Source organism: Micromonospora chaiyaphumensis, from assembly GCF_900091435.1.
GTDB classification, from domain to species: Bacteria; Actinomycetota; Actinomycetes; order Mycobacteriales; family Micromonosporaceae; genus Micromonospora; species Micromonospora chaiyaphumensis.
This window is the reverse complement of record NZ_FMCS01000001.1, coordinates 221904-433486: the sequence shown is the minus strand read 5'-3', so window position 1 is coordinate 433486 and position 211583 is coordinate 221904. Positions and strand designations below refer to the sequence as shown.

Sequence of the window (211583 nt, the reverse complement as noted above, 5' to 3'; positions counted from 1 at the left end):
CGCTCCCGCCGCTCCCGCCGCTCCCGCCGCTCCCGCCGCTCCCGCCGCTCCCGCCGCTCCCGCCGCTCCCGCCGCTCCCGCCGCTCCCGCCGCTCTCGACGGGCGGTGCCGGCGGCGGGGTCTGCGGTGTGGTCTCGGGTTGGGTCTGCTCGTCGATCATGGTGGCTGCCCCCCAACCGGCGCAGCGCGGCCGCTGGCCTCTGAGTTCAGTATCCGCAGGTCAGGCGCGACATGGCCAGGGCGGTTCGGGCAGTTGACAGTTCCCCTGCCGCCCCGGTCCGCGACCCGACGGTCCACGGTGGTGGATCCTGCCGTCGCCCGGCCGGGGCCGGCCCGGCAGGGCGTCCCGACGTCCAGGCCGGCCGGCCGCGCCGTGCGGTGGATGTCCCGACCGCATCCACCTCCGACGATGGTTCGAGGTGGAGCCGCCACCGCCGGCGCGGCTCCCGAGCCCCCCGCAGGGAGGACGACGTGCGCAGACGGGACAGGTTCCGCCGGGTGACGGGCGCGGCGACGGTCGTGGTCGTGGTCGGGTGTCCGGGAGTGGCGGCGCCGGCCGCCGCGGCGGCGCCGGGCTCGCGGCCCGAGGTGGTGCACTACGACTCGGCGGACCTGGCCGAGTACGAGCGGAAATGGTCGAACATCTACGGCCCGCTGGACAACGCGACCCGCACCGTCGACGACGGGGTGCTCACCGTGACCGACGTGCCGTTCAAGACCGGTGTGGACTACAGCGTCTACGACCACCTCAAGTACATGGCGGTCAGCAACCGCACCTTCCCGGTGCCCCGGCAGGGGTCGGTCGAGTTCTCCGTGGACGTCACGGCGCGCACCCCCGGCGCGACCGGCGGGCACGTGGTCCACGGCCGGTACGGCCCGCCCGGCTCCGCGGCCGTCGCCGGACCGGACGCCCGCCCCTACGCCGCCCCGGTCCTGGAGGGACAGCAGGCGGCCGTCGTGCTCAACATGATCGACTTCTGCACCGGGCAGCTGTTCGACTGGTTCGTCTCCGGCACCCGCGCGTTTCCGCTGATCGAGCGGCTGCCCAGCACGGTCACCGGCAACACCGGCAACCCGGACTGCCCGGGCGCCGCCGAGGTCGGGCTCGACCGAGCGTACACGCAGATCGTCCGGGAGGTGCCGATCACGCCGGGAGTGCCGCACCGGGTCGCGATCCGCTATCGCGAGGCGGGCGGGCACGCCAGCGTGACGTACCTGCTGGACGGCATCGTGGTCGCCCGGGTCGGGCAGGTGGGCGTGCCGCTGGACCGGCAGGGTGTCGCCTGGACCGGCACGTACCCGTCCCTGGGCCCCGGCGAACCGCTGGCCGGGAAGATCCGGTCGTTCTCGATGGCGCACGGCCTGTTCAGCCTGCTGGACGCCTTCCCGTTCCAGTACGGCTGCACCCCGCCGGAGGCCACCGGCCCGGGCACCTGCGACCCGCGGTACGCGCCCTACAGCGTCTCCGTCCCGCCCGCGGAGCGCGCCTTCGGCCAGGGCGCGGTCGGCTCGTTCCGGAACTTCACCGTCCGCACGGTCGGCCGGTAGGCGACCCTCCGCTGCCGGGCCGGGGGACACCGGCGGCGCGTACCGGTGCGTAGCCTGGGCCGGTGACCGTCTACGCCCTCGCGCAGATCACCGTCCACGACCGGAAGCGCTACGACCGGTACGTCGCCGCCTTCCTGCCCGTGCTGGCCCGGCACGGCGGCCGGCTGCTCGCCGCCGACGCGTCCCCGCGGGTGGTCGAGGGGACCTGGCCGCACGAGAAGGTCGTGCTCATGTCCTTCGACAACCGGGAGGACTTCGAGCGCTGGTCCACCTCGCCGGAATACCGGGAGATCTCCCGGGACCGGGAGGCGGCCACCGAGGGGGTCGTGCTCCTGCTCGACGGGATCGGTCACGCCTGGCCGGCCTGACCGCTACAGCCGGTGCCGCACCCAGACGTTCGGCTCGACGTAGGCGGCGTGGTCATGGGCGACGTCGACCAGCACGGGCGCCAGCGCGCCCGGCACGTGCACCGGCCCGCTGGCGTCGAACGGCAGCCCGGTCCACCGCCGCCAGTCGGTCAGGGTGCCGGTGACCGCCATCGACCGGGGCGCGACCCGCTCGATCACCCCGCCGGCCCGCACGTGCACCCGCAGCCACGGGTCGACCGGCAGGCCGTCGGGGCGGACCCGGGCCGCGTACTCGGCCATCGGCAGGTCCGGAACGGCGGCCTTGCCGTTCGGGCGCACGGGCGCGACCAGGGTGTCGAAGCCCTGCCGGGCGACCGCCTCGCGCATCGCCGCGAGCATGAGCCCGGACACCCCGCCGCCGCGCCGGTCCGGCCGCACGCAGATCTCCAGGGCGGAGACCAGGTTCGGGGTGGCGCCGGTGAGCCGGTTGACCGCGGCCCGCTGGATCATCCGGTCCCAGCCGCCGTCGGGCAGCTCGTCCTCCGTCCAGCGCAGCGGCACGGCGTACGCCCGGGCGACGGCCCGGCCCGGCTCGGCCGGGTCGACGGCGGCGAAGACGAACTCGGGATAGAGGTCGTGGGCCACGCTGTAGTAGACCGAGCCCATCGGGTCCCAGAGCATGAACTGCGGCCAGGCGCCGTCGAAGTCGGTGTCGAGCCGCGGCGCCAGGTCGGGGCGCTCGGCCAGGCTCACGATGTCCAGGGTCACGCCGGGCACGGTAGAGCGGTCACCGCCCGAACCGCACGCCCTTTTCCGCTCCGGCGGCGGCCGGTGCCCCGCGAGCACCGGCCGCCGTCCGAGCCTGCCCACGGTCAGGTGCCGAAGACCTCGACCTCGTAGAGGCGGGCGGCCACGTCGGTGGTCTGGGTGGGGGTGAGCACCTTGACGACCACGTACCTGCCGTCGACGGACACCGGATGGTTGGTCACGCCCGCCGTGTTGCCGCGCACCTGGGCGACCGTCGTCCACGCCGACCCGTCGGGGGAGACCTGCAGGTCGAAGTCCCGCGTGTTCCAGGCGGGATCCTCCCCGCCCGCGGCGGCGTGGTGGACGGTGACCGACTGGAGGTGGTGGGCGGCGCCCAGGTCGATGCGGAGCGACTTCGTGCCGCCGGTCGCGCACCACTTGTCGGAGTTGCCGCCGGAGGTGCTGCCGTTGACGGCCTTCTCGGGCCCCTCCGTGCTCGCGCACTGCGAGTCGGCGGTGGCGGGCCGGTTCAACGCCAGGTTCGTCGCGCCGGCGGTCCCGTACACCTCGAACTCGCCGATGCGGGCGGCGGTGTTGCCGTTGTTGGTGGGTGTGGTGACGGTGAGCCGGACGTACCGGGCCGTCGTGGCGGGGACGGGGTGGTAGGTGCGGCTCGCGCGGTTGCCGGAGACGGCGGCACGGGTCGTCCAGGTGCTGCCGTCGGTGCTGGTGTCGATGGTGAAGGCGCCGGTGTTCCAGCCGGTGTTCTCGCCGCCGAGCCCGGCGTGCTTGACGACGAAGGAACCGACGGTCCGGTTCGCGCCGAGGTCGACCTGGAGGAACTTGGTGCCGGAGGCGAGCGAGCACCACTTGCTGGCGCTGCCGAGGCGTCCGTCGAACGCCTTCTCCGGCCCCTCGGCGGCGTTGCACGCGGCGGATCCGGTGGCCGGCCGGCCGGCGGCCAGGTTGGCGCCCAGGTCCGGTGCGGCGGCCGGCGGGCTGGCCCCGTCGGTGAACGACGGCGGCGCGTCGGCCGGGTCGGTGCCCCACACCGACGGCGTGCCGCCCATCGTGTACGACAGGGTGGCGCCGCCCGCGAGGTCGCCGTAGCGCAGCCAGGTGCGCCGGCTGGCCGACCCGTTCACGGCGAGGCTCTGCACGTACTGGTTGCCCTGACCGGCGTTGGCGGCGGTGATCTGGACGTCACCGGCCGGCCGGTCCACGAGGATCGACGGGAAGATCGGACCGTGCAGGGCGAGGGTGTCCGCGCCCGGGGTGGGCGGGTACATGCCGAGGGCGGACCAGACGTACCAGGCGGAGGTGGCGCCCAGGTCGTCGTTGCCGGGCAGGCCGCCGGGGCCGGTGGTGAACGACTCGTTCATGATCCGCCGGACCGCGGCGCTGGTGCCGGCCGGCGCCGCCGCGAAGTGGTAGGCCCACGGGACCCCGTGCTCCGGCTCGTTGCCGATGTAGAAGTACGGCTGCGACTGCCCGCCGTTGGTCTGCGTGAAGTGGTGGTCGAGCCGCTGGACGGCGGTCTGCCGCCCGCCCATGAGGTCGATCAGGGCGCCGAGGTTGTACGGGACCATCCAGGTGTACTGCGAGGCGTTGCCCTCGACGTAGTTGGACTGGCTGGCCGGGTCGAGGGGCCACGGCCAGGTGCCGTCGGCGTTGCGCGGGTGGATGTAGCCCGACTCGGTGTTGAACGTGTTGCGCCACCACTGCGCCCGCGCCATGTGCGTGTCGTACGTGGCGGTGTCGCCCAGGGCCCGGGCGAACTGGGCCACCGCGAAGTCGCTGGCGGAGTACTCCAGCGAGTCGGACGGGTCGCCGTCGATGTAGTGGCGTTGGACGTAGCCGCTCTGCCGGCCGCGGATCGGGCTGCCCTGGGTGGTGCCTCCGGCGGAGCTCTTCTTCATGAGGGCCAGGGCGGCCGCGGTGTCGAAGCCGCGGGCGCCGAACTGGTACATGCTGTCGACGACGATGGGGCCGGGGTCACCGGTCATGACGAAGGCCTCGTTGGTGTTGTGCGACCACTTCGGCAGCAGGCCGCCCTGCTGGCCGTCGAGCACCATGGACCGGGCGATGTCGGTCGCCTCGGCGGGCGCCAGGAAGGCGATCAGCGCGGCCCAGGACCGGTAGATGTCCCAGCCGGAATAGTTCTGGTAGACCGGGTGGGCGGCCGTGTGGACGGCGTTGTCGAAGCCGCGGTACTGCCCGTCGACGTCGTTGGCCAGGTTGGGGTTGATGAACACGCGGTACAGCGCGGTGTAGAACTTCTGGAGGTCGGCGGTGGAGCCGCCGGTGACCTGCACGCGGTTGAGGATCGCGTTCCACTGCGCGTCGGCGTTGGCGCGGACGGTGTCGAACGCGAAGCCCGACTGCTCGGCGGCGAGGTTGGCCTGCGCGCCGGCCGCGCTCACGAAGGAGATGCCGACCTTGACCTGCACCACGGGGTTGGCGGAGGTGTCGAAGGTCAGGTAGCCGCCGGAGTTGGTGCCGCTGGCACTCGTGGAGCCGGCGGTGACGGTGCCGCCGAGCCAGGTGCCGACGCCGCTCGGGGCGCGGTCGAACTCCATCCGGTAGAAGATCTGGTAGGTCCGGCTGTTGCCGCAGAAGCCGCCGCCCGTGACGCTGCCGGTCACGGTGGAGCCGCTGATCTGGATCGAGCCGGCACGACTGCCGGTGGCGCTGCGGCTGGTGTTGACGAGCACCCGCGCGGTGCTGGTGGCGGGATAGGTCAGCCGCAGGATGGCGCTGCGCTGGGTGGCCGACGCCTCGACGCGGGTATTGCCGTAGTTGCTGAGCACCGCCCGGTAGAAGCCGGGCCGGGCCTGTTCCTGGGCCTTGTCCTGGGTGGCCCGGTAGGCGGTCCACGAGGTGCCCGGCGAGGCGCCGAGCGCGCCGGTGACCGGCAGGATCCCGAGGTCCTCGTTGTTGGGGCAGCCGGCGCCGTTGAAGTGGGTGAGGCTGAACTCCTCGATCTGGGTGTCGCTGAAGCGGTAGCCGGACGGTGAGGCGGTGGGGGTGTCCGGGCTCAGCTGCACCATGCCGAAGGGCTGCACCGGGCCGGGGACGGTGCTGCCCCCGGCGCCCCCGCCCACCGGGTTGGGCGCGTTGCTGTCGTCGGTGCCGATGAACGGGTTCACGTACGGGGTGAGGGCGAGCGGTGCCGCCGCGGCGGGCGAGGCGACCGCGACGAGTGTGGACGCTCCGGTGACGACGGTGGCCACCAGGGTGAGCAGACGGGACGGGCCTGATCGGAGCATGAGGCGATCCTCCTTGAGGCGCGGGCGACACTCCGTGACATCGTTGTCATCGACGGGTGTCACCGTCCTGTGTAGAGGTCCGAGAGGTGCGTGTCAATGGCGGACCGCCCGAGTGCCCGCGGTCGCGGTGCCTGTCCTGCTCGACCAGCCCGACGGCCCGGCAGGGTTCTCTCGCTCGCGACGCGGCTCGACGCCGCGCGCTAGGAGCCGGCCGTCGCCGCGGGGGTTGGCGGCCGTTCGCCGGAGCCCCGGGCCAGCAGCCGGGTCGGGATCACCACCTGCCGGGCCGGTCCCCGATGGCCGTCGATCCGGTCGAGCAGCAGTTCGGCGGCCCGCCGGCCCATGTCCTCCGGGTCGTGCGCCACGACGCTCACGCCCAGCACGTCGCCGAGGTCCACCTCGTCGAAGCCGACCAGCGCGGGCGGGGCGGGGTGCCCCCGCAGGGCCCGCAGGGCGCCCAGGGTGATCCGGTTGTTCATGGTGAACAGGGCGGTCGGCGGTGCGGTGCGGCCGAGCAGGCCGAGCACGGCCTGCTCGGCGGCCGCGACGTCGTGCGCGTTCTCCACCAGGTAGTCCGCCCAGTTCGCCACGCCGGCCACGCGCATGGCGGCGGCGAAGCCGTCCAGCCGGTCACGGTGCGTGCTCAGGCGGGACAGGTCGCCCACCACCCCGATGCGCCGGTGGCCGGCCGCGGTCAGGTGGACGCCGGCCTGCCGGGCGCCGTGGTGGTTGTCCAGCAGGACGGTGTCCGCGGCCAGCTCGACGGGCGGCCGGTCCACGAACACGAACGGGATGCCGTGGCGGTGTTCGGCCGCGAAGTGGGCGTGCGCGGTGGCGGTCGAGGCGATCACGAGCCCGCGCACCCGCCGTTCCAGCAGGGCGTCGGCGAGCCGCCGCTCCCACTCCGGGTCCTCGTCGGTGCTCGCGGTGATCAACTGGAGGCCCCGCATGCGCAGGTCCCGCTCCAGGCCGCCGGCCAGCCGCGAGTAGAACGGGTTCGCCAGGTCCCCGATGAGCAGGCCCACCAGCGTGGAGGTGCTCGCGCCGCGGCGCAGCTCCCGCGCCACCCCGTTCAGCCGGTAGCCGAGCTGGTCGGCGGCGTCGCGCACCCGCGACCGGGTCTCCGGCGCCACCCGGGGCTCCCCCCCGAGGGCCCGGGAGGCCGTCTTGACCGACACGCCGGACAGCGCCGCGACCTGGGCCAGGCTCGGTCGACCAGCCTTCCGGTCAGCGGTCATGGCGGGAATTATGACACCCGGATGGCGCAAGATCGCAGCCTCGGGCCGGTGGTCGCGACCCCGCGGCGCCGGGCCGGCCCGGGTCACGAGGACGGTTCGGGAACAGCGTTATACGATGCGGCGTCAACGTTGTCATGGGTTGGTCGCTAGCACCCCTGCGGCGCTTGTCGGCAAGCCTCCGGCGCGTCGCGAAGGTCACTGAGCGTGGCGGTCGATATTACCGACTTGTTACGCAAAAGAGCGACCTGGGCACTTGCGGAAGCGCCTCCGACGAGATTTCCTTGCCCACGACAACGAAAAGTGAGCGAAGGTCATAACCCGCGGAGGCGGCCATGACGTTGGCAAGGTGGGAGCGATGAGCGATCTGCCCGTCCTCCTGGAGATGCGCTCCATCACCAAGGAGTTCCCCGGCGTCAAGGCCCTGGCCGACGTCAACCTGGTGGTCCGCGCCGGTGAGATCCACGCCATCGTCGGCGAGAACGGCGCCGGCAAGTCGACGCTCATGAAGGTGCTCAGCGGGGTCTACCCGTACGGCAGCTACGACGGGCAGATCATCTACCAGGGCGCCGAGACCCGCTTCTCCGACATCCGGGCGAGCGAGAACGCCGGCATCGTGATCATCCACCAGGAGCTCGCGCTCATCCCGGGCATGTCGATCGCCGAGAACATCTTCCTCGGCAACGAACCGCGCAAGCGGGGGGCGATCGACTGGAAGGCCGCGAACCGGATGGCTCTGGACCTGATGGCCCGGGTCGGCCTGCGGGAGGACCCGGACACCCTGGTCAAGGACATCGGCGTCGGCAAGCAGCAGCTCGTGGAGATCGCCAAGGCGTTCGCCAAGGACGTCAAGCTGCTCATCCTGGACGAGCCCACGGCCGCCCTCAACGAGGCCGACTCCCAGCACCTGCTGGACCTGCTGCGCGGTTTCCGCTCGCGGGGCATCACCTCGATCATGATCTCGCACAAGCTCAACGAGATCGAGGCGATCGCCGACCAGATCACGATCATTCGGGACGGCCGCACCGTCGAGACGCTGAACGTCAAGGCGGACGGCGTCGACGAGGACCGGATCGTGCGCGGCATGGTCGGTCGGGAGCTGCACAGCCGGTTCCCGGACCACACCCCCAAGATCGGCGAGGTCTTCTTCGAGGTCCGGAACTGGAACGTCCGGCACCCGATCTCCGCCGAGCGGCAGGTCTGCAAGAACGAGAGCTTCACGGTGCGGCGCGGCGAGATCGTCGGCTTCGCCGGCCTGATGGGCGCCGGCCGTACCGAGCTGGCCATGAGCGTCTTCGGCCGCTCCTACGGGGTGTACGAGTCCGGCACGATCATCAAGGACGGCAAGGAGATCGTCCTGAAGTCGGTGGCGGACGCGATCGCCCACGGGCTCGCCTACGTCAGCGAGGACCGCAAGGCGATCGGCCTGAACCTGCTCGACGACATCAAGACCTCGACGGTCGCCGCCAAGCTGTCGAAGATCTCGCGCCACGGGGTCCTCGACGAGGTCGCGGAGTACAAGGCAGCCGAGTCCTACCGCCGGGAGCTGCGCACCAAGGCGCCGACGGTCGACGAGGGCGTCTCCAAGCTCTCGGGCGGCAACCAGCAGAAGGTCGTCCTGGCGAAGTGGATGTTCACGGACCCGGACCTCCTGATCCTCGACGAGCCGACCCGCGGCATCGACGTGGGCGCCAAGTACGAGATCTACGGCATCATCCAGCGGCTCGCCGACCAGGGGAAGGGCGTCGTCGTCATCTCCTCGGAGCTGCCCGAGCTGATCGGGCTCTGCGACCGCATCTACACCGTGTTCGAAGGCACCATCACCGGCGAGATCGCCCGGCAGGACGCGGACCCGGAAACCCTCATGAAGCAGATGACCTCGACGAAGAAGATGCAGACACGATGAGCCGAATCAAGGACCTGCAGAAGAACCTCTTCGGAGGGACCACGTCCAACGCCCGCCAGTTCGGGATGATCTTCACCCTGGTGGCGATCGTCGTCCTGTTCCAGATCCTCACGGACGGCCTGACCCTGCGGTCGGACAACCTGATCGCACTGTTCAACCAGAACTCGTACATCCTCATCCTGGCCATCGGCATGCTGATGGTGATCGTCGCCGGGCACATCGACCTGTCGGTCGGCTCGATCGCCGCCTTCACCGGCATCCTGGTGGCCAAGTCGATGGCGGAGTGGTCGCTGCCCTGGCCCGTCGCCATCCTGTTCGGCCTGGCGATCGGCGCCATCATCGGCGCCTGGCAGGGCTTCTGGGTCGCCTACATCGGGGTGCCGGCGTTCATCGTCACCCTGGCCGGCATGCTGCTCTTCCGGGGCGGCAACCAGTTCATCGGCAACGCGAACACGATCGCGGTGCCGGAGGGCTTCCGGGTGATCGGCTCGGGCTTCCTGCCCGAGGTCGGCCCGGACACCGGCTACAACAACCTGACGCTCCTGCTCGGCCTGGCCGCCTGTGTGGCCGTGGTGTGGCGGGAGTTCCAGGCCCGCAAGACCCGCCGCGAGATGGACGCCGACCCGGCCCCGATGTGGATCTCGGTGCTCCGGATGGCCGTCATGGTCGGCGTGATCGTCTTCGCCTCGCTGCGGTTCGCCAGCGGCCGGGTCGGCACGAGCTTCCCGGTCTCCGGCATCATCCTGGTGGCGCTGGTGCTGGCCTACTCCTTCTACACCCGCAACACCGCCGCCGGCCGGCACATCTACGCCGTCGGTGGCAACTCGCGGGCCGCCGAACTCTCCGGTGTGAAGCTCAAGCGGGTCAACTTCTTCGTCATGATGAACATGGCCGTCCTGGCCTCCCTGGCCGGCATGATCTTCGTGGCCCGTTCGGCGGCCTCCGGCCCGCAGGACGGCAACGGTTGGGAACTGGACGCCATCGCGGCCGTCTTCATCGGTGGCGCGGCCGTCTCCGGCGGCATCGGCACCATCAGCGGCTCGATCGTCGGCGGTCTGGTCATGGCCGTCCTGAACAACGGTCTGCAGCTGCTCGGCGTCGGCACCGACCGGGTCCAGATCATCAAGGGCCTGGTGCTTCTGCTGGCCGTCGCGCTCGACGTCTACAACAAGAAGCAGGGCAAGTTCTCGATCATCGGGAGCCTCACCCGCTCGTTCCGCCGCGACACCCCGACCCCGCCCACGGCACCACCCGACGCGGAACGGGAAACCGCCCGCACGGCCGTGCCGAGCTGACGTTCCACCCCGCCTCACACCCCGTATCACCTCTCCAGAAGGGCACCACCAGCCATGCGTAAACTGATCGGCAAGTCGATGGCCATCGGCGCCATCGCCGCGCTGGCCCTGACCGCCACCGCCTGCGGCTCCGGCCGCGACGGCGACACCGGCGGCGCCAAGGGCGGCGACACCAAGGGCTTCGCGGCCGACTCCCTGATCGGCGTCGCCCTGCCGTCGAAGACCTCGGAGAACTGGGTCCTCGCCGGTGACCTGTTCACCAACGGCCTCAAGGAGGCCGGCTTCAAGAGCGACGTGCAGTACGCCGGCGCGTCGACCACCGTCGCCGACCAGCAGGCCCAGATCACCGCCATGGTGACCAAGGGTGCCAAGGTCATCGTCATCGGCGCGACCGACGCCGCGCAGCTGTCGACCCAGGTCGCCGCGGCGCACGCCGCCGGCGCGAAGGTCATCGCGTACGACCGGCTCATCACCAACACCCCGGACCTCGACTACTACGTCGCGTTCGACAACTTCAAGGTCGGCCAGCTCCAGGGCCAGGCCCTGCTGGACGGCATGAAGGCCAAGAAGCCGAACGGCCCGTACAACATCGAGCTGTTCTCCGGCTCGCCGGACGACAACAACGCCGGTGTCTTCTTCAACGGCGCCATGGACGTGCTCAAGCCGGAGATCGACAAGGGCAACGTCGTCGTCGCCTCGAAGCAGACCGACGTGAAGCAGACCGCCATCCAGGGCTGGAAGGCCGAGGGTGCGCAGGCCCGCATGGACCAGCTGCTGACCTCGACCTACGGCAACAAGGAGCTGGACGGCGTCCTCTCCCCGAACGACACCCTGGCCCGCGCGATCATCACCTCGATCAAGGGCGCCGGCAAGAAGATCCCGGTCGTCACCGGCCAGGACTCCGAGGTCGAGTCGGTCAAGTCGATCATGGCTGGCGAGCAGTACATGACGATCAACAAGGACACCCGGAACCTGGTGAAGCAGACCATCGAGATGGTGAAGGCCCTGCAGGCCGGTAACACCCCCGAGGTCAACGACACCAAGTCGTACAACAACGGCGTCAAGGTCGTGGACACCTACCTCCTGCCGCCGGTGGCCGTCACCAAGGCCAACGCGGCCGAGGCGTACGCCAACGACCCGAAGCTGTCCCCGCTCACCAAGTAATCCCCGCGCACCACGAAGGGCCCCGGAGTTCGCTCCGGGGCCCTTCGTCATGCCCTGAGACCGCCGCGCGGTCGGGGCGCTCGCCCCGACCGCGCCGGCCGGTCACCGCAGGTGGGACTCGATCGCCTCGATGACGCGCGGGCGCAGTTCCGCCGCGCGGATGACCGCGTCGACGGAGCCCACCTCGACGGCGCGCTGGATGGAGTGCACGCGGTCGAACTCCGTGGCCACCTCGCCCAGCTTCTCCGCGCGCACCGACGAGCGCAGCTCGTCCAGCTCGGCGGTCAGCGCGGCGCGGTCGGCGCCGGAGGCGGCCGCCACGCGGGCCTCCAGGTCCCGCACCCGCGGGTCGGCGGCTGTGCGGGCGTTGACGTCGCCGGAGAAGACCACCGCGGCGGCCGGGGCGCCGCCCAGCACCGAGGCGAACGAGCCCTCCAGCGCCAGCACGGTCATGTCGGGGTTCAACGCCTTGGAGAACACCACGAACGCCCCGCCGTGGTAGCGCGAGATCACGCAGAACACGATGGGCCCGCGGAAGTTCACGATGGCCCGGCCGATCTCGGCGCCGTACTCCAGTTGCAGCTTGCGCATCGACTCGGGCGAGCCGTCGAAGCCCGACAGGTTCGCCAGCACCACCAGCGGCCGGTTGCCGCTGGCCGCGTTGATCGCCCGCGCGGCCTTCTTCGACGAGCGCGGGAACAGGGTGCCCGCCGTGTAGGTGTCGGGGCCGTCGGTGGGCGGGAAGCCGCGCCGCGGCACCGACCGGGACTCGATGCCGAGCAGGCACACCGGGATGCCGCCGAGGTGCACGTCCTGCACCACCGCGGTCTCCGCGTCGGCCATGCCCGCCCAGCGCTCCAGCACCGGATGGTCCTGGTCGGCCAGGGCCCGCATCACCGTCCGGATGTCGAACGGCTTCTTCCGGTCCGGGTTGGCCGTGGCGGAGAAGATCTCGCCGACCGTCGTGAAGTCGCTGCCGGCCACGGTGTGCGGGAACGGCGAGATGTCCCGGTCGACGGGGTCGGTCGTGGTGGCCCGCCGCGGCGCCGACTCGCCGGGCGCCACGTACGTGTGCTCGTAGTGCGCCATGAGCACGTCCCGGGCGGCCGGAAGGTTCGGCGCCCAGTACTGCGCCTGCCCGTTCGGCCCCATCACCCGGTCGTAGCCGCCGATGCCGAAGTTGTCCTCGGCCGACACGCCGCCGGAGAAGTCGAGGGACTGCTTGCCGGTGAGCACCATCGCCGAGTCGGGCGTCATGACGAGCACGCCCCGGGTGTGCATGAGCATCGTCGCCTCGGCGTTCCAGTACGGCTGCGCCCCGACGTTGATGCCCGCCACCACGATGTTGATCTCACCGCCGTCCTGGGTGAACTCGACGATCCGCTTGAGCGCGGCCGCCACCCAGTCCATGTTCTCGGTGCCGGACGTCATGGAGATCCGGGCGCCGGCGGACAGCGCGTACCACTCCAGCGGCACCCGCATCCGCTCGGCCAGGTCCAGCGCGGCGATGACGCGGCGGCACTCCGGCTCCGACAGCGCTCCGAGCGACTTCGTGGGGTCGCCGAGGAGCACGACCCGGGTGACGCCCTGCGGGTGCCGCGGGGTCGGCGTGGTGACCACGCCCGCGACGATCGCCGCGGTGTTGCGCCCCCGGGGCCGGTCGACGGGCACCAGCGCGTGCTTCTCGTCGAGGTCGTGCTCGACGAAGTCGCCGAGCAGGCCGGTCAGCTCGTACGGGTAGACCGTGTTGCGGCTGCTCGCGCGCAGCACCTTCAGCCGGTAGTCGTCCAGCGGCTCGACCGGGTCGACCGGCGGCTCGCCGACGCTCAGCTCGGCGACCCCGGTGGCGGTGAACGAGATCCGCACGGCGATCTTGGTCAGCTCGCCGGTCCGCCGGTCGCGCTGCCGTGCGATGAAGAGGATCTCCTCCAGCCCGGCGCCCGCGGTCGTCGGGCGTACCCGCCCGGCGATCATCTCCATCTCCTCGCGGGTCAGCTCACTCGGCGGCCAGACGTAGATCACGATCCGGTTGGTCTGGAAGCGCGTCTTCGCCGGCCGCCGCGACTGCGCCCGGCGGATCGAGTCGAGGCAGGCCGCCACGGTGTCCTCGGTCGTCGGCAGCGCGACCAGCCGCCCGTCCTGCTCGCGCAGCTCGGTGAGGTCGCGCACCTGCGCGAACGCCACGAGGCGCTGGTCCGACGGGTTCTCGCGGGCCACGCACTGGAAGAGGTAGACCTCCTCGTCGGCCGACGGGAGCCGGGTCAGGTCGAACTTGTGCAGCCGCTCCAGCTGCATCCGCTGGGCGATGTACGGGTGCAGGCCGCGGATCAGCCGTTCCTCGGCCATGCCGTCGCCGGACGGGCGGAAGGTGAAGTGGTGGTGCATGACGGCACCGGCCCGGCCCGCCACCGTGGTGGTGACCCGGCGGACCTGCGGCGGCAGCGGGTGCGCCCGGACGACCTCGTGCAGCGCGGCGGCCATCGCGTCGAAGTCCTCGGGCTGGTCCTCCCACGCCAGGTAGATGTCGGCGTCGATGGCGTCCGCGCCGCCCGCCAGCTCGGCGAGCCCGTCCAGCGCGCCGCCGAGCGCGTCGAAGCGCACCGCGGCGGAGACCACGCTCGACTCCGCGCGCTCGGCGACCACGAACGTGCAGCCCGCGACCTCGCGGGTGTGGACGCCGGTGAGCCCCTTGTTCCCGTAGTACCGCCGGGTCAGCACCTCCAGCATCACGGCGTTGTCGAGGTGGTCGCGCACCAGCCGCTGGCCGAGCAGCCGGACGAGGGGTTCGGTGCTGCGTACCATCGCCGCGACACGCTCGGCGCGGTCCGGGGCGTCCGGCTGCGCGTCCAGGTGGCGCAGGTGCCCGCGGACCTCGGCGTAGACACGGGCGCGGTTGCGGCGCAGCAGCGGCTGGGCGAACCACGCGAAGACCACGCCGCGGGCGAGGTCGGCGACCACCGGGAAGCGGACCTGCGTCGCGGCGACCAGCCGCTCCAGGCCGAGGCCCACGGGCTCGCGCAGGCTCTCGTCCGGCGGCGGCTCCCGCAGCCACGAGCGCAGCAGCGTCGCAATGACCGTGGCGTCGGCGGAGGCCCGCTGCTGGGCCAGGAAGATCCGGAACACGGCCGCCTCGAGCGCGGGGGAGCGCTCCAGGTCGGTGACACCGTAGTGGCCGAGCGCCTTGGCGAGCTTGGCCTGGAACGCGGCCGGCAGCCCGGCCCGCTCGATGTCCAGGCTCTGCAGGTAGGTGTGGAAGTACTCCCGAGCGCTCGGGACGTGGCCGTCGCCGTCCTCGCCCGTCGGCCGGTTCCGGCTCAGCTCGGCGAGATCGGCGAAGACGTTGACGAGGTCGAGTTCCTCGGCCAGCGGCCGGTGCCCCTCCTCGGTGGCCGCCCGCCGGGCGGCGAGGTAGTCGTCGAGCACCCGGCGGTCGTCGTGCGGGTCGACGTCGAAGCCCAGCAGCAGGCCGCGCAGATCCTCCTGGCCGCGGGCGGCCCGCCTGCGCGCCGGGACCTCGCCCGGCCCGGCGGGCAGGTCCAGCTCGACCTCGGCCGCGGGCGGGCCGTCGGCGGCCTCGGCGCCCTCGTCGGCGACCGGCTCCAGCCGCAGCAGCGGCGCGCCGGCCTCCACCTGGCTGCCCACGGAGACGGCGCACTCCTTCAGTCGCGCCCGGAACGGCGCCCGCAGCACCGTCTCCATCTTCATGGCCTCCAGCACCAGCACCGGCGCGCCCGCCTCGACCTCGGCGCCGACGGCCAGCGGCGTGGCCACGACCAGCGCGGGCATGGGGGAGCGGAGCACGCCGCCCTCGTCCCGGCTGACCCGGTGGGTCACGCCGTCCACCTCGACCAGGTGGATCGGCCCGTACGTGTCGGTGAGCAGGCGGTACCGGGCGCCGTTGACGACGATCTGCCCGGTGTGCTCGTCGAAGCGGTCCAGCTCGACGTCGGCGGTCCGCACGCCGCCGGCCGTCTCGATGCCGACCCGGAACCGGTCCGCGCCGACCCGCGCCACGCGCATCCGGTAGCCCACGCCACGCAGCTTGAGGTCCAGCGGCCCGCCGCTGGAGTGCTGCACCTGCGGGCGCCCGCCGAACGCCGTCGACAGCAGCCGCTGCCGCTCGACGCGCTCCTCCTCCTCGTACGCCTCGATGGCGGCGGCCGCCAGCGCGACGGCGGAGTGCCGGTGCGCGACGAGCCGACCCTCGCCGCGGACCCGGTCGATCCAGCCGGTGTCCGCGCTGGCGTCGATCACCTCGGGCTGGTCGAGCAGGTCGAGCACGAAGCTCTTGTTCGTGGCGCCGCCCTCGATGATCACCGTGGTGTTCGCCATGGCCCGGCGCAGCCGGCCGAGGGCCTCGTCGCGGTCCCGGCCGTAGGCGATGATCTTCGCGATCATCGAGTCGAAGTCGGCGGGGATGGTGTCGCCCTCGCTCACGCCGGTGTCCACCCGGATACCCGGCCCCGCGGGGAGGTCCAGCCGGGCGATGCGACCGGGGGAGGGCGCGAAGTCGCGGTCGGGGTCCTCGGCGTTCAGCCGGGCCTCGATGGCGTGCCCCCGCTCCACCGGCGGCTCGCCGACGAGGCGCCCGCCCGAGGCCACGTGCAGCTGCGCCTTGACCAGGTCGAACCCGGTGGTCGACTCGGTGATCGGGTGCTCCACCTGCAGGCGCGTGTTGACCTCGAGGAACGCGAACAGCCGGTCGCCGGGGTGGTAGAGGAACTCGACGGTCGCGGCGCCGCGGTAGCCGACCGCGACGGCCAGCCGCTCGGCCGACGCCTTGAGCTCGGCGGCCTGCTCCGGGCTGAGCACCGGCGACGCCGACTCCTCGATGACCTTCTGGTTGCGCCGCTGCACCGAGCAGTCCCGGACACCGAGCGCCCACGCGGTGCCCTGGCCGTCGGCGATCACCTGGACCTCGACGTGCCGGGCGCCGGTGACCAGGCGCTCCAGGAACACGATGCCGCTGCCGAACGCCCGCGCGGCCTCCTGGCTGGTGCGCTCGTACGCGTCGTCCAGCTCGGCCTCGCTCGTGATGACGCGGATGCCGCGCCCGCCGCCGCCGGCCGTGGCCTTCAGCATCAGCGGGTAGCCGATCTCGGCCGCCGCCGCCCGCGCGGCGTCCAGGGTCTCGACGGCGCCCCGGCTCCACGGCGCGACCGGCACGCCGACCTCCTCGGCGATCAGCTTCGCGCCGATCTTGTCACCGAGCTGGCGCATGGCCTCCGGGCTCGGCCCGACGAAGGTGACCCCGATCTTCTCGCACAGCTCGGCGAAGGCCGGGTCCTCGGCCACGAAGCCCCAGCCGACCCAGGCGGCGTCGGCCCGGGTTTCCACCAGCGCGCGCTCCAGCACCGTCAGGTTCAGGTACGGGCGCGCGGACGCGGGACCGAGGTCGTAGGCGACGTCGGCCTCCCGCACGAACGTGGCGTCGCGGTCGACGTCGGTGTGCAGGGCTACGGTCTCGATCCGGGTCCCGGTCTCCGCGGCCAGCTCCCGGACGGCGTGGATGAGCCGCATCGCGGCCTCTCCACGGTTGACGATGGCGATACGGCTGAACACCCGACCGACCCCTCCGTTGGACCCACGATGTACGCGCCGCGAGGCGACGGCCCCCGGCAGTGATCACCTTTCCCGCTGCCGGCGGGCGGCGCCATGTCGTAACCGCCGAACCCTGAGCGGCGCCAGTTGTAGGAACCTCACAAAACTTTTTGGCGGCCCGCCCGGGCCCTGGCGGCTCCACCCCATCACATCCCGAGAGTGTGACCGGCGCAATCCTTGATCAGTCAAGCAGGCGGGATATGCTTGACTGGTCAAGGAAATGGGGTGGCGGGCATGGGTGACGACGATCGCGGCGCAGGGGCCGCAGGGCCGGCCGCGACGACGATCCTGTCGTCCCGGCCGCGGACGGCCGTGCTCGGCGCCGGGCACACCGGGCCGGTGCTCGCCCGCGTCGCGTTGGCCGCCGGGTATCCGGTGAGCATCGCGGCCTCCGGCGACCCGGCGAAGATCGCCCTGATCACCGACGTGCTGGCCCCCGGCGCGCAGGCGCGCTGGGCGGCCGACGCCGTCGCGGACGCCGGGATCGTCGTGCTGGCGATACCGCTGCACCGGTTCCCGGACCTCGATCCCGCCCTGCTCGCCGGCAAGCTCGTGGTGGACACCATGAACTACTGGCCGCCCGTCGACGGCGTCCAGGCGATGTTCGACGATCCGGCGTACGGCAGCAGCGAGATCGTCCAGCGCCGGCTCGCCCGGTCGACGGTCGTGAAGACGTTGAACCACATCGGCTACCACGAGCTGGAGGACGACCGCCGCCCGGCCGGCGCGCCGGACCGCCGCGCGCTGGGCGTCGCCGGCGACGACCCGGCCGCGGTGCGGGCCGTGGCGGACCTGATCGACCGCGTCGGCTACGACGCGGTGCGGCTGGACAGCCTGCGGGCCGGCCGCCTCCTGCAACCCGGCAGCCCGGTCTTCGGCGTGCCGCTGGGCCGGACCGAGTTCACGCGGGCGCTGGCCCGCACCCACCACACGGACAGAGGCTCATCATGACGTCAGCACCGTCGGCGGACCCGGTACGCCCGGCCGCCTTCCCCCTCGTGCTCGGCCTGGACACCTTCGGCGACGTCACCCACGACGCCGACGACCGTCCGGTCTCGCACGCCCGCACGATCCGCGACATCGTCGAGCAGGGCGTCCTCGCGGAGCAGGTCGGCGTGGACTTCTTCGGCATCGGTGAGCACCACACCGACGACTTCCCGCTCTCCGCCGCCGACGTGGTGCTGGGCGCGATCGCCGCCCGCACCAGACGGATCCGCCTCGGGTCGGCCGTCACGGTGCTCAGCTCCGACGACCCGGTACGCGTCTTCCAGCGCTACTCCACCCTGGACGCGGTCTCCGGCGGCCGGGCCGAGGTGATCCTCGGCCGGGGGTCGAGCGTCGACTCGTTCCCGCTGTTCGGCTACGACCTGGCCGACTACGAGCAGCTGTTCGAGGAGAAGGCGCAGCTCTTCGCCGAGCTGCGCAAGGGCGGGCCGGTGACCTGGAAGGGCACGATGCGGGCGCCGCTGCACGAGCAGGACGTCGTGCCGCACACCGAGTCGGGACCCTTCCCGGCCTGGATCGGTGTCGGCGGCAACCCGCAGTCGGTGATCCGCGCCGCCCGGTACGACTACGCCCTCATGCTCGCGATCATCGGCGGGTCGCCGGCCCGCTTCGCCCCGTTCTCCCGCCTGTTCCACCAGGCGCGTACGCAGCTCGGCAGGGATCCCCTGCCCATCGGCGTGCACTCGCCCGGCCATGTCGCCGCCACCGACGAGCAGGCCCGCGAGGAGTTCTTCCCCCGCTACCAGGAGGTCATCCGCCGGGTGGCCCGCACCCGCGGCTTCGCCGTACCCACCCGGGAGTCCTTCCTGCGGGAGGTGGGGCCGCACGGCGCGCTCTACGTCGGGTCGCCCGAGACCGTCGCCCGGAAGATCGCCGCGAACCTCCCCCTGCTCGGCGCGAACCGCTTCGAGATGAAGTACGGCATGGGCGGCCTGTCGCACGGCGCCCTCATGTCCGCCATCGAGCTCTACGGCACGCGGGTCATCCCGCGGGTCCGGGAACTGCTCAGCTGATCGGCTCCGGTCCGGCCACCCGCGCCGCGGACGGCCGGACCGGCGGGCGGTCCCGGGCGCCGTGCGGGCTCAGTCGGCCGTGCCGACGCGCTGGAACGCGCGGGCCAGCTGGACGAGGTCGATGCCCTCGAAGTGGTCGAGGAACCGTCGCCGCACGCTGGCCAGGTGGCTCGGCCAGGACTCCTGGAGCCGGGCGAGGCCGGCGTCGGTGAGGACGGCGTTCCACCCGCGCGCGTCCTCGGCGCACTTGACCCGCTTGGCCAGGCCCTGCGTCTCCAGCCGGGCGATGGTGCGCGTCATCCCACTGAGGGAGAGCTGGCACGCGGAGGCGAGGTCGCTCATCCGCATCCGTCGCTCCGGCGCCTCGGAGAGGTGCATCAGTGCCGTGTACTCGGTGAGCGGCAGCTGGCGTTCGCCCACCATGTCGGCGTCGATCGCCCGGGGCAGCACGTGCATGATCCGGCCCAGCGAGCGCACCAGGGCCTCCTCCTCGGCGTCGAGGGGGCGCAGCGGTTCCGGTGCGGCGGCGGACATGCCTCCATCCTACTTGCTTGACCGAGCAATGACGGGTCGATGCGGTGGCGGCCGCCACAGCACAGACGTTTGCTTGACGAAGCAACCAATGGTTAGCGTGTGCTTGACCAGGCAAGTACTTCGGAAGGGCACCACGACATGACCAGGATCGGAATCATCCTCGGCAGCACCCGCCCGGGCCGCAACGGCGAGGCGGTCGCCCGCTGGGTGGTCGACGTCGCCAAGCAGCGCGGCGACGCGCAGTACGAGCTCGTCGACCTGCTCGACTACCAGCTGCCGCACCTGGACGAGGCCTACCCGCCCTCGATGGGCCAGTACACCCAGCCGCACACGCTGCGCTGGGCCAGCACCATCGCGTCGTTCGACGGGTTCGTGATGGTCACGCCGGAGTACAACCACTCCACCTCGGGCGCCCTGAAGAACGCCATCGACTACCTCTACGCCGAGTGGAACAACAAGGCCGTCGGGTTCGTCAGCTACGGCTCCGTGGGCGGCGCCCGGGCCGTGGAGCACCTGCGGCTGATCGCCGGCGAGCTGCAGATGGCGGACGTGCGGTCGCAGGTGGCACTGTCGCTCTTCACCGACTTCGAGAACTTCAGCGTCTTCAAGCCCAACCAGTTCCAGGCCGACGCGCTCAACGCCACCCTGGACCAGGTCGTGGCCTGGAGCGACGCGCTCGCCCCGCTGCGCAAGCGCTGACCCGTTCTGCCCGACCGGCGGCGGCCGCGGACGACTCCGCGGCCGCCGCCGCTCTCACGTCTGCTGGCCGGGCGCCATGAATCCGGCACCGGGCTCCGGCGACTCGCCGGTGACCTGGGTGATGATCTCGGCGGCCACGTCCCGCAGCTTGCGGTTGCGGTTCTGCGACGCCCGCCGGAGCAGCGCGAACGCCTGGGTGGCGGTGCACCGCTGCTGGCCCATGATCACCCCGAGGGCCTGGTCGATGATGCCGCGGGACGCCATCGCGTGGGTGAGTTGCTCGTGCAGGAGCGCCTGGTCGGCCTGGCGGAGGATGACGCCCAGCGCCGCCGACCCGTGGTCGCAGAACGCCAGGGCCTGCCGGCGTACCCGGCCGCTGAACGCGTGCGGCTCCGTGGCGTAGAGGTTCAACGCCCCGACGGTCTCGCCGTCCACAGTCATCGGCAGCGACAGCGAGCTGATGATGCCCAGGCGGAGCGCGTGTTCCCGGTAGCGGCTCCAGCGCCCGTCGTCGCGCAGGTCCAGCACCTCGACGGCCTCCCCCCGGCGGAGCGCCTCGAGACAGGGGCCCTCGTCGGCCCCGTACTGGATCTCGTCGCCCTGTGCGGCCAGGTCGCCGCTGCTCGCGACGGTGAAGGCCCCGCCGTCCCGGCGCACCGTCAGCCCGCAGGCCACGGCGGGGGTGACCACCTCGGCCGCGACCCGGACGATGTCGTCCAGGAACACGTCCACGTGACGCGAATCGGCCAGCAGCGTGAGCAGCCGGCCGGAGGCCGAGCCCAGATGGGGGTCAGCAGCATCGGACACCGCTACCTCCTGAGGTCCAGTCGCCGGCCGTCGCGGGGGAGCGCTGACCGGCTTTCCTTGTCGAGGAGCACACATTTCCTGCGCTCAGCAGGGTGCCAATCGGGCGGAACGGGGCTAGGGTCGAGATGGGTTCGGACATGAGCCCAGGACCAGTGCCGGGCCGCCGACGGCGAGCCGGGGACATCAACCCGGTCCGGCAACCCCTCGCCCCGAGGAGCAGCTCATGTCCGTCGATCAGGCGCAGCACCCGTCGGCACGGGAGAACGTCCGGCCACCCGCACTGTCCCTCGCGCTCGCCCGGGAGGGCCCGGCGGTCGTGGTGGAGATCGGGGGCGCGGTCGACCTGTCGACCGTCGACCCGCTCGTGGCCCTCGTGAACCGGCTGCTGTCCGGCCAGCCGCCGCCGGTGCTGGTGCTCGACCTGAGCCGGGTCAGCTTCTTCTGCGCCGCCGGCGTCAACGCGCTGCTGACGGTCCGCCGGCGAGCCGGCTCGGCCGGGTGCGCCCTGGTGCTGCGCAGGCCCTCCCGGATCACCGTCACGGTCCTCGACATCGTCGGCCTCACGGACGAATTCACCACCGAGTGACCTGCCTTTCCCCTCATGCCTGTCGACGGACGGCGCCGGTCACATCGGACTCCGGCCCGCCGGCATGCGCCGAGATACCCGACCCGGATCGGCGCGAAACGGCGGTACACCCGTGAGCCCAGCCACCAGCCACGCTCCCGGCCGGACCGGAACGGGGTTCAGTCCTGCGGGCGGCGCGCGTCGGCGGCCCGGCCCATGCGGGTGACGGCCTCGGTGAGGATCGCCGGGGACGTGGCGAAGTTGAGGCGTACGAAGCCGGCTCCGCCGGTGCCGAAGACGTGCCCCGAGCTGAGGGCGACCCGCGCCCGGTCGAGGAAGAACCGCGCCGGCCAGGCGAGGTCGCTCGCCACCCCGGGCTCGTCGGCCGGCGCCTCGGTGGGGATGCCCAGTGCGGTGCAGTCCAGCCAGGCGAGGTAGGTGCCCTCCGGGCGGCGGTGGGTGACGGCCGGGAGGTGCTTCGCCAGCAGGGATTCCAGCAGGGTGCGGTTGGCGTCGAGACCGTCGAGGAGGCGGTCGAGCCACGGCCCGCCGGCTCGGAACGCGGCGGTGTGCGCGAGGACGCCCAGGTGGCTGGGGCCGTGGCTGACCTCCTCCGGCATACGGCGCAGGTCGGCGGCGGCCCGCGGCCCGGCCACCGCGAGCGCCGCCTTGAGGCCGGCGAGGTTCCACGCCTTGGAGGCCGAGGTCAGGGCGAACGCGTTCTCCGCGCCGGCCACCGTGAGGTACGGGGTGAACTCAGCGCCGGGCAGCGCCAGCGGGGCGTGGATCTCGTCGGAGACGACGCGTACGCCGTGCCGGTCGGCCAGGTCGGCGACGGCCTCCAGTTCGTCGCGGCGGTGGACCACGCCGGTCGGGTTGTGCGGGTTGCACAGCAGCAACGCGGGCCGCCGGCCGAGCGCCCGGGCCCGGCGGAACGCCTCGTCCAGGGCGGCGTGGTCCAGCCGCAGGTCCGGCCCGAGCGGCGCCTCGATCACCCGCCGGCCGGCGTGGCTGACGAAGGCGTAGAAGGGCGGGTAGACGGGGGAGCAGACGACCACGGCGTCGCCGGGGTCGGTCACCAGCCGGAGCACCTCGACGATGCCCATCATCACGTCGGGCACGACGGTGGTGTGGTCGACGCGGAAGCCGGTCCAGCCCCAGCGGTCGGCGGCGAACTCGCCGAGCGCCTCGGCGTACGCCGTCCCGTGCGGGTAGCCGGTGTCGCCGAGGTCGACCGCGCGGCGCAGCACGTCCGCCACCGCGGGAGCGAGCGGCACGTCCTGCTCGGCGACCCAGAGGGGAAGCACGTCCGGCGGGTGCATCCGCCACTTCACGCTGCTGCGCCGCCGCAACTCGTCGAGGGTGAGCACGGTGAGCGGATTCCCGGCGGCGGAGGGGGTGGGGCCTGCCATGCCCACCACCCTAGATCGTCGGGCGCTCGCCGCCGACCCGCTGCCGGGCGGCGGCCTGCCGCCGCAGCTCCTGCCGGGCCAGGGCGTTGCGGTGCACCTCGTCGGGCCCGTCGGCGAACCGCAGCGTGCGGATGCCGGCGTACGCGGCCGCCAGCGGGAAGTCCTGGGACAGCCCGGCGGCGCCGTGCACCTGGATGGCCTTGTCCAGGATCCACTGCACGGTCGCCGGGGTGGCGATCTTGATGGCCTGGATCTCGGTGTGCGCGCCCTTGTTGCCGACCGTGTCCATGAGCCAGGCCGTCTTGAGCACGAGAAGGCGCAGCTGCTCGATCCGCACCCGGGACTCGGCGATCCACTCCCGGATCACGCCCTGCTCGGCCAGCGGGCGGCCGAACGCGACCCGCTGCTCGGCGCGGGCGCACATCAGCTCGATGGCCCGCTCGGCCAGGCCGATCGAGCGCATGCAGTGGTGGATGCGGCCCGGGCCGAGCCGGGCCTGTGCGATGGCGAAACCGTCGCCCTCGCCGCCGATGAGGTTCTCCGCCGGCACGCGGACGTCGTGGAACGCCAGCTCGGCGTGCCCGCCGTGGTCGTGGTCGTCGTACCCGAACACCGCCATGCCCCGGACGATCTCCAGGCCGGGGGCGTCCCGCGGGACCAGCACCATGGACTGCTGGCGGTGCCGCTCGGCGTGCGGATCGGTCCGGCCCATGACGATGAGGATCCGCGCGTTGGGGTTCATGGCGCCGGTGATCCACCACTTCCGGCCGTTGATCACGTAATGGTCGCCGTCCCGCTCGATCCGGGTGGCGATGTTCGTGGCGTCCGACGAGGCCACGTCGGGCTCCGTCATGGCGAACGACGACCGGATCTCGCCGTCCAGCAGCGGTTCCAGCCACTGCTTGCGCTGCTGCGCGGTGCCGAACATCGCCAGCACCTCCATGTTGCCGGTGTCCGGAGCGGCGCAGTTCAGCACGGCGGGCGCCAGATGGCTCCGGCCGGTGATCTCCGCGAGCGGGGCGTACTGGAGGTTGGTCAGCCCGGCACCGTGCTCGCCGGGCAGGAAGAGGTTCCACAGCCCCCGCTTGCGGGCCTCGGTGCGCAGCCGCGCGAGCACCGGCACCGAGTCCCAGGCCCAGCGGTCGCCGAGCTGACCGAGCTGCTCGTGGAAGACCGGCTCGGCCGGGTGGATCTGGCGGTCCATGAAGTCCAGGAGGTTGTCGCGCAGCCCCTCGGTCCGCGGGTCCAGGGAGAAGTCCATCAGTGCTCCTTCAGGTAGGTCAGGCCGGCGTCGAGGAGCAGCTCGGTGACCTCGCCGAGCTGGTCGAAGCCGGCGCCGACGGTCTGGCCACGCAGGTGGCGGACGTGGATGCCCTCGAGGATGGTGGCCAGCTTGAAGGCCGCCAGGCCGAGGTGGAAGCCGAGGGGCGGAAGGGCGCGGCCGCTCGCCGCCGCGTACCGGTCGAGGATCTCGTCCTCGGTGAGGAAGCCGGGCGCGGACGACGCCTCGGCCACCGCCGGACCGACGAGCCGGCCGAGACGCTGGTAGAGCACCAGCAGCGCCAGGTCGGTGAGCGGGTCGCCGAGGGTGGCCATCTCCCAGTCGACGACCGCGGTGAGGCGGTCGCTCTCGTCGACGAGGACGTTGTCGAGCCGGTAGTCGCCGTGCACGATGCCCGGCGCCGAGTCGGCCGGCACGCCGGCCGCCAGCCGGGCGTGCAGCTCGTCGGCGGCGGGCAGGTCCCGGCAGTACGACGCGTCGAGCTGTGTCTTCCACCGCCGCACCTGCCGGGCCAGGAATCCCGCGGGCCGGCCGAAGTCGGCCAGTCCCACGGCCGCCGGGTCGACCGCGTGCAGGGTGGCCAGGGTGTCGACCAGCCGGGTCGAGATGGCCCGGGTGCGGTCCGTGCCGAGCGGCTCCAGTTCGGCCGCGTGCCGGTACGCCCTGCCGGTGACCCGCTCCATCACGTAGAACGGCGCGCCCAGCACGCCGTCGTCCGCGCAGAGCGCCCAGGTCACCGGCACCGGCACGCTGGTGGCGCGCAGCGCCGACATGACCCGGTACTCCCGGGCCATGTCGTGCGCGGTCGACAGCACGTGCCCCAGCGGGGGGCGCCGCACGATCCAGGTGCTCCGCCCGTCGCCGACCTCGTAGGTGAGGTTGGACTTCCCGCCGGTGACCAGCCGGGCGGTCGTGAGCCGCGCCGCCCCGGGCACCGCGGCGGCGAACCAGTCGCCGAGCCGGGCCAGGTCGAGGCCCGGCAGGTCCGGCGGCGCGGTTGCGGTCACGGGACCAGGACGCTGACGGTCTCGACGACGCAGGCCGGCTTCGCGGCGCCGGCCACCTCGACGGTCACCTTCGCGGTCAGCTGGTGGCCACCGCCGCCGGGCACCAGCGACAGCAGCTCCACGCCGGCGCGCACCTCCGAGTCGACGGGGACCGGGGCGGGGAAGCGCAGCTTGTTGGCGCCGTAGTTGACGCCCATGCGCACCCCGTCGACGCGGTAGACCTGCCAGACCAGCATGGGCACCAGCGACAGCGTCAGGTAGCCGTGGGCGATGGTGCCGCCGAAGGGGCTCTGCGCCGCCCGCACCGGGTCGACGTGGATCCACTGGTGGTCGCCGGTGGCCTCGGCGAAGGCGTCGATCTGCTGCTGGGTGATCCGGTGCCAGTCCGAATATCCCAGGTGGGTGCCGACCGCCCGCTCCAGCTCCTCGATGCCCTGGAAGACCTTCATCGTCGCTCCCTCCACTCAGGCCTTCGGCCCGCCGGCCACGTACAGCACCTGGCCCGACACGAAGCCGGCGCCCTCGCTGACCAGGAACGACACGGCGTGCGCGATGTCCTCCGGCGTGCCGGTGCGGGCGACCGGGATCTGCGCCGCGGCGGCCCGCTTGAACTCCTCGAACGGCACGCCGAGCCGGGCCGCGGTGGCGGCGGTCATCTCGGTCTCGATGAACCCCGGCGCGATCGCGTTCGCCGTGACACCGAACTTGCCGAGTTCGAGGGCGAGGGTCTTCGTGAAGCCCTGCAGCCCCGCCTTCGCGGCCGCGTAGTTGGCCTGGCCCCGGTTGCCCAGGGCGGAGGTGCTGGACAGGTTGACGATCCGCCCCCATCCGGCCCCGGTCATGTAGCCCTGCACGGCCCGTGTCATGAGGAACGAGCCCCGCAGGTGCACGTTCACGACCGCGTCCCAGTCGTCGGCGGTCATCTTGAACAGCAGGTTGTCCCGGGTGATGCCGGCGTTGTTGACGAGGATCGTCGGCTCGCCCAGCTCTCCGGCGATCCGGTCCACGGCCGCCCGTACCGCCTGCTCGTCGGCGACGTCGGCGCCCACGGCCAGGGCCCGGCCGCCGGCGGCACGGATCTCGTCCGCGACCGGCTCGCCGGCCGCCTCGTCCAGGTCGACGACGGCGACAGCGAAACCGTCGCGGGCCAGTCGCGTCGCGACACCGGCCCCGATGCCGCGGGCCGCTCCGGTGACGACGGCCGTGCGGGTGGTGGTCATGGCAGGTCAACTCCTCGATGGGTACGGATGGGGCAGGTGGACGGTCACGGGGCGTACACCACCCGGCCGACCGTGGAGCCGTCGGCGAGCCGCTGCACCCCTTCGGCCACCTCGCCGAGCGGCAGCCGCTCGCTGACGAGGGGCCGTACGGCGCCCTCGGCGGCCAGCGCGGTGAGGGCGTCATGGCACTCGGCGACGGCGGCGGGGTCGTGGCGGTGGTAGAGGCCCCAGTGCAGGCCGACGATCGAGTAGTTCTTCACGAGGGCGTGGTTGAGGGCGGGGGACTGGATCCGCCCACCGGCGAACCCGACCACGAGGATCCGCCCCTCGAAGGCGACACACTTGGTCGACCGCTGGTAGGTGTCCCCGCCCACCGGGTCGTAGACGACGTCGGCGCCCCGGCCACCGGTCTCGGCCTTCACCACCTCGACGAAGTCCTCGGCGCGCCGGTCCACCACCACGTCGGCGCCGAGGGCACGCGCCACTGCCGCCTTCTCCGGGCCACCCACCACGCCGATCACCCGGGCGCCGGCGGCCCGGCCGAGCTGGACCGCCGCGCTGCCGACCCCGCCGGCCGCGGCGTGCACCAGCAGCGTCTCGCCGGCGCGCAGCCCGGCCCGCCGGTGCAGGCCGAACCAGCCGGTCTGGTAGCCGATGTAGAGGGCCGCCGCCTCGGCGTCGTCGAGCGCCGCGGGGGCGGGGAAGGTGGTCGCCGCATCCAGCAGCGCGAACTCGGCGAACCCGCCGTGGGGCAGCGCCGCGCCGCCGAGCACCCGGTCGCCGACGGCGAACCCGTCCACACCCGCGCCGAGCGCGACGACCTCGCCGCACAGTTCGACCCCGGGGGTGAACGGAAGGTCGGGGCGGACCTGGTACTCCCCGCGGCACATGAGCACGTCGGGGAAGTTGGCCGGACTGGCCAGCACCCGCACCACGAGCTGCCCGGGGCCGGGCTCCGGATCGGCCACGTCGACGAGCCGCAGCACGTCGACGGGCTCGCCGAGCGCGGCCACCTGCCATGCCTTCACAGCGCCCCCTGGTCCTCGAGCTGTCGCTGGAGCCGGTTCATGCCGTCGAGCCAGCGGCCGGTGTCGGTGGCCCGGTGCCGGTAGTAGTCGGCCACCCGCGGGTGCGGCAGGACCAAGAACCGGTCGTCGTGCAGGGCCTGCCACGTCGCCTCGGCCACGTCCTCCGGGGTGAGCGCCCCGTCGCGGCTGATCAGCTCCCGCAGCGGCCCGGTCCGGTCGAGCATCCGGGTCCGTACGCCCTGGGGGCAGACGGCCTGCACCACGACGCCCCGGTGCCGGTAGGTCGCCGACAGCCACTCGGCGAACGCGACGCAGGCGTGCTTGCTGACCGCGTACGCCGGGTTGCCGAGCGTCGTGAGCAGCCCGGCCGCCGACGCGGTCACCACGAAGCGGCCGGCGCCGCGCGCGACCCACGCGGGGACCAGCAGCCGCGCGGCCCGGACGTGGGCCATGACGTTGACGTCGTGGCTGGCGGCCCACTCCGCCTCGTCGGCGTCCAGCCCCCGCCCGCGGTCGACGCCGGCGTTGCCGAACCAGATGTCGATGTCGCCCAGGTGGTCCCGGGCGGTCCCGACCAGCGCGGCGACGCCCTGCTCGCCGGCGGCGTCGCCGGGGGCCGCGAAGCCGCCGATGGCCTCGGCCACCCGCCGGGCCGCCTCGGCGTCGAGGTCGTTGACCACGACCCGGGCGCCCTCGGCGGCGAGCCGCGTGGCCAGCGCGCGGCCGATGCCGTGGCCGGCGCCGGTGACGACGACGCCTTTGTTCCGCACCGGCATCAGACACCTCCGGTCAGGGTGAGGCCGCCGTCGACGACGAGCAGCTGGCCGGTGATCCAGGCGGCGTCCTCGGAGAGCAGGAACGCGACGACGCTGCCGACGTCGGTGGGGACGCCGAGCCGCCGGAGCGGGTACGCGGCCGCGACCTGCTCCTCGCGACCCTCGTACAGGGCGGTGGCGAACCTCGTCTTCACCACGGCCGGGGCGACCGCGTTCACCCGGATGTCCGGGCCCAGCTCGACGGCGAGCTGCTGGGTGAGATGGGTGAGCATCGCCTTGCTGGCGCCGTAGAAGCCGATGCCGGACGCCGGCCGGACGCCGGCCACCGAGGAGACGTTGACGATCGCGCCACCGTGCCCGCCCATCCAGGCCCGGTGGACCTGCTGCACCCAGGACAGCGCGGCGAGGCAGTTGACCTCGAAGACCTTCCGGGCCGCGGCCAGGTCCAGCTCGACCAGCGGCCCGTACGCCGGGTTGATGCCGGTGTTGTTGACCAGGAGGTCCGCGCTGCCGAAGGTCTCGACCGCCCGGGCCACCACCTCGGCCTGATGGTCGGGGTCGTCGGCGTGGCCGGCGACGCCGAGCGCGTGCCCGGCGCCCAGCCGCGCGACCGCCTCGTCCAGCGCCTCCTGCTTCCGTCCCGTGACCACCACCCGGGCGCCCTCGGCGACCAGCCGCTCGGCGATGGCCAGGCCGATGCCGCGGCTGGCACCGGTGACGATCGCCGTGCGGCCGGCGAACCTGCTCGACGGGGCCTCCGACATGGCCACCTCCTCCGAACTTACTAAGCGCTTGCTTAGAATGTGTCCGAGCGAGTGTGCGACAGCGTGCGGGGCGTCGTCAACAGGTCCGCCCGGGCCGGTTGTGGTATCAATGCCGGCCGAGGGTCAGGAGGGGGAGGATGGACGTGGTGACCGACAGTGCCGAGCAGTCCCGCGCCGACGCGACGCGCGCCCGGCTGCTCGACGCGGCCGTCACCGCGTTCGCCGAGCGCGGCTTCCACGGCACGACGACCCGCGACATCGCGGCCGCGGCCGGGCTGAGCCCCGCCGCGCTCTACGTGCACCACCGGTCCAAGGAGGAACTGCTCTACCTGATCTCGCGGTCGGGGCACGAGCACGTGCTGGCGCTGGTGCGGGAGGCGGTCGCGTCGTCCGCCGATCCGGCCACGGCGCTGCGGCGGGTGGTCCACGACTTCGTCGTGACCCACGCCCGCGACCACACCACCACCCGGGTGGTCAACTACGAACTGGCCGCGCTCAGCCCCGCCCACCTGGCCGAGATCCGCGAGATCCGCCACCACATCGAGCAGGCGATCCGGCAGCTCGTGGAGGCCGGCGTCCGCGCCGGGGTCTTCCAGACCCCGGACCCCCGGATGGCGGCCGCCGCCCTGCTGTCCCTCGGCGTCGACGTGGGCCGGTGGTACCGGGACGGCGGCGACCTCAGCCCCGAGTACATCGCCGCCCGGTACGCCGAGATGGCGTTGCGGATCGTCGGCGCCGGGTCACCAGACGCAGGAGCGGGGTAGGAACGCCCAGGCGATGCCGGCGGCGAAGCGGTTCCCCCGCCACTTCGCCATGACCCACTGGCGGTCCTTGGTGACGTAGCGGATGTCGATCTGCGCGCCGGCCGGGGCCGTGCCGAGCGGGTGGACGGGGACGGCCGCTCCGGAACCGTACGCCGCGGCGGCCCCGATGTTGCCGAACGCGCTGCACGTCGTGCGGGCGCTGGTGGCCTTGAGCCCGCCGCCCTTGTTCTCGCTCCACACGCCGTACGGGCTGCACAGCGGATCGACCGCATTAGCGGTGCAGAAGACCTGCTCGGAGTGCCACCAGCGGAGCTGGTCCGGGGACCCGTCGGCGTTGCTGGAGCCGGCGACGTTGGGGCCGCCGGCGCAGCTCGACGACATGAACCCGGTGCGCTCGATGGCGAACTTGCGCGTGCCGTAGGCGTAGGCGCACCCGTCGAAGCTGCCCCCGGCGTAGCCCCACGGCCAGCGGGTGATGCCCTCGGTGTTGCCAGCGCTGGCGTCGCCGGTGTCGCGGATGTCCATGTGGTCGAAGCTGGACTTGACGACGCCGTCGGCGAAGACGAAGTCACGGGCGAAGAGATAGCCGACCATCGGCCCGTTGGCCTTGTAGCTCAGCAGCACCCAGCCCGGGCCCATGCCGGTCTGCGCCCACGAGTCCTCCGCCGCCGTCTGGACCCGGTTGACGCCGTATCCCCAGGCGGCAGCGGGGGAGGGTGCGATCAGGGCGGTCACCGCCAGGACGGCGGCCAGCACGATCGCGGACCGGGTCATGCCACGCCAGCGAGCCATCCGCCACTCCTCAGCTCGGATTGTGGCGAGAACTTACATTGTCGTAGGTCGATCTGGCAATGTTCTTCGATGGATCCGATCAGCCCACCTTGGGCACGGACCGGGCGATGATCGCGGCGAAGTCGACCCCGCTCGGCAGGGTGCCGAACGCCTGGCCGTGGTCGCCACCGAGGCGGGAGGCGCAGAAGGCGTCGGCGACGGCCGGGTGGCCGTGCCGCACCAGCAGCGCGCCCTGCAGGACCAGGGCGAGCCGCTCGACCACCCGGCGGGCCCGCAGTTCGAGGTCGTCGGGGTCGGACAGGTCGGCCTGCACCCGGCGCACGGCGGCGTCGAGCCGCCGGTCCGCGCCGGCTGCGGCGCTCACCTCGGCCCGGAACGCCTCCACGACCTGGGGTTCCCGGGCCACCGCGCGCAGCACGTCCAGCGCGGCGACGTTGCCGGAGCCCTCCCAGATCGAGTTCAGCGGCGACTCGCGGAACAGTCGCGGCATGCCCGACTCCTCGACGTAGCCGTTGCCGCCCAGGCACTCCAGGGCCTCGGCGGAGTGCGCCGGCCAGCGCTTGCACACCCAGTACTTGCCGACGGCGAGGGCGAGCCGCTTGAACGCGGTCTCGCCGGCATCCCCGCGCGCGGACCGGTCGGTCGCCCCGGCGAGGCGCATCATGAGGACGGTGGCGGCCTCGGACTCGACCGCGAGGTCGGCGAGCACGTTGCGCATCAGCGGCTGGTCGACAAGATAGCGGCCGAAGGTCCGCCGGTGGGTCGCGTGGTGGGCGGCGGTGATCAGCCCCTGGCGCATCCCGGCCGCCGCTCCGATGACGCAGTCGAGGCGGGTCAGGTTGACCATGTCGATGATGGTGCGCACGCCCCGGCCCTCGTCGCCGACGCGCCAGGCGACGGCGTGCTCGTACTCGATCTCGGCCGAGGCGTTGGACCGGTTGCCGAGCTTGTCCTTGAGCCGCATGAGCCGCAGCGGGTTGCGCGTGCCGTCCGGCAGGACCCGCGGGACGAGGAAGCAGGTGAGCCCGCCCGGTGCCTGGGCCAGGGTGAGGAAGACGTCGCACATCGGCGCCGAGGTGAACCACTTGTGCCCGACGAGCCGGTAGGTGCCGTCCGGGTCGGGGTGGGCGACCGTGGAATTGGCCCGCACGTCCGACCCGCCCTGCTTCTCGGTCATCGACATGCCGGCCAGCAGGCCCCGCTTGGTCAGCGGCGCGCGCAGCCCGAAGTCGTACTCCGTCGCGGCGAGCAGCGGCTCGTAGCGCGCGGCCAGGTCCGGGGCGTGCCGCAGCGCCGGCACGGCCGCGTAGGTCATCGAGATCGGGCAGCCGTGCCCGGCATCGGGCCGCCACACGTAGAACTTGGCCGCCCGGGCCACGTGGGCGCCCGGCCGGCCGTCGGCCCACGGCGCGGCGTGCAGGCCGTGGGTGACCGCCGTGCGCATCAGCTCGTGCCAGGACGGGTGGAACTCCACCTCGTCGATCCGGTGGCCGGAGCGGTCGTGGGTGCGCAGGACCGGCGGGTGCTCGTTCGCCAGCCGCCCGTGCTCGATCGCCGCCGCGGCGCCGCCGAGCCGGCCGAGCTCGCGCACCTCGGCGGTGGCCCAGCCGGCGCCCTCCCGGACCAGCCCGTCGAGCAGTGCCGGGTCGTCCGCCGCGTCGTGACCGGCCAGCGGGGGGACCTGGTTGCGGACCTCGTGTGTGATCACGGCGAAACTCCCAGCGCGCGGTGGATGAACCTGATCAGGTCGGGGATGGTGCCGGGGCCGGCGACACCGGCGGCCAGCGGGCCGACCATGGCCTCGGCCAGGGCGCCGACCAGCGCGGTCGCGGTCAGGTGGGGGTCCTGCGCCGGCAGTTCGCCGCTCGCCACCCCCGCCGCCACGTGACCGGCGATCAGGTCGGCGTAGGCGCGGCGGAAGGTGAGCCGCTCGGCGTCGACCGCCGGGTCGACCGGCTCGGCGAGCAGCGCGTACGCCAGCCGGGGGGACTGCAAGGCGCGGCCCGCGAACGTCTCGACGACGGCCGACATCTGCGCGGCGGCGGTGGCCCGCTGCGCGGCGGCCCGCGCCACGGCGTCCACCTCCCGCTGCGAGGCGGTGCGGAAGACCTCGGCGAAGAGGTCGGCCTTGGTGGGGAAGTGGCGGTAGACGGTGCCCGTCGCGACGCCGGCGCGCTCGGCCACGGCCGCGACCGAGCACCCCGCGTAGCCGTGGCCGGCCATGATCTCCAGCGCGGCCGCGATGATCCGCTCGCGCGAGGCGCTCAGCCGGGCCTTCACCCGCTCGGTGCTCCGGTACGCCACGCAAGAAGTGAACCACCATTCAGTCCTTGCCCGCAAGGTCCGTCCGGTTGCGTGCCCGAGTGCCGGGTTCACTCGGCGGAATCGGTCACAGCTTGGGTGCGGCCGCCCGCCATGATCTTGGTGGGCCCCCACCGATCGGGTAGCGTCCCCTGGCACATCGTCTTTGCACCACCCCTGGCTGGCTGTCCTACCAGGGTCGAACGGAGGGACACTGCCGTGACGTTCCAGAGCGCAGTCCGCAGGGTCGGCGTCGTCGTGGCGATCGCCGCCCTCGCGGCGAGCGCGGGATGCGCCAAGAAGGAGGACGGCGAGACCCAGGCGAGCGGCGTCAAGCTCGTCGAGAAGGGCAAGCTCACCGTCTGCACCCACCTGCCGTACGCCCCGTTCCAGTCGAAGGACGCGGGCGGCAAGGTGGTCGGGTTCGACGTCGACGTCATGGACCTGGTCGCCAAGGAGCTGGGTGTCGAGCAGGCGATCGTCGACACGCCGTTCGAGGGGATCAAGTCCGGCCAGGACCTGAACACCGGCAAGTGCGACGCGGCCGCCGCCGGCATGACCATCACCGAGGAGCGGCAGAAGGTCATGAACTTCTCCGACCCCTACTTCGACGCGACCCAGGCGATGCTCGTGAAGACCGGCAAGCCGTACAAGTCGCTCGACGACCTGCGGGGCAAGAAGGTCGGCGTCCAGGCCGCGACCACCGGCCGCGACTACGCCAAGAAGCTCGCCGACGAGAAGGGCCTCCAGCTCGTCGAGTTCGAGGACCTCGCCGCCGAGCAGCAGGCCCTCGCCAACGGCCAGGTCGAGGCCGCCATCAACGACCTGCCGGTCTGGACCGAGTACATCAAGGAGCACCAGGGCGGGTTCGAGGTGACCGCCGAGTTCGACACCGGTGAGCAGTACGGCTTCTCGGTGAAGAAGGACGGCAACCCCGAGCTGCTCAAGAAGATCAACGAGGTGCTCGCCAAGGCGAAGCAGGACGGCACCTACGACACGATCTACGAGAAGTGGATCGGCAAGAAGCCGAACGCCTGAGCCACCCACCCGGCCGGAGGGCGCGCCCCGCGCGCCCTCCGCTCCGGCACCCCTCCGCACCGTCCTAGGAGCGCCGAACGTGAAGCTGCGACGCCGCCAGCGAGAGCGGCTGTCCCTCTGGCTCCAGTACCTGGCCTTCGTGGCCGTCATCGCCGTGGTGATCTTCGCGGCGGACTGGGGCCGCCTGCGGGAGGCGTTCTTCCGCGTCGACATCATCGAGTCGATGTTCCCGACGATCATCACCGTCGCGCTGCGCAACACGATCCTCTACACCCTGGGCGCCTTCGCCTTCGGGTTGGTCTTCGGCACCGTCCTGGCGCTGATGCGGCTGTCCCGGGTGGCGCCGTACCGGTGGGTGGCCACGGCCTACATCGAGCTGTTCCGGGGCCTGCCCGCGCTGCTGGTGCTGTTCCTGGTCGGCTACGGCATCCCCATCGCCTTCCCCGAGCGGGAGATCCCCGGCGGCGTGTTCGGGTCGATCGCCATCGGTCTGGGCCTGACCGCCGCCGCGTACATGGCCGAGACCATCCGGGCCGGCATCCAGGCCGTGCCGAAGGGTCAGATGGAGGCGGCGCGCACCCTCGGCATGTCGCACTTCACGGCGATGCGCACGATCGTCATCCCGCAGGCGTTCCGGATCGTCATCCCGCCGCTGACCAACGAGCTGATCCTGCTCACCAAGGACTCGTCGCTCGCCTACGTGCTGGGCGTGACGGCGCAGACCATCGAGGTCACGAAGTTCGGCCGGGACACCCTCAACGACCGGGTGAACGCCACGCCGCTGCTGGTGGCCGGGCTCACCTACCTGATCATCACCCTGCCGCTCTCGCAGGTGGTACGCCGCCTCGAACTCCGCTACGCCAAGGCCCGGTGACCCCATGACGACCAGCCCGTCCCAGCCCGCCGTCGAGATCCGCGACCTGCACAAGTCCTTCGGGCCGCTCGAGGTGCTCAAGGGCATCGACTTCGAGGTCGGCCACGGCGAGGTGGTCTGCGTCATCGGGCCGTCCGGGTCCGGCAAGTCGACGCTGCTGCGCTGCGTCAACCTGCTGGAGGAACCGACCGCCGGCAAGATCTGGGTGAACGGCACCGAGATGACCGACCCGGACGTCGAGATCGACGCCGTGCGCCGCGGCATCGGCATGGTCTTCCAGTCGTTCAACCTCTTCCCGCACCTGACCGTGCTGGACAACCTCACCATCGCCCAGCGCCGGGTGCTGCGGCGCGGCCGCGCCGAGGCCGAGCGGGTCGCGCGGGCCAACCTGGACCGGGTCGGCCTGAGCGACAAGGCCGGGGCGTTCCCGGCCCAGCTCTCCGGCGGTCAGCAGCAGCGGGTCGCCATCGCCCGGTCGCTGTCGATGGACCCCCAGCTGATGCTCTTCGACGAGCCGACCTCCGCGCTCGACCCCGAGCTGGTCGGCGACGTCCTCACCGTCATGCGCAAGCTGGCCGAGGACGGCATGACCATGATGGTGGTGACCCACGAGATGGCCTTCGCCCGGGACGTCGCGGACCGGGTGGTGTTCATGGACGGTGGTGTGGTGGTCGAGCAGGGGCCGCCGGAGGAGGTGCTGGGCGCGCCGCGGCACGAGCGGACCCGCTCGTTCCTCTCCCGGGTCCTCGACCCGACCCACGTCGCGCAGCTCGGGCGGCCCGACGAGACCGCCGGGTGATGTCGTTCCCGTCGGTAGGCTCGACGCCATGGGAGATCCGTTCCGGGTGCGCGTCACCGTCCGCGGCTACGAACTCGACACCCAGGGCCACCTGAACCAGGCCGTCTACCTCCAGTACGGCGAGCACGCCCGGTGGGAGTGCCTGCGCGCCGCCGGCATCCCGCAGGACCGGCTCCTCGCCGGCGGCGTGGGGCCGGTGGCCCTGGAGGTCACCCTGCGCTACCTGCGGGAGCTGCGCGGCGGCGACGAGGTGGACGTGTCCTGCGAGTTCCGCTGGGGCGAGGGGAAGACGTTCCAGATCGTGCAGGACCTGACCCGCCCGGACGGCACCCCGGTCGCCACCATCACCGGTGTGGGCGGCCTTCTCGACCTGGCCTCCCGGCGGCTGGTGCCCGACCCCCGCGTGCGGTTCCGTCAGCTGGCCACCGACCCCGAGCCGATGAACCTCTGAGCCGCCCAGGCGCCGCGTCGGTGCTGGTCGCGGTGCGGGTGCTGCGGGCCGGACGGGATCGACGCCTATCCTGATCGGGTGGAGCTGGAGTTCAGCGGCGAGGTGTGGTTCTGGCGGGGGCCCGCGCCGTGGCACTTCGTCACGGTGCCCGACGAGCTGTGCGGTGAGCTGGAGGCGGCCTCGGCGTCGGTCACGTACGGCTGGGGGATGATCCCGGTGACCGCGCGGATCGGCGGGACCGGATGGGAGACGTCGCTCTGGCCCAAGGACGGGCGCTACATCGTGCCGGTGAAGACCGCGGTCCGCCGGGCCGAGGGGATCGCGTTGGGTGACCGGGTGGACGTCCACCTGACCGTCACGCGATGACCGGCCGACGGAAGCCGGAGCGGATGGACCTGGCGGATGCGGCGGAGGCGCTCGCGGGGGCGCGGCGGCTGGTGGTGTTCACCGGCGCCGGCATGTCGGCGGAGAGCGGTGTCCCCACCTTCCGGGACGCACTCACGGGCCTGTGGGAACGGTTCGACCCGCAGGCCCTCGCCACCCCGGAGGCGTTCCGCGCCGATCCGGCGCTGGTCTGGGGCTGGTACGAGTGGCGGCGCGCCGCCGTCGGCCGCGCCGAGCCGAACCCGGGGCACCGGGCCGTGGCCGCCCTGGCCGCCCGGGTGCCGGACACGGTGGTGGTCACCCAGAACGTCGACGACCTGCACGAGCGGGCCGGGTCCGCCGCCACGGTCCACCTCCACGGCAGCCTGCTCACGCCGCGCTGCTCGGCCTGCGCCGAGCCGGCCCCCGCGCCCGGGGCCGGTGCGGAGCCGGGGGAGGGCCGGCGGCTCGAGCCGCCCCGCTGCGGGCACTGCGCCGCGCCGGTTCGGCCCGGGGTCGTGTGGTTCGGCGAGGCGCTGCCCGAGCCGGCCTTCGCGGCCGCCGTCGAGGCGGCGTACCGGTGCGACGTGCTGCTCACCGTCGGCACGTCCGGCCTCGTGTATCCGGCCGCCGAGATCCCGCAGGTCGCGGCCCGCCGGGGCGGCACCGTGATCCAGGTCAACCCGGAGGAGACGCCGCTGGACGCGGTGTGCGCGGTGAACCTGCACGGACCGGCGGCCCGCGTGCTCCCGGCCCTCGTGCGGGCCGCGTGGGGTGACCCCGCGGGGGCGTGACCGCGCACCCGGCCAATCACCCGAATCCGCGCACCGCTCCCGCCGCGCCGCCTACCGTCGGCGGAGGCGACCGGTCGGGGGCGGCAGAGGGGCGACGACGTGGGGCGGGACGGGGCACGGTGGCGTCCGTCGTGGCCGCGCCCGCCCGCCCCCGCGCCGGCCGGGCGCCGGGTCACGCCGTTCGAGATCTTCTTCGACCTGGTCTTCGTCTTCGCGCTCACCCGCATCATGTCGCTGATCGGGCAGCGGGCCACCCCGGCCACCATGGGGCAGGGGCTGATCCTGCTCGTGCTGCTCTGGATCGCCTGGTCCTCGTACACCTGGTTGGGCAACCACACGCGGGCCGAGGTCGGGGTGGTCCGCGGCGGGTTCCTGGTCGCGATGGCGGCGCTGTTCGTGGCCGCGCTGGCCATGCCCGAGGCCTGGACGTCCGGGCCGGGCCTGGACGGGCCGCTGCTCGTCGCGCTCGCCTACGTGCTGCTCCGCGTCGTCCACCTGGGGCTCTATCACTGGGCGGCGGCCGGGGTGCCCGGGCTGCGGGCGCGGATCCGGTTCTTCGCGGCGGTCAGCGCCGTCGGCTGGGTGCCGCTGCTGCTCGGCGCGTTGCTCAGCGGGACCGCGCACGCCGTGCTGTGGGTGGCGGCGTTCGTCGTCGAGATCGGCGGGCAGCGCCTGTCCTACGCGCGGCGCGGCACCTGGCCGCTGCGCAGCGCCAGCCACTTCACCGAGCGGCACGGCCTCGTGCTGATCATCGCGCTCGGCGAGTCGCTGGTCGCCGCCGGGGTGGGCGCCGGGTCGGCGGTGACCCGGCTGCCGGTCCTCGGCGTGGCGCTGGTCGGCTTCGCGGTCACCTCCTGCCTGTGGTGGCTCTACTTCGACCGGGCCGGACCGGCCGCCGCCCGGGTGCTCGCCACGGCGACGGGGGAGCGGCGGGACCGGATCGCCTCGGACGCCTACAGCCAGACCCACCTGCTGCTGATCACCGGCGTCATCTACCTGTCGCTCGGCGTCGAACAGGTGCTGGCCCTCGTCGCCGGCGGTCACGGCGGCGGCGCGCACGCCGAGGGCGCGACGATGAGCTGGTCCGCCTCGGTGGCCCTGTACGGGGGCGCCGCGCTCTTCCTGGGCGGCCGGCTGCTCTTCCTCCGGCTCACCGGGCAGCCGGTCCCGCCGGCGCAGCGGGCCGTCGTCGTGCTGGTCCTGCTCCTGCTGCCGTCCGGGGTGGTGCTGCCGCCCGCCGGGGCGCTCGGCGTGCTCGGCCTGCTCCTGCTCGCCGCGGTCGCCGTCGAGCGGCGGTCGGGGCGGCGCGGGACGAACGCCGGTCCGCCCCCTCCGGAGGGCGGTTGATATCGATCGATCAACGACTTCTCCGAACCGGGTTTGAAATTTCCGGGAACCGGAGAAGTGCAGGTCGCGCGGGCAGGGTGGCCCGTGCGACTACGGGAGGTGGCCATGTCACGGAGACTGCGGGCGACCGCGTTGGCCGGGGTGCTGACCCTGGCGCTCAGCGGCTGCGGCGGAGTTGGCGGCGGGGGTGACTCCGGCGGTGGCGACAGCAAGGGCAGCGGCGCCTTGAGCACCATGGGCTTCGGCCTCTCCGACGAGATCGCCAAGACGCGCGTGGACGCCTTCAAGAAGGACCACCCGGACGTCCGGCTGAACATCACCGAGGGCGCCTTCGACGAGCAGCAGTTCCTGTCGGCGGTCGCCTCGGGCAACCCGCCGGACCTCGTCTACATGGACCGCAAGCTCATCGGCACGTACGCCAAGCGTGGCTCGATCCAGCCGCTCACCGACTGCGTCGAGAAGCAGCAGATCGACCTGGGGCAGTACCGGCAGGCCGCCAAGGACCAGGTCACCCTCGACGGCACGGTCTACGGCATCCCCGAGTTCTCCCAGGTGCGGGTGCTCTATCTCAACGAGGCGCTGCTGAAGCAGGCCGGCCTGACGGCCGACGACGTCAACCTCGCCGACTGGGCGAGCCTGCCGGCGGTCAACACGAAGCTGGCCAAGGTCTCCGGTGGCCGGCTCAGCCGGATCGGCATCGACCCGAAGATCCCCGAGTTCCTGCCCATGTGGGCCAAGGCCAACGGCGCCGAGATGATCTCGGCGGACGGCGCCAAGGCCAACCTGACCGACCCGAAGGTGGTCGAGGCGCTGACCACCGGCGTGAAGCTCATCCAGGACCAGGGCGGCTGGGGCAGGTTCAAGTCGTTCCGGGACACCTTCGACTTCTTCGGCGCCCAGAACCCCCTCGCCAAGAACCAGATCGCCGCGTGGCCCATGGAGGAGTGGTTCCTCAACCAGGCCGCCAAGAACAGCCCCAAGGCCGAACTGGTCGTGAAGCCCTTCGTGGACCGGCAGGGCAAGCCGCTGACCATGTCCTCCGGCCAGGCCTGGGTGGTCACCAAGGGCGCGAAGAACCCGGACGCGGCCTGCGCCTTCGTCAAGCAGATGACCGCCACCGACACCTGGTTCGCCGCCGCGAAGGCCCGGGCCGAGGCCCGCAAGGCGGCCAACCTGCCGTTCACCGGCGTCTGGACCGGCAACACGGCCGCCGACAAGAAGATCTTCGACGAGCTGTACCAGCCGACCGGCAACAAGCGCTTCGACGACGCGGTGGCGACCATCCGCGAGGCCCAGGACGCCGCGTTCGCGATGCCCGCCTCGCCGGCCGGCGCCGAGTTCGACAAGGCGTGGACCGACGCCGTGAACCGGGTGCTCTCCGGGCAGGCGCAGCCGGCCGAGGCGCTGGCCCGGGCCCAGCAGGAGGCGACCGCCGCGCTGGACAAGGCCGCGGGCTGAGCCCGGCCATGGCCACCACCGTCACCCCTCCCGTACCGGGCCGGCGGCGCCGCACGCCGCTGGCCCGGCGGGAGGCCCGCTGGGCGTACGTCTTCCTGGCGCCCTGGATCGTCGGGTTCCTCGTGTTCACGGCCGGCCCGATGGTCGCCAGCCTGTGGCTCAGCTTCACCGAGTACGACGTCATCAACGCGCCGCGCTGGACCGGGCTGGACAACTACCGGCAGCTCGTGGCGGACCCGCAGGTGGCGCGCAGCCTCGGCAACACCGTCTACTACACGGCGCTGCACGTGCCGCTGGTGATGCTGATCTCGCTCGGGCTGGCCCTGCTGCTCAAGCGGGTGGGCCGCTGGCAGGGCTTCTTCCGTACCGTGTTCTACCTGCCGGTGATGACTCCGGCGGTGGCCGTCGGCATCCTGTTCCTGCTGCTGCTCAACACCCAGGACGGCCTGATCAACCGTGGCCTGGCGCTGCTCGGGATCGACGGTCCGAGCTGGACCACCGACCCGGGCTGGGTCATGCCCGGCATCGTGCTCATGAGCCTGTGGAGCCTCGGCTCGACGGTCATCATCTACCTGGCCGCGTTGCAGAACGTGCCCCGCGACCTGTACGAGGCCGCCGACCTCGACGGGGCCGGCGCGTGGGCGCGGTTCCGCCACGTGACCCTGCCGATGATCTCCGGCTCGCTGTTCTTCACGTTGATCGTCAACACGATCGCGTCGCTGCAGATGTTCACCGAGGTCTACACCATGTACTTCGGGAACCGGCAGACGCAGGGCTCGTTCAACAGCGACGCGGCGTCGTTCTACGTGATCCACCTGTTCCAGGAGGCGTTCCAGTTCCTGCACATGGGCTTCGCCTCGGCGATGGCCTGGCTGCTCTTCCTGATCATCCTGATCATCACGGCCGTGCAGGTGAAGCTGAGCAACCGGTTCGTCTACTACGAGGGGGAGGACCGGTGACCACGACGAGTCAGCCGGTGGGCAGCGGCATCGCGAGCACCGCGGTGGCGCCGGTGGCGGCGCCCCGGCCGGAGGCCCGGGAGGACGGCCGGCGGCCGCGCTGGCAGCGGATCCTGTTCGTCGTCGCCCTGGTGGCCGCGGCGGTGATCTTCATGCTGCCGTTCGTCTGGCTGGTCAGCGCCTCGCTGCGGCCCCGCGAGTACGTCTTCGCCCCCGGCTTCCTGCCCACCCCGTTCGCGCCGGACAACTACGCCGAGGCCTGGCAGGCCATGCCGCTGCTCACCTGGCTGTTCAACAGCGTGGTGGTGGGGGTGGCGGCAGCCGCCGCGGCGACCCTGTCCAGCGCCTGGGTGGCGTTCGGGTTCGCGTACTTCCGGTTCCCCGGCCGGAACCTGCTCTTCGGTCTCGTGCTCGCCACGATGATGCTGCCGTTCGCGGTCACCATGATCCCGACCTACCTGATCTGGAACCGGCTCGGCCTGGTCGACACCCAGGTGCCGCTCTGGGCCGGCAACCTCTTCGGGTCGGCGTTCTACATCTTCCTGCTGCGGCAGTTCTTCCTCTCCCTGCCCCGCGAGTACTTCGAGGCGGCCCGGGTCGACGGGGCGAGCTATCCGCAGCTGTTCTGGAAGCTGGCCTTCCCGCTGATCCGCCCGGCGCTGCTCGTGGCGTTCGTCTTCGAGTTCAAGGCGAGCTGGACCGACCTCATCAAGCCGCTCATCTACCTGCGCAACGAGCAGCTCTACACCCTGCCCCGCGGGCTCAAGGTGATCCTCGACCGGTTCGGGTACGGCGGCGAGCAGCAATGGGAGATCGTCCTGGCCGGCAGCGTGATCGCCACCGTGCCCATGATCATCCTGTTCTTCCTGGCCCAGCGGCACTTCGTGGAGGGCATCGCCACCACCGGCCGCAAGGGGTGACCCGGGCCTCGACCGCCGGGTCAGGAGAAGTGCGTCCGGGGCCGGGCGAGGCGTTTCCCGTCCACGATGAGGTCGACCTTCTCGTTGTAGAAGGCCACCAGCCCGGCGATCGGCCGTAGCGCGGCGGTGGGGTAGTCGTACGACCAGGCCAGATCCGGGTGGACCCGGTCGCCGGCGCGCACCGACCAGTAGCCGCTGGTGCGTCCCTTGTACGGGCAGGCGGTCCGGGTCCGTGACGGCACCAGGTGCCGGAAGTCCACGGCGGTGCGGCTCAGGTAGTAGCGGGTCGGCAGGCCGGTCTCGAAGACCAGCACCGGCGCGGTCGACTCGGCCAGCACCGTCCCGTCCAGCTCGACCCGGACCCGGCGGGTGGAGCGCAGCGCGTCGACCCGGGAGTACGGGTTGCGGGGGTGGACGAAGACCTCCTCGTCCTCCTCGAACCACGCGTCCAGGGCGGACCAGTCGAACCGGATGGTGTCGGCCAGCCCGGGCGGCGCGTCGGCGCCGTACCACCGGGCGCAGGAGGCGCGCGCGAACTCGCCGATCCGCAGCCCGTGCAGCCGTGCCGTGCCGAGCGGCGTCTCCTCGGTGCGTTCCTCGTCGACCAGCAGGTTCCGGCGGACGTCGGCGGCGGGGACGTAGTACTGCGGGTAGGGCGGCCACTCCCACACGTACCGCGCCCGGCCGGTGTCCAGGACCAGCTCGCCGGCCAGGAAGGCGCGGATCCGGCGGGGCGCCGGCTCGATCCGGCCGACCTCGGCGGCCGGCTGGGGGTACTCGGGCACGTGTCTCTCCTCCCGCTGCGACATGCGGCGGACGGTTCAACGAGCCGATGTGACCTGGGGCACCTTCGGCGACGGCGGGAATGAGATCCGGCCTCGATGATTTGCTGCCAGGTGTGACCACTGCGCAGTCCTCTCCCGCCCCGACCGCCGAGACACCGGGTGATTTGATGAGCCGCGGGCAGCAGGCGCGCCTCGTGCTGGTGCTCGGCTCGCTGATCGCCATCGGGCCGCTGACCATCGACATGTACCTGCCCGCGCTGCCGGCCATCACGGCGGACCTGGAGACCACCTCGGCCGCCGTGCAGCTCACCCTCACCGGCACCCTCGCCGGGCTCGCCCTCGGCCAGTTGCTGATCGGCCCGCTCTCCGACGCGGTGGGCCGGCGCCTGCCGCTGCTCGCCGGGATCGCGCTGCACATCCTGGCCTCGCTGCTCTGCGTGGTCGCGCCGACCGTGCAGGTGGTGGGCGTGCTCCGGATCCTCCAGGGGCTCGGCGTGGCGGCCACCTCGGTGGTCGCGACGGCCGTGGTCCGCGACCTGTTCAGCGGCGCCGCGTTCGCCCGGCTGTTCTCCCGGCTCATGCTGGTGATGGGCGCGGCGCCGATCCTGGCGCCCACCCTCGGCAGCGGGCTGCTGCGCTGGTCGGACTGGCGGGGCGTGTTCGTGGCCCTCGCGGTCTTCGGGCTGCTGCTGGTCGTGGTCGCGGCGGTCGGGCTCCGGGAGACCCTGCCGCCGGAGCGCCGCCGCCACGGTGGCGTCGCCGCCGTCGGCCGGGACTACCGGGCGCTGCTGCGGGACCGGACGTTCGTCGGGCTCGTGCTGGTCACCGGGCTCGCCATGGCGGCGCTCTTCGCGTACGTGGCCGGGTCGTCGTTCGTCTTCCAGGAGCGGTACGGGTTGGACGAGCAGCAGTTCGGGCTCGCGTTCGGCGCCGGAGCGGTCGGGCTCATCACCGCCACGCAGCTCAACGTGCGGCTCCTGCGCCGGTACACCCCGCAGCGGATCCTGGTCACCGCGCTGACCGTCGGCACCGCGGCCGGGCTGGTGCTGGTGGGTTTCGCGGCCACCGGCGTCGGCGGCCTGCCGGCCGTGCTGGCCGCCCTCTGGGTGGTGCTCGCCGCGGCCGGGCTCGCCATGCCCAACGCGCCGGCCCTGGCGCTGTCCCGGCACGGTGAGGCGGCCGGCACGGCCGCCGCGCTGCTGGGCGCCGTCCAGTTCGGTGTCGGCGCGCTCGCCGCGCCGCTGGTCGGTGTGCTGGGCACCGGCAGTGTGGCCATGGCCGCCGTGGTGGCCGGTGGCATGGCCGTGGCCCTGGTCGTGCTGCTCACCGTGGTCCGGCCGGCCCGGCTGGCCGCGGTCGAGCCGGCCGCGGTCGCCGTCGCCGTGCACTGACGACGGGCCGCGCCCGGGTCAGCGGGGTGCCGGCCGGCCCATGGCCGCGCCCAGCTCGGCGCGGGTGGAGATGCCCAGCTTCCGGTAGACCCGGGCGAGGTTCGCCTCCACGGTCTTCGGGCTGATGAACAGCGCGTCGGCGATGGCCCGGTTCGTCTGCCCCCGGGCGGCGAGCCGGGCCACCCGCTCCTCGGTGGCGGTCAGCGCGGTCGACGTGGGGGCCCGCCGGCCGACCCGGGCCAGTTCCGCCTGCGCCCGTTCGGCGAAGGCGACGGCCCCCAGCGCGTCGAACTCGGCGACCGCCGCCTCCAGGGCCTCCCGGGCCTCCCGCCGCCGGCGGGCGCGCCGGTGTGCCCGGCCGGCGGCCAGCAGGCAGCGGGCCCGGTCCAGCGGCAGCACGTCCGCCGGCACGGCGGCGCGGGCGGCGACCAGCGCGGCCAGCGCCGGCGCCGGGTCGGCGCCGCTCGCGCTGTCCAGCAGCACCCGGCTGCGGGCGAGGCCGAGGGCGGTCCACGGGCGGGCCAGCCGCCCGTGCCGCTCGGCGAGCCGGTCGTACGCCGTCGCCGCCGTCGCCAGGTCGCCCGCGCCGACGCACGCCTCGATCCAGTCCGGTTCGAAGCGCTGCGCCAGCGGCTCGGCGATGCCCGAGACGTCCAGCTCGACGGCCAGCGCCCCGTACGCGGCCGCGGCCGTGCCCCACTCGCCGGCGGAGAGCGCGACCAGGCCGGCGAGCTGGTGGTGGATGCGCCGGCACCAGGCGTCGTCGAACTCGTCGGCCCGGCGCAGCCCCGCCGCGGCCACCGCGCCGGCCTCGGCCAGGCGCCCCCGGTGCGCGTCGAGCATCCCGGCCAGCCAGGTCTCGCCCACCAGGCCGGTGCCGAGCTGCTCGCCCAGGTCCCGGGCGGCGGCGATGTGCGCGCCGGCGGCGGTGAACCTTCCGGCCAGCAGCTCCGCCTCGCCGAGGTGGGTGAGCGTCTCGTGCTGCCAGGGTTCGTCACCGCGGGCCACGGCCCGGTCCAGCATGCGGTGCAGCCGGGTGCGCGCCCGGTCGTGGTCGTCGACCGCCTTCCACCAGATGGCCGGGATCGAGCCGGCCAGGAAGGACGGTTCGCCGGCCTCCAGGGCCAGCGCCCGGTCGAGCAGGTCGGTGCGGGCCGGCCGGCCGGCGCGTACCTCGTGGAAGAAGAGCAGCAGCAGCGCGGCCGTGAGCAGCGGGCGGTGCTCGTCCCGGTCGGTGAGCCGGGCGATCGCCGCCTCGGCGTGCCGGCGGGCGGGCTCCGGCGCGTCGTGGAACAGGGTGAGGTGGGCGTGGATCCGCCCGGCCAGCCGGCCGCCGGGGTCCGCGGCGGCCAGCGCCCGCTCGGCGACGGCGACCGCGCCGGGCAGGTCGTCGACGCACCAGGCGACCATGGCCCGCAGCAGCAGGGACTCGGCGTGGGCCGGGCCCGTCAGCCCGGCGGCGGCGGCCTCGGCCGCCCGGCCGGCCGCCGCGTAGTCGCCGCTGTCCAGGCGGCACTGCACCGCGTCGAGGCGGCGGCGGTCCCGCTCGGCGGTCGCCTCCGGCGGGGTCAGCTCGGCGGCCCGGTCGTACCACTCGGCGGCGAGGGCGGGTGCGCCGCGCTGCCGGTGCCGCGCCGCGGCGGCGGCCAGGTCGGCGGCGACCACGGCGTCCGGCGCGACGGCGCACCGGGCGAGCTGCCGGGCCCGTTCGTCCGGGTCGGACACCGCGTCGGCCAGCACGCCGTGCAGCCGGCGCCGGACGCCGGGCGGGATGCTATCGCGCACCGCGGCGGCGTAGCGGGGATGGGCGAACTCGATGCGGTCCGGCGTGACGACGACCAGGCCGGCGTCCTCGGCCGCGTCGAGTGCCTCGACCGGCACACCGGCGGCGGCCAGGTCCTTGCCGGTGGGCACGGTCAGCAGCGCGGCCAGGCGTACCGCGTGGCGGCCGGGGCCGGGCAGCGCGCGCAGGGTGTCGGCGAGCAGGTGGCGCAGCGAGGACGGCACGGGCAGGTCCTCGTCCGGCCCGGGTGGCCGGGGCAGCCGCAGCACCGCGCGGGCCAGTTCGATGGCGAGCAGCGGGTTGCCGTCGGCGTCCCGGGCCAGCCGGGCGAGCAGGGGACGGCTGAGCGTGCCGCCCAGCCGCGCCCGGACGATGCGGTGCAGCTCGACCGCGCCGAGCGGCGGCAGGTCCACCCGGCGGAGCGGGTGGTGGCCGGTCGGGTCCTCGTCGAGGCCGAGCGGCACGGGGGCCGGTCCGGCCTCCCCGGTGCGGCGGGCGACCAGGACGGCGGGCCGCCGGGTCAGGCGGCGCAGCGCGAACCGCAGCGCCCGCTCGCTCGGCGGATCCAGCCAGGGCGCGTCGTCCACGGCGAGCAGGACCCGCGCGTCGCCACCGGTCGCGGCGTCGAGCAGGGTACGCGTGGCTGCGCCCACCGCCCGCTCGTCGACCGCCTCGTCGTGGTCGCCGGTCAGCAGCACCACGTCGGCGGCGTTCCGCTGCGGCGGGGGCAGGGCCGGCACGTGGCGGGCCAGCGGCCGCAGCACGTCGGCCAGCGCCGCGTACGGCAGGGCCGCCTCGGCCTCGGTGGGCGCGCTGGTCAGCACGGTCCAGCCGGCCTGCCGGGCACGCGCCACCAGGGCTCGCCAGAGGGTGGTCTTGCCGATGCCGCTGGGGCCTTCGAGCAGGGCCGGCGCCCCGCCGAGCAGGGCGCGCCACACCTGCTCGACCACCGCGTCGCGGCCGACCAGGGAGGCGTCCATGGCGGGATCCTGGCACAGTGGCGCCACCCGGCCCAGCGCCGGCGCGGGTCATCTCGGGGCGTGTCCGCAGATCGGGACGCTGGGCACCACCTCCTCGTTGCGGTAGACGTCGCGGTGCCAGCTCGGGCCGGCGGTCGCCGCAATCGGTGGGATCGCCGGCGCGCGGGACGGGGTGAGCAGGCTGAGGAACTTGTTGATCACCTGGACGACCGGTTCCAGGATGCGGTAGCCGACGCCGAAGGTCGCCCGCACGCCGATCCCGACCCCGCGGCACAGCGCGTACGGTGCGCCGAGGGCCGAGCCCAGCGTGGCCCCGTACGAGGTGGTCAGCTCGAAGTAGACGCCCGCCGTGAACAGGAACGCGCTGATGCCGACGGTGAACCGCACGCCGTGGCGGATCAGCAGGCCCATCACGCCCACGGGCACGCCGGTGAGCGAGTCGAGCAGGCTGCTGCGGCGCTGGAACGACGTGGTGACCCGCGGGCCGACCCGGCCGTCCGCCCAGCCGAAACCGAGCTTCCCGGCCAGCGCGTACTCGCCGGAGCCCTTCACGGTGCCGCTGCGGGCGCCGAACGCGGTGGTCACCTCCAGGGTCTGGGTCACCGTGAACGACAGCGGGATGCCGGCCGCGTGCCCGATGGGGAACGAGATGTCGACCGGGATCGGGAACACCTTCTTGTGGTTGCGACCGTCGGAGATGCCGCCCTCGAAGTCCACCTTGATCCCGAACCCGCCGCCGATCTCCAGCTCGGCCCGGGTCACCGTGCCGGCGCCGATCTCCAGGTGGAAGGACGCGTCCGGCCGGGTGAAGGTGAGCGTCACGGTCCCGACCAGGCGCACGCCGCCGTCGTCGTACGCGAAGTGCGCGCCCACGCCGTCCGTGCAGCAGCTGGTGTAGAGCTGGTAGCCCTGCGCCTTCGCGGCGCCCCGGCCGCCGCGCTGCGGCGCCGGCTGGGTGGGCGGGGCGGCCGGGGCCAGCACCGGGCGGCTGCGGCCGAAGGTGCCGCGCGGCGCCGGCGGCTCCTCGGCCCACGACGGCTCGCCCGCCGGGTGGACGACCGGATCGTCGAGGGTCAGCCCCCGGGACGCGAAGGTGCCGTCGCGGACCACCTCGGTGATGTCCACGGGCCCGATGGTCACCAGCAGGTCGCCGCCGGACTCGGCCAGGTCCAGCACCCGGCCCACCCCGCGCCCGGTGACGAACATGACCTTCCCGGGGGCGAGCCGGTCGGCGTTGCGGGCGGCGGCGTCCAGCCGCCAGGTGAGCCCGTCGGCGCTGACCGAGCGCACCGACCGGCCGCCGCCGCCCACGACCACCACGTCGGGCTGCAGGGTGACGTCCGGTCCCGGCGCCGGCGCCGCCCCGTAGCGCAGGTCGGCCTCGCGTTCCGCGCCCGCGGCACCGCCGCCGGCCCGCGGGCTGCCGCACCCGGTCAGCGCCAGCACCACCGCCACGGCGGCGGCGAGCAGCCGGCGGCCGCGCACCGGCGGCCTCACATCCGCCCGGCGACGGTGCGCGCGAGGGCCCGCAGCGGCTCGCGGTTCTCCTTCGGGTCGTTGAGCCGCATGAGCCGCACCGCCACCCAGACGTCGCCCCGGCGGACGAAGAACGCCTCCGCCGTGAGGTGCGCCTCGTCGCCCACCCCGGTCAGCGGCAGCACCTCGTGGCCCAGCTCGCGCTCGATGTCCAGGTACTTCTTCGCGCCGTCGCCGACGTACACCTCGACCTGCGCCGTGGGGCCGGTGACCGGGGCCGTGTAGGTGCACGACTCCCGGACCGGCACCGCGGCGTCCACCGGCGTGCCGGCCAGCCGCTGCGCGTCGGCGCGGGACACCAGGGCGCAGGCGTCGGGGAGGGCGGCGGACGGGGCCACCTCGGTCGCCTCGGGCGTGGGTTCGGCCGGCGCCGCGGCGGTCGGGGGAGCGGCGGCGGCCGGCGGCTCGTCGGCGCCGCCGCACCCGGCGGTCAGCGCGAGGAGGGCCGCGGCGAGGGCGAGACGGGTACGCACCGGAAGTCCTCCTCTCAGGCCGGGATCGCGTCGAGCAGGCGGCGCAGCGTCTGCTCGTAGCCGGCCACGTCGGTGCCGATGCTGCTCAGGGTCAACGTGTACGACCCCTTGCCGCTGATCAGCACGGCCTCGCCCGCCACGTCCTTGGCGGCCAGGTACGACTGGTCGCCCCGGTCGAGGTCGACCACCCGCTCGTACTGCTTTCCGGCCTGCTCGTGCTGGTAGTCGAAGGTGGCCTTGCCGGCCATCGTGGAGGACGTGGTGACGGTCAGGCTGGCGACCCCCTTGCCGTCTCCGAACAGGCAGTTGCCCTGGTCCTTCATGGGCTGTCCGAGCAGGTCGGACACCTGGGCCGCGGTGAACGGGCACGGCGGCCGGACGCCGCCGGCCAGGTCGGCGGCGTCGTCCCCGCCGGTGGTGTCGTCCCCGGCGCCGGCGTCCACGCCGGCCGGCCCGGCGGTCGGGGTGTCGCCCGCGTCGTCGCAGGCGGCCGGTCCGAGCAGGGCCAGCAGGAGCAGGGGCAGGACCCCGAGCCGGGCGGCGCGGACGGTGCGGGGCCGGGCGCCGGTCCGGGCCGGTGGGAGCGTGTGACGTGCCATGCGGTCGACGCTAGGGCGGGGTCGACCCCCGGTAATCGGGTGTTTCCCTACGTCGTGACCCGCCGGCTGCCGCCCGCGGGGCCGATCGGCGGATAGGGTCGGGAACCGTGCGGACCAAGCAGGAGCTGGGGGCGGCGATCCGGGAACGGCGACGGGCGGCCCTGGTCGTCAACGCGCACTCCCGGCGGGGCCGGCGGCTCTACGAGACCGTCCACTCCCGACTGCGCACGGCGGGCTTCACCCTGCTCGGCGCGTACCCCGTCGACCGGCCCCGCGAGCTGGACCGGGTGCTCGCCGAGGCCGCCGACCTCGGCCCGGACCTGCTGGTCGCCGGGGGCGGCGACGGCACCATCGGCGCGGCCGCCCGGCTGCTCGCCCACCGGGACATGGCGCTGGGCCTGCTGCCGCTGGGCACCACCAACAACTTCGCCCGCACCGTCGGCGTCCCGCTCGACCTCGACGCCGCCGTCGGGCTGCTCACCGACGGCAAGGTCATCGACGTCGACCTGGGGCTGATCGGCGACACCCGGTTCACCAACCACGTCGGGATCGGACTGTCGGCCGACATCATGCTCACCGCGCCGCCACGGCTCAAGCGCGTGGTCGGCCGGCTCGCGTACCCGCTGACCGCGCTGGGGCTGCTGGCCCGGCACCGGCCGCTGCGGGTCACCGTACGTGCCGAGGGGCGGGAGCACGGCTTCGACACCCACCAGGTGTACGTGGCCAACGGCGGCTTCCACGCCGGCCGGCCGATCACCGCGGACGCCAACGCCGACGACCGGCTGCTGGTCGCGTACCCCGTGGGTGGGCCGTCCCGGCGCGGCCTGCTGCGGGAGACGGCGCGCAACGCGGCGGCCGGGCATCGCCGCACCCTCGGCGACGAGCCGTTCCTGGCGGTCCGCCAGCTCTGGCTGGAGACGGACCGGCCCGCGCGGATCGAGGTCGACGGCGAGCCCTACGGCGAGACGCCGGTGCGGATCGGGCTGGACCCGAACGCGCTGCGCCTGATGGCCGCGGCGGACAGCCCGGACCGCTGAGCGGTCAGTCCCGGCGGTCCTCGTCGGGTATCGGGATCTCCTGGTTCTGCTCCACCGCGTCGGCGGGCGTGAGGTCGTCGCGCACCGCGTCGGCCAGGCCGGTGGCGTCGCTCGGCGGCCTCAGCACGCCCTGCTCGGCCAGGTCCGCCTCGGTCGCCTCCGGCACCGCGTCCGCGATCGTGTCCGGCGGGCCGACCACCGTCTCGTCCTGCCGCTGCTCCTGCGCGTCGGCCTCGGGCGGCCGGCGCAGCGGATCCTCGTCATCCATCCTCATGTCCGGCGCCCGTCACCGGCTGCGCTGGACGAACGGCGCGGTCTGGTCGGCGACCTCACCGTACTCGGCCGGGAGCTGGGCGACCACGTCCGCGTAGCCGGCCGGGTCCATGGCGTCGCGGAGCACGTCGAACACGGCCGTCACGCCGTCCTTGGCCCGCTCCACGTCGATGTCGGCGCGCCCGCTGACCCGCGCCACGAAGACGTCGAGCCCGAAGCGCTCGCCGGTCTCGCTGCTGCCGAACGCGTACGCCCGCAGCGCCTCGGGGAGCCGGTCGGCCAGGTCTCGGGCCTCCCCGCCGTCGATCCGTTCCGCCAGTGTGGTCAACGTGGCGCGCGTGACGGCCGCGGCCTGCTCCGACGACATGCCGCAGCGCTTCGCCACCGAGCCGATGAACTCGTCCTGGTCCACCTCGACGCCTCCCTCTCGGCTGGAGGAAGGCGTCTTCCCGCGCTCCGTCCCCGCAAACGACCCGCGCGGCCCCGGCGCCGGGGCCGCACGGGTCGGCCGTCAGCGGTAGATGTGCACCGGGGTGCCGATGCGGATGGTGGCCCAGAGCCGGTCCATCGCCGGGACGGGCACCCGGACGCAGCCGTGGCTCGCCGGGTAGGTGGGCACGGAGGTCGCGCCGTGCACCGCGTAGCCGCGGTAGAAGTAGTTCGGCCGCCACAGCAGGCCGAGGTCGCTCTGCCGCCACCCGTCGATGCGCCGTTGCACCGTCCAGTTGCCGGTGGGCGTGGGCGTGCTGGCCGTGCCGCTGGAGGCGTCCAGGATGCGGAACACCACCCCGTTCCTGCCCAGGTAGAGCACCTGCCGGGTGAGGTTGACCTCGACCGAGTAGCCGGGGTGGTGGTACTTCGGCTTCGGGATGACCGGCCGGTCCAGCGCCGCCCAGGTGCGTGGCCCCACGATGCCGTCGCGGACCAGGCCGTTGACCTTCTGGAAGGCGACGACGGCGTGGTGCGTCGACGGCCCGAAGATGCCGTCGACCCCGCCCACGTCGTAGCGCAGGGCGGTGAGCCGTGACTGCAGCGTGGTGACCGCCGCGCCCCGGGAGCCCTGCCGCAGCGTCGGCTGGCTGCTGGCGGCGAGCGTGACGGCGGTGGCGGCCGCCGAGGTGGGGGCGGCCGCGGCGGGGGCGGCCGGGACGGCCAGACCGACCAGACCGACCAGGAGGGCCGTCCCGAGCGCGGCGCGCGACACGGGATGGCGGTGGCGACTGATGTGTGACGAGGCGGGAAGCATCGTCCCTCCCTTCCGAATTCCTCCTCCGAAGGTAATTCGCGGAAGGGGAAAAGTCCCCACTTTTGTCCGGTTGTGGCCCGGTCAGGCGACCCGGGGCGCCGGCACGGCCGGCAGGGCCACGCGCCGGGCCGTACCCGAGATGTCGCCGGTGCGCTCCACGGCCGGCTCGGTGACCGCAGCCGGGACCTCGACGGCGGCCGTTCCCGGCCCGGCCGTGTCGTCCCCGTCGGCGGCGGCCCGGACGGCGCTGAGCAGACCGAGCAGCCGGTCCACGTCGTCGGCGGGCATCCGGAACGACCCGCGGCACAGCGTGCCGCTCCACAGCGACAGCACCACGGCGCCGCGGTCCGGGTGGTAGCTGACCCGCAGCGTCCGGTCCTCGCCACGCAGGTCGGTGAACAGGTCGCCGAAAGCGGGCATCGGTCGTACCTCTCCCATCGACCCAGGATGCCCGGCCGTCGCGCCCGGCGGAAGGCCTCGCCGTGCCGGACTCCGGGCGCGGGGGTAGCGTGCACCGCGGAACGCGCAGCTCAGGGAGGTCCGGACAGTGCAGACGACGACCGTGGATGTGCCGACCGGCGACGGGGTGGCCGACGCCCTTCTCGCCCGACCCGACGGGGACGGGCCCTTCCCGGCGGTCCTGGTCTTCATGGACGCGTTCGGGCTCCGGCCGAGGATGGCCGAGATGGCCCGGACGATCGCCGCCCGCGGATACGTCGTGCTGGTGCCGAACCTGTTCCACCGCTTCGGCCGCGCCCCGCTGGTCGACCTGTCCGGCCTGGCCGACGATCAGCGACGCGGCGAGCTGTTCGCGACGGTCGCCCCGATGATCGGCTCGCTGACACCGGACGTCATCGCCCGGGACACCGCCGCGTACCTGGACTTCCTCGCCGCGCAGCCGGGCGTCGCGCCCGGTCCGGCGGCGATCACCGGTTACTGCATGGGCGGCACCAACGCCCTGCGGGCCATCGAGGCGCACCCGGACCGGCTCGCCGCGGCGGCCGCCTTCCACGCCGGGCGGGTGGTCACCGACGCCCCGGACAGCCCGCACCTGGGCGTCGGTGCGGTCACCGGCGAGCTGTACTTCGGCCACGCCGACAACGACGCGTCGATGACCGCCGAGCAGATCGCCACGCTGGAGAAGGCGCTGGACGCGGCCGGTGTCGCCTACCGGTCGGAGGTCTACGCCGGGGCCCGCCACGGCTACACCCAGTCCGATACCCCCATGTACGACGAGCGGGCCACCGAGCGGCACTGGGCCGCCCTGTTCGACCTGCTCGACCGCACCCTCCGGCGCTGACCGGGACGGCCCGGCGGACGATTCACCCGGGCCGCGCCGGGTAAGCGCCGCCATGGCCGACGAGCGCCCCGACACCGTCCGCTCGCCGCTGGACCGGGCCGCCGAGCGGACCGGGCGGGAGCTGACCCACGTGCGCGCCGAGGGGGCCGCCGCCGGCCGGCTGCGGTTGCGCCAGCTGGAGGTCACCGTCGTGATCGCCGTCCAGGCCGGGCTCGCCGCGGCGCTCGCCGCACTGCTCGCCCAGCGCCTGCTCGGGCCCGGTGCGCACGTCTTCGCGCCCGCCGCCGCGGTCGGCACCATCGCCACCGCCATCGGCCAGCGGGCCCGGCGCACCTTCGAACTGCTGGTGGGGGTGGGGCTCGGCATCGTGGTCGGCGACGTGCTGCGCGACCTGCTCGGCTCCGGGTCGTGGCAGACCGGCCTGGTGGTCGCCCTGGCCATTGCGACCGCGCTGCTGGTCGCCGGGCGCGGCGGCGCCCTGGTCGGCCAGGCCGGCGGTACGGCGGTGCTGATCGCCACCCTCGCCCCCGTCCAACCGGGCCTGGAGCTGCCCCGGATCTTCGACGCGCTGGTCGGCGGCCTGGTCGGCCTCTTCGTGGTCGCGCTGCTGCTGCCGGTCAACCCGCTGCGCGTGCTGGACCGCGCGACCGAACCGATCGTCACCACGCTGACCACCGAACTCGACGCCGTCGCCCGGGCGCTGACCGATCGGGACGCCGACGCGGCGGTCGGCGCCCTGGAGCGGATGCGGGGGCTCGACGCCGACGTGGGGCGGCTCAACGAGTCGCTCAGCGGGGCCGAGGAGGTGGTCACCCTGGCGCCGGTCCGCTGGCGCCGGCGCGACCAGTTCCACCGGTACGCGGCGGCCGCGCGGCACCTCGAGCGGGTGATCCTGTACGCCCGCTCGGTGGCCCGCCGCTCCGCCACCGCCCTGCAGTACGACGAACCGATCCCGCCGACCCTGGCGGACGCCGTGACCCGTCTCGGCGAGGCCGTCCGGGTGATGCGCCGCGAGTGTCGTGAGGGCGAGGGGGACCTGACGGACACCCGCCGGCTGATCCGGGAGAGCGCCGAGCTGGCCGGCCGCGCGTGGGCGCAGGGGGTCCGCTCCTTCGGCGACGGCGTGATCACCGACCTGCGCACGGCCGACAGCGAGCTGCTGCGGGCCACCGGGTGCGATCCCACCGACGCCAACCGGATGGTGCGCACGGCGGCCGGCGCCGGGGAGGCGGAGCTGCGCCCGCCGCCGCGGGCCCACCTGTCCCGGGCGGTCCGGCACACCCCGCGGGGCCGGCGGCGGATCCGGATGGCCCGGCGCGGCCGGGGCCGCCCGGGCGCGTTCCGCCCGCCGACCCGCACGCCCCGCCCGAACTGATCAGGGCCCTGGCCGGGCGGTGCACCGGAGCCACGAGCCCGGAACTGGCCCCTCCCACGGCCGCGCCCGCTGGCTAGCGTCGGCCCATGAGCATCGATCGAGCGGAGCTGTCCCGGCGGTTCGCCGCGCTGACCACCGCCCACGTAGCCGACGCCTGCCTGCGGGCCGCCGTCCCGGTGCGCTGCGCGCCGGCCGGCGTGCGGCCGGTGCTGGCCGCCGGCCGGTTGGCCGGCCGGGTGCTGCCGGCCCGGCACGTCGGCAGCGTCGACATCTTCCTGGAGGCGATCGACCGGGCGGCCCCCGGCGACGTGCTGGTGGTGGACAACGACGGGCGCACCGACGAGGCGTGCGTGGGTGACCTCGTGGTGCTGGAGGCGCGGGCCGCCGGCCTGGCCGGCCTGGTGGTCTGGGGGCTGCACCGGGACACCGTCGACATCCGCTCCGTCGGCCTGCCGGTGTTCAGCCTGGGCGCCACCCCCACCGGGCCGCAGCGGCTGGACCCGCGGCCGGTCGGGGCGCTGGCCTCGGCGCGCGTCGGGCCGTGGACGGTCGACCCGGGCGACGTGGCCCTGGCCGACGAGGACGGGGTGCTGTTCGTGCCGGCCGGCCGGGTGGGCGAGCTGTTCGACCTCGCGGAGTCCATCCGGGACACCGAGCGCCGGCAGGCCGACCGGATCCTCGCCGGTGAGCCGCTGCGCGCGCAGGTCGGGTTCGGCGCCTACCTGGCGGGCCGGGCGGAGAACCCGGCGCTGACGTTCCGGGAGCACCTGCGCGCGGTGGGCGGCGCCATCGAGGAGTGAGGCCGCCCGGCACTCAGGCGCCGCGCGCCCACAGGGCCAGGCGTACCCGGTTGGGGCTGGCGGTCTTGGTCATGAGGCTGGTGATGTGGGTCTTGACCGTGGTCACGCCGATGTGCAGACGGTCGGCGATCTCGGTGTTGGACAGGCCCTCGGCCACCAGGTCCAGCACGTCCCGCTCGCGCGCGGTCAGGCCGTGCACCGGCCGGGGCGCCTCGACGCGCGCCTGCACCGCCCGCTGGACCAGCCGCCGCAGCACCTCGGGGCTGAACGGGCTGTCCCCGGCGGCCGCCCGGCGTACGCCGTCGAGCAGGTCGGCGGGGGGTGCGTCCTTGAGCAGGAACCCGCAGGCGCCGGCGGTGAGGGCGGGGTAGAGGTGGTCGTCGTCGCCGAACGTGGTGAGCACCAGCACCCGGGTCGCGGGGCGCTCGGCGAGGATCCGGCTGGTCGCGGTGATGCCGTCGACGCCGGGCATCCGCAGGTCCATCACGACCACGTCCGGCAGCAGCCGCGCGGCCAGGGTGACCGCCTCCCGGCCGTTGTCGGCCTCGCCGACCACCTCCAGGTCGGGCTGGGCGTCGCAGAGCATGCGCAGGCCGGCGCGGATGAGGTGCTGGTCGTCGACCAGCAGGAGGCGGATCACGCGGGCTCCGGCGCGTGCGGGCCGGCGGGACGCGGGCGGGGTGCCGCCGGCTCCGGGCGGGCCGGCGAGCCGGGTGGTGCGGGACTTCCGGCGGGCAGAACCGTCCGGACCCGCCAGCCGGCGCCGGTCGGACCGGCCTCCAGCCGTCCGCCGAGCACCTCGACCCGCTCGCGCATCCCGGTGAGGCCGTGGCCACCGCCGGCCGGCACCGCGACGGGCGCCGCCCCCCGCCCGTCGTCGGACACCTCCCAGTGGACGGATCCGTCGACCACCGCCACGGTCAGCCGGGCCCGTGCCGCGGTGCCGGCGTGCTTGGCCACGTTGGTCAGTGCCTCCTGGGTGAGGCGCAGGACCGCCTGGCCCCGCACCGCGTCCAGCGAGCCGACCGCCGGGTCGACGTCGGCCTCCACGGTGACGCCAGCCTGGCGGGCCCGGTCCACCGCCGCGTCCAGTGCCGCCGGGACCGCCGACGGCTCGATCGCGGTCAGCGCGGCGTCGCGCACCCCGTCGGGGTCGCGCAGCACCGCGACCAGGCGGCGCAGGTCGTTCAACGCCGCCGTCCCGGTGCCGTGCACGTCGTCGAACACCTCGCCCACCCGAGGATCCAGATCCGGCAGCACGTGCCGGGCCACGCCGACCCGCAGCACCATCGACGCCACGTGGTGCGCCACGACGTCGTGCAGTTCCCGGGCGATGGCGGTGCGCTCGTCGGCGCGGGCGGCGCGGTTCTCGGACTCCCGCCGGCGCTGCTCCGCGGCGGCCCGTTCCTCGGCCTGCCGGGCCAGCTCCCGGGTGGTGCGGATGACCAGGCCGAGCAGCAGCGGCAGGCCGACCTCGACGGTCAGCCCGAAGACGCCGGACAGCATCCGCCGGGCCGGGTCACCGATCGAGTCGGTCAGGTCGACCGCGACCAGCAGCCCGGCGGCCAGCCAGATGGTGCGGGGCCGCCCGGCCCACATGGTCAGCTCCAGCAGCGCCCAGCTGGCGCCGACCTGGTTGATCGTCGCGTCGTCGACCAGCGGGAAGGCCGCCGCCAGCAGGGCGGCCTGCGCCACCAGGTTCACCAGCGGCCGGCGGTGGCACAGCAGCGCGACGGCGAACGCGGCCAGGGCCAGCGCCCACTGGGTGCCCGTCGGGACGTGGTGGCCCTGGGCGCCGAAGACCAGGTAACCGAGGCCGCTGAGGTCCAGCAGCAGCATCCGCGCGAGCGTGTCCCGCGCGTCGAAGAGGCGCCCCACCCAGCCCACGACGCCAGCCTAGGGGGTGCGGCCGGGAACCGGGGTGACGGCCGGCCGCTCCCGGCCGACAGGCCCGGTCTCGGCCGGCCGGCCCCACGCGGCGCGCAGTCCCAGGTGGACGGCCAGGCCGAGCGGTCCGAGCAGGATGGTCAGCACCAGCACCGGCGCCATGAGCAGCACCGGCATGTCACGTTCCCGGCTGTCCCGCCACATCCAGCGGCCGACGAACAGGTCGAAGCCGACCATGTGGGCCCAGGCCGCGGCCGCGCCGTCCACGGTGCCCAACAGGTCCCGGACGCCGGCCAGGGTCGGTGCGGTGACCACCGGCAGCACCCGGCCGAGCGCCGGGATCACCAGGATGGCGTAGATCAGCAGGACGGGGAGCACGATCAGCGGCGATCCGACGATCCGGGCCGTCCACGACCAGCGCGGGGCCAGGATCATCAGCGCCCAGAACGGCGCGGCGACCGCGAACGTCAGGGTGAACAGTGTCCCGGTCACGCGGCCACCACCACGTCCGCGCGGCGCCGGCCGCCGGCCAGGACCGCACCGGCGGCGGTCGCCGTGGCCGCCACCAGGGCCGCCGCGACGGCCAGGGTGAGCGCGTCCGGGCGCAGCAGCGGCTGCCCGCGCAGCGCCTGCCAGGTGAGCAGCAGCGTGGCCGCGCCGTACGCCGCGCCGGCGACGAGCAGCAGGCGGGCCCGGGTCGCCTCGTCCAGCCGGGTGCCGAGGAAGCGGTTGAGCAGGATCGCCAGCAGCGGCAGCGCCTGGAGGGCGTGCAGCCCGACGAAGTGCCCGATCCGCAGGTCTCCGCCGGTGGTGCTCCAGCCGACCAGCGGCAGCCCCGGCCTGCCGTCGGCCACACCGACGCTGTGCGCCCCGCTGATCCCCTCGGCCGCCGACTCCGGCGCGCGGGTCACCATCGGGACGGCGACAAGCATGCCGAGCAGGGACAGGCCCAGGCCGAGCCGGACGGCGTACCCGGCGACCCGGTCCGCCGTGGGCCGCAGCAGCGCCACGACGCCGATGACGAGCTGGGCCATGAACAGCACCATGATCGCTGCGCCCATCGCCGAGAACAGGGCGGCGTTCAACGGGGTGGTGCCGTTGAAGTGGCTGGTGGTGCCGCGCAACACCTGCGTGACGATGATGGCCATCTCCACCACGGACACGGCGACGATCAGCGTGGCCGCCCACTCGGCGACCCGGCTGCGGCGCGGCAGCAGGGTGAGCATCCAGGCGAGGGTGGTGCCGTAGAGCACGAATGAGACGGCGAACTTCAGCGGCTTGAGCCAGATCGGCGCGCCGGTGAGCACCCGCGGGTCGGCCAGGACGCCGACCGCCGCGACGACGGTGAGCACCGCCATCGCCGCGACGAAGAGCATGAGGGGGCGGTGCCAGTGGGCCGCCCGGTTCAGCACCGTAGTCATGTCTTTGATGCTGGTGAGCGGCCCGGGCGGTCGCGCCCGACCGCAGGCCCCGATGCCGGCCGCAGGTCCGGAACCCGCCTCCTACCCAGGGTGGAGGCGGTCGCGTGCTACGCGGGGTCGGCGGGCCGTGACTGGACGAGTTGGACCGGGTTGCCGTCGGGGTCGGCGGTCCAGGCGATGAGCAGCCGGTCCAGCCAGACGTGCGGCGCGGCGAGCGCCGGGGCGCCCGCGGCGGTCAGCCTCGCGTACGCGGCCGCCGTGTCGTCGGTCCAGAGCACCACGGCGGCGCGCTGCCCGCTCGGCACCGGGTCGAGCCCGTGGTCGTCGCGGGTGGACGCCACCGAGGCGATGCCGATCCGGTAGCCGTCCAGCGCCAGGTCGACGTGGATGGGCGTGCCCTCGGCGGGCACCCGGAAGGTCTCGGTGAAGCCCAGCCCGGCGTAGAAGGCGGCGGCCCGGGGCACGTCGTCGCTGAACAGGATCACCTGCGGGGTGCGGAACATCGACACCGGGGGACCGTACCGTCAGTCGGGCAGCATCGGCATCTCGAGCCCGGGGTCGCGGCCGAGCAGCACCCCGCGGGTGAGTGCCCGCGACCCGAACCGGTCCCGCACGGCGTCCACGGCGGCGTCCAGCGCCGGCCCCGGATCGCGGGTGAAGGGCAGGGTGAGCTGCACGTGCTCGCCGTCCAGGTTGCCGACGGCCACCCCGATGAGGGTGACGCCCCGGGTTTCGATCTCCGGCAGGGCCGCCCGCAGCAGGGCCCGGGCGGCGGCCCGCAGCGGCGCGGTCTGCGCGGTCGGCTTGTCGAGGGTGTGCGCCCGGGTGGCCCGGGTGTAGTCGGCGAAGCGCAGCCGCAGGGTCACCGTGCGGCCGGTGCGCCGGGCCGCCCGCATCCGCCCGGTCACCCGGTCGACCAGCCCGGCCAGCACGGCGTCCAGTTCGGCGGGGGAGTGCGGCTCGCGGCCCAGCGCGTGCTGGGCGCCCATGGAGGAGCGCCGCCGGCCGACCTGCACGGCGCGCGGGTCGCGGTTGTGTGCGAGGGCGTGCAGGTGCCGGCCGGCGCCCGCGCCGAGCAGCGACACGAGGGTCGGCTCGTCGAGGCGGGCCACCTGCCCGACCGTCCGGATGCCCCGCTCGCGCAGCTTCATGGCGGTGACCGGGCCGACGCCCCAGAGCCGCTCCACCGGCAGCGGGTGCAGGAAGGCCAGCTCGCCCTCGGGCGCGACCACCAGCAGCCCGTCCGGCTTGGCCACGCCGCTGGCCACCTTGGCGAGGAACTTGGTGCGGGCCACCCCCACGGTGATCGGCAGGCCGACCTGCCGGCGGACCTCCCGGCGCAGCTCGGCCGCGATCCCGGCGGGCGGGCCGACCAGCCGGCGCAGCCCGCCCACGTCGAGGAACGCCTCGTCGATGCTGAGCCCCTCGACCAGCGGGGTGGTCCGCCGGAAGATCTCGAACACCGCCCGGCTGGCCGCCGTGTAGGCCGCCATCCGGGGCGGCACCACGACGGCGTCCGGGCAGAGCCGCCGGGCCTGCCGGCCACCCATGGCGCTGCGCACCCCGCGCGCCTTGGCCTCGTAGCTGGCCGCGAGGACCACACCGCCGCCGACGATCACCGGCCGCCCGCGCAGCCGGGGGTCGTCGCGCTGCTCGACCGAGGCGTAGAACGCGTCCAGGTCGGCGTGCAGGATGGTGGCCTCGCTCGACACCACCACATGTTCGCACAGATGTTCGAACAGCGGGCCGATCAGGGCATGCTGACCGCGAGTTTCCCCAGCGTGCCGCCGAACCCGGCCAGCGCCCGGGGCACCTCGTCCAGCTCGTAGCGGCGCTCGACCGGCACCCGGACGCGGCCGGCCAGCACGTCGTCGGCGAGCCGGTCGAGGGTCTTCCGCTCGGGCTTGCCGAGGATCGAGACGGCCGCCGGGTGCTGGTCGGGCCCGAAGCCGATGGTCGAGGCCAGCCGTCCGCCGGCGGCCAGCAGCCCCGCCAGCGGCGCGCCCTCGCCGGCCAGGTGCACGACCCCCGAGACGCCGTCCGGGGCGAGCGCGCGCACCTGCCCGGTCAGGTCGCCGGTGTAGTCGACCACCTCGGCGGCGCCCAGGTCCCGGACGAAGTCGGTGGGCGGCCCGGGCCGGGCGGTAGCGACGACCCGGGCGCCGGCGAGCCGGGCGTACTGCACGGCCAGCGCGCCGACCCCGCCGGTCGCCCCGGCCACCAGCACCGTGTCGCCGGGACGGACGGCCAGCGCGTCGAGCGTGTCGAGCGCGGTGGCGCCGGCCAGCCCCAGCACGCCGGCCGTGGCCAGTTCGATGCCGTCCGGTACGCGGGCGATCCCGTCGCCGCCGCCCACGGTCACGTACTCGGCCCACGTGCCGTCGCCCAGGTAGGAGCGCATGAGCACCCCGAACACCGGATCGCCGACCCGGAACTCGCTGGTGCCGCCGATCGCCTCGACCTCGCCGGCGAAGTCCTTGCCGAGCACCACCGGGTACCGGTAGTCCATGGCCCCCCGCATCGCCCCGGACGCCACCTTGACGTCGAAGGCGTTGATCGAGGACGCCCGTACCCGGACCAGCACCTCGTCCGGGCCGGGGCTGGGCCGGGCCAGGTCGTCCCGGGCGGTCGCCGGCGCCCCGTCCCGGTCGAGTGTGATCGCCTGCATCCGCTCGTCCCTTCTCCCGAGGATCGGGTCAGGCGCCGCGGGTGCGGGGCTGGTGGGACAGCGAACTCGGCGCGTTGAGGCCCGCGTCGTCACTCACGCTCATCCCCAGCCGCTCGACCAGTTCGCCGCCGAGCCACCCGGTGAACCCGGCCAGCACGATGCCGGCGAAGCTGCAGACCAGCGCACCGGCGTTCGGTTCCCAGTTCTCGGTGCCCCGGCGCAGCAGCCAGCTCACCGCGAACAGCACCAGCACGACCACGTTGCCGAGGCCGTGCGTGGCGCCGACCCGCTTGGCGCGGGTGCCGGCCGGGATGGCCGACCAGTCGATCAGGCCGAACACCGCCGCCACCAGGCCGCCGATCACCCCGGCGGCGATGGTGTACGCGGCGGAGACCTGGAAGCCCGCCCGGTCGGTGATCAGGTACAGGATGTCGAAGATCACCGCCGTGGCGAGCAGCCCGAGCGGGAACACGATCAGGATGGGGTGGATGGCGTGCCCCATCGACTTCGCGCGACTCTCCATGCCGGTCCTTCCTTCTCGGCCCCCAGGCGCGGCCGGTTTCCCCGTCCGGCACCGGCTACACCTCGCGGCGGGCGAGGGCGACGGCCTGCCGGGGTGCCCGGCGGACCACCGCGAGCCGGTCGCCGCGCACCCGTAGCGAGGTACGCCCGCCGCGCCGCCGCCGCACCGTGAGGTCCACCGTCGCGCCGCCCACCCGTACGCCCTCCAGCCGCAGGTCGGGCAGCCACTCGGGCAGGTGCGGGTCGACGAGGACCATCCGCAGCGGCGCGGCCGGGCGCAGCGCCAGCAGGGCCTGCACCAGGGCCACCACGGCGCTGGCCGACCAGGCCTGCGGGGAGCACGAGTTGGGGTAGACGCCCGGGTGCGGGTGGGCCGCGTCCCGGGGGAGGCCGCTGAGCACCTCGGGCAGCCGGTGGTCGGCGAACAGCGCCGCGGCGCCGAACATGCCCTCGGCCAGCCGGTGCAGGTGCGGCCAGCAGCCGTACCGGGCCAGCCCCACGCCGATGGTGCCCGCCTCCACCGGCCAGACGCTGCCGCGGTGGTAGCTGAACGGGTTGTACGCCGGGTGCTCGGCCGACAGGGTCCGCACGCCCCAGCCGCTGAACAGGTCCGGGGCGAGCAGCCGGTCGGCCACCCGCTCGGCGACCCGCGTGGGCACGATGCCCGTGGCGAGCAGGTGACCGTCGTTGGAGTTGGCCGACCGGACCGGCCGCTTGTCCGGCCCGAGCGCCATGGCGTAACAGCCCCGGTCCGGCAGCCAGAACGCCCGGTGGAACCGCCGGCGCAGCGCCCGGGCTCGCGCCAGCAGGGCGGCGGCCCGCGCCGGATGCCCGGTCACCGTGAACACCACGGCGGCGTGCCGCAGGGCGGCGTACCAGTAGCCCTGGAGCTCGCTGCTGGCGATCGGGTTCGGCACCACCTCGCCCCGCTCGTCGACGATCGCCGTGTCCGAGTCCTTCCAGCCCTGGTTCTTCAGCCCGCCGGCGGAGCGGCAGTGGTAGTCGAGGAACCCGTCGCCGTCCGGGTCGCCGTACCGGTCGATCCACGCCAGCGCCCGGCTCGCGGTGGGCAGCAGGTCCCGCACCGTGTCCAGGTCGCCCGTCCAGGCCAGGTACTGGCCGAGGAACACCAGGAAGTCGGGCGCCGTGGACCAGTCGCCGTAGTAGGCCGTGAAGGGATTCAGCCCGAGCAGCGAGACCGGGCCCTGCCGGGCCTCGTGCAGCGGCTTGCCGGGTTCCTCGTCCCGCCAGTCGTCCAGCCGGCGGCCCAGGTGCTCGGCGTTGAGCCGGAGGCTGTCGGCCAGCATGGTGGGGCCCGCGAGCAGCGCCTGCCAGGAGGCGGTCATCGTGTCCCGGCCGAAGATCTCCTGGTAGACGGGGAGACCGGCGATCGGTGCCGTCGGGCCGGCCGGCTCGCCGAGCGGCAGCACGGCCAGGTCCCGCACGGCGCACCGCCAGGCCGCCGTGACATCGAAGTTGCTGCTGGACAGCCGGGCCAGCTCGGCGCCCAGCCGCGCCCGGGCCCGGGCGGCCGGGTCGTCGGGTTCGGCGAAGGTGGCCGGGGGCGCGGGCAGCCGCTCCCCGTCGAAGACCGGCTCGACGAGCAGTTCCGCGCCCGCGCTGCCGCCCGGCGGCACGGCCAGGTCGACCGTGAACCCGCCGTCTGCGTACGCCACCGGGGCGTCGGCGCGCAGCCGGACCGCGACCGCCCGGTCCAGGCCCTCGTGCCGGTAGGTGAGCAGCAGCTCGCCCGCATCCGGATCCCACCCGGCGTGCACGTCGCCGACCTGGAGCCGGTGGCCCGCCTCGGCCTCACCGGTGTCGGCGAAGTCCGCGTCGACCGCAGCCCGCAGCCGGAACCGCAGCGCCCGGGCCGCGTAGCTGATGACGGTGAACCGGCTGCGCAGCCCGGGGCCGACGAACCGCTCGACGGTCAGGTACGCGGCCCGCGACGGCAGCACCTCCCCGTCGCCCAGCTCGGCGTAGGAGAGTTGGGCGTGCCCCCGCACGTTGGCGGTGGCGAACGGCACCGGCTCCCGGCCGTCCACCGTGATCCGCTCCCGGCTCAGCACCCGGGTGTTGCGGGCGAAGAAGCCCTGCGGGTCCGCCCCGGCGATCCGGCCGCGCACGTCGGTGACCAGGGTGCTCCACCCGCTCGCCACATAGAGCAGGTCGGGCCGGACGCGCAGGTTGCCCACCCAGGTCATCGGCCCGCCGTTACCCCTTCGCGCCTCCGCTACACCGGGCGGTCAGGGCGCGGTGCGGGCCCGGTCCCGGACGAGCAGCTCGACCACCACGGCGATGGCCACCGCCTCCACGGCCAGCAGGGTGAGCAGGATCAGCAGCTGGGTGGCACCGGCGCGGACCGGGCCGGCCCCGCCGAGCAGCACGCCGACGAACGCGCCGGGCAGGGTGACCAGCCCGACCGTGCGGGTCTGGTCGAGCGCCGGGACGAGGGCCTGCCCGGCGGCCGGGCGGCAGATCTCCAGCGCGGCGTCGCGGGGGAGCAGGCCCAGGGCCAGCCCGGCCTCGTACTCGCCGTGCCGGGTGCGCAGCTCGTCGAGGGTGCGTCGGCCGGCCAGGCTGGTCGCGGTCATGGCCCCGCCGATGAGGATGCCGGCGGTCGGCAGCACCACGAGCGGGGTCGCCGGCAGGGCCCGGCTCGCCAGGAGCACGGCCAGGCTGGGGACCACCCCGGCCGCGACGGCCAGCGGCGCGACCCGGGCGGGCGCCTCGGCGCCGATCCGGCGGCGCGCGGTGAACCCGGCGACGGCGTACATGAGCAGTACGAACGCGGCGGTGCTCCACCAGGCGCGGAGCACCGCGACGATGACCAGCGAGACGGCGCCGAGCTGGACGGTGGCCCGGGCCGCCGCGGTCAGCACGGTCCGGGCCCGGCCGAGCCCGGTGAGGCGCAGCACGGCCGCGCCCGCCAGGGTGAGCGCGGTGAGCGCGACCACCAGCGCGGGGCCGATCGGTACGGTGCCGCCGCTCACCCGGTGATCGTATGCCGGGGACCGGCCGGCGGGTGCGGTCCCGCCGGCCGGCCGTCCGGTGTCACCGGCCGTAGACCTCGAACTCGTAGAGCGAGAAGCCGTACGAGGTCGCCCGCTTGACCCCGTACATCCGCACGTAGCGGGCCGTGACCGGGGCGAGGGTGACGTTGTCGGTGCCGCCGTTGCCGGCGGTGGTGCTGAACACCGGCTGCCACGTGCTGCCGTCCGCGGAGACCTCGATCCGGTACGCGCTGCCGTACGCGGCCTCCCAGCGCAGCACCACCCGGGCGACCGTGCGGGCGGCCCCCAGGTCCACCCGGATCCACTGGTTGTCGTTGTAGCTGCTGGCCCAGCGGCTGCCCAGGCTGCCGTCGACCGCCTTGTCCGGAGTGTGGCTGGTGAGGAACTGGGTGCTCGACGCGCTCGCGGCGCGCCCCTGGGCCAGGTTCGTGACGTCGTCGCCGCGGCGCGCCGGGAACGAGACGACCTGCTGGTAGGTGGGGCGGTTCTGCCAGGCGATCACCGGGTGGGTGATGCCGCCGAGCCCGGACTGGGCGATGGCGTCGGCGCACCACTGGTCGCCGGCCCCGCAGGACTTGTCGCCGGGGTAGACGGTGGTGGCCGGCACCGTCGCGGCCTGCGCGAGGGTGTCGAGCAGGCCCTGCCGGCAGGCGCCGAGGTTGCCGTTGCCGCAGTACGTCCGGCCCAGCCCGCCGGCCACCGGGTCGCCGAGCACGGCGCGGATGTCCTTGTCGACGTAGCCCCACCAGCCGTACTGGAAGGAGGAGCCCTTGTGTGGCTGGCCCGCGAGCGCCCAGACGGCGCTGCCGTCGCGACCGCCGTTCTGGCCGCCGGACGGCGCCTCGTTCACCTCGATGGCGTCCACCAGCGCTGCGTAGAGGTCGGGGCCGAGGCCGGGGCGGAACTCCGCGGCGGCCAGCAGCGGCCACCAGGCGTCGAAGATCCGGATGGCGTCGGCGTGCTGGTAGACCTTGGAGCCGGCGGCGGTCTCCACCCGGCGGGCGCCGGCCTGCTGCCAGGCCCGCAGCTTGGTAACGGCGTCGGCCAGCGCCGGGTCGGTGACCGGTGCGCCGTCGAGCACCCGGAGCAGGTCGCCGAGGACCTGCTGGCCGCGCAGGTCGGTGACCGCGGCGTCGGCCATGATCCGCACGACGTCGGCCCGCCCCAGCTTGCGCTGGGCGATCGCGGCGCGCACCGGCCCGTCGAGGAGCTGGCCCCGGTGCACCGACCCGAAGCTGAAGTTGCCGTCGGCCGCCCCGAAGTCCCGGGCCTGCTTGTTGTTCCAGCTGACGTAGTAGTCCTGGTTCACCGACTGCGGGTGGGCGGCGGCCGGCGTGTAGCTGGCGGTGTTGGTGTCCGGGTTCCAGCCGACCCACTCGTTGGCCGCCTCGGCCCGGGTGGGCAGGTTGGGGTCGGCCGTGGCCGGCCGGACCGGGTTGGAACCGGAGTTGAAGTAGGCCGCCTCGGTCGAGTTGACGTAGAACCAGTTGAACGCGTAGCCCACGTTCGCGGCCGACTGCTGGAACGCCGCCGCCGAGCCCATGGCGGCCGGGTCGTTGTACGCCTGGAAGCCGATCGCCGAGTCGGCCTCGTGCCGGTAGGTCGAGCGCAGCTTCGTGAACGCGGTCGGCTGCCCGTTCACCAGCCCCCGGTAGGCGACGAGCCCGTAGCGGGTGCGCAGGGCGCGCAGCGTGTACGAGCCGGCCGGGGTGGAGTCGGCCACCGTCGGCGACCAGGAGTTGCGGTGCTCGAGGACCTCCATGGCCACGCACTGCCCGTGCCACAGGTAGCGGTTCGAGGCGAGCGTCGGGGCGCTGCCGTCGGTGGTGCACAGCGGCACCGCGTACGTGTCGGTGAGGTCCTGGGCGGCGGAGGTGGCGCTCCACGCGTAGTCCTGGCCCCGGCCGAGCAGCACGTAGAGGTTCAGCCCGGCGAAGGCGGCGCCGCGGGCGCTGACCCCCGGCCCCTGGAGTTCCTGGAGCATGAGCAGTTGCGGGGCGAAGTAGCCGGTCTGCGGGCCGAACACGGCGACCGGGTTGCCGGTGGTGGTGTGCCGGCCGGAGATCACCACGGCGTTGGACATGCCGTGCGACCGCAGGCCGGCGAGGCCGTTGAGCAGGCCCTGGGTGCCGGCGCTGCCGCCGCCGTCCTTGGTGGTGGTCGCCCCGCCGCTCGGGTCGTAGGCGAGCGGCTCGGCCACGACGCTGCCGGCGTCGGGGAGCACCGCGCCGGTCGCGCCCGGCGGGGTGGCGCCGTAGGGGAAGCTCTGCCCGTCGTGCAGGGTGAGCACGGTCTCCGGGTCGTTCTGGGAGCGGAACGCCTGCCAGACCCGGTCGCCTTCGGTGGCGCCGTACTTGGCCCGGGCGGCCACCCGGACCAGGGCGGACTGGATCTCGGAGCCGCCGCCCCCGCCGAACAGCCCGCCGATGACGCCGGCCGTGGCGATGAGGTCGGTCATGGTGAAGTGCGTCGGCTTGCCGGCGCCGGCCAGGACGTACTCGCCGGGGTAGTTGTCGTCGGCGATGGACTTGTCGACGTAGGCGTTGACACCGGCGATGTAGTCGGTGACGTCGTCGTAGAGCTGCTGGCCGCGGGCGCCCTTCTGGCGCAGCGCGTCGACCTGGGCCTGGAGGTCCGCCTCCGTGTAGGGCGAGTTGGCCCAGATGCTCTGCTCCAGCTCCCGGTTGCCGGGCGCGCCGCCGGCGAAGGAGGTCAGCGTGCCGCGGCCGGCGTGCCGCAGCAGGTCCATGACCCAGAGCCGGTCCTGGGCCCCGGCGTACCCGGCGCCGAACATGGTGCCCGAGCGGGTCGTGCCCGTGACGTGCGGGACGCCGGTCGCCTTGTCGCGGACGATGGTGACGTCGGCGCGGGGCCGCACGGTGCTCTCGACCTGCGCGTCGGGCACGCCGAACGACGCGTCGTTGTAGAACTGGGCGATCTGCTCGTCGGTGAGCCCCGCGTAGCCGTAGACCAGGTTCGCGTACTCGTCGAGCTGGTCGCCGGAGTGCGCGGGCCGGGTGCCGAGCGCCTGGTGGGCGAGGATCGCGGCAAGGGTGGCGTTGCCGTTCTCGCCGGGCGGCAGGATGTCGGCGCACTGGCCGAGGCAGTAGTCGCCCGGGGCGAAGGTCGTGGCGGCGAGCGCCGGTGACGGTGGGACGACCGTCAGGGCGCTCGCCGCCGCGGTGAGGGTCGCGGCCAGGGCCGCGAGCCGCTTACGGGTGGTGGGACGGGGCATGCGGATCCTCCGGTGTGCGGAGTCGGGCCGGGACTGCGCCCGGCTACCGCTTGCCGACGTCTCGCCCTCCGCGCCCGGGCGTCACACCCGGAGGTGAGAGTGACTCATGTCTACCTCCGGGTAATGATTGATGGCGTTCCATGCCTCGGGATAGGTGGCGTTCACCAGGCGCGAATGCCGACGTTTCGGATCGATCACGGCAGCGCGAGCACGGCCTCGTGTCCCAGGTGGTCGGACGCCCACCGGCCGGCCGGGGTCCGCCGCTCGTTGCCGAAGACCGCACTGGACACCGGCATCACCGCGCCGCGGACCAGCACCATGTCGATCCGGTGCTCGATGTCGTCGGCCGGCTCGGTGAGGTCGTCGCCCAGGCCGGAGGTGTAGCCGGGGTCACCGGGGTGCAGGATCGGCCAGGTGTCGACCATCCCGCCGGCGACCAGCGCGAGGTAGGCGAGCCGGTTGTTCGGGTCGGGAAGTTCGGGCCCGCTGTTCAGGTCGCCGAGGAGGACCAGCCGGCCGGGCACGTTCAGCGGGCCGCGCAGCAGCTCCTGCGCCTGCAGCAGGCGTACGCCGGGGTGGAACGCCTCCAGGTGGGTGTTGACGAACCGGAAGGCGCGGGTGCCCAGCGTGGCGTCCACGGCCGTCCAGCCGCGGGTGCTCGTGGCCGTCCCGCCGGTGGCGGCGAGCGGGAAGACCAGGTTGTTGACGAAGTTGCCCGACGAGGTGGCGTTCACCTTGACCCGTCCGCCGTGCCGCACCAGGATCACGTCGCGCATGGTCAGCCGGACGTCCCGCAGGTGCGGCGCCCCGGCCGGACCTTCCAGGTCCGCCTCGTCCCGCACCACCACGACGTCGTAGCGGTGGCCGGACCCGGCCAGCTCACCCATCAGCAGCGCCAGGTAGTCGTAGCGGACCTCGGTGGCCGGGGCCGGGTCGCCGAGCGGCCCGGTGCGCCAGAGCGCCACCTCCTGGAGCCCGACCAGGTCGGGCTTGCGCTCCCGGATCTCGTCGGCGATCAGCGCCGCCCGGGCCGGGAAGTCGACCAGGTCCACGTGGCTCAGCAGGGCGGCGTTCGCGGCCAGGAACGCCGGCAGGGTCGGCGCCCCGATCGACGGCGTGAGGTCGCCGCCCAGGTAGAGGTTGCGGGTCAGCACGGAGACCTTGGGCCCGGCTTCCGCGTGTGCCGGTGGGGCGACGAGCCCCAGGCCGGCCACCGCGAGGGCGGCCGCGGTGGCCAGCCTGGCCAGGCGTCGGAGGTGTGCGCGAAGGCTGCCGTCCATGACTGTCGTCCTTCCCGGCGGGATCGTTGATCGGCGTACGCTAACGCCGGTCACGCCACCGTGGACACCGCCGTTCGGGCCACCTCGGCCGGGCGGTCAGGCTTGGGAGCCCGCGATGTTGACCATCCAGTTGATGCCGAACCGGTCGACGCACATGCCGAACTCGTCGCCCCACATCTGCTTCTCCAGCGGGACCGCGACGGTGCCGCCCTCGGCGAGCTGCCGCCAGTAGCCCCGCAGCTCGTCGGCGTCGTCACCGCTGAGGCTGATCGAGATCCTGGCACCGGGCTGGTATTCCATCTCCGGCGGCGTGTCGGAGGCCATCAGCGTGAAGCCGCGGTCGGTCTCCAACTGTGCGTGCATGACGTTGTCGGCCACCGCCGGGTCGGGGTTGCCGAACTCGCCGAAGGTGCTCAGCGTCAGGTTGCCGCCGAACACCTTCTGGTAGAACTCCATGGCCTGCCGCGCGTCGTCGCGGAAGCTGAGGTACGGGTTGAGCCGAGACGCCATTGTGCGACCCTCCTTCGTCCGTGAACGAGGGCCATCGTCGCAGCTGGGTACGACGGTCACAACGACGCGTGACCGGTGAGTCGCCGCAGGTACGACGGAAGCGGTGGAGGTGGCGCCGTTGCCACCCCCACCGCCTTTTTCCCCGCCGGTGCGCCGTCAGTTCTTCTGGAACGACTGACGCACCACACCCCCCACCAGGGCACACCAGGTGGTGGTGCTGACCTTGCCGTTCGGGTCGAGACCGTGCAGTTCCTGCAGGTCCTTGAGGGCCTTCTTGGTGGGGTAGTCGTACTCGCCGGTGATCGCGACGTCGGCGTAGCCCTTGGAGTTGAGCATGAACTGCACCGTCTCCACCGGGATGCCGGTGGCGTCCTTCTCCAGCTCGGGCGCGAGGGTCTCCCAGGTCGGCGCCGTGAGGGTGGCGTCGATGTCGACCGGGATGCCGTTGCGTGCCTGCCAGTCCTGCACGGCCGCCACGGTGGCCGCGTCGAAGACGCCGGTGATCGGAACGGTGTAGCCGCGGAAGGTGAGCAGGCGCTGGGCGACCTGCACCACCGGACCGCCGACGAAGCGCCAGATGTCCGGCCAGCGGCGTGCCGGCACGTCGGCCAGGTCGGTGCCGAGCTTGGCGAAGACCCGGCGGCGCAGGGCCGGGAACTCCCGGTAGAACATCGCGCCCGGGCACAGGGTGGCCCGGAAGTCCCAGTGGCCGAAGATGTCGTGCGCGTGCAGGCCGTACTGCCGGCACACGGCGGTGCTGAGCTTCACGAGCGAGTCGAGCAGCTCCTCGGGCGGCGTCTCGGTGACGTAGGTGCCCTCGTTCTCGATGCCGATGGCCCGGCCGTTCTCACCCGGGCAGTGCGCCGAGATCATCTGCCGGTCGCCGGCCTGCAACCGCTCCAGGCTGCCGTGCCGTCCCTCCAGGACGTGGCCGCCCCGGCTGACGGTGAAGTGCTGCCCGGTGTCGGACCACCGGTTGGTGTCCATGTGCAGGTCCTGGCAGTCGCGGGCGAGCTGCTTGGCGTGTTCCTCGGAGTAGTCCGTGCTGTTCGGGAACGCCATGTGGTGCAGCATGATCTTGTTGGTCGCGATCGCGCTGATCGACAGCGGGTCCGCCGGCGGGCGGGCGCCCCACTCGTCGCAGCTGATGATCCAGTCGAGGTCCGCGCCCGGCGCGGCCTGCGCGGCGGCCGGGAAGGCGAGTTCGCTCCCGACGACCGCCACCGCGGCGGCGCCGAGGCCGGCCCGCAGCAGGGTACGACGGTCCAGCTCGGGGTGGTCGAAGTGCATGGCATCTCCTCAGTGGCCCGACGGGTGAGCGGGCATGTAAAGGAACTCCAACTGCTGCGCGCGAAGTGGAGAATATTGCCAGGATCGGCCGGTGCGCCAGAGGACAAATGCGACGACCACGGATTGCCGGGACGCCATTCCCACCGCCGGAGTAGGCGATGTCACGTCCGGTGGCTGGGACGGCGGGGTCCGCGGCGCGGGTCGTGGTGGCAGTCTGGGACCCGTGCAGCCACCCCGCCTGACCGGTCTCCTGGTGCTGGTCGCGGTGCTCGCGGCCGCCGGCGCCTTCGGCTGGTGGCGACGGCGTCGCGACGGCCGGCTGCGCGTCGTGTCCCCGGCCGGCGACGTGGCGCACCGGGCTGCCCTGGCCGCTCTCGGCGTCCGCACCGGCGAGGTCACGCTGGTCCAGTTCTCCGCACCGGTCTGCGCGCCCTGCCGGGCGGCTCGCCGGGTGCTCGAGGACGTGGCGGGGCGGTTCGACGGGGTCGCCCTGCTGGAGGTGGGCGTCGAAGAGCACCTCGACCGGGCCCGCGAGCTGGACGTCTGGCGCACCCCGACGGTGCTGCTGGTGGACGGCACCGGCCGGATCGTCCGGCGGGCCGCCGGCGTGCCGGACCGGGCGGACCTGCTCGCCGCGCTCGCCCCGCTGGCCGCCGGGGCGCGGGCGTGACCGGGGTGCGGCTCACCCGGCGGCGGGTCGTGGACCACGGGCGGCTCGCGGCGAGCCTCTGTGCGTCGGTCACCACCGCCTGACCGACCCCTTCGCCACCCGAACGGAACCCCTCATGCTGCTCGACCCTCGCGGGCCGCGGTTCGCCGCCGCCCTCACCACCGTCGTCCTCGCCGTCGCCCTGGTCACCGGCTCCGGCTGGCTCGTCCTGGCCCAGGCCGTCGTCTTCGCGCTGACCGCCGTCCACCCGCGCCTCGGCCCGTACGGCCTGCTCTTCCGCGCGCTGGTCGCGCCCCGGCTCGCCCCGCCGGCCGAGCTGGAGCCGTTCGCCCCGGTCCGGTTCGCCCAGCTCGTCGGCCTCGCCTTCGCCGCGGCTGGCGCGGTCGGCTGGCTGGCCGGCGTGCCGCTGCTCGGGCTGGTCGCCACCGCCGCTGCGCTCGCCGCCGCCTTCCTCAACGCGGCCTTCGGGCTCTGCCTCGGCTGCGAGGGCTACCTGGCGATCCGCCGCCTCACCGGCCGCCCCCTGGCCGCGCGAGTGCCGGTGCGCTCACGCTGACGCGACGCCAGCTCGCCGAGCTGGCGGGTTCCCGGCCCGCCGGATGCCGCCACCACGCCGACCTGGAGTGAATCACGGACCCGGGGCGGGCAGTGGCGGGGGGTCGTGGCGTGTGTGCCGGCGTTGATCGACTCCAGGTCGCCTAGCTGGCGGTATTCCGGGTCGGCGGATGCCGCCACTGCGCCGAGCTGGCGTGATCGACCGCCTGTCGCAGCTCAAACCCGGTTGGAAACGTTTTCGTAACGAGCTCTTGACCTGACCGTCGGGTCGGGCGCAGACTCCCGGAAACGTTTACAGCAGAGCAGCTGGAGGTGCGGGCGTGGGTCGTAAACGTTTACAGGAGTCGGCCGACGGCCGGCCCACCGTCCACACCGTCGCCGCCCGCGCCGGTGTCTCCATCGCGTCCGCCTCGCGCGTCCTCAACGGCGTCGGCGGCAGCCCGGAGACCATCCGCAAGGTGCGCGAGGCCGCGGCCGAGGTCGGGTACGTGCCCAACGCCATCGCCCGCTCGCTCCAGTCCCAGCGCACCGGCCTCGTGGCGCTCGCCGTCGAGGACATCGGCAACCCGGTGTACGTCGAGATGATGCGGGCCATCGAGTCCGTGGTGGCCGCCTCCGGCCGGCAGCTGCTGGTGCACGCCACCGGCGGGCGGATCGACAACGAGACCGCCCTGCTGCGCCGGCTGGCCCACCGCTACGTCGACGGCATGATCGTCTCCCCGATCCGGGTCACCGACGACCACCTCGCCGCGCTGGTCGACAGCCCGGTCCCGGTGGTCGTGGTCGGCCAGCTCCCCGCCGACGCGCCCGTGGACAACGTCCGCACCGACTCGCGTACCGGCGTGGGGTTGGCCGTCGACCACCTGGTCGCGGCCGGGCGGCGGCGGATCGGCTTCGTCAACGGCCCGCTGGACACCGTGCCCGGCGCGGCCCGGGACGCCGGCTTCCGGTCGGCCCTCGCCCGGCACGGCATCGCCCTCGACGAGCGACTCGTCGAGATCGGCGACTTCCGCTACGCGGCCGGCCGGGCCGCCGCCGAGCGCCTCCTCGCCCGCGCCGAGCCCGACGCGCTGGTCTGCGCCAACGACCTCATCGCCGTCGGCGCGCTGCACGCCCTGCTCGCCGCCGGCCGGCGCGTCCCCGACGAGGTGGCGCTGGTCGGCATGGACGACACCGAGCTGGCCCAGATGACGTTCCCGCAGCTCTCCAGCGTCTCCCTCGGCTCGGCCGAGCGCGGTCGCCGCGCCGCCGAACTGCTGCTCCAGCGCATCGCCGACGCGAGCCTGCCGCCGCGCCGCGAGCAGGTCGCCCCCAGCCTCGCCGTGCGCGCCTCCAGCACCACGACCCCGCTGTTCGTTCCCGCGCCGGCCGAGCCGGCGCCCGCGCCGCGTACCCCGGAGGTGACGGCATGACCACGGTGGCCGAACGGCCCGACGTCGCCCGCGCCGACGGGCCCCGCAGGGCCCGGTCCCGCTCCGACCGGCTCGGCATCTACCTGCTGCTGCTCCCGTCGCTGCTGCCCATCGTGGTGCTGTCGGTCTTCCCGCTGGTGCGCGGCATCTACCTGGGCTTCACCGACGCCCGCGCGGGCCGCAACGTCGAGATCAGCTTCACCGGGCTGGAGAACTACCGGGAGCTGCTCGGCGACGAGCTGTTCTGGAACTCGTTCAAGATCGGCCTGCTCTGGGCGGTCGGGGTGACCGTGCTCCAGTTCGTGCTCGCCCTCGGGCTGGCGCTGCTGCTCAACCAGCAGCTGCGCTTCCGCGGGCTGGCCCGGGTGCTGGCCGTGGTGCCCTGGGCGATGCCCCCGGTGGTGGTCGGCATCCTGTGGAAGCTGGTCTACCACCCGGACGCCGGCCTGCTGAACGAGTTCTTCCACCGCGTCGGCGCGGACGGGCTGCGCACCAACTGGCTCGGTGACTTCAGCACCGCCCTGCCCGCGGTCATCATCGTCGGCGTCTGGGCCGGCCTGCCGCAGACCACCGTGGTGCTCCTCGCCGGGTTGCAGGGCGTGCCGCGCGAGTTGCACGAGGCGGCCGCCGTGGACGGCGCGGGCACCTGGCACCGGTTCCGCAACGTGACGCTGCCCGCCATCGCGCCGGTCGTCGTGGCGATCACCTCGCTGGACTTCATCTGGAACTTCAACTCGTTCGGCCTGGTCTACGTGCTCACCGCGGGCGGGCCGGGCGGCAAGACCATGCTGCCGATGCTCTTCGCCTACGAGGAGGCGTTCCGCTACGGCAACTACGGCTACGCCGCCGCCCTCGGCAACGTCATGGTCGTGATCATCGTCGCGCTGCTCGCGGTCTACCTGCGGCGCCGACTCCGGGAGGCGAACTGACATGTTCGGAAAGCCGAGCCGCACCGGGCGGACGCTGCAGTACGTCGCGCTGACCGGCTACCTGATCTTCCTCGGGTTCCCGCTGGTCTGGCTGCTGTCCACCGCGTTCAAGCCGCCGCGCGAACTGGTGCAGCTGCACCCCACGCTCATCCCGAGCAACCCCACCGTGCAGAACTTCGTGCAGGCCTTCACGGAGCAGCAGCTCGGCCGGGCGGCGCTGAACAGCCTCCAGGTGTCGCTCGCCTCGGCGGTGCTCACCGTGCTGGTCGCGCTGCCCGCCTCGTACGCCCTCGCGCGCTTCCGGACCAAACTCGGCACCGTCGCGCTGGGCTGGGTGCTGCTGTCGCAGCTCTTCCCGTTCGTGCTGCTGATCATCCCGATCTTCCTGATCCTGCGGCAGGTCGGGCTGGCCAACACGCACGCCGGGCTGGTGCTGATCTACGTGGTCTGGGCGCTGCCGTTCGCGCTGTGGATGCTCCAGGGCTTCGTCCGCAACATCCCGCGCGAGCTGGAGGAGGCGGCCAGTGTCGACGGCGCCAGCCGGCTCCAGGTGCTGCGCCGGGTGGTCTTCCCGCTGCTCGCGCCGGGCATCGTGGCGACCGCGCTGTTCTCCTTCATCTCCGCCTGGAACGAGTTCTTCTTCGCGCTGGTGCTGGTCAAGACGCCGGAGCTGGCGACCCTGCCGGTCGCCCTGGCCCGGTTCGTCGGCATCGAGGGCACCGCCCGCCTGGGTCCCCTGGCGGCCGGTTCGCTGCTGGCCACGCTGCCGAGCCTGATCTTCTTCGCGGTCATGCAACGCCGCCTCTCGTCCGGGTCGCTCGCCGGCGCGGTCAAGGGCTGACCACAACCCCCAACCACCACCAAGGAGGAATCCCCCATGCTCCGTAGCAGGTTCCGCCGACTCGCCGCGGCCGCCGCGGTCGCGGTCGTCGGGCTCGGCGCCCTCACCGCGTGCGGTGACGGCGGCGGCGAGGACGAGACCTCGTCCGGCCCGGTCAAGCTGCGCTTCCTGAGCCTCGCCTGGCAGAAGGAGTCGCTGCAGGCCAACAAGGACCTGGTCGCCAAGTGGAACGCCGAGCACCCGGACATCCAGGTCGAGTACGTCCAGGGCGACTGGAACTCGATCCACGACCAGCTCGTCACCTCGTTCGAGGGCGGCGACGTGGCCGACATCGTGCACTACGAGGCCTCGGCCATCGGTGAGTTCAGCAAGCAGGGCTACCTGGCCGACGTCTCCAAGCTGCTCAGCGACGACTTCAAGGGCCAGATCGACCAGGGCGTCTGGGACACCGCCACCTTCGACGACAAGGTCACCGGCGTGCCGTTCCTGCTGGAGTCGCAGGTCGTCATCGCCAACAAGAAGCTGCTCGACGCCGCCGGGATCGCCGTGCCGCCCGCCGACGGCGGCTGGACCTGGGACGAGTTCCAGGCCAACGCCCAGAAGCTCACCAAGCCCGGCCAGTACGGCGCCGCGTGGGCGCTCAAGTCGCCCACCAACCGGGTGCTGAACCTGGCGCTGAACTATGACGGCAAGTTCTTCTACAGCGACGGCGGCAAGACCGAGGTCAAGGTCGGCGACGCGGAGAAGGAGGTGCCGAAGCGGATCCACGACATGATCTACACCAGCAAGTCGGCCTCCCCGGAGGCGCTCGGCATGAGCGGCGCGGACACCCTGCCCGGCTTCTTCGGCGGCAAGTACGCGATGCTCCCCGGCTCGGTCTCGCTGCGCCAGCAGATGGTCGAGCAGGCCCCGGCCGGCTTCGAGTGGGTGACCCTCCCGCCGATCAAGGGCCTGTCCACCAAGCAGGCGGCCAACCCGCAGACCCTGTCCATCGCCGAGGACAGCAAGCACAAGAAGCAGGCCGCGCAGTTCCTGGAGTGGTTCCTCAACCCGACCAACATGGCCGCCCTGGCCAAGGGTGACTGGCTCGTGCCCACCGGCAAGCAGGCCAACCAGGAGCTGGTCAAGCTCACGAACGGCAAGCAGGGCTGGGACGTGGCCGCGGACAGCGCCGCCGACCTGACCGTCGCCCCGTTCCAGAAGGCCGACGGCTACCCGGAGTGGAAGACCAAGTACGCCACCCCGGCCCTCCAGCAGTATTTCGCCAACAAGATCACCCTGGACCAGCTCGGCACGCAGCTGGTCGACGGTGGCAAGCAGGTTCTGAGGTAACCATGTCACTCTTGCTCGACACGTCGGTCGGATGCCTGGTCGGCGCCGCGGTGGGCGACGCCCTCGGCGGGGCCACCGAGACGGCCCTTCCGGAGCAGATCCGCGCCCGCTTCGGCGGCTGGGTCGAGGGGATCGTCCCCCCGTACCACGCCGACTGGGCCACCGCGCGGCCACTCGCGCCGTACCACAAGGGCGACGGGCACATCACCGACGACACGTTGATGACCCACGCCCTGGTGCGGGCGTACGCGGCCAAGCGGGACCACCTCGACGCGTACGACGTGGTGGAACTGCTCGTCCCCGACCTGATCGAGCGGGTGGTGTACATCCCGGACCTGGAGCGGGAGGGGGTGACCTTCCACCGCCTGGCCGCGGCCGAGCGGTGGTTGGTCACCCGCCTGCACCACGCCCACGCCGACCCGCGCGAGGCGGGCGTCGGCAACATCGTCAACTGCGGCGCCGCCATGTACATGGCGCCGGTCGGCATCGTCAACGCCGGCGATCCCGCCGGGGCGTACGCCGAGGCCGTGGAGATCGCCGGGGCGCACCAGCACAGCTACGGCCGGGAGGCCGCGGCGGTCTTCGCCGCCGCGGTCGCCGCCGCCGCGACCCCCGGCGCGAGCGTCGACGACGTCGTGGCCGCCGCCCTCGACCTGGCCCGCGACGGCACCCGCGCCGCCATCGACGCGGTGGTCAAGGAGGCCCGCGGGCACGACGACTGGAAGGCCGCCATCCCGGCGCTGCGCGCCGCGGTGGCCCCCTACGACACGGTGGGGGAGGAGTACCGCAGCCCCGGCCTGGGCGCTCGCCGTCCGAGCCGGCTGCACGCCATCGAGGAGCTTCCGGTGGCGCTGGGCATGCTCGTGGTGGCCGGCGGCGACTACCGGGCGGCCGTGCTCGGCTCGGTGAACTACGGCCGCGACGCCGACTCCACGGCCACCATGGCCGGCGCGATTGCCGGTGCGCTCGGCGGCGCGGCCGCGGTGCCGGCGGAGTGGTCGGACGTGGTCGCCACGGCGTCCCGCACCGACCTGGTCGAGCCCGCGCGGGTCCTGGCCGGGGTCGCCACCGAGGTCTTCGACCGCGACCGGGAGCGCTTCGCCCGGCGCGCCGAGCGGTTCGGCGGCCTGGCATGAGCGCCGGCGGCGCGGCGGCCGCCGGCCGGCCGAGGGGGACGGCCGGCGGCCTGCGGCTGACCTGGGTGCAGCCGGAGGACCTGCTGCCGCACGAGCTGGCTGCGAGCCGCGACGAGGGCCGCGACGTCACCGCCCTGGCCGACCGCTGGGCGGCGGCCGGCGGCGACGTCACGGCCCCGGTCACCGGGGCCTCGCCGGTGCCGGCGCCGCCGGAGCTGCGGGCCCTCGCCGTCGAGCTGCTCGACGCCGCCGACGCGCTGCCCGGGCCGGACGCCACCGACGAGCCCGCCGACCTCGACGGGGTCCGCAAGACCTGGCCGGGCGCCTGGGACCTGCCGACCACCGTCGAGCGGGACCGGCTGCACGGCGCCTGGCTCGGCCGGGCGGCCGGCTGCCTGCTCGGCAAGCCGGTGGAGAAGATCCCCCGCCACGGGATCCGGGAGATCCTCTCCGCCACCGGCCGGTGGCCGCTGCGCGACTGGTTCACGGCGCAGGGGCTGCCGGCCGACGTGGCCGCCCGCTGGCCGTGGAACCGGCGCAGCGCCCCGACCAGCCTCGCCGAGAACATCGCTGGCATGCCCGAGGACGACGACCTCAACTTCCCGCTGCTGGCGCTGCGGATCCTGGAGACCCACGGGCCCGGCTTCACCAGCGCCGACGTGGCCCAGGCCTGGCTGGACTGGCTGCCCGCCGGGCGGGTGTTCACCGCCGAGCGGGTCGCCTACCGCAACCTGCTGCTCGGCCTCACCCCGCCGGACACCGCCCGCCGGCACAACCCGTTCCGGGAGTGGATCGGCGCGCAGATCCGCACCGACGTGTACGGCTGGACCAACCCGGGCCGCCCCGACCGGGCCGCCGAGGCCGCCTGGCGCGACGCGGCCGTGAGCCACGTCCGGGCCGGGGCGTACGGGGCGGTCTGGGTGGCCGCCATGGCCGCGGCCGCGCCGGTGGCCGGCGACGTCGACGCGGTGCTGGACGCGGGCGAGTCGGTGCTGCCCCCGGGCAGCCGGTTCACCGCCGCCGTCCGGGAGGCGCGTGCCCTCGGCGCCGCCGGTGACGACTGGGAGAGCATCGTGGACACCCTCTACGCGCGGCACGGCCACCTGCACTGGGTGCACGTCCGCAACAACGCCGCCCTGGTCGCGGCGGCCCTCGCGTACGGGCGGGGCGACCTGGAACGGTCCATCTGCGCGGTGGTCGCGGGCGGCTGGGACACCGACTCCAACGGCGCCACCGTCGGCGCGGTCACCGGTGCCCTGACCGGCGCCGCCCGGCTGCCGGGGCGCTGGGTCGCGCCGCTGCGCAACCGGCTGGCCAGCAGCATCGCCGGCTTCGACGGCATCGGCTTCGACACCCTGGCCGACCGTACCCTCGCCCTGGCCCACCGGGGTGCCGCGTGAGCGCCCGGGTGGTCGTGGTCGGCAGCGCCAACCTGGACCTCGTGGTCACCGCCCCACAGCTGCCCCGCCCCGGCGAGACGGTGCTCGGCGACGACTTCCGGATGGTGCCCGGCGGCAAGGGCGCAAACCAGGCGGTGGCCGCCGCCCGGGCCGGCGCGGACTGCGCCTTCGTCGGCGCGATCGGCGGCGACGGGTTCGGCGGGCTGCTGCGGGACAACCTGGCCGTAGCCGGCGTCGAGGTCACCGGCCTGCGCACCGTCGACGGGCCCTCCGGGGTCGCGCTCATCGCCGTGGACCACGCGGCGGAGAACTGCATCGTGGTCGCCCCCGGCGCGAACGCCGCGCTGACCCTCGACGACGGCGACCGCGACGCGGTGGCCGTGGCCGGCGTGCTGCTGCTGCAACTGGAGGTGCCCATCGCGGAGGTCACCCGGGCCGCCGGCTGGGCCCGCGCCGGCGGCGCCGCCGTGGTGCTCAACGCCGCCCCGGCCCGCCCGCTGCCCACCGAACTGCTCGACCTCGTCGACGTGCTGGTGGTCAACGAGCACGAGGCGGCGGTCGTCGCCGGGGTGTTCACCGACGAGCCGGCCGCGCTGCTCGACTCCCTGGTCGGCCTCGTGCCCCGGGTGGTGCTCACCCTCGGCGCGCGCGGCGCCGCCTACGCCGACCGGGACGGCGCCCGGATCGAGGTGCCGGCCCCGACGATCGACGCGGTGGACACCACGGCCGCCGGCGACGCGTTCACCGGCGCGCTCGCGGTCGCCCTGGCCGAACGCGGCGGGCTCACCGGCGACACCGCCACCGCCGTGCTGCGCTGGGCGTGCGCGGCCGGCGCGGCCTGCGCCCAGCGTCCCGGCGCGTCCACCGCCCTGCCCGAGCGGGCCGCCATCGACGCGCTCGCCGCCGCCACCTACGGAGAGGTCCAGTGAGTTTCAACCCGTACGTGCCGCGGCCGATCGACCGGCCCACCGAGGTCCCGCTGGGCGCGCACGCCGACCTGACCACCCTGGACGAGGCCAAGATCTTCGCCGCCCCCGACGACCCCGCCGACTGGCCGGCCTGGCGGGAGCAGCTCACCCGGTGGCGGGCCGACGCCCGCGCCCGCCTCGGCTACACCGGCGACCACTACGACGAGATCGCCGGGGACTGCTTCAGCGTCTGCCTCGCCTGGCTCTGGGACGAGACCCTGTACGACCACGACCGCGGCGAGTTCACCGTCGAGGCGTTCCTCGACGCGGCGCGGCGCGACTTCGGCGGCTTCGACGGGGTGGTGCTCTGGCACGCGTACCCGGTGATCGGCCTGGACGAGCGCAACCAGTTCGACTGGTACCGCGACGTTCCCGAGCTGCCCGCGGTGGTCCGCGCGTTCCAGGACGCCGGGGTCCGGGTGTTCGTCGACTACAACCCGTGGGACACCGGCACGCGGCGGGAGCCCGGCGCCGACGCGGAGGAGGTGGCCGCGCTGGCCGCCCGGCTGGGCGTCGACGGGGTCTTCCTGGACACCCTCAAGGAGGGGGCCGGCGAGCTGCGCAAGGCCCTCGACGCGGTGCGACCCGGCCTGGTCCTGGAGGGGGAGAGCCGGGTGCCGCTGGCCCGGATCGCCGACCACGCCATGTCCTGGGCGCAGTGGTTCGCCGACTCGGACACCCCCGGCGTGCTGCGGGCCAAGTGGTTCGAACGCCGGCACGTCCTGCACCACACCCGCCGCTGGCACCGCGACCACCTCGACGAGCTGCACTCCGCCTGGCTCAACGGCTGCGGCGTGCTCGTCTGGGAGAGCGTCTTCGGCGTCTGGGTCGGCTGGAACGAGCGCGACCGGGCCGTGCTGCGGGCCATGCGCCGGGTGCAGGCCAGCCACGCCGCGTGGTTGCGCGCCGAGGACTGGGTCCCGCTCGCCGACCACCCCGGCGCCGGCCAGGTGTACGCGTCCCGCTGGACCCACCACGACCAGCCGCTGTGGACGGTGGTCAACCGGGGCGCCGACCACGACGGCCCCTGGCTGCTCACCGAGGCCCGGCCGGGGCGCTTCGTCGACCTGGTCACCGGCGCCGAGCTGACCGTCACCGAGCTCGAGGACGGCCGGGTGGCCGTCGGCGGGCCGCTGCCCGCCGGGGCGATCGCCGCCGTGGTCGCCACCGACACCCCGGTGCCCCGGCACGAGCCGCCGGCCGGGGACCCGTCCTTCCCGGCCCGCGCCGCCGTGCGCGCCCGCACCCCGTGGTCGCCGCTGGCCGCCCTGCCCGACGACATGGTCACCGTCGACGGCGGGCGGCACGAGCTGACGGTGCGGCACCGGGTCCGGGAGACCGGCCTCTACGGCGAGGCGCCGTACGTCGACGAGTGGAAGCCGCTGCCGCCCCGCCTGCACCACACCGGCACGCTGCGCCGGCCGGTCCGGCTCGGCCGCTTCGCCATCGACACCCACGAGGTCACCCACCGCGAGTACGCGCGCTTCCTCGCCGCCACCGGCTACCGGCCGGCGCGGCCGGAACGGTTCACGGCCGGGCAGGGTCCCGCCGACGCGCCGGTCACCGGGGTCGACCTCGCCGACGCCCGCGCCTACGCCGACTGGGCCGGGCTGCGGCTGCCCACCGAGGACGAGTGGCAGGTGGCCGCCGAGGCGGGCCTGCTGGTCCGGCGGGAGCCCCTGGTGTGGAACCTCACCGAGAGCGAGCACTCCGACGGGCGCACCCGGTTCGTCATCCTCAAGGGCGGCTGCGCCTACCGGGCGGAGGGCTCCGACTGGTATCTCGACGGCGGCCCGCAGCCCCCGGACGTGTCGGTGAAGCTGCTGCTCACCGGCGCCGGCCTCGCCCGCTCCACCTCGATCGGCTTCCGGTGCGCCGCCGACCTGCCCGAAGGAGCCCTCGGATGAGAAGAGCCTGGCGCCCCGGCGCCGCCCTCGTCGCCCTGCTGACCGCCGTCGGGCTGGCCGGCCTCGCGCCGGAGACCGCCGTCGCCGGCAGGGAACGGTCCGGCACCCTCACCACCGCCACGGCCGCCTCGCCGGCCCTCGGCGCCGCCATCGACTACACCGTCTACCTGCCGCACGGCTACGCCGACGCGGCGAACGCCGGCACCCGGTACCCGGTGCTCTACCTGCTGCACGGGCGCGGCGACACCATGCAGGCGTGGACCCGGGTGAAGAGCGACCTGGACCGGCTCATCGCCGACGGCGAGGTGCCCCCGGTGATCGCCGTACTGCCCGACGCCCCGTGGAGCGGGCGGGGCAACTGGTACGTCGACTCCGCGTACACCGGCGCCGACCGTCCCGGCCGGCCGGTGGAGACCGCGCTGACCCGCGATCTCGTGGCGCACGTCGACGCCACCTACCGCACCGCCGCGCACCGGAACGCCCGGCTGGTCGGCGGCTACTCGATGGGCGGCGCCGGCGCGCTGCGCTACGCCCTCGCCCACCAGGACCTCTTCGCCAACGCGCTGGTGCTCAGCCCCGCCGTCTACCGGCCGCTGCCGCCGGCCGACTCCTCGGCCCGCGAGTACGGCGCGTTCGGCGACGGCGACCAGCCCTTCTCCGACGCGGTGTACCAGCGGCTGAACTACCCGGCCCTGCTGCCCGGCCTCGACCCGGAGTCGCCGGTGCGGATGTTCATCGCCGTGGGCGACGACGAGTGGGCCAACCCCGACCCGGCCGACGCCGCGCACGACCTCGACTACGAGGCCGCGACCCTCTACAACACCGTCCGCCGCGCCGACGGCGTCGCGGCCGAGTTCCGCGTCCTCGACGGCGGGCACGACTGGGACGTCTGGCGGCCCGCGTTCGTCGACGGCCTGAAGCACCTGGCCGCCACGCTCAGCGTCACCCCGCCCGCCGGGCTGCCCGCCCCGCTGCACGGCACCGCCGGCGCCGACTGGGCCGGCGGGGTCGCCGCCCACCCCGACGGCGACGTCACCCTCGGCTACGCGGCGTCCGCGGCCGTCGCCGGCCAGCCCCACGCGGGCGGCCTCGACGCCGTGGTCACCCGGCTCGCCGCCGACCACCGCACGGTGCGCTGGACCAGCCAGTTCGGCACCACCGCCAACGACCGGCTCTACGGAACCGTGCCGCTGCCCGACGGGAGCGTGCTCACCGCCGGCTACACCCGTGGCGACCTCGACGGCCGGCACCCGGGCAGCCCCGCCGACGACGCGTTCGTGGCGAAGCTGACCGCCACCGGGCAGCGGGCCTGGCTCACCCAGGCCGGCGACCCCGCCAAGGCCGACCGGTTCTACGCGCTCGCCGCCGCCCCCGACGGCGGGGCCTACGTCGCCGGCTACACCAGCGGCGCGTTCGGCGGGACCAGCGCCGGCGACAAGGACGCCGTGCTCGCCCGGATCGCCCCGGACGGCACCCTCGCGTGGACCCGGCAGTTCGGCGGCCCCGGCGAGGACAAGGCGTACGCGGTCGCGGCCGACGCGAACGGCGTCTACGTGGCCGGTGGGACCTCCGGCGCGCTGCCCGGGACCACGCCGCTCGGCGGCGCCGACGGCTGGCTCGCCCGGTTCACCCCCGACGGCACCCGCGACTGGCTCACCGTGGCCGGCGGCGCGGGCGACGACCTGCTCGGCGGCGTCGCGGTCACCGGCGCCGGCCAGGTGGTGGCCACCGGCGCCACGGCCGGCGACGTGCTCACCGTGGCGTACACGGCCAGGGGCGCGCAGCGCTGGCGGACCGTCACCGGCGGGCGCGGCGCGGACGCCGGCACCGACGTGCTGGCCCTCGCCGACGGCACCGTCGCGGTGGTCGGCTTCACGGCCAGCACCCTCGGCGTGCCGGCCGGCGGCGCGGACGTGCTCACCCTGCGCCTCGACGGCAAGGGCCGGCAGGTCGCCGTCGCCCAGTACGGGACCGCCCGCGACGACGCGGCCGACCCGTTCGGCGAGGAGAACGTCTACGCCACCGTCGGACCCGACGGGCGGCTGCTGGTGAGCGGCCGCACCGCCGGAACGCCCACCGGCGGCCCCGCACTCGGCAACGGGGACGTGTTCCTCGCCGCCGTCGACCCGGCGAAGGGGACCCCGTGACCACGACCGCCCCGCTGCACGGCATCAAGGTCGTCGACCTGGCCACCCTCTTCGCCGGCCCGCTGGCCGCCGCGTTCCTCGGCGACTTCGGCGCCGAGGTGGTCAAGGTGGAGCACCCCGCCAAGCCGGACCCGTCCCGGGGTCACGGCCCCGCCAAGGACGGCGTCGGCCTGTGGTGGAAGGTGCTCGGCCGCAACAAGCGGACCGTCACGCTCAACCTCTCCGACCCGGAGGGCGCGGACCTGCTGCGCCGGCTGCTCGCCGACGCCGACGTGCTGGTGGAGAACTTCCGGCCCGGCACCCTGGAACGCTGGGGGCTCGGCCCGGACGAGTTGCACGCCGTCAACCCGCGGCTGGTCGTGGCCCGGATCAGCGGCTTCGGGCAGATCGGCCCGTACGCGCCGCGGCCCGGGTTCGGCACCCTCGCCGAGGCGATGAGCGGGTTCGCGGCGGCCACCGGGGAGCCCGACGGGCCGCCGACCCTGCCGCCGTTCGGGCTGGCCGACTCGGTCACCGCGCTCGCCGCCGCGTACGCCGTCATGCTGGCCCTGCGCGGCCGGGACCTCACCGGCCGGGGCCAGGTGGTCGACCTCGCCATCATCGAGCCGATCATGGCGATGCTCGGCCCGCAGATCACCTGGTACGACCAGCTCGGCTACGTCCAGCCCCGGCTGGGCAACCGGTCCAACAACAACGCCCCCCGCAACACCTACCGCTGCGCCGACGGCCGGTGGGTGGCCGTGTCCACCAGCGCGCAGAGCATCGCCGAGCGGGTCGTCCGGCTTGTCGGCCGCCCGGAACTGGTGGACGAGCCGTGGTTCGCCACCGGCAGCGGCCGGGCCGCGCACGCCGACGAGCTCGACGAGGCGGTCGGCGCGTGGGTGGCGAAGCGGGACCGCGACGAGGTGGTCGCCGCGTTCGAGGCGGCCCAGGCCGCCGTGGCCCCGGTCTACGACGTGCGGGACATCCTCGCCGACCCGCAGTACGCGGCCCTCGGCACCGTGGTCACCGTGCCCGACGAGGAACTGGGCGCGGTGCGGATGCAGAACGTTCCGTTCCGGATGTCGGACAGTCCCGGGGAGATCCGGCACGCCGGCCGCCGCCACGGCCAGGACACCGACGCGGTGTTCGGCGCGCTCGGCCTCACCGCCGACGAGCTGGCCGCGCTGCGCGAGCGCGGGGTGATCTGATGCTGCTCACCTGGCTCTACGTGCCCGGCGACCGGCCCGACCGGTTCGCCAAGGCGGTCGCCGCCGGCGCCGACGCGGTCATCCTCGACCTGGAGGACGCCGTCGTGGCCGGCCGCAAGGCGTACGCCCGGGACGCCGTCGCCGAGTTCCTCGCCGACCCGCAGCCGCTGCCCGTGCAGGTCCGGGTCAACGAGCTGACCGGCCCGGACCTCGACGCCGACCTGGCCGCCGTCGCGGGCCGGCCCGGGCTGGCCGGGCTGCGGCTGCCCAAGGTGGAGTCCCCGGCGACCGTGGCCGCCGTGGCCGCCCGGGTCGACGCCCCGCTGCACCCGCTGGTCGAGTCGGCCGTCGGCCTGGAGTCCGCGTACGCCATCGCGGCCGCCCACCCGGCGGTGGCCTCGCTCGGGCTGGGCGAGGCGGACCTCCGCTCCGACCTGGGCGTCGCCGACGACGAGGGCCTGCTCTGGGCCCGCGGCCGGATCGTGGTCGCGGCCCGCGCGGCCGCCCTGCCGCCCCCGGCCATGTCGGTGTACGCCGACGTGGCCGACCTGGACGGCCTGGCCGCCTCCTGCGCGGCCGGCCGGCGGCTCGGCTTCCTCGGCCGGGCCGCCATCCACCCGCGCCAGCTCCCGGTGATCGCCGCCGCGTTCCGCCCCGGCGACCGCGAGGTGGACCGGGCCCGGGAACTGCTCGCCGCGGTCGCCGACGCGCAGACACGCGACTCCGGCACCGTGGTGCTGCCCGACGGGCGGTTCGCCGACCGGGCCATGGTGGCGGCCGCCCGCCGGGTGGTCGACCTCGCCGCCCGCTACGCCGCCTGACCCTCCGGCCCTTTGCCGTTCGCTACGCGGGGTCGCCTCCGCCGTCCGTCGCCCGCCGGGCACGATCGCCGGATGCCGGGGTGGCGCGGAGGTCCGTAGGCTGGCGCGGGCCGGCACGGGAGCGGGGGAGCGGCATGGGTGGACGGGCGCGGCTGGACCGGCGGAGCCTGCTCGCCGCCGCCGGTGGGCTCGCGGTCGCCGGGATCGGCGTGCCGCTCGGCCTGGCCGCCACCGGCGATCCGCCACCGCCAGGGCGCGGACGGCGGCCGATCAGCATGGCCATGCACCTGCACGCCTCGTTCAGCGAGGGCGTCGCCAGCTACGCCGCCCACCTCGACCAGGCCCGCCGCAACGCAGTCGACGTGGTCTGGTGGACCGACCACGACTTCCGCGTGGCCGCCCACGACCACCGCCGGACCGTCCACTTCGACGGCCCCGACGAGCCGGAGGACGGCCTGGCCTGGACCTGGACGGCGTCCACCGAGGGCCGGCTCACCGCCTCCGGCGCCGACTTCGTGGCCGCGCCGCACGCCGACGACGACCCCGGCCGCGCGCTGCGCCTCACCGCCGCCGGTGCCGGCACCCTCTGGTACGCCGGCAAGGCCTGGAACTGGACGCACACCGGGAACATCTCCGACACCACGCTGCACCTCGACGTGCTGCCCGAGGCCGCCGGCTCGGACGCCGTGCTGCTCGTGGAGATCGCGCTGTCCCACCACCCGGCCGGTGCCGGCCGCCCCGCCGGCCAGCTCGTGCTCCGCTACCGCCTCGGTGCGGCGGCCGAGACCCGGCACCGGGCCGACGGTCGGCACGGCACCGTGGACCTGCCCGCCCCGGCCGGCGCCTGGCGGCGGCACACGTTCGACCTGCTCGCCGACGTCCGGCGGCTCTGGCCGGACCTGGTCGCCGGGGACAACTCGCTGCGCGGGCTGCGCCTCGGGGTGCAGGTCGCGGCCGGGGCGGGCGGCGCGTACGTGGTGGACCGGCTGGTCTTCGACCGGGCGCGGCGCGCCGGGCAGGCCGGCGAGGAGCTGCGCGCCGAGGTGCTGCGCGACTACGCCGGGGCGTACCCCGAGGTCACCCACCACCGCGCCTACGAGGTGTCGATGGTCCGGCACCTCAACTGGTTCGGCGGCGACCAGACGCTGCCGCCCTTCCCGTCCCCGCCGTACCGGGACAACGACGCCGGGGCGACCGAGCGGATGGTGGAGTTCCTGCACGGCCACGGCGGGGTGGTCTGCTGGAACCACCCGCTCGACGTGGAACGGCGCGAGTCCCTCGCCCGCCTGCTCGTGGAGCGGCACGCCCTCGGCGCCGACCTGATCGAGATCGGTCGCAACCCGGTCGACGACCACCTCTGGGCGTACGACGTGGCGGCCCGCAACGCGATCCCGGTGACGGCCGTCGGGGTGACCGACGACCACGACGGCACCGACTGGCGGGCCGGGCGGGACCGGCACGTCACGTACGTCTGGGCGGCCTCCACCGGTCGCGACGACCTGGTGACGGCGCTGCGTGCCGGGCAGGCCTGGTTCACCGACCTGGCCCGCTACCGGGGCGCCCTCGACCTGGAAATCGGCGGCCGCAGCGCCATGGGCGCCGTGGTGACCACCGACGCGGCCGACCTGACCGTGCGGCTGCGGGCCACCGACCTGCCGGCCGGCGCGACCCTGGAGGTGGTCACCGGCACGGTCGACCGGGCCGGCGTCGCCGACCCGACCCCGGCGATCCGGATCGGACAGGTCCCGTGGCGGCAGCTCCGTCAGGGGTGGCACGACCTGCGCGCCTCTCCCGGTGCGGGAGCCTACCTGCGGACCCAGGTCCGGGGGCGCGACGGCGAGATCATCGGCGCGAGCAACCCGGTCTGGCTGCTGCGCGAGCCCCCACCCCGCGGCATCCCGACCGCCCGCCGCTTCTGAACGCCCGGTCTCCCGGATCGTGGTGAGTCTCCGTTCGCTGCTGACGGTAACTCGCCAAGATCGGCCAAGGACCGGTGCGCGGGCATCGGAGGCGTGAAGTGCGGGGGAGTGGGTACGCGCGCGGCCGGGAGGCGGGCGCCTCCGGGATCGAGGGGGACCATGGCAGCCGCCGTCGTCGTCGTGCTGGTCATCGTCGTCGTGCTCGCGGTGCTCGTGGCCTCGCTGAGCATCCGGCTCGTGCAGCAGTACCAGCGCGGCGTGGTGTTCCGCTTCGGCCGGGTGCTGGAGCGCATCCGGCAGCCCGGCTTCCAGCTCATCATCCCGGTCGCCGACCGCATGGTGCGGGTGAGCATGCAGACCACGGTGATCGGGGTGCCCGCGCAGGGCGTGATCACCCGGGACAACGTGACGCTCACCGTCGACGCGGTCGTCTACTACCGGGTGGTCGACCCCGTGAAGGTGCTGGTCAACGTCCGCGACTACCCGTCGGCGGTGCTCCAGGTCGCGCAGACCGCGCTGCGGTCGGTGATCGGCAAGGCCGACCTGGACACCCTGCTGCGCGACCGGGACCGGATCAACGCCGAGCTCAAGTCGGTCATCGACGCGCCCACCGAGAAGCCGTGGGGCCTGCTCATCGAGCGGGTGGAGGTCAAGGACGTGTCGCTGCCCGAGGGGATGAAGCGGTCGATGTCCCGGCAGGCCGAGGCGGAGCGGGAGCGCCGGGCCCGGGTCATCGCGGCGGACGGCGAGTTCCAGGCGTCCCGCCGGCTCGCCGACGCCTCGCGGGCGATGGCCAACACGCCGGGGGCGTACCAGCTCCGGCTGCTCCAGACCGTGGTGGACGTGGCCGCCGAGAAGAACAGCACCCTGGTCATGCCGTTCCCCGTGGAGCTGCTGAGCTTCTTCGACCGGCTCGCCGGCGGGGGCCGCGGGCCGGCGGTCCCGGCAGGACAGGCCGGGCAGGCCGGGCCTGGCCCGGCGGAGCAGGCCGGGCAGGCCGGGCCGGGCCCGACGGAGCAGGCCACACCGGTGGGGCCGGTGCTGGGGCCGGTCACCGAGAACGTCGCGGCGGCCGCCGCCGACGGGGACGGGCGGCGACCGGCCGAGTGATGGTAACGCGCATATACCGATAGTCGGTATATGCTCGCCGGCATGACCGACAGCCCCCTACGGGAACCGACGTTCCTGGTCCTCACCGCGCTGGCCGAGACACCCCGCCACGGCTACGCGGTCATCGAGGACGTGCTGCGCATCTCCGACGGCCGGGTCCGGCTGCGCGCCGGCACCCTCTACGCCGTCCTCGACCGGCTGCGCGCCGACGGCCTCATCGAGGTCGACCGCGAGGAGGTGGTGCAGTCCCGGCTGCGCCGCTACTACCGGCTCACCGCGCTGGGCGCCACCCGGCTCGCCGACGAGGTGGCCCGCCTGCGCCGCCACGCTGACACGGCCGGCCGCCGGTTGCGCGCCGCGGGCCTGCTGCCCGGGGGAGGGGTGGCGTGAGGGCCGCCGAGCTGGAGCGCCGCTACCGCCGGCTGCTCGCCGTCCACCCCTGGGAACACCGCCGGGTGTACGAGGAGGAGATGGTGGCCGTCCTCCTGGCCGGCGCGCGGCCCGGGCAGACCCGGCCCGGGCTGCGGGACACGGTCGACCTGGTCGGCGCCGGCCTGCGGGCCCGGCTGCGGGTGGGCGCACGGGGGTTCACCGAGCCGGCCTGGGCCGACGCCGCCGCCGTCACCGGCGTCCTGGTGGCGCTGGTCCTCTGCGCCGCGGCCGGGCGGAACCTGCTCGACCACCTGTTGGTGGACCCGTCCCTGCCGCCGCCGATGCGTGGCGTCGCCCCCGACCTCGTCGACTGGCTGCGGGTGGCCGGCTGGGCGGCCGTGGCGGTGACCGCGCTGGCCGGGCTGCCCCGGGTGGCCGCCGCCCTGGCCTGGGCCGGGGTCGCCGGCTGGGTGGTGCTGGTCGGGCCCGGCGTGGACGACCAGCCGACGTACGTCGTGGACACCCTGCCCCAGTTCGCCCTCGCCGTGGTGGCCGCCGCCGCGCTCAGCGTGCCCGCGCCGACCCGCCGGGCGCTCGCGGTGCTCGGGTCACGGCGGCTCGCCGCCCTGGTGGCCGGTCCGGCCGCGGCGCTCGCCCTGCTGGAGCTGAATCGGGTGACCAGCCCGCTGTTCCACGTGCTGGACGGCCCGACGAGCTACCAGAGCTTCTACGGACTGGAAGCCCGGAGCGAACTCGTGATCTGGCTCTACGTCGCCGGGCTCGCCGCCGCAGCCCTGGCCGTCGTGGTCGCCGTGGCCACGCTCGCCGCGCCGGTGCGCCGGCGGATCGCCGTCCTGCTGGCGCCGGTCGCCGCGCTGGCCCTGGTCATCGACAGCGCGTTGGCAGGCTGGTCGGTGTCGACCATGCACCTGGGACACACCATCCCGCTGGTGCCGGCCCAGTGGGCGATGCTGGTGCTCGTCCCGCCGGTCACCTTCCTGGCCGGGATGCTGCTGGTGCGGCGTCGCGAGGAGACGTTGCGGATGGTCGCGCTGGGCCGGGCCGCCGACCGGGAGCGCCCCGCCGGCTGAGCCGCTGCCGGTGGTCCCGCGCTCAGGCCGGGGCCACCGGCGCCCGCTCGCCCGCCTGCTCCGGCACGGCGGCCGTCGCGGCCGGCTTCGGCAGGGTGAAGACGAAGCGGGCGCCCTCGGTGTGGGCGTCGTCCAGCCGCAGCGTGCCGCCGTGGTACTCGATGATCTTCTTGCAGATGGCGAGCCCGATGCCGGTGCCGTCGTAGGTGCCACGCGGGTGCAGCCGCTGGAAGATCAGGAAGATCTTGTCGGCGTACCGGGGGTCGATGCCGATGCCGTTGTCCGCCACGGCGAACTCCCAGCCGGCCGCGCCCCCGGTGACCGTCACCCGCACCCGGGGCGCCCGGTCGGGGCGGCGGAACTTCACCGCATTGCCCAGCAGGTTCTGCCAGAGCATGGTGAGCAGCGTCGGATCGCCGTGCACCACGGGCAGCGGGTCGGCCACGATCTCGGCGCCCGCCTCGGCGATCGGCTCGGAGAGGTTCGACTCGGCCTGGGCGAGCGTGGCGGCCAGGTCGACCTCCCGGTCGTCGCTGTAGACGCGGCCGATCCGGGAGAACGCCAGCAGGTCGTTGATGAGGCTCTGCATCCGGGTGGCGCCGTCCACCGCGTACCCGATGTACTGGCGGGCCCGGTCGTCGAGCTGGTCGGCGTAGCGGCGGTGCAGCATCTGGCAGAACGACGCCACCTTGCGCAGCGGCTCCTGGAGGTCGTGCGAGGCCACGTAGGCGAACTGCTCCAGGTCCTCGTTGGACCGGCGCAGCTCGGCGGCCTGCTGCTCGAGGGCGTCCCGCTGCCGGCGGCCGGTGTGCAGGGCGTCGACCATCCGCTGCCGCATGGTCTCCACGTCGGTGGTGAGCCGGGCGATGTCGGCCGGCCCCTCCGGGTCGAGGCGGTGCTCGAAGTCGCCGCCCGCGACCCGCCGGACGGAGGCGCCCAGCCGGTCCAGCGGGCGCAGCACCGTGGTGCGGACCAGCACGGAGATGACGATGCTGGACAGCAGCAGGGTGGCCAGGATCGCCACGAAGAGCAGGTCCCGCAGCGCGCGGGCGCGGTCCAGGTCGGCCCGGCCGGCCGCCTGCTCCCGGTCGAGCCGGGCCTCCAGGTCGGTCAGCGCGGCCTGGGCGGCGTCGAACGCGGCCCCGCTGCGCCGCACCACCGGCGCCAGCTCCGCCGCGCCCGTGCCGGCCCGCCGGGCGGCGATGAGCTGCGCCGGGTAGGCGGCCCGCCAGCGCTCCGCGAGGGCCAGCGCGGCGTCCAGCTCACGGCGCGCCGCCGGCTCGTCGGCGAGCAGGTCGCGGGCCCGCTGCGCGGTCGCCCGCTCGGCGGCGACCCCCTCCTCGTACGGGCGGAGCAGCTCCGGGTCGCCGGTGACGACGTACCCGCGCACCGCCGCCACCTGCTCCAGCAGCCCGCTCTCCAGCCGGCTGACGGCGGTGCGGGCCGGGGAGATGTGGTCGGCGAGCCGGTTGGAGACCGCGGCCGTGTGGGACAGCGCCACGGCGCCCACCCCGCCACCGCTGAGCACCAGCACGGTCATCCCGAGCATCATGACGCTCAGCCGCCGGCTCGTGGTCATCCCGGACCGGCGCCCTTCCGTGCCGGGCCCGGCCGCCGTCGCTGCGCTGCTCACGGCAGCACAGTAACGGAGTGTCCGGTTCGTCGCGGGGGGCCCGTGCGCGGCGCTCAGTCGAGCAGCCCTCCGCCGGTGGGCAGCGGCAGCTCGGGCAGCGGCAGCCCGGAGATCGACACCGACGGCAGCGGCAGCGGCAGCTTGGGCAGCGGCAGCAGCGGGCTGTCGGCCGGGGCCGGCGAACCGCTCGACCCGGGCCTCGGCGCGCCGCCCGAGGTGGCGGGGCCGGGCCGGGGCGTGCCACTGGTGGTGGGGCTCGGCACGGCGGTGGGCGCGGGGGTGGCCGGTGTGGTGGTGCCGGCCGGCGCGGTGGTCGGCGGCGCGGTCGCCGCCCGGGCCGCCGCGAGGTCGCGCGCCAGGACGTCGAGCGCGGCGCTCAGCCGGGTGACGGCCGCCGGGTCCTCCACCCGCGCCAGGTTCCGCCGGCCCTGCGCGACCAGCGCCTCGGCGTCGTCGAGCCGGCCGGCGTCCAGGGCCGCGCGGGCCTTGGCGATGGTGTCCTCGATGCCGCGTACCTCGGCCTGCTGGGGGTGCAGCAGCCGGGTCAGCGACCAGAGCGGGCTGCCCGGTCCGGCGTCGCGGCTGCCGATGCCGACACCGGAGACCAGGGCCAGCAGCGCCACGGCGGCGGCCGCCAGCCGCAGCGTCCAGGGTCGGGGGCGACGGACCGCCGGTCGCGACGGTGCGTCGCCGGCGGGGGCGGGCGCGCCGGGGCGTACCACGGTTGGCGGCTCGTCGGCGAGCTCGGACCGCCAGGCGGCGAGCAGCCCGGCGAGCGCGTCGCCCTCGGGCGCGGCGTCGCCGCGGCCGAGCGCGTCGAGCAGCGCATCGTCGCGGGCGATGGTCCCCAGGTCCATCGCCTCGTCGCCGTCACCCGGCGTCCGCCCGGTCATGCCGCCACCTCGTCCAGAGAGCCTCCGGCCAGGGTACGGAGCCGGGCCAGCGCCCGGGACTGGGCCATCCGGACCGCGGCCGCCGACATGCCCACGATGCCGCCGACCTCCTCCGCGGACAGCCCCACCGCGACCCGCAGCAGGATGATCTCCCGCTGCGCGTCGGGGAGCCGGTCGAGCAGGGCGGACAGCCGCCGGGCCAGGTCGCTCGCCACCGCCTGCTGTTCGGGGCCGGGCGTGGCGTCCGGCCGGTCGACCGGGGCGTCGGTGGGCGTGACGGCGGCGTCGCGGACGGCGGAGCGCTGGGCGTCGGCCACCTTGTGCGCGGCGATGCCGTAGACGAACGCGGCGAACGGGGCACCCTGGTCGCGGTAGCGGGGGAGGGCGCGCAGCACGGCCACGCAGACCTCCTGAGCCACGTCGTCGGCCGTGGTGTATGCACCGCCCACCCGGCCCAGCCGGGCGCGGCAGTAGCGGACCAGCCCCGGACGCACGCCGACGAGCAGCTCCTCGACCGCCGCCGGGTCGCCCGCGGCGGCCCGGCGGACGAGTTCGGACTCGATCACTGTCGTCATGGCGTTCGTGGAACATCCTCATCGCCGGCCGGTTTCCGGCACGTTATCGACACCTCCGGGGTTTTGCATAGCTCGCCGGTCGTCCCCGGCCGGTGACGCAAAGTAGTTGTTGCGTCCGACCGGCCCCGCCCGATGTCCCAGTGGGACACGAAGGGAGGGAAACGATGGGCGTCGAGGTCGTGGTACGCGGACTGACCAAGTCCTTCGGCGGGCACCCGGTCTGGTCGGATCTCACCCTGACCCTGCCCGCCGGCGAGATCTCCGTCCTGTTGGGACCCTCCGGCACCGGCAAGTCGGTGTTCCTCAAGACGCTGGTCGGCCTGCTGAAGCCGGACCGGGGCTCCGTCCTCATCGAGGGCCGGGACCTGCCGCGGCTCTCCGAGCGCGAGCTGTACGAGGTGCGCAAGCTGTTCGGCGTGCTGTTCCAGGACGGCGCCCTGTTCGGCTCGATGACCATCTACGACAACGTGGCGTTCCCGCTGCGCGAGCACACCCGCCGGTCCGAGTCGGAGATCCGGGCGGTCGTCACCGAGAAGCTGGAGATGGTCGGCCTCGTGGGGGCCGAGCACAAGCTGCCCGGCGAGATCTCCGGCGGCATGCGCAAGCGGGCCGGTCTGGCCCGGGCGCTCGTCCTCGACCCGCAGATCATCCTGTTCGACGAGCCGGACTCCGGGCTGGACCCGGTGCGGACCGCCTACCTCAACCAGCTCATCGTCGACCTCAACCAGCGCACCGGGGCGACCTTCCTGATCGTCACCCACGACATCAACACGGCCCGGACCGTGCCGGACAACATCGGCCTCATCTACCACGGGCACCTGGCCATGTTCGGGCCGCGGGAGATGCTGCTGTCCAGCACCGAGCCGGTGGTCCGGCAGTTCCTCAACGCCCAGCGGATCGGCCCCATCGGGATGGCCGAGGAGAAGGACGCCGAGGAGCTCGCAGCCGAGGCGCAGTCCGGTGCGGAACTGCCGCCGCTGCCGCCCATCCCGCTGCAACTGCCCCCGTCGGACGGCCGGCCGCGCGCGGCCGAGCGCCCGCCGGGGCAGTGGTGCCGCGAGCACGGCGTCACCCCGCCGCCCGGGTCGTTCGAGGGCCGCTGGGCGGCCGACCCGAGCGAGGAGGTGGCGGTATGAGCGCGCCCGTCGCCGCCGTCCGGAACACCGGCGAGTTCTTCGCGTTCTGCCTGGACACCCTGCGCGGGCTGGGCCGCCGGCCGGTGCAGGTGCGCGAGTTCGTGCAGCAGGCCTGGTTCATCAGCTCGGTGTCCATCCTGCCCGCCGCGCTGGTGTCCATCCCGTTCGGCGCGGTCATCGCGCTCCAGCTCGGCTCGCTGGTCCGGCAGCTCGGCGCGCAGTCGTTCACGGGCGCCGCCTCGGTGCTCGCCGTGGTCCGCGAGGCCGGACCCATCGTCACCGCGCTGATCATCGCCGGCGCCGGCGGCTCGGCCATCTGCGCCGACCTCGGTTCCCGCAAGATCCGCGAGGAGCTGGACGCCATGCAGGTGCTCGGCATCGACCCCGTCCACCGCCTCGTGGTGCCCCGGGTGCTCGCCTCGATGCTTGTCGCGGTGCTGCTCAACGGCCTGGTCAGCGTGGTCGGGGTGAGCGGCGGCTACGCGTTCAACGTGGTGCTCCAGGGCGGCACGCCCGGGGCGTACCTCGCCAGCTTCCAAGCGCTCGGCCAACTGCCCGACCTGCTGGTCGGCGAGGTGAAGGCGCTGCTGTTCGGCGCCGCCGCCGCGCTGGTCGCCAGTCATCAGGGGATGAACGCGAAGGGCGGGCCGAAGGGCGTCGGAGACGCGGTCAACCGCAGCGTGGTGATCACCTTCATGCTGCTGTTCGCGCTGAACTTCGTGGTCACGGCCGTGTACTTCCAGGTCGTCCCGCAGAAGGGGAGCTGACGTGACGGTCCTGCGGTATCTCGACGACCTGGGCGGGCAGCTCGCCTTCCACCTGCGTGCGCTGGCCTGGGCGCCGCGCACCCTGCGCCGCTACCGGCGCGAGGTGGTCCGGCTGCTGGCCGAGGTCAGCTTCGGCACCGGCGCGCTGGCCGTGCTCGGCGGCACCGTCGGGGTGATCTGCTTCCTCACCTTCTTCACCGGCACCGAGGTCGGGCTCCAGGGCTACCAGGCGCTCGACCAGATCGGCAGCAGCGCCTTCACCGGCTTCGTCTCGGCGTACTTCAACACGCGGGAGATCTCGCCGCTGGTCGCCGCGCTGGCCCTCTCGGCCACGGTCGGCTGCGGCTTCACCGCCCAGCTCGGCGCCATGCGGATCTCCGAGGAGGTCGACGCGCTGGAGGTGATGGGCGTGCCCTCGCTGCCGTTCCTCGTCACCACCCGCATGATCGCCGGCTTCATCGCGGTCATCCCGCTGTACGTGCTGGGCCTGCTCGCCAGCTACCTGGCCACCCGCACCATCGCGGTCGGCTACTTCGGGCAGTCCGCCGGCACCTACGACTACTACTTCCACCTGTTCCTGCCGCCCGCGGACGTGCTCTGGTCCTTCGGCAAGGTGCTGGTGTTCAGCGTGATCGTGGTGCTCGTGCACTGCTGGTACGGCTACACCGCCAAGGGTGGGCCGGCCGCGGTCGGCGTCGCCGTCGGCCGGGCCGTGCGCACAGCGATCGTCGCGGTCAACGTCGTCGACTTCTTCCTGTCCCTGGCCATCTGGGGCGCCACCACCACCGTCCGGATCGCGGGGTGACCATGCGACACCGTCTTCTCGGCCTCGTCTTCGTCGCCCTGCTGACCGCGGCGCTGACCGCCGCCGTCCTCCAGTACCGCGGGGCGTTCACCCCGGTCGACCGGGTCACCCTCCGCGCCGACCGTGCCGGCCTGCACCTCCTGGAAGGCGCCGACGTGAAGGTACGCGGCGTCGTGGTCGGCGCCGTCCGCTCGGTGCGCAGCGACGGTCACGGCGCGGTCATCGGGCTGGCCCTCGACCCGGCCACCACCGGCCGGATCCCCGCCGACGTGAGCGCCCGGCTGCTGCCCAAGACCCTGTTCGGCGAGCGGTACGTGGAACTGGTCCCGCCCCCGGGCAGCACCGCCGGGCCGATCCGCGACGGCGCGGTGATCACCCAGGACCGCAGCCGCACCGCGGTCGAGCTGGAACGGGTGCTCGACGAGGCGCTGCCGCTGCTCCAGTCCGTCCGCCCCGACCAGCTCGCCACCACCCTCGGCGCGCTCACCACCGCCCTCGAGGGGCGCGGCGACCGGCTCGGCGCGAACCTCACCCGGCTCGGCGCGTACCTGCGGCAGCTCAACCCGCAGCTCCCGACCGTCACCGAGGACCTGCGGCAGCTCGCCGCCGTGCTGGACAGCTACGACGCGGCGCTGCCCGACCTGCTGGCCCTGCTGCGCGACGTGACCGTCACGGCCCGCACCGTCGGCGACCAGCGCGACCAGCTGGCCGCCTTCCTCGCCGACACCACCGACACGGCCGACACGGCCCGCGGCTTCCTCGACCGGCACGGCGACCAGCTCATCCGGGTCGGCCAGGTCAGCCGTCCGGTGCTGGAACTGCTCGCCGCGTACGCGCCCGAGTACCCGTGCCTCGTGCACGGGCTGGTCGACCTGCAACCCCGCGTCGAGGAGGTCTTCTCCGGCGGCCGGATGCACATCACCCTGGAGGTGACCCGCGACGGCGGCCCCTACGAGCGGGGCCGCGACGAGCCCGTGTACGGCGCGCAGGACGGCCCGGACTGCCGGGGCCTGCCGAACCCCAAGGTGCCCGCGCCGGAGGTGGCGGTCGCCGACGGCTACGACTACGGCGCCACCCGTACCCCGAAGCCGCTGCCCGTGGGCGTGCCGGCCGGCGGGGCCGGCGCGGCGCCCGCGTCCCCGGCGATGGGCCGCGCCGGCACCGGCGAGGAGCGGGCGCTCGTGAAGCCGCTCGTCGGCGGCCTCACCGGGACACCACCCGCCGAGGTGCCCGACATCGCGGTGCTGCTCTGGGGCCCGCTGCTGCGGGGAGCGGTGGTGACCGCCCGATGACCGGGAAGACGACCCCCGCGCTGGTCAAGCTCGTGGTGTTCGCGGCGATCACCTTGCTGGCCACCGCCCTGCTCGCGCAGACCCTCGGCGCGTTCCCGCCCGACGGCACCACCTACCGGGCCCGGTTCACCGACGTGACCGGGCTGCTTCCCGGCGACGACGTGCGGATCGCCGGCGTCCGGGTGGGCAAGGTGGCCGGCATCCGGGTGGTCGACGACACGACCGCCGAGGTGGCGTTCACCGTCGACCGGACGGTGCCGGTGGCCGTCGGCGTGCGCGCCGCCGTCCGTTACCGCAACCTGGTCGGCCAGCGCTACCTGGCGCTGACCGAGGGCCCCGGCGACCCGCGCCCGCTGCGCCCCGACGGCCTCATCCCGCTCGCTCAGACCAAACCGGCGCTGGACCTGACCGTGCTGTTCAACGGCTTCCGGCCGCTGTTCACCGCGCTCGACCCCGCCGAGGTCAACAAGCTGGCGTACGAGATCGTCCAGGTGCTCCAGGGCGAGGGCGGCACGGTGGCCAGCCTGCTGCGGCGCACCGCCTCGCTGACCAGCACCCTGGCCGACCGGGACGCGGTGATCGGCCGGGTGGTCACCAACCTCAACCAGGTGCTGGGCACCCTGGCGAGCCACGACCGGGAGCTGGACCAGAGCATCACCCAGCTCCAGCAGTTCGTCTCCGGGCTCTCCGCCGACCGCACCGCCATCGGCGAGGCGCTGGTCAGCCTCGGCGAGCTGACCGACACCACGGCCGGGCTGCTGCGCCAGACCCGGCCGCCGCTCGCCGCCGACGTCCGCGCCCTCGACGACCTGGCCGGCACCCTCAACCGCAACTCCGCCGTCATCGACGCCACCCTGGGCCGGCTGCCGGAGCGCTACGAGTCGCTGACCCGGGTCGCCTCGTACGGCTCCTGGTTCAACTTCTACCTCTGCGACTTCGACGGCCGGCTCGCCGTCGACGGCCACGCGCCGCTCACCGTGCCCGGCGTCGACGCCACGGCCGCCCGCTGCGCCACCGGAGGTGCCCGGTGAGACCGTTCCGCGAACGCAACCCGGTGCTCGTCGGGGCGATCGGGCTGACCGTGCTCGTGGCCGCCCTGCTCGGCGCGTTCCAGCTCGACCGGATCGCCGCGCTGACCGGCCGGTCGTACGCCGCCGCGTTCCACGACGCCAGCGGGCTGGCCACCGGCAACGAGGTCCGGGTGGCCGGGGTGCGGGTCGGGCAGGTGACCGCCGTGGAACTCGCCCGCGAGCCGCAGCCGTACGTGCGGGTGCGGTTCCGGGTCGACGACGACGGCGTACGCCTCGGCCGGGACACCGGCGCCACCATCCGGATCAAGACGGTGCTCGGGCAGAAGTACCTGGCGCTGGCCCCGGCCGGGCCGGGGAAGCTGGCCGAGCGCGGGCAGATCCCGCTGGACCGCACGGCCGCACCGTTCGACGTGGTGCAGGCCGTCACCGGCCTCGCCGACACCCTGGACAAGGTGGACACCGACCAGCTCGCCCGGGCGTTCACCACCCTGTCGGAGACGTTCGCCGACACCCCGTCCAGCGTGAACACCTCGCTGACCGGTCTGTCCCGGCTGTCCCGCACCGTCTCCTCCCGCGACGCCGAGCTGCGCACCCTGCTGTCCCGGGCCCGGGGCGTCACCGGTGTGCTCGCCGAACGGGACGAGGAGTTCCGCAAGCTCGTCACCGACGGGGAGAAGCTGCTCGCCGAGGTCAGCCGGCGGCGGGACGCCATCCACCAGCTCCTGGTCGGCACCGACCAGCTCGCCACCCAGCTGTCCGGGCTGGTCGCCGACAACCGCACCCAGCTGGAACCGGCCCTGCGCAAGCTGCGCGACGTGGTCGCCGTGCTGCAACGCAACCGCGACGACCTGGAGCAGACCATCCGCCGGATGGGCCCGTTCGTCACGGCGTTCGCCAACGTGGTCGGCAACGGGCGCTGGTTCGACTCGTACGTGGACGGCCTGCTCCAGCCGTACCTGCCCGCCGCCACCGGAGGTCGCTGATGCCCGGTCGGATCCAGCGCTGGCGGCGGCCGCTCGCCGCGGCCACCGTGCTGCTCACCGCCGTCGCCGTCGGGGCGGCCGTGTGGCGCCACGAACCACCCGACCGGCGGGTCGTCGCCTACTTCACCCGCGCGGTCGGTGTCTACGCCGGCTCCGACGTGCGGGTCCTCGGCGTCCGCGTGGGCGAGGTCGAGAAGGTGGTCCCGCAGGGGCGGGTGGTCCGCGTCGAGATGCGCTACGACCCGGAGCTGCGGCTGCCGGCCGGCGCGCAGGCCCTGATCGTCCCGCCCAGCGTGGTGAGCGACCGGTACGTGCAGCTCACCCCGGCGTACACCGGCGGCGCGGCGCTCGACGACGGCGCGCGGATCCCGGTCGACCGGACCGCCGCGCCCATGGAGATCGACGACATCTACGCGGCGCTCGACGAGTTCAACCGGACCCTCGGCCCGCGGGGGGCCAACGCCGACGGGGCCCTGTCGGACCTGGTCGCCACCGGCCGGGCCAACCTGGAGGGCAACGGCACCGACCTGCACGACACCCTCGACGGGGTCTCCCGCGCGCTGTCCACGTTGTCCACCGGGCGCGACGACCTGTTCGGCACGGTGGCCAACCTGCAACGGTTCACCACCACGCTGGCCCGCAGCGACCAGCAGGTACGCGGCTTCCAGCAGCAGCTCGCCGACGTCGCCCAGCAGCTCGCGGGGGAGAAGGAGGAGCTGGCCCGGGCGCTGCGCAACCTGGCCGCCGCGCTCGGCGACGTGACGACCTTCGTGCGGCAGAACCGGACCGCGCTGACCTCGAACGTCACCGCGCTGGCCGACATCACCCGGGTGCTGGTCCGCCAGCAGCAGGCGGTCATCCAGATCCTCGACGTGGCGCCGCTCGCCATCGGCAACCTCAACCTCGCCTACAACCCCCGCTCCGGCACCCTCGACACCCGGGACAACCCGCTCGGCCCGTACGACCCGGCCACCTTCGCCTGCTCGCTCATGGCCGACCAGCTTCCCGTCGCCCAGGTGCCGGCGATCTGCACCAAGCTCGCGCAGACCCTGCGTCAGCGCGGGCTGCCCCTCACCGACCAGCTGCGCAAGCTGCTCAAGCTGCCGCCCGGCGCCCCGGCGGGAGGCGGGTCCTCACCGGGAACCATCAGCTCCCCCGGTGCGCCGACCGCCGACGAGGCGCCGGGCGGCTCCTCCATCCCGAGCGACCGCACGCTCGGCGGCATCCTGCGGGGCCCGGCGTGACCGCCCGGCCGGGCCGGTGGACCGGCGCGCGGTTGCTGGCCGGCGCGCTGGCCGCGGCCCTGCTGCCCGCGGGCTGCGGCCTGCCCGACGTGGCCGACCTGCCGCTGCCCGGCGGCCGCCCGGCCGGCCCCGGCTACACCGTCACCGCGGAGTTCGGCGACGTGCTGGACCTGGTACCCCGGGCCGCCGTCAAGGTCGACGACGTGACCGTCGGCAGCGTCGAGAAGATCTCGCTGGACGGCTGGCACGCCCGGGTCCGGCTGCGCATCGACCGGGGGGTGCGGCTGCCGGCGAACGCCACCGCCGCGGTCCGCCAGAGCAGCCTGCTCGGCGAGAAGTACGTGGCGGTGGCCCCGCCGTCGGCCGAGCCGCCCCGCGGCGACCTCGGCGACGGCGACCTCATCCCGCTGTCCCGCACCACGCGCGGCGCCGAGGTGGAGGAGGTCCTCGCCGCCCTGGGCCTGCTGCTCAACGGTGGCGGCCTGGCCCAGTTGCGCACCATCAACGCCGAGCTGAACCGGGCCCTCGCCGGCCGCGAACCGGCGCTGCGGGACACCCTCACCCAGCTCGACACCTTCCTCGGCGGGCTGGACCGGCAGAAGGCCGACATCGTCCGCGCCATCGACGCGCTCGACCGGCTCAGCGGCCGGCTGGCCCGGCAACGCCAGGTCGTCGGCGACGCGCTGGACTCCCTGGCCCCGGGCCTCACCGTGCTGGCCCGGCAACGCGCCCAGCTCACCAAGGCGCTCACCGCGCTCGGCCGGCTCGGCACTGTGGGCACCCGGGTGGTGGAAGGCAGCCGGGCCGACACGGTGGCCTCCGTGACCGCCCTGCAACCGATCCTCGAACAGCTCGCCCGGGCCGGCGACGACCTGCCGAAGTCGCTGGACTTCATGCTGTCGTTCCCGTTCCCGCCGAACGTGACCGGCGCGATCGTTGGCGACTTCGTGAACCTGTCCATCACGGCCGACCTGGACGCCGCCACCATCCTGGCCAACCTGGTGGCCGCCGCGCCCGCCCCGGCGCCCCGCACGTCCCGGCCGGCCACCTCGACGGGACCCCGGCCGCCCGCCACCGGCGACCCGGCGCGACCCGGCGCCAAGCCCGGCGGCGTCCTGCCCGGACTGCCCGGCCTGCCCGACCTGCCGCTGCTCAAGTGCCTGCCGGACCTGAAGGACTTCCCGGCCATCTTCACCCCGCCGAAGGAGTGCGGCCTGCCGGCCGGCTGCAAGCTGCTCAAGCCCGGTTCCGCCGTGCCCCTGGGCGGGCTGCTGCTGCCCAAGGGCCTGGTGCCGCAGGGCACGGCGCTGCCCGCCGGCACCGAACTGCCCGACGGCACCGTGCTCACCGCCGAGTGCGTCCTGCCGGTGACCGGCGCCGTGCTCGGCCAGGTCGGCGACCTGACCGACGTGCTCGGAGGAGGGCTGATCCCGTGATCGGACGCACCGTGAAGCTCCAGGTGCTCGCCTTCGTGCTGGTGAGCATCCTCGGCGTCGGCTACGTCGGCGTCCGCTACGTCGGCCTCGGTGAGCGGCTGTTCCACACCGGCTACGTCGTGCACGTCGACCTGGCCCGCGCCGGAGGGCTGTTCGCCAACGCGCCGGTCACCTACCGGGGCGTGCCGGTCGGCCGGGTCACCGCCGTCACCCTGCGCGGCGAGGCGGTCCGCGCCGACCTGCGCCTCGACCGGGGCGTCCGGGTTCCCGACGCGCTGCGCGCCGTGGTCGCCCAGCGCTCCGCCGTCGGCGAGCAGTACCTCGACCTGCGCCCCGAGCGCGACGGCGGGCCGTACCTGGCCGACGGGGCCGTGATCCCGGCCGACCGGACCGGCCTGCCGCTGGCCCCCGAGACCCTGCTCACCAACCTGGACGCCCTGGTCCGCTCGGTCGACCCGGACGACCTGGCCGTGCTCGTCACCGAGCTGGGCACCGCGTTCGAGGGCAACGAGCAGGCCCTCGCCCGGCTCCTCGACGCCGGGGACGCCCTGCTCGCCGAGGCGGACCGGCGGCTGCCCGAGACCCGCGCGCTGATCCGCGACGCGCGGACGGTCCTGACCACCCAGGCCGAGTCCGCCGAGGCGCTGCGCCGCTGGTCGTCCGGCCTGGCGCAGCTCGCCGCCACGCTCCGCTCCGCCGACCCGGACCTGCGCCGGCTGCTGGCCGGCGGCCCGCCCGCCGGCACCGAGCTGCGGGCGCTGCTGCGCGGCCTCGAACCCGACGTCGGCGTGCTGCTCGGCAACCTGGTCACCGTCAACGGCATCGCCGCGCGGCGGCTGCCCGGCATCGAGCAGCTGCTGGTGGTGTACCCGATCGCGGTGGCCGGCGGGTACACGGTCACACCCGGCGACGGCACCGCCCATCTCGGCCTCGTGGTCAACCTGGGCAACCCGCCGTCCTGCGTCTACTCCGGCGGCGCCACCCGGTGCGACGCCGGCGAGCGGGCCGCCGGGGCGAGCGTGCGCGGCGCCGGGAACGCGCCCCGGCCCTCCGGCGCCGACCCCGCGCCCCCGCCCGCGGCCGACCGGGGCGGCGACCCCGGGTACGACCCGGCTACCGGTCTGGTCCTCGGCGCCGACGGCCGCCCGTTGCAGTTCGGCGGCACCGGCGGCCAGTACCGCACCGCCGGGGCCCAGTCCTGGAAACAGCTGTTGCTCGCCGGGGTGACCCCGTGACCGGCGTACCCGAGGAGGTGGCGGTGCCCAGCCGCAGGAACACCACGTTGAAGGTCATCAAGGGCGCGAAGGCCGGCCCGGCCACACCGCGCCGCCGCCTGGTCAACCGCGCGGTTCCGGCGTCGGCGGAACCGATCGAGCGAATGCTGGAACGGCTCGACCGGGAGCCGGTCGAGGACCCGATCGAGGCCGGGGACCTGACCGTCGTCGGCGACCCGGCCGAGGTCGAGGACCTGCCCGAGCCGGAGCCCGCCGAGCCGGACGCCGCCGAGCCGGACGCCGCCGACGGGCCGGCGGGCACCGCCCCCAGCCGGCGGCGCCGGGCACTTGTCGCGCTGCTCGTGGTGCTGCTCGCCGCCGCACTGGCCGGCGCGGGCGTGCAGGGCCACCGCTGGTACGTCGACCGCGCCACCGACCAGGCCCGCCGGGAGGCCGTGGCCGCCGCCCGGCAGGCCGCCGTCAACTTCGTGTCGGTCAGCGCGGCCAGCGTCGACCGGGACCTGAGCCGGATCACCGCCGGGGCCACCGGCGACTTCAAGGACGAGTTCACCCGCGGGCAGGCCCAGGTCCGCACCGCCGTGGTGGAGAACAAGGTCCAGTCGCAGGGGACCGTGCTGCGCGCCGGGCTCGTCTCCGGCGACCGGCGGCGCGCCGTGGTGCTGGTGGCGGTCGACGCCACGGTCCGCAACGTCAAGGCGCCCGACGGGCGGCCGTCGCACTACCGGATCCAGCTCGACCTGGTCCGGGACCGGGACTCGGGGGACTGGCTCGTGACCAGGCTCCAGTTCGTCGGATGACCGACAGGAGGAGACCGATGCGCCTACCGACCGTCCTGCGCCGACCCCCGCTGCGGCCCGTGCCGCTGCTCGTCGCAGCCCTGCTGCTGGCCGCCGCCGTGGCGGTGGCCGGCTGGACCGCCGACCGCCGCGCCGGCCAGCGCGACCAGGCCGTCCGCCAGGCCCTGGCCACCGCGCCGGCGGCCGCCAAGGCCCTCTTCTCGTACGACTACCGCACCTTCGACGACAGCGTCGCCAACGGCCGCACGTTCGCCACCGGCGCCTTCGCCGACGAGTACGCGCAGACCACCTCGGCGCTCAAGGCGACCGCCACGAAACAGCAGGCCGTCGTGCTCGCCGAGGTGTCCGCCACCGGCGTGGTCGACGCCGAGCCGGATCGGGTGGAACTGCTGCTCTACCTCAACCAGTACCGGCGCAACGTGACCACGGCGGGGGAGAAGGTGGACCAGAACCGGGTGGTGCTGACCCTGGTCCCGGTGCACGGCGAATGGAAGGTGGTGCAGGCCACCGCCATCTGACCGGCGGGCTTGCCGGCATCTGCTAGCAGTGGCGGTGTGTCCGTTCTCGACCATCCGCCCGCACAGGCGGAAGCATCCGTTGCGCCGATGGACGGCGGCGCCGGCGCGACCAGAATGACCAGCGAGGCGGAGGCCGACACCCGCCCCTGGAACGCCGTGGAGGCCGTCGCATGAGCGGCTGGCAGCTGTCCGGCTACACGCCGGTCCGTCGGCTCGGCGCCGGTGCGTCGGGCAGCGTCGTGCTCGCCACCCACGACGCCACCGGCACCCCGGTCGCCATCAAGTACCTGGTGCGCGACATCGGCGCCGACTCGTCCTTCCGGACCGCCTTCCGGGAGGAGGCCCGGCTGCTCGGCGAGATCGACGACCGGCACGTCAGCCGTCTCTACGAGTACGTCGAGTCGCCGCACGGCGCGGCCATCGTGATGGAGCTGGTCAACGGGGTCTCGCTGCGCCAGATGCTGCGCGCGCACGGTCCCACCACCCCCGAGGCGGCGCTCTGCGTGCTGAAGGGCTCGCTCGCCGGCCTCGCCGCCGCGCACGCCCGCGGCGTGGTGCACCGCGACTACAAGCCGGAGAACGTGCTGGTCACCGGTGAGGGGCTGAGCAAGCTCGCCGACTTCGGCATCGCCATGCCGGTCGGCCAGGGCTCCGACACCACCGTGTCCGGCACGCCCCGCTACATGGCCCCCGAGCAGTGGACCGGCGCGCCGGCCAGCCCGGCGTGCGACATCTACGCGGCCACGGCCACCTTCTTCGAATGCCTCACCGGCCGGCCCCCGTACCCGGGTCCGGACCTGTTCAGCCTGCGCGAGCAGCACGCATCCGCGCCCATCCCGACCGACCCGGCGCCCGCGCCCGTGCACGAGCTGCTCCGGCACGGCATGGCCAAGAGCCCCGGCGAGCGACCCCAGCCCGCCCAGGTGTTCCTGGACCTCCTCGACCAGGTGGCCGGCGCCGGCTACGGCGGCGAGTGGGAGGAACGCGGAGTACGCGAGCTGGCCCGCCGGGCCGCCCTGCTCGCCGCGCTCTGGCCGTTCCCCGACGGCGCGGGCGGCGCCACCAGCCTGGCCAGCACCACGCTCGGCGCGACGGCGGGGCGCGGCCGGCGGCGCCGCCGGGGCCGCGCGCGGACCGCGCTGGCCGGCGGCGCCCTGGTGGCCGCCCTGCTGGCCGGCGGCGCCGGCTACAGTTACGCCGCGAACGAGGAGCCGGTCGCCGCCGACGGCCCGACCGGCCCGGCCGTCGCCGGCACCACCACCGGCCCGGGCGGCGCCACCCCGACCGGCGCGCCGGCGCCGACGGCGACGGCCACTCCGTCGGCGACCGCCGCCCCGCCGGCGACGCCCACCGCCACCCCGAGCGGCTCCCGGTCCGCGACGCCCACCCGTTCACCGGTACGCACCAGCGCGCCCGCGCCGACCCCGTCGACCAGCACCTCGCCGCCGCCCCCGCCCGACGTCGCGGCCCCCACCGTCGGCGGCGTCACCGCCAGCCCCGGTCAGCTCGAACCGGACGGCTGCCGCTACGGCGACAAGATCAGCACGGTCAGCGCCACGGTCACGGACGACCGCAGCGGCCCGGCCGCCCTGACGGTCACCTTCCGCTACACCCTGGCGGGCGCCACCGGCACGGGGTCGATGGCCCCCGCCGGGCGCGGCGTGTTCCGGGGCACGCTCGGCCCGCTGCCCGGGCCGAAGCAGAGCACCCGCATCCCGATCCAGGTCACCGCCGTCGACGCCGCCGGCAACGCGACCACCTCGGCGTCCCCGGTCTACGTGACGCTCTACAACTACTGCACCCCCGGCTAGGAGTGGTGACCGTGCCCGCTGCCCAGACCCGCACCGCCACCCGGGGACGGCCGACGTGACCCGGCCGGAGGAGCCCACCGAGGCGCTGCCCACCCGGGCGCTGCCCACCGACCCCGGCGCGACCGTCCACCTCGGCCCGGACGCGGCCGCCCACCTCGGCGGACCGGACCGGCCCGGTGCGCCCCTCGGCCCCGACGCGACCGTGCACTTCGGGGCGCCGACCGTCGGCGTGCCCGGCGCGGCCGAGCCGACCGTGCACATCGGCCGCACGCCCGAGCCGACGGTGCATCTCGCCGGCCCGGCGGAGTCGACCGTGCACGTCGGCGCGGTGTCGGAAGCGACCACGCCGTTCGGCGCCCCGACCGGCCCCGCACCGCGGTCCGCCCAGCCGACCTTCACCGGTCCGCCTCGACAGCACCCGACCGGGCCGGGCACCGCGGCCGGGGGCGGGCCGACCGCCGGGGCGTACCGGGAGGCGACGGCGGACGTGCGGGCGGTGGGCGGGGCGCCGCCGCCCGGGGAACTGCGCTTCGGGCCGGGCGTGCCGGCCACCCCGCCGCCCGCCCCGGCCTGGCCGGCGGTGCCGCCGGCGCGGCGGTCCCGACCGGTCTGGCGCCGGGTCGTCTCGGTGCTGTCCACCCTGCTCACGGCGGCGCTGCTGCTGGTGGTCGGGCTCTACCTGTGGCAGCGGCTGCAACCGTTGGCGGTCGAGGGGGTCACCGTGGCGGTGCCCCGGCCGCCCGGCGTGGCCTGCGACGTCACCGTCGACGTGGTGGCCACGGTGCGCACCAACGGGCGCGGCGGGGTGATCCGCTACCAGTGGTTCCGCTCGGACGCACCGCCGGGCGCCCTGCTCACCGAGCGGGTCGGGCGCGGCCAGCGGACGGCCACCCTCACCCTCAAGTGGACGTTCAGCGGGGTCGGCGCGACCACCGAGAGCGCCACCGTCAACATCATCGAACCGTCGCCGGTGCAGGCCGGCACGCAGGTCCGCTACCGCTGCCCCGGCGGCTGACCGCGTTTCCCCGAGGGCTGCTCAGGGTAGCTCCAGGCGAACGACCCTGACCCTGTGCGTGGAGGCCCTTCGATGAGAGACAACTTCGGGGACGCGGTGGGCGACGCGTTCCGTTCGGTGATGCTGTTCCTGCCCAAGGCGGTCGCCTTCATCGCCATCCTGATCGTGGGCTGGCTGGTGGCGAAGGCCGTGCTGAAGATCGTGGACAAGGTCCTGGAGCGGGTCCACTTCGACCGGGCCGTCGAGCGCGGCGGCATCAAGACCGCCCTGGCGCGCTCGAAGTACGACGCCAGCGACATCGTCGCCAAGCTGGCCTACTACGCGGTGCTGCTGGTCACCCTCCAGCTCGCGTTCGGCATCTGGGGCCCCAACCCGATCTCGGACCTGATCCACGGCGTCGTCGCCTGGTTGCCCCGGGCGTTCGTCGCCATCGTCATCGTGGTGGTGGCCGCGGCCATCGCCAAGGCGGTCAAGGACATCATCTCCAGCGCCCTCGGCGGCCTGTCCTACGGCCGGGTGCTCGCGAACATCGCCTCGGTGTTCATCCTCGGCCTCGGCGTCATCGCCGCGCTCAACCAGATCGGCGTCGCCACCACGGTGACCACGCCGGTGCTGATCGCCGTGCTCGCCACCGTCGGCGGCATCCTCGTCGTCGGCGTCGGTGGCGGACTGGTCCGTCCGATGCAGAGCCGCTGGGAGAACTGGCTGGCCCGCGCCGAGGAGGAGTCGCGGACCATCGCCACCCACGCCCGGGCGTACCAGGCCGGGCGGCGGGACGTCGAGGCGCGGTTCGGCACGGCCAACCCGTACGCCGAGGCCGAGCTGACCCGGCCGGTGGCCGGCGAGGCCGAGGCGGACCGGACCCAGCCCGTCGCCCCGTACGGCGCGGCGGAGCCGACCCAGCCGGTGCCGGCGTACGGCGACCCGGACCGCACCCAGCCGACCACCCCGCGGCAGCCGACGGCCGAGCAGGCCGCGGACAGCGAGGCCACGATGGTCATCCCGCAGGCGGACGTGGACCGCTCCCGCCGCTGACCGATTGCGCGTCCACCGGGGTGGGGCCCGTCCGGGTCCCACCCCGGTTCGCCTGCGCGGGGCGGCGTGGGGACCGCGCGCCCGGCTAGGATCGGCGCATGCACTGGCGACATTGATGCCCTGCCGAGGGTCGAGCCCGCGGGCCACCGCGGACACCGCACGTCCGGTGTCCGTCACGTCCCCGTGGGAAGGCCTCCATGCTCATCGTCTCCGCGCGCGTGCCCGCCGAGCGCCGGCTCGCCGCCACGCTCTACGCCTACGCGTTCCTCACCGACCTGGTCCTGCTCTATCCGGTCTACACGCTGCTGTTCGCCGACACCGGGCTGTCGGTCGGGCAGATCTCCTCGCTCTTCGTGCTCTGGTCGGCGGCCGGCATCCTGCTGGAGGTGCCGTCGGGCGCCTGGGCCGACGCGGTCTCCCGGCGGCTGCTGCTCGTCCTCGCCCCGCTGCTGACCGCCGCCGGTTTCGCCCTCTGGGTGCTCGTCCCGTCGTACCCGGCGTTCGCCGTCGGCTTCCTGCTCTGGGGTGCGGGCGGGGCGCTGCGCTCCGGCGCCCAGGAGGCCCTGGTCTGGACCGAGCTCGACCGGCTCGGCGCCACCGGCCGGTACGCCCGGCTGGCCGGCCGGGCGCGGACCGCCGAGCTGCTCGGGGTGGTCGCCGCCATGGGGCTGGCCGCCCCGGTGCTGGCCCTCGGCGGCTATCCGGCGGTCGGCGCGGCGAGCGTGGCCGCGTGCCTGGCCGCCGCGGCGGTCGCCACCCGGTTCCCGGAGCATCGTGCCGCGGAGCCGGCGCGCCACGGCCCGGCCGGCACGACCGGGACCGGCGCGACCGCGGCGACTCATCCGGACCCGCCCGGAACGACCCGGCCCGGCGCGGCCGGCGCCGACCAGCCTCATCCGGCCGGCGCCGACCAGCCTCGTCCGGCCGGCGTCGACCAGCCTGATCCGGCCGAGCCGGGCTGGTGGGACAGCCTGCGCGGCGGGCTGGCCGAGGCCCGCGCCGACCGGTCGGTGCGGGCCGCCCTGCTGCTGGTGCCGGCCGTCGCCGCCGTGTGGGGCGGCCTGGACGAGTACACGCCGCTGCTGGCCCGGGACACCGGGGTCCCGGCGGCCACCGTCCCGCTGCTGCTCGTGCTGGTCTGGGCCGGCACCACGGTGGGCGGGCTGCTGGCCCCGGCGGGGGAGCGGCTGAGCGATCGGGGCTTCGCCACCCTGCTGGCCGGCGCGGCGCTGGCCCTGGCCGCGGGTGCACTGGTCCGCCATCCGGCCGGGTTCGTGCTGGTGGGTCTCGCGTTCGCGGCGTTCCAGCTGGCCACCGTGCTGGCCGACGTCCGGCTCCAGGCCCGGATCAGCGGGCCGGACCGGGCGACGGTCACCTCGGTGGCGGGCATGGCCACCGACCTGACGATCATCGGGGTCTACGCCGGGTACGGCCTCGTCGCGGGCGCCGCCGGCCACGCGGTCGCGTTCGCGGTGGCCGTGCTGCCGTACCTGCTGGTGGCCGGCCGGCTGGCGACCCGCCGGCCGGTCCGCCCGGTTCCGTCGAATAGGTCGTTGTCCGAAAATTCCGCTGTTTCATGATTACCGTATGGGCGGTAGCGGCCCTGGGCTGGCCCGGACGGAGGCGACGCGTCGTGACCATGGAAGCAGAGCGCACCCTGCGCGACGAGGAACTGGCCGGGCTGGCGGACCTCGCCGCCCAGCTCCGCGTCGACTCGATCCGGTGCAGCACCCAGGCCGGCTCCGGCCACCCCACGTCGAGCCTGTCCGCCGCCGACCTGCTCGCCGTGCTGGTCGCCCGCCACCTGCGCTACGACTGGTCCTACCCGGGCAACCGCGCCAACGATCACCTGATCTTCTCCAAGGGGCACGCCTCGCCGCTGCTGTACGCGGTCTTCCGGGCGACCGGCGCGATCAGCGAGCAGGAGCTGCTGGAGTGCTATCGCCAGTCCGGCTCCCGCCTCCAGGGCCACCCCACCCCGGTCCTGCCCTGGGTGGACGTCGCGACCGGCTCGCTCGGCCAGGGGCTGCCGGTGGGCGTCGGCATCGCCCTGGCCGGGCAGTACCTGGACCGGGTGCCGTTCCACGTCTGGGTGCTGTGCGGCGACAGCGAGACGGCCGAGGGCTCCATCTGGGAGGCCCTGGACAAGACCGGTCACTTCGGGCTGCGCAACCTCACCGCGATCGTGGACGTGAACCGGTTCGGGCAGCGCGGGCCGACCGAGCTGGAGTGGGACCTGGACACCTACCGCCGGCGGGTCGAGGCGTTCGGCTGCCACCCGATCGTCGTCGACGGTCACGACCTCGCGGCGATCGACGAGGCGTTCGGGCGGGCCCGGGAGGCGACCGGCCCGACGGTCGTGCTCGCCCGGACGGTCAAGGGCAAGGGCGTTCCGGAGATCGAGAACCGGCCGGACTGGCACGGCAAGGCGCTCGAACCGGACCAGGCCGAGCGGGCCGTCCAGGCGCTGGGCGGCGTGCGGAAGATCCGGGTCACCGGGCCGCGGCCGGCCGCCGCGCCGCCCGCACCCGCCCCGGCCCAGGAGCGGCCGGAGCTGCCCCGCTACGAGAAGGGGGCGAAGGTGGCCACCCGCAACGCGTACGGGGACGCGCTGCGCGCGCTGGGCGTCCGGCGGGACGTGGTGGTCCTCGACGGCGAGGTCAGCGACTCCACCCGGTCCGACAAGTTCGGCGAGGCGTACCCGGACCGGTTCTTCGAGATGTTCATCGCCGAGCAGCAACTGATCGCCGCCGCGGTGGGCCTGCGGGTCCGGGGCTACCGGCCCTTCGCGGCCACCTTCGCCGCGTTCCTCTCCCGCGCCTACGACTTCATCCGGATGGCCGGCATCTCCCGCGCCGACATCGCCCTCGCCGGCTCGCACGCCGGCGTGGAGATCGGCCCGGACGGGCCCTCCCAGATGGGGCTGGAGGACCTCGCCGCCCTGCGCGCCGTGCACGGGTCGACCGTGCTCTACCCGAGCGACGCGGTCTCCTGCGCGGCCCTGGTCGCCGCCATGGTCGACTGCTCGGGTGTGAGCTACCTGCGCACCACCCGCGGCAAGTACCCGGTGCTCTACGACAACGGCGACGACTTCCCGATCGGGGGCAGCAAGCTGGTCCGCGACGGGACCGACGTGACCCTCATCGGCGCCGGGGTGACCGTGCACAACTGCCTCGCCGCCGCCGAGGAGCTGGCCCGGGAGGGCATCGACGCGCGGGTCGTCGACCTCTACTCGGTCAAGCCGATCGACCGGCAGCGGCTGCTCGACGCCGTACGCGACACCGCAGGCCGGCTCGTGGTGGTCGAGGACCACTATCCGCAGGGCGGGCTGGGGTCCGCCGTGCTGGAGGCGTTGGCCGACCTGGCCGAGCCGGTGCGCGTGAGCCACCTGGCGGTACGCGGGCTGCCCGGCTCGGGCACCCCGACCCAGCAGATGGACATGGCGGGCATCGGCCCCCACGCCATCGTCGGCGCGGCGCGCGCCCTGGCCTGACGGCGTGGCGGCGGGGGCACCCGGTCAGCGCCGCAGCCGGATCTCCGCCGGGTCCCGGTCGCTGCGCAGCCCCTTCCAGGAGGGGTGGCGCAGCCGGCGGTCGGGCGTCCACGACCGGAAGGTGACGTCACCGACCAGCACGGGGGCGACCCAGACGGCGTGGCGGGCGTGCTCGCGCGGCACCTCGGCGAACGGCGGGTCGGGCCGGGTCAGCGGCTCCAGCCGGCCCGCCAGGTCCCGCAGCACGGCCTGGGTGAACCCGGTGCCCACCTGCCCGATGTAGTGCAGCCGGTCGTGCTCGTCGTACATGCCGAGCAGCAGCGACCCGATGGCGCCGGCCCGCCGGCCCGAGCCGGGCTTCCAGCCGCCCACGATCACCTCGACGGTGTCGTTGAGCGGCACCTTGACCCACGCCGCGCCCCGTCGGCCCGGCTCGTACGCCGACCGGAGCTGCTTGGCGACCACCCCCTCCAGCCCCAGCTCGGCCGCCGCCGTGGCCAGGTCCCGGCCGGCCTCGCCGGTCCAGTAGGGCGGTGTCTCGACGGTCTCGCCGCTGAGCCCCAGCTCCTCCAGCGCCGCGCGGCGTTCCGTGTAGGGCAGGGCCGTGGTGTCCCGCCCGTCGAGGTGCAGCAGGTCGAACACGTAGTACCGGACCGGGGTCGAGGCGACCAGCGCGGCGGCCGGCGCGCGGACGTGCATCCGCCGTTGGAGCGCGGAGAAGCTGGGCCGGCCGCCGGCGTCGAGGGCCACGATCTCGCCGTCGAGCACCGCCCGCCGCCCGCCCAGCAGGTCGGTGAGTTCGCCCAGTTCCGGGTACGCCCGGGTGACGTCCCGGTCGTTGCGGCTGAGCAGCCGCAGCCCGCGGGCGACGTAGGCCACCGCGCGCACGCCGTCCCACTTGAACTCGTAGCCCCAGCCGGGCCCGGTGGGCAGCGCGCCGAGCCCGGCGAGCATCGGCGGCACGAGCGTCGGCATCCTGGCGGCCACGTCCCGATCCTGGCGGTCGTGGCCCCGGCCGACGCCGGTTTCCGGTCTTTCGCCCGAACGGCGGTCGTTTGTGGTGGTCGTCGGCGGGTAGCCACCCGTCTCCGGGACGGAAGGACCGACGATGGCGGAGCTGGAGTTCGTGGCGAAGGTGGCCGAGCGGGCGGGCGTGCCGGCGGACACCGCGCGATCCCTGACCGAGGCGACACTGCGCACGCTCGCGGAGCGGATCAGCGGCGGCGAGGCGGCGGACCTGGCCGACCACGTGGCGCACGAGCTGCGCCCGCTGCTGGCCCGGGCCCGCCCGGAGGAGCCGCAGGCGTTCGGGTACGACGAGTTCCTGCGCCGGGTGGCCGAGCGCGCCGGCACCGCGCCGGACCTGGCCGAGCGCGGCGCCCGGGCGGTGTTGCAGACCCTGCACCGGGTGGTCGGGCACGTCGAGTTCGAGCACGCCCTGGCCCAGTTGCCGCGGGAGATCGGCGCGCTGGCCCAGCCGTTGCCCCGTACGCCCTGACCGGCCCGGGGCGGCACGAAACGCCCACCGGTGGCTCCCGCCGGGACGGCGGTTCGGCCTCTACGGTGGGCTGATGGCCGCCCTGAGCTTCGACCGCCACCGCGCCGAGATCGTCGCCCAGAGCGACCTGCTCCGCACCCACCTCGACGAAGCCGACCTGACCACCCCCGTCTCCTCGTGCCCGGGGTGGAACGTGGGCCAGCTGGCCCGGCACCTCGGCGGTGGCCAGCGCTGGGCGGCCGACGTGGTCCGCACCCGCGCCGAACGGCCACCGTCGGACACCGGATTCCGCGACCTGTCCCCGTACGCCCGGGAGGAGCCGGCCGTGGTCGGTCCCTGGCTGGTCGAGAGCGCCGCCGCGCTGGCCGGCGCGCTCGGTGAGGCGGGACCCGACGTGGCCACCTGGACGCCGATGCCGGTGCCGGCCGCCGGGGTGTTCTGGGCGCGCCGGTTCGCCAACGAGACGCTGCTGCACCGGGCGGACGCCGCCCTCGCCCTGGGCGTGGACTTCGCGGTCGATCCGGCCGTGGCGGTCGACGCGCTGGACGAGTGGATGGAGCTCGGCTCCCTGCCCCAGATGCTGGACATCTTCCCGCATCGGCGCGACCTGCTCGGCCCCGACCGCACCCTGCACCTGCACGCCACCGACGTGCCCGCCGAGACGGGTGCGGAGTGGCTCGTGGACCTCACGGGGGACACCCTCGCCTGGCGGCGGGCGCACGAGAAGGCGGCCGTGGCGGTCCGCGGCCCGGTGACCGAGCTGCTGCTCATGGTCTACCGGCGGCGCCCGGTCGACACCGCGGTCGTCGAGGTGCTCGGCGACGCGACGCTGCTGGACCGCTGGCTGGCGGCGGTCGCGTTCGGCTGACGCTGGTGCCGGCGGCCGGGCGGCCGCCGGCACCGTCACCGGGTCAGCCGGGCAGGTGCAGGAACGACCACTGGTGGCCGTCGAGGTCCCGGAACCCGCGCATGTACAGGAACCCGAGGTCCTGACCGGGGCCGAGCGAGGTGCCACCCGCGCGGACCGCCAGGTCGACCAGAGCGTCCACCCGCTCCCGCCGGTCGACGCCGATGCCGACGATCACCTCCCGGCTGGTGGCGGTGTCGCACACCTCGGCTCCGGCGAACGCGGCGAAGGCCGCCGGGTGGTGCAGGATCAGGTGGGTGGTGTCGCCGAGGGCGAGCCGGGCGCTGTCGTCGCCGGGGCGCCGGGGCGAGGCCGTGAAGCCCAGGGCGGTGAAGAACTCGACCGCCCGGTCGAGATCGGCCACCGGCAGGTTGACGAACGTCGCGGCGCTCATCGGGTCACCTCCGGCTGCTCCAGCAGCTGCTTCAGGGCCGCGAGGCGGTCCCGCCAGTACGCCTTGAGCCGGTCGGCCTCCTCGGCGCCGGTGAGCTTCTCGTGCTGCACGGCCACCCGGGCCTTGCTCCCGCTCACCGGGGTGAAGCCGACGACGATCCGGCTGGGCCCGCCGGCCCAGTCCGCACGGAAGCTCTTCGGCGCGGTGGCGGTGCGGACCCGGACGGCCACGTCGGGCAGCCACCGCCGGCGTACCGCCTCGTCGGCGAACGCCTCGAACAGCACCGTCACCGGCACCGCCACCGTGCGGCTTCCGGTGGCCTCGAAGCCGCCGCCGCGGCGCTGGCCCGGCGCCCGGAGCCCGCGTGCCTGCTCGTAGCCGACGGTCACGGTCTGCGCCCACCAGCCCGGCACCTCGTGCTCGGTGACCAGCCAGCGGGCGATCTCGGTGTGGGTCCGGCCGGCGGCGCCCCAGGCGTCGAGCCGGGCGAACCACTCGTCCCAGTCGTGGCCGGTCCGTTCGCGCAGCAGCGCGGCGGAGATCCGGTCCTGCTGGCCGCGGCCGGCGTCAACGGTGGGCGCCGGGGCGGCCGTGACCCGGGCGAGCAACTGCCGGCGGGCCGTCGTGTAGCTCTCGCCGGTGCGGGCCATCCGGGCGCGGACCCGGGACTTGAACGACCTCTGGCTTGTCATCTCATGCTCCCTGTCGACGGCGCGGTCGCAGGGACTCACGCTCCCGGTCGACCTCGCCGTGGGCAGGTGGCGCATGTCGGGTGGGCCGGACGGCACCGCGTCCCGAGGGCTCGGGCCCCCTTTGCCTCCGCGGAGCCGGTGGCGTGAGCACCGGGCTGGAGGTGAGGCGCGGGACTGCGCCGAGCCCAGCGTACGCCGCCGACCGCCGGAGGGGGAGAGGGTCAGCTCACCGGTCCCGGCTCGGTGGTCTGCTCCCACATCGACTTCATCTCGTCGAACGCCTGCTCCATGATCTGCACCATGGCCCGGCGGGCCGCCTCGCCGTCACGGCGCTGCAACGCCGAGGCCACGTCGGCGTGCAGTTGCAGCGCCTGCTGGTCCGGGTGGTGCGGCATGAGGTGGTAGTGGTGCCGGCCGGTGAGCACCTCGGCGACCAGTTCCCGCAGCTTGCCGAACATCTCGTTGCCGGATGCGGCGAGCACCCGCCGGTGGAACTCGATGTCCAGGCGCAGGAAGCGGTCCTCGTCCCCGGCCTGCCCGGCGGCCCACATCTTCGCCGCGATCCCGACCAGGTCGCTGGCGTCGTCGGGGGTGATCCGGCGGGCGGCCAGCCAGGCGGCGTGCGGCTCCACCGCGGTCCGCAGCTCGGTGATCGAGCGGAGCTGGGCCATCCGGCCGGCGGAGGCGAGCCGCCAGCGGATCACCTGCGGATCGAACACGTTCCAGGCCTCGGCGGGGCGGATCAGGACGCCGACCCGGCGCCGCGTCTCGATGAGGCCCATCGAGGCGAGCACCCGGAGGACCTCGCGGATCACCGACCGGGAGACCGCGTGCCGGTCGACCAGCTCGTCGATGTTGAGCACGGAGCCGGCGGGCAGCTCGCCGCCACAGACGGCCGTGCCGAGTTCGTCGAGTACGCGGGCGTGCAGCCCGGTCTCGCCCCCGGAGGAGGAGTGATCCACGGGTCGGAGCATATCAGTTGGTGATCGACCCTTGAATAAATCAGCTTTATCCGCCTAGCATCCCGTGGTTAAGCGGACGTTACAGCGTTGTGGCGCTCTTCCCCCGGGGCGGCGACCACGAGAAAAGGAGAGAAGACGTGCGACGTCGATCGATATTCGGTACGTCTCTGGCCGTGGTCGCCGCCATGGGCCTGGCCGCCTGCGGCGGCGGTGGCGATGACAGCGGCGCGTCCAAGACGGTGCGCGTGACCCTGGCGAACCACGTGTGGACGGAGAACATCAAGGCCGCCCTGCCCGAGTTCGAGAAGCAGACCGGGCTCAAGGTCGAGATCACCCAGCTCGGCGAGGACCAGCTCTCCGACCAGTACAACGTCAAGCTCAACGCCGGCTCGTCCGACCTCGACGTGATGATGTACCGGCCCCTCCAGGAGGGGAAGCTCTTCGCCAAGAACAAGTACCTGGCCGACCTGTCCGACCACGTGAAGTCCAACAAGGACTGGGACTACGCCGACTTCCAGCCCAGCCCGGTCGAGGCCACCACGTACGAGGGCAAGCCGGTGGGCGTGCCGATCATCACCGAGCAGGAGGTCCTGTACTACCGCAAGGACCTGCTCGCCAAGGCCGGCCTGAGCGCCCCGCCGAAGACCCTCGACGAGCTGAAGGCCGCGGCCGCGAAGGTCAAGGCCAGTGTCCCGGGCACCGCGGGCTTCGTGGCCCGGACCGGCAAGTCGCCGGCGGTCACCCAGTTCTCCAGCTTCCTCTACAGCTTCGGCGGTGACTTCGTCGACGGCAGTGGCAAGGCGACCGTCAACAGCGACGCCGCCAAGCAGGCGTACGCCTTCTACGGCGGGCTCATCAAGGACTCCGGCCCGGCCAACGTCAGCACCGACATGAGCTGGCCCGAGGCCATGGCCATCTTTACCCAGGGCAAGGCCGCCTTCTACACCGAGGCCAACTCGCTCTACAAGAACGCCACCGACCCGGCCAAGTCCAAGGTGTCCGACACCGTCGGCTTCGCGCCGTTCCCGGCCGGCCCGGCCGGCTCCAAGCCGTACAACATCCCCTCCTGGGCGCTGGGCGTGAACGACGCCTCGAAGAACAAGAGCAACGCCTGGAAGTTCATCGAGTGGGCCACCGGCAAGGAGCAGACCCTCGCGCAGCAGAAGGCCGGCGTGCCGGGCGCGCGTACCTCGGTCTGGGCCAACCCGGAGGGCACCGCGAGCTACCCGAAGGACCTGGTCGAGGCCATCACCGCGAGCACCAAGGACGGCGTCGCCCACGACCGGCCCGTGGTCGTGAAGGTGGGCCAGGCCCGCGAGCTCGTCGGTCAGCCGATCGTCGACGCGATCACCGGCAAGGACCCGGCGGCCGCCGCCGACACCGCCAACGAGGCCTTCCAGAAGTTCCTGGACGACGAGGCCAAGTAGCCCGCGCGCGGGTGGTGGGGCGGCTCGCTCCACCACCCGCGTACCCCTGCCGGTCCGCCCACCCCGGAGATCTCATGGCAACCGTCACCACCCCCCGCCGCGCCCCCGGCGGCGCCGGCGTCATGCCCGACACGCCCGGCTGGGCGCGCTGGGCCAACGACCACCGCAAGTGGCTGTTCGCTGCGCCCGCGATGGCCTTCGTCGCCGCCCTGATCGTGATCCCGCTGGGCTGGACCGCCTGGCTCAGCCTCACCGACGCCGAGGGCTCCGTCCGCGCCGAGAGCGAGTTCGTGGGCTTCCGGAACTACCTCGACGTGCTGTCGGACACCGACCGGTTCTGGCCGGCGGTCGGCCGCACCGCCGCCTTCACCGTCGTCGCGCTGCTGTTCGAGGTGGTCCTCGGCATGGCCGTCGCGCTGCTGCTGTGGCGGCCGTTCAAGGGCCAGAAGTGGGTCCGGGTGGCCATCCTCATGCCGCTGGTCGCCACCCCGGTCGCGGTCGGCATGATGTGGCGGCTCATCTTCGATCCGAACATCGGCCTGGCCAACCAGGTGCTCGGCTGGGTCGGCATCGGCCCGCAGCCGTGGCTCGCCGGCCAGCACTCCGCGCTGCCCACCACCATCTTCATCGACGTGTGGCAGTGGACGCCCATGGTGGTGCTGATCCTGCTCGCCGGGCTGACCTCGCTGTCCGAGGAACCCCAGGAGGCGGCGCGGATCGACGGCGCGAGCAGCTGGCAGCGGTTCCGGCACGTCACCCTGCCGCTGGTCATGCCCACGGTGATCGTCGCGATCCTGCTGCGCGGCATCGACGCGCTGAAGACCTTCGACATCCTCTACGCCACCAAGGGCCGCGGCGGTGGCTCCTTCCACGAGGTGGAGACCCTGAACGTGTACGCCTACGGGCTGAGCTTCGACTACAACGAGTACGGCGTCTCCTCCACCGTCCTCATCCTCTTCTTCCTGATCATCATCGGGTCGATGTGGGCCCTGACCGCGCGGCGCAAGGAGGCCAAGCGATGAAGGCCAGTCCCGCGTACCGGGTCTTCCGGGTGGTCGCGCTCGTGGTCGTGGTGCTCTCGCTGGTCACGCCGCTGCTCTGGATGATCGCCGCGTCCTTCAAGACCAACGTCGACATCTACGACACCGGCAAGGCGCTGGTCTTCTCGCCGACCCTGGACAACTACGCGACCGTCCTGAAGCAGTCGCACTACGTCTCGTTCATCGGCAACAGTCTCTGGGTGGCGTTTGCCGCCACCGTGCTGTCGCTGATCCTCGGCGTGCCGGCCGCGTACTCGATGAGCCGGTTCAACATGAAGAAGTCGGCCCTCGTGGTGCTGATGGCCCGGGTCATTCCCGGCGTCTCGCTGCTGGTGCCCTGGTACTACGTCTTCTCGAACCTGCAGCTGGTCGGCGGCTTCACGGTGCTGATCCTCAGTCACATGTTCGTGTCGCTGCCGCTGATCGTCTACATCATGATGGGCTTCTTCGACGGCCTGCCGGAGGAGCTGGAGGAGGCGGCCCTCGTCGACGGCCTCACCCACATCGGCGCGTTCCGCCGGATCACCCTGCCGCTGTCCGTGCCCGGCATCGCCACGGCGGGCATCCTGTCCTTCATCTTCTCCTGGAACAACTTCATGTTCGCCCTGGTCCTCTCCGGCGCGGACACGAAGACGCTCCCGGTGGCGATCTTCGACTTCGTCGGGTACGCCAGCATCGACTGGGGCGGCCTCATGGCGGCGGCCACCGTGGTGACCCTGCCGATCATGGTGATCGCCCTGTTCGTGCAGAAGTACGTGGTCTCCGGCCTGACCGCCGGCGCGACGAAGGGCTGAGCACCGTGACCACCATCGCGCGCATCGAGACCTTCCTGGTCGCGCCCCGCTGGCTCTTCGTCCGGGTGGAGACCGGATCCGGGATCGTCGGCTGGGGCGAGGCCACCTGCGAGGGGCGCTCCGAGACCGTCCGCGCCGCCGTCGACCAGCTCGCCGAACTGCTGATCGGCCGGGACGCGCTGCGCATCGAGGACCACTGGCAGGTGCTCACCAAGGGGTCGTTCTACCGGGGCGGGCCGATCCTGGCCAGTGCCGTGGCCGGCCTCGACCAGGCCCTCTGGGACATCGCCGGCAAGCACTGGGGCGCGCCCGTGCACCAGCTGCTCGGCGGCCCGGTCCGGGACCGGATCCGGGTGTACGGCTGGGTCGGCGGCGACGAGCCCGGCGAGGTCCGCGACCAGATCGGCGCGGCCCTGGAAACGGGCCTGACCGCGGTCAAGATGAACGCCGCCGGCCGGATGAGTGCGGTGGCCTCGGTGGCCGAACTCGACGGCGTGGTCCAGCGGGTGGCCGCCGCCCGCGAGGTGCTCGGCGACCACCGGGACGTCGCGGTCGACTTCCACGGCCGGTTCAGCCTGGCCAGCGCCCGCCGGGTCGCCCCGCTGCTGGAGCCCTACCGGCCGTTCTTCCTCGAGGAGCCGGTGGTGCCGGAGAACTCGCACCTGATCGGCGAGTTCGTCCGCTCCACGACCACGCCGGTGTCCACGGGGGAGCGGCTCTACAGCCGGCAGGAGTTCCTGCCCGTCCTCCAGGCCGGCATCGCGGTCGCCCAGCCGGACCTCTCGCACGCCGGCGGCATCACCGAGGTCCGCAAGATCGCCGCGCTGGCCGAGGTGTACGACGTCCAGCTCGCCCCGCACTGCCCGCTCGGCCCGATCGCCCTGGCGGCCTGTCTCCAGGTCGGCTTCGCCACGCCGAACTACCTGATCCAGGAGCAGAGCATCGGCATCCACTACAACCTCGGCGCCGAGGTGCTCGACTACTGCCTCGACAAGACGCCGCTGACCTTCGTGGACGGCTACGTCGAGCGGCTCACGGCGCCCGGCCTGGGCATCGAGATCGACGAGGCGGCGGTACGCGCCGCCGACCGGCGCGGCCACGCCTGGCGCAGCCCCATGTGGCGGCACCGGGACGGCTCCTACGCGGAATGGTGACCATGACCCTCGACCTCACCGCCGAACTCGCGGCCACCCGCCTGCTCGCGGTCATCCGCGGCACCGACCCGACCGCCGCCATCGCCACGGGCACGGCCCTGCTCGCCGAGGGCGTCCGCGTCGTCGAGGTGGCCCTGACGACGCCCGGCGCGCTGGACGCCATCGCCGCCATCCGGGCCGCCGCCCCGCCCGGCTCCCTGGTCGGCGCGGGCACGGTGCTCACCCCGGCCGACGTGGCCGACGTGGCCGCGGCCGGCGCGCAGTTCGTCGTCACCCCGGCCGTCGTCGACTCGATCGGCGAGGCGGCCCGCCGCGGGCTGCCGGTGGCCGCCGGGGCGCTCACCCCGACCGAGGCGTACGCGGCCGTCCGGGCAGGGGCCGCCGCCGTGAAGCTCTTCCCGGCCTCGCTGGGCGGGCCCGCGTACCTGAAGGCGCTGCGCGACCCGTTCCCGGACATCCCGTTCGTCGCGGTCGGCGGCGTCGGGCTGGCCGACCTGCCCGGCTACCTCGCCGCCGGGGCGATCGCCGTCGGGGTCGGCGGTCCGCTGGTCGGCGACGCCGCCTCCGGCGGCGACCTCGGCGCCCTGCGCGAGCGGGCCCGCGCCTACCTCGCCGCCGCCGCATGACCGGCCTCGACCTGCTCACCTTCGGCGAGGCCCTGGTGTCGCTGCGGTCGACCGGGCCGCTCACGGCCGGTGGCGCGCTGACCGCCCACCTGGCCGGGGCCGAGGCCAACGTGGCGATCGGCCTGGCCCGGCTCGGCCACCGGGCGGCCTTCGGCGGCCGGGTCAGCGACGACGAGCTGGGCACCTTCCTGCTGCGCCAGCTCCGCGCCGAGGGCGTCGACGTGACCCACGTGGTCCGCGACCCCGAGCGCCCCGCCGGCCTCATGTTCCTGGAGCGGCGCACCGCCGACCTGACCCGGGTGCTCTACCAGCGGGCCGGCTCGGCCGGGTCGGCGCTGGGCGTCGACGACCTGCGGCCCGCCCTGGCCGCCGGCGCCCGGGTTCTGCACCTCACCGGGATCACCCCGGCGCTCTCCGCGGGCGCCCGGGAGGCCGCCGGCTGGGCGGCCGAGACCGCCGCCCGGGCCGGGACGCTGGTCTGCCTGGACGTCAACCACCGGGCGAAGCTGTGGACCCGGGACGCCGCGCGGGCCGTGCTCACCCCGCTCGCCGGGCACGCCTCGGTCGTGGTCGCCTCGGCCGACGAACTGGACCTGGTCGGCGCGCCGGGCGCCGACGAGGACACCGTGGTGGCCGGGCTGCTGGCCCGGGGCGTGTCGACCGTGCTCGTGAAGCTCGGCGGCGACGGCGCCCGGGCGTACACCCGGGAGGGTCGCCGGGACGCGGCGGCGCTGCCCGTGACGGCGGTCGACACCGTCGGCGCGGGGGACGCCTTCACGGCCGGCTACCTCTCCGGCCACCTGGACGGGCTCGACCTGGCCGGGCGGTTGCGCCGCGCGGTCACCCTCGGCGCCTTCGCCGTCGCCGGAACCGGTGACTGGGAGACCCTGCCGCGCCGGGACGAGCTGTCCCTCCTGGACTCCCGGCAACCCGGCGACACCCTTCGCTGACCCACCCCGAGAGCTGACCCACCCCGAGAAAGGCATCCGCGTGAAGATCGTCGCAGCGGACGTGATCGTCTCCAGCCCCGACCGCAACTTCGTCACCCTCCGGATCACCACGGACGAGGGGCTCACCGGGCTCGGCGACGGCACCCTCAACGGCCGGGAGCTGTCGGTCGCGTCCTACCTGGCCGACCATGTCGTCCCGCTGCTGATCGGGCGGGACCCGCACCGCATCGAGGACACCTGGCAGTTCCTGTACCGGTCGGCCTACTGGCGGCGCGGGCCGGTGACCATGGCGGCCATCGCCGCCGTCGACGTGGCGCTCTGGGACATCAAGGCCAAGGCCGCCGGCATGCCGCTCTACCAGCTCCTCGGCGGCGCGTCCCGGACCGGGATCATGGCGTACGGGCACGCGTCCGGTCGGGACCTGCCCGAGCTGTTCGACTCCATCCGCGCGCACCTGGAGCAGGGCTACCGGTCGATCCGGGTGCAGACCGCGGTGCCGGGGATCAACGCGGTGTACGGCGTCGCCGCCCAGCCCAGCGTCGACGGCAAGCGGTACGACTACGAGCCCGCCCAGCGCATCCCGCTGCCGGCCGAGGAGGACTGGGACACCCGCGCCTACCTGCGCCACCTGCCCGCCGTTTTCGAGGCGGTCCGCAACGAGTTCGGGCCCGAGCTGCCGCTGCTGCACGACGGCCACCACCGGATGACCCCCATCCAGGCCGCGAAGCTCGGCAAGACGCTCGAACCGTACGACCTGTTCTGGCTGGAGGACTGCACCCCGGCGGAGAACCAGGAGGCGCTGCGGCTGGTCCGCCAGCACACCACCACCCCGCTGGCCATCGGCGAGGTCTTCAACACGGTGTGGGACTACCAGACCCTGATCCGGGAACAGCTGATCGACTACGTCCGGTCTGCCGTCACCCACACCGGCGGCATCACGGCGATGCGGAAGCTGCTCGACTACGCCGCCCAGTACCAGATCAAGTCCGGTATCCACGGCCCGACCGATATCTCGCCGGTCGGCATGGCCGCCGCGCTCCACCTGGACCTGGCCATCCACAACTTCGGCATCCAGGAGTACATGCAGCACGGCCCGCTCACCAACGAGGTGTTCCGGCAGTCGTTCACCTTCGCCGACGGCTACCTGCACCCCGGCGACCGGCCGGGTCTCGGCGTCGAGCTGGACGACGAGGCGGCCGCCCGGTTCCCGTACCAGCCGGCGTACCTGCCGTTCAACCGGCTCAAGGACGGCACCGTCCATGACTGGTGACCGGCCGCCCACCCGGCACGTCGTGGTGATGGGCGTGTCCGGGGCGGGCAAGACGACGGTGGCCCGGGGAATCAGCGAGCTGACCGGCCTGCGGTTCGCCGAGGCCGACGAGTTCCACACCGAGGCGCACGTGGCCCAGATGCGGGCCGGCGTCCCGCTGACCGACGCGGACCGCTGGCCCTGGTTGCGCGCCCTGGCCGGGTGGATGGCCGAACGGCACGCCGAGGGGGTGTCCACGGTGCTGACCTGCTCGGCGCTGAAGCGCGCGTACCGGGACGTGCTGCGGCAGGGGCCGGCGGACGTGGAGTTCCTGCACCTGGACGGGGCCGCCGAGCTGATCCGGGACCGGCTGGACCGGCGGGTCGGGCACTACATGCCGGCGAGCCTGTTCGACTCGCAGCGGGCCATCCTGGAGCACCTGGGGCCGGACGAGTCCGGCGTGGTGCTGGAGGTGGCCGCGCCGCCGGACGAGCTGGTCCGGGCCGCGGTCCACCGGCTCGGCCTGCCGGTGCGCGCCGCGGTCACCGGGCCCTGACCCGCGCCGGCCGGCGGTCAGTCGGGTAGCGCGTCCAGGTAGACCCAGCGGCCGTCCTCCCGGACGAACCGGCTGTGCTCGGCCACCGTGCCGGGCCGGCCGGCCTCCCGGTGGTGGGCACGGAACCGGACCGTGCCCGCGCTGTCGAACAGCCCGCCCCGATCGGTGTCGAGCACTTCCAGCCGCGTCCACCGGGTGCCCGGGTCCAGCTCCAGCCGGCGCGGCCGGGTGGTGGAGTGCCAGCTGCGCAGCAGGTAGTCGGCGTCGCCCACCGCGAAGGCGCTGTAGCGGGAGCGCATCAGCGCCTCGGCGGTTGCCGCCGCCGAGGCGGCGCGGTGGATCGGGCCGCAGCAGTCCGCGTACGGCAGCCCGGAGCCGCACGGACAGGCCCCGCTGGTCGGGTCGGCCGCGCTCCGGCGGGCACCGCGTTTCGCCACCCGGTCATTCTCGCCGACGGCTCACCGGCCGCTCGTCCGGGCCGTCCGCCGGTTGCCGAACGACTCCATGGTGGTCGCCTTCTTCGCCGGCGTACGTGTCGCGGCGACCCGCTGGGCCTTGGCGGCGCGGTCGGCGGCCTTCTTGACGGTGGCCGCGTGGGCCGTGCCCTTGGCGGCCGGCGCCTTCTTCGCCGTGGTCCGCGTGGCCGGGGCCTTCTTCACCGTTCGCCTGGTCCCGGGCGCCTTCGTGGCCACGGCCTTCTTGGCGGGCGCCTTCTTCGCCACGGCCTTCCTGGCGGGCGCCTTCTTGGCCGCGGCCTTGGTGGCGGGGGCCTTCTTGGCCGCCGTGGTGGCCTTCTTCGCGGCGACCGCCTTGGCGGTGGGCCTGCGGGTGGGCGTGGCGGTGGTGGCCGAGGTGGCCTTCTTCCGCGCCGCCCGCGCGGTGGTCGGTGTCGGCTTCCCGCCGGGGGTCTTGGCGGCGGTCGCCCCGGTCGCCCGCTTGCTGGCGGTCGCGACCTTCTTCGCCGCCGCCTTGTTCGGCATCGGGGCCTTGCGGGCCCCGGTGGCCTTCCTGGCGCTGCTCGGTCTGGTGGCCGCCTGGGCCATCGTGCCTCCTCGCGGTCCGCCGCGGCCCGGACGGGTGCGTCCGGCGACGTCGGGCCGGCCGGCCCGCGCGGCGCGCGTGTCTTCCCACCGCGCGGATGGTCAAACACGCGGCGGATTGGCCCAGTGAAACGCACGTGGATCGGCACTGCTGGTGGGCCGATCACCCGCCTAGCGTGGGACCGGCAACGGAGAACGAAGGGACCGAGACGATCATGACGACCGCCGACATGTGGTTCGACCCGCGCTGCCCGTGGGCCTGGAACGCCTCCCGCTGGCTGCTGGAGGTGGAGCGGGTCCGCGAGGTCCGGGTCCGGTTCCACGTGATGAGCCTGTCCCTGCTCAACGAGGGGCGCGACGGGCTGGAGGAGTGGTACCGGGAGTGGCTGAAACCGGGCCTCGGCCCGGTCCGCGTCTGCGTGGCCGCCGCGCAGAAGTGCGGCCCGGAGGTGCTGCGCGACCTCTACACGGCGCTGGGCGAGCGGATCCACCACGAGGGCGCCCCGATCGGCCGGGAGCTGTACGTGGCGGCGCTGACCGAGGCCGGCCTGCCCGTCGACCTGGCCGACGCCGCCGACACCACCGAGCACGACGCGGCCCTGCTGGCCAGCCACCAGGCCGGTCTGACCCCGGTCGGCGAGGACCTCGGCACGCCGACCATCCACGTCACCGGCGCCGACGGGCGGGTGAACGCGTTCTTCGGGCCGGTGGTGGCGCCGATCCCGCGCGGCGAGGACGCCGGCCGGCTCTGGGACGGGGTGCTGCTGGTCTCCGGCACCGACGGCTTCTTCGAGCTGAAGCGGGGGCGCACCCGCCGGCCGATCGAGCGTTGAGCCCTGACCCGGCGGCGGCGGGTGGGACCCCACCCGCCGCCGCCGGTGCCTCAGACCCCGATCCGGGACCAGTCACCCCAGATCGCGAACGTCATGCCCCGGCTCGCCTGGATGTTGACGAACAGGGTGTGCCCGTCCGGGCTGAAGGTGGAGCCGGCGAACTCGTCGTTGGACCGGTCCGCCCCGGTGCTGCTGACCAGCCGGTTCAACGCGATGTCGAACAACTCGCCGCGCGGGGTGAGCCCGCGCACGTAGTTGTCGTCCACGTTGTCCTCGCAGACCACCAGCGTGCCGCGCGGGCTGGTGGTCACGTTGTCCGGGAAGTCCAGTACATCGGGCCCGGGCGACTCGTACACCAGCCGCAGCACCTGCGCCCGGCAGTCGTACGCCCACACCTGGCCGTGCCCGTTGCCGTACCCGTCGGCGACCGGGCCCGTCGACGTCTCGGCGGGGCCACCGCCCTGAGTGGCGGTGAAGTAGACGACGCCGTCGTCGTACGCCGACCCCTCCAGCCGGGAGAAGTAGGCGGCGCCCCGGGCCCAGCCCTGCCGCGACACGTACGTCAGCGCCTGGTCGTTCGTCGTCGGCGCGACCTCGCCGGGGGTGTACGGGAACCGCGGCGCCGGGTCGTCGATGTCCACCCACTGCACCGGGTACGTCGCGTGCCGCCGCTGCGCCGCGGCCAGGTCCAGGTTGCGGCGGCCGCGCACCGCGAGCATCTGCAGCCGGCCCCCGTCGGCCAGGCGGCCGCACTTCATGGGGTCCACCGGGGGCGTGTACCGGTAGAAGCCGGACGGGTAGCCGAAGTTGTCCTCGGTCAGGTAGAGGTGCCCGCCCCGCGGGTCGTAGGCCACCGACTCGTGCGCGAAGCGGCCGGCGGCGGGGACCGGCGCCCGGTCCGACTGCCCGCCCGCCGGCACCTCGTAGACGAAGCCGTGCGGCTGGGTGAGCGGCACGTTGGAGGCGCCCGTGAAGTCCGGGCCGACGTCCGGCCCGTTGACCGTCTCCTCGCAGGTGATCCAGCTGCCCCAGGGCATGCGGCCGCCGGAGCAGTTCATCATGGTGCCGTTCAGGCTGGTCCACGAGCGCCGGACCTCGCCGTGGCGGGTGACCTCGATCGTGGTGGTGCCGCCCTGCGCCATCGGGTCGTACGCCGCGGCGGCGTCGCCGAAGGCGGGGCCGGGATTGTTCACCTCGTGGTTGCGGACCAGCCGGACGGTGCCGTCCGGCCCGCGGAAGGCGCCCATGCCGTCGTGCCGGCCGGGCAGCCGGGTGCCGTCGTCGAGCGTGACCGGGAACTCGGTGTCGTGGAACGAGCGGTACTGGAAGCCGTGGGGCAGGTGCAGGCGGACCGTGCCGTCGCGCAGGTCGGGCACCGGCCCCAGGGCCGGGCGGGGTGCCGGACGCCGGCCGGCCGCGCCGGCCTCGCCGCGCGCCACGAACCCGATGAACGGGCCGCCGAGGACGGCGCCGCCGGCCGCGGTGGCGGCGCCGCGCAGCAGGGTGCGCCGGTGGAGATCAGGCATCGGGGGACTCCTTTGTCGCCAGGTCTCCGTCCATCGAGGCCGGGGACCGATCCTCCGAGTGATCCTCGTCACCTGTTCACCGCCTGGCAACCCTCCGCAAGGGTCGCCGGGGTCGCGGTTCCGGACGGCAGCTCTGCCCGGTCGGGCTGCTCAGGAGGCCGGCAGCTCCACCGGCAGCGGCACCGGCCGCTTCGCCACCCGGTCGTCGCCGGAGGAACGCCCGCGCAGGTGCCGGCCCAGCCACGGCAGCAGGTGCCGCCGGGTCCAGGCCAGCTCGGCGCGGACCGCCTCCCGCCGGGGGCGGCGGGCGGCCACCGGCAGCGGGTGCGACCACGAGTCGTCGTACCCGGGCAGGCCGGCGGTGTGCGCGAGCGCCGCGGCGATCCGTTCGTGGCCGGCGGTGTTGGCGTGCAGCCGGTCGTCGCTCCACAGCCGGGGATCCGAGGCGACCGCGTGCGCGCCCAGGTCGAGCAGGGTGGCCCCGGTCTCCGCGGTGGCCGCCCGGACCGCCTCGTTGAGCGCCAGCACCCGGCCGCGCAGCGGGCGGGCCAGCGGCATCACCGGCGCCGGGTCGGGCAGGGTGAAGGTGAGCACCGTGGCGCCCTGGCCGACCAGTGCGCGCTGCATGGCGCGCACGTCCTCGACCACCCGGTCGGCGTCGAACGACGGTCGCAGCACGTCGTTCATGCCGGCCACCACGGTCGCCAGGTCGGGCGCCAGCTCCAGCGCGACGGGCAGCTGCTCGCTCCGGATCCGGGCGGTGGTGCGGCCGCGGATGGCGAGGTTGGCGTACTCCAGGCCGCCCTGGGCCCGGGCCACGGCGAGGGCGAAGCGGTCGGCCCAGCCCCGGTAGCCGCCCGCCTCGTCCGGGTCGTCCAGGCCCTCGGTGGTGCTGTCGCCGATCGCCACGTACCGCCGCCACATCATGCGCGCCAGCCTACGGAACCCCGCCCGGCGGTTTCCGGGACAGCGCCCGCGCGGCCCGGCCGCTAGCGTGGTGCGGGACATGAGCCCGACCCAACGCCACCTCGACCCGGATCAGGTCCGGCGCTACGTGGCCGCGTCGCTCGGCCCCGCGCCCGGCGTGACCGACTGCGGGCCGCTGGCCGGCGGCGGCTTCGCCGCCGTCTGGTGGGCGACCCTCGACGACGGGCGGGCCGTGGCGCTCAAGGTGGGCCCACCGCCGCACGTGCCGCTGCTCCGCTACGAGCGGGACATGATCGGCGCGGAGGCGCGCTACCTGCGGCTGGTCGCCGCGCGGGCGCCCGCCGTGCCGGTGCCGCCGCTGCTGCACCACGGGCGCGACCCGGTGCTCGGCGACTGGCTGCTCACCGGCCTGCTGCCCGGCCGCACCCTGTGGGACCTGACCCGGGCCGGCGTCGAGGTGGGCCCGCTCCGGGCCCAGCTCGGCCGGGCGCTGGCCGCGCTGCACGGTGTCACCGGCGACCGCTACGGCTACGACGGCGGCCGGACCGGCGCGCCCACCTGGCGCGGCGCGTACACGGCCATGCTGGACGACCTGCTCGCCGACGCGGCGGACTGGTCGGTGCCGCTGCCCGTGCCGGCGGCCCGGATCCGCGAGCTGGTCGACCGGCACGCCGGCGTCCTCGACGCGGTCCGCCGCCCGGCGCTGCTCCACTTCGACGGCTGGGCCGGCAACGTCCTGGCGCTCGACGACCCCGACGGGACGCCCCGGCTCACCGGGCTGGTCGACGGCGAGCGCCACCTCTGGGGCGACCCGCTGCTGGATCTGGTGTCGCCGCTGCTGTTCCGGCGCGCCGAGGACGAGCCGGACGACCCCCTCGTGCGGGCCTACCGGGCGGCCGCGCCGTTCCCGCTGGACGCCGGGGCGCGCCGCCGGCTCGGGCTCTACCGGCTGCACCTCTACCTGCTCATGACCGTGGAGATGCCCAGCCGGGGCATCACGGCCGAGTCCGACCCGGGGCGGGTGGCCCAACTGGCCGGGCTGCTCGACGCCGAGCTGTCCGACCTGGACAGCGCGTGACTCCTCAGAGCCAGCCGGAGCGCCGGAACAGCCGGTGCAGGGTGACCGCGGCCGTCGCCATGAGCAGCAGGGCCCCCGCGTAGCCGTAGCGCCAGCCCAGCTCCGGCATGTGCGCGAAGTTCATCCCGTAGACGCCGGCCACCGCGGTCTGCGTCGCGGCGATCGCCGCCCATGCCGCGATCTTGCGCATGTCGTTGTTCTGCTCGACGGCGAGCTGCGCCAGCCGGGACTGGAGGATCGAGTTGAGCAGCTCGTCGTACGAGCCGATCCGGTCCACCGCCCGGGTCAGCCGGCTCTCCACGTCGGCGAACCAGCGGTGCAGCCCCGGCGGCGGGCCCTCGCCCCGCTGCTCCAGCAGCGCCCGCAGCGGCGCCTGCAACGGCAGCACCGCCCGCTTGAACTCCACCACCTCCCGCTTGAGCTGGTAGATGTGCTGGATGTCGGCGTCCCGGTCGCGGGCGAAGACGCTCTCCTCGACCCGTTCCAGGTCCCGCTCCAGGTGCCCGGCGACCTCCAGGTAGAGGTCGACCATCCGGGCGCAGACCGCGTACGCCACCGCCCACGGCCCCTCGGCCAGCACGCCCGGCCGGTGCTGCACGTCCTCCCGCACGGGGGTCAGCGCGCCGCTCGCGCCGTGCCGGACGGTGAGCGCGAACCGGTCGCCGAGGAACACCATGACGTCACCGGTGTCGATCACCTCGGAGGTGGCGGTCAGCTCGGTGTGCTCCACGTAGCCGGCCGTGCGCAGGACCAGCAGCGTCACGTCACCGTGCCGCTGCACCGTGGGGCGGTGCCCGTCGGCGAGGGCCTGCGCCACGGCCAGCTCGTCCAGCCCGAAGGTGCGCCCGACCGCGGCCATCACGGCCGCGCCGGGCTCGTGCAGCCCGAGCCAGACGAACGCGCGCCGGGTGCGGCGGGCCCGGTCGTACGCGTCGGCGTAGTGCGGCCGGCCCGGCTCCCGCCGGCCGGCCACGTAGACCGCGCAGTCCACCACGGCGTCCGGGTTGGCCCGGCGGGGCGTCGGGCCGGCCACCTCGTCCGCGCGCCCGAGCAGGCGGGTCAGGAGGCCGGGCAGCAGTCGGCCGCCCCGCCGGGTCCGTAACGCCGACCGGCCCACCGCGCACCTCCGCCCGCCGAGGAACTGACGGCCTACCGTACGGCCTGCCGGTGCTCCAACGGTGCCCGGCCCGCGTCAGCGGGCGGCGGTGGCGAAGACCACGATGTTGTCCGGGTAGCTGCCGATGCGCGGGTTGAACCGGCCGCCGCAGGTGATGAGCCGGAGCCGGGCCTCGGCGCCGCCCCCGTACACCCGCTCGGTGGGGAAGCGCTCCTTCGGGTAGGCGCCGACACCGTCCACGCTGAACACCGCGACCCGGCCGTCGGTGCGGGTCACCTCGACGGTGTCGCCGGGGCGCAGCCGGCCCAGGTCGAAGAAGACCGCCGGGCCGCGCAGCGTGTCGACGTGCCCGACCAGCACGGCGTTGCCGGCCTCGCCGGGGGTCGGGCCACGGCGGTACCAGCCGACCATCTCCGGATGGTCCAGCGGTGGCACCTCCAGCGCGCCGTTCTCGTCCGTGGCGACCGGGACGATGTCGGCGTCGACGCCGATCCGCGGGATGGTGACCCGGACCGGCTCGGAACTGGGGAGCACCGGGCCGGCCGCGCCGGAGGGCTCGACGGTCGGTGCGACCGAGGCGCCCGGCTGGGGCGGCGGGGTGGAGGTGGTGCCGAGGCCGGCGGCGACCAGTCCGGCGCCGGTGGCGCCGGCCAGGGTGATCGCGGCGACGATGACGGCGGTGCGGGTCCGCGACGGACCGCCCGCCCGGTGGTGCTGCGACGACAGGGTCCCACCTCCGTCCGTCGTGGACGCGGTGCCCGCGCCGGTCGGACCGGCGCGGGCATCCGCTCAGGGATGGTGTGACGGGCCGTCAGGCGACGGCGGTCGCGCGCCGGCGGCGGCGCACCAGCACGTACGTTCCGCCGGCGACGGCCGCGGCGGCCAGGGCGCCGCCCGCGACCAGCACGCCGGTGTCGCCGTCCCCGCCGCCGGCGCCGGCCTGCGCGCCGCCGATCGGGGTGACGGTGAAGCTGGCCGTGCCGCCGTTGCTGCCGTCGCCGCAGGTGGTGGTGACCGTGTACGTGCCGAGGGTGAACCCGGCGGTGAAGAGTTCGGCGCTCAGCCCGCCGCCCGCCGCGGCGGTGGTGGATCTGACGTTCTGGTCCCGGTTCGGGCCGGTGACGCGGAAGAGCGCGTCACCGGCCTTCGGGTTGCACGACGTCGTGGTGAGCACGACGGTCCCGCCGACCGGGGTGGTGGCCGGTGAGACGGTGGTGTCCGCGAGGGCGGCGGCCGGGAGCAGCAGTGTGCCGAGGCCCACGCCGACCGCCGCCGATCCGAGAACTGTCTTTGCCTTCATCCGCGTCTTCCCTCACTTTTCGTCCGCTGTCTGCGTGGGACGTCGTTCGGGTGGCCAACTCCGTGACTAGCACCGGTGTGGCCAACACTAGGAGGGTTGGGGCGGTCACTCGGCGTAATTGAGAAATCTTCGCTGCCGTCACGTGTTCCCGGTCGCTCCCGGGTGCGACGGACATGCCCGCCCAGCACGGGCAACCGGGCGCGGCGGCTCGTCCGGCCCTGCGCGGAACGTCCCGTCCCGACGGTGCCGGCGCGTCTGTCCGGTTCGATCCCCGATGAGCCGCTCGACCGGAGCGGGCGATGTCAGCGGGGCGGCGGCTCGGGGCGGACCAGGCCCACGTCGTAGGCGAAGACCACCGCCTGGATCCGGTCGCGCAGGCCCAGCTTCGTGAGGATGGCGGACACGTGCGTCTTCACGGTGGCGGTGCTCAGGAACAACCGCTCGGCGATCTCCGCATTGGACAGTGCCCGCGCGGCGAGCGTCAGCACCTCCACCTCGCGGGCGGTGAGCGCCGCGAGCCGCCCCCGATCGCCGGACGCGCCGGGCAACTGGTCGGCGAACCGGTCCAGCAGCCGGCGAGTCACGGTGGGCGCGAGCAGCGCCTCGCCCCGGGCCACCACCCGCACCGCCTCGGCCAGGTCGGCCGGGCGGGTGTCCTTCAGCAGGAAGGCGCTGGCGCCGGCGCGCAACGCGGCGTACACGTGCTCGTCGAGATCGAAGGTGGTGAGCATGACCACGCGTGCCGGGTTGCCGCCGGACACCAGCTCCCGGGTGGCGGCGATGCCGTCCTGCCGGGGCATCCGCACGTCCATGAGCACCACGTCGGGGCGGGTCCGGTTCGCCACCGCCACCGCCTCGACCCCGTCGGCGGCCTCGCCGACCACGGTCAGGTCGGCCCGGGCGTCGATGACCATCGCGAGCCCGGCCCGGATCAGCTCCTGGTCGTCGGCGATAACCACCCGGACGCTCGCGCTCATTGCGCCGCCGCCACGGGCAGGCGGGCCGCGACGCGGAACCCTCCGGCGGGCAGCGGACCGGCCTCCAGCGTGCCGCCCAGCAGCCGGGCCCGCTCGCGCATCCCGACGATGCCCCGGCCCGCGCCCGTGCCGGCGCGGCGCGGCGGCCCGCTGCCGTCGTCGACCACCGCCAGGCTCAGCACGCCGTCACCGTAGCGGACGCTGACGTCGGCCCGGGTGGCGTGGCTGTGCCGCAGCGCGTTGGTCAGCGACTCCTGGACGATCCGGTACGCCGACAGCTGCACCCCGCCGGGCAGGTCCGCCCCGCCGGTGTCCCGGTCCATCGTGACCTCCAGGCCCACCGCCCGGACGGCGTCGGCGAGGGCGTCGAGCTGCGCCAGCCCGGGCTGCGGCCCGTCCGGATCCGTGCCGTCGTCGGTGGCCAGCGCGTGCAGCATGGCCCGCAGCTCGGTGAGCGCCGACCGGGCCGCCGTGTTGATCGCGCCGAGCGCGGCGCGGGCCCGCTCCGGGTGCGCGTCGAAGACGTCCTCCGCGGCGGCGGCCTGCACGGCGATGACCGCCACGTGGTGGGCCACCACGTCGTGCAGCTCGCGGGAGATCCGCTCCCGCTCCCGGGCGAGCACCTGGCGCTGCCGGTCGTGGCGGCGCTGGAAGTGCCCCCGTTGCAGCTCACCGAGGGTCCAGCCGAGGCCCAGGGCGGTCACCGCGAACAGCAGGTCCCGCCAACCCCCGGTGACCAGCTCCCAGGGCGTCGGGACGAGCAGCAGCCCCAGCGCGACCAGCGAGAACCGGGGCGGGCGGAGCCGGGCGACGTAGGCCAGCGGCACGTTGACCAGGCCGAGCCAGCCGAGCGGAGGGCAGAGCACCTCCAACCCGACACCGGCCAGGGCGGCCACCGCGAGCGCGTACCCCGGTCGCCGGCGGATCCACAGCAGACAGCTGGCCTGCGCGGCGGCTAGGCCGGCCGCGGCGGCGGTCCCGCCCGCCGAGGCCGGGGGCGTGCCCGGGGCGAGTAGGACGGTCAGGGCGACGGCGAGCATCACGGCGGCGATGCCGCCGTCGAGCAGCAGCAGGACACGGGAGCGGGGCCGGCGGTTCACGACCCGGATGCTAGGCCGTGCACCGGCTCGGGCTCATCGGTCGCCAGACGGAGATCCGGGCCGGCTCTGGTCCCCGGGACGGAGCGGCGAACCGGTCCGCGGCGCGATCCGCGGACCCCCCGTGCGCGCCTAGCGTCGCTGGTGACCGATCCCGATCCTGGAGGTACGCACCGATGGACACCACGACCGCCGCCGCCCCCGCCGTCACCGCCGCCCGCCCGGCGCGCCGCCGCGACCGCGCCCTGGCGGTGCTCGCCGCCACCGCCGCCACCCTGACCGGGTGGGTCGCCGCCGTCCCCGTGGCCGGGGTCGACCTGGTCGTGCGCAACGGCGGGACGGAACAGTCCGTGACCGCGGCCGCGGTCGGGGTCAGCACCCTGCTCGCCGGTCTGGCGGCGTGGGCGCTGCTGGCCCTGCTGGAGCGGTTCACCGGCCGGGCGCGCGCCGTCTGGACCGGCACGGCGGGGCTGGTGCTGCTCCTGTCGCTGCTCGGCCCGCTGGGCGGGGGAGTGGGCACGGCGGCGACCCTGACGCTGGTCGCCCTGCACCTGGTCGCCGCCGCCGTGCTCCTCCCGCTGCTGCGCCGCACCGCCCGCCGGTGAGGCGCCGGGCCGGGCTGTCGCCACGGGGGTGGGCAGCTCCGGCCCGACCGGCCCGCGCGAGGGCGCGGGCCGGTCGATCGTGGCCGGCGGGCTCAGTCCGCCGCGACCGGTTCCGGCAGCGGCGCGCCGGTCTCCAGCAGGCTCTTGAGGCTGGCCAGCAGCTCCGGCCAGCCGCCGCTGCCCTCGAGCTGCCCGCTGATCGCCCGGTGCATCTCGCTGTCCGGGGAGAAGTCGTCGTGGGTCACCGTCAGCCGGACGGTCTCGCCGTGCGGGGCGAGCTCGAAGGTCACCTTCGAGCGCCGCTCGCCGAGCCGGGCGGCGAACTCCTCGTCGGACCAGCCGAAGTGCGCGGCGTGCTCGGGCTGGAAGCCGTGCCAGGTGTACGCGAGCCGCCGGTAGGGCTCGGCCTCCAGGATCCGCTGCCCGAGGTCCTTCGGCTCGCCGTCCGGGGAGTCCTGCCAGAGCAGCGGCGAGCCGGGCCGCCAGTCGGAGACGAGGGTGACGCCGCCCCAGTAGCGGCGGGTGAACTCGGGCGCCGTGAGCGCCGTCCAGAGCCGTTCCGGGGTGGTGCGGATGTAGGTGGTGTAGACGAACGTCGGGCTCGCCATGGGCTGCCCCTCCAATGCTGTCTGCAGGTCGGCGAGGGCCTGCGCCCGGCCCCGGTCGTACCGGCCGATCCACCGGTCCGCGACGGCGTTGATCGGGGCGGCGTTGAGGTGGTGCAGCTTCTCCCGCCCGTGTCGGGTGGTGGTGACGAGGCCGGCCGCCTCCAGCACCGCCAGGTGCTTGCTCACCGACTGTCGGGTCATGTCCAGCCCGGCGCACAGCTCGCGCAGGCTCTGGCCGTTGCGAAGGTTGAGGCGGTCGAGCAGCCGCCGGCGGCTGGCGTCGGCCAGCGCCCGGAACACGTCGTCCACCCGTCCTCCTCGCCACAACAGGCAGCCATCCGGCTGCCTGTGACGAGAATACGCAACCATATGGTTGCCTGTCCAGCCAGGGCGCGCCCTCGAGGTCTGAAAGCTAGCCTCCTAGGACGCTTTAGCGGGTGTGTCGGCCCGGACGGAAAGCACGGAAGGCACCGGTGCCGGTCGCCCCGCCTAGCGGCGCCCGAATCGCGCGGCCACCCGCTCGTGCAGCGTCGCCAGCGCCGGGCTGACCGTCACGGCCGGCGGCGCCGGGTCGGCCAGCCGGGTGGCCGGCTCCGGCAGCCAGGCGAGGTCGGCGTCGAAGCGGCCACGGGCGGCGCGGACCGCCTCGGCCGGGTCGGCGGGATCGAGCCGGCGGCCGCCGCGCATGACCTGCACCAGCAGTGGCTCCCGGCCACCCGGTGGTGGCTCGTCGCGCAGCCCCACCACATCGCCCGCCGCACCGGTCGGAGCACGGAAGACCTGCTTGGCGGCGGGCAGCGTGGCCTTGCCGGGGGACAGCTTCAGCACCGGCCGTTCGCCGTAGGCGACCAGCTTGTAGGCGCTGTCCAGCGACGGCGCGTCGTAGGAGACGCCCATCTTGGTGCCCACGCCGTACCCGTCGATCGGTGCGTCCTGCGCCACGAGCCCCGCGATGACGGTCTCGTCGAGGCTGCCGCTGGCGAAGATCGTGGCCTGCCGCAGCCCGGCGCCGTCCAGGATCGCCCGGGTCTCCCGGGCCAGCGCCCCGAGGTCGCCGGAGTCGAGCCGTACGCCGAACGGGCCGGTCAACCCCAGTTCGGTGACGACATCGACGGCGGCCCGGACGCCAGCCGGCGTGTCGTAGGTGTCGACCAGGAAGATCGGGTTGGTGGGGAAGTCGGCCGCGAACGCGCGGAACGCCGCCCGCTCGTCGGGGAACGCCTCAACGTACGAGTGGGCCATCGTCCCGGACGGGGTGAGCCCGTACCGCATGGCGGCCTCGACGTCGCTGGTCGCGGCGAAGCCGGCGATGGCCGACGCCCGTGCCACCCCTGCGCCGGCCTCGATGCCGTGGGTACGGCGGAACGCGAAGTCGACCAGCTGCGCGCCGCCGGCGGCGAGCCGGCAGCGGGCCGCCTTGGTGGCCACCGTGGTGTGGAACGTGATCAGGTTCAGCACGCCCGTCTCCACCAGCTGCGCCTCCGCGATCGGCGCGGTGACCTCCAGCAGCGGCTCGTCGGCGAAGACCACGCGGCCCTCCGGCACGGCCCACACGTCCCCGGTGAACCGCAGCCCGGCCAGCGCCGTCAGGGCCGGCTCGTCGAACCCGACGAGGTCGCGCAGGTAGCCCAGCTCGGCGTCGTCGAAGGCGAAGCTCTCCAGGAACGCCAGCGCCTCGGCCAGCCCGGCGGCGACCAGAAAGCCACGCCCGTGCGGCAGCCGGCGGACGAAGAGGCTGAACGTGGCGTGCTCGGTCATGTCCCGGCGCAGGTAGCTGGCCGCCATCCGCAGCTCGTACAGGTCGGTTCGCAGTCCCGTCATGCCACCTCCTCCACCACGCCACCACTGTGATCCATCCGGTGTCGGGGCGTACCGGAAACGGGAGATCCGCCTCCGGCGGCTCAGCGGGGGCCGGCGGCCCGCCAGAACTGGCGCGGGGCGTACCCCTCGCGGCGCAGCCAGTGCTCGGTGTAGACGATCCGCTCGGCCGGCACCACCACGAGCGGCCCGGCCGGCGGCTCGTCCAGTGACCGGGACCGCTCCACGTGGTCGGACTGCCACCGGTACGCCGGCCAGTGCCGGTCGAAGTCGGGGTCGTCGGGGTGCAGCACCCGGGCCCGGCCGAAGACCTGGGCGCCGCGGCTGCTGGCCTGGCCGACCAGGGGCGCGAAGATCCCGATCGAGACGCGGGGGTCGGCGGCGAGGTTGCGCATCTTCGGCGAGTCGGCGACCGCCGTGAACAGCAGGGTGAAGTCCAGGTGGAAGTAGCGCACCGGGGTCGCGAGCGGCCCGCCCGGGCCGGTGGTGGCCAGCACGCACATGTTCTGCGTGGAGAGCAGGTGGAGGATGCGCTCCTCCAGCCGGGTCCGGTCGAGGCGGGCGGTGGGGGCGGGGCCGGCGAGCCAGGGGTTCGTGACGGGCATGGGTGATCTTCCCATGCCCGGCGACCGTCGGCCGGGGTGGCGGCGGCCGGATCCGCCGGGACATCCTGGGGGCACAGTGGACGCTAGGGTCTGGATCCATGCGGTACCGACTTCTGGGCAACACCGGCCTGCGCGTGTCCGAGCTGTTTCTCGGGGCGATGACCTTCGGTGAGCAGGGCGGCGTGGGCGCGCCGCTGGACGAGTGCCGCCGGATGCTCGACCGGTACGCCGACGCGGGCGGCAACGTGGTGGACACGGCGATCAACTATCGGGCGGGCGCCAGCGAGGAGTTCCTCGGCGAGCTGCTGTCCGGCCGCCGGGACCGGTTCGTGCTGGCCACGAAATACACCGTCTCCCGCGACGGCGGCGATCCCAACGCCGCCGGCAACCACCGCAAGAACCTGGTGCTGTCCCTGGAGACCAGCCTGCGGCGGCTGCGCACCGACTACCTCGACCTGTACTGGGTGCACCTGTGGGACCGGCACACCCCGGTCGAGGAGACCATGCGGGCGCTCGACGACGCGGTCCGCGCGGGCAAGATCCTCTACGTCGGCATCTCCGACACCCCCGCCTGGGTGGTGTCGCGGGCCAACGTGCTGGCCGAGTGGCGCGGGTGGACGCCGTTCGCCGGGCTCCAGGTGCCGTACAGCCTGCTCAACCGGGACGCCGAGCGGGAGCTGCTGCCGATGGCCGAGGCGAGCGGGATGACCGTGGCGGCGTGGAGCCCGCTCGCCGGTGGCATCCTCTCCGGCAAGTACACGCGGCGCGAGGCGGCCGACGGCGCCCGCCTGGCCACCGCCACCCTCACCGACCGCGACCACGCGGCGGCCCGCGCCGTGCAGGAGGTCGCCGACGAGCTCGGCGCCACCCCGTCGCAGGTCGCCCTGGCCTGGGTACGGGCCCGCTCGCGCGCCGTGCACCCGATCGTCGGCGCGCGCTCGGTCGAGCAGCTCGCCGACAATCTCGGGGCGCTCGCCGTCGACCTCCCCGACGAGGCGGTCCGGCGGCTCAGCGCCACCACCGAGATCGAGCTGGGCTTCCCCGCGGACTTCATCGGGCAGACCAGCGGCTGGGTCTTCGGCGACGCTGGCAACCGGGTCGACGGCCGCCGCTGACCTGGGCGGGGTGCGGCGGGAAACTCGGTTCGGGTGCCGGTCGACTCCTGATAGGTTCGCTCGCCGTGACGACGGGGACCACGGGGGATCGGCTCGACGGGCGGTTCGCCCGGCTCTGGACGGCCAGCACCATGTCGGCGCTGGGCAGCGGGATGGCGACGGTGGCCGCCCCGCTCTACGTGGCCTCGCAGACCGACGACCCGCTGACCGTGTCGGCCGGCGCGGCGGTGGCGTGGCTGCCCTGGCTGCTGTTCGCGCTGCCCGGCGGGGTGCTGGTGGACCGCGTGGACCGGCGCCGGCTCATGGTGCTCATCGACTGGGTGCGGGTGGCCGCGCTGGCCGTGCTGGCCGCCGCGCTGGTCACCGACCGGGCCGGTGTGCCGCTGCTCTACGCGGTCCTGTTCGTGGTCAACACCGGCGAGGTGGTGTTCCGCACGGCGGCCCAGGCGGTCGTGCCGGCGGTGGTGCCCCGGTCCCGCCTCGAACGCGCCAACGGCTGGCTCGGTGGCGGCACGCAGATCATGCAGAACATGGTCGCCGGGCCGCTGGGCGGTTTCCTCTTCGTGGTGGCCGCGGCCATCCCGTTCGCCGTGAACGCCGGCACGTACGCGCTCAGCGCCGTCCTCGTCGGGCTGCTCGCCGGGTCGTACCGGGGGGCGCCGGGTGCGGGCGGGCGCCGCTCGGTCCGCGCGGAGGTCGCCGAGGGGTTCCGCTGGCTGCTGTCCCAGCGGCTGCTGCGCACCATGGCCCTGCTGATCGGGCTGCTCAACGTCACGCTTACCGCGGCCCTCGCGGTGCTGGTGCTGCTCGCCACCGACCGGCTCGGCCTCGGCTCGGTCGGCTACGGCGCGCTGTTCACCTGCATGGCCGTGGGCGGGCTGCTCGGGTCGGCGGTCGGCGACCGGCTCATCGCCGCCATCACGGCCACCTGGACCGTCCGGGTGGGCCTGCTGATCGAGGCGGGCCTGCACCTGGCCCTGGCCGCCTCGCGCAGCGCCGTGGTGGTCGGGGTGGCGCTGTTCGCGTTCGGGGTGCACAGCGCGTTGTGGAACATCGTCGCCAACTCGCTGCGCCAGCGGCTCACCCCGCCCGCGCTGATGGGGCGGGTGGGCAGCACCACCCTGTTCGTCGCGGCGGGCGGCAACTGCGTCGGGGCGCTGCTCGGCGGGGTGGTCGCCGACCGGTTCGGGATCACCGCGCCCTACTGGGTGGGGCTCGCGGTGGCCGTCGCGGTGATCGCCGCGACCTGGCGGGTGTTCGACCGGGCCACCGTGGCCGCCGCCTACGCCGACCCGGCCCCGGACGGCCGGGACACCCCGGCGTCCGTGGGCTGAGCGGGTCTCAGGGCACCGGCAGGGTCACGCCCTGAGCGGCCGCCTGGTGCGCCAGCTCGATCAGCTCGACCACCTTGACCGAGTCCGCGGGGTCCACCGGCAGCGGCGCGCCGTCGCGCAGCGCCGCCGCCAACTGCGTGTAGAAGTCCTGGTAGCGGCCCGCCTCGGTGGGCACCGCCCGCAGGTCGCCGTCGTCGCCGAGCCGCCCGTACCGGTCGGGGTCGACCTCGCCCCAGCCGGGGGTGCCGGGCCGCCCGCCGTCGCGCAGCGCCGCCTCCTGCGGGTCCAGCCCGTAGGAGGTGTAGGCGGCGCGGTCGCCGAGCACCCGGAAGCGCGGGCCGAGCTGGGCGGTCACGGCGCTCATCCACAGGTGGGAGCGGACCCCGCCGGCGTGGGTCAGCGCCACGAACGCGTCGTCGTCCACCTCGGCGCCCGGCCGGCGCCGGTCCACCTCGGCGTAGACGTGCTGGACCGGGCCGAACAGCTGCACCGCCTGGTCGACCAGGTGGGCGCCGAGGTCGAACAGGGCGCCGCCGGCCTCGCCGGGCGCCGCGCTCTCCCGCCAGCCCGGCTTGATCGCGGGCCGCCACCGCTCGAACCGGGACTCGAAGCGGGCCACCCGGCCCAGCTCGCCCGCCTCGACGAGCCGGCGCACGGTCCGGAAGTCGCCGTCCCAGCGGCGGTTCTGGAACACCGTCAGGGGGACCCCGGCGGCGGCCGCCTCGGCGACCAGCGCGCGGCCCTCGGCGGCGGTCGGCGCGAGCGGCTTGTCCACCACCACGGGCAGCCCGGCCGCGAGTGCGGCCCGCGCCATCGGGACGTGCTGCCGGTTCGGGGTGGCCACCACGACCAGGTCGAGGGTGTCGGCGGCCTGCCAGAGCTGGTCGGGGTCGTCGAGCGCCCGGGCGTCGGGGTGCTCGGCCGCGAGCTGCGCGCGGCGCTCCGGGTCGCGGGTGACGACCGCGTCCAGCCGTAGGCCGGGCGTGGCGGCGACCAGCGGGGCGTGGAACACCCGCCCGGCGATCCCGTACCCCAGCAACCCCACCCGCAGCGGCGTTTGCGCCATGCCGTTCCCCCGTTCCCGATGATCCCCTGCGAATCTACGCGCCGCGTCCGGCGCCGGGCGGCGGGTCCCGGGCGCCGGCCCACCGGGGGGTGTGGCAGCGTGGGCGGGTGCACCCATCCCCGGTCGAGGTCGACCTCGCGCTGGTCGGCGGCGGCGGCGCCGCGTCGCTGGTGCTGGCCGCGCTGGACCGGCACGACCTGGCCGGCCTGCGGGTCGCCGTGGTCGACCCGGTGCGCAAGCGCGGCCAGGACCGCACCTGGGCGTTCTGGGGTGCGCCGGGCGGTGACCTCGACCCGCTGCTGAGCGCGAGCTGGTCGCGGGTCGACGTGGTCACGCCCGCGGGCCGCCGTGTCCTGCCGCTCACGCCGCTCCGGTACGCCATGCTCCGCTCGGCCCCGGTCTACGACCGGGCTGCCGCGGCCGAGCGGCGGCTGGGCGCCGTGCGGATCGGCGCGCCGGCCGGGGCGCTGGTCGACGACGGTGACCGGGTGACCGTCCACGATCCGGAGGGGCGGCCGCTGGTGCGGGCCGGCTGGGTGCTGGACTCGCGGCCCCGCCCGCCGGCCCGGCCCGGGCGGACCAGCTGGTTGCAGCACTTCCGGGGCTGGTGGCTGGCGGCCGACCGGCCCACGTTCGACCCGGGCCGGGCGGTGCTCATGGACTTCCGCACCCCGCAGCCGGCCCGGGGCGTCTCCTTCGGCTACGTGCTGCCGGTCGACGACCGGTACGCCCTGGTCGAGTACACCGAGTTCGGCCCCGCCGTGCTCACCGACGGCGCCTACGACGCGGCGCTGCGCGGCTACGCCGGCCTGCTCGGCCTGGACCTGACCGCGCTGCGGGTGCGGGAGGTGGAGAACGGGGTGATCCCGATGACGGACGGCCCGTTCGTGGCCCGCCCGTCGCCGCGGGTGGTCCGGCTCGGCACCGCCGGCGGGGCCACCCGCCCGTCCACCGGGTTCACCTTCTCCGCGATGCTCCGGCAGGCCGAGCAGGTGGCCCGGGCGCTGGCGGCGGGCCGGCCGCCGGTGCCCGCGCCCGCGTACCCGGGGCGGCACCGCTGGATGGACGCGGTGGCGCTGCGCGCCCTCGATCGGGGGCACGTCGGCGGGGTGGCGTTCTTCGAGCGGCTCTTCGACCGCAACCCGCCGGAGCGGGTGCTGCGCTTCCTCGACGGGACGACCTCGCCGGCCGAGGACCTGGCGGTCATGCGGTCCAGCCCGCTGCTGCCGATGACCGGCGCGGTGCTCGGCGACGCCGCCGGCCGGCTGCGCGCCCGGTTACGCCGCGGCCCGGCCTCCGCCCCCGTGCCGGAGGCCGGGCCGCGCGCCGCCGGTCAGGCCGGCTCGTAGCGGGCGATCACCACCCCGGTGGTGGTCGTGACGCTGTCGGTCAGCCGCAGCGTGTCCGGCTCGTCGCCCGGGTCGAACAGCCGCCGCCCGCCGCCCAGCACGAGCGGGTGGACCAGCAGCACGTACGCGTCGACGAGGCCGTGCCGGCGCAGTGACCGGACCAGCTCACCGCTGCCCAGCACCGCGATGTCCGGGCCGGGCTGTGCCTTCAGCTCCCGCACCGCCTCGATGACGTCGCCCTTCAGCAGGTGCGAGTTCACCCAGGGCAACGGCTCGTCCAGGGTGGTGGAGGCGACGTACTTGGGCAGCGCGTCGAGCACCGGGGTGAACGGGTTTCCGGTCTGCCGGGGCCAGTAGCCGGCGAAGTCGGCCCAGGTTCGGCGCCCGAGCAGCAGGGCGCCGGTCGAGGCCATGCCCTCGCCCATCTTCCGCCCCAGGACGGGGTCGTTGAAGGGGACCGCCCAGCCGCCCCGGGTGAAGCCGTCCCGGGTGTCCTCGTCGGGACGTCCGGGGGCCTGCATCACCCCGTCCAGGCTGACGTTCTCGGTGACGATGATCCTGCGCATGCCGCTCCTCGCGGGGTTTCGGGGCCGGCCCGGTGCCGGCCCTCCGCCCCCCACACGAACGGCGGACGCCGGTTTCGACAGCGTCAGCGGCCGAGTTCCGCGGCGACCCGGTCGCGGACCAGCACGCGCAGACCCTCCATCGGGTCGCCGTCACCGGCGCCGAGCCGGTTGCGCACCGCCGCCACGGTCAGCCCCAGGTCCGGGTACGCGAACGCCAGGCTGCCGCCGCTGCCCGCGGTGCCGAACGACCCGTCGGCGTCGACGGCGTAGCCGAGACCGAAGGTCGTCTCCTGCCCGAACACCCACTCCTCGGCGCGCACGGCCGGCGCCGACACCTCGCGGAGCCGTTGCGAAGAGACGAGGCGGACCCCGTCGACCGGGCCGAGCAGCGCCGCGTACATCCGGGCGACCGCGCGGGCGGACATCGTGCCGACCGCCGGCACGTCGGCGCGCAGCACGTCGGGCCGGCTGCCGATGGTCGCGTCGGGGCGGACGTGCGGCGGGGCCACCGCGTCGAAGTTCGGCAGGTTCGCGCCCGCGTACGTCATGAGGGCGGCCAGGCCGGCGTCCTCCAGCCGGGCCAGCCGGGGCAGGTCGGCCTCCGGCACGCCGAGGAACAGCTCGCCGGTCACGCCGAGCGGCCCGGCCACCTCCGCGGCCAGTACCTGCGACACCGGCTTGCCGGTCACCCGCCGGACCACCTCGCCGACCAGCCAGCCCCACGTCCAGGCGTGGTAGGCCAGCCGCTCGCCGGGCGCCCAGAGCGGCCGCGCGTCGGCGAGCAGCCCGCACATCCGGTCCCAGTCGGTGAAGTCCGCCGGGGTGACGTCGGCGGGCAGGGCCGGCAGCCCGGCGGTGTGGGTGAGGGCGTGCCGCAGCGTGATGCCGTCCTTGCCGTGCCGGGCGAACTCCGGCCACACCTCGGCGATGCGCAGGTCGTAGTCGAGCCGGCCCTGCTCGGCGAGCACGTGCACGACGGTGGCGGTGAGCCCCTTGCCGGTCGAGACCGCGTGCACCGGGGTGCCGGCGGTCATGGGCCGGCCGGTGGTGGTGTCGGCGAGCCCGGCCTGCTCCTCGACGATCGGCGCGCCGGCCAGGTAGGCGGCCACCTGCACCCCGGCCTCCCGGCCGGAGGTGACGAGTTCGTCGACTGCCGCGCGTACCTCGGCCCGCAGGCCGTCCCAGCGTCCGTCCATGATCAGGGACCCTGCCAGACCGCCGGGTGCGTGTCGTGCGGTTTTCCGCCGCCGGTCCGCGGTGGGTCGGGTGGTCCCGCGCCGGGGCGTACCGGGTAGGTTGCCGGCATGGCGGAGGCGGCGACCGGCGGGGTCGTGGAGATCTGGACCGACGGCGCGTGCAGCGGCAATCCGGGCCCCGGCGGCTGGGGTGTGCTGCTGCGCTGGGGCGCGCACGAGCGCGAGCTGTGCGGCGGCGAGGCCACCCCGACCACCAACAACCGGATGGAGCTGACCGCCGCGATCCAGGCGCTGGAGAGCCTGACCCGCCCGGTCACCGTGCGGCTGCACACCGACAGCACGTACGTGCGCAACGGCATCACCGGCTGGCTGGCCTCCTGGAAACGCAACGGCTGGCTGACCGCCGCGAAGCAGCCGGTGAAGAACGCCGACCTGTGGCAGCGGCTGGAGGCGGCCTGCGCCCGGCACGACGTGACCTGGCTCTGGGTGAAGGGCCACAACGGGCACCCGGAGAACGAGCGGGCCGACGCCCTGGCCAACCGGGGCATGACCGAGGCGCGGGCGGCGGCGGTGGCCGCGCGCTGAGCCGGGGCGGGTTGTGTCGACCTCCGTCGATGGGTAACGTGGCGGATCGATGTCGTCACGGACAGTCGCCCTCCCGGAGGTGTCCGCGTGACCATTGCCGCCCCCACCGATCTGCCGCTCTGGCCGCCGACCAACCTCGACCGTGATCCGCTCGTGCCGCTCGACGCGGGGGAGCGGCGGCGGTTCGCCGGTCCCGTCACCCGGGTCCGGCTCCCCACCGACGCCACGGCCTGGCTGGTGACGCGACACGCCGACGTCAAGCAGATGCTGCGCCACCCCGGCTTCAGCGCCGACCTGAGCCGCCCGGGTTTCCCGCTGCTGCGCCGGATCCCGCCCGGCGCGTTCGGCGACCGCCGGGGCGGGTTCCTCCGGATGGACGGCGCCGAGCACGCCCGGCTGCGCCGGATGCTCACCGCCGAATTCATGATCCGGAACGTGCGGCGGATCGAACCGCTGATCCGGCAGACCGTCGACCGGGCGCTGGACGACCTGCACGCCGCCGGCCCACCCGCCGACCTGGTCACGCACGTCGCCCTGCCGGTGCCGTCGATGGTGATCTGCCACCTGCTCGGCGTGCCCTACGCCGACCACGACTTCTTCCAGGAGCGCAGCCGGACGCTCATCGACCGGGACGCCCCGCCGGAACGGGTCCAGCGACACGTGCGCGAGCTGCGCGACTACCTGCACCGGCTGGTCGAGGCGAAGGTGGCGGCCGGAGAGCCCGCCGACGACCTGCTCAGCCGGCTGGCCCGGGACCGGGTCGACACCGGGCAGCTCGCCGTCGACGAACTGGTCGGCATGGCCGTGCTGCTGCTCATCGCCGGCCACGAGACGACCGCCAACATGATCGGCCTGAGCACCCTGCTGCTGCTGCGCCACCCCGCCCGGTACGCCGCGCTGCGGGACGACGCCGCGAACGCCGACGGCCTGGTCGACGAGCTGCTGCGCTACCTCAGCATCGTGCGCGCCGGCCTGCCCCGCCTGACCACCGAGGACGTCGAGATCGGCGGGCGGCTGATCCGGGCCGGGGAGGGGGCCATCGCGGTGCTGTCCCTCGCCAACCGGGACCGGACGGCCTTCGACCGGCCGGACGATTTCGATCCGTACCGGGCGGCGCAGCAGCACGTCGCGTTCGGCTTCGGGGTGCACCAGTGCATCGGGCAGCCCCTGGCCCGCGCGGAGCTGCGGATCGCGCTGGTGGAGCTGGCCCGCCGGTTCCCCCGGCTGCGGCCGGCCGCCACCGCCGGGCGGCTGCCGACCCGCGACAGCTCGGTCGTCTACGGCCTCGACGCGCTGCCGGTGACCTGGTGAGCGGGGCCGTGCGGGTTTGGGTGGACCGGGACCGCTGCTGCGGGGCCGGCAACTGCGTGGTGACCGCGCCGGAGGTGTTCGACCAGGACGACGCGGACGGCCTCGTGCTGCTGCGCCGGGCCGACCCGCCCGCCGACGCGGTCGACCGGGTGCGCCTCGCCGTGGAGCTCTGCCCGGCCGGGGCGATCAGCGTCGCGCCCCGGCCGGTGCCGGAGCGCTCGTCGACGCCGTGACCGCGGGTCCGCTCACCGCTCCGGGCGGCCCTCCTCGATCTCCTCCGGCTCGTTCGCCGGGTCGGCGGTGCCGGAGACCTCGGCCACGTCGTAGCCGGCCCGGCTGACCTCCCGGGCCGACCGGCGGTCCTCGGCCGGCAGGTCGGCGAAGTCGTCACCGGTGTCGTCGGTGGTGTGCAGGGACTCGCCCGGCGGGCGCAGCGACGCCTCGTACGCGGTCGCGCCGTCGGGCTCGTCCGTGGCGGCGCGTCCGAAGGACTCTTCACTCGTCATGTGGCACTCCTGCCCGCCCCGGCCGGGGGCAAACGCTCAGCGGGCCGCGTCCGGGTGGGTCGGCATCGAGGAGCCACCGGAGCTGCTGCCCGACGCCCCACCGGCCACGCCGGAACCGTCGTCCTCGGTCACTTCGTCCGGTTTCGGCGCACCCGGTTCGGGCGCCGGCACGTCCGTGTCCGCCTCCACCTGGACCAGCCGGGCCTGGCCGGCCTCGTCCTCGGCGTGCGCCGGGTCGACCGGCTGCCTGCTCTGCCGTGTCTCGTACTTCACCGGCCGTGTCTCGGGCTTCACCGGTCCGCCTCCCGTCCGTCGCGCGGTGACGCCGCCTACCCGGCGCGGTCGCGGCGAAACCCGGCCGTCCGGTCCCGGCGCGGGTGTCGTCAGCGGCGGCGCCGGCCCCCGGAGCGGCCGGCCCCCGACCGCCCGCCGGACGACCGCGCGGCCGCCGGTGACCCGACCGGGGTGACGGTCAGCGACCAGTGCGCCGGTCGGCGCAGGCCGGGCGGCAGGACCGTGCCGTGGTCGCCGCGGGCCGCGTCGAGCTGGGACTGGTGCACGAACAGGCAACCGCCGAGGTCGGCGCCGCGCAGGTCCGCGCCGCGCAGGTCGGCCCCGGTGAGGTCGGCGGCGCCGAGGTCCACCCCGCGCAGGTCCGCGCCGATGAGGCACGCCCCGCGCAGGTTCGCCCCGGCCAGGCCGGCCCGGCGCAGGTCCACGCCGATCAGCACGGCGCCGCGCCGGTCGGCGCCGGCCCGGCCGGCGCGGGCCTGCTCGCCGGCCCGGGACAGCAGCCGGTTGACCCGCTCCCGCTGCGCGTCGACGTCGACGGCGAGCAGGTCCTCAGGGGTGCCGTCGGTGAGCCGCCCGGTCTCGGCGAGCGCGGCGGCCAGGTCGTCCCGCAGCGGGCCGGCCGGGGTCAGCGCCAGGGCCTCGGTCAGATACCAGAGCAGCTCGTGCAGCGGCCGCATCACCGCGAAGGTGTCGAACATCCGCCGCGCGGTCGCCGGATCGTCCCGCCAGTCCCGGCCGCCGAAGGTGCCCTGGGCGACGTGCTGGCCGGCGCCGAAGCAGTCGAAGACGGTGCAGCCGGGGAAACCGCGCTGCCGCAGGTCCCGGTGGATGCCGCAGCGGGAGTCGGCACCCAGGTTCGGGCAGGGCCGCCCGGCGGGCTTGTCGATCGCGAAGTCGGCGGAGGCGGCGAACGCGGGCGCGACGCAGCAGATCCCGAAGCAGCGCGAGCAGTCGGCGCGCAGCTCCCGGGCACCGCCCGCCACCTGCTGGTCCACCGCCTCGGACACGCCGCCCGGCCTCCCGCCCGTCACCGCCCGGCGCGACCCTCGCACCCACCCGTCATTGTCCGCCCGGTCCCGCCCGGGCCGGCCGGCGGGGCGCGAGGGTGTGACGGGGCGCGGCGCCCGCGGGCGCCGCGCCCCGGCGGTTCAGAAGTCGAACAGCACGTCGGTGCCGCGCCGCAGGTGGCACCCGTTGTCGAAGGTCCGGGTGTACGTGACGGGCCGGTCCTGCCAGAAGCCCACGGCGCGAGCGGTCACCGGGGCGTACTCGCGGGTGCACGGGCCGGGCTGCACCTCGAGCGCGTCGAGGTGCCCGTCGACGCGGGCGACGAGCCGGCACGCGGTCGCCGGGTCGGGGTGCAGCCCGCCGGCCGGGCCGCAGACCAGCACGGTGGCGCGGACGTCGCCGCCGCCGGCGTCGACGGTGAGCAGCAGCGCGGACGGCGTCTCGGGGCCGGGGCGGGGGGCCGCGCCGGCCGCCGAGGGGGCGGCGAGCACGGCGAGGCCGGCGAGCGCGGCGGCCAGCGCCGGCGCGGCGGTACGTCGGGCGAAGGGCATGGGTCGTCCTTCCGTCGGGACCCCAGGGTCGGGGCCGGGCGTCGGCCCGGACCGTCGTGTGACCGGGCCGACGAGAACCCTAGGTGGACGGTGTGAACGCGCAGCGTCACGAAGTGTTACACCGCTTCACCCGCGGCTGCCGGCGGGTGTGACATCCGTCCTCAGGCCGAACGCCAGCCGTCGTCCGGCAGGGACGACGCCTGCGGGCCCATCATGAGCATCCCGCCGTCCACCGGCCAGGACGCCCCGGTCACGTACGCGGCCGCCGGCGAGGCGAGCAGCGCCACCACCGCCGCCACCTCCCGGGCGTCCCCGGGCCGCCCCACCGGCACGCCCGGGCGCTCCTCGGTGAACGGGTCCACGTCCTCCTGCCCGGTCATCGGGGTGGCGATCTCGCCGGGGGCGACCGCGTTGACGGTGATCCCGTCGGCCGCCAGTTCCTGCGCCATCACCTTGGTGAGCAGCCCCAGCCCGCCCTTCGCCGCGCAGTACGCCGACGAGCCGACCCGCGGGGCGTGCTCGTGCACGCTGGTGATGCTGATGATCCGGCCGCCCCGGCCGGCCGCCCGCATCCGCCGCGCGGCCCGCTGCGAGCAGAGGAAGGGCCCGTCCAGGTCCACGGCGAGCACCTCCCGCCACGTCTCCCAGGCCACGTCGACGAAGGGCGCGGCCAGCCCGGTGCCGGCGTTGTTGACCAGCACGCCGAGCCCGCCGAGCCGGTCGGCCAGGTCGTCGACGACCGCGGCCTGCTCGGGCAGCCGGGTCAGGTCCATCTCGGCCACCTCGCAACAGCGACCGGTCGCGCGTACCTCCCCGGCGGTGCGCTCGGCGCCGTCCGGGTCGCCGTACCAGGTGATGCCGATGTCGAAGCCGGCCCCGGCGAGCGCCACCGCGCACGCCTTGCCGATGCCGGAGTCCGCGCCGGTGACGACGGCGATCCTGTCGTAGTTCTCGTAACGCTGGGGCATGCAGGCGCACTACCCGGACCGGGCGGAAGGGAACCAGACCGGGTGTAACCGGTCCGGCCCGGGGTAGCCGGGCGGGATGGACCTGGTCGAGGAGTCGCCGTACCGGTTCCGCATCGACCGGCACGACCCGATGCGGGTGCCGGGCGTCGTCTTCGCGTCCCGTGACCTGCTCCCGGACGCCGGGGCGGACAAGTCGCTGGAGCAGGTGGCGAACGTGGCCACCCTGCCCGGCATCGTGGGCGCCTCCTACGCCATGCCGGACGTGCACTGGGGCTACGGCTTCCCCATCGGCGGGGTGGCCGCCACCGACGTCGAGGCCGGGGGAGTGGTCTCGCCCGGCGGCGTCGGTTTCGACATCTCCTGCGGGGTGCGGCTGCTCTCCGCCGACCTGGACCGGGCCGCGCTGCGCCCGCGGCTGGACGCCGTCATGGACGGCCTGAGCGAGTCCACCCCGCGCGGCATGGGCAAGGGCGCGGTGTGGCACCTGGCCGGGCGGGCCGAGCTCGACGGAGTGCTCCGCGGCGGCTCCCGGTACGCCGTCGAGCGCGGCTTCGGCGTCCAGCGGGATCTGGACCGCTGCGAGGACTACGGCGCGGTGGGCGACGCGAACCCGGCTCAGGTGAGCGAGCGGGCGGTGGAGCGCGGTGCCCGCCAGGTGGGCAGCCTCGGCTCCGGCAACCACTTCCTCGAGGTGCAGGCCGTGGAGGAGGTCTACGACGAGGCCGTGGCGCGGGCCTTCGGGCTGCGCGCCGGCCAGGTCTGCGTCATGATCCACTGCGGATCGCGCGGGCTGGGCCACCAGATTTGCACGGACTACGTCCGGGAGATGGAGAAGGTGATGCCCGCGCACGGCATCCACGTGCCCGACCGGCAGCTGGCCTGCGCGCCGGTGGGGTCCCACGAGGGCCGGGCCTACCTCGGCGCGATGGCCGCCGCGGCCAACTACGCCCGCGCCAACCGGCAGCTGCTCGCGCACGCCGCCCGGCAGGTCTTCGCCCGGGTCACGGGCTGCGACCTCGACCTCGTGTACGACATCTCGCACAACCTCGCCAAGATCGAGACGCACGAGGTGGACGGGACGTCCCGCCCGCTCTGCGTGCACCGCAAGGGCGCGACCCGGGCCCTCCCGCCCGGGCACCCCGAGCTGCCCGACGACCTGCGCCCCGCCGGGCAGCCGGTCCTCATCCCCGGCTCGATGGGCACCGGCTCGTACGTGCTCACCGGGGTGGCCGGCTCGCCGGCCTGGGCGTCCACCTGCCACGGGGCGGGCCGGGTGCAGAGCCGCAAGCAGGCCACGAAGGCGGTCCGCGGGCACGACCCGCGCCGCGAGCTGGAGGCACAGGACATCGCTGTGCGCGGCGCCAGCCGGCGCGGGCTGGCCGAGGAGATGCCGGCCGCGTACAAGGACGTCACCGCCGTGGTGGCGGCGGCCGAGGGCGCCGGCCTGTGCCGGAAGGTCGCCCGGCTGGCGCCGCTCGGCGTGGTGAAGGGCTGAGCCGCTCGGTGGTGACGGCCGGGCCGGCGCGCTCACACGTCCAGCGTCACCGCGCAGCGCCAGCCGTCCGGCTCCGCGGCGAAGCGCAGCTCGTGCAGCGACACCGCCTTGGGGACCGCGCCGACCAGCTCGACGGCGTCGGTGCCGGTGGTGCGCCAGCGCACCGCCAGGCCGCCGTCCTCGGCGGCCAGCACCTCGGTCTCCAGCGGCAGCTCGTCCGCCGTGTCCAGCCGGAAGATCACCTCGTCGAGGACGCCGACGAGCAGATCGGCGTCCGCGCCCGGCGGCACCCGGAACCCGGCCTCCCCGTCGGCGACCGCCCCCGCGGTGTCCACGAAGGTCTCCACCAGCGCGGTGACCGCCTCGGCCACGCAACCCTCGCGGTCCGGCGCCCACGCCTCGATGCGCACGTCGGCGGTGTGCGGGATGTTCCGGTGCCCGCGGGCCGGTCGTCGCTCCATGCTTCGATCATGCCGCCGCCGGGCGGGCGTCCCACCGGGTTTGTCGCAGCCGGTCGCTAATGTGCCGGGCATGATCGCCGATGACTCCGACGCCGTCACCGTCACGTTCCTGCGCCTGATGCGGGCCGAGCTGCGGGCCGAGCGGGTGGGCGAGGACAGCCTCGGCCGCACGGTCGACCTGGCCCGGCGCTGGTGGGGTGGCGGCGACGCGGCCGAAGCCCGGCTCGCCGATGCGCTGCGCGAGCTGCACGGCGAGCCGGTCGACACCGACGATCCCCGCCAGGTGGCCGACGCGGCGACCGCGCTCGCCGCCGACTCCGGCCTGCTGACCCCGCCCGACCCGCGCGGCGCCGCGGTGGCCCGCTTCGCCGCGAACGCCCGCCGGCTGCGCACCGGCGAGATCACCCCGGCCGAGTTCGACGAGATCATGGCGACCGACGACCCGGACCGGCCCGACGCCTGACCCGCGGTCCGCCCGAAGCCGCATGTCACCGCACCGCCCGCTCGCCGGTCGTAGGGATGAGACGACCGACAAGGGAGGGGACGATGTGGACCCGGAGGAACAGCTCAGCCAGGTGTACGCCACCTCGGCGGCCCGGCTGGTGGCCCAGATGTACGCGATGACCGGCGACTACGCGGAAGCGCAGGACGTCGTGCAGGAGGCGTTCGTCCGCGCGCTGGCCCGCCCGGCCCGGTTCCGTGAGCTGGACAACCCGGAGGCCTGGCTGCGGACGGTCGCGTTGAACGTCGCCCGCTCCCGGCACCGCCGCCGGGTGCTGCTGCACGGGCTGGTGCGCTCCGGGCGGCTGGACCCGGCGCAGCCCAGCGCCCCGGCCCTGTCCCCGGACCACGTCGCGCTGGTGGCGGCGTTGCAGCGGCTGCCCCGGCCGGCCCGGGAGACCGTGGTGCTGCACCACCTCGCGGACCTGCCGGTGACCGAGGTGGCCACCGCGCTGGGTTGCTCGGTGGAGGCGGTGAAGACCCGCCTGGTGCGGGCCCGCCGGGTGCTCGCCGAGCACCTCGGCGACGACGGTCCGGCCCCGGCGTCCGCCCCGGCCCGGGCAGAGCGGGAGGCGCGCCATGCCTGAGCTGGACTTCACCGGCCTGAACGCCGCCGCCCAGGCCGGCTTCAAGCCGCACTTCGCGCAGGTCGTCGCCGCGGCCCGGCGGCGCAGACTCCGGCGCCGGGTCCTCGCCGTCGCCACGGTGGCGCTGCTGATCACCGGCTCGGGTGTCGCCGTGGCGGCCCGGCCGGACGATTCCGCCCCGCCTCCGGTCCGGTCCGGCACGGACCGCACCCCGGACTTCATCCCCACCCCGGGTGCCACGCCCACCGCCGACCCGGGGGGCCGGCAGATCTTCACCGGCCGTCCCGCCGTCGGCGACCTGACCCGCGTCTACCTGCGCTGGACCGACTGCCGCACCTGCCCGCTGCGCTGGGCCGCCACCGACGACGGGGGCCGGCACTGGCGCACCGGGCCGCTGCCGGTGCCGGCCGACGCCATGGTGGACCTCCGCGCCGTCGCGCCGCGCACCGTGGTGGCCTGGTACCTGTCCCGCTCCGCCCCGGACAACCGGTCCGCCGGGTGGATCGCCAGCACCGACGGCGGGAACACCTGGCGGGAGGTGACCCTGCGGCGGGTCGACGCGCTGCCGGCCGGCTGGCAGGTCCTCGGCGGCCGGCTGCCGGGCCCCAGCGAAGACCCCCTCGTCGCCGTGGATCCGGCCACCGGCGACGTCGCCCAGCTCCGCGAGCGGTCGGCCCTGCGCAACGCCGCGGTCGTCCCGAGCGTGCCGGGCGCCGCCGGCCTCTGGGTCAGCGGCCGGACCGGTCAGCACGTGGGCGACGGCGGCCGGATCATCTGGACCGGCAGCGCCGTCGAGGTGAGCCGGGACGGCGGCCGCACCTGGTCGCGTCACCAGTTCCCGGACGACCTCACCGCCTCCGACGACGTGGGCGGCCCGGCGGTCGCCACCCACGACGGGCGCACCGTCTACGCGGTCGGCCGGGTGCGGGGCGCCCTCGTGGTCTGGCGCAGCGCGGACGGCGGCGCCACCTGGGCGCGTGCCGCCGGAACGGCCCGGGTCGGCGAGCGCACGATCCGGGCGGCGGTGCGCCCCGACGGGGTGCTGATGGTGCAGGCCGGCATCTCCGCCCGGGAGGAGCCGCTCATGTTCGGCAGCTCCGACGAGGGCGCGACGCTGCGTCCCGCGCCGCTCGGGCCGGGCGCCGACCCGCGCCCGGTGCCCGGCGGCTACGCGCAGACCGGTTGGCCGGACAGCGAGGGCGCCTGGCTCTCCGCCGACGGCGTCACCTGGACCTGGCTGGATCCGCCGGAGCTGTCCTGACCGCGCGGGTGCTCCCGGTGGCCCGGCCATCGGGAGCACCCCCGCCGCGGGAAACGCCGAGGTCTCCGGCGGTGCCCAGGACGGGCGCCGCGAACGTGGGTGCCTCGGGGGTCAGCACCGCCGTCCGGGCCGGTGCGCCCCACTCCTCGGCCAGGGCGCCGGCCAGCTCCCCGAGCATCCGGGGCACGGTCCCGGCCCCGCCCTCGTGCATCGCCTCGATCACGACCAGCACCTCGGCGGTCTCCGCGCGCACCGCCGACGCGCCGCTCTGCCGGTGCGTCCAGCGCCGCGAGTGGGCCCGGCCCGCCGCGTCGGCGAAGATCAGCTCGCCCGGGTCGGGATGCTCCTCGTCCCCGCCCAGGGTCAGGTAGGTCTCCGTGCCGAGGGCCGGCCGCACGGTCAGGTCCCCGGCGATCCGGGCGAGGTCCAGCACGGCCACCGGCACGGCGTACCCGAGGGAGAGGGCGTTGCCCAGGTCGACGAGGGGATGCAGCCGGGGCAGCGCCCCGTCGCGGCGGAACCGGCGCAGCAGCGACTCGGCGGCGCACCGGTACCGGGTCGGCGGCGAACCCGTCCGGGCGAAGGCGCGCCGCCACGCCTGGATCTCCGGGAAGCCGCCCTCCGTCCCGGCGGCGAGGCGGGCGCGGGCGGTGTCGGCGTACCGGGCGAGCCGCGGCGCGACGTCGACGGCGGGGGTGATTCCGGTGGCGTGCAGGACGCCGCAGGTCAGCTCGGGGAAGGTCGACCAGACCTCCGGGGCGTGGCGGAAGCGCACGGGAGGACTCCTATCGGGTGGTGAGGGCCAGGCCGAGGCCCAGGGCGAGGAAGCTGCCGGCGAAGCCGTGCCGCAGCAGCGTGGTCAGCCGGGGCCGGGCCAGCACCCGGCGGCGCAGCGCGCCGGCCAGCAGCGCGTACCCGGCGAACACCACCAGGGTGGCCAGCATGAACACCAGGCCGCAGACCAGCATCCGGACCGGCGCGTCCGGCGCGTCGGGCGGGACGAACTGCGGCAGGAACGCCACGAAGAAGACGGTGACCTTGGGGTTCAGCAGGTTCAGCAGCACCCCGTCGCGGAACAGCCGGCCGGCCGGGCGGGGCGGGCGGTGGTCGTCCACCGGCAGGGGGCCGCGGTCGCGCAGCGCCGCCCACGCCATCCAGAGCAGGTACGCCACGCCCAGCCAGGTGACCACCCGGAACGCCGGGGTGCCGGCGCGGAGCAGGGCGGCCAGCCCGGTCACCGCGGCGACCAGGTGCGGGACGAGGCTGACGGTGGAGCCGGCGGCGGCCACCAGGCCGGCGCGCCGGCCGGCGGAGAGGCCGGTGGCGAGGGTGTAGACGACCCCGGTGCCCGGGGTGATCACCACGACGAGCGTGGTCAGCAGGAAGGCGATGGTCATGCGTTCCAGCCTGTGACCATAATGGTCCGATGGACAGGGCCAAACCGTTGGTGGTCGAGGGGTCCATAGCGGCCGGTGCGGATTTCCTCCAGCTCGACGTCGGGGAGGCCCCGCCCGGAGGGCGCGCCGACTGGCTGGCCGCCCGGTTGCGGGCCGCCATCGCCGACGGCCGGGTGCCGGTGGGCGCCCGCCTGCCCGCCAGCCGGGTGCTCGCCGCCGAGCTGGGCGTGTCCCGGGGCGTGGTGACGGAGGCGTACCAGCGGTTGACCGAGGACGGGCACGTGGTCGGGCGGGGCCGGGCCGGCACCGTCGTGGTGGCCACCCCGGCCGCCGTGGTCACCCGCCCGCCGGTGCCGCGCCGCCCGCCGGAGGTGTTCGCCGCGCGGCCGGACACCACCGTCTTCGACGCGCTGCGCAACGCCCCGGCGGAGCTGGACCTGACGCCCGGCGTACCCGATCTGGCGGCCTTTCCGCGCACGGCCTGGCTGCGCGCGGAACGCGCCGTGCTGCACCGCCTGACGCCCGCCGCCTTCGGGTACGGCGACCCGACCGGCACCCCGGCGCTACGGCTCGCGGTCGCCACCTGGCTGGCCCGCTACCGCGGCATCCGGGTCGACCCGGCCGAGGTGGTGGTCGTGGCGGGCGTGTCCCAGGCGCTCGGCCTGCTCGCCCAGGTGCTGCATGCCGACGGGGTGCACACGGTCGCCGTGGAGGATCCCGGCTCGCTCGGCGTACGCCAGCACCTGAACAACTGGCGGCTGGACACCCCGCCGGTGCCGGTCGACGCCCACGGCCTGCGGGTCGACCGGCTGGCGGAGAGCGGCGCACCGGCCGTGATGCTCACCCCGGCGCACCAGTTCCCGACCGGTGTGGTGCTCGACGGCGACCGGCGCCGCCGGCTGCTGCGCTGGGCGCGGCAGGGCGGCCTGGTCATCGAGGACGACTACGACGCCGAGCACCGTTACGACCGCCCGCCGGTGCCCGCGCTGCGCGGCATGCTGCCGGAGCGGGTCTGCTACACCGGCAGCGTCTCCAAGCTGCTCGCCCCGGCGCTGCGGATCGGCTGGGTGCTGGTGCCGCCGCGGCTGCACGCCGGCCTGGTGGCGGCCAAGCGGATGGCCGACCTGGGCAACGCCGCCCTGCCGCAGTTGGTGCTGGCCGAGCTGATGGACTCCGGCGCGCTCGAACGCCACCTGCGGCTGCTGCGCCGCCGGCACGTCCGCCGCCGGGACGCGATGATCCGGGCGGTCCGTGCGCACCTGCCCGGCGCGGTGGTGCACGGCGCGGCGGCGGGCCTGCACCTGCTGGTGACCCTGCCCGGCGAGGTCGACGACACGGCGCTCGCCGCGGCGGCGCTACGCCGCGGCGTCAAGGTCCAGCCCCTGTCCTGGCACGGCCAACGCCCGCAACCCCCCGGCCTGGTCCTCGGCTACGCCGCCAACCCACCGTCGGACATCGACCGCGCCCTGGCCACCCTGGCCGCCACCCTGCACGACCTACGCTGACCCGGGCGGGTGGTAGAGGGCGGCGAGGGCGGTGGCCGTGTCCGCCAGCCGGTCGCGCAGCGCGGCGGGGGAGAGGACCTCCACCTCGGCGCCGAGCCGGAGCAGGTCGCCGTGCGCGTGGGTGAGCGACTCGATGGGTACGGTGGCCCGCACCCAACCCGCAGCGTCGGGCGGGCCGGCGCTGGCGTCCACCGCGGCGACCACCGCGTCGCTGGCGACCTCCCGCAGCCGCTCCCGGCCCCGGGGTGAGAGCCGGATGGTCGCCTCGTCCCGGTGCAGCCCGGCCCGGAAGGCGACCACGTGCGCCCGCCACCAGGCCGGCAGGTCGAACTCCGGCCGGTCGAACGGCTCGTCCAGCGGGGTCAGGTCGAGGATCTGGTTGACCCGGTAGGTGGCCGGCTCGGCCCGGTCCGGGCGGGCGGCCACGACATACCAGCGGCCGCCCTTGAGCACGAGCCCGTACGGTTCGAGCACCCGGGCCACCTCGCCGTTCCAGCTCCGGTAGCGGACCCGGATCCGGTGCTCCCGCCACACCGCCTCGGCCGCGGCCGCCAGGTACGGCGACGGGTCCCCGTCGGAGTACCAGCCCGGCGTGTCCAGGTGGAACCGCTGCTCCAGCCGGGCGGCCCGGTCGGCGAGCGGCGGCGGCAGCGCGGCGCGCAGCTTGAGTTGCACGGTGGCCACCACCGACTCGTAGCCCAGCTCGGCGGCCGGCCCAGGCAGCCCGGCGAAGAGCAGCCGGTCGGCCTCCTCGGCGGTGAGCCCGGTCAGGCGGGTCCGCCAGCCGTCGACCAGCCGGTAGCCGCCGGCGTGCCCGGCCTCGCCGTAGAGGGGGATGCCGGCGGCGTGCAGCGACTCGACGTCCCGGTAGACGGTGCGCACCGAGACCTCCAGCCGGTCGGCCAGCTCGGCGGCGGTGAGCCGGCCGTGGGCCTGGAGCAGCAGCAGGATGGACAGGAGGCGACTGGCCCGCATTCCACTGACACTAGCTGTCAGGGGAGTGGTCCTACCGTCCCGGCATGGCTTTCCACGACAAGGAACTGACCGTGCCGGGGACCGTCGAGGTCGCCGGCCGGCACGTCAAGCGCTACCACATCGACCAGCCGGACCGCCGCCTCGAACCGGAGGTGGTCGAGGCCGCGTACGCGTACCTGCCGAAGCTGCTCCCGAGCCCGGACGGCGACACCCCGCCGGCCGGCTGGGTGGTGCTGCACCGGGGCGCGGACACCGGCGCGTACCTGCTGGCGTACAGCTGGTTCTTCGACAACGTGGTGGAGTGCCGGATCGCGATCGCCGGTCAGCCCGCGCTGGACTGCCCGGACGACGACCCGGCGCACTTCGTCCCGCTGGAGCGCCCGGGCGTCGGGTGCGTCTGGGAGCTGGGCGTGCTGGAGCACGAGCGGACGGCCTGGGTGCGGCACGTGCTCGCCCCCGACCGGCCGGACCTGGCCGGCTACCTGGCCGACAACCGGGCCGAGGGAGAGGTGGGTTTCTGATGGGCGACTTCGACTTCTTCGTGGGCACCTGGGACGTGACCAACCGGCGGCTGCGGAAGCGACACGTCGGCAGCGACGACTGGGACGAGTTCCCCGGCACCTCGGTGGCGCACTCGTTCTTCGACGGCGCAGGCAGCTTCGACGAGATCCGGTTCCCGACCCGGGGCTTCTCCGGGTCGACGGTCCGCATCCGCGACGCGGAGACCGGGCTCTGGTCGATCTACTGGATGAACAGCAGGCGCGGAGTGCTCGAACAGCCGCCGATGGTGGGCCGGTTCGTCGACGGCGTGGGCACCTTCTACGCCGACGACACCGACGAGGGGCGGCCGATCCGCTGCCGGTTCATCTGGTCGGCGATCACGCCCACCTCCTGCCGCTGGGAGCAGGCGTTCTCCACCGACGGCGAGCGCACCTGGGAGACGAACTGGGTCATGGACTTCACGCGGACGGGCTGACCGGCGGGGTGGTGGTCCGGTAGATCGCGGTCAGCCAGACGTCGAGCAGCACGTCGACCACGTCCCGCTCGGCCACGGCCGGCCCGTCGCCGGCGAAGGTCGCATACCACACGCGCTCGTTCATCGAGTTCAGCGCGATGGCGAGGTCCCGGGCGGGCAGCCCGTCCGGGGCCGCGCCGCGCGCGCGTTCCCCCTCGATGGCCGCCTCGACGGCGCGTACCCAGCGTTCCAGGACCTCGGCCCAGAGCCGGCGCACCTCGGCGTTGGTGCCGCGCACCTGCGCGCAGGCCAGCACCACGTCGCGGTGGCCGCCGAAGGTGGCGTGGAACCGGGCGATCAGCTCCCGCCACCGGGCCCGCGGGTCCTCGGCGAGCCGGACCAGCGCGTCGCCCGCGGCGGCGTCGGCCTCCTCGGTCACCCGGTCGAGCAGGGTGAGCAGCACCGCGTCCTTGGCGGGGAAGTAGAAGTAGAACGTGGGCCGGGAGATGCCGGCACCCCGGGCCAGGTCGTCGATGGAGATCTCGCCGAAGGGCCGCTGCCCCAGCAGCCGCTCGGCGGTGGCGAGGATGGCCACCTCCCGGTCGTCGCCGGTGGAGCGGCCGGGTCGCCGCCCGCGCGTCGGCGCGGTGCCGGTCGACGTACGGGCGGGTGTCATGTCGGCCGATGTTACACCCGTTCGACACCCTGTCGATTCGACTCGACAGGGTGTTGACTGGCGTCGACGGAGCTGGATAGTGTCCGGTCCACTGCCGGCCGAACGGGAGATGCCATGGCCTCCGACCACGTCGACGTCCTCATCGTCGGTGCCGGCCTCTCCGGCGTCGGCGCCGCCGTCCACCTGCAACGCGAGTGTCCCGGCAAGACGTACGCGGTGCTGGAGGCCCGGGCCGCCGTCGGCGGCACCTGGGACCTGTTCCGCTACCCGGGCGTCCGCTCCGACTCCGACATGTTCACCCTCGGCTACTCGTTCAAGCCGTGGACCAACCCGAAGGCGATCGCCGACGGCGACGCCATCCGGTCCTACGTCCGGGAGACCGCCCGGGAGTACGGCGTGCAGCAGCACATCCGCTTCCACCACCGGGTCGTGCGCGCGGAGTGGGACAGCGGCACGGCGCGCTGGACCGTGCACGCCCGGCGCGACGACACCGGCGAGGACGTGGTCCTGACCTGCGGGTTCCTGTTCACCAACTCCGGCTACTACCGCTACGACGAGGGCTACACGCCCGAGTTCCCCGGCGTCGAGCGGTACGCCGGCCGGCTCGTGCACCCGCAGCACTGGCCCGAGGACCTCGACCACACCGGCAAGCGGGTCGTGGTGATCGGCAGCGGCGCCACCGCGGTCACCCTGGTCCCGGCCATGGCCGAGCGGGCCGCCCACGTCACCATGCTCCAGCGCTCACCCACGTACGTCATCGCGCTGCCCTCCCGTGACCCGTTCGCCGACGCCGCGCGGCGCTGGCTCCCGGCGAGGGCCGCGTACGCGGTGACGCGCTGGAAGAACGTCGCGCTCGGGGTGGCCAACTTCCAGCTCAGCCGGCACGCCCCGGGTCTGGTGAAGAAGTTCCTCCGCCGGGCCGCCAGGGGGAAGCTCCCGGTCGGCTACGACCTCGACCGGCACTTCTCCCCCCGCTACAACCCCTGGGACCAGCGGCTCTGCGTGGTGCCCGACGGGGACCTGTTCGCCGCGCTCAGCGCCGGGACGGCCGCGGTGGTCACCGACACCATCGACACCTTCACCGAGCGGGGCATCCGGCTCACCTCCGGCGCCGAACTGCCCGCCGACATCGTGGTCACCGCCACCGGCCTGAACCTGCTCGCCCTCGGCGGCATGACCCTCGTGGTGGACGGCGCCGAGGTCGACCTCGCCTCGACCGTCGCCTACAAGGGCATGATGCTCTCCGGTGTGCCGAACTTCGCCATGACCATCGGCTACACCAACGCCTCCTGGACGCTGAAGGCCGACCTGGTCGCCACGTACGTCTGCCGGCTGCTGCGCCACCTCGACGACACCGGCCAGCAGATCGTCACGCCGCTCGCCCCGGACTCCGACGACCTCGTGCCGATCATCGACCTGCAGTCCGGCTACGTGCTGCGTGCCGTCGACCAGCTGCCCAAGCAGGGCCCGGCGGCGCCCTGGCGGCTGCACCAGAACTATCCCCGCGACGTGCTGCTGATGCGGCACGGGCGGCTCACCGACGCCGGCGTGCGCTTCTCCCGCGCGGGCACGCCCGCCGCCGTCGCCGACCGGCCCGCGCCCGTCGCCTGACCCCGAGGAGCGTCATGCGTGACTTCGTCTTCCCCGGCGGCACCGCGGTGCTGACCGGCGCGGCCAGCGGCATCGGCGAGGCCCTGGCCCACGGGCTGGCCCGGCGCGGCGCCGACCTGGTCCTGCTCGACCGGGACGCCGAGCGGCTGGCCGCCGTGGTGGCCGCGATCCGCGCCGCGCACCCGGACCGGCGGATCGAGACCCACCTGGTCGACCTGGCCGACGCCGACGCCACCGACCGCGTGGCCGCCGAGATCCTCGCCGCGCACCCGCGGATCCGGCTGCTGGTCAACAACGCCGGTGTGGCGCTGGGCGGCCGGTTCGACCAGGTCACCCTGGACGAGTTCCTCTGGGTCGTCGACATCAACTTCCGGGCCGTGGTGCGGCTGACCCACGCGCTGCTGCCCGCGCTCAAGGCCGAGCCCGGAGCCCATCTGGTCAACGTGTCCAGCCTCTTCGGGCTGATCGCGCCCGCCGGGCAGGCCGCCTACTCGGCCAGCAAGTTCGCCGTGCGGGGCTTCACCGAGGCGCTGCGGCACGAGCTGGCCGACGACGGGGTCGGGGTCACCTCGGTGCATCCGGGCGGCATCCGCACCCGGATCGCGAGCAGTGCCCGGGTGGGCAGCGGCGTCCCGATCGAGGAGTACGAGGCCGGCCGGAAGCAGTTCGAGAAGCTGCTCTCCATCGACCCGGCGAAGGCCGCCGCGGTGATCCTGCGCGGGGTCGAGCGCCGCCGCGGCCGGGTGCTGATCGGCTGGTCGGCGAAGCTGCCCGACCTGCTCGCCCGGGTCGCTCCCGCCGGGTACGGACGGGTGCTGGCCCTGGGGATGCGACCGCGCCCCGCCGCCGTGCCGGCTCCGCGGCCGCCCGCCGAACCGGTCCCCTCGGACCCGGGACGGCCGGCGTGACCCTCGGCCTGCCGCCGGCCGACGAACTCACCGTCGCCGGGCGGCGGGTGCGCTGCCGGATCGCCGGCGACGGCCCGCCGGTGGTGCTCCTGCACGGTATCGGCCGGACCCTGGAGGACTTCGCCGACGTGCACGCGGGGCTGGCCCGCGACCACCGGGTGCTCGCCGTGGACCTGCCGGGGCACGGCGGCTCCCCGCCGCTGGACGAGCGGCACACGCTGCCGACCCTGGCCGCGGCCGTCGCCGGGTTCCTCGACGCCGCCGGGGTCACCGGCCCGGCGCACCTGGTCGGCAACTCCCTGGGCGGGGCGGTGGCCATGCGGCTCGCGGTCGACGCCCCGCACCGGGCGGCCAGCCTCGTGCTGGTCAACAGCGCCGGCTTCGGCCGGGAGGTGACCTTCGCGCTGCGGTTGCTCGCGCTGCGGCCCCTCGCCCGGCTGCTGCTGCGCCCGCACCCGGCGGTGGCCCGGCGCACCGAGCGGGCCATCTTCCACGACCCCGCGTACGTCACCGAGGCCCGGATCGCCACCGCCCTGGCCGCGGCCCGGCAGCCGCACGCCGCCCGGGTGATGCTGGAGGTGGTCCGCGGCCTCGGCACCTTCCGCGGCGTACGCCCCGAATGGCGCGCGGAACTGCTCGACGCGGTCGCCGCGCTCGGCCTGCCCACCCTGGTCGTCTGGGGCGACCGGGACATGGTCCTGCCCGCCGCGCACCTCTCCTACGCGCGGTCCCGGCTGCCGCGGGCGCAGGGCCACCTGTTCCGCGACACGGGCCACATGCCGCAGATCGAGCGGGCCGCCGAGTTCGAGGCGCTGGTCAGGCGGTTCTGGTCGCCGCCCGGTGCCGCAGGACCAGCGTGACGGCCACCAGGACGACCAGCACCCCGGCGATCAGGTCCACCGGCGCGAACAGCCACGGCGTCACCAGCACCAGCACCGCCGCGCCGGGGAACAGCAGCAGCCCGGCGCCATGCTTGGCCGGCAGGTGCAGCCCCCAGAGGCCGACCAGGAAGACCGCGACCGGCACGGCGACCGCGTAGCCGGCCACCCGGCCGGAGACGTGCCCGGCGTGCAGGTCGTGGTCGACCGCCACCGCCAGGCCGGCGCCGACCGCGGCGATCGAGCTGAAGGCGAAGTAGTGGCCGTACCCCCAGAAGAGGGCGCCGCGCACCGAGGCCGGCGGCAGCGGGTCGGGCCGGTCGAAGTAGAGCCACCAGATCGCGAAGACGATCAGCGTGCCGGCCATGGCCAGCGACCACAGCTGGCCGTTGCCCGCGTCCACCCCGCGCTGGATCGCCACCGACGTGGAGAGCACCACCTCGCCGAGCACGATGAGGGTGAACAGCTGGTACCGCTCGGCGATGTGGTGCGGGTGCCAGGTGGTCTGCCGGCGCCGTTCGCCCAGCACCGGCACCAGCAGGTCCGCGGCGACCAGCAGCACGAATGCGGGCGCCATCCAGGCGTGCGGCAGGAGGAGCCGGAGCAGCCAGCCGGCCTGCACCACGCCCACGCCGACCGCGAACGTCAGCGCGGTGGCCCGGTGCGCCGGGTCGCCGGAGGCCGCCCGCAGCCAGTTCACGATGGAGGCCAGCCGCATCACCACGTACCCGTAGGTGATCGTGGTGAAGTCGGCCTCGCCGAAGGCACGCGGCACGCCGGAGGCGAGGATCAGCGCCCCGGCGATCTGCACCAGCACGGTCAGCCGGTAGACGTCGTCGTCGGTGTCGTAGGCGGAGGCGAACCAGGTGAAGTTCACCCAGGCCCACCAGATCGCGAAGAAGACGCTCAGGTAGCTGACCACGCCGTGCCCGACGTGCCCTTCTGCGACGTCGTGGTGCAGGCCCTCGGACGTCAGCGCCACCGCGACCACGAAGCAGAGGTCGAAGAACAGCTCCAGCGGGGTGGCCGCCCGGTGCTCCTCGTCGCGCCGGCGGGCCCGCATGGGGCGGTACCAGGCCCGGAAGGACGCGCTGTTCTTCACCCGGTGCTCCTCGCCGGCGGCCGGTCAGCTGCACCACACGATAACCAGCACAGGCGGCCGTGGACCCCGCCGGCCGGGGAACTCCGGCGGAAAGGGGCCAGACGCCGGAGCCACGCGTGGTGCGGCGCGCGGCGGGAACACCCGGGTCATGGCCGAGGTGACGCTCTTCCTCGCCGGCGACGTGATGACCGGGCGGGGCGTGGACCAGATCCTGCCGCACCCGGGATCGCCCGCGCTGCGGGAGCAACTGGTCACCGACGCCCGCCGGTACGTGGCGCTCGCCGAGTCCGCCTCCGGCCCGGTGCCGCGCCCGGTCCCGGCCGGGTGGCCGTGGGGCGAGGCGCTGCGGCTGCTCGACGCGGAACGCCCGGCCGCCCGGATCGTCAACCTGGAGACGGCGGTGACGGCCCGGGGCGAGCACTACCCCGGCAAGGGCGTCCACTACCGGATGCACCCGGCGAACCTGCCCGGCCTCACCGCCGCGCGGCTGGACGTGTGCGCCCTCGGCAACAACCACGTGCTGGACTTCGGCCCGGTCGGGCTGGCCGACACCCTGGACGCGCTGCGCGGCGCCGGGATCCGGACCGCCGGCGCCGGCCGGGACGCGGAGGAGGCGTGGCGGCCGGCGGTGGTGCCGCTGGCCGGTGACCGCCGGCTGCTGGTCTGGTCGGTGGGAGCGGTGTCCAGCGGCGTCTTCCCGCAGTGGGCGGCGGAGGACGGCCGGCCCGGCGTGGCGTACCTGCCGGAGGTGTCGGCGGCGACGGCCGGCGCGCTCGCCGAGCGGATCGCGGGGACCGCGCGGCCGGGCGACCTCGTGGTGGTCTCCGTGCACTGGGGGACCAACTGGGGCCACGAGGTGCCGGACGAGCACGTGGAGTTCGCGCACGCCCTGGTCGACGCCGGGGTGCACGTCGTGCACGGCCACTCGTCCCACCATCCCCGCGCGGTCGAGCGCTACCGGGGCCGGCTCGTCCTCTACGGCTGCGGCGACCTCATCGACGACTACGAGGGGATCGGCGGGCAGGAGGCGTACCGGCCGGAGCTGCGGCTGCTGTACCTGCCCACCCTCGACGCCGTCACCGGCGAGCTGCGGCGGCTGCGCCTGGTCCCGGTGCGGATGCGCCGGATGCGCCTGCAGCCGGCCACGCCCGCCGAGGCCGGGTGGCTCGCCGACCTCCTCGACAGCCTCGGCCGGCCCTCCGGCACCCGCTTCACCCGGACCCCCGGCGGGGTGCTCACGCTCCGCTGACGTGGCATGGGCCACGTTCCGGCCGGTGGAACGGGGTGCCGGGACGGCTCCGGCGCATCATAGATACATGACGCATCCCACCCCGGTGACCGGCGCGCGGCCGGCCGGGCCGTCCGCCGCCGAGCGGGTGTACCAGCACGTGAAGCGGGCCCTCCTGGAGCAGGTCTACCCCGGCGGGCTGCTGATCAGCGAGGGCGAGATCGCCGAGGCGACCGGGGTGTCCCGGACGCCGGTCCGGGAGGCGCTGCTGCGCCTGGAGGCCGAGGGCCTGGTCAAGCTCTACCCGAAGCGCGGCGCGCTGATCCGGCCGGTCTCGGCCCGGGAGATCGCCGATGTCATCGAGGCCCGCCGCCTGGTCGAGCTGCACGCCGCCGAGCAGGTCTGGCCGCGCCGGGACACCATCCGCGACGACCTGGCCCGCCGGCTCGACGAGATGCGCCGGGCGCACGCGGCCGGCGACGTCACCGCGCTGATGGCCGCCGACCGGGCCTTCCACGCCACCGTGGTGGAGGCGGCCGGCAACGAGATCCTCGCCGAGCTGTACCACCGGCTGCGCGACCGGCAGCTGCGGATGGGCGAGGCCAGCTTCCGGCTCTCACCGGGCTGGGCCGAGGTGGCCCTCACCGAGCACGCCGGCCAGCTCGCCGCACTCGACGGCGACGACCCGCAGGCCTGGCTCGACGCGGTCGGCGCGCACATCGACAACGCCGCGACCGTGCTGCGGACGCTGCGGTGAGCACCGCCGCCCGTACGGTCGCCCCGCGCCGCTCCGCCGTCCTCGTCTTCGCGGTGGCCGTCACCGCGTACGTGGCGGCGGTCTTCCACCGCAGCTCGCTCGGCGTCACCGGGGTCGACGCGGCGGACCGCTTCCACATCAACGCCGCCGCCCTGGCCACCTTCAGCGTCGCGCAGCTCGCCGTCTACGCGGCCATGCAGATCCCGGTCGGGGTGCTGCTCGACCGGTACGGCTCCCGCCGGCTGCTGCTGGCCGGCGGCGCGCTCATGGTGGCCGGGCAGCTCTGCTTCGCCGTGGCCACCGACGTCCGGCTCGCCGTCGCCGCCCGGGTGCTGGTCGGTCTCGGCGACGCCATGACCTTCATCAGCGTGCTGCGCATCGTGGCGTTCTGGTTCCCGGGCCGGCGCAACCCGCTGCTGGTGCAGCTCACCGGCACGATCGGGCAGCTCGGCGCGGTGCTCGGCGCCGTACCCCTGGTGGCGCTGCTGCACCACGCCGGCTGGACGCCCGCGTTCCTCACCGCGGCGGCCCTCGGCGTGACCGTGCTGCTGCTGGTGCTCGTCGCGGTGCGGGACACCCCGCACGCCGAACACACCACGGCGCTCGCCCCCGACCTGGCCACCGTGCGCCGGCAGCTCGCCGCCGCCTGGGCCCAGCCCGGCACCCGGCTGGGCCTCTGGACGCACTTCGTCACCCAGTTCTCCGGCTCGGTGTTCGCCCTGCTCTGGGGTTACCCGTTCCTGGTGCAGGGTCAGGGCTTCTCGCCCACCGCGGCGGCCGGCCTGCTCACCCTGATGACCGTGGTCACCCTGGTCTGCGGCCCGGTGATCGCGCACCTGTGCGCCCGGCACCCGTTCCACCGCTCGGCCGTCGTGTTCGCCATCACCGCCGGCACCGCCGCCGTCTGGGCGGTGGTGCTGGCCTGGCCCGGCCGCGCCCCGCACGGGCTGCTGGTCGCCCTCGTGGTCGTCCTCGCGGTCAACGGCCCCGGCTCGGTGATCGGCTTCGACTACGCGCGCACGTTCAACCCGGTGCACCGGATCGGCAGCGCCACGGGCATCGTCAACGTCGGCGGGTTCGTCGCCTCGATCCTGCTGATCCTGGCGGTCGGCGTGGTGCTCGACCTGGCCACCCCGGCCGGCCGGAGCACGCCACCGCTGTCGGCGTTCCGCTGGGCGTTCGCCGTGCAGTACCTGCTCTGGGCGCTCGGCGCGGTGCAGGTGCTGCGCTACCGCAACGCGGCCCGCCGCCGCTACGCCCCCGACGCCGTGCCGGTGCCGGCCGCCGCCGCGGCGGGTCCGGTCACGTGAACCGGCGCTTGTGGGCCAGCGAGTCCAGCACCAGCGTCAGCCCGGCGGCGACCAGCCAGCTGTCCTTGGCCAGCCCGATGCCGGCCTGGGAGGGCTTCAGGCTGTTCCCCTCCCGCATGCCGGGCGTCTTGAGGTAGAGCTGCACCAGCCCGGCCCCGAAGGCGGTCAGCCCGGCGCCGGCCAGCAGCGACGGCACGAACGGGGTGAGCAGCGCGGCGCCCAGCGCGATCTCGGAACGGGAGAGCAGCTTCGCGAACTGGTCCGGCGGGAACTGCCGCAGCTGCGGGATCGCGCCGACCGCCATGCCGTGCATGCCGGCGGCTGCCTCGCCCTCCAGGGACCGCTTGGACAGCCCGGAATTCAGGAAGAACGCGCCGATGATGATCCGTAGTGGCGCATGGGTCAACCTCATGATCACTCCCGTCGGTGCCGGAGAACCGGGCCACCGCGTACCCGGCGACGCGCCGGATAACCCGCCGACGGTGATCGGCGGTAGTTTCGACGCACAGCGAACGACGGAGGGACCGCGAGCGCGGGGAGCGAGCCGGGTTCGCGAGCCCCGCAGTCGCGAACGAAGGAGGAACCGTGAGCCAGGAAGTCCGGGGAGTCGTGTCGCGGCGCAAGGGCGCGCCCGTGGAGGTCACCACCATCGTGGTGCCCGACCCGGGGCCGGGCGAGGCGGTCGTCCGCGTCCAGTCCTGCGGCGTGTGCCACACCGACCTGCACTACCGCGAGGGCGGCATCAACGACGACTACCCCTTCCTGCTCGGCCACGAGGCCGCCGGCGTCGTGGAGCAGGTGGGAGAGGGGGTCACCGACGTGGCCCCCGGCGACTTCGTGGTGCTCAACTGGCGGGCGATCTGCGGGCAGTGCCGCGCCTGCCGGCGGGGCCGCCCCTGGTACTGCTTCAACACCCACAACGCCGCGCAGCGGATGACGCTGACCGACGGCACCGAGCTGGCCCCCGCCCTGGGCATCGGCGCGTTCGCCGAGAAGACCCTGGTGCACGCGGGCCAGTGCACCAAGGTCGACCCGTCCGCCCGGCCCGCCGCCGTCGGCCTGCTCGGCTGCGGAGTGATGGCCGGCCTCGGCGCGGCCATGAACACCGGCAACGTGACCCGGGGCGACTCGGTGGCGGTGATCGGCTGCGGCGGCGTCGGCGACGCGGCGGTGGCCGGCGCGTCCCTGGCCGGCGCGACCACCATCATCGCCGTGGACACCGACTCCCGGAAGCTCGACTGGGCGCGGAAGTTCGGCGCCACGCACACCGTCAACGCCTCGGAGGACGACCCGGTGGAGGCCATCCGCGCCGCGACCGGCGGGTTCGGCGCCGACGTGGTCATCGACGCGGTGGGCCGCCCGGAGACCTGGAAGCAGGCCTTCTACGCCCGTGACCTGGCCGGCACCGTGGTGCTGGTCGGCGTGCCCACCCCGGAGATGCGCGTCGAGCTGCCGCTGCTCGACGTCTTCGGCCGCGGCGGCGCCCTCAAGTCCAGCTGGTACGGCGACTGCCTGCCCAGCCGCGACTTCCCGATGCTCACCGAACTCTACCGGCAGGGCCGCCTCGACCTGGACGCGTTCGTGACCGAGGAGATCGCCCTCGACCAGGTCGAGGAGGCGTTCACCCGGATGCACCACGGCGACGTGCTCCGGTCGGTGGTGGTCTTCCCGTGACCGCCCGCGTCGACCACACCGTCACCTCCGGCACGTTCTCGCTCGACGGCCAGACCTTCGACGTCGACAACAACGTCTGGGTGATCGGCGACGACGCCGAGTGCGTGGTCGTCGACGCGCCGCACGACGTGACGGCCATCCGCGCGGTCATCGGCGACCGCCGGGTGGTCGCGATCCTGGCCACCCACGCGCACGACGACCACGTCCGGGCCGCGCCCGACCTGGCCCGGGCCACCGGCGCGCCGGTGCTGCTGCACCCGGCCGACCGGGTGCTCTGGGACCTGGTCCACCCGGACACCCCGCCCGACGGGGACCTCGCCGACGGCCAGACCGTCGAGGTCGGCGGCACCACCCTCCGGGTCCTGCACACGCCGGGCCACAGCCCGGGCGCGTGCACCCTCCACGCCCCCGACCTCGGCGCGGTCTTCACCGGGGACACCCTGTTCGCCGGCGGTCCCGGCGCGACCGGCCGCTCCTTCAGCGACTTCGGCACGATCGTCGAGTCGATCCGCACCCGGCTGCTCACCCTGCCGCCGCAGACCGTGGTCCACACTGGGCACGGCGACGACACAACCATCGCCGCCGAGGCGCCCCACCTCGACGAGTGGATCGCCCGCGGCCACTGACGGGCGGACCGCCCGGCCGGTCAGCGGCCCGGCCGGGCGCCGGCCTCAGCGCTCGCCGTCGAGGACCGGCTTGACATCGAGTACGGGCGTGCCGTCGACCGCCTCCAGGTCGGCCACCCGCAGCCGCACGCCGTCCACGGCGAGCACCCGCACCCGGTGCAGCCCGACCGGGTTCGGCCGGTGCGGCGAGCGGGTGGCGAACACGCCCGTCTCGGGCCGGGACACGTCCCCGCGCGGGTGCACCGCGAGCACGTCCCGCCGGGCCCGGTCCAACCAGGTCAGCACCAGCACGTCCGCGCCGGGCCGCAGCCCGTCCAGCGCCCGGGCGTACGCCGCGTCGAAGACCAGCCACGCCTCCGGGGCGCCCTCGTCGCCCTGCTTCGGCGCCGCCGCCGGATCGGTCAGCGGCGACTCGACCCGGCCGACCGGGCGCAGCAGGTGTTCGGTCCCCGTCACGGTGCCTCCCGGAGCATGTGCAGGCGGATGGTGGTGCCGGCCGCGGTGGTGTGCAGCAGCACGAGGTCGCACAGGGCGTGCACGATGACCAGGCCGCGCCCCCCGATGCCGTCCTGTGCGGGGACGAGCCGGCCGGCGAGCGGATCGGCGAGCCAGCCGTCGTCGTGGATCTCGCACACCAGGTGCCGGTCGGTACGCCACGCCTGGAGGGTGCCGGAGCCGCCGGCGTGCGCCACGCTGTTCGTGGCCAGCTCGGTGACCGCGATCTGGAGGTCGGCCACCCGGTCGGCGGCCAGCCCGGCGGCCCGGGCGTGGTCGGCGACGAACCGCCGGACCTGCGGCAGGGTCGCCAGGTCGTAGCCGAGCAGCGCGACCGGCTCGGCCGGGCTGGACAGCGGCTTGTTGTGCCGCTCGGTGACCGCCGCCGGTGCGTAGCCGGCGATGCGGCGGGACCCGCCGGGCCCGACCAGCAGCGGGTGCGTGCAACGGGCCTCGGCGAGCACGCCAGGGTCGAGCCGCCCCGCGTCGTACGGGCAGAGGATGCGTCCCGCCCGGCCCGCGAAGGCCCAGTTGATGGCGGCCTCGTGCTGGGCGCACGCCCGGTACTCGTCGGCGGTGCGCCCGGCCCAGACCGGCTCGCCGATGATCCGGACCGGCCGGTCGGGGTGGCGGTCGGCGAACGCCTGGAGCAGGCACGGGATGATCCGGCCGGGATTGCGCCCCTCGTCGGTCATGTCGGCCCAGCCGACGCCGTCGCCCGCCGCGCCGAGCGCCGCGCGGATCAGCGCCAACCGCGGGCCGGGCGCGGCGACCAGCACCGGGTCGCCCGCGGCCAGTCCCTCCCGGACGAACGGCACGGTGACGGCGAGCAGGCTCGCGGCGTCGGTGTAGAAGGCAAGTTCGTGGCGGAAGCCGGCCGATGTCGGGCCGGCGGGCGCGCTCACGCGTGCCCCGTCGTCGGCACGCCGGCGAGCAGGTCCAGCAGCCGGTGCAGCGCGGGCCGGCACCCGACCAGCCGGATGCCGGTGGCCCGGTCGGCCCGGACCAGGGCGGTGGCCGCGCCCACGTCGGCGAAGCTCAGCTCGGAGACGTCCAGCACCGCCGCCCGCTGGTCGGCCGTCACGGCATTCAGCACCGCGGTGAACGCCTCCCGGTTGCTCTGGTCCACCTGCCCCACCAGCCGCAGGCCCGGCGGGTCGGTCGTCCGGTAGGCCCGCAGCAGGGGCGCCCAGGTCCGCGCCGCGTCCGGCCCGGCCGTGCCCGGATGGGCGGCGGCGAGGGCGCGCAGCCCGTCGGCCGGGAAGAGCCGCCGGTCGTACAGGCACAGGCCGGCGATCCGCGCGTCCAGGAAGAGCGGGTTGAGCGCGGTCTCGTACCGGCGCAGGTCGTCCAGGCTGGTGCCGCTGCGCAGCACCCACGCCATGTCGCCGGCCAGCCGGATGCCCGGATAACCCTCGTGCTGGGCGCGGTCGACCTCGTCGACCACGATGGCGACCATCGCCTCGGGCGCCGGCCGGGCGCCCGTCGGGTACGTCTCCAGGGCCGGCACGATGCGCAGCTGGCCCGTCGCCACGGCGGCTTCGGTCGGCACGCCGACGGCGTCGACGCGGGCTCGCACCGCCTGCGGCGGCGAGGTCTCGGTGAAGCACACGACCTTGTGACCGAGGCGCAGGCCGGCGGCGGCGAAGCGGCCGAGCGCGTCGAGGGCCGCGCTCTCGTCGTCGTGCGTCCAGCAGACGTGGTCACCCAGGCGGACCTGGTCGACCACGGTCGTAGCAGTCACGGTGCTGGCCTTCCGGTCGGCGCGTCCCTCACTGTAACGCCGGCAGGGGTGCCGACCGAACCCGCGGCGATCCGCTTGTCGACGGTGGCGTTGCGGGGGTAACCTGCCGATGGACCCGGATGCCGGCGGATCACGCCACCCGGAGTCCACTCTCCGACGCTCCGGCCCGTGCGCACGACTCGCACGCCGTGAGCAGCTCCGCCCGCTCGCCACCGTGGCCTGCCGGCCCGCTCCCGGCGTGCACGCGGCGCCTCGCCGCACCCGGTACGCCGTGGATCCGTCTCCGCGCCGCCCCGACACCGCTCGCCTCCCCGCGTCCGTCCGATCAGGACGGACGCTCCTCGAAAGGCACCTCATGAACGACACCTCCGCGCCGCTCCCGGTGAGCGGCATCGTCGACACGGTCGACGACCACGCGCTGCTCCGGGTGGACGGCTACCTGCCCTCCGCCGCGGACGCCCACCTCACCGCCGGCCAGCTGCGCCGGTACGGCCTCCGCCGCGGCGACCTCGTCACCGGGGCGGTCGCCACCACACCGCACAAGGGCCGGCACGCCCCGCTGGTCCGGATCGACACCGTCAACGGAACGCCCCCCGAACAGGCGCGCCGTCGCCCGGAGTTCCACCGGCTGACACCGGTCCACCCGCACGAGCGGCTGCGGCTGGAAACCGAGCCGCACCTTCTCACCACCCGGGTCGTCGACCTGGTGATGCCGATCGGCAAGGGCCAGCGGGCGCTGATCGTCTCGCCGCCGAAGGCGGGTAAGACGATGGTGCTGCAGGCGATCGCGAACGCGATCACCCGCAACAACCCGGAGTGCCACCTCATGGTGGTGCTGGTCGACGAGCGGCCGGAAGAGGTCACCGACATGCAGCGGTCGGTGAAGGGCGAGGTCGTCGCGGCCACGTTCGACCGCCCGCCGCAGGACCACACCACGGTGGCGGAGCTGGCGATCGAGCGGGCCAAGCGCCTGGTCGAGCTGGGCCACGACGTGGTCGTGCTGCTCGACTCGCTGACCCGCCTGGGCCGCGCCTACAACCTGACCGTCCGCTCGGCGGGCCGTACCCTCTCCGGTGGCGTCGACGTGGCCGCGCTCACCCCGCCCAAGCAACTGCTCGCCGCCGCCCGGGCGGCCGAGGAGGGCGGTTCGCTGACGATCGTCGCCTCGGCGCTGGTCGAGACCGGCTCGGCCGCGGACAGCCTCATCTTCGAGGAGTTCAAGAGCACCGGCAACGCCGAGCTGAAGCTGGACCGGGCGCTGGCCGACCGGCGTACCTTCCCGGCCGTCGACGTGCGCTCCTCCGGCACCCGTCGGGAGGACCTGCTGCTCACCGACGGCGAGCGGGACCGCCTGCGCGCGCTGCGGTCCGCGCTGTCCACCCTGGACCGCCAGGCCGCCCTGGACCAGCTGCTCCGCCAGCTGTCCACCACCGGCGGCAACGCCCACTTCCTGGCCCGCCTCGGCGCCGCCACCCGCGGCTAGGATCTGCGGTCATGGACACTCCCGACGGGCCGCCGACCGTACGCCAGTTGCGCCTGGTGGTCGAGGCCGAGGACTACGACGCCGCGGTCGCCTTCTTCCGGGACGCGCTGGGCCTGCCGGAGCAGGCGGCGTTCTCGGGCGGCGACGGCGCCCGGGTGGTGATCCTGGAGGCGGGCCGGGCCACGCTGGAGCTCGCGAACCCCGCGCAGAAGCGGCTGATCGACGAGGTGGAGGTCGGCCGCCAGGTCGCGCCCCGGCTGCGGGTGGCGTTCGAGGTGGACGACAGCCGGGCGGTGACCGAGCGCCTCGTGGCGGCGGGCGCCACCGAGGTCGCCCCTCCGACGGTCACCCCGTGGCAGTCGCTCAACGCCCGCCTCGACGGGCCGGCGGGCCTGCACCTCACCATCTTCCAGGAGTTGCGCGACCCGGCGGAGCGGGAAACCCTGGACGGCTTCGGCACCGGCGGCTGAGAATCCGCGTGGCGCGCCGCCGGCGGGCCCGGCGATACTCGGGCCCGTGCCCGACGTGATGTTGACCCCCGCACAGGCCGCCGCCCTCCGGCACGTCGGCGATGTGGCCCTCCGGGACCGGCCCGCGGCCCTCGCCGTCATCGCCCGGCACCTCGCCGGTTCCGGCGCCGCCTACCGCCCGGAGGAGATCGTCGCGGCGGTCGCCGCACACGGCCGGCTCACCCTCAACTTCCACCCCGACCGGCTGCTGCGTGACGGCCGGACGGTGGCCGAGGCGCTCGACCAGGAGGGCGTCTACCGCAGCCAGTTCGAGACGGGCGTCTCCAACGGCGGGTTGACCGCGTTCCCCGGTGGCGACCGGGACCGCTGGGAGGAGACGCTGTTCGGCGGGGCATACCAGCGGCCGGGTGTGTCCCCGGTCGAGCGCCCGAAGTACGCCGGCCTCAACCTCCTCGACCACCCCGACGGCGCCTGCCCCCGGTTCGGCTCCTGCCACCTGCGGCTGCGGCCCGCGGCGCTCGCACGGGCCACCTTCAGCTTCGGCGACAGCCACACCGAGCCGAAGGACCTCGGCACCGTAACGGTGTTCGAGCCGGTGCTCGCCGCGCTGCTGGCGGCCACGGCCGCGACCGGGATCAGCCTCGGCGTGGCCGGCATGGACACCGGCACCCTCCTGCAGACGCTGCTGCGCCGCCGCGAACGGGCGTCCGACGCGGCCGGCCGGGCGTTGGACGACTACATCGAGGCGCAGGTGCACGGTGAGCTGAGCCTGGCGCGGGACGTCGAGGCCGTGGTGGTCGACCCCTCGTTCCGGGGCACGGAGGAGGGGCGGATCCTGGCCGGGATCGCCCGGCGGCACGGCTTCGCGCTGTGCTGGCACACCGGGTTCGAACTGCCCGTGGACGGGGTCGACGCCGAGTTCCGGGGGCCGGCCATCCCGCCGCTCGCCGCCCGGGTGCACGCCGAGTTCGCCCGCCCCGGGGAGCCGGTGCACGCCGCGCTGATCGGCCGGGCCGCGGCCTCCGTGGTACGCGAGCCGCAGCGCTGGGCCGACCGCGGCCCGGCGGAGGTGACCCTCCAGCATCTCAAGCAGCTCTGGCACGTCCTGGTGCGGTTCGGGGCGCCCTCGGCGGTCTAGCCCGATTTCGTCCCTGGTGGCGGCGCCTGTCCGGAGTCCCGGGTGAGCTGGGCCGCAGCCGCCGCCGCTCCGGGCATTTCCGGAATGACCGACACGTCGAGCCGGTTGTGTTCCCCGTACCGCCGGGACGCAAACCCGGACCGGTCAGTAGTTCCCCCGAGGGGCGCTCACCCCGGAGCGCGTCGTAACGACGAAAGGGCAACCATCGTGAAGCAGCACTTCACTCGATGGCTCCCCGCCATCGCGAAGACCGCCGTGGCGAAGGCCACCACCGTGAAGACCGCCGTGGCGACGTCGGCCATCGCGCAGTCCGCCGTGGCGAAGACCGCCACCGTGAAGACCTCCATCGCCACCAGCCCGAACCGCCGTACCGCGCTGACCGTCGCGGGCGTGGCCTGCCTGGGCGGGCTGGCGTTCGGCCCCACCGCCGTCGCCGCCCCGGTGACCAGCGGCCCGCACGCCGGCGCCCTGGCCGCCATCGACCTGGCCACCGGCAAGAGGACCGGCACCGAGACGGTGAAGTCCGACCTGACCACCGGCAGCGACAAGGTCCCGACCAAGACCGACCAGCCCAGCCGCGAGGAGCTCATGCCGCGCGGCGTCGAGGGCGCCCAGTCGCGCATCCCGCTCGACAACGCGCAGCTCGACAACGCCAAGGCCATCGTCAAGGCGGCCAAGGAGACCGGCGTCGGGGAGCGGGGCGCCGTGATCGGCGTCGCCACCTCGCTGCAGGAGTCGAAGCTGTACAACCTCGGCCACCTCGGCGACTACAACGACCACGACTCCGAGGGCCTGTTCCAGCAGCGCCCGTCGTCCGGTTGGGGTACGCCCGACCAGATCACCGACCCGGACTACGCCAGCAAGGCGTTCTTCAACGCGCTGAAGAACGTCGGCGGCTGGCAGGACCTGCCGCTGACCGCCGCGGCCCAGACGGTCCAGGTGTCCGCCTTCCCGTACGCGTACGCGCAGTGGGAGGAGCAGGCGGCGGACATCGTCCAGCAGCTCTGGTGACATGACGAGACCAACGAAGCGGCCGGCCCGGTGAGGGCCGGCCGCTTCCGTCTGCCCGCGGCGGTGTGGTGACGGCGGACACGGTTCCGCCCGGAACACCGGACCCGGTCGGGCCGTTGTGCAGAGCGTCGGTGTGTCCAGTGTCCCCGGGCCTCACCTCATTGCCTTCGCGGAATACCGTTCGGCTGGAGCCGCGTCGCGCCACTCGCCGAGAGGCGACCTGCACACCGACACCCACGGCGCCGTCCGTCCCTTTAGGGGCGGGCGGCGCTGTTTGTTCACCCTGCGCCCTTTTATCCTGGTGCGGTGGTGGTCGCCCGGCGTGGCTGCCCTGCTTGCTCATCCACCGCCTTGCTCTGCAGCCGCCCACGCAACGCCTGCGGCATGGGGGTGTTGCGTCCGTGGCTGCAGAGCAAGGGGCGAGGGTTGGGCGGGCGACGGGGCTGGGTGGGCGTTCTCTCTCCCGCGCTCGCCGGTGAGTCGTTTTCGACATCAGCTCGACAGGCACCGGCGAGGAGACCGTCGACGCCGCGCCGATCCGTTCGCGTCATCACGTTCGTAGCCGCCGTGCCGGGCCACCTCACGCCTGGGGCGGATGTCCGGTTCGCGCCAGGCGGCGTCCGGCCCGCTCGGCCGCGATCTTGGACAGTTGTTGTTCGCAGCGAACGGTAGTTGTCCAAGATCGGCGGCCGTGCGACGATCAATGCGCGGCTTGGGGTGAATGTCCGGATCGCGGCGGTGACCGGCGGCGGAATGGCCGGTGGGTGGGGGTCGTTGTATCCGGGTGCACGGCCGAGGAAGGGTGCCCCGCGAGTCGGGGTGGCCGGCCCCCGGGGCCGCCCGCCGAGGTGGGCGTGGCGATCCCGGAATGATGGTGGGCCGCCGGTCGTTGTACATGGTCTCGGCGCGACGAAGTGGCTCAGCCCCGCGCGCTGGATGATCCCTCAAGACTTTCTTTGAGCGCCTGACGTGGTGCTTGCGCACGGCCGACCCCCATCGGCGTGTGCGCCGACCCCCGAATGGAGCTATCCCCATGAACTCGATGCTGCGTAAGAGCGTGCTGGGTATTGCTGGTCTGGCCTTCACCGGTGGGATCTTCGCCGGTCCGGTCGCCGCCCACGCCGACGCTGCCCCGGTGCAGGGCACCAAGCCGGCCGCGGTGGCGAGCGTGCAGGGCGCCCAGTCGAAGATCGACCTGAACGGTGAGCAGACCGCGAACGCGAAGGCGATCATCGCGGCGACGAAGAAGGCCGGTCTGCCGGAGCGGGCGGCGGTGATCTCGATCGCCACGAGCCTGCAGGAGTCGAAGCTGGAGAACCTGGGCCACCTCGGCGACAAGAACGATCACGACTCGCTGGGCCTGTTCCAGCAGCGCCCGTGCTGTGGTTGGGGCACGCCGGAGCAGATCACCGACCCCGAGTACTCGACGCTGGCGTTCCTGAAGGGCCTGAAGCAGGTCGACGGCTGGCAGGACATGCCGCTGACCGAGGCCGCCCAGACCGTGCAGGTCTCGGCCTACCCGGACGCCTACGCCCAGTGGGAGCAGCAGGCCGCCGACATCGTCGCCCACAACTGGAACAGCTGAGCCAACGCGCTGGCCGGCACCCCGAACATGGGGGTGCCGGCCAGCGGCGTCTTCACATCGGGGCGCTCTCGGCGCGCAGGCGGGAGGAGCCCGTCCCCACCGACCAGCCCGCCACCCAGCGGCTACCGCTGGTGCTGCTGGTCCGGTCGGCGAGGTGGTACCAGTCCATCCGGCAGCGGTGCGGCGTCACGTCGAGCACCCCGTAGCCGTGCCCGTCCAGCTCCGTCCAGCGCACGTGCGGGTTGGTCGAGCGGAGCAGCCCGGCGCCGAGCCGGCTCAGCGTGTTGCCGGCGGGCAGCCCGAGGAAGTCGTTGACGTTGTCGCTGGTCACCGACGGTACGACGAACTCGGCCGCGGCCGGCTCGAACAGCGTCGACCGGGTGGTCACCTCGTTGGCCCAGGAGGTGTGGATGTCCCCGGTCAGGAAGACCACGTCCCGGGTGCCGGTGGCCCGCAGGTGGTCGACAAGTTCGTTGCGATCGGCGTTGTAGCCGTCCCACTGGTCGGCGTTGAGCACCGCGCCGTTCTCGGGGATGCCGAGCAGCTTCCCGAGCGGGCCGAGCAGCCAGGACGGCAGCGCGCCGACGTCCAGCCGGGCGATCATCACGGGGTTACCCACGAGCTTCCACCGGGCGGCGGAGCCGGACAACCCGGCCTTCAGCCAGGCCATCTGCGCGTCGCCGGTGATCGTCCGGGCCGGGTCGTCGACGGCCGGGCCGGAGGCCTGCGCCGACCGGTACGAGCGCAGGTCCAGCATGGACAGCTCGGCCAGCCGGCCGAACCGGAACCGCCGGTAGATCGCGCCGTCCGCGCCGACGCGCAGGGGCATCCACTCCAGGTACGCCTGCCGGGCGGCGGCCAGCCGGTCGCCGAACGGGCCCTCGGTGCCCGGCGTGTGGTTCTCCGCGCCGCCGGACCACTCGTCGTTGGCCACCTCGTGGTCGTCCCAGGTGATCAACCACGGCACGGCGGCGTGCAGCGCCTGCAGGTCGGGGTCGGTCTTGTAGAGCGCGTGCCGGATCCGGTAGTCGGCCAGGGTGAGCACCTCGTGCGCCGGCTGGGTCGGCCGGACCACCCGGCCGGCGGCGGCGAACTCGCCGGTGCCGTACTCGTAGAGGTAATCGCCGAGGTGGACGACGAGGTTGAGGTCGCCGCGGTCGGCCAGCCGCCGGTACGCGGCGAAGTAGCCGGCCTCCCAGTTCGCGCAGGACACGACGCCCATCCGCAGCCGGTCGACGGCCGCGTCCACGGGCGGCGCGGTCATGGTCCGGCCGGTCGGCGACCAGGCGCCGGCGTGGCCGAAGCGGTACCAGTAGGTGGTGGCCGCGGCGAGGCCGGAGACGCTGATCTTCACCGTGTGGTCGCGGTCCGGTCCCGTGATGAGCGTGCCGGTGGCGACCGGCGCCCGGAAGTCGGGGTCGGTGGCGACCTGCCAGCTCACCTCCACGTCCGGGCCGGTGCCCGAGCCGGGCAGGGCGTCGGGCGTGGGGGTGACCCGGGTCCAGAGCAGGATGCCGTCCGGCAACGGGTCTCCGGAGGCGACCCCGTGCCGGAACGCGGCGGTGGCCGCTCCGGCGGGGGAGGGGCCGGCGAGGGTGGTGCCGGCCAGCACGGCGGTGCCGGCGGAGGCACCGGCGAGGCGCAGGAGGGTACGGCGGTCGAGGGTGTTCGTCATGCCCTACGTATCTACCGCCGTCTACGTGTCCGACGCACCCCTCAGGACGGTGAATTCGTCACCCGTTCTGCGGCGGTTCTCAATTCACGCGGAGTGGCGGCGCCCGGCGACCACGTCGACCACGGCCGCCACCAGGGCCAGCGTGATGATCGCGACGGCCAGCAGCAGCGAGTGCCGGTACGCCACGGTGAAGTCACCGCGGCTGTCGCTCAGCGTGGAGAAGAACAGCGCGCCGACCGCGGCGATGCCGGCCGCCGAGCCGATGCGTTGCCCGGTCTGCAACATGCCGGCCCCGCTGCCGGCCTGCGGCACGGGCACCTCGGAGAGGGTCAGCGTCTGGTTCGGCGCGATGACCAGCCCGCTGCCGAGCCCGGCGAGCAGGAACGGCACGGCGAGGAGCAGCGGCACCGAGTGCCGGGGCTCGTCCCGGAGCACCCAGACGGTGGCGAGCAGGCCGAGGATCACCACGAGGAGGCCGCCGGCGACCAGCGGTCGGCCGTACCGGGTGACGACCCGGCCGCCGATCGCCGAGGCGGCCGCGGAGCCGAGCGCGAACGGGGTGATGGCCAGGCCGGCGGCGAGCGCGCTGTAGCCCAGCCCGACCTGGAGGTAGAGCGTGAAGATGAAGAAGATCGCGGTGAACCCGGCGAAGTAGAGCAGGCCGATCAGCGAACCCAGCGTGTACGAGCGCAGCCGGAACAGCCGCAGGTCGAACAGGGGCGGGCGGTGGCGGCCGTACCACCGCTCCCACAGCGCGAAGCCGGCCAGAAAGAGCAGGCCGAGGGGGATCAGCACCCACTTGCCGGCGCCGCGCCACTGCTCCCGTTGCACCAGCGGCAGCAGCACCAGGGTCACGCCGACGCCGAGCAGCAGCACCCCGACGGGGTCGAGCCGGTGCCGGTCGGGCTGGCCGGCCGGGCGGGCGGGGATGAGCCGCCAGCCGAGCACCACGGCGAGGATGCCGACCGGGATGTTCACGAAGAAGACCCAGCGCCAGCCGTGCTCCTCCCCGCCGAGCTGGATGAGCAGCCCGCCGAGCAGCGGGCCGACGGCGGTGGAGATGCCGATGGTGGCGCCGAGCAGGCCGAACGCCCGGCCCCGCTCGGCGCCCCGGAACAGCTGCTGGATCATGCCGCTCACCTGGGGGTTGACCACCCCGGCGGCGGCGCCCTGCACCAGCCGGGCGACGACCAGCCACTCCGGCGAGCGGGCCAGGCCGGCCACCGCGCTGGTCACGGTGAACAGCGCCACCCCGACCACGAAGGCGGTACGCCGGCCGCGGGCGTCGCCGAGACGCCCGGCCGGTACCAGCACCAGACCGAACGTCAGGGCGTAGCCGGACAGCACCCACTGCAGGTCGCTGGGCGTGGCGTGGAGCGCCCGGTCGATCGACGGCACGGCGACGTTGACGATGCTGACGTCCAGCAGGGTCATGAACGCCGCGACGAGGCCGACGCTGAGCGCTTTCCAGCGTCGCCGGTCGTCGGACCCGCCGGTGTCCACCGGCGCCGACGACCGGTCCGTGCTCATCGTGCCTCCCGAAGACCGTCGATCACGCATCCCCGATCGCTACCCGGCCCCCGGTGGGGCAAACGACGATGTCACGCGGGTTGGCGCGCGCACCACCGCGGTCCGAAGTCCAGCCCGGCCATCGGGGAGTCCTCCCGGTGCAGCAGCCCCCGCTCGGTGAGCAGGTGCAGCGGCTCGCTGAGCTCCTCCTGGGTCATACCGGTCTCCTGGGCGATCAGGTCCGGATAGGGCACGTGCCCCCGTACCTCCAGCGCGGTCACCGCCTGGTACACCCGTTCCTCGATCGCAGACAGCCGTACCTGCTGCATCGCTTCCCTCCTCGGCGTGGACCGCCCGACCGGCGGGCGGTCTGCGCCCGGCGGTTACCCGGACGGTGTCCGATGATGCCCACCCGATCGGGGGGTCGCGGGCGGCGCGTGCCGGGCGGGCCGGTGACGCCGTGGCCTAGGCTGCATCCGTGATCATCTGGGACCTCGTCGTCGTCGGTGGTGGCCCCGCCGGCCTCTCCGCCGCCCACGCGGCGGCCCGGGCCGGCGTCCGCACCCTGGTGGTCGAGCGGGCCACCCATCCCCGGTACAAGACGTGCGGCGGCGGCCTCATCGGCACCTCACTGGCCGAGATCACCGACCGGATCGAGGTGCCCGCGCACGACCGGGTCGACCGGATCACCTTCACCCGGGACGGGCGACGCGGCTTCACCCGCCGGCACTCCGCGCCGCTGGTGGCCATGGTCCGCCGGGAGGAGTTCGACGACCGGTTGCGCGCCGCCGCGGTCACCGCCGGGGCCGAGGTCCGCGAGGGCGTCGCGGTCCGCGCCGTCGAGCAGGACCCCGACGAGGTACGCCTGCGGCTGGCCGACGGCGAGACGGTACGCGCCCGCGCGGTGATCGGCGCCGACGGCTCCTCCGGGGTGACGGCCCGGCACGTCGGGGTGACCTGGCGGCAGGTCGACCTCGGGCTGGAGCTGGAGCTGGCGGTGCCACCGGCCGAACAGGACCGCTGGCGCGGGCGGGTCCTCATCGACTGGGGCCCGGTCCCCGGCTCGTACGCCTGGGTCTTCCCGAAGGGCGACACGCTCACCGTCGGTGTCATCGCCGGCCGGGGCGAGGGTGAGCGGACCCGCGCCTACCTGCGGGACTTCGTGGCGCGGCTCGGCCTGTCCGACGTCACCCCGGAGCACGACTCGGGGCACCTGACCCGGTGCCGGGCGGAGGACTCGCCGTTGCGCCGCGGCCGGGTCCTGGTGGCCGGCGACGCGGCGGGCCTGCTGGAGCCGTGGAGCCGGGAGGGCATCAGCTACGCGCTGCGGTCCGGCCGGCTGGCCGGCGAGGCGGTGGCCGGCGGCGACCTCGACCGCTACGAGCAGGATGTCCACCTCCGGCTCGTGCCGGAGATGCGCGCCGGGCACCGGCTGCTGGAGGTCTACACGCGGCGGCCCGACGTGTTCCACGCGCTGCTGGCCACCCCGCCCGGCTGGCGGATGTTCGTCCGGTTCTGCCTGGGGCGGGGGAGCTTCAACCGGGTCCTGGCCCGCCGCCCGGTGCGGGCCGGCCTGGCCCTGCTGGACCGCCTGCCGCCGTGGCGGCCGCGGGTCACCGAACGGTCCGGCGCGGGCCCGCGGTAGTCAGGGCACGACGACGGCTCGGCCGTGGATCTCCCCACGGCGCAGCAGGTCGTACGCCTCCGGCGCGTCCGCCAGCGGGAAGGTCTGCACGTCGGCCCGCAACTGCCCGGCCCGGGCCAGGGCGATCACCTCCTGGAGCTCCCACCGGGTGCCCCAGAACGGCACCTCGACCATCGTCTCCAGCGGGACGGTCGGCGGCTCGTCGGCGACCGGCCGCACCGGCAGGGTGCCGCCGGCCAGACCGACGAGCAGCACCTGACCGCCGGTGGCGACCACTTGCCGGGCCGTGGTGACGGTGGGGTCGGCGCCGACGAAGTCGAGCACCACGTCCGCGCCGTCCGGCGGCGGGCCCACCAGCGCCCGGATCCGGTCGACACTGTCCGGCCCGGCCTGCACCACGTCGTGCGCGCCCATCCGGCTGGCCAGGTCGAGGGCCGCGACGCTGGTGTCCACCGCGATGATCCGCACCGCCGTGGTGGCGACCAGGATCTGCACCGCCATGTGGCCCAGGCCGCCGATGCCGATCACCACGCAGGAGGTGCCGGGGCGCAGCCGGTCCCGGGCCAGCTCGACGGCGTGGTACGGGGTCAGCCCGGCGTCGGTGAGCGGGGCGGCCTGGGTCAGGTCCAGCTCGCCGATGTGCAGCAGCCGGGAGGCCGGCACCACCACGTGTTCGGCCAGCCCGCCGTCGCGGCTGAGCCCGAAGCCGCCGACCGGGACCACCCGGCACTGGTTCTCCGCCCCGCGCAGGCACGCCCGGCAGCGACCGCAGCCGATGATCCCGTAGACCGCCGCCCGCTCCCCGGCGGTCCACCCGGTGACGCCGGGGCCGACCTCGTCGACGGTGCCGGCGATCTCGTGCCCGAGGGTCATCGGCGTCGGGAAGAGCCCGGCCGGCGCATCGAGGATGTGCAGGTCGGAGTGACAGGCGCCGACCGCGCCGACGCGCAGCAGCACCTCGCCCGGCCCGGCGCTCGGCGTGGGCACCTCCACCTGCTCCAGCACCCCCGGTGCGGTCATCCGTACCGCGCGCATGGTCGCCCTCCACCTCGTCGCCGGACGGGCCGTCGCGGCGGCTTACCCGGACCGGATCGGTTGATGCGGGAGGTGGCGGGGCGCGCGCACAATGCGGTCATGAGCGAGCCACGCGAGTCGTTCAGCGACGAGGAGTACGCGTTCCTGCGGCACGTCCGCTTCGGCGAGCTGCCGCAGGCGGTGCGCCCCGAGGACCGGGTGGAGTCGACCGAGAGCGAGACCGAGCCGCGCCGGGACCGGCCCGACCCGACCGGTGGTCAGCACGAGTGGGACCTGCGCGCCGGCGGCGGCTGACCGGCCCACGGATGCCGACGGGCCCCGGGTGCGGCACCCGGGGCCCGTCGCGACCGGTACGGATCAGAAGACCGGCACGCCCTCGCGGACCAGCTTCCAGTTCGCCACGGAGAAGTCGGCCGGACGGATGACGCCCTTGGCCTGCGCCCAGTCGATGAGCAGCTGGCGGATCTCCTGCTGCTGGTTGTAGACCTGGGTCTTCACGATGCCCGGGAAGTTGCCGCCACCGCTGCGCCGGTAGTTGTTGACCGCCACGACGAACTGCGCGTCTGCGGCGACCGGGGTGTCGGTGCCCGGCAGCACCAGGCGGGTGATCCGCTGGCCGACCGGCTTCGAGATGTCGATGTCGTAGTCGAGCCCGGAGATCGCGTCGTAGTTGTAGTCCGGCACGGCCGGGTCGCTGATCGTCTCCGGGTTGACCGGGGCACCGACCGGGACGGTGACGAAGTACTTCGCCGAGTACTCCAGGTACGCCTTCACCTCGGCGCCGGTCATGACGACCGCCTCCAGGGTGTTGTCGAAGACGTACAGCCCGGCGACGTCGCGGATGCGCACGTCACCGGCGGGGAACACGGCGGTCCGGCTGAACGGGGAGGCCTGCGACAGCACCGGCAGGGTCGCGTACTGGGTGCCGGCGAGCGCCTGGGTGACCACCTCGGCCTGGACGTGGTTGATGAAGTCCAGGATCGGGGTGTCCTTGTACCGGGACTCGACGGTGGACAGCTCCACCTCCGACTGCGCCACGACCTGGTTGACGTACCCGACGGTCTTGGTGTGCTGGCCACGCACGGCCGCGAGCACCGCCGGGTCCTCGACCACCGTGTTGGTGTTCAGCGTGGTGGCGGACTTGCTGACCACCTGCCACCGGCCCTTGACCTTGGTGACGGTGAAGTCCATCCGGGTCAGCCGCTGGCCCCACTTCGACGGCTCCGAGGTGAGCACCTGCGCGCCGGTGGCCTTGTTGGTGACGAACTTCTGCGGCACCTCGTTGTGGGCGTGGCCGAAGAGGATCGCGTCGATGCCCGGCACCTGCTCGGCGATGAGGGCCACCGGGTTCTCGTTCGGCAGCTCCGGGCCGTAGCTGGAGGTGCCGCTGTCGCCGCCGTGGGCGGAGATGATGACCAGGTCGGCGCCGCGGTCCCGCATCACCGGCACCCACTTGGCGGCGGTGTCCACCATGTCGGCGAAGACGAGCTTGCCCTCGACGTTGGCCCGGTCCCAGATGGCCACGCCCGGGTTGGTGAGGCCGAGGATGCCGACCTTCAGGGTGGGGGAGTCGTACCCGCCGAGCGCGACCTCCTTGATCACGTACGGCAGGAAGGCCGGCTTGCCGGTCTCCTCGTTGATCGCGTTCGCAGCGAGGGCGGGGAAGCCGAGCTGGCCGATCCAGGTGGCGAGCAGCGGCAGGCCGTAGTTGAACTCGTGGTTGCCCAGCGTGACGGCGTCGTACTTCAGCACGTTCATGGCGTTGGCCATCGGGTGCGTCTCACCGGTGCTGGTGATCGGCTCCTGCTTGGCGTAGTAGGTGGCCAGCGGGGTGCCCTGGATGGTGTCACCGGCGTCCAGCACCAGGGTCGCCTTGCCCTTGCGCTCCGCGCGGATCTGGTTGACCAGGGTGGCCAGCTTCGCGACGCCGACGTCGTTGTGCTTGCTGTCGTCGAACTCGGCGTCCCGGTAGTAGTCCCAGTTGTAGACGTTGCCGTGGGTGTCCGAGGTGCCGAGGACGGTGAGGTCCCAGGTCTTCGGCGGCTTCGGCTTGGCCTCGGCGGGAGCGCCGGCGATCAGGGGGGCGGTCGCGGCGGCGGCCGCGACGGCCAGCACCTGGCGGCGCGAGGCGCCGGAGGAGGAGGTCATGAGGTGCCCTTCCATGGGGGTGGACGCGCCTCGTGGGCGCCGTTGCGCACCATAACGACCGGTTGTCACAGACGCCACATCGCCACGAGGTATCTCACACCACCAGCGCCGCGCCCGCCCGCGATGTAACACCGCGGGCGCCGTTTCCGCCCCCCGGCGCCAGGGAACGGAGAACCGGTGAGCGAGGACCAGTACACCCAGCAGGACCCCACCCGCCAGTACGGCCAGCAGCAGGGCCAGCCCGCCCAGCAGCAGTCGGCGCCCGGCACCGAGCGGGAGATGGGGCCGAAGCCGGACCACGGCGAGGAGTCGTACCGGGGCAGCGACCGGCTCGCCGGGAAGCGGGCGGTGATCACCGGCGGTGACTCCGGGATCGGCCGGGCGGTCGCCATCGCCTACGCCCGCGAGGGCGCCGACGTGCTGATCTCCTACCTCGGCGACGAGGAGGAGGCGGACGCCCGGGAGACCGTGAGCCTGGTCGAGCAGGCCGGGCGCACGGGTGTCGCCGTGCGGTGCGACGTGCGGGAGGAGGCGAACTGCCGGAACCTCGTCGAGCGGGCGCTGTCCGACCTCGGGGGCATCGACATCCTGGTCAACAACGCGGCCTTCCAGATGTCGCAGGACAAGGGCCTCCTCGACATCACCACCGACCAGTTCGACCGGGTGTTCAAGACCAACGTGTACGCCATGTTCTGGCTCTGCAAGCTGGCCGTGCCGCACCTGCCGGAGGGCTCGGCGATCATCAACACCTCGTCGATCCAGGCGTTCAACCCCTCACCGCAGCTGCTCGACTACGCCACCACGAAGGCGGCCATCGCCAACTTCACCAAGGCCCTGGCGCTGAACCTGGCCGACCGGGGCATCCGGGTCAACGCCGTGGCGCCCGGCCCGGTCTGGACGCCGCTGATCCCGGCCACCATGCCCGAGGAGAAGGTGAAGCAGTTCGGCACCGACACGCCGATGGGCCGCCCCGGCCAGCCCGCCGAGCTGGCCCCCGCGTACGTCTTCTTCGCCTCGCAGGAGTCCAGTTACGTGACCGGGGAGATCCTCGGCGTGACCGGGGGGAAGCTCACCCGGTAGGCGGCGCCGTGGTCAGCGCGGCCAGGCGGCCATCCGGCGGCGTACCTCGGCGATCTGGTCCGCGTCCAGGCCGTAGCGGGCGAACCGGCGGTCCGGCACCCGGTCCAGGTAGCGCCCGGCGGCCCGGACGTCGTCGGCGTCCAGCGCCGGGTCCACCTGCCGGGCCAGCTCCAGCAGGTCCGCCACGGCGTACCGGTCCAGCGCGGCCGAGACGTCGATGTAGTCGCGCACCTCGCGGCGGTTGACCAGCGCGGCGGTCTTGTTGGCGATCAGGTCCCGGACGTCCATAACCGGGCCCAGGTCCATCACCACCGGGCTGCGGTAGCGGTCGAGCCGGGCCAGGCTGAGCCGGATCTGCCGGCCGTCCCGGCTCACCACGAAGTCCCGCAGGTCCCGGTCGTAGCCGTCGAAGAGCTCACCCAGCTCACTGCTCGGGTCGGCGTCGGCCACCTGGTAACCGGCCCGCTCCAGCGCGGCCCGCACCCCGGCGGCCGCCGCGGCGGCCGCGCCCTCCACGTCGGCGAAGAGGTCGACGTCCTCGGTGGGGCGGGTGACGAGGCCGTGCGCGGCCCAGGCCACGCCGCCGCCCAGCACGAACCGGTGCGGCCCGGCGGCCGCGAGGGCCACCCGGGCCACGTCCCGGTAGAAGTCGTGCAGGTGGGTCACGCGGTGCGCAGGCCCCGGTGCCGGCTCTCCCACGCCAGGCGTACGCCCCGGGGCAGGTTCAACAGCGGCCACACCCGGCGCAGCGTCCCCCCGTCGATCAGCTCGCGCAGGTCCTCCACGCGGCTGGTCTCGCGCAGCACGTTCTCGTACATCCAGAGCAGGTCGTCGGGGTCGGCCAGGTCGAAGGCACGCTCGCTGCTCCACATCAGGCGCACGGGCAGCTCGACGATGCCCCGGGTGGGGCCGGTGAGCTCGCCGAGGGTGCGCGCCACCACGGCGGGTCGCCCGGGCCGGGCGAGGTACGCGGTGCTGGTGGCCGACATGGTTGTCAGGGTAACCCCTGTCCGGCGTTTTCCCATCGCCCCGTACCGCGCCCGCACCGCCCACCCGCTCCCGCCCGGTGCGCCGTCTGCGTCGATTGTCCGGTTCGGCGGTGGTCGGCGGCACCCCGGCGGCGGAATGGCGGGTGGGTGGGGGTCGTTGTATCCCGGTGCGCGACCCGAGGAGGGCGGCCCGTCGAGGCGGGCGCCCGCGGCCTGGAATGTTGGTGGGCCGGCGGTCGTTGTACATGGTCCCGGCGCGACGAGGAGGCCCCCCGGCCCCGCGCGCCGATGATCCCCCGGAGTGACTTTTGAGCGCCTGACGGTGCTTGCGCACACCGATGAGCCGACCCCCGTCGGCGTGGGTGTGCGTCGACCCCCGAATGGAGCTGCCCCCCATGAACTCGATGCTGCGTAAGAGTGTGCTGGGTGTTGCTGGTCTGGCTGTTGCCGGTGGTCTGGCTGCCGGTCCGCTGAACCACCACGAGGTGGCGCCGTCGGCGGGGCTGTCGGAGGCTGCGGTGGTGCAGGCGGACAAGCCGGATGCGGGCACGCTGATCCCGCACGGTGTGCAGGGCGCCCAGTCGCGCATCGATCTGAGCGATGAGCAGGTCGGGAATGCGAAGGCGATCATCGCGGCGACGAAGAAGGCCGGTCTGCCGGAGCGGGCCGCGGTGATCTCGATCGCCACGTCGCTGCAGGAGTCGAAGCTGGAGAACCTCGGTCACCTGGGTGACGCCAACGACCATGACTCGCTGGGCCTGTTCCAGCAGCGCCCGAGCTCGGGTTGGGGCACGCCGGAGCAGATCACCGACCCCGAGTACTCCACGCTGGCGTTCCTGAAGGGCCTGAAGCAGGTCGACGGCTGGGACAAGATGCCGCTGACCGAGGCCGCGCAGACCGTGCAGGTCTCGGCCTACCCGGACGCCTACGCCCAGTGGGAGCAGCAGGCCGCCGACATCGTCGGCCAGTACTGGAACAGCTGACCCACGCAACGAACCTGGCCGGCACCCCGAACACGGGGTGCCGGCCAGCGGCGTCCCAGGAGAGAGCCGCGACAGACCAACGCGGCCCGTGACCGCAGTCACCGACACCGCGCGGAAGAACAGCCGAGCCAGTACCGTTGTGCAGAGCGTCGGTGTGTCCAGTGTCCCCGGGCCTCACCTAAATTGCCTTCGCGGAATACCGTTCGGCTGGAGCCGCGTCGCGCCACTCGCCGAGAGGCGACCTGCACACCGACGCCCAGCGGCGCCCCGGCTTCCCGGCCGGGGCGCCGCTGTTTTGCATCCCGGGTCGCGAGCACACCTCGGCTGGCCTAGTGTTCAAAAGGTCAGCTACCCGCGAGCCGGGGAGGGGGTGTGCCGGGATGGGTCTCAAGACCTTCATCCAGGGGTGGCCGGTCTACCGGCAGCTCACCGGCGCCGACCCGCTCGGCCGGGGCGCCGCGGCGCAGTCCGCCCGCTCGGCGGCGCTGACCGCGCGCACCGAGACCGCCGACAGCGTGGCCCGGTCGGTCTGCCCCTACTGCGCGGTGGGCTGCGGGCAGCGGGTCTACGTCTCCGACGGGCAGGTCACCCAGATCGAGGGCGACCCGGACAGCCCCATCTCCCGCGGCCGGCTCTGCCCGAAGGGCGCCGCCAGCAAGAACCTGGTGACCAGCCCGCTGCGGCAGACCAAGGTGCGCTACCGCCGGCCCTACGGCACGGAGTGGGAGGACCTGGATCTCGACGTCGCGCTCGACATGATCGCCGACCGGATCCTCGCCGCCCGCGACGAGACCTGGGAGGACGTCGACGACCAGGGCCGCCCGCTCAACCGGACGCTGGGCATCTCCAGCCTGGGCGGGGCGACCCTGGACAACGAGGAGAACTACCTCATCAAGAAGCTGTTCACGGCGATGGGGGCGCTCCAGATCGAGAACCAGGCCCGCATTTGACACTCCGCCACCGTCCCCGGTCTGGGGACCAGCTTCGGTCGCGGCGGCGCGACGGACTTCCAGCAGGACCTGGTCAACGCTGACGTCATCGTCATCCAGGGCTCCAACATGGCCGAGGCCCACCCCGTGGGCTTCCAGTGGGTGATGGAGGCCAAGAAGCGCGGCGCCAAGGTCTTCCACGTGGACCCCCGGTTCACGCGGACCAGCGCGCTCGCCGACACCTACCTGCCGATCCGGGCGGGCACCGACATCGCGCTGCTCGGCGGCGTGGTGCGGTACATCCTGGAGAACGAGCTGGACTTCCGGGAGTACGTGCTGGCCTACACCAACGCCGCGACGATCATCACCGACCAGTTCGCCGACACCGAGGATCTCGACGGGCTCTTCTCCGGCTACGACCCGGAGCGGTACAGCTACGACCAGGGCAGCTGGAAATACCAGGGCCACGAGCAGCAGCGCGAGTCGGAGGACACCGCGAAGGAGCGGGAGACCGCGGCCGGCCTGCGGCACGAGTCGCACGGCATGCCCGTGGCCGCGACCACCCAGCGGGACGAGACGTTGCAGCACCCGCGCTGCGTCTACCAGATCCTCAAGCGGCACTTCTCCCGCTACACCCCGGAGATGGTGTCCCGGATCTGCGGCATCCCGGTGGAGAAGTTCGAGGAGCTGGCCCGCGCCTGGACGGAGAACTCGGGCCGGGAGCGGACCGGCGCGCTGGTCTACTCGGTGGGCTGGACCCAGCACAGTGTCGGCGTGCAGTACATCCGCACGGGCGCGATCATCCAGACCCTGCTGGGCAACATGGGCCGGCCGGGCGGCGGTGTCCTCGCATTGCGCGGGCATGCCAGCATCCAGGGGTCCACCGACATCCCGACCCTGTTCAACCTGCTGCCCGGCTACCTGCCGATGCCGCACCACGCCGACCACCCGACCTTCGACGAGTGGGTCGACAGCATCCGGCACCCGGGCCAGAAGGGCTTCTGGGGCAACTCGCGCGCCTACGCGGCGAGCCTGCTCAAGGCGTACTGGGGGGACGCGGCGACGCCGGAGAACGACTTCTGCTACGGCTACCTGCCCCGGATGACCGGCGACCACGGGACGTACCAGCAGGTGCTGAACATGATCAACGGGAAGGTGAAGGGCTACTTCCTGCTCGGCCAGAACCCGGCCGTCGGCTCGGCGCACGGCCGGGCCCAGCGACTCGGCATGGCCAACCTGGACTGGCTGGTCGTCCGCGACCTCTTCATGATCGAGAGCGCGACCTTCTGGCGGAACAGCCCGGAGATCGCCACCGGCGAGATCGTGACGGAGGAGTGCCGCACCGAGGTGTTCTTCCTGCCCGCCGCCTCGCATGTGGAGAAGGAGGGCACGTTCACCCAGACCCAGCGGTTGCTCCAGTGGCGCGAGAAGGCCGTCGACCCGCCGGGCGACTGCCGCTCCGAGCTGTGGTTCTTCTACCACCTCGGCCGGGTGCTGCGCGAGAAGCTGGCCGGCTCCACGAAACCGCGCGACCGGGCGCTGCTCGACCTCGCCTGGGACTACCCGACGCACGGCCCCGAGGCCGAGCCGAGCGCGGAGGCGGTGCTCAAGGAGATCAACGGCTACGAGGTGGCCACCGGCCGCCCGCTCGGCGGGTTCCCGGAGGCCAAGGACGACGGCTCCACGGCGGTCGGCTGCTGGATCTACTCCGGCGTCTACGCCGACGGCGTCAACCAGGCGGCCCGCCGCAAGTCGCGCCACGAGCAGGACTGGGTGGCCCCCGAGTGGGGCTGGGCCTGGCCGGCCAACCGGCGCATCCTCTACAACCGCGCCTCCGCCGACCCCGAGGGCCGGCCGTGGAGCGAGCGCAAGAAGTACGTCTGGTGGGACCCCGACAAGGGCGCGTGGACCGGCTACGACGTGCCGGACTTCGAGAAGACCAAACCGCCGAGCTACCGGCCGCCGGACGGCGCCTCCGGGACGGAGGGCCTCGCCGGTGACGACCCGTTCGTCATGCAGGGCGACGGCAAGGCCTGGCTGTACGCGCCCACGGGCGTGCTCGACGGGCCGCTGCCGACGCACTACGAGCCGGCCGAGTCACCCGTGCGTAACCCGCTCTACGGGCAGCAGGCCAACCCGACCCGCAAGGTCTACACGCACCCGGTGAACCGGATGAACCCGAGCCCGCCGGAGCCGCACAGCCAGGTCTTCCCGTACGTGTTCACGGTCAGCCGGCTCACCGAGCACCACACGGCCGGCGGGATGAGCCGCACCGTGCCGCGCCTGGCCGAGCTGCAACCGGCGCTGTTCGTCGAGGTGTCCCCGGAGCTGGCCGGCGAGGTGGGGCTCGCGCACCTCGGCTGGGCCCACCTGGTCAGCGGCCGTGCCGTGATCGAGGCGCGGGTGCTGGTCACCGACCGGCTCACCCCGCTGCGGGTCGACGGCCGGACGATCCACCAGGTCTGGCTGCCGTACCACTTCGGCAGCGAAGGCCTGGTCACCGGCGACACCGTCAACGACCTGTTCGGCATCACCCTGGACCCGAACGTCCTCATCCAGGAGAGCAAGGTGGGCACCTGTGACGTGCGGCCGGGCCGGCGGCCCACCGGGCCGGCCCTGCTCGACCTGGTGGCCGACTACCAGCGGCGGGCCGGGATGACGCCGGACCGGAGGGTGCCGATCGTCACCACCGGCGCGGCAAGTGAGGCGCACGAGCGGACCGCCGGCGGGGCGCGGGACGGGGGCGGGGATGCCTGACGCCAACAGCCTCTACGGCCCGCTGGATCCGGCCCCGGACGCCGGCTGGGTCGAGGCCGGCCCGCGGATGGGCTTCTTCACCGACACCAGCGTCTGCATCGGCTGCAAGGCCTGCGAGGTGGCCTGCAAGGAGTGGAACGGCGTCCCGGACTCGGGCTTCGACCTGCTCGGCATGTCGTACGACAACACCGGCGCGCTGACCGCCAACTCCTGGCGGCACGTCGCGTTCATCGAGCAGCCCCGTCCGGCCGGGCACCGCACGCCGCCCTTCGCGGACAACCCGACCGGCCCGCCGGTCAGCGCGGAGAGCGCGGCTTCCGCCGCCGGCACGGTCACCGACACCGGCACCGTTCCGGGGGTGCCGCCGGGCAGCCCGGAAGCGGCGGCGCGGATGGCGGCCGGCCCGGAGTTCCTCGGCATGCCCGGCGCCCAGCCGCCCGGGCGGGCCACCGGCGCCGAGACGCGGTCCGACTTCCGCTGGCTCATGATGTCGGACGTCTGCAAGCACTGCACCCACGCCGCCTGCCTGGACGTCTGCCCGACCGGTTCCCTGTTCCGCACCGAGTTCGGCACGGTGGTGGTGCAGGAGGACATCTGCAACGGCTGCGGCTACTGCATCTCGGCCTGCCCCTACGGGGTGATCGACCAGCGCAAGGGCGACGGCCGGGCGTGGAAGTGCACGCTCTGCTACGACCGGCTGGGCGCCGGGAAGACGCCGGCCTGCGCGCAGGCCTGCCCGACCGAGTCGATCCAGTTCGGCCCCCTGGACGAGCTGCGCGAACGTGCCGCCGAGCGGGTCGCCACGCTGCACGACCGCGGCGTGCCGGAGGCCCGCCTCTACGGCCACGACCCGACCGACGGCGTCGGCGGGGACGGCGCGTTCTTCCTGTTGCTCGACGAGCCGGAGGTCTACGGCCTGCCGCCGGACCCGGTGGTCACCACCCGGGACCTGCCGAAGATGTGGAAGCGGGCCGGGGTGGCCGCCCTGGCCATGGCGGCGGCGGCCGTCGCCGCGTTCGTGGGAGGTTCCTCGTGAGTCCGGACCGCCCCGCCGTCGGCGACCTGTTCCGCCGCTTCCGTGAGCGGCTCGCCGTCGAGGGGCCCGCCCGTCCCGGCGAGCACGGCGGCCACGCCCCGAAGGCGGGCCGGAACGGCAGGCGCAGGGGCGGCGGTGGCGAGCAGCTCAACGTGCCGCCGGTCGAGTTCACCTCGTACTACGGGCGGCCGATCCTGAAGGCGCCCGTCTGGAAGTGGGACATCGCGGCGTACCTGTTCAGCGGCGGGCTCGCGGCCGGGTCGTCGCTGCTTGCGGCCGGTGGCCAGCTCACCGGCCGGCCGGCGCTGCGCCGGGCCGGTCGGGTCACCTCCCTCGCGGCGGTCAGCGCCAGCACCTTCTTCCTCATCCATGACCTGGGCAAGCCGGCCCGGTTCCATCACATGCTGCGGGTGGCGAAGCTGACCTCGCCGATGTCGATGGGCACCTGGATCCTCAGCGCCTTCGGCCCGGCCGCCGGGGTCGCCGCGGTCGCCGAGACCGCGCCTCGCCTGCCCGAGCACGGGCTGCTCGGGCTCGGGCGGAAGCTGCTGCCGCCGGCCGGGAACGCCGCCGGGCTGCTTGCCGCGGTCACCGCTCCCGCCCTGGCCACGTACACCGGGGTGCTGCTGGCCGACACGGCGGTGCCGTCCTGGCACGAGGCGTACCCGGAACTGCCGGTCATCTTCGCGGGCAGCGCGCTGGCCAGCGGCGCCGGCGTGGGGTTGCTGGCCGCGCCCACCGGCGAGGCCGGGCCGGCGCGCCGTCTCGCCGTCGCCGGCGCGGCCCTGGAACTGTGGGGCTCGCACCGGGTCGAGAACCGGCTGGGCCTGCTCAGCGAGCCCTACGCGACGGGCACCGCCGGGAAGCTGCTGCGCGCCGGGCGGGCGCTGACCGCCGCCGGGGTGGCCGGCGCCCTGGCCGGGCGGCGCAGCCGGATGCTGTCGGCCCTGTCCGGCGGCGCGCTGCTCGCCGCGTCGGTCTGCACGCGGTTCGGCATCTTCCACGGCGGGGTCGCCTCGGCGCGGGACCCGAAGTACACCGTCGTGCCGCAGCGGGAACGCGCGCAGCGGCGGGCAGGCCAGCAACCACACGTCAACGGGCCGGGCGCCGGCCCGAACGGGGGATAGGCAGGACAGGCGCCAGGCCCATGAGCCGATACGGGGGTACCGCTCATGGCCACAACAGCCGCTCGTTCGCGGGGGAATCCACCACCGACCCGAGGCCGCTGGGGCCTCGTGATCGCTGCCGTCCTCGTCCAGCTCGCGCTGGGCGCCGTCTACGCCTGGAGTGTGTTCAACAAGCCGCTCCAGGACGAGTTCGGGTGGAGCAAGGCCGAGGTGGTGCTGCCCTTCGAGGTGGCGATCGGCACCATCTTCATCGGCAGCCTGGTGGGCGGGCGCATCCAGGACCGGCGCGGGCCACGGCCGGTGGCGCTGGGCGGCGGGATCCTCTACGCCGTCGGGACCATGCTCGCGTCACTGGTGTCGTCGAGCGACCAGCTGTGGTTGCTGCTGCTCACCTACGGCGTGCTGGGCGGCATCGGGCTCGGCGCCGCGTACATCACGCCGATCGCCATGCTCAGCAAGTGGTTCCCGGACAAGCGGGGGCTGATCACCGGGATCGCCGTCGCCGGCTTCGGCTTCGGCGCGGTGATCACCGCGCCGGTGGCGAAAGCGCTGCTGGCCGGCACCGACCACAAGACCAGCGTCTTCCTGCCGCTGGGCATCGCCTACCTGGTCGCGGTGCTGCTCGGGGCGTCCTTCTTCCGGGACCCGCCGGCCGGTTACCAGGTGCCGGGCTTCACGCCCGCGGTCGGCGGCCGGGCCGTCGCGGGCACCCGCGTCTACACCTTCGGCGAGGCCCTGCGCACCCGACAGTGGTACCTGCTCACGCTGATCCTCACGCTCAACGTGACCTGCGGCATCGCGCTCATCTCCCAGGCCGCGGACGCCGCGCAGACGGTCGCCGGGGTCGGCGCCGCGACGGCCGCCGGCATGGTCGGCGTCCTGGGCCTGTTCAACGGCGGCGGGCGGGTGGCCTGGGCGTGGCTGTCCGACCGGGTCGGCCGGATGCCGGCGTTCATCGGCATGCTCGCCCTCCAGGGCGTCTGCTTCCTGATCCTGCCGCACGCCTCGGCGTTCTGGCTCTTCGCCGTCCTCGCCGCCCTGGTCTACCTCGCCTACGGCGGCGGTTTCGGCACCATGCCGGCGACGGCCGCGGACTACTTCGGCACGCCCAACGCCGGCGCCATCTACGGGGCGATGATCGTGGCGTGGAGCATCGGGGGAGTCGTGGGTCCGCTGCTCACCTCGCTGCTCTACGAGGCCAGCGACAAGAGCTACACCCTGCCCTTCACGGTCATCGGCATCCTGGCCTTCGTCGCGCTGGTGCTCCCGCCGATCACTCGCCTGCCCACCACTCCCGGCGAGCCACGGCCCCACTTCCAGACGCCCGGGCCCTGATCCGGTCCTCCCCGGGCGGCCCGAGATCAGGTGTGGTTAAGTGCTCGTGGAGGCGTTCAGGCGGCTGGTGCCCCTCCCGGTCTTCAAAACCGGTGTGGTCCGGGACCCGGGCCAGGCGGGTTCGATTCCCGTCCGTCTCCGCCAAGCCGTTTCCTGGGAGACCCGATGCGTGACGTCGACCCGCGGCGGCGGGTGCCGCGCACCGACGCGCTGCTCGCCGACCCGGCGCTGGCCGCCGCGGCCGGCACGCTCGGCCGCGACCGGGTCAAGGCCGCGATCGTCCGCGCCCAGGGCCGGGCCCGCGCCGGCGAGCTCACCCCCGAGCAGGTACGCGACGCCGCGCTGGCCGACCTGCCCGCGCCGACGCCCCGGGCGGTGCTCAACGCCACCGGCGTCGTGCTGCACACCAACCTCGGCCGGGCCCCGCTGGCGGCCCCCGCCGTCGACGCCCTGGTTGCTGCCGCCGGGCACACCGACGTGGAACTCGACCTGCGCACCGGACGGCGGGCCCGGCGCGGCCGGGAGGCCCTCGACGCGCTCGCCGCCGCCGTGCCCGACGCACCGGCCGTGCACGTCGTCAACAACGGCGCGGCCGCCCTGGTGCTGGCCGCCACCGCCCTCGCCGCGGACCGGGAGATCGTGGTCAGCCGCGGCGAACTCGTCGAGATCGGCGACGGGTTCCGTCTGCCCGACCTGCTGGAGAGCACCGGCGCCCGGCTGCGCGAGGTCGGCACCACGAACCGCACCGGCCTGGCCGACTACGCCGCCGCCGTCGGCCCGCACACCGGGTTCGTGCTCAAGGTGCACCCGTCGAACTTCCGGGTCACCGGCTTCACCTCGGCCGTTCCGGTCGGCGAGCTGGCCACCCTCGGCGTACCGGTGGTCGCCGACATCGGCTCCGGCCTGCTCGCGCCCGACCCGCTGCTGCCCGACGAGCCGGACGCCGCGACCACGCTCCGCGCCGGCGCGCACCTCGTCACGGCCAGCGGCGACAAGCTGCTCGGCGGGCCGCAGGCCGGGCTGCTGCTCGGCGCGGCCGACCTGGTGGAGCGGCTGCGCCGGCATCCCCTGGCCCGGGCGCTGCGGGTCGACAAGCTGACCCTCGCTGCGCTCGCCGCCACCCTGCACGCGCCGACCACCCCGACCCGGGAGGCCCTGCACGCCGAGCCGGGCGCGCTGCGCGCCCGCACCGAGCGGCTGCGCGACCGGCTCGGCGAGGACGGCTGCAAGGCCGAGGTGGTGCCCAGCGCGGCGGTGGTCGGCGGCGGGGGCGCGCCCGGGGTCGAACTCGACTCGTGGGCGCTGAGCCTGCCCGAGCGGTACGCCGAGCCGCTGCGCGCCGGCGCGCCGGCGATCCTCGGCCGGGTGCTGCACGGCCGCCTCCTGCTGGACCTGCGCTGCGTGCCCGCCGCCGCGGACCCGGACGTGCGGGCGGCGATCCTCCGGGTGGGGGCCTGACCGTGTGGGTCGTGGCCACCGCCGGGCACGTCGACCACGGCAAGTCCACTCTGGTCCGGGCGCTGACCGGGATGGAACCCGACCGGTGGGCGGAGGAACGCCGCCGGGGCATGACCATCGACCTCGGCTTCGCCTGGACCACCCTGCCCTCCGGCGGCACGGTCGCGTTCGTCGACGTGCCCGGGCACGAGCGGTTCGTGCCGAACATGCTGGCCGGTGTCGGGCCGGTCCCGGCCGCGCTGATCGTGGTCGGCGCCGACGAGGGCTGGATGCCGCAGTCCGCGGAGCACCTGGCCGCGCTGGACGCGCTGGGGGTGTCGTACGGGCTGCTGGCGGTGACCCGCGTGGACCTGGCCGACCCGGGCCCGGCGCTGGCCCGGGCGCGGGAGGAGATCGCCGCGACCTCGCTCGGCGCGGTGGAGGCGGTGCCGGTCAGCGCGGTCACCGGGGCCGGCCTGCCCGAGCTGCGGGCCGCGCTGGACCGGCTGGTCGCGCGGCTGCCCGACCCGGCCCGCGACGCCCCGGTGCGGCTCTGGGTGGACCGCTCGTTCACGGTCCGGGGCAGCGGCACGGTGGTCACCGGCACCCTCGGCGGCGGCCGGCTGCGCGTCGGCGACACGCTCGAACTCGCCGCCACCGGGGAACCGGTGCGGGTCCGCGGCCTGCACGCGCTGAACACCGCCCGCGCCGAGGTCGGCGCCGTGGCCCGGGTGGCGGTGAACCTGCGCGGGCTGCCCCGCGACCGGCTCGCCCGCGGCGACGCCCTGCTCAGCCCCGGCCGGTTCCGCGGCACCGACCTGCTCGACGTCCGGCTCGCCGGTGATCCGGCCGCCGACCTGCCGCCCACCCTCACCCTGCACGTGGGCTCGGCCGCCGTGCCGGCCCGGGTCCGCCCGCTCGGGCCGGACACCGTCCGGCTCCGGCTGGCCCGCCCGTTGCCGCTGGTGATCGGCGACCGGGCGCTGCTGCGCGACCCCGGCCGGCACCACGTCAGCGGCGGGGTGACCGTGCTGGACGTGGACCCGCCGCCGCTGCGCCGCCGGGGCGCGGCCGCCGCCCGCGCCACCGTGCTGGCGGGGCTGGACGGCCGGCCCGACCTGGCCGGGGAGCTGCGCCGGCGGCGCCTGGTGCGGGCCGGCGAGCTGACCCGGATGGGCGTGCCGGCCACGGCCGCCCCGGTGGCCGGCGACTGGCTGGCCGACCCGGACCACTGGCGGGAGCTGGGCGGCCGGCTCACCGAGGAGGTCGCCCGGTACGCCCGCGAGCAACCCCTTGCGGCCGGCGTGCCGGTCGACGTGCTGCGGCACCGCCTCGACCTGCCCGACCGGGCGCTCGTGGAGGCGCTGCTGCGCCCGCCGCTGCGGCTGCGGGCCGGCCGGGTCACCGCCGCCGCGGCGGACGCGTTGCCCGAACCGGTGGCCCGGGCGGTGGCCCGGGTCCGCGCCGAGTACGGCGAGCGCCCCTTCCAGGCTCCCGAGACGCACCGCCTCGCCGACCTCGGCCTCGGCCCCCGCGAGATCGGGGCGGCCGTGCGCGCCGGCGCCCTGCTGAGGCTCGCCGACAACGTGGTGCTCCTGCCCGGCGCGCTGGACGACGCGGTGCGGGTGCTGGCCGGGCTGCCGCAGCCGTTCACGCTCAGCGCCGCCCGGCAGGCCCTGGACACCACGCGGCGCGTGGCGGTGCCGCTGCTCGAACTGCTCGACCGGCGGGGCGCCACCCGCCGGCTGCCCGACGACGCCCGCGAGGTGGTCCACCCACCCGGCTGAGCGTTGCGCGGGGATGCGAGGGTGACGGCATGATCGCCCCGCCCCGCGCCGCCCTGCTCGACCGGCCGTGGCTGCGCCGCCGGGCGCTCCCTCTCGCGATGGTGCTCTGCTGGCTGGTGTGGGCCGCGCTGGCCTGGTGGACCGCGCCCCGCGCCGCCGACGAGGCGGATCTTCAGCGGGACCTCGCCGCCGGCCGGGTCGTCACCATGGCCCGGGCCGACGGGTGGCAGACCGGCGGCACCTGGGGCCGGCGCCCCGAGCCCCGCTACGCCGACGGCGCCTGGATGCTCGTGTGGACCCGCCCGGACGGCCAGATCCGCTGGGCGGGCGTGCCCGTGGAGGATCCGGAGACCGGGGCCGACCCGCTGGCCGACCCGCGCGCCCGCGACGCCACCAGACACGGCGGCGACACCCTCGCCGACGCGCTGGCGAACGCGGCCGGGATGCTGGCCCTGACGATCGGCGTCGGCTGGTTGCTCATGCTTGTCGCCGGGCCGGCGCCGGTGGCCGGCACCCGCTGGTTCTGGTTCTGGATCGGCCTGCTCCCGTTCGGTCTCGGCGTGCTCGCCTGGCTGTACCGGGAACGCTGGCGTACCGACCTGCCGGCGGCCCGGCGGCCCCGCTCCGGGTGGTCCGGCCTGGGCGGGCTGCTGCTCGGCGGGATCCTCCTGTCGGTGGCCGTGACCGGCCTCGCCGCCCTGTTCGGCGGGTACGTGGTCCCGGGCGGGTGAGCCAAGCGGCATCGGGAGCCGCACGCGGTCACCTACGGTGACGCCATGGACCCTTCGGCGGTCTGGCGGGACAGGAACCACCGGTGGCGCATCGAGGCGTACCGGGCACCGGATCTGCGGTTCGCCATCTTCGCCACGAACGGCACCACCGAGTCGGCGCCGCTGTGGCTGTTCGGGATGGGCGCGCTGGCCCGGTGGCTCATGACGCACGCGATCTCCCTGGACGACCTGGAGACCGACTGATGGCCGGACAACTCGCCCTGGTGCTGGTCCTGGTGCTGGTCAACGCGGCGCTGTCCGGCAGCGAGATGGCCATCGTGACGCTGCGCGAGGGGCAGCTGCGGCGGCTGGGCCGCGCGGGGCGGAGCGGGGCGCGGCTGACCCGGCTGGCCCGGGAGCCGAACCGCTACCTGGCCACCATCCAGCTCGGCATCACCCTGGCCGGGTTCCTCGCCTCGGCGGCCGCCGCCGTGTCGCTGGCGGAGCCGCTCGTCGGGCCGCTGGGCTTCCTCGGCCGGGCCGCCCGCCCGGTGGCCGTGGTGCTGGTCACCGTGGTGCTGACCTTCGTGACGCTGGTCGTCGGTGAGCTGGCCCCGAAACGGCTGGCCATGCAGGCGGCGGAACGCTGGGCGCTGCTCAGCGCCGCGCCGCTGGACGTGCTGGCCCGGATCTCCCGCCCGGCGGTGTGGTTGCTCAGCCGGTCCACCGACCTGCTCGTCCGGCTGGCCGGCGGCGATCCCCGGGCCAACCGGCAGGAGATGACCGAGGACGAGCTGCGCGAGATGCTGGTCAGCCAGCGCGGGCTCTCCGCGCAGCAGCGCGAGATCCTGGCCGGGGCGTTCGACATCGCCGGCCGTACCCTGCGGGAGATCCTGGTGGCCCGCCGCGACGTGACGTTCCTGCCCGGGGAGCTGACCGCGGCGGAGGCGATGCGCCGGCTGGCGGCCACCGGCCGCTCCCGGGCCCCGGTGACCGGCCCCGGCGGGCTGGACGACGTGCGCGGCGTGGTCCACATCCGGGATCTGGTCGACGCCGACGGCGCCGCCGTGGGGGAGCGCGCCCGGCCGCCCGTGCTGCTGCCCGGCACGCTGCCGGTCGCCGACGCCATGCGGCAGCTGCGCCAGCGCCACGAGCAGCTCGCCCTGGTGATCGACGAGTACGGCGGCGTGGACGGCCTCGTCACCATGGAGGACCTGCTCGAGGAGGTCGTCGGCGAGCTGTACGACGAGACCGACCGGGACGTGCGGGAGGCGGTCCGGGAGCCGGACGGCGCCCTGCTGCTGCCCGGCGACTTCCCGCTGCACGACCTGCCCGACGCCGGCGTGCAGCTGACCTTCCCGCTGACCCGGGAGTACACCACCGTCGCCGGGCTGGTCCTGGCCGCACTCGGTCACCTGCCCGCCGGGCCGGGGGAGCGGATCCGGCTGCCCGGGCTCACCGTCGAGGTGGTCGAGGTCGTCGACCGGGCGATCCGCCGGGTGCGCCTGCGCGGTCCGGCTGCCGGCTGCCGGGCGGAGTGACGACCCGACCGGGGGACAAGCGGGCGAAACCGGCCATGCCGGGCGGCGGGTGGCCGTACCGTCTCCGAATGTGAAGGACCGAGGACTGCGGACGTTCATCACCGTGCTCGCCGGGCTGGCCGTGATCTACTTCGGCGCCACCGGGCACCGCAGCAGCGGCGGGGAGGGCGATGGCATCTCCGGCGGCGTGGTGCTGCTGGCCCTGCTCGCCTCGGCGCTCGCCTGGAACCTGACCAAGCCCGGTCCGGCCAAGTGAGGCCCGGCCGGCTCAGCGTGCCGCCGCGGTCCGGCTGACCTCCCCGGCCGACTCCTCGCCGAGCGCCACCCGCACCAGCGCCGACGCCAGCCGCCCGAAGTCGGCCTCGCCGACGAGCCGGGCCAGGCCGCCGGTGTTCGCGGGCAGGCCCAGCCGGCGGGCGCCGGCCAGGGTGCGCCGGTCGGCGTAGGGGCGTACGTCCGGCCAGACGGCCTGCGCCTCGCGGAGGAAGATGTCCGCACCGGTCGGGCCGATGCCGGGGAACTCGGTGAGCAGCCGGCGCAGCACGCCGCGGTCGCCGTCGGCCTCCTTGTGCATCCGGCGCAGGTCGCCGTGCCACCGGTCCAGGCAGAGCCGGGCGCCGGTGCCGAGCATGGTGGCGGTCCGCTCGTCGTAGCGCCGGTAGTGGCCCCGGCCGAGCGCGTCGACCCGGTCCTGCCAGCTCGCCGCCTCCATGGCCTGCGGGGTGCGCCAGCCGGCGGCGAACAGCTCGCGCGCCGCGGCGATCGCCACGCACGCCCGGATCCGGGTGCTCAGCAGCGTGGTGAGCACCAGCAGCTGGTAGAGCGGGCCCGGCCGGTCGGCGAGGCCGATCCCGGCCTCCTCCGCGTAGGTGTGGGACTGCCGGTCCAGCAGCGCCCGGGCCACGTTCCGATCGTCTGCCATCCGGTGGGGATACCCGCCCGGAGCGGGGCCAGACGCCCGCGGCCGAGCCGGAATGCGCCGTGCGGCGACGGGTACCCAGACCACGTGCGCGGCCCACGCCGTGCGCGCCACCCGGGAAGGAGAAACCCGTGGTCAACCCGCAGCAGGAGGAATTCCGCCGCAACAACCTGGGCGCGACCAGCCAGGACAGCCGGAAGGGCGCTCAGGCGGCCGGGCATCCGCGGAACAAGGGCACGTCCAACGCGGACGTGGGGCGGCCGGTCCCGAAGGGACAGGTGTCGCCGTACGGCCCGGCGGGCGAGCCGGTGGCCGACGACGAGAGTGACCGGCGGGGCTGAGCGTCAGCCCCGCCGTGCCGGCGGTCGTAGCCTCCGCCAGGTGGCTGCGGCCGCCGCTCCGTACGCGAGGTGCGGCACCACGTCGGACACCCAGTCCTTGGTGCTCCAGGTGCGGGGGTCGCTGATGCGCAGGGCGGCGAGCGAACCGTCGGAGGTGGCCATCACGCCGCCGCCGAGCATCCCCACGGCCAGCGGCAGCGGGATCCGCCGGCGGGCGGCCAGGAGACCGAACAGCGCGCCGGCGGCGACGCCCGTGCCGTAGCCGATGATCGACCCGACGCCGGTGCGGCGGTTCCCCGCCTTCTCCCCGGGCCCCAGGTCCACGTGTGCCGCGTCGGCCAGCTTCCCGGCGGTCTGTTCCGGCGTGCTGCTCGCCGGGCGTCCCCGCAGCGTCATGTCGAGGAAGGTGACGACGTTCAACGCGGCGCTGCCGACGGCGCCCGCGATGGCACCGTCGACAACGGGAGCGGCCCTCACTTCGGGTCGCCCGGTTCGCGCTCGCCCTTGGGCCCGAACGTCCGTTCGCCCCGCACGACGCCCCGCTGGCCGCGGTCGTCCTGGAGGATCCGGTTCGCGACCTGGTTCGCCTCCTGGTCGGCCGCTCGCCCGGACTGCTCGATCACATCCCGCAGCCGCGCCCGTTCCTTGTCGTACGCGTTGCTGCCCGGCCGTGGTCCTGGCATCGCTGCCTCCTCCGGTCGCTGTGGCTGACCGTACCGTCTACCCGCCGGGGCCCCGGCCAACCGTTCATTCGGGGGCGCGGACAACCGCCACCGGACAGTCGGCGCGGTGCAGCACCCCCTGGCTCACCGAGCCGAGCAGCAGGCCGGTGAGCTCGCCCCGGCCGCGCCGGCCGACGACCAGCAGCTGGGCCTCGCGGGACGCCTCGACGAGCGCGGCGACCGGCCGGGCGTGCGTCACGGCCCGGGTGACGGGAACCTCGGGCCGGCGCTCGGCCAGCCCGATGAGGGACCCGGTCAGCACCTGGTCCTCCTCGCCGCGCAGCTCGCTCTCCTCGTACACGAGGGGTTGCATGTCGCCGGGGCCGCTGGAGGCCGGGTGGGTGTAGGCGTGCACGGCGTGCAGCCGGGTACCGCGGACCGCGGCCTCCTCGGCGGCGAAGTCCACCGCGGCCTGGGACCGGGCGGAGCCGTCCACCCCGACCACCACGGGACCGGCCGGGCGCGGCGTGCCGCGGGCGACCAGGACCGGGCAGTCGGCGTACGAGGCGACCTGGATCGCGACCGAGCCGACCACCAGGGCGGCGAAGCCACCCAGGCCCCGGTCGCCCAGCACGATCATCGTGGCGGTGGGCGACTCGCCGAGCAGCACCGCCGCGGCCTCCCCGTCGATGATCTCGCCGGAGACCCGCAGGCCGGGCGCGGCCGACTCGGCCTCGGCGACCGCCGTGGCGACCAGTTCCTCGGCCTGGTGCCGCAGGCCGCCGCCCGGTGGTGCCCCGGCCGGCGGCGACACGGGTACGCGCAGCAGCGGCCAGATGAAGCCGTGCACCACCCGCAGCGGCCGTTGCCGCCGGGCCGCCTCCTGCGCCGCCAGGCGCACGGCCTTCAGTGCCGGCTCCGAGCCGTCCACGCCGACCACCACCGCCGCGCCGTTCGCCGAGTTCACGCCGTACCTCCTCGCCGTCGGCGCCCGCGGCCAGTATCGCGGCCGGCGGCCCGTCGCCGAGGCGATACCGCGCGAGCCGACCCGTGGGTACGCTGGCGACCAGCGCCGGAGAAAGGGAGCCTCGTCGATGGCCGAGCCCGACCAGCCGAGCACCGCCCGCATGATCGACTACTGGCTCGGAGGCACGCACCACCACCCGGTCGACGTGGCCGCGGCCGGCGCCTTCGAGGGTGCGTACGGGCCCTGCGCGGCGATCTTCCGCGCGCTGCGCGACTTCCTCGGCCGGGCCGTCCGGTCGATCGCCGACGCCGGGGTGGACGGCTTCCTGGTCTTCGGGGCGGGCGTGCCCACCTGCGGCAACGTGCACGAGGTGGCGCCGGACGCCACCGTGCTCTACACCGACGTCGACCCGGTGACGATCCGGCTGGGCCAGCGCCTGCTGGCCGACAGCGACCGCGCCGGTTACGGCTACGGCGACGCCACCGACATCGGCACCGTCGACCCGGCCCAGCTGCACCGGTTCGTGCCGGGGTGGGGGAGGAGGCCGGTCGGGGTGGTCTTCCTCGGGCTGGCCGCGTTCCTCGACGACGACACGCTCGCCCGCACCCTCGACGAGTTGTACGAGGCGGTGGCGCCGGGCAGCTTCCTGGCGATCGACTTCGACAGCGAGGAACTCGCCGCGCACCCGGAGGCGCTGGCCATGATGGGCCCGGCGTTCCGGATGCGGGCGCCCGAGCGGTTCGCGCCGCTGCTGGGCCGCTGGCAGCCGACGGCGGACGGCATCGTGCCGGTGGCGCGGTGGCGGCCGGCCGGCGCCCCGGAGCCGGTGCCGGACGCCTTCTACGGCGGGCTGGCGATCAAGCCGGCCGGCTGAGCAGGGCCGTCCACCTCCGATCGAGGCCCGTCGCGGCGCCGGCCGGAACCGGGCCGAGCCGGTGTCTTCGCCTCTCCGTATGATGCTTGCCCTACAGCAATAGTCGCCATCGGAGGATGTCAGCATGCCGGACGCGTCCGGAGCCGTGGCGCGCGCCCTGCGCGCCGCGCCCCCCGACCAGTTGGTGGAGGCCGCCGACGCGGCGGTCCGCCGGGTGCTCGACGCGTCCCGGACCGAGGTGTTCGTCGCCGACTACCGGTTCACCGGGCTCTGGCCGGTGCTGGACAAGGAGCTGCCCGAGGGCGGCTTCCTCGCCTGCCAGGGCGTCGCGCAGCGCTGCTTCAGCAGCCAGCAGCCCGTGCTGGACACCGGGGAGGACGGCCGGTGCCGGGTCTACCTGCCGCTGTCGGCGTGGGGGGAGCGGCTCGGCGTGCTCATGGTCGAGCTGCCGGACGCACCGGACGCCGCCACGGTGGCGGCGACCCGTGACGTCGCGGGCGAGCTGGCGGTGGCGCTGCGGGCGGCGGACCGGGAGACCGACCGCTACCGGCGCGCGCGGCGCCGGGAACGGCTGAGCATGGCCGCCGAGATGCAGTGGGACCTGCTGCCCGGGCGCAGCGTCACGCACGGCGACTTCGTGCTGGCCGGGCAGCTCGAGCCGGCGTACACGGTGGGCGGTGACCACTTCGACTGGTCGGTCGACGGCGACCGGCTCACCGTCACGGTGCTCAACGGCGCCGGCAACGGGCTGGCCGCCGCGACGCTCACCGCGGTGACCGTCAACGCGATGCGCAACGCCCGACGCTCCGGCGGCAGCCTGGTGGAGCAGGCCGAACTGGCCTCGGACACGATCTTCTACCAGCACCGGGGGAGCCGGCACGTGGCCACGCTGCTGCTGGAGCTGGACAACCGGCGAGGCGTGGTGCGCGCCGTGGACGCGGGCTCGCCGCACGTGCTGCGGCTGCGCGGCGGGGCGGTCACACCGATCACGCTGGAGCAGCAACTGCCGCTGGGCATGTTCGCCGAGACCCGCTACGACGTGCAGGAGTTCACCGTGGAGCCGGGGGACCGGCTCTTCGTGGTCAGCGACGGGGTCTACGCGGCGGAGCCGGCCGGGCTGGAGCCGTACGGGGAGCGGGCCATGGCGCGCGCGATGCGGTCCACTCGGCTGCAGCCGGCGACCGAGGCAGTTGGTACGGTGATGCGCGAGCTGCACGCGTACCATGCCGACGCGGATCTCCGCGACGACGCGGTCGTCGTCTGCCTGGACTGGCGTGGTTCCAGCCCAGCGGACGACGTCGGCGGGCGGTGACGGACCGGCGGAGCGAACACGAGCGGGACGATCGCAGGGGACAGCGGGTGGAGCGACCTCCGAATCTTGCCGCGGCCATCGATGCGGCGGCCGAGGCGCTCATCGGTGTGCTCGACTCCGCCACCTCGCGGCACACCGTCAGCGTCTCGCCGACCCAGTTGCGGGTGCTGTCGCTGATCATGGCGCATCCGCACACCAACGTGAACCGGCTGGCCGAGCTGCTCGACGTGGTGCCCTCGTCGGCGAGCCGGCTCTGTGACCGGCTGGAGGCCGTCGGCCTGCTGCGCCGGGCGGCCGACCCCCGCGACCGGCGCGAGGTGCGCCTGATCCCCACGGTCGCGGCGGAGACCCTGCTGCGCGAGCTGACCGAGCGGCGGCACCGGGCGGTCCAGGCGGTGCTCGACCGGATGCCCAACCGGATGCAGCACGAGCTGCTGCTGGCGCTGGTCGCGTTCGGCCAGGCCGCGTCGATGACCGCCCAGCAGCCGGGCTCCGACTCCACGGCCCGTACCGCCTGATCCTGCCGCGGCACGAGGGAGGATCACGCTGGTCAGCTAGTATCCTAGGACGCCTTACGGATGGTGCGGCGCCGCACACGAGCAACAGCTGAGCACCGACGCAGCGCGGGGCCCGAGCCGGGTCGGGGAAGCCCGATATAGTGGCAGCGCAACTGGCCGGCCCATGATCGACGCGATCCTGGGCCGCAGCGGGGAGGTCCCAGCCCGGGATCGCACAGGGCGCCGGCGTCTGACCGGCCGACAACGCGCACGTTCCTGCGGCGGCCGATCACTCGGCCGCCGGACCGTGCTGCGAGGGGAGGTTCGGTGTCGCGTCGGCCGGCTCCATCGGAGCACCCGGCTCCCGGCGGTGCGGCGGTTGCGGGGGACCGCGTCCTCACCGTGCCCAACCTGATCAGCTTCGTCCGGCTCGTCGGCGTGCCGCTGTTCCTCTACCTGTTCCTCGTGGTCAAGGCCGACGTGGCCGCCATCGTGGTCCTGGCCGTCGGCGGCACCAGCGACTGGGTCGACGGCTGGATCGCCCGGCGCCTGCACCAGGTCAGCCGGCTGGGCGAGTTGCTCGACCCGCTCGCCGACCGGCTCTACATCCTGGCCACGCTGCTGGCGTTCACCGCGCGGGAGGTGGTGCCGTGGCAGTTCACCGCGGCGCTGCTGGCGCGCGAGCTGCTGCTGCTCGGCTCGCTGGGCGTGCTGCGCCGATACGGCTACGGGCCGCCGCCCGTGCACTACGTGGGCAAGACCGCCACGTTCCTGCTGCTGGCCGCGTTCCCGATCCTGCTGCTGGCGGCCGCCGCCGAGAGCGTCGCCGACGTGGCGGGGGCGATCGGCTGGGGGCTGGCCTGGTGGGGTCTGGTGCTCTACTGGGTGGCCGGGGCGATGTATGTGGTGCAGGCCAGCCGTCTGGTCCGGGCGATGCGGGGGCGGGGCGCGGGGGCGGCGGCGTGACCGCGACGCCTCCGCAGGACAAGGGCCGCGACCCGTCGGCGCGGGTCTACGCGCCGGACTTCCTCACCGACCTGTTCCGCAACCCGCTGGATCCGGGCTACGCCGACGCGGCGGCCCGGCGGGCGACGGTGTCGCCGTCGCGGTTGCGGCGGGTGCTGGGCCGGCCGGTGAGCGTGGTGGTGCTGCTGGTGATCGGTTTCCTGTTCGCGGTGGCCTACCGGGAGACGATGGCGGAGGAGCCGGGCCGGGCGAAGGCGCGGGCCGGGCTGGTCGCCGAGATCAAGCAGCGGGAGGCGGAGACGGACCGGCTGACCGCGCGGGCGGACCAGTTGCGCGAGGAGGTCGGCCGGCAGCGGGACGCGGCGCTGAGCGGGTCGCAGGCGTCCCGGTTGCGCAACCTGGAGGCGGGCACCGGTCTGGGTCGGGTGCGCGGTGACGGTGTGGTGGTGCGGCTGGCGGACGCGCCGCGGGATCAGGACGCGGTGACCGGTGCGGACGCGGGGCCGTCGCGGGTGTTGTACTCCGACCTGCAGAAGGTGGCGAACGCGCTGTGGGCGGCCGGCGCGGAGGCGGTGGCGGTCAACGGGCAGCGGTTGACGGCGACGTCGACGATCCGTTCGGCGGGTGAGGCGATCCTGGTGGACTACCGGCCGGTGACGAGCCCGTACGAGGTGACGGCGATCGGGCCGGGGTCGATGCGGGACCGGTTCGACGACAGCCGGGCGGCGGACCTGATGCGTGACGTGGCGCGGACGACGGGCCTGTCGTTCGGGGTGAAGGACGCGGACGACCTCACCCTGCCGGCGGCTCCGCAGCCGCGGCTACGCTACGCCGAGCCTTCGGTGAGTCCGAGCCCGTCGGGTTCGGGTGTCGCCGGTTCGACCAGTCCCGGGCCGTCCGGCTCGGGTTCCTCTCCCAGCCCCTCCGGAGGTGGCCGATGATCGCGGTGCTGGCGTTGCTCGCCGGTGTGGTGCTCGGGGTGTATCTGGATCCCACGGTGCCCGCGGCGCTGCAGCCGTACCTGCCGATCGCCGTGGTGGCGGCGCTCGACGCGGTGTTCGGTGGTGTGCGGGCGAAGCTGGACCGGATCTTCGACGACAAGCAGTTCGTGGTGTCGTTCATCTCGAACGTGCTGGTGGCGGGTCTGATCGTCTATCTGGGTGACCAGTTGGGGGTGGGCGGTCAGTTGTCCACCGGTGTGGTGGTCGTGCTGGGGGTGCGCATCTTCGGAAACGTGGCGGCGATCCGCCGGCACCTGTTCCGGGCGTAGGTTTGTGGCGATGAGCGAGGAGCACAGGGAGACGGGCACGGGTTGGCCGCAGCCGGCGGAGCCGGAGCGGCCGGTGGGGCCGGCCGGTGAGCCGGATCCGCGCCCGGACGCGCCCGATCCGGACGAGTTGAGCCCGTTGGCGCCGGTGGAGCCGGAGCCGGTGGAGCAGGAGGGCGTGCCGGAGCCGGCCGAGGAGCCGGGGGCGTCCGCGGCGGAGGCGGAGCCGGCGCGGGTGTCGCGGCGGTTGACGTCGGCGGGCGCGATGATCGCGGTGTTGCTGGCGTTGCTGGGGTTCACCCTGGTGGTGCAGTTGAAGACGACGTCGACGGATCCGACTCTCGCGGCGACGCGGGAGGAGGACCTGGTCCGGATCTCGTCGGATCTGGATTCGCGGGAGCGGCGGCTGCGGCAGGACATCGAGGCGCTGGAGGAGAGCCAGCGTCAGTTGCGTTCGGGTGAGCAGGGCCGGCAGGCGGCGCTGGAGGAGGCGACGCGGCGGGCGGACGAGCTGGGCATCCTGGCGGGCACGTTGCCGGCGGTGGGTCCGGGCCTGTCGGTGCGGTTCGAGGGTCCGGACAAGGCGGTGTCGGCGGCGCGAATCCTGGACGCGGTGCAGGAGCTGCGGGGTGCGGGCGCGGAGGCGATGCAGATCGCGGGGTCGGACGGGACGGCGGTGCGGATCATCGCGTCGACGTATTTCGTGGACGGGCCGGGTGGTGGCCTGGTGGTGGACGGGCGGCGGTTGAGCGGTCCGTTTGTGATCTCGGTGATCGGTGATCCGCCGACGCTGCGCACGGCGTTGAACATTCCCGGCGGGGTGGTCGCATCGGTGGAGGAGGACGGCGGTAACGTGACGCCGGAGGACAGTGAGGCTGTGGAGGTTTCGCAGCTGCACGCGCCGATCAAGCTGGAACACGCCCGGCCGGTCTCCTGACCGGTCGCGGCCGCGCCGGTTTCCCCCGGTGCACCGATGACGAAGGACGCAGCTGGTGATTCCTGAGGATCTGCGGTACACCGCCGAGCACGAGTGGGTGGCTGGTGGGGACGGCGGCGCCGTCCGGGTCGGCATCACGCACTTCGCGCAGGACGCCCTGGGTGACATCGTGTTCGTCCAGTTGCCGGACGAGGGCGCGGTGGTGGCGGCGGGTGAGTCGCTGGGTGAGATCGAGTCGACGAAGAGTGTGTCGGAGCTCTACGCGCCGGTGAGCGGCACGGTGGCGGCGCGCAACGAGGCGTTGGCCGACACCCCTGAGGTGATCAACACGGACCCGTACGGTGCGGGGTGGCTGGTGGAGATCACTCCGGATGATCCGGCGGCGGTCGAGGGTTTGCTGTCGGCCGGTGCGTACCGCGAGCTCACCGAGAGCTGAGTTTGTCCGTTCCGGGCGGCGGCGTCGTGTCCGCGCGTCCGGTTGCCCTGTTTTTCGGCGCTGGCTAGGCTCGCCCAGTTGACCGAGAACCAATAGTTTGAGCGTTGCGGAATGCGCCTTCCCGGCACGGGGAGCCAGCCGCCGGGTGTGTTTCTGCCCGGCGGCCAGACCCGCCATTGCCCGACGCCGACCGAAACAGATCCGTGAGGTGGTCCCCATGACGCGCCCA

At 74.5% G+C, this 211583-nt stretch carries 208 protein-coding genes, 1 tRNA gene and 2 pseudogenes (1 of these 211 only partly in view); 123 read left to right on the top strand and 88 right to left on the bottom strand.

Annotation, left to right across the window (positions count from 1 at the left end):
- The first annotated feature begins 471 nt into the window (after positions 1–471).
- Entirely contained in the window at positions 472–1548 is a 1077-nt protein-coding gene (locus tag GA0070214_RS02200; protein ID WP_139141734.1) for a DUF6081 family protein, read from the top strand.
- Positions 1549–1610: 62 nt separating this feature from the next.
- Complete coding sequence (locus GA0070214_RS02195) at positions 1611–1916, top strand: DUF1330 domain-containing protein (protein WP_091258422.1); 306 nt, start codon at positions 1611–1613, stop codon at positions 1914–1916.
- 3 nt (positions 1917–1919) lie between these two features.
- On the opposite strand, the gene GA0070214_RS02190 is transcribed toward GA0070214_RS02195, so the two are convergent.
- The 3 genes from GA0070214_RS02190 to GA0070214_RS02180 all read right to left on the bottom strand — a co-directional run bounded on the left by GA0070214_RS02190 (position 1920) and on the right by GA0070214_RS02180 (position 7149).
- Entirely contained in the window at positions 1920–2663 is a 744-nt protein-coding gene (locus tag GA0070214_RS02190) for an N-acetyltransferase (RefSeq protein ID WP_244167507.1), read from the bottom strand.
- 104 nt (positions 2664–2767) lie between these two features.
- Positions 2768–5911: a GH92 family glycosyl hydrolase gene (locus GA0070214_RS02185; RefSeq protein WP_091258421.1), complete on the bottom strand. Its 3144-nt coding sequence runs from the start codon at positions 5909–5911 to the stop codon at positions 2768–2770.
- Positions 5912–6111: 200 nt separating this feature from the next.
- On the bottom strand, positions 6112–7149 hold the full coding sequence (locus GA0070214_RS02180; RefSeq protein ID WP_091258419.1) for a LacI family DNA-binding transcriptional regulator: 1038 nt from the start codon (positions 7147–7149) through the stop codon (positions 6112–6114).
- Between the two features lie 355 nt (positions 7150–7504).
- On the opposite strand from GA0070214_RS02180, the gene mmsA reads away from it, so the two are divergent.
- From mmsA to GA0070214_RS02165, 3 genes are read left to right on the top strand one after another with little or no spacing between them, the layout of a single operon-like run.
- A complete protein-coding gene (gene mmsA / locus GA0070214_RS02175) occupies positions 7505–9052 on the top strand; it encodes a multiple monosaccharide ABC transporter ATP-binding protein (protein ID WP_091258417.1) in 1548 nt (515 codons plus the stop codon).
- Positions 9049–10347, top strand: coding sequence for a multiple monosaccharide ABC transporter permease (gene mmsB, locus GA0070214_RS02170; RefSeq protein WP_091258415.1), 1299 nt, complete (start codon positions 9049–9051; stop codon positions 10345–10347). The genes mmsA and mmsB overlap by 4 nt, the downstream gene beginning before the upstream one ends.
- Before the next feature lie 54 nt (positions 10348–10401).
- Positions 10402–11511 carry a substrate-binding domain-containing protein gene (locus GA0070214_RS02165; protein ID WP_091258413.1) on the top strand — a complete coding sequence of 370 codons (1110 nt, stop codon included), beginning with the start codon at positions 10402–10404 and terminating at the stop codon, positions 11509–11511.
- A gap of 102 nt (positions 11512–11613) precedes the next feature.
- Here the strand turns inward: GA0070214_RS02165 and GA0070214_RS02160 are convergent, their stop codons facing one another.
- Complete coding sequence (locus GA0070214_RS02160; RefSeq protein WP_091258411.1) at positions 11614–17073, bottom strand: ATP-binding protein; 5460 nt, start codon at positions 17071–17073, stop codon at positions 11614–11616.
- A gap of 273 nt (positions 17074–17346) precedes the next feature.
- Here GA0070214_RS02160 and GA0070214_RS02155 point away from each other — a divergent pair, with 273 nt between their 5' ends.
- Together GA0070214_RS02155 and GA0070214_RS02150 are read left to right on the top strand one after the other, a co-directional pair.
- Complete coding sequence (locus GA0070214_RS02155) at positions 17347–18063, top strand: NADPH-dependent F420 reductase (RefSeq protein ID WP_091258408.1); 717 nt, start codon at positions 17347–17349, stop codon at positions 18061–18063.
- Entirely contained in the window at positions 18060–19130 is a 1071-nt protein-coding gene (locus GA0070214_RS02150; protein ID WP_091258406.1) for an LLM class flavin-dependent oxidoreductase, read from the top strand. Before GA0070214_RS02155 ends, GA0070214_RS02150 begins: the two co-directional genes overlap by 4 nt.
- 69 nt (positions 19131–19199) lie before the next feature.
- On the opposite strand, the gene GA0070214_RS02145 is transcribed toward GA0070214_RS02150, so the two are convergent.
- Positions 19200–19664, bottom strand: a complete 465-nt coding sequence (locus GA0070214_RS02145) for a MarR family winged helix-turn-helix transcriptional regulator (protein WP_091258404.1) — start codon at positions 19662–19664, stop codon at positions 19200–19202.
- Positions 19665–19802: 138 nt separating this feature from the next.
- On the opposite strand from GA0070214_RS02145, the gene GA0070214_RS02140 reads away from it, so the two are divergent.
- A complete protein-coding gene (locus GA0070214_RS02140; protein WP_091258402.1) occupies positions 19803–20363 on the top strand; it encodes an NADPH-dependent FMN reductase in 561 nt (186 codons plus the stop codon).
- Positions 20364–20417: 54 nt separating this feature from the next.
- On the opposite strand, the gene GA0070214_RS02135 is transcribed toward GA0070214_RS02140, so the two are convergent.
- Positions 20418–21170 carry a GAF and ANTAR domain-containing protein gene (locus GA0070214_RS02135; RefSeq protein ID WP_167364173.1) on the bottom strand — a complete coding sequence of 251 codons (753 nt, stop codon included), beginning with the start codon at positions 21168–21170 and terminating at the stop codon, positions 20418–20420.
- A gap of 223 nt (positions 21171–21393) precedes the next feature.
- Here GA0070214_RS02135 and GA0070214_RS02130 point away from each other — a divergent pair, with 223 nt between their 5' ends.
- Entirely contained in the window at positions 21394–21756 is a 363-nt protein-coding gene (locus GA0070214_RS02130) for an STAS domain-containing protein (RefSeq protein ID WP_091258398.1), read from the top strand.
- A 158-nt stretch (positions 21757–21914) separates the two neighbouring features.
- Here GA0070214_RS02130 and GA0070214_RS02125 read toward each other — a convergent pair whose 3' ends face one another.
- The 8 genes from GA0070214_RS02125 to GA0070214_RS02090 are packed head-to-tail and all read right to left on the bottom strand — an operon-like array spanning position 21915 to position 29224.
- Positions 21915–23147: a MalY/PatB family protein gene (locus GA0070214_RS02125; RefSeq protein WP_091259815.1), complete on the bottom strand. Its 1233-nt coding sequence runs from the start codon at positions 23145–23147 to the stop codon at positions 21915–21917.
- 10 nt (positions 23148–23157) lie between these two features.
- Positions 23158–24408 (bottom strand): acyl-CoA dehydrogenase family protein, encoded by a 1251-nt coding sequence (locus GA0070214_RS02120; RefSeq protein ID WP_091258396.1) that lies wholly within the window; start codon positions 24406–24408, stop codon positions 23158–23160.
- A complete protein-coding gene (locus GA0070214_RS02115; protein ID WP_091258394.1) occupies positions 24408–25436 on the bottom strand; it encodes a phosphotransferase family protein in 1029 nt (342 codons plus the stop codon). Before GA0070214_RS02115 ends, GA0070214_RS02120 begins: the two co-directional genes overlap by 1 nt.
- On the bottom strand, positions 25433–25885 hold the full coding sequence (locus GA0070214_RS02110; RefSeq protein WP_091258393.1) for a MaoC family dehydratase: 453 nt from the start codon (positions 25883–25885) through the stop codon (positions 25433–25435). Before GA0070214_RS02110 ends, GA0070214_RS02115 begins: the two co-directional genes overlap by 4 nt.
- Before the next feature lie 15 nt (positions 25886–25900).
- Positions 25901–26656: a 3-oxoacyl-ACP reductase FabG gene (gene fabG, locus GA0070214_RS02105; protein WP_091258391.1), complete on the bottom strand. Its 756-nt coding sequence runs from the start codon at positions 26654–26656 to the stop codon at positions 25901–25903.
- Positions 26657–26700: 44 nt separating this feature from the next.
- Positions 26701–27684: an NADPH:quinone oxidoreductase family protein gene (locus GA0070214_RS02100; protein ID WP_091258390.1), complete on the bottom strand. Its 984-nt coding sequence runs from the start codon at positions 27682–27684 to the stop codon at positions 26701–26703.
- Entirely contained in the window at positions 27681–28460 is a 780-nt protein-coding gene (locus GA0070214_RS02095; RefSeq protein WP_091258388.1) for an SDR family oxidoreductase, read from the bottom strand. The genes GA0070214_RS02100 and GA0070214_RS02095 overlap by 4 nt, the downstream gene beginning before the upstream one ends.
- The gene (locus GA0070214_RS02090) at positions 28460–29224 is read right to left on the bottom strand and encodes an SDR family oxidoreductase (protein WP_091258386.1); all 765 of its coding nucleotides are present in this window, start codon (positions 29222–29224) and stop codon (positions 28460–28462) included. The genes GA0070214_RS02095 and GA0070214_RS02090 overlap by 1 nt, the downstream gene beginning before the upstream one ends.
- Positions 29225–29370: 146 nt before the next feature.
- On the opposite strand from GA0070214_RS02090, the gene GA0070214_RS02085 reads away from it, so the two are divergent.
- The gene (locus tag GA0070214_RS02085) at positions 29371–29988 is read left to right on the top strand and encodes a TetR/AcrR family transcriptional regulator (protein ID WP_091259813.1); all 618 of its coding nucleotides are present in this window, start codon (positions 29371–29373) and stop codon (positions 29986–29988) included.
- Here GA0070214_RS02085 and GA0070214_RS02080 read toward each other — a convergent pair.
- The 3 genes from GA0070214_RS02080 to GA0070214_RS02070 all read right to left on the bottom strand — a co-directional run bounded on the left by GA0070214_RS02080 (position 29965) and on the right by GA0070214_RS02070 (position 33084).
- Positions 29965–30780 carry a hypothetical protein gene (locus GA0070214_RS02080; protein ID WP_139141733.1) on the bottom strand — a complete coding sequence of 272 codons (816 nt, stop codon included), beginning with the start codon at positions 30778–30780 and terminating at the stop codon, positions 29965–29967. The genes GA0070214_RS02085 and GA0070214_RS02080 overlap by 24 nt on opposite strands.
- 79 nt (positions 30781–30859) lie before the next feature.
- Positions 30860–32488 (bottom strand): isovaleryl-CoA dehydrogenase, encoded by a 1629-nt coding sequence (locus GA0070214_RS02075; protein WP_091258382.1) that lies wholly within the window; start codon positions 32486–32488, stop codon positions 30860–30862.
- Positions 32485–33084, bottom strand: coding sequence for a TetR/AcrR family transcriptional regulator (locus tag GA0070214_RS02070; protein WP_091258379.1), 600 nt, complete (start codon positions 33082–33084; stop codon positions 32485–32487). The genes GA0070214_RS02075 and GA0070214_RS02070 overlap by 4 nt, the downstream gene beginning before the upstream one ends.
- 216 nt (positions 33085–33300) lie before the next feature.
- On the opposite strand from GA0070214_RS02070, the gene GA0070214_RS02065 reads away from it, so the two are divergent.
- The 10 genes from GA0070214_RS02065 (at position 33301) to GA0070214_RS02020 (ending at position 42084) form a co-directional block, all read left to right on the top strand.
- On the top strand, positions 33301–34119 hold the full coding sequence (locus GA0070214_RS02065; protein ID WP_208602616.1) for a basic amino acid ABC transporter substrate-binding protein: 819 nt from the start codon (positions 33301–33303) through the stop codon (positions 34117–34119).
- Between the two features lie 79 nt (positions 34120–34198).
- Positions 34199–34993 (top strand): amino acid ABC transporter permease, encoded by a 795-nt coding sequence (locus GA0070214_RS02060; protein WP_091258375.1) that lies wholly within the window; start codon positions 34199–34201, stop codon positions 34991–34993.
- Between the two features lie 4 nt (positions 34994–34997).
- Positions 34998–35792 carry an amino acid ABC transporter ATP-binding protein gene (locus GA0070214_RS02055; RefSeq protein ID WP_091258372.1) on the top strand — a complete coding sequence of 265 codons (795 nt, stop codon included), beginning with the start codon at positions 34998–35000 and terminating at the stop codon, positions 35790–35792.
- 28 nt (positions 35793–35820) lie between these two features.
- Positions 35821–36243, top strand: coding sequence for an acyl-CoA thioesterase (locus GA0070214_RS02050; RefSeq protein ID WP_091258370.1), 423 nt, complete (start codon positions 35821–35823; stop codon positions 36241–36243).
- Positions 36244–36321: 78 nt separating this feature from the next.
- A complete protein-coding gene (locus GA0070214_RS02045) occupies positions 36322–36609 on the top strand; it encodes a DUF1905 domain-containing protein (RefSeq protein WP_091258368.1) in 288 nt (95 codons plus the stop codon).
- A complete protein-coding gene (locus GA0070214_RS02040; protein ID WP_091258367.1) occupies positions 36606–37400 on the top strand; it encodes an SIR2 family NAD-dependent protein deacylase in 795 nt (264 codons plus the stop codon). The genes GA0070214_RS02045 and GA0070214_RS02040 overlap by 4 nt, the downstream gene beginning before the upstream one ends.
- Positions 37401–37499: 99 nt before the next feature.
- The gene (locus GA0070214_RS02035) at positions 37500–38747 is read left to right on the top strand and encodes a low temperature requirement protein A (RefSeq protein WP_091258365.1); all 1248 of its coding nucleotides are present in this window, start codon (positions 37500–37502) and stop codon (positions 38745–38747) included.
- Between the two features lie 105 nt (positions 38748–38852).
- Positions 38853–40205: an extracellular solute-binding protein gene (locus tag GA0070214_RS02030; protein ID WP_091258363.1), complete on the top strand. Its 1353-nt coding sequence runs from the start codon at positions 38853–38855 to the stop codon at positions 40203–40205.
- Between the two features lie 8 nt (positions 40206–40213).
- Complete coding sequence (locus GA0070214_RS02025; protein ID WP_091258361.1) at positions 40214–41164, top strand: carbohydrate ABC transporter permease; 951 nt, start codon at positions 40214–40216, stop codon at positions 41162–41164.
- Complete coding sequence (locus tag GA0070214_RS02020; protein WP_244167506.1) at positions 41161–42084, top strand: carbohydrate ABC transporter permease; 924 nt, start codon at positions 41161–41163, stop codon at positions 42082–42084. The genes GA0070214_RS02025 and GA0070214_RS02020 overlap by 4 nt, the downstream gene beginning before the upstream one ends.
- A gap of 20 nt (positions 42085–42104) precedes the next feature.
- Here GA0070214_RS02020 and GA0070214_RS02015 read toward each other — a convergent pair whose 3' ends face one another.
- The gene (locus GA0070214_RS02015; protein WP_208602615.1) at positions 42105–42869 is read right to left on the bottom strand and encodes a DUF427 domain-containing protein; all 765 of its coding nucleotides are present in this window, start codon (positions 42867–42869) and stop codon (positions 42105–42107) included.
- Between the two features lie 167 nt (positions 42870–43036).
- Here GA0070214_RS02015 and GA0070214_RS02010 point away from each other — a divergent pair, with 167 nt between their 5' ends.
- The gene (locus tag GA0070214_RS02010; protein WP_091258358.1) at positions 43037–44260 is read left to right on the top strand and encodes a multidrug effflux MFS transporter; all 1224 of its coding nucleotides are present in this window, start codon (positions 43037–43039) and stop codon (positions 44258–44260) included.
- An 18-nt stretch (positions 44261–44278) separates the two neighbouring features.
- On the opposite strand, the gene GA0070214_RS02005 is transcribed toward GA0070214_RS02010, so the two are convergent.
- Genes GA0070214_RS02005 through GA0070214_RS01990 form a run of 4 tightly spaced genes read right to left on the bottom strand, consistent with a single transcriptional unit; the run spans position 44279 to position 49631 of the window.
- On the bottom strand, positions 44279–47023 hold the full coding sequence (locus GA0070214_RS02005) for an AAA family ATPase (RefSeq protein ID WP_091258356.1): 2745 nt from the start codon (positions 47021–47023) through the stop codon (positions 44279–44281).
- A 48-nt stretch (positions 47024–47071) separates the two neighbouring features.
- Positions 47072–48508 (bottom strand): hypothetical protein, encoded by a 1437-nt coding sequence (locus tag GA0070214_RS02000; RefSeq protein WP_091258354.1) that lies wholly within the window; start codon positions 48506–48508, stop codon positions 47072–47074.
- Positions 48509–48516: 8 nt separating this feature from the next.
- On the bottom strand, positions 48517–49032 hold the full coding sequence (locus tag GA0070214_RS01995; RefSeq protein ID WP_091258352.1) for a hypothetical protein: 516 nt from the start codon (positions 49030–49032) through the stop codon (positions 48517–48519).
- Positions 49033–49046: 14 nt separating this feature from the next.
- Positions 49047–49631, bottom strand: coding sequence for a hypothetical protein (locus tag GA0070214_RS01990; protein ID WP_091258350.1), 585 nt, complete (start codon positions 49629–49631; stop codon positions 49047–49049).
- A gap of 107 nt (positions 49632–49738) precedes the next feature.
- Between GA0070214_RS01990 and GA0070214_RS01985 the strand changes: the two genes are divergently transcribed.
- On the top strand, positions 49739–50668 hold the full coding sequence (locus GA0070214_RS01985) for a diacylglycerol/lipid kinase family protein (protein WP_091258348.1): 930 nt from the start codon (positions 49739–49741) through the stop codon (positions 50666–50668).
- A gap of 4 nt (positions 50669–50672) precedes the next feature.
- On the opposite strand, the gene GA0070214_RS01980 is transcribed toward GA0070214_RS01985, so the two are convergent.
- The 4 genes from GA0070214_RS01980 to GA0070214_RS01965 all read right to left on the bottom strand — a co-directional run bounded on the left by GA0070214_RS01980 (position 50673) and on the right by GA0070214_RS01965 (position 52607).
- Positions 50673–50942 (bottom strand): hypothetical protein, encoded by a 270-nt coding sequence (locus tag GA0070214_RS01980; protein ID WP_244167505.1) that lies wholly within the window; start codon positions 50940–50942, stop codon positions 50673–50675.
- Between the two features lie 12 nt (positions 50943–50954).
- Positions 50955–51353: a DUF2267 domain-containing protein gene (locus GA0070214_RS01975; protein ID WP_091258344.1), complete on the bottom strand. Its 399-nt coding sequence runs from the start codon at positions 51351–51353 to the stop codon at positions 50955–50957.
- 99 nt (positions 51354–51452) lie between these two features.
- On the bottom strand, positions 51453–52145 hold the full coding sequence (locus tag GA0070214_RS01970; protein WP_167364172.1) for a L,D-transpeptidase family protein: 693 nt from the start codon (positions 52143–52145) through the stop codon (positions 51453–51455).
- Between the two features lie 123 nt (positions 52146–52268).
- A complete protein-coding gene (locus tag GA0070214_RS01965; protein WP_091258341.1) occupies positions 52269–52607 on the bottom strand; it encodes a hypothetical protein in 339 nt (112 codons plus the stop codon).
- A 127-nt stretch (positions 52608–52734) separates the two neighbouring features.
- Between GA0070214_RS01965 and GA0070214_RS01960 the strand changes: the two genes are divergently transcribed.
- The 3 genes from GA0070214_RS01960 to GA0070214_RS01950 all read left to right on the top strand — a co-directional run bounded on the left by GA0070214_RS01960 (position 52735) and on the right by GA0070214_RS01950 (position 55662).
- Positions 52735–53487, top strand: coding sequence for a dienelactone hydrolase family protein (locus tag GA0070214_RS01960; protein WP_091258339.1), 753 nt, complete (start codon positions 52735–52737; stop codon positions 53485–53487).
- A 52-nt stretch (positions 53488–53539) separates the two neighbouring features.
- Positions 53540–54862 carry an FUSC family protein gene (locus tag GA0070214_RS01955; protein WP_091258338.1) on the top strand — a complete coding sequence of 441 codons (1323 nt, stop codon included), beginning with the start codon at positions 53540–53542 and terminating at the stop codon, positions 54860–54862.
- Between the two features lie 86 nt (positions 54863–54948).
- Positions 54949–55662, top strand: coding sequence for an RraA family protein (locus GA0070214_RS01950; RefSeq protein WP_091258335.1), 714 nt, complete (start codon positions 54949–54951; stop codon positions 55660–55662).
- A 13-nt stretch (positions 55663–55675) separates the two neighbouring features.
- Here GA0070214_RS01950 and GA0070214_RS01945 read toward each other — a convergent pair whose 3' ends face one another.
- From GA0070214_RS01945 to GA0070214_RS01880, 14 genes are all read right to left on the bottom strand, one after another.
- On the bottom strand, positions 55676–56302 hold the full coding sequence (locus GA0070214_RS01945; protein WP_091258333.1) for a response regulator: 627 nt from the start codon (positions 56300–56302) through the stop codon (positions 55676–55678).
- Complete coding sequence (locus GA0070214_RS01940) at positions 56299–57549, bottom strand: sensor histidine kinase (protein ID WP_091258331.1); 1251 nt, start codon at positions 57547–57549, stop codon at positions 56299–56301. Before GA0070214_RS01940 ends, GA0070214_RS01945 begins: the two co-directional genes overlap by 4 nt.
- Before the next feature lie 9 nt (positions 57550–57558).
- Positions 57559–58041, bottom strand: coding sequence for an ABA4-like family protein (locus GA0070214_RS01935; RefSeq protein ID WP_091258330.1), 483 nt, complete (start codon positions 58039–58041; stop codon positions 57559–57561).
- Complete coding sequence (locus GA0070214_RS01930; RefSeq protein WP_091258328.1) at positions 58038–58970, bottom strand: hypothetical protein; 933 nt, start codon at positions 58968–58970, stop codon at positions 58038–58040. Before GA0070214_RS01930 ends, GA0070214_RS01935 begins: the two co-directional genes overlap by 4 nt.
- Positions 58971–59077: 107 nt before the next feature.
- The gene (locus GA0070214_RS01925) at positions 59078–59473 is read right to left on the bottom strand and encodes a VOC family protein (RefSeq protein ID WP_244167562.1); all 396 of its coding nucleotides are present in this window, start codon (positions 59471–59473) and stop codon (positions 59078–59080) included.
- A gap of 21 nt (positions 59474–59494) precedes the next feature.
- The gene (dinB, locus tag GA0070214_RS01920; protein ID WP_091259810.1) at positions 59495–60682 is read right to left on the bottom strand and encodes a DNA polymerase IV; all 1188 of its coding nucleotides are present in this window, start codon (positions 60680–60682) and stop codon (positions 59495–59497) included.
- Between the two features lie 38 nt (positions 60683–60720).
- Positions 60721–61638, bottom strand: coding sequence for an NADP-dependent oxidoreductase (locus GA0070214_RS01915; protein WP_091258324.1), 918 nt, complete (start codon positions 61636–61638; stop codon positions 60721–60723).
- Positions 61639–61666: 28 nt separating this feature from the next.
- Positions 61667–62161, bottom strand: coding sequence for a DUF2231 domain-containing protein (locus tag GA0070214_RS01910; protein WP_091258323.1), 495 nt, complete (start codon positions 62159–62161; stop codon positions 61667–61669).
- Between the two features lie 55 nt (positions 62162–62216).
- Positions 62217–64367, bottom strand: coding sequence for an amylo-alpha-1,6-glucosidase (locus tag GA0070214_RS01905; protein WP_091258322.1), 2151 nt, complete (start codon positions 64365–64367; stop codon positions 62217–62219).
- Between the two features lie 42 nt (positions 64368–64409).
- On the bottom strand, positions 64410–65156 hold the full coding sequence (locus GA0070214_RS01900; protein ID WP_091258320.1) for an ABC transporter permease: 747 nt from the start codon (positions 65154–65156) through the stop codon (positions 64410–64412).
- A gap of 61 nt (positions 65157–65217) precedes the next feature.
- Positions 65218–68412 (bottom strand): penicillin acylase family protein, encoded by a 3195-nt coding sequence (locus GA0070214_RS01895; RefSeq protein WP_091258318.1) that lies wholly within the window; start codon positions 68410–68412, stop codon positions 65218–65220.
- Between the two features lie 194 nt (positions 68413–68606).
- Positions 68607–69692 (bottom strand): endonuclease/exonuclease/phosphatase family protein, encoded by a 1086-nt coding sequence (locus GA0070214_RS01890; protein ID WP_091258316.1) that lies wholly within the window; start codon positions 69690–69692, stop codon positions 68607–68609.
- A 96-nt stretch (positions 69693–69788) separates the two neighbouring features.
- Positions 69789–70202: a VOC family protein gene (locus GA0070214_RS01885; protein WP_091258314.1), complete on the bottom strand. Its 414-nt coding sequence runs from the start codon at positions 70200–70202 to the stop codon at positions 69789–69791.
- Between the two features lie 156 nt (positions 70203–70358).
- Complete coding sequence (locus GA0070214_RS01880; RefSeq protein WP_091258312.1) at positions 70359–71492, bottom strand: peptidoglycan recognition protein family protein; 1134 nt, start codon at positions 71490–71492, stop codon at positions 70359–70361.
- Between the two features lie 223 nt (positions 71493–71715).
- Here GA0070214_RS01880 and GA0070214_RS01875 point away from each other — a divergent pair, with 223 nt between their 5' ends.
- The 17 genes and pseudogenes from GA0070214_RS01875 (at position 71716) to GA0070214_RS01795 (ending at position 91292) form a co-directional block, all read left to right on the top strand.
- Positions 71716–72162, top strand: a complete 447-nt coding sequence (locus GA0070214_RS01875; RefSeq protein ID WP_244167504.1) for a thioredoxin family protein — start codon at positions 71716–71718, stop codon at positions 72160–72162.
- Between the two features lie 115 nt (positions 72163–72277).
- Positions 72278–72718, top strand: coding sequence for a DUF4395 domain-containing protein (locus GA0070214_RS01870; RefSeq protein ID WP_091258310.1), 441 nt, complete (start codon positions 72278–72280; stop codon positions 72716–72718).
- 319 nt (positions 72719–73037) lie between these two features.
- The gene (locus GA0070214_RS01865; RefSeq protein WP_091258308.1) at positions 73038–74129 is read left to right on the top strand and encodes a LacI family DNA-binding transcriptional regulator; all 1092 of its coding nucleotides are present in this window, start codon (positions 73038–73040) and stop codon (positions 74127–74129) included.
- Complete coding sequence (locus GA0070214_RS01860) at positions 74126–75058, top strand: carbohydrate ABC transporter permease (protein ID WP_091258306.1); 933 nt, start codon at positions 74126–74128, stop codon at positions 75056–75058. Before GA0070214_RS01865 ends, GA0070214_RS01860 begins: the two co-directional genes overlap by 4 nt.
- A 1-nt stretch (position 75059) precedes the next feature.
- Complete coding sequence (locus tag GA0070214_RS01855) at positions 75060–75899, top strand: carbohydrate ABC transporter permease (RefSeq protein ID WP_091258304.1); 840 nt, start codon at positions 75060–75062, stop codon at positions 75897–75899.
- A 36-nt stretch (positions 75900–75935) separates the two neighbouring features.
- On the top strand, positions 75936–77231 hold the full coding sequence (locus GA0070214_RS01850) for an ABC transporter substrate-binding protein (RefSeq protein ID WP_091258302.1): 1296 nt from the start codon (positions 75936–75938) through the stop codon (positions 77229–77231).
- A 2-nt stretch (positions 77232–77233) separates the two neighbouring features.
- On the top strand, positions 77234–78367 hold the full coding sequence (locus tag GA0070214_RS01845) for an ADP-ribosylglycohydrolase family protein (RefSeq protein WP_091258300.1): 1134 nt from the start codon (positions 77234–77236) through the stop codon (positions 78365–78367).
- On the top strand, positions 78364–79767 hold the full coding sequence (locus tag GA0070214_RS01840) for an ADP-ribosylglycohydrolase family protein (protein WP_244167503.1): 1404 nt from the start codon (positions 78364–78366) through the stop codon (positions 79765–79767). Before GA0070214_RS01845 ends, GA0070214_RS01840 begins: the two co-directional genes overlap by 4 nt.
- The gene (locus GA0070214_RS01835) at positions 79764–80696 is read left to right on the top strand and encodes a PfkB family carbohydrate kinase (protein ID WP_091258298.1); all 933 of its coding nucleotides are present in this window, start codon (positions 79764–79766) and stop codon (positions 80694–80696) included. The genes GA0070214_RS01840 and GA0070214_RS01835 overlap by 4 nt, the downstream gene beginning before the upstream one ends.
- Positions 80693–82642 (top strand): SUMF1/EgtB/PvdO family nonheme iron enzyme, encoded by a 1950-nt coding sequence (locus GA0070214_RS01830; protein WP_091258296.1) that lies wholly within the window; start codon positions 80693–80695, stop codon positions 82640–82642. Before GA0070214_RS01835 ends, GA0070214_RS01830 begins: the two co-directional genes overlap by 4 nt.
- The gene (locus tag GA0070214_RS01825; RefSeq protein WP_091258294.1) at positions 82639–84789 is read left to right on the top strand and encodes an alpha/beta hydrolase-fold protein; all 2151 of its coding nucleotides are present in this window, start codon (positions 82639–82641) and stop codon (positions 84787–84789) included. Before GA0070214_RS01830 ends, GA0070214_RS01825 begins: the two co-directional genes overlap by 4 nt.
- The gene (locus tag GA0070214_RS01820; RefSeq protein WP_091258292.1) at positions 84786–85979 is read left to right on the top strand and encodes a CaiB/BaiF CoA transferase family protein; all 1194 of its coding nucleotides are present in this window, start codon (positions 84786–84788) and stop codon (positions 85977–85979) included. Before GA0070214_RS01825 ends, GA0070214_RS01820 begins: the two co-directional genes overlap by 4 nt.
- Positions 85979–86800, top strand: coding sequence for an HpcH/HpaI aldolase/citrate lyase family protein (locus tag GA0070214_RS01815; RefSeq protein WP_091258290.1), 822 nt, complete (start codon positions 85979–85981; stop codon positions 86798–86800). The genes GA0070214_RS01820 and GA0070214_RS01815 overlap by 1 nt, the downstream gene beginning before the upstream one ends.
- 134 nt (positions 86801–86934) lie before the next feature.
- Positions 86935–88719 carry a CehA/McbA family metallohydrolase domain-containing protein gene (locus GA0070214_RS01810; protein ID WP_091258288.1) on the top strand — a complete coding sequence of 595 codons (1785 nt, stop codon included), beginning with the start codon at positions 86935–86937 and terminating at the stop codon, positions 88717–88719.
- A gap of 159 nt (positions 88720–88878) precedes the next feature.
- A pseudogene (locus tag GA0070214_RS01805) lies at positions 88879–89736 on the top strand (SPFH domain-containing protein); the annotation flags it as partial.
- 135 nt (positions 89737–89871) lie between these two features.
- Complete coding sequence (locus GA0070214_RS01800; RefSeq protein WP_091259806.1) at positions 89872–90219, top strand: PadR family transcriptional regulator; 348 nt, start codon at positions 89872–89874, stop codon at positions 90217–90219.
- Positions 90216–91292, top strand: coding sequence for a hypothetical protein (locus tag GA0070214_RS01795; protein ID WP_091258285.1), 1077 nt, complete (start codon positions 90216–90218; stop codon positions 91290–91292). The genes GA0070214_RS01800 and GA0070214_RS01795 overlap by 4 nt, the downstream gene beginning before the upstream one ends.
- A gap of 22 nt (positions 91293–91314) precedes the next feature.
- On the opposite strand, the gene GA0070214_RS01790 is transcribed toward GA0070214_RS01795, so the two are convergent.
- Genes GA0070214_RS01790 through shbA form a run of 3 tightly spaced genes read right to left on the bottom strand, consistent with a single transcriptional unit; the run spans position 91315 to position 94393 of the window.
- Positions 91315–92925: a sensor histidine kinase gene (locus GA0070214_RS01790; protein WP_139141731.1), complete on the bottom strand. Its 1611-nt coding sequence runs from the start codon at positions 92923–92925 to the stop codon at positions 91315–91317.
- 53 nt (positions 92926–92978) lie between these two features.
- Positions 92979–93818 (bottom strand): anti-sigma-D factor RsdA, encoded by an 840-nt coding sequence (locus GA0070214_RS01785; RefSeq protein ID WP_091258281.1) that lies wholly within the window; start codon positions 93816–93818, stop codon positions 92979–92981.
- Positions 93815–94393: an RNA polymerase sigma factor ShbA gene (shbA, locus tag GA0070214_RS01780; protein ID WP_091258279.1), complete on the bottom strand. Its 579-nt coding sequence runs from the start codon at positions 94391–94393 to the stop codon at positions 93815–93817. The genes GA0070214_RS01785 and shbA overlap by 4 nt, the downstream gene beginning before the upstream one ends.
- 164 nt (positions 94394–94557) lie before the next feature.
- On the opposite strand from shbA, the gene GA0070214_RS01775 reads away from it, so the two are divergent.
- The 17 genes from GA0070214_RS01775 to GA0070214_RS01700 all read left to right on the top strand — a co-directional run bounded on the left by GA0070214_RS01775 (position 94558) and on the right by GA0070214_RS01700 (position 112991).
- Entirely contained in the window at positions 94558–95529 is a 972-nt protein-coding gene (locus tag GA0070214_RS01775; RefSeq protein WP_091258277.1) for an ABC transporter ATP-binding protein, read from the top strand.
- Positions 95526–96296, top strand: coding sequence for an MlaE family ABC transporter permease (locus tag GA0070214_RS01770; RefSeq protein ID WP_091258275.1), 771 nt, complete (start codon positions 95526–95528; stop codon positions 96294–96296). Before GA0070214_RS01775 ends, GA0070214_RS01770 begins: the two co-directional genes overlap by 4 nt.
- Before the next feature lies 1 nt (position 96297).
- Positions 96298–97101 carry an MlaE family ABC transporter permease gene (locus GA0070214_RS01765; protein WP_091258273.1) on the top strand — a complete coding sequence of 268 codons (804 nt, stop codon included), beginning with the start codon at positions 96298–96300 and terminating at the stop codon, positions 97099–97101.
- A gap of 2 nt (positions 97102–97103) precedes the next feature.
- On the top strand, positions 97104–98393 hold the full coding sequence (locus tag GA0070214_RS01760; protein WP_091259805.1) for an MCE family protein: 1290 nt from the start codon (positions 97104–97106) through the stop codon (positions 98391–98393).
- Positions 98390–99424 carry an MCE family protein gene (locus GA0070214_RS01755; protein WP_091258271.1) on the top strand — a complete coding sequence of 345 codons (1035 nt, stop codon included), beginning with the start codon at positions 98390–98392 and terminating at the stop codon, positions 99422–99424. The genes GA0070214_RS01760 and GA0070214_RS01755 overlap by 4 nt, the downstream gene beginning before the upstream one ends.
- Entirely contained in the window at positions 99421–100407 is a 987-nt protein-coding gene (locus GA0070214_RS01750) for an MCE family protein (protein WP_091258269.1), read from the top strand. Before GA0070214_RS01755 ends, GA0070214_RS01750 begins: the two co-directional genes overlap by 4 nt.
- The gene (locus tag GA0070214_RS01745) at positions 100407–101651 is read left to right on the top strand and encodes an MCE family protein (protein WP_091258266.1); all 1245 of its coding nucleotides are present in this window, start codon (positions 100407–100409) and stop codon (positions 101649–101651) included. The genes GA0070214_RS01750 and GA0070214_RS01745 overlap by 1 nt, the downstream gene beginning before the upstream one ends.
- The gene (locus GA0070214_RS32705; RefSeq protein WP_279615637.1) at positions 101648–103087 is read left to right on the top strand and encodes an MCE family protein; all 1440 of its coding nucleotides are present in this window, start codon (positions 101648–101650) and stop codon (positions 103085–103087) included. The genes GA0070214_RS01745 and GA0070214_RS32705 overlap by 4 nt, the downstream gene beginning before the upstream one ends.
- A complete protein-coding gene (locus GA0070214_RS01735) occupies positions 103084–104322 on the top strand; it encodes an MCE family protein (protein WP_091258264.1) in 1239 nt (412 codons plus the stop codon). Before GA0070214_RS32705 ends, GA0070214_RS01735 begins: the two co-directional genes overlap by 4 nt.
- Positions 104319–105119, top strand: coding sequence for a hypothetical protein (locus GA0070214_RS01730; protein ID WP_091258262.1), 801 nt, complete (start codon positions 104319–104321; stop codon positions 105117–105119). The genes GA0070214_RS01735 and GA0070214_RS01730 overlap by 4 nt, the downstream gene beginning before the upstream one ends.
- 17 nt (positions 105120–105136) lie before the next feature.
- Complete coding sequence (locus tag GA0070214_RS01725; RefSeq protein WP_091258260.1) at positions 105137–105637, top strand: hypothetical protein; 501 nt, start codon at positions 105137–105139, stop codon at positions 105635–105637.
- Between the two features lie 36 nt (positions 105638–105673).
- A complete protein-coding gene (locus tag GA0070214_RS31675; protein WP_167364171.1) occupies positions 105674–105811 on the top strand; it encodes a hypothetical protein in 138 nt (45 codons plus the stop codon).
- Positions 105808–107448: a serine/threonine-protein kinase gene (locus GA0070214_RS01720; protein ID WP_091258258.1), complete on the top strand. Its 1641-nt coding sequence runs from the start codon at positions 105808–105810 to the stop codon at positions 107446–107448. Before GA0070214_RS31675 ends, GA0070214_RS01720 begins: the two co-directional genes overlap by 4 nt.
- A 55-nt stretch (positions 107449–107503) precedes the next feature.
- Positions 107504–108463 (top strand): hypothetical protein, encoded by a 960-nt coding sequence (locus GA0070214_RS01715; RefSeq protein ID WP_091258256.1) that lies wholly within the window; start codon positions 107504–107506, stop codon positions 108461–108463.
- A gap of 72 nt (positions 108464–108535) precedes the next feature.
- On the top strand, positions 108536–109498 hold the full coding sequence (locus GA0070214_RS01710) for a mechanosensitive ion channel family protein (protein WP_091258254.1): 963 nt from the start codon (positions 108536–108538) through the stop codon (positions 109496–109498).
- 197 nt (positions 109499–109695) lie between these two features.
- Positions 109696–111078, top strand: a complete 1383-nt coding sequence (locus GA0070214_RS01705) for an MFS transporter (RefSeq protein WP_091258253.1) — start codon at positions 109696–109698, stop codon at positions 111076–111078.
- A gap of 59 nt (positions 111079–111137) precedes the next feature.
- On the top strand, positions 111138–112991 hold the full coding sequence (locus GA0070214_RS01700; protein ID WP_091259803.1) for a transketolase: 1854 nt from the start codon (positions 111138–111140) through the stop codon (positions 112989–112991).
- Positions 112992–113015: 24 nt separating this feature from the next.
- Here the strand turns inward: GA0070214_RS01700 and ligD are convergent, their stop codons facing one another.
- Positions 113016–113978: a non-homologous end-joining DNA ligase gene (gene ligD, locus GA0070214_RS01695; protein ID WP_425255413.1), complete on the bottom strand. Its 963-nt coding sequence runs from the start codon at positions 113976–113978 to the stop codon at positions 113016–113018.
- Positions 113979–114099: 121 nt separating this feature from the next.
- On the opposite strand from ligD, the gene GA0070214_RS01690 reads away from it, so the two are divergent.
- Both GA0070214_RS01690 and GA0070214_RS01685 read left to right on the top strand, forming a co-directional pair.
- Entirely contained in the window at positions 114100–114489 is a 390-nt protein-coding gene (locus GA0070214_RS01690; RefSeq protein ID WP_091258251.1) for a DUF2267 domain-containing protein, read from the top strand.
- A gap of 73 nt (positions 114490–114562) precedes the next feature.
- Positions 114563–115357, top strand: coding sequence for a maleylpyruvate isomerase family mycothiol-dependent enzyme (locus GA0070214_RS01685; protein WP_091258249.1), 795 nt, complete (start codon positions 114563–114565; stop codon positions 115355–115357).
- 43 nt (positions 115358–115400) lie between these two features.
- Here the strand turns inward: GA0070214_RS01685 and GA0070214_RS01680 are convergent, their stop codons facing one another.
- From GA0070214_RS01680 to GA0070214_RS01670, 3 genes are all read right to left on the bottom strand, one after another.
- Complete coding sequence (locus GA0070214_RS01680) at positions 115401–115790, bottom strand: VOC family protein (RefSeq protein ID WP_091258247.1); 390 nt, start codon at positions 115788–115790, stop codon at positions 115401–115403.
- Positions 115787–116482: a DUF4287 domain-containing protein gene (locus tag GA0070214_RS01675; protein WP_244167502.1), complete on the bottom strand. Its 696-nt coding sequence runs from the start codon at positions 116480–116482 to the stop codon at positions 115787–115789. Before GA0070214_RS01675 ends, GA0070214_RS01680 begins: the two co-directional genes overlap by 4 nt.
- A gap of 221 nt (positions 116483–116703) precedes the next feature.
- Positions 116704–117444 carry a FadR/GntR family transcriptional regulator gene (locus GA0070214_RS01670; protein WP_244167501.1) on the bottom strand — a complete coding sequence of 247 codons (741 nt, stop codon included), beginning with the start codon at positions 117442–117444 and terminating at the stop codon, positions 116704–116706.
- Between the two features lie 137 nt (positions 117445–117581).
- Here GA0070214_RS01670 and GA0070214_RS01665 point away from each other — a divergent pair, with 137 nt between their 5' ends.
- From GA0070214_RS01665 to GA0070214_RS01630, 8 genes are all read left to right on the top strand, one after another.
- On the top strand, positions 117582–118871 hold the full coding sequence (locus GA0070214_RS01665) for an ABC transporter substrate-binding protein (RefSeq protein ID WP_244167500.1): 1290 nt from the start codon (positions 117582–117584) through the stop codon (positions 118869–118871).
- Between the two features lie 74 nt (positions 118872–118945).
- Positions 118946–119893, top strand: coding sequence for a carbohydrate ABC transporter permease (locus GA0070214_RS01660; protein ID WP_244167499.1), 948 nt, complete (start codon positions 118946–118948; stop codon positions 119891–119893).
- Positions 119890–120705 carry a carbohydrate ABC transporter permease gene (locus GA0070214_RS01655; RefSeq protein ID WP_091258242.1) on the top strand — a complete coding sequence of 272 codons (816 nt, stop codon included), beginning with the start codon at positions 119890–119892 and terminating at the stop codon, positions 120703–120705. Before GA0070214_RS01660 ends, GA0070214_RS01655 begins: the two co-directional genes overlap by 4 nt.
- 5 nt (positions 120706–120710) lie before the next feature.
- A complete protein-coding gene (gene dgoD / locus GA0070214_RS01650) occupies positions 120711–121859 on the top strand; it encodes a galactonate dehydratase (protein WP_091258240.1) in 1149 nt (382 codons plus the stop codon).
- A 2-nt stretch (positions 121860–121861) separates the two neighbouring features.
- Positions 121862–122485, top strand: a complete 624-nt coding sequence (locus GA0070214_RS01645) for a bifunctional 4-hydroxy-2-oxoglutarate aldolase/2-dehydro-3-deoxy-phosphogluconate aldolase (protein WP_244167498.1) — start codon at positions 121862–121864, stop codon at positions 122483–122485.
- The gene (locus tag GA0070214_RS01640; protein ID WP_091258235.1) at positions 122482–123435 is read left to right on the top strand and encodes a sugar kinase; all 954 of its coding nucleotides are present in this window, start codon (positions 122482–122484) and stop codon (positions 123433–123435) included. Before GA0070214_RS01645 ends, GA0070214_RS01640 begins: the two co-directional genes overlap by 4 nt.
- A gap of 40 nt (positions 123436–123475) precedes the next feature.
- Positions 123476–124705 carry a D-mannonate dehydratase ManD gene (manD, locus tag GA0070214_RS01635; protein WP_091258233.1) on the top strand — a complete coding sequence of 410 codons (1230 nt, stop codon included), beginning with the start codon at positions 123476–123478 and terminating at the stop codon, positions 124703–124705.
- Entirely contained in the window at positions 124695–125240 is a 546-nt protein-coding gene (locus GA0070214_RS01630) for a gluconokinase (protein ID WP_091258231.1), read from the top strand. Before manD ends, GA0070214_RS01630 begins: the two co-directional genes overlap by 11 nt.
- A gap of 17 nt (positions 125241–125257) precedes the next feature.
- On the opposite strand, the gene GA0070214_RS01625 is transcribed toward GA0070214_RS01630, so the two are convergent.
- Entirely contained in the window at positions 125258–125677 is a 420-nt protein-coding gene (locus GA0070214_RS01625; protein ID WP_091258229.1) for a YchJ family protein, read from the bottom strand.
- 21 nt (positions 125678–125698) lie between these two features.
- Positions 125699–126283 carry a histone H1 gene (locus GA0070214_RS32060; RefSeq protein WP_208602667.1) on the bottom strand — a complete coding sequence of 195 codons (585 nt, stop codon included), beginning with the start codon at positions 126281–126283 and terminating at the stop codon, positions 125699–125701.
- Between the two features lie 212 nt (positions 126284–126495).
- Here GA0070214_RS32060 and GA0070214_RS01610 point away from each other — a divergent pair, with 212 nt between their 5' ends.
- Positions 126496–127113: a mycothiol-dependent nitroreductase Rv2466c family protein gene (locus GA0070214_RS01610; protein WP_091258222.1), complete on the top strand. Its 618-nt coding sequence runs from the start codon at positions 126496–126498 to the stop codon at positions 127111–127113.
- Positions 127114–127163: 50 nt separating this feature from the next.
- Here GA0070214_RS01610 and GA0070214_RS01605 read toward each other — a convergent pair whose 3' ends face one another.
- Both GA0070214_RS01605 and GA0070214_RS01600 read right to left on the bottom strand, forming a co-directional pair.
- A complete protein-coding gene (locus tag GA0070214_RS01605) occupies positions 127164–128639 on the bottom strand; it encodes a PhoX family protein (RefSeq protein ID WP_091258221.1) in 1476 nt (491 codons plus the stop codon).
- Positions 128640–128789: 150 nt separating this feature from the next.
- Complete coding sequence (locus GA0070214_RS01600) at positions 128790–129566, bottom strand: SGNH/GDSL hydrolase family protein (RefSeq protein ID WP_091258219.1); 777 nt, start codon at positions 129564–129566, stop codon at positions 128790–128792.
- Positions 129567–129645: 79 nt separating this feature from the next.
- On the opposite strand from GA0070214_RS01600, the gene GA0070214_RS01595 reads away from it, so the two are divergent.
- Positions 129646–130644: a phosphotransferase family protein gene (locus GA0070214_RS01595; RefSeq protein ID WP_091259794.1), complete on the top strand. Its 999-nt coding sequence runs from the start codon at positions 129646–129648 to the stop codon at positions 130642–130644.
- A gap of 4 nt (positions 130645–130648) precedes the next feature.
- Here GA0070214_RS01595 and GA0070214_RS01590 read toward each other — a convergent pair whose 3' ends face one another.
- The 5 genes from GA0070214_RS01590 to GA0070214_RS01570 all read right to left on the bottom strand — a co-directional run bounded on the left by GA0070214_RS01590 (position 130649) and on the right by GA0070214_RS01570 (position 135138).
- Positions 130649–131761, bottom strand: coding sequence for a magnesium and cobalt transport protein CorA (locus GA0070214_RS01590; RefSeq protein ID WP_091258217.1), 1113 nt, complete (start codon positions 131759–131761; stop codon positions 130649–130651).
- A gap of 75 nt (positions 131762–131836) precedes the next feature.
- Positions 131837–132487, bottom strand: a complete 651-nt coding sequence (locus GA0070214_RS01585) for a class F sortase (RefSeq protein ID WP_091258214.1) — start codon at positions 132485–132487, stop codon at positions 131837–131839.
- An 85-nt stretch (positions 132488–132572) separates the two neighbouring features.
- Positions 132573–133061 carry a hypothetical protein gene (locus tag GA0070214_RS01580; protein ID WP_091258212.1) on the bottom strand — a complete coding sequence of 163 codons (489 nt, stop codon included), beginning with the start codon at positions 133059–133061 and terminating at the stop codon, positions 132573–132575.
- Between the two features lie 302 nt (positions 133062–133363).
- Positions 133364–134038, bottom strand: coding sequence for a response regulator (locus tag GA0070214_RS01575; RefSeq protein ID WP_091258209.1), 675 nt, complete (start codon positions 134036–134038; stop codon positions 133364–133366).
- Positions 134035–135138 (bottom strand): sensor histidine kinase, encoded by a 1104-nt coding sequence (locus GA0070214_RS01570; protein WP_244167496.1) that lies wholly within the window; start codon positions 135136–135138, stop codon positions 134035–134037. Before GA0070214_RS01570 ends, GA0070214_RS01575 begins: the two co-directional genes overlap by 4 nt.
- A gap of 173 nt (positions 135139–135311) precedes the next feature.
- On the opposite strand from GA0070214_RS01570, the gene GA0070214_RS01565 reads away from it, so the two are divergent.
- A complete protein-coding gene (locus GA0070214_RS01565; protein ID WP_091258208.1) occupies positions 135312–135740 on the top strand; it encodes a DUF6069 family protein in 429 nt (142 codons plus the stop codon).
- 92 nt (positions 135741–135832) lie between these two features.
- On the opposite strand, the gene GA0070214_RS01560 is transcribed toward GA0070214_RS01565, so the two are convergent.
- The 3 genes from GA0070214_RS01560 to GA0070214_RS01550 form a co-directional block, all read right to left on the bottom strand.
- On the bottom strand, positions 135833–136657 hold the full coding sequence (locus GA0070214_RS01560; RefSeq protein ID WP_091258205.1) for an ArsR/SmtB family transcription factor: 825 nt from the start codon (positions 136655–136657) through the stop codon (positions 135833–135835).
- A 180-nt stretch (positions 136658–136837) separates the two neighbouring features.
- The gene (locus GA0070214_RS01555; RefSeq protein WP_091258203.1) at positions 136838–138169 is read right to left on the bottom strand and encodes a nicotinate phosphoribosyltransferase; all 1332 of its coding nucleotides are present in this window, start codon (positions 138167–138169) and stop codon (positions 136838–136840) included.
- Between the two features lie 80 nt (positions 138170–138249).
- Positions 138250–138771 (bottom strand): pyridoxamine 5'-phosphate oxidase family protein, encoded by a 522-nt coding sequence (locus tag GA0070214_RS01550; RefSeq protein ID WP_091258201.1) that lies wholly within the window; start codon positions 138769–138771, stop codon positions 138250–138252.
- Positions 138772–138869: 98 nt separating this feature from the next.
- On the opposite strand from GA0070214_RS01550, the gene GA0070214_RS01545 reads away from it, so the two are divergent.
- Positions 138870–139886 carry an aldo/keto reductase gene (locus GA0070214_RS01545; protein WP_091258199.1) on the top strand — a complete coding sequence of 339 codons (1017 nt, stop codon included), beginning with the start codon at positions 138870–138872 and terminating at the stop codon, positions 139884–139886.
- A 65-nt stretch (positions 139887–139951) separates the two neighbouring features.
- Entirely contained in the window at positions 139952–141220 is a 1269-nt protein-coding gene (locus tag GA0070214_RS01540; RefSeq protein ID WP_244167495.1) for an MFS transporter, read from the top strand.
- 7 nt (positions 141221–141227) lie between these two features.
- On the opposite strand, the gene GA0070214_RS01535 is transcribed toward GA0070214_RS01540, so the two are convergent.
- On the bottom strand, positions 141228–142286 hold the full coding sequence (locus GA0070214_RS01535) for a Gfo/Idh/MocA family protein (RefSeq protein ID WP_091258197.1): 1059 nt from the start codon (positions 142284–142286) through the stop codon (positions 141228–141230).
- Positions 142287–142375: 89 nt separating this feature from the next.
- Here GA0070214_RS01535 and GA0070214_RS01530 point away from each other — a divergent pair, with 89 nt between their 5' ends.
- On the top strand, positions 142376–143635 hold the full coding sequence (locus GA0070214_RS01530) for a lycopene cyclase family protein (protein WP_091258196.1): 1260 nt from the start codon (positions 142376–142378) through the stop codon (positions 143633–143635).
- Here GA0070214_RS01530 and GA0070214_RS01525 read toward each other — a convergent pair.
- Positions 143620–144201 carry a dihydrofolate reductase family protein gene (locus GA0070214_RS01525; RefSeq protein ID WP_091258194.1) on the bottom strand — a complete coding sequence of 194 codons (582 nt, stop codon included), beginning with the start codon at positions 144199–144201 and terminating at the stop codon, positions 143620–143622. The genes GA0070214_RS01530 and GA0070214_RS01525 overlap by 16 nt on opposite strands.
- A gap of 83 nt (positions 144202–144284) precedes the next feature.
- Entirely contained in the window at positions 144285–145397 is a 1113-nt protein-coding gene (locus GA0070214_RS01520; RefSeq protein ID WP_244167494.1) for a serine hydrolase domain-containing protein, read from the bottom strand.
- 108 nt (positions 145398–145505) lie between these two features.
- On the opposite strand from GA0070214_RS01520, the gene rnhA reads away from it, so the two are divergent.
- From rnhA to GA0070214_RS01505, 3 genes are all read left to right on the top strand, one after another.
- Positions 145506–145982, top strand: a complete 477-nt coding sequence (gene rnhA / locus GA0070214_RS01515) for a ribonuclease HI (RefSeq protein WP_091259787.1) — start codon at positions 145506–145508, stop codon at positions 145980–145982.
- 87 nt (positions 145983–146069) lie between these two features.
- Entirely contained in the window at positions 146070–147293 is a 1224-nt protein-coding gene (locus GA0070214_RS01510) for a cytochrome P450 (RefSeq protein WP_091258192.1), read from the top strand.
- Between the two features lie 8 nt (positions 147294–147301).
- Complete coding sequence (locus GA0070214_RS01505; protein ID WP_091259785.1) at positions 147302–147526, top strand: ferredoxin; 225 nt, start codon at positions 147302–147304, stop codon at positions 147524–147526.
- 12 nt (positions 147527–147538) lie between these two features.
- Here GA0070214_RS01505 and GA0070214_RS01500 read toward each other — a convergent pair whose 3' ends face one another.
- The 5 genes from GA0070214_RS01500 to GA0070214_RS01480 form a co-directional block, all read right to left on the bottom strand.
- Complete coding sequence (locus GA0070214_RS01500; protein WP_091258190.1) at positions 147539–147799, bottom strand: hypothetical protein; 261 nt, start codon at positions 147797–147799, stop codon at positions 147539–147541.
- Positions 147800–147835: 36 nt separating this feature from the next.
- A complete protein-coding gene (locus tag GA0070214_RS01495; RefSeq protein ID WP_244167493.1) occupies positions 147836–148093 on the bottom strand; it encodes a preprotein translocase YidC in 258 nt (85 codons plus the stop codon).
- Positions 148094–148182: 89 nt separating this feature from the next.
- The gene (locus GA0070214_RS01490) at positions 148183–149100 is read right to left on the bottom strand and encodes a pentapeptide repeat-containing protein (protein WP_377463303.1); all 918 of its coding nucleotides are present in this window, start codon (positions 149098–149100) and stop codon (positions 148183–148185) included.
- A 141-nt stretch (positions 149101–149241) separates the two neighbouring features.
- Complete coding sequence (locus tag GA0070214_RS01485) at positions 149242–149652, bottom strand: SSI family serine proteinase inhibitor (protein WP_091258188.1); 411 nt, start codon at positions 149650–149652, stop codon at positions 149242–149244.
- Between the two features lie 161 nt (positions 149653–149813).
- Positions 149814–150620 (bottom strand): SDR family oxidoreductase, encoded by an 807-nt coding sequence (locus GA0070214_RS01480; RefSeq protein WP_091258186.1) that lies wholly within the window; start codon positions 150618–150620, stop codon positions 149814–149816.
- 76 nt (positions 150621–150696) lie between these two features.
- Here GA0070214_RS01480 and GA0070214_RS01475 point away from each other — a divergent pair, with 76 nt between their 5' ends.
- Positions 150697–152115 carry an RtcB family protein gene (locus GA0070214_RS01475; RefSeq protein WP_091258184.1) on the top strand — a complete coding sequence of 473 codons (1419 nt, stop codon included), beginning with the start codon at positions 150697–150699 and terminating at the stop codon, positions 152113–152115.
- A 32-nt stretch (positions 152116–152147) separates the two neighbouring features.
- On the opposite strand, the gene GA0070214_RS01470 is transcribed toward GA0070214_RS01475, so the two are convergent.
- Complete coding sequence (locus tag GA0070214_RS01470) at positions 152148–152576, bottom strand: archease (protein ID WP_091258182.1); 429 nt, start codon at positions 152574–152576, stop codon at positions 152148–152150.
- A gap of 70 nt (positions 152577–152646) precedes the next feature.
- Here GA0070214_RS01470 and GA0070214_RS01465 point away from each other — a divergent pair, with 70 nt between their 5' ends.
- The 3 genes from GA0070214_RS01465 to GA0070214_RS01455 all read left to right on the top strand — a co-directional run bounded on the left by GA0070214_RS01465 (position 152647) and on the right by GA0070214_RS01455 (position 154925).
- Positions 152647–153039, top strand: coding sequence for a hypothetical protein (locus GA0070214_RS01465; RefSeq protein ID WP_091258180.1), 393 nt, complete (start codon positions 152647–152649; stop codon positions 153037–153039).
- Between the two features lie 85 nt (positions 153040–153124).
- Positions 153125–153664, top strand: a complete 540-nt coding sequence (locus GA0070214_RS01460; RefSeq protein WP_244167492.1) for an RNA polymerase sigma factor — start codon at positions 153125–153127, stop codon at positions 153662–153664.
- Complete coding sequence (locus GA0070214_RS01455) at positions 153657–154925, top strand: beta propeller repeat protein (protein WP_091258176.1); 1269 nt, start codon at positions 153657–153659, stop codon at positions 154923–154925. The genes GA0070214_RS01460 and GA0070214_RS01455 overlap by 8 nt, the downstream gene beginning before the upstream one ends.
- Here the strand turns inward: GA0070214_RS01455 and GA0070214_RS01450 are convergent.
- Positions 154888–155700 carry a B3/B4 domain-containing protein gene (locus GA0070214_RS01450; protein ID WP_091258174.1) on the bottom strand — a complete coding sequence of 271 codons (813 nt, stop codon included), beginning with the start codon at positions 155698–155700 and terminating at the stop codon, positions 154888–154890. The genes GA0070214_RS01455 and GA0070214_RS01450 overlap by 38 nt on opposite strands.
- Positions 155701–155710: 10 nt before the next feature.
- Positions 155711–156322, bottom strand: a complete 612-nt coding sequence (locus GA0070214_RS01445) for a LysE family translocator (RefSeq protein ID WP_091258172.1) — start codon at positions 156320–156322, stop codon at positions 155711–155713.
- A 29-nt stretch (positions 156323–156351) separates the two neighbouring features.
- Between GA0070214_RS01445 and pdxR the strand changes: the two genes are divergently transcribed.
- Positions 156352–157827 carry a MocR-like pyridoxine biosynthesis transcription factor PdxR gene (pdxR, locus tag GA0070214_RS01440; RefSeq protein WP_091258170.1) on the top strand — a complete coding sequence of 492 codons (1476 nt, stop codon included), beginning with the start codon at positions 156352–156354 and terminating at the stop codon, positions 157825–157827.
- Here the strand turns inward: pdxR and GA0070214_RS01435 are convergent.
- Entirely contained in the window at positions 157819–158802 is a 984-nt protein-coding gene (locus GA0070214_RS01435) for a helix-turn-helix transcriptional regulator (RefSeq protein ID WP_091258168.1), read from the bottom strand. The genes pdxR and GA0070214_RS01435 overlap by 9 nt on opposite strands.
- 44 nt (positions 158803–158846) lie before the next feature.
- Here GA0070214_RS01435 and GA0070214_RS01430 point away from each other — a divergent pair, with 44 nt between their 5' ends.
- Both GA0070214_RS01430 and GA0070214_RS01425 read left to right on the top strand, forming a co-directional pair.
- Positions 158847–159323 (top strand): hypothetical protein, encoded by a 477-nt coding sequence (locus tag GA0070214_RS01430; protein ID WP_091258166.1) that lies wholly within the window; start codon positions 158847–158849, stop codon positions 159321–159323.
- Positions 159323–159778: a hypothetical protein gene (locus tag GA0070214_RS01425; RefSeq protein WP_091258165.1), complete on the top strand. Its 456-nt coding sequence runs from the start codon at positions 159323–159325 to the stop codon at positions 159776–159778. The genes GA0070214_RS01430 and GA0070214_RS01425 overlap by 1 nt, the downstream gene beginning before the upstream one ends.
- Here GA0070214_RS01425 and GA0070214_RS01420 read toward each other — a convergent pair.
- A complete protein-coding gene (locus GA0070214_RS01420) occupies positions 159762–160433 on the bottom strand; it encodes a TetR/AcrR family transcriptional regulator (protein WP_091258163.1) in 672 nt (223 codons plus the stop codon). The genes GA0070214_RS01425 and GA0070214_RS01420 overlap by 17 nt on opposite strands.
- A gap of 114 nt (positions 160434–160547) precedes the next feature.
- On the opposite strand from GA0070214_RS01420, the gene GA0070214_RS01415 reads away from it, so the two are divergent.
- Genes GA0070214_RS01415 through GA0070214_RS01405 form a run of 3 tightly spaced genes read left to right on the top strand, consistent with a single transcriptional unit; the run spans position 160548 to position 163812 of the window.
- Positions 160548–162044, top strand: coding sequence for a flavin-containing monooxygenase (locus tag GA0070214_RS01415; RefSeq protein ID WP_091258161.1), 1497 nt, complete (start codon positions 160548–160550; stop codon positions 162042–162044).
- Between the two features lie 14 nt (positions 162045–162058).
- Complete coding sequence (locus tag GA0070214_RS01410) at positions 162059–162952, top strand: SDR family NAD(P)-dependent oxidoreductase (protein WP_091258159.1); 894 nt, start codon at positions 162059–162061, stop codon at positions 162950–162952.
- A complete protein-coding gene (locus tag GA0070214_RS01405; protein ID WP_091258156.1) occupies positions 162949–163812 on the top strand; it encodes an alpha/beta fold hydrolase in 864 nt (287 codons plus the stop codon). Before GA0070214_RS01410 ends, GA0070214_RS01405 begins: the two co-directional genes overlap by 4 nt.
- Here GA0070214_RS01405 and GA0070214_RS01400 read toward each other — a convergent pair.
- Positions 163769–164932, bottom strand: a complete 1164-nt coding sequence (locus GA0070214_RS01400; protein ID WP_208602612.1) for a low temperature requirement protein A — start codon at positions 164930–164932, stop codon at positions 163769–163771. The two genes, GA0070214_RS01405 and GA0070214_RS01400, sit on opposite strands and share 44 nt — an antisense overlap.
- A 148-nt stretch (positions 164933–165080) precedes the next feature.
- Between GA0070214_RS01400 and GA0070214_RS01395 the strand changes: the two genes are divergently transcribed.
- From GA0070214_RS01395 to GA0070214_RS01385, 3 genes are all read left to right on the top strand, one after another.
- Positions 165081–166181, top strand: a complete 1101-nt coding sequence (locus GA0070214_RS01395) for a CapA family protein (protein ID WP_091258153.1) — start codon at positions 165081–165083, stop codon at positions 166179–166181.
- Positions 166182–166248: 67 nt separating this feature from the next.
- Positions 166249–166917: a GntR family transcriptional regulator gene (locus tag GA0070214_RS01390; RefSeq protein ID WP_091258151.1), complete on the top strand. Its 669-nt coding sequence runs from the start codon at positions 166249–166251 to the stop codon at positions 166915–166917.
- A complete protein-coding gene (locus GA0070214_RS01385) occupies positions 166914–168227 on the top strand; it encodes an MFS transporter (protein ID WP_091258149.1) in 1314 nt (437 codons plus the stop codon). Before GA0070214_RS01390 ends, GA0070214_RS01385 begins: the two co-directional genes overlap by 4 nt.
- Here the strand turns inward: GA0070214_RS01385 and GA0070214_RS01380 are convergent.
- Positions 168220–168639, bottom strand: coding sequence for a hypothetical protein (locus GA0070214_RS01380; RefSeq protein ID WP_091259777.1), 420 nt, complete (start codon positions 168637–168639; stop codon positions 168220–168222). The genes GA0070214_RS01385 and GA0070214_RS01380 overlap by 8 nt on opposite strands.
- 173 nt (positions 168640–168812) lie before the next feature.
- Here GA0070214_RS01380 and GA0070214_RS01375 point away from each other — a divergent pair, with 173 nt between their 5' ends.
- Positions 168813–169901, top strand: coding sequence for an S-(hydroxymethyl)mycothiol dehydrogenase (locus GA0070214_RS01375; protein ID WP_091258147.1), 1089 nt, complete (start codon positions 168813–168815; stop codon positions 169899–169901).
- Positions 169898–170527, top strand: a complete 630-nt coding sequence (locus GA0070214_RS01370) for an MBL fold metallo-hydrolase (protein ID WP_091258144.1) — start codon at positions 169898–169900, stop codon at positions 170525–170527. Before GA0070214_RS01375 ends, GA0070214_RS01370 begins: the two co-directional genes overlap by 4 nt.
- Positions 170528–170572: 45 nt before the next feature.
- On the opposite strand, the gene tsaA is transcribed toward GA0070214_RS01370, so the two are convergent.
- Genes tsaA through GA0070214_RS01355 form a run of 3 tightly spaced genes read right to left on the bottom strand, consistent with a single transcriptional unit; the run spans position 170573 to position 172766 of the window.
- Positions 170573–170983, bottom strand: coding sequence for a tRNA (N6-threonylcarbamoyladenosine(37)-N6)-methyltransferase TrmO (gene tsaA / locus GA0070214_RS01365; protein WP_091258142.1), 411 nt, complete (start codon positions 170981–170983; stop codon positions 170573–170575).
- Positions 170980–171927, bottom strand: a complete 948-nt coding sequence (locus GA0070214_RS01360) for a sensor histidine kinase (protein ID WP_091258140.1) — start codon at positions 171925–171927, stop codon at positions 170980–170982. Before GA0070214_RS01360 ends, tsaA begins: the two co-directional genes overlap by 4 nt.
- Entirely contained in the window at positions 171924–172766 is an 843-nt protein-coding gene (locus GA0070214_RS01355; protein WP_167364170.1) for an MEDS domain-containing protein, read from the bottom strand. Before GA0070214_RS01355 ends, GA0070214_RS01360 begins: the two co-directional genes overlap by 4 nt.
- A 376-nt stretch (positions 172767–173142) precedes the next feature.
- Here GA0070214_RS01355 and rho point away from each other — a divergent pair.
- From rho to GA0070214_RS01330, 5 genes and pseudogenes are all read left to right on the top strand, one after another.
- A pseudogene (gene rho, locus GA0070214_RS01350) lies at positions 173143–174249 on the top strand (transcription termination factor Rho); the annotation flags it as partial.
- Positions 174250–174260: 11 nt separating this feature from the next.
- Positions 174261–174719 (top strand): VOC family protein, encoded by a 459-nt coding sequence (locus tag GA0070214_RS01345; RefSeq protein ID WP_091258136.1) that lies wholly within the window; start codon positions 174261–174263, stop codon positions 174717–174719.
- A gap of 58 nt (positions 174720–174777) precedes the next feature.
- Entirely contained in the window at positions 174778–175857 is a 1080-nt protein-coding gene (locus tag GA0070214_RS01340) for a DUF3626 domain-containing protein (RefSeq protein WP_091259773.1), read from the top strand.
- A 207-nt stretch (positions 175858–176064) separates the two neighbouring features.
- Positions 176065–176868: a hypothetical protein gene (locus tag GA0070214_RS01335; protein WP_091258134.1), complete on the top strand. Its 804-nt coding sequence runs from the start codon at positions 176065–176067 to the stop codon at positions 176866–176868.
- 1033 nt (positions 176869–177901) lie between these two features.
- Positions 177902–178453, top strand: a complete 552-nt coding sequence (locus GA0070214_RS01330; protein ID WP_091258132.1) for a hypothetical protein — start codon at positions 177902–177904, stop codon at positions 178451–178453.
- Positions 178454–178505: 52 nt separating this feature from the next.
- Here the strand turns inward: GA0070214_RS01330 and GA0070214_RS01325 are convergent, their stop codons facing one another.
- From GA0070214_RS01325 to GA0070214_RS01315, 3 genes are all read right to left on the bottom strand, one after another.
- Complete coding sequence (locus GA0070214_RS01325; protein ID WP_091258130.1) at positions 178506–180128, bottom strand: alkaline phosphatase D family protein; 1623 nt, start codon at positions 180126–180128, stop codon at positions 178506–178508.
- Between the two features lie 84 nt (positions 180129–180212).
- A complete protein-coding gene (locus tag GA0070214_RS01320; RefSeq protein WP_091258128.1) occupies positions 180213–181658 on the bottom strand; it encodes an MFS transporter in 1446 nt (481 codons plus the stop codon).
- Positions 181659–181729: 71 nt separating this feature from the next.
- Positions 181730–181966, bottom strand: coding sequence for a hypothetical protein (locus tag GA0070214_RS01315; RefSeq protein ID WP_091258126.1), 237 nt, complete (start codon positions 181964–181966; stop codon positions 181730–181732).
- Positions 181967–182115: 149 nt separating this feature from the next.
- Here GA0070214_RS01315 and GA0070214_RS01310 point away from each other — a divergent pair, with 149 nt between their 5' ends.
- On the top strand, positions 182116–183282 hold the full coding sequence (locus tag GA0070214_RS01310; RefSeq protein ID WP_091258124.1) for a geranylgeranyl reductase family protein: 1167 nt from the start codon (positions 182116–182118) through the stop codon (positions 183280–183282).
- Here GA0070214_RS01310 and GA0070214_RS01305 read toward each other — a convergent pair whose 3' ends face one another.
- On the bottom strand, positions 183283–184317 hold the full coding sequence (locus GA0070214_RS01305) for an NAD(P)-dependent alcohol dehydrogenase (RefSeq protein ID WP_091258122.1): 1035 nt from the start codon (positions 184315–184317) through the stop codon (positions 183283–183285).
- A 99-nt stretch (positions 184318–184416) separates the two neighbouring features.
- Between GA0070214_RS01305 and GA0070214_RS01300 the strand changes: the two genes are divergently transcribed.
- A complete protein-coding gene (locus GA0070214_RS01300) occupies positions 184417–184611 on the top strand; it encodes a hypothetical protein (protein ID WP_244167491.1) in 195 nt (64 codons plus the stop codon).
- Positions 184612–184674: 63 nt separating this feature from the next.
- Here the strand turns inward: GA0070214_RS01300 and GA0070214_RS01295 are convergent, their stop codons facing one another.
- Positions 184675–186465, bottom strand: coding sequence for a bifunctional metallophosphatase/5'-nucleotidase (locus GA0070214_RS01295; RefSeq protein WP_091258118.1), 1791 nt, complete (start codon positions 186463–186465; stop codon positions 184675–184677).
- A 177-nt stretch (positions 186466–186642) separates the two neighbouring features.
- Here GA0070214_RS01295 and GA0070214_RS01290 point away from each other — a divergent pair, with 177 nt between their 5' ends.
- Positions 186643–187545 (top strand): SDR family oxidoreductase, encoded by a 903-nt coding sequence (locus tag GA0070214_RS01290; RefSeq protein ID WP_091258116.1) that lies wholly within the window; start codon positions 186643–186645, stop codon positions 187543–187545.
- Positions 187546–187557: 12 nt separating this feature from the next.
- Here GA0070214_RS01290 and GA0070214_RS01285 read toward each other — a convergent pair whose 3' ends face one another.
- Together GA0070214_RS01285 and GA0070214_RS01280 are read right to left on the bottom strand one after the other, a co-directional pair.
- Positions 187558–188211, bottom strand: a complete 654-nt coding sequence (locus GA0070214_RS01285; RefSeq protein WP_091258114.1) for a nucleotidyl transferase AbiEii/AbiGii toxin family protein — start codon at positions 188209–188211, stop codon at positions 187558–187560.
- Positions 188208–188534, bottom strand: coding sequence for a hypothetical protein (locus GA0070214_RS01280; protein WP_091258112.1), 327 nt, complete (start codon positions 188532–188534; stop codon positions 188208–188210). Before GA0070214_RS01280 ends, GA0070214_RS01285 begins: the two co-directional genes overlap by 4 nt.
- Before the next feature lie 395 nt (positions 188535–188929).
- Here GA0070214_RS01280 and GA0070214_RS01275 point away from each other — a divergent pair, with 395 nt between their 5' ends.
- The 12 genes from GA0070214_RS01275 to GA0070214_RS01220 all read left to right on the top strand — a co-directional run bounded on the left by GA0070214_RS01275 (position 188930) and on the right by GA0070214_RS01220 (position 202432).
- Positions 188930–189517: a hypothetical protein gene (locus tag GA0070214_RS01275; RefSeq protein ID WP_091259771.1), complete on the top strand. Its 588-nt coding sequence runs from the start codon at positions 188930–188932 to the stop codon at positions 189515–189517.
- A 380-nt stretch (positions 189518–189897) separates the two neighbouring features.
- The gene (gene fdh, locus GA0070214_RS01265) at positions 189898–193203 is read left to right on the top strand and encodes a formate dehydrogenase (RefSeq protein WP_139141730.1); all 3306 of its coding nucleotides are present in this window, start codon (positions 189898–189900) and stop codon (positions 193201–193203) included.
- Positions 193196–194239, top strand: coding sequence for a 4Fe-4S dicluster domain-containing protein (locus GA0070214_RS01260; protein WP_091258105.1), 1044 nt, complete (start codon positions 193196–193198; stop codon positions 194237–194239). The genes fdh and GA0070214_RS01260 overlap by 8 nt, the downstream gene beginning before the upstream one ends.
- Positions 194236–195366, top strand: coding sequence for an NrfD/PsrC family molybdoenzyme membrane anchor subunit (gene nrfD / locus GA0070214_RS01255; protein WP_091258104.1), 1131 nt, complete (start codon positions 194236–194238; stop codon positions 195364–195366). Before GA0070214_RS01260 ends, nrfD begins: the two co-directional genes overlap by 4 nt.
- Positions 195367–195474: 108 nt before the next feature.
- Positions 195475–196701: an L-lactate MFS transporter gene (locus tag GA0070214_RS01250; protein WP_208602611.1), complete on the top strand. Its 1227-nt coding sequence runs from the start codon at positions 195475–195477 to the stop codon at positions 196699–196701.
- A gap of 48 nt (positions 196702–196749) precedes the next feature.
- Positions 196750–196845 (top strand) — tRNA-Sec (locus tag GA0070214_RS31665).
- 21 nt (positions 196846–196866) lie between these two features.
- Positions 196867–198159 (top strand): L-seryl-tRNA(Sec) selenium transferase, encoded by a 1293-nt coding sequence (gene selA / locus GA0070214_RS01245; RefSeq protein WP_091258100.1) that lies wholly within the window; start codon positions 196867–196869, stop codon positions 198157–198159.
- Positions 198160–198161: 2 nt separating this feature from the next.
- Entirely contained in the window at positions 198162–199925 is a 1764-nt protein-coding gene (gene selB / locus GA0070214_RS01240) for a selenocysteine-specific translation elongation factor (protein WP_091258098.1), read from the top strand.
- 29 nt (positions 199926–199954) lie between these two features.
- A complete protein-coding gene (locus GA0070214_RS01235; protein ID WP_091258096.1) occupies positions 199955–200656 on the top strand; it encodes a hypothetical protein in 702 nt (233 codons plus the stop codon).
- Positions 200657–200701: 45 nt separating this feature from the next.
- Positions 200702–200899 carry a hypothetical protein gene (locus tag GA0070214_RS01230; protein ID WP_091258094.1) on the top strand — a complete coding sequence of 66 codons (198 nt, stop codon included), beginning with the start codon at positions 200702–200704 and terminating at the stop codon, positions 200897–200899.
- Positions 200899–202176, top strand: coding sequence for a hemolysin family protein (locus tag GA0070214_RS01225; RefSeq protein WP_091258091.1), 1278 nt, complete (start codon positions 200899–200901; stop codon positions 202174–202176). The genes GA0070214_RS01230 and GA0070214_RS01225 overlap by 1 nt, the downstream gene beginning before the upstream one ends.
- 70 nt (positions 202177–202246) lie before the next feature.
- On the top strand, positions 202247–202432 hold the full coding sequence (locus GA0070214_RS01220; RefSeq protein ID WP_091258089.1) for a hypothetical protein: 186 nt from the start codon (positions 202247–202249) through the stop codon (positions 202430–202432).
- A gap of 12 nt (positions 202433–202444) precedes the next feature.
- Here GA0070214_RS01220 and GA0070214_RS01215 read toward each other — a convergent pair whose 3' ends face one another.
- Positions 202445–203098 carry an HhH-GDP family DNA glycosylase gene (locus GA0070214_RS01215; protein ID WP_091258086.1) on the bottom strand — a complete coding sequence of 218 codons (654 nt, stop codon included), beginning with the start codon at positions 203096–203098 and terminating at the stop codon, positions 202445–202447.
- A gap of 128 nt (positions 203099–203226) precedes the next feature.
- On the opposite strand from GA0070214_RS01215, the gene GA0070214_RS01210 reads away from it, so the two are divergent.
- Positions 203227–203436 (top strand): hypothetical protein, encoded by a 210-nt coding sequence (locus GA0070214_RS01210; protein ID WP_091258083.1) that lies wholly within the window; start codon positions 203227–203229, stop codon positions 203434–203436.
- A gap of 3 nt (positions 203437–203439) precedes the next feature.
- Here the strand turns inward: GA0070214_RS01210 and GA0070214_RS01205 are convergent, their stop codons facing one another.
- The 3 genes from GA0070214_RS01205 to GA0070214_RS01195 all read right to left on the bottom strand — a co-directional run bounded on the left by GA0070214_RS01205 (position 203440) and on the right by GA0070214_RS01195 (position 205065).
- Positions 203440–203913 (bottom strand): hypothetical protein, encoded by a 474-nt coding sequence (locus GA0070214_RS01205; RefSeq protein ID WP_091258081.1) that lies wholly within the window; start codon positions 203911–203913, stop codon positions 203440–203442.
- The gene (locus GA0070214_RS01200; RefSeq protein WP_091258078.1) at positions 203910–204119 is read right to left on the bottom strand and encodes a phosphatidylethanolamine-binding protein; all 210 of its coding nucleotides are present in this window, start codon (positions 204117–204119) and stop codon (positions 203910–203912) included. Before GA0070214_RS01200 ends, GA0070214_RS01205 begins: the two co-directional genes overlap by 4 nt.
- Before the next feature lie 64 nt (positions 204120–204183).
- Positions 204184–205065 carry a universal stress protein gene (locus GA0070214_RS01195; RefSeq protein ID WP_091258076.1) on the bottom strand — a complete coding sequence of 294 codons (882 nt, stop codon included), beginning with the start codon at positions 205063–205065 and terminating at the stop codon, positions 204184–204186.
- Positions 205066–205192: 127 nt separating this feature from the next.
- On the opposite strand from GA0070214_RS01195, the gene GA0070214_RS01190 reads away from it, so the two are divergent.
- From GA0070214_RS01190 to odhI, 9 genes are all read left to right on the top strand, one after another.
- Positions 205193–205939, top strand: a complete 747-nt coding sequence (locus tag GA0070214_RS01190) for an SAM-dependent methyltransferase (RefSeq protein ID WP_091258073.1) — start codon at positions 205193–205195, stop codon at positions 205937–205939.
- 124 nt (positions 205940–206063) lie between these two features.
- Positions 206064–207251, top strand: coding sequence for a PP2C family protein-serine/threonine phosphatase (locus GA0070214_RS01185; protein ID WP_091258071.1), 1188 nt, complete (start codon positions 206064–206066; stop codon positions 207249–207251).
- Positions 207252–207298: 47 nt separating this feature from the next.
- Positions 207299–207769, top strand: coding sequence for a MarR family winged helix-turn-helix transcriptional regulator (locus GA0070214_RS01180; RefSeq protein WP_091258069.1), 471 nt, complete (start codon positions 207299–207301; stop codon positions 207767–207769).
- Positions 207770–208075: 306 nt separating this feature from the next.
- Positions 208076–208714, top strand: a complete 639-nt coding sequence (gene clsA, locus GA0070214_RS01175; protein WP_091258067.1) for a cardiolipin synthase ClsA — start codon at positions 208076–208078, stop codon at positions 208712–208714.
- Positions 208711–209655 (top strand): DUF881 domain-containing protein, encoded by a 945-nt coding sequence (locus GA0070214_RS01170; RefSeq protein ID WP_091258065.1) that lies wholly within the window; start codon positions 208711–208713, stop codon positions 209653–209655. Before clsA ends, GA0070214_RS01170 begins: the two co-directional genes overlap by 4 nt.
- On the top strand, positions 209652–209984 hold the full coding sequence (locus GA0070214_RS01165) for a small basic family protein (protein ID WP_007071104.1): 333 nt from the start codon (positions 209652–209654) through the stop codon (positions 209982–209984). The genes GA0070214_RS01170 and GA0070214_RS01165 overlap by 4 nt, the downstream gene beginning before the upstream one ends.
- Before the next feature lie 10 nt (positions 209985–209994).
- The gene (locus GA0070214_RS01160) at positions 209995–210918 is read left to right on the top strand and encodes a DUF881 domain-containing protein (RefSeq protein WP_091259769.1); all 924 of its coding nucleotides are present in this window, start codon (positions 209995–209997) and stop codon (positions 210916–210918) included.
- Positions 210919–210973: 55 nt separating this feature from the next.
- Positions 210974–211354, top strand: a complete 381-nt coding sequence (gene gcvH / locus GA0070214_RS01155) for a glycine cleavage system protein GcvH (RefSeq protein ID WP_091258064.1) — start codon at positions 210974–210976, stop codon at positions 211352–211354.
- A gap of 217 nt (positions 211355–211571) precedes the next feature.
- A protein-coding gene (gene odhI / locus GA0070214_RS01150) for an oxoglutarate dehydrogenase inhibitor Odhl (protein ID WP_007071101.1) crosses the window boundary here: on the top strand, positions 211572–211583 show its beginning. 441 nt of this gene lie beyond the right edge of the window; the window shows 12 of its 453 coding nt (coding positions 1–12); it begins with the start codon at positions 211572–211574; its stop codon lies beyond the right edge, outside the window.

What these genes read in the sequence shown, in the direction of transcription:
- GA0070214_RS01705 (WP_091258253.1), top strand. Translation starts at nt 109,696, where the DNA reads ATGCTCATCGTCTCCGCGCGCGTGCCCGCCGAGCGCCGGCTCGCCGCC.
- GA0070214_RS02185 (WP_091258421.1), bottom strand. Translation starts at nt 5,911, where the DNA reads ATGCTCCGATCAGGCCCGTCCCGTCTGCTCACCCTGGTGGCCACCGTC.
- GA0070214_RS01580 (WP_091258212.1), bottom strand. Translation starts at nt 133,061, where the DNA reads ATGAAGGCAAAGACAGTTCTCGGATCGGCGGCGGTCGGCGTGGGCCTC.
- GA0070214_RS02180 (WP_091258419.1), bottom strand. Translation starts at nt 7,149, where the DNA reads ATGACCGCTGACCGGAAGGCTGGTCGACCGAGCCTGGCCCAGGTCGCG.
- GA0070214_RS01655 (WP_091258242.1), top strand. Translation starts at nt 119,890, where the DNA reads ATGAAGGCCAGTCCCGCGTACCGGGTCTTCCGGGTGGTCGCGCTCGTG.
- GA0070214_RS01840 (WP_244167503.1), top strand. Translation starts at nt 78,364, where the DNA reads ATGAGCGCCGGCGGCGCGGCGGCCGCCGGCCGGCCGAGGGGGACGGCC.
- GA0070214_RS01535 (WP_091258197.1), bottom strand. Translation starts at nt 142,286, where the DNA reads ATGGCGCAAACGCCGCTGCGGGTGGGGTTGCTGGGGTACGGGATCGCC.
- GA0070214_RS01185 (WP_091258071.1), top strand. Translation starts at nt 206,064, where the DNA reads ATGCCGGACGCGTCCGGAGCCGTGGCGCGCGCCCTGCGCGCCGCGCCC.
- GA0070214_RS01380 (WP_091259777.1), bottom strand. Translation starts at nt 168,639, where the DNA reads ATGAGGTTGACCCATGCGCCACTACGGATCATCATCGGCGCGTTCTTC.
- GA0070214_RS01420 (WP_091258163.1), bottom strand. Translation starts at nt 160,433, where the DNA reads ATGACACCCGCCCGTACGTCGACCGGCACCGCGCCGACGCGCGGGCGG.
- GA0070214_RS02140 (WP_091258402.1), top strand. Translation starts at nt 19,803, where the DNA reads ATGACCAGGATCGGAATCATCCTCGGCAGCACCCGCCCGGGCCGCAAC.
- GA0070214_RS01345 (WP_091258136.1), top strand. Translation starts at nt 174,261, where the DNA reads ATGGACACTCCCGACGGGCCGCCGACCGTACGCCAGTTGCGCCTGGTG.
- GA0070214_RS01390 (WP_091258151.1), top strand. Translation starts at nt 166,249, where the DNA reads ATGACGCATCCCACCCCGGTGACCGGCGCGCGGCCGGCCGGGCCGTCC.
- GA0070214_RS01575 (WP_091258209.1), bottom strand. Translation starts at nt 134,038, where the DNA reads ATGAGCGCGAGCGTCCGGGTGGTTATCGCCGACGACCAGGAGCTGATC.
- GA0070214_RS01465 (WP_091258180.1), top strand. Translation starts at nt 152,647, where the DNA reads ATGATCGCCGATGACTCCGACGCCGTCACCGTCACGTTCCTGCGCCTG.
- GA0070214_RS01860 (WP_091258306.1), top strand. Translation starts at nt 74,126, where the DNA reads ATGACCACGGTGGCCGAACGGCCCGACGTCGCCCGCGCCGACGGGCCC.
- GA0070214_RS02040 (WP_091258367.1), top strand. Translation starts at nt 36,606, where the DNA reads ATGACCGGCCGACGGAAGCCGGAGCGGATGGACCTGGCGGATGCGGCG.
- GA0070214_RS01430 (WP_091258166.1), top strand. Translation starts at nt 158,847, where the DNA reads ATGGCTTTCCACGACAAGGAACTGACCGTGCCGGGGACCGTCGAGGTC.
- GA0070214_RS02050 (WP_091258370.1), top strand. Translation starts at nt 35,821, where the DNA reads ATGGGAGATCCGTTCCGGGTGCGCGTCACCGTCCGCGGCTACGAACTC.
- GA0070214_RS01800 (WP_091259806.1), top strand. Translation starts at nt 89,872, where the DNA reads ATGACCGACAGCCCCCTACGGGAACCGACGTTCCTGGTCCTCACCGCG.
- GA0070214_RS01555 (WP_091258203.1), bottom strand. Translation starts at nt 138,169, where the DNA reads ATGACGGGACTGCGAACCGACCTGTACGAGCTGCGGATGGCGGCCAGC.
- GA0070214_RS01925 (WP_244167562.1), bottom strand. Translation starts at nt 59,473, where the DNA reads ATGTTCCGCACCCCGCAGGTGATCCTGTTCAGCGACGACGTGCCCCGG.
- GA0070214_RS01190 (WP_091258073.1), top strand. Translation starts at nt 205,193, where the DNA reads ATGGCCGAGCCCGACCAGCCGAGCACCGCCCGCATGATCGACTACTGG.
- GA0070214_RS01710 (WP_091258254.1), top strand. Translation starts at nt 108,536, where the DNA reads ATGAGAGACAACTTCGGGGACGCGGTGGGCGACGCGTTCCGTTCGGTG.
- GA0070214_RS01815 (WP_091258290.1), top strand. Translation starts at nt 85,979, where the DNA reads ATGCTGCTCACCTGGCTCTACGTGCCCGGCGACCGGCCCGACCGGTTC.
- GA0070214_RS01660 (WP_244167499.1), top strand. Translation starts at nt 118,946, where the DNA reads ATGGCAACCGTCACCACCCCCCGCCGCGCCCCCGGCGGCGCCGGCGTC.
- GA0070214_RS02005 (WP_091258356.1), bottom strand. Translation starts at nt 47,023, where the DNA reads ATGGACGCCTCCCTGGTCGGCCGCGACGCGGTGGTCGAGCAGGTGTGG.
- GA0070214_RS01690 (WP_091258251.1), top strand. Translation starts at nt 114,100, where the DNA reads ATGGCGGAGCTGGAGTTCGTGGCGAAGGTGGCCGAGCGGGCGGGCGTG.
- GA0070214_RS01275 (WP_091259771.1), top strand. Translation starts at nt 188,930, where the DNA reads ATGAACTCGATGCTGCGTAAGAGTGTGCTGGGTGTTGCTGGTCTGGCT.
- GA0070214_RS01595 (WP_091259794.1), top strand. Translation starts at nt 129,646, where the DNA reads ATGAGCCCGACCCAACGCCACCTCGACCCGGATCAGGTCCGGCGCTAC.
- GA0070214_RS01545 (WP_091258199.1), top strand. Translation starts at nt 138,870, where the DNA reads ATGCGGTACCGACTTCTGGGCAACACCGGCCTGCGCGTGTCCGAGCTG.
- GA0070214_RS01475 (WP_091258184.1), top strand. Translation starts at nt 150,697, where the DNA reads ATGGACCTGGTCGAGGAGTCGCCGTACCGGTTCCGCATCGACCGGCAC.
- GA0070214_RS02150 (WP_091258406.1), top strand. Translation starts at nt 18,060, where the DNA reads ATGACGTCAGCACCGTCGGCGGACCCGGTACGCCCGGCCGCCTTCCCC.
- GA0070214_RS01845 (WP_091258300.1), top strand. Translation starts at nt 77,234, where the DNA reads ATGTCACTCTTGCTCGACACGTCGGTCGGATGCCTGGTCGGCGCCGCG.
- GA0070214_RS01410 (WP_091258159.1), top strand. Translation starts at nt 162,059, where the DNA reads ATGCGTGACTTCGTCTTCCCCGGCGGCACCGCGGTGCTGACCGGCGCG.
- GA0070214_RS01640 (WP_091258235.1), top strand. Translation starts at nt 122,482, where the DNA reads ATGACCGGCCTCGACCTGCTCACCTTCGGCGAGGCCCTGGTGTCGCTG.
- GA0070214_RS01880 (WP_091258312.1), bottom strand. Translation starts at nt 71,492, where the DNA reads ATGCACTTCGACCACCCCGAGCTGGACCGTCGTACCCTGCTGCGGGCC.
- GA0070214_RS01785 (WP_091258281.1), bottom strand. Translation starts at nt 93,818, where the DNA reads ATGACCGGGCGGACGCCGGGTGACGGCGACGAGGCGATGGACCTGGGG.
- GA0070214_RS01990 (WP_091258350.1), bottom strand. Translation starts at nt 49,631, where the DNA reads ATGGCACGTCACACGCTCCCACCGGCCCGGACCGGCGCCCGGCCCCGC.
- GA0070214_RS01235 (WP_091258096.1), top strand. Translation starts at nt 199,955, where the DNA reads ATGATCGCCCCGCCCCGCGCCGCCCTGCTCGACCGGCCGTGGCTGCGC.
- GA0070214_RS02110 (WP_091258393.1), bottom strand. Translation starts at nt 25,885, where the DNA reads ATGAAGGTCTTCCAGGGCATCGAGGAGCTGGAGCGGGCGGTCGGCACC.
- GA0070214_RS01675 (WP_244167502.1), bottom strand. Translation starts at nt 116,482, where the DNA reads ATGACAAGCCAGAGGTCGTTCAAGTCCCGGGTCCGCGCCCGGATGGCC.
- GA0070214_RS01215 (WP_091258086.1), bottom strand. Translation starts at nt 203,098, where the DNA reads ATGGCAGACGATCGGAACGTGGCCCGGGCGCTGCTGGACCGGCAGTCC.
- GA0070214_RS01680 (WP_091258247.1), bottom strand. Translation starts at nt 115,790, where the DNA reads ATGAGCGCCGCGACGTTCGTCAACCTGCCGGTGGCCGATCTCGACCGG.
- GA0070214_RS01605 (WP_091258221.1), bottom strand. Translation starts at nt 128,639, where the DNA reads ATGCCTGATCTCCACCGGCGCACCCTGCTGCGCGGCGCCGCCACCGCG.
- selA (WP_091258100.1), top strand. Translation starts at nt 196,867, where the DNA reads ATGCGTGACGTCGACCCGCGGCGGCGGGTGCCGCGCACCGACGCGCTG.
- GA0070214_RS01770 (WP_091258275.1), top strand. Translation starts at nt 95,526, where the DNA reads ATGAGCGCGCCCGTCGCCGCCGTCCGGAACACCGGCGAGTTCTTCGCG.
- GA0070214_RS02130 (WP_091258398.1), top strand. Translation starts at nt 21,394, where the DNA reads ATGTCCGTCGATCAGGCGCAGCACCCGTCGGCACGGGAGAACGTCCGG.
- GA0070214_RS01225 (WP_091258091.1), top strand. Translation starts at nt 200,899, where the DNA reads ATGGCCGGACAACTCGCCCTGGTGCTGGTCCTGGTGCTGGTCAACGCG.
- GA0070214_RS01320 (WP_091258128.1), bottom strand. Translation starts at nt 181,658, where the DNA reads ATGAGCACGGACCGGTCGTCGGCGCCGGTGGACACCGGCGGGTCCGAC.
- GA0070214_RS01720 (WP_091258258.1), top strand. Translation starts at nt 105,808, where the DNA reads ATGAGCGGCTGGCAGCTGTCCGGCTACACGCCGGTCCGTCGGCTCGGC.
- GA0070214_RS01630 (WP_091258231.1), top strand. Translation starts at nt 124,695, where the DNA reads ATGACTGGTGACCGGCCGCCCACCCGGCACGTCGTGGTGATGGGCGTG.
- GA0070214_RS01160 (WP_091259769.1), top strand. Translation starts at nt 209,995, where the DNA reads ATGAGCGAGGAGCACAGGGAGACGGGCACGGGTTGGCCGCAGCCGGCG.
- GA0070214_RS01280 (WP_091258112.1), bottom strand. Translation starts at nt 188,534, where the DNA reads ATGTCGGCCACCAGCACCGCGTACCTCGCCCGGCCCGGGCGACCCGCC.
- GA0070214_RS01395 (WP_091258153.1), top strand. Translation starts at nt 165,081, where the DNA reads ATGGCCGAGGTGACGCTCTTCCTCGCCGGCGACGTGATGACCGGGCGG.
- GA0070214_RS01850 (WP_091258302.1), top strand. Translation starts at nt 75,936, where the DNA reads ATGCTCCGTAGCAGGTTCCGCCGACTCGCCGCGGCCGCCGCGGTCGCG.
- GA0070214_RS01470 (WP_091258182.1), bottom strand. Translation starts at nt 152,576, where the DNA reads ATGGAGCGACGACCGGCCCGCGGGCACCGGAACATCCCGCACACCGCC.
- GA0070214_RS01885 (WP_091258314.1), bottom strand. Translation starts at nt 70,202, where the DNA reads ATGGCGTCTCGGCTCAACCCGTACCTCAGCTTCCGCGACGACGCGCGG.
- GA0070214_RS01200 (WP_091258078.1), bottom strand. Translation starts at nt 204,119, where the DNA reads ATGCCAGGACCACGGCCGGGCAGCAACGCGTACGACAAGGAACGGGCG.
- GA0070214_RS02095 (WP_091258388.1), bottom strand. Translation starts at nt 28,460, where the DNA reads ATGCCGGTGCGGAACAAAGGCGTCGTCGTCACCGGCGCCGGCCACGGC.
- GA0070214_RS01965 (WP_091258341.1), bottom strand. Translation starts at nt 52,607, where the DNA reads ATGCCCGCTTTCGGCGACCTGTTCACCGACCTGCGTGGCGAGGACCGG.
- GA0070214_RS01300 (WP_244167491.1), top strand. Translation starts at nt 184,417, where the DNA reads ATGAGCGAGCCACGCGAGTCGTTCAGCGACGAGGAGTACGCGTTCCTG.
- GA0070214_RS02120 (WP_091258396.1), bottom strand. Translation starts at nt 24,408, where the DNA reads ATGGACTTCTCCCTGGACCCGCGGACCGAGGGGCTGCGCGACAACCTC.
- GA0070214_RS02145 (WP_091258404.1), bottom strand. Translation starts at nt 19,664, where the DNA reads ATGTCCGCCGCCGCACCGGAACCGCTGCGCCCCCTCGACGCCGAGGAG.
- GA0070214_RS01700 (WP_091259803.1), top strand. Translation starts at nt 111,138, where the DNA reads ATGGAAGCAGAGCGCACCCTGCGCGACGAGGAACTGGCCGGGCTGGCG.
- GA0070214_RS32060 (WP_208602667.1), bottom strand. Translation starts at nt 126,283, where the DNA reads ATGGCCCAGGCGGCCACCAGACCGAGCAGCGCCAGGAAGGCCACCGGG.
- GA0070214_RS01165 (WP_007071104.1), top strand. Translation starts at nt 209,652, where the DNA reads ATGATCGCGGTGCTGGCGTTGCTCGCCGGTGTGGTGCTCGGGGTGTAT.
- GA0070214_RS01760 (WP_091259805.1), top strand. Translation starts at nt 97,104, where the DNA reads ATGCGACACCGTCTTCTCGGCCTCGTCTTCGTCGCCCTGCTGACCGCG.
- GA0070214_RS02155 (WP_091258408.1), top strand. Translation starts at nt 17,347, where the DNA reads ATGGGTGACGACGATCGCGGCGCAGGGGCCGCAGGGCCGGCCGCGACG.
- GA0070214_RS02010 (WP_091258358.1), top strand. Translation starts at nt 43,037, where the DNA reads ATGAGCCGCGGGCAGCAGGCGCGCCTCGTGCTGGTGCTCGGCTCGCTG.
- GA0070214_RS01855 (WP_091258304.1), top strand. Translation starts at nt 75,060, where the DNA reads ATGTTCGGAAAGCCGAGCCGCACCGGGCGGACGCTGCAGTACGTCGCG.
- mmsA (WP_091258417.1), top strand. Translation starts at nt 7,505, where the DNA reads ATGAGCGATCTGCCCGTCCTCCTGGAGATGCGCTCCATCACCAAGGAG.
- GA0070214_RS01825 (WP_091258294.1), top strand. Translation starts at nt 82,639, where the DNA reads ATGAGAAGAGCCTGGCGCCCCGGCGCCGCCCTCGTCGCCCTGCTGACC.
- GA0070214_RS01425 (WP_091258165.1), top strand. Translation starts at nt 159,323, where the DNA reads ATGGGCGACTTCGACTTCTTCGTGGGCACCTGGGACGTGACCAACCGG.
- GA0070214_RS01775 (WP_091258277.1), top strand. Translation starts at nt 94,558, where the DNA reads ATGGGCGTCGAGGTCGTGGTACGCGGACTGACCAAGTCCTTCGGCGGG.
- GA0070214_RS01525 (WP_091258194.1), bottom strand. Translation starts at nt 144,201, where the DNA reads ATGCGCAGGATCATCGTCACCGAGAACGTCAGCCTGGACGGGGTGATG.
- GA0070214_RS01870 (WP_091258310.1), top strand. Translation starts at nt 72,278, where the DNA reads ATGCTGCTCGACCCTCGCGGGCCGCGGTTCGCCGCCGCCCTCACCACC.
- GA0070214_RS01890 (WP_091258316.1), bottom strand. Translation starts at nt 69,692, where the DNA reads ATGGACGGCAGCCTTCGCGCACACCTCCGACGCCTGGCCAGGCTGGCC.
- GA0070214_RS01910 (WP_091258323.1), bottom strand. Translation starts at nt 62,161, where the DNA reads ATGGAGAGTCGCGCGAAGTCGATGGGGCACGCCATCCACCCCATCCTG.
- GA0070214_RS01330 (WP_091258132.1), top strand. Translation starts at nt 177,902, where the DNA reads ATGAACTCGATGCTGCGTAAGAGCGTGCTGGGTATTGCTGGTCTGGCC.
- GA0070214_RS01565 (WP_091258208.1), top strand. Translation starts at nt 135,312, where the DNA reads ATGGACACCACGACCGCCGCCGCCCCCGCCGTCACCGCCGCCCGCCCG.
- GA0070214_RS02125 (WP_091259815.1), bottom strand. Translation starts at nt 23,147, where the DNA reads ATGGCAGGCCCCACCCCCTCCGCCGCCGGGAATCCGCTCACCGTGCTC.
- GA0070214_RS02025 (WP_091258361.1), top strand. Translation starts at nt 40,214, where the DNA reads ATGGCCACCACCGTCACCCCTCCCGTACCGGGCCGGCGGCGCCGCACG.
- GA0070214_RS01260 (WP_091258105.1), top strand. Translation starts at nt 193,196, where the DNA reads ATGCCTGACGCCAACAGCCTCTACGGCCCGCTGGATCCGGCCCCGGAC.
- GA0070214_RS01305 (WP_091258122.1), bottom strand. Translation starts at nt 184,317, where the DNA reads ATGCGCGCGGTACGGATGACCGCACCGGGGGTGCTGGAGCAGGTGGAG.
- GA0070214_RS01980 (WP_244167505.1), bottom strand. Translation starts at nt 50,942, where the DNA reads ATGAGGATGGATGACGAGGATCCGCTGCGCCGGCCGCCCGAGGCCGAC.
- GA0070214_RS01905 (WP_091258322.1), bottom strand. Translation starts at nt 64,367, where the DNA reads ATGACCTGGGTGGGCAACCTGCGCGTCCGGCCCGACCTGCTCTATGTG.
- GA0070214_RS01645 (WP_244167498.1), top strand. Translation starts at nt 121,862, where the DNA reads ATGACCCTCGACCTCACCGCCGAACTCGCGGCCACCCGCCTGCTCGCG.
- GA0070214_RS01230 (WP_091258094.1), top strand. Translation starts at nt 200,702, where the DNA reads ATGGACCCTTCGGCGGTCTGGCGGGACAGGAACCACCGGTGGCGCATC.
- GA0070214_RS01895 (WP_091258318.1), bottom strand. Translation starts at nt 68,412, where the DNA reads ATGCCCCGTCCCACCACCCGTAAGCGGCTCGCGGCCCTGGCCGCGACC.
- GA0070214_RS01455 (WP_091258176.1), top strand. Translation starts at nt 153,657, where the DNA reads ATGCCTGAGCTGGACTTCACCGGCCTGAACGCCGCCGCCCAGGCCGGC.
- mmsB (WP_091258415.1), top strand. Translation starts at nt 9,049, where the DNA reads ATGAGCCGAATCAAGGACCTGCAGAAGAACCTCTTCGGAGGGACCACG.
- GA0070214_RS01955 (WP_091258338.1), top strand. Translation starts at nt 53,540, where the DNA reads ATGGCCGACGAGCGCCCCGACACCGTCCGCTCGCCGCTGGACCGGGCC.
- rnhA (WP_091259787.1), top strand. Translation starts at nt 145,506, where the DNA reads ATGGCGGAGGCGGCGACCGGCGGGGTCGTGGAGATCTGGACCGACGGC.
- GA0070214_RS02030 (WP_091258363.1), top strand. Translation starts at nt 38,853, where the DNA reads ATGTCACGGAGACTGCGGGCGACCGCGTTGGCCGGGGTGCTGACCCTG.
- GA0070214_RS01480 (WP_091258186.1), bottom strand. Translation starts at nt 150,620, where the DNA reads ATGCCCCAGCGTTACGAGAACTACGACAGGATCGCCGTCGTCACCGGC.
- GA0070214_RS01435 (WP_091258168.1), bottom strand. Translation starts at nt 158,802, where the DNA reads ATGCGGGCCAGTCGCCTCCTGTCCATCCTGCTGCTGCTCCAGGCCCAC.
- GA0070214_RS01600 (WP_091258219.1), bottom strand. Translation starts at nt 129,566, where the DNA reads ATGATGTGGCGGCGGTACGTGGCGATCGGCGACAGCACCACCGAGGGC.
- GA0070214_RS01340 (WP_091259773.1), top strand. Translation starts at nt 174,778, where the DNA reads ATGTTGACCCCCGCACAGGCCGCCGCCCTCCGGCACGTCGGCGATGTG.
- GA0070214_RS01755 (WP_091258271.1), top strand. Translation starts at nt 98,390, where the DNA reads ATGACCGGGAAGACGACCCCCGCGCTGGTCAAGCTCGTGGTGTTCGCG.
- GA0070214_RS01725 (WP_091258260.1), top strand. Translation starts at nt 105,137, where the DNA reads ATGCGCCTACCGACCGTCCTGCGCCGACCCCCGCTGCGGCCCGTGCCG.
- fabG (WP_091258391.1), bottom strand. Translation starts at nt 26,656, where the DNA reads ATGACCACCACCCGCACGGCCGTCGTCACCGGAGCGGCCCGCGGCATC.
- GA0070214_RS01930 (WP_091258328.1), bottom strand. Translation starts at nt 58,970, where the DNA reads ATGACTACGGTGCTGAACCGGGCGGCCCACTGGCACCGCCCCCTCATG.
- GA0070214_RS01915 (WP_091258324.1), bottom strand. Translation starts at nt 61,638, where the DNA reads ATGCAGGCGATCACACTCGACCGGGACGGGGCGCCGGCGACCGCCCGG.
- shbA (WP_091258279.1), bottom strand. Translation starts at nt 94,393, where the DNA reads ATGACGACAGTGATCGAGTCCGAACTCGTCCGCCGGGCCGCCGCGGGC.
- GA0070214_RS01295 (WP_091258118.1), bottom strand. Translation starts at nt 186,465, where the DNA reads ATGACCTCCTCCTCCGGCGCCTCGCGCCGCCAGGTGCTGGCCGTCGCG.
- GA0070214_RS01950 (WP_091258335.1), top strand. Translation starts at nt 54,949, where the DNA reads ATGAGCATCGATCGAGCGGAGCTGTCCCGGCGGTTCGCCGCGCTGACC.
- GA0070214_RS02090 (WP_091258386.1), bottom strand. Translation starts at nt 29,224, where the DNA reads ATGTCGGAGGCCCCGTCGAGCAGGTTCGCCGGCCGCACGGCGATCGTC.
- GA0070214_RS01550 (WP_091258201.1), bottom strand. Translation starts at nt 138,771, where the DNA reads ATGCCCGTCACGAACCCCTGGCTCGCCGGCCCCGCCCCCACCGCCCGC.
- GA0070214_RS01325 (WP_091258130.1), bottom strand. Translation starts at nt 180,128, where the DNA reads ATGACGAACACCCTCGACCGCCGTACCCTCCTGCGCCTCGCCGGTGCC.
- GA0070214_RS02055 (WP_091258372.1), top strand. Translation starts at nt 34,998, where the DNA reads ATGACGACCAGCCCGTCCCAGCCCGCCGTCGAGATCCGCGACCTGCAC.
- GA0070214_RS02080 (WP_139141733.1), bottom strand. Translation starts at nt 30,780, where the DNA reads ATGGCTCGCTGGCGTGGCATGACCCGGTCCGCGATCGTGCTGGCCGCC.
- GA0070214_RS01685 (WP_091258249.1), top strand. Translation starts at nt 114,563, where the DNA reads ATGGCCGCCCTGAGCTTCGACCGCCACCGCGCCGAGATCGTCGCCCAG.
- GA0070214_RS02165 (WP_091258413.1), top strand. Translation starts at nt 10,402, where the DNA reads ATGCGTAAACTGATCGGCAAGTCGATGGCCATCGGCGCCATCGCCGCG.
- GA0070214_RS01610 (WP_091258222.1), top strand. Translation starts at nt 126,496, where the DNA reads ATGACGACCGCCGACATGTGGTTCGACCCGCGCTGCCCGTGGGCCTGG.
- GA0070214_RS01445 (WP_091258172.1), bottom strand. Translation starts at nt 156,322, where the DNA reads ATGACCATCGCCTTCCTGCTGACCACGCTCGTCGTGGTGATCACCCCG.
- GA0070214_RS01745 (WP_091258266.1), top strand. Translation starts at nt 100,407, where the DNA reads ATGCCCGGTCGGATCCAGCGCTGGCGGCGGCCGCTCGCCGCGGCCACC.
- GA0070214_RS01500 (WP_091258190.1), bottom strand. Translation starts at nt 147,799, where the DNA reads ATGACGAGTGAAGAGTCCTTCGGACGCGCCGCCACGGACGAGCCCGAC.
- pdxR (WP_091258170.1), top strand. Translation starts at nt 156,352, where the DNA reads ATGGACAGGGCCAAACCGTTGGTGGTCGAGGGGTCCATAGCGGCCGGT.
- GA0070214_RS01810 (WP_091258288.1), top strand. Translation starts at nt 86,935, where the DNA reads ATGGGTGGACGGGCGCGGCTGGACCGGCGGAGCCTGCTCGCCGCCGCC.
- GA0070214_RS01315 (WP_091258126.1), bottom strand. Translation starts at nt 181,966, where the DNA reads ATGCAGCAGGTACGGCTGTCTGCGATCGAGGAACGGGTGTACCAGGCG.
- GA0070214_RS01485 (WP_091258188.1), bottom strand. Translation starts at nt 149,652, where the DNA reads ATGCCCTTCGCCCGACGTACCGCCGCGCCGGCGCTGGCCGCCGCGCTC.
- GA0070214_RS01520 (WP_244167494.1), bottom strand. Translation starts at nt 145,397, where the DNA reads ATGGACGGACGCTGGGACGGCCTGCGGGCCGAGGTACGCGCGGCAGTC.
- GA0070214_RS01415 (WP_091258161.1), top strand. Translation starts at nt 160,548, where the DNA reads ATGGCCTCCGACCACGTCGACGTCCTCATCGTCGGTGCCGGCCTCTCC.